Source organism: Micromonospora sp. CNZ303 (assembly GCF_004345505.1).
The window spans coordinates 1-202,940 of the sequence record NZ_SLVT01000002.1 but is presented as its reverse complement, the minus strand read 5'-3'; the positions used below and the strand labels follow the sequence as shown (position 1 = coordinate 202,940).

The 202,940-nt window shown below is 73.3% G+C and carries 194 protein-coding genes, 2 tRNA genes and 1 pseudogene; 97 read left to right on the top strand and 100 right to left on the bottom strand.

Annotated features, from left to right (window positions below):
• Window positions 1-1,569 (bottom strand): FG-GAP repeat domain-containing protein (locus EV374_RS04210; protein WP_165947710.1); only part of this gene is annotated, 1,569 nt, incomplete at its 3' end.
• Window positions 1,570-1,785: 216 nt separating this feature from the next.
• Between EV374_RS04210 and EV374_RS32860 the strand changes: the two genes are divergently transcribed.
• Together EV374_RS32860 and EV374_RS33230 are read left to right on the top strand one after the other, a co-directional pair.
• Window positions 1,786-2,406, top strand: a complete 621-nt coding sequence (locus tag EV374_RS32860) for a hypothetical protein (RefSeq protein ID WP_132231740.1) — start codon at window positions 1,786-1,788, stop codon at window positions 2,404-2,406.
• A 99-nt stretch (window positions 2,407-2,505) separates the two neighbouring features.
• A complete protein-coding gene (locus EV374_RS33230; protein WP_486485566.1) occupies window positions 2,506-2,856 on the top strand; it encodes an HD domain-containing protein in 351 nt (116 codons plus the stop codon).
• A gap of 178 nt (window positions 2,857-3,034) precedes the next feature.
• On the opposite strand, the gene EV374_RS04195 is transcribed toward EV374_RS33230, so the two are convergent.
• The 4 genes from EV374_RS04195 to EV374_RS04180 all read right to left on the bottom strand — a co-directional run bounded on the left by EV374_RS04195 (window position 3,035) and on the right by EV374_RS04180 (window position 6,377).
• Window positions 3,035-3,433, bottom strand: a complete 399-nt coding sequence (locus EV374_RS04195) for an NUDIX hydrolase (protein WP_132231738.1) — start codon at window positions 3,431-3,433, stop codon at window positions 3,035-3,037.
• A gap of 235 nt (window positions 3,434-3,668) precedes the next feature.
• On the bottom strand, window positions 3,669-4,652 hold the full coding sequence (locus EV374_RS04190) for a PIN domain-containing protein (RefSeq protein ID WP_132231736.1): 984 nt from the start codon (window positions 4,650-4,652) through the stop codon (window positions 3,669-3,671).
• A gap of 267 nt (window positions 4,653-4,919) precedes the next feature.
• The gene (gene uppS, locus EV374_RS04185; protein WP_486485565.1) at window positions 4,920-5,702 is read right to left on the bottom strand and encodes an undecaprenyl diphosphate synthase family protein; all 783 of its coding nucleotides are present in this window, start codon (window positions 5,700-5,702) and stop codon (window positions 4,920-4,922) included.
• Between the two features lie 342 nt (window positions 5,703-6,044).
• Window positions 6,045-6,377: a hypothetical protein gene (locus EV374_RS04180; RefSeq protein WP_132231734.1), complete on the bottom strand. Its 333-nt coding sequence runs from the start codon at window positions 6,375-6,377 to the stop codon at window positions 6,045-6,047.
• 429 nt (window positions 6,378-6,806) lie between these two features.
• On the opposite strand from EV374_RS04180, the gene EV374_RS04175 reads away from it, so the two are divergent.
• Window positions 6,807-7,217 (top strand): hypothetical protein, encoded by a 411-nt coding sequence (locus EV374_RS04175; RefSeq protein WP_132231732.1) that lies wholly within the window; start codon window positions 6,807-6,809, stop codon window positions 7,215-7,217.
• 586 nt (window positions 7,218-7,803) lie between these two features.
• Here EV374_RS04175 and EV374_RS04170 read toward each other — a convergent pair.
• The 23 genes from EV374_RS04170 to EV374_RS04060 all read right to left on the bottom strand — a co-directional run bounded on the left by EV374_RS04170 (window position 7,804) and on the right by EV374_RS04060 (window position 32,898).
• Window positions 7,804-8,112 (bottom strand): hypothetical protein, encoded by a 309-nt coding sequence (locus EV374_RS04170; RefSeq protein ID WP_132231730.1) that lies wholly within the window; start codon window positions 8,110-8,112, stop codon window positions 7,804-7,806.
• A 984-nt stretch (window positions 8,113-9,096) separates the two neighbouring features.
• Complete coding sequence (locus tag EV374_RS04165; RefSeq protein ID WP_132231728.1) at window positions 9,097-9,621, bottom strand: flavin reductase family protein; 525 nt, start codon at window positions 9,619-9,621, stop codon at window positions 9,097-9,099.
• A gap of 4 nt (window positions 9,622-9,625) precedes the next feature.
• A complete protein-coding gene (locus EV374_RS04160) occupies window positions 9,626-9,997 on the bottom strand; it encodes a VOC family protein (protein WP_132231726.1) in 372 nt (123 codons plus the stop codon).
• A 55-nt stretch (window positions 9,998-10,052) separates the two neighbouring features.
• Window positions 10,053-10,973, bottom strand: coding sequence for a methionyl-tRNA formyltransferase (locus tag EV374_RS04155; protein ID WP_132231724.1), 921 nt, complete (start codon window positions 10,971-10,973; stop codon window positions 10,053-10,055).
• Window positions 10,970-12,196 carry an argininosuccinate synthase gene (locus EV374_RS04150; protein WP_132231722.1) on the bottom strand — a complete coding sequence of 409 codons (1,227 nt, stop codon included), beginning with the start codon at window positions 12,194-12,196 and terminating at the stop codon, window positions 10,970-10,972. The genes EV374_RS04155 and EV374_RS04150 overlap by 4 nt, the downstream gene beginning before the upstream one ends.
• 5 nt (window positions 12,197-12,201) lie before the next feature.
• Complete coding sequence (locus EV374_RS04145; protein WP_132231720.1) at window positions 12,202-12,960, bottom strand: HalD/BesD family halogenase; 759 nt, start codon at window positions 12,958-12,960, stop codon at window positions 12,202-12,204.
• Window positions 12,961-12,973: 13 nt separating this feature from the next.
• A complete protein-coding gene (locus EV374_RS04140; RefSeq protein ID WP_486485564.1) occupies window positions 12,974-15,403 on the bottom strand; it encodes a condensation domain-containing protein in 2,430 nt (809 codons plus the stop codon).
• Complete coding sequence (locus tag EV374_RS04135; RefSeq protein WP_132231718.1) at window positions 15,396-16,961, bottom strand: amino acid adenylation domain-containing protein; 1,566 nt, start codon at window positions 16,959-16,961, stop codon at window positions 15,396-15,398. Before EV374_RS04135 ends, EV374_RS04140 begins: the two co-directional genes overlap by 8 nt.
• A gap of 10 nt (window positions 16,962-16,971) precedes the next feature.
• Complete coding sequence (locus EV374_RS04130; protein WP_132231716.1) at window positions 16,972-17,913, bottom strand: hypothetical protein; 942 nt, start codon at window positions 17,911-17,913, stop codon at window positions 16,972-16,974.
• Entirely contained in the window at window positions 17,910-18,605 is a 696-nt protein-coding gene (locus EV374_RS04125; protein WP_132231714.1) for a 4'-phosphopantetheinyl transferase superfamily protein, read from the bottom strand. Before EV374_RS04125 ends, EV374_RS04130 begins: the two co-directional genes overlap by 4 nt.
• Window positions 18,599-19,735, bottom strand: coding sequence for an acyl-CoA dehydrogenase family protein (locus EV374_RS04120; RefSeq protein ID WP_486485603.1), 1,137 nt, complete (start codon window positions 19,733-19,735; stop codon window positions 18,599-18,601). The genes EV374_RS04125 and EV374_RS04120 overlap by 7 nt, the downstream gene beginning before the upstream one ends.
• Before the next feature lies 1 nt (window position 19,736).
• The gene (locus EV374_RS04115) at window positions 19,737-20,894 is read right to left on the bottom strand and encodes an acyl-CoA dehydrogenase family protein (protein WP_132231710.1); all 1,158 of its coding nucleotides are present in this window, start codon (window positions 20,892-20,894) and stop codon (window positions 19,737-19,739) included.
• Window positions 20,891-21,133: a phosphopantetheine-binding protein gene (locus EV374_RS04110; protein WP_089002193.1), complete on the bottom strand. Its 243-nt coding sequence runs from the start codon at window positions 21,131-21,133 to the stop codon at window positions 20,891-20,893. Before EV374_RS04110 ends, EV374_RS04115 begins: the two co-directional genes overlap by 4 nt.
• A gap of 7 nt (window positions 21,134-21,140) precedes the next feature.
• Entirely contained in the window at window positions 21,141-22,391 is a 1,251-nt protein-coding gene (locus EV374_RS04105) for a type III PLP-dependent enzyme (protein ID WP_132231708.1), read from the bottom strand.
• Complete coding sequence (locus EV374_RS04100) at window positions 22,384-23,883, bottom strand: class I adenylate-forming enzyme family protein (protein WP_132231706.1); 1,500 nt, start codon at window positions 23,881-23,883, stop codon at window positions 22,384-22,386. The genes EV374_RS04105 and EV374_RS04100 overlap by 8 nt, the downstream gene beginning before the upstream one ends.
• On the bottom strand, window positions 23,880-25,118 hold the full coding sequence (locus EV374_RS04095) for a phosphopantetheine-binding protein (RefSeq protein WP_132231704.1): 1,239 nt from the start codon (window positions 25,116-25,118) through the stop codon (window positions 23,880-23,882). The genes EV374_RS04100 and EV374_RS04095 overlap by 4 nt, the downstream gene beginning before the upstream one ends.
• 10 nt (window positions 25,119-25,128) lie before the next feature.
• Window positions 25,129-26,460, bottom strand: a complete 1,332-nt coding sequence (locus tag EV374_RS04090) for a TrpB-like pyridoxal phosphate-dependent enzyme (RefSeq protein WP_132231702.1) — start codon at window positions 26,458-26,460, stop codon at window positions 25,129-25,131.
• Window positions 26,457-26,726 (bottom strand): acyl carrier protein, encoded by a 270-nt coding sequence (locus EV374_RS04085; protein ID WP_132231700.1) that lies wholly within the window; start codon window positions 26,724-26,726, stop codon window positions 26,457-26,459. Before EV374_RS04085 ends, EV374_RS04090 begins: the two co-directional genes overlap by 4 nt.
• On the bottom strand, window positions 26,723-28,003 hold the full coding sequence (locus EV374_RS04080; RefSeq protein ID WP_486485563.1) for a glutamate-5-semialdehyde dehydrogenase: 1,281 nt from the start codon (window positions 28,001-28,003) through the stop codon (window positions 26,723-26,725). Before EV374_RS04080 ends, EV374_RS04085 begins: the two co-directional genes overlap by 4 nt.
• Complete coding sequence (locus tag EV374_RS04075) at window positions 28,000-28,740, bottom strand: SDR family oxidoreductase (protein WP_132231696.1); 741 nt, start codon at window positions 28,738-28,740, stop codon at window positions 28,000-28,002. Before EV374_RS04075 ends, EV374_RS04080 begins: the two co-directional genes overlap by 4 nt.
• Window positions 28,737-29,462 carry an alpha/beta fold hydrolase gene (locus EV374_RS04070; protein ID WP_132231694.1) on the bottom strand — a complete coding sequence of 242 codons (726 nt, stop codon included), beginning with the start codon at window positions 29,460-29,462 and terminating at the stop codon, window positions 28,737-28,739. The genes EV374_RS04075 and EV374_RS04070 overlap by 4 nt, the downstream gene beginning before the upstream one ends.
• Window positions 29,459-32,608 (bottom strand): non-ribosomal peptide synthetase, encoded by a 3,150-nt coding sequence (locus tag EV374_RS04065; protein WP_486485562.1) that lies wholly within the window; start codon window positions 32,606-32,608, stop codon window positions 29,459-29,461. The genes EV374_RS04070 and EV374_RS04065 overlap by 4 nt, the downstream gene beginning before the upstream one ends.
• 41 nt (window positions 32,609-32,649) lie before the next feature.
• Complete coding sequence (locus EV374_RS04060; protein WP_132231690.1) at window positions 32,650-32,898, bottom strand: acyl carrier protein; 249 nt, start codon at window positions 32,896-32,898, stop codon at window positions 32,650-32,652.
• A 768-nt stretch (window positions 32,899-33,666) separates the two neighbouring features.
• On the opposite strand from EV374_RS04060, the gene EV374_RS04055 reads away from it, so the two are divergent.
• From EV374_RS04055 to EV374_RS04045, 3 genes are read left to right on the top strand one after another with little or no spacing between them, the layout of a single operon-like run.
• Window positions 33,667-35,025, top strand: coding sequence for an MFS transporter (locus EV374_RS04055; protein ID WP_132231688.1), 1,359 nt, complete (start codon window positions 33,667-33,669; stop codon window positions 35,023-35,025).
• Window positions 35,022-36,572, top strand: coding sequence for an amino acid adenylation domain-containing protein (locus EV374_RS04050; protein WP_132231686.1), 1,551 nt, complete (start codon window positions 35,022-35,024; stop codon window positions 36,570-36,572). The genes EV374_RS04055 and EV374_RS04050 overlap by 4 nt, the downstream gene beginning before the upstream one ends.
• Window positions 36,573-36,613: 41 nt before the next feature.
• The gene (locus EV374_RS04045; RefSeq protein ID WP_132231684.1) at window positions 36,614-38,494 is read left to right on the top strand and encodes an AfsR/SARP family transcriptional regulator; all 1,881 of its coding nucleotides are present in this window, start codon (window positions 36,614-36,616) and stop codon (window positions 38,492-38,494) included.
• A 67-nt stretch (window positions 38,495-38,561) separates the two neighbouring features.
• On the opposite strand, the gene EV374_RS04040 is transcribed toward EV374_RS04045, so the two are convergent.
• Window positions 38,562-38,957 (bottom strand): RidA family protein, encoded by a 396-nt coding sequence (locus tag EV374_RS04040; RefSeq protein ID WP_132231682.1) that lies wholly within the window; start codon window positions 38,955-38,957, stop codon window positions 38,562-38,564.
• 237 nt (window positions 38,958-39,194) lie between these two features.
• Between EV374_RS04040 and EV374_RS04035 the strand changes: the two genes are divergently transcribed.
• Window positions 39,195-40,172, top strand: a complete 978-nt coding sequence (locus EV374_RS04035) for a zinc-binding dehydrogenase (protein WP_132231680.1) — start codon at window positions 39,195-39,197, stop codon at window positions 40,170-40,172.
• 9 nt (window positions 40,173-40,181) lie between these two features.
• On the opposite strand, the gene EV374_RS04030 is transcribed toward EV374_RS04035, so the two are convergent.
• From EV374_RS04030 to EV374_RS04020, 3 genes are all read right to left on the bottom strand, one after another.
• Complete coding sequence (locus EV374_RS04030) at window positions 40,182-40,844, bottom strand: class I SAM-dependent methyltransferase (RefSeq protein ID WP_132231678.1); 663 nt, start codon at window positions 40,842-40,844, stop codon at window positions 40,182-40,184.
• 247 nt (window positions 40,845-41,091) lie between these two features.
• The gene (locus EV374_RS04025; RefSeq protein ID WP_132231676.1) at window positions 41,092-41,691 is read right to left on the bottom strand and encodes a ClpP family protease; all 600 of its coding nucleotides are present in this window, start codon (window positions 41,689-41,691) and stop codon (window positions 41,092-41,094) included.
• Window positions 41,692-41,829: 138 nt separating this feature from the next.
• A complete protein-coding gene (locus EV374_RS04020) occupies window positions 41,830-42,327 on the bottom strand; it encodes a helix-turn-helix domain-containing protein (RefSeq protein WP_132231674.1) in 498 nt (165 codons plus the stop codon).
• 195 nt (window positions 42,328-42,522) lie between these two features.
• Here EV374_RS04020 and EV374_RS04015 point away from each other — a divergent pair, with 195 nt between their 5' ends.
• Both EV374_RS04015 and EV374_RS04010 read left to right on the top strand, forming a co-directional pair.
• Window positions 42,523-43,536, top strand: a complete 1,014-nt coding sequence (locus EV374_RS04015; RefSeq protein WP_132231672.1) for a potassium channel family protein — start codon at window positions 42,523-42,525, stop codon at window positions 43,534-43,536.
• 289 nt (window positions 43,537-43,825) lie between these two features.
• Window positions 43,826-45,655: a S1 family serine peptidase gene (locus EV374_RS04010; protein ID WP_132231670.1), complete on the top strand. Its 1,830-nt coding sequence runs from the start codon at window positions 43,826-43,828 to the stop codon at window positions 45,653-45,655.
• Window positions 45,656-45,770: 115 nt separating this feature from the next.
• Here the strand turns inward: EV374_RS04010 and EV374_RS04005 are convergent, their stop codons facing one another.
• From EV374_RS04005 to EV374_RS03995, 3 genes are all read right to left on the bottom strand, one after another.
• A complete protein-coding gene (locus EV374_RS04005; RefSeq protein WP_132231668.1) occupies window positions 45,771-46,805 on the bottom strand; it encodes a 2-oxoacid:ferredoxin oxidoreductase subunit beta in 1,035 nt (344 codons plus the stop codon).
• Complete coding sequence (locus EV374_RS04000) at window positions 46,798-48,645, bottom strand: 2-oxoacid:acceptor oxidoreductase subunit alpha (RefSeq protein ID WP_132231666.1); 1,848 nt, start codon at window positions 48,643-48,645, stop codon at window positions 46,798-46,800. The genes EV374_RS04005 and EV374_RS04000 overlap by 8 nt, the downstream gene beginning before the upstream one ends.
• A 313-nt stretch (window positions 48,646-48,958) precedes the next feature.
• Complete coding sequence (locus EV374_RS03995) at window positions 48,959-50,368, bottom strand: hypothetical protein (protein ID WP_132231664.1); 1,410 nt, start codon at window positions 50,366-50,368, stop codon at window positions 48,959-48,961.
• Between the two features lie 131 nt (window positions 50,369-50,499).
• On the opposite strand from EV374_RS03995, the gene ndhC reads away from it, so the two are divergent.
• The gene (gene ndhC / locus EV374_RS03990; protein WP_121396759.1) at window positions 50,500-50,877 is read left to right on the top strand and encodes an NADH-quinone oxidoreductase subunit A; all 378 of its coding nucleotides are present in this window, start codon (window positions 50,500-50,502) and stop codon (window positions 50,875-50,877) included.
• Window positions 50,878-50,958: 81 nt separating this feature from the next.
• On the opposite strand, the gene folP is transcribed toward ndhC, so the two are convergent.
• Entirely contained in the window at window positions 50,959-51,828 is an 870-nt protein-coding gene (folP, locus tag EV374_RS03985) for a dihydropteroate synthase (RefSeq protein WP_132231662.1), read from the bottom strand.
• Window positions 51,829-52,029: 201 nt separating this feature from the next.
• On the opposite strand from folP, the pseudogene EV374_RS03980 reads away from it, so the two are divergent.
• The 4 genes and pseudogenes from EV374_RS03980 to EV374_RS03965 form a co-directional block, all read left to right on the top strand.
• Window positions 52,030-52,392: pseudogene (locus EV374_RS03980) on the top strand (DivIVA domain-containing protein); the annotation flags it as partial.
• A gap of 452 nt (window positions 52,393-52,844) precedes the next feature.
• Window positions 52,845-53,342 (top strand): SRPBCC family protein, encoded by a 498-nt coding sequence (locus EV374_RS03975; RefSeq protein WP_132231660.1) that lies wholly within the window; start codon window positions 52,845-52,847, stop codon window positions 53,340-53,342.
• Between the two features lie 189 nt (window positions 53,343-53,531).
• Window positions 53,532-54,113, top strand: coding sequence for a DNA-3-methyladenine glycosylase I (locus tag EV374_RS03970; protein WP_132231658.1), 582 nt, complete (start codon window positions 53,532-53,534; stop codon window positions 54,111-54,113).
• Between the two features lie 13 nt (window positions 54,114-54,126).
• Complete coding sequence (locus tag EV374_RS03965; protein ID WP_132231656.1) at window positions 54,127-54,750, top strand: hypothetical protein; 624 nt, start codon at window positions 54,127-54,129, stop codon at window positions 54,748-54,750.
• 69 nt (window positions 54,751-54,819) lie between these two features.
• Here the strand turns inward: EV374_RS03965 and EV374_RS03960 are convergent, their stop codons facing one another.
• Both EV374_RS03960 and EV374_RS03955 read right to left on the bottom strand, forming a co-directional pair.
• Window positions 54,820-55,611, bottom strand: coding sequence for an enoyl-CoA hydratase-related protein (locus EV374_RS03960; protein WP_132231654.1), 792 nt, complete (start codon window positions 55,609-55,611; stop codon window positions 54,820-54,822).
• Between the two features lie 2 nt (window positions 55,612-55,613).
• The gene (locus EV374_RS03955; RefSeq protein ID WP_089002167.1) at window positions 55,614-56,432 is read right to left on the bottom strand and encodes a PaaX family transcriptional regulator; all 819 of its coding nucleotides are present in this window, start codon (window positions 56,430-56,432) and stop codon (window positions 55,614-55,616) included.
• Between the two features lie 189 nt (window positions 56,433-56,621).
• On the opposite strand from EV374_RS03955, the gene EV374_RS03950 reads away from it, so the two are divergent.
• Together EV374_RS03950 and EV374_RS03945 are read left to right on the top strand one after the other, a co-directional pair.
• A complete protein-coding gene (locus EV374_RS03950; protein ID WP_007455245.1) occupies window positions 56,622-56,789 on the top strand; it encodes a DUF3117 domain-containing protein in 168 nt (55 codons plus the stop codon).
• 129 nt (window positions 56,790-56,918) lie between these two features.
• Complete coding sequence (locus EV374_RS03945; RefSeq protein ID WP_132231652.1) at window positions 56,919-58,385, top strand: M17 family metallopeptidase; 1,467 nt, start codon at window positions 56,919-56,921, stop codon at window positions 58,383-58,385.
• A gap of 46 nt (window positions 58,386-58,431) precedes the next feature.
• Here the strand turns inward: EV374_RS03945 and EV374_RS03940 are convergent, their stop codons facing one another.
• Window positions 58,432-59,019, bottom strand: coding sequence for an O-methyltransferase (locus EV374_RS03940; RefSeq protein ID WP_089003702.1), 588 nt, complete (start codon window positions 59,017-59,019; stop codon window positions 58,432-58,434).
• Window positions 59,020-59,298: 279 nt separating this feature from the next.
• Here EV374_RS03940 and EV374_RS03935 point away from each other — a divergent pair, with 279 nt between their 5' ends.
• Window positions 59,299-60,642: a trypsin-like peptidase domain-containing protein gene (locus EV374_RS03935; protein ID WP_132231650.1), complete on the top strand. Its 1,344-nt coding sequence runs from the start codon at window positions 59,299-59,301 to the stop codon at window positions 60,640-60,642.
• A gap of 74 nt (window positions 60,643-60,716) precedes the next feature.
• On the top strand, window positions 60,717-61,139 hold the full coding sequence (locus EV374_RS03930) for a twin-arginine translocase TatA/TatE family subunit (protein WP_132231648.1): 423 nt from the start codon (window positions 60,717-60,719) through the stop codon (window positions 61,137-61,139).
• A gap of 170 nt (window positions 61,140-61,309) precedes the next feature.
• On the opposite strand, the gene EV374_RS03925 is transcribed toward EV374_RS03930, so the two are convergent.
• From EV374_RS03925 to EV374_RS03915, 3 genes are all read right to left on the bottom strand, one after another.
• On the bottom strand, window positions 61,310-62,458 hold the full coding sequence (locus EV374_RS03925) for an Mrp/NBP35 family ATP-binding protein (RefSeq protein ID WP_132231646.1): 1,149 nt from the start codon (window positions 62,456-62,458) through the stop codon (window positions 61,310-61,312).
• Window positions 62,459-62,616: 158 nt separating this feature from the next.
• Entirely contained in the window at window positions 62,617-63,231 is a 615-nt protein-coding gene (locus tag EV374_RS03920; RefSeq protein WP_132231644.1) for a DUF1003 domain-containing protein, read from the bottom strand.
• Window positions 63,224-64,510 (bottom strand): magnesium transporter MgtE N-terminal domain-containing protein, encoded by a 1,287-nt coding sequence (locus EV374_RS03915; protein WP_132231642.1) that lies wholly within the window; start codon window positions 64,508-64,510, stop codon window positions 63,224-63,226. Before EV374_RS03915 ends, EV374_RS03920 begins: the two co-directional genes overlap by 8 nt.
• A 33-nt stretch (window positions 64,511-64,543) precedes the next feature.
• Here EV374_RS03915 and EV374_RS03910 point away from each other — a divergent pair, with 33 nt between their 5' ends.
• Both EV374_RS03910 and EV374_RS03905 read left to right on the top strand, forming a co-directional pair.
• Entirely contained in the window at window positions 64,544-65,413 is an 870-nt protein-coding gene (locus tag EV374_RS03910; RefSeq protein WP_132231640.1) for a PhzF family phenazine biosynthesis protein, read from the top strand.
• A 118-nt stretch (window positions 65,414-65,531) separates the two neighbouring features.
• On the top strand, window positions 65,532-66,059 hold the full coding sequence (locus tag EV374_RS03905; RefSeq protein WP_486485561.1) for a hypothetical protein: 528 nt from the start codon (window positions 65,532-65,534) through the stop codon (window positions 66,057-66,059).
• A gap of 24 nt (window positions 66,060-66,083) precedes the next feature.
• Here the strand turns inward: EV374_RS03905 and EV374_RS03900 are convergent, their stop codons facing one another.
• Window positions 66,084-66,815, bottom strand: coding sequence for an HAD family hydrolase (locus tag EV374_RS03900; RefSeq protein WP_132231636.1), 732 nt, complete (start codon window positions 66,813-66,815; stop codon window positions 66,084-66,086).
• 106 nt (window positions 66,816-66,921) lie between these two features.
• Here EV374_RS03900 and EV374_RS03895 point away from each other — a divergent pair, with 106 nt between their 5' ends.
• Window positions 66,922-67,884 (top strand): DMT family transporter, encoded by a 963-nt coding sequence (locus EV374_RS03895; protein ID WP_132231634.1) that lies wholly within the window; start codon window positions 66,922-66,924, stop codon window positions 67,882-67,884.
• Window positions 67,885-68,077: 193 nt separating this feature from the next.
• The gene (locus tag EV374_RS03890; RefSeq protein WP_132231632.1) at window positions 68,078-70,273 is read left to right on the top strand and encodes an APC family permease; all 2,196 of its coding nucleotides are present in this window, start codon (window positions 68,078-68,080) and stop codon (window positions 70,271-70,273) included.
• 32 nt (window positions 70,274-70,305) lie between these two features.
• Here EV374_RS03890 and EV374_RS03885 read toward each other — a convergent pair whose 3' ends face one another.
• The 7 genes from EV374_RS03885 to EV374_RS03860 form a co-directional block, all read right to left on the bottom strand.
• Entirely contained in the window at window positions 70,306-71,049 is a 744-nt protein-coding gene (locus EV374_RS03885; protein ID WP_132231630.1) for a methyltransferase domain-containing protein, read from the bottom strand.
• On the bottom strand, window positions 71,033-72,280 hold the full coding sequence (locus EV374_RS03880) for an MFS transporter (protein WP_132231628.1): 1,248 nt from the start codon (window positions 72,278-72,280) through the stop codon (window positions 71,033-71,035). The genes EV374_RS03885 and EV374_RS03880 overlap by 17 nt, the downstream gene beginning before the upstream one ends.
• On the bottom strand, window positions 72,277-73,284 hold the full coding sequence (locus EV374_RS03875) for an alanine racemase (protein ID WP_165947708.1): 1,008 nt from the start codon (window positions 73,282-73,284) through the stop codon (window positions 72,277-72,279). Before EV374_RS03875 ends, EV374_RS03880 begins: the two co-directional genes overlap by 4 nt.
• Window positions 73,285-73,292: 8 nt before the next feature.
• A complete protein-coding gene (locus tag EV374_RS03870; RefSeq protein WP_132231624.1) occupies window positions 73,293-74,387 on the bottom strand; it encodes a SagB/ThcOx family dehydrogenase in 1,095 nt (364 codons plus the stop codon).
• Window positions 74,388-74,611: 224 nt separating this feature from the next.
• Entirely contained in the window at window positions 74,612-74,743 is a 132-nt protein-coding gene (locus tag EV374_RS33225; protein ID WP_486485560.1) for a hypothetical protein, read from the bottom strand.
• On the bottom strand, window positions 74,734-75,369 hold the full coding sequence (locus EV374_RS03865) for a GNAT family N-acetyltransferase (protein WP_486485559.1): 636 nt from the start codon (window positions 75,367-75,369) through the stop codon (window positions 74,734-74,736). Before EV374_RS03865 ends, EV374_RS33225 begins: the two co-directional genes overlap by 10 nt.
• 40 nt (window positions 75,370-75,409) lie before the next feature.
• Window positions 75,410-76,234 carry an SDR family NAD(P)-dependent oxidoreductase gene (locus tag EV374_RS03860; protein ID WP_132231622.1) on the bottom strand — a complete coding sequence of 275 codons (825 nt, stop codon included), beginning with the start codon at window positions 76,232-76,234 and terminating at the stop codon, window positions 75,410-75,412.
• A 125-nt stretch (window positions 76,235-76,359) separates the two neighbouring features.
• On the opposite strand from EV374_RS03860, the gene EV374_RS03855 reads away from it, so the two are divergent.
• A complete protein-coding gene (locus EV374_RS03855) occupies window positions 76,360-77,316 on the top strand; it encodes an HpcH/HpaI aldolase/citrate lyase family protein (protein WP_132231620.1) in 957 nt (318 codons plus the stop codon).
• Between the two features lie 58 nt (window positions 77,317-77,374).
• On the opposite strand, the gene EV374_RS03850 is transcribed toward EV374_RS03855, so the two are convergent.
• Complete coding sequence (locus tag EV374_RS03850) at window positions 77,375-77,884, bottom strand: DUF4190 domain-containing protein (RefSeq protein ID WP_132231618.1); 510 nt, start codon at window positions 77,882-77,884, stop codon at window positions 77,375-77,377.
• Window positions 77,885-78,005: 121 nt separating this feature from the next.
• Here EV374_RS03850 and EV374_RS03845 point away from each other — a divergent pair, with 121 nt between their 5' ends.
• Entirely contained in the window at window positions 78,006-78,911 is a 906-nt protein-coding gene (locus EV374_RS03845) for an SDR family oxidoreductase (protein WP_132231616.1), read from the top strand.
• Window positions 78,912-78,921: 10 nt separating this feature from the next.
• On the opposite strand, the gene EV374_RS03840 is transcribed toward EV374_RS03845, so the two are convergent.
• A complete protein-coding gene (locus tag EV374_RS03840) occupies window positions 78,922-79,455 on the bottom strand; it encodes a DUF4190 domain-containing protein (protein ID WP_132231614.1) in 534 nt (177 codons plus the stop codon).
• A 174-nt stretch (window positions 79,456-79,629) separates the two neighbouring features.
• Here EV374_RS03840 and EV374_RS03835 point away from each other — a divergent pair, with 174 nt between their 5' ends.
• A complete protein-coding gene (locus EV374_RS03835; protein ID WP_132231612.1) occupies window positions 79,630-80,826 on the top strand; it encodes an acyl-CoA dehydrogenase family protein in 1,197 nt (398 codons plus the stop codon).
• Between the two features lie 50 nt (window positions 80,827-80,876).
• On the opposite strand, the gene EV374_RS03830 is transcribed toward EV374_RS03835, so the two are convergent.
• The 3 genes from EV374_RS03830 to EV374_RS03820 all read right to left on the bottom strand — a co-directional run bounded on the left by EV374_RS03830 (window position 80,877) and on the right by EV374_RS03820 (window position 83,262).
• The gene (locus EV374_RS03830) at window positions 80,877-81,617 is read right to left on the bottom strand and encodes a hypothetical protein (protein WP_132231610.1); all 741 of its coding nucleotides are present in this window, start codon (window positions 81,615-81,617) and stop codon (window positions 80,877-80,879) included.
• A 114-nt stretch (window positions 81,618-81,731) separates the two neighbouring features.
• Window positions 81,732-82,139 carry a CoA-binding protein gene (locus tag EV374_RS03825; RefSeq protein ID WP_132231608.1) on the bottom strand — a complete coding sequence of 136 codons (408 nt, stop codon included), beginning with the start codon at window positions 82,137-82,139 and terminating at the stop codon, window positions 81,732-81,734.
• Between the two features lie 73 nt (window positions 82,140-82,212).
• A complete protein-coding gene (locus tag EV374_RS03820) occupies window positions 82,213-83,262 on the bottom strand; it encodes an Rv2578c family radical SAM protein (protein ID WP_132231606.1) in 1,050 nt (349 codons plus the stop codon).
• Between the two features lie 101 nt (window positions 83,263-83,363).
• Here EV374_RS03820 and EV374_RS03815 point away from each other — a divergent pair, with 101 nt between their 5' ends.
• Complete coding sequence (locus EV374_RS03815) at window positions 83,364-83,783, top strand: thiol-disulfide oxidoreductase DCC family protein (protein ID WP_132231604.1); 420 nt, start codon at window positions 83,364-83,366, stop codon at window positions 83,781-83,783.
• On the opposite strand, the gene EV374_RS03810 is transcribed toward EV374_RS03815, so the two are convergent.
• The 3 genes from EV374_RS03810 to trxA all read right to left on the bottom strand — a co-directional run bounded on the left by EV374_RS03810 (window position 83,747) and on the right by trxA (window position 85,648).
• Window positions 83,747-84,655, bottom strand: a complete 909-nt coding sequence (locus EV374_RS03810) for an HTTM domain-containing protein (protein ID WP_486485558.1) — start codon at window positions 84,653-84,655, stop codon at window positions 83,747-83,749. The genes EV374_RS03815 and EV374_RS03810 overlap by 37 nt on opposite strands.
• Window positions 84,652-85,092 carry a hypothetical protein gene (locus tag EV374_RS03805; protein WP_132231602.1) on the bottom strand — a complete coding sequence of 147 codons (441 nt, stop codon included), beginning with the start codon at window positions 85,090-85,092 and terminating at the stop codon, window positions 84,652-84,654. Before EV374_RS03805 ends, EV374_RS03810 begins: the two co-directional genes overlap by 4 nt.
• Window positions 85,093-85,285: 193 nt before the next feature.
• The gene (gene trxA, locus EV374_RS03800) at window positions 85,286-85,648 is read right to left on the bottom strand and encodes a thioredoxin (protein ID WP_132231600.1); all 363 of its coding nucleotides are present in this window, start codon (window positions 85,646-85,648) and stop codon (window positions 85,286-85,288) included.
• 548 nt (window positions 85,649-86,196) lie between these two features.
• Between trxA and EV374_RS03795 the strand changes: the two genes are divergently transcribed.
• From EV374_RS03795 to EV374_RS03750, 11 genes are all read left to right on the top strand, one after another.
• Entirely contained in the window at window positions 86,197-86,712 is a 516-nt protein-coding gene (locus EV374_RS03795; RefSeq protein ID WP_132231598.1) for a MaoC family dehydratase, read from the top strand.
• Window positions 86,713-86,775: 63 nt separating this feature from the next.
• Window positions 86,776-87,303, top strand: a complete 528-nt coding sequence (locus EV374_RS03790; RefSeq protein ID WP_207913880.1) for a hypothetical protein — start codon at window positions 86,776-86,778, stop codon at window positions 87,301-87,303.
• A 359-nt stretch (window positions 87,304-87,662) separates the two neighbouring features.
• Window positions 87,663-88,286, top strand: coding sequence for a TrmH family RNA methyltransferase (locus EV374_RS03785; protein ID WP_132231594.1), 624 nt, complete (start codon window positions 87,663-87,665; stop codon window positions 88,284-88,286).
• A 294-nt stretch (window positions 88,287-88,580) separates the two neighbouring features.
• Window positions 88,581-89,282 carry a DUF6758 family protein gene (locus EV374_RS03780; protein ID WP_486485557.1) on the top strand — a complete coding sequence of 234 codons (702 nt, stop codon included), beginning with the start codon at window positions 88,581-88,583 and terminating at the stop codon, window positions 89,280-89,282.
• 133 nt (window positions 89,283-89,415) lie between these two features.
• Window positions 89,416-89,574, top strand: coding sequence for a hypothetical protein (locus EV374_RS32405; protein ID WP_007455302.1), 159 nt, complete (start codon window positions 89,416-89,418; stop codon window positions 89,572-89,574).
• 6 nt (window positions 89,575-89,580) lie between these two features.
• Window positions 89,581-90,456 (top strand): PH domain-containing protein, encoded by an 876-nt coding sequence (locus EV374_RS03775; RefSeq protein ID WP_132231592.1) that lies wholly within the window; start codon window positions 89,581-89,583, stop codon window positions 90,454-90,456.
• A 105-nt stretch (window positions 90,457-90,561) separates the two neighbouring features.
• Window positions 90,562-91,740: a SigE family RNA polymerase sigma factor gene (locus EV374_RS33220; RefSeq protein WP_486485556.1), complete on the top strand. Its 1,179-nt coding sequence runs from the start codon at window positions 90,562-90,564 to the stop codon at window positions 91,738-91,740.
• Between the two features lie 56 nt (window positions 91,741-91,796).
• Window positions 91,797-93,008 carry a hypothetical protein gene (locus EV374_RS03765; protein WP_132231590.1) on the top strand — a complete coding sequence of 404 codons (1,212 nt, stop codon included), beginning with the start codon at window positions 91,797-91,799 and terminating at the stop codon, window positions 93,006-93,008.
• Between the two features lie 48 nt (window positions 93,009-93,056).
• Complete coding sequence (locus EV374_RS03760) at window positions 93,057-93,923, top strand: PHP domain-containing protein (protein WP_132231588.1); 867 nt, start codon at window positions 93,057-93,059, stop codon at window positions 93,921-93,923.
• A gap of 40 nt (window positions 93,924-93,963) precedes the next feature.
• On the top strand, window positions 93,964-94,578 hold the full coding sequence (locus EV374_RS03755; protein WP_132231586.1) for a MarC family protein: 615 nt from the start codon (window positions 93,964-93,966) through the stop codon (window positions 94,576-94,578).
• Window positions 94,579-94,716: 138 nt separating this feature from the next.
• Complete coding sequence (locus tag EV374_RS03750) at window positions 94,717-95,583, top strand: PD-(D/E)XK nuclease family protein (RefSeq protein WP_486485602.1); 867 nt, start codon at window positions 94,717-94,719, stop codon at window positions 95,581-95,583.
• 106 nt (window positions 95,584-95,689) lie between these two features.
• Here the strand turns inward: EV374_RS03750 and EV374_RS03745 are convergent, their stop codons facing one another.
• Together EV374_RS03745 and EV374_RS03740 are read right to left on the bottom strand one after the other, a co-directional pair.
• On the bottom strand, window positions 95,690-96,547 hold the full coding sequence (locus EV374_RS03745; RefSeq protein ID WP_132231582.1) for an oxygenase MpaB family protein: 858 nt from the start codon (window positions 96,545-96,547) through the stop codon (window positions 95,690-95,692).
• Window positions 96,548-96,601: 54 nt separating this feature from the next.
• Window positions 96,602-97,030 (bottom strand): Fur family transcriptional regulator, encoded by a 429-nt coding sequence (locus EV374_RS03740; protein ID WP_132231580.1) that lies wholly within the window; start codon window positions 97,028-97,030, stop codon window positions 96,602-96,604.
• A gap of 226 nt (window positions 97,031-97,256) precedes the next feature.
• Between EV374_RS03740 and EV374_RS03735 the strand changes: the two genes are divergently transcribed.
• Window positions 97,257-97,739 carry a DUF2231 domain-containing protein gene (locus EV374_RS03735; RefSeq protein WP_132231578.1) on the top strand — a complete coding sequence of 161 codons (483 nt, stop codon included), beginning with the start codon at window positions 97,257-97,259 and terminating at the stop codon, window positions 97,737-97,739.
• 55 nt (window positions 97,740-97,794) lie between these two features.
• Here EV374_RS03735 and EV374_RS03730 read toward each other — a convergent pair whose 3' ends face one another.
• Entirely contained in the window at window positions 97,795-98,133 is a 339-nt protein-coding gene (locus EV374_RS03730) for a hypothetical protein (protein WP_132231576.1), read from the bottom strand.
• 105 nt (window positions 98,134-98,238) lie between these two features.
• On the opposite strand from EV374_RS03730, the gene EV374_RS03725 reads away from it, so the two are divergent.
• Both EV374_RS03725 and EV374_RS33215 read left to right on the top strand, forming a co-directional pair.
• Entirely contained in the window at window positions 98,239-98,424 is a 186-nt protein-coding gene (locus EV374_RS03725; RefSeq protein ID WP_132231574.1) for a hypothetical protein, read from the top strand.
• A 167-nt stretch (window positions 98,425-98,591) separates the two neighbouring features.
• A complete protein-coding gene (locus EV374_RS33215) occupies window positions 98,592-98,831 on the top strand; it encodes a hypothetical protein (protein WP_486485610.1) in 240 nt (79 codons plus the stop codon).
• Between the two features lie 216 nt (window positions 98,832-99,047).
• Here the strand turns inward: EV374_RS33215 and EV374_RS03715 are convergent, their stop codons facing one another.
• Window positions 99,048-99,716 (bottom strand): 5-formyltetrahydrofolate cyclo-ligase, encoded by a 669-nt coding sequence (locus EV374_RS03715; RefSeq protein WP_132231572.1) that lies wholly within the window; start codon window positions 99,714-99,716, stop codon window positions 99,048-99,050.
• Between the two features lie 85 nt (window positions 99,717-99,801).
• On the opposite strand from EV374_RS03715, the gene EV374_RS03710 reads away from it, so the two are divergent.
• From EV374_RS03710 to sepX, 5 genes are all read left to right on the top strand, one after another.
• Entirely contained in the window at window positions 99,802-102,069 is a 2,268-nt protein-coding gene (locus EV374_RS03710) for a diguanylate cyclase (protein WP_207913878.1), read from the top strand.
• Between the two features lie 9 nt (window positions 102,070-102,078).
• A complete protein-coding gene (locus tag EV374_RS03705) occupies window positions 102,079-103,041 on the top strand; it encodes a UTP--glucose-1-phosphate uridylyltransferase (protein WP_132231570.1) in 963 nt (320 codons plus the stop codon).
• Window positions 103,038-104,351 (top strand): molybdopterin molybdotransferase MoeA, encoded by a 1,314-nt coding sequence (locus tag EV374_RS03700; protein WP_132231568.1) that lies wholly within the window; start codon window positions 103,038-103,040, stop codon window positions 104,349-104,351. The genes EV374_RS03705 and EV374_RS03700 overlap by 4 nt, the downstream gene beginning before the upstream one ends.
• Before the next feature lie 152 nt (window positions 104,352-104,503).
• The gene (locus tag EV374_RS03695; RefSeq protein WP_132231566.1) at window positions 104,504-105,154 is read left to right on the top strand and encodes a GNAT family N-acetyltransferase; all 651 of its coding nucleotides are present in this window, start codon (window positions 104,504-104,506) and stop codon (window positions 105,152-105,154) included.
• Between the two features lie 178 nt (window positions 105,155-105,332).
• Window positions 105,333-106,124, top strand: a complete 792-nt coding sequence (gene sepX, locus EV374_RS03690) for a divisome protein SepX/GlpR (protein WP_207913869.1) — start codon at window positions 105,333-105,335, stop codon at window positions 106,122-106,124.
• Window positions 106,125-106,191: 67 nt separating this feature from the next.
• Here the strand turns inward: sepX and EV374_RS03685 are convergent, their stop codons facing one another.
• Window positions 106,192-106,935 (bottom strand): class I SAM-dependent methyltransferase, encoded by a 744-nt coding sequence (locus EV374_RS03685; RefSeq protein ID WP_132231562.1) that lies wholly within the window; start codon window positions 106,933-106,935, stop codon window positions 106,192-106,194.
• Between the two features lie 245 nt (window positions 106,936-107,180).
• On the opposite strand from EV374_RS03685, the gene EV374_RS03680 reads away from it, so the two are divergent.
• Window positions 107,181-107,254, top strand: a tRNA-Ala gene (locus EV374_RS03680).
• A gap of 71 nt (window positions 107,255-107,325) precedes the next feature.
• Here the strand turns inward: EV374_RS03680 and EV374_RS03675 are convergent.
• The 5 genes from EV374_RS03675 to EV374_RS03655 all read right to left on the bottom strand — a co-directional run bounded on the left by EV374_RS03675 (window position 107,326) and on the right by EV374_RS03655 (window position 113,298).
• A complete protein-coding gene (locus tag EV374_RS03675) occupies window positions 107,326-108,291 on the bottom strand; it encodes an aminoglycoside phosphotransferase family protein (protein ID WP_132231560.1) in 966 nt (321 codons plus the stop codon).
• Between the two features lie 118 nt (window positions 108,292-108,409).
• Window positions 108,410-109,189, bottom strand: a complete 780-nt coding sequence (locus EV374_RS03670) for a class I SAM-dependent methyltransferase (protein WP_132231558.1) — start codon at window positions 109,187-109,189, stop codon at window positions 108,410-108,412.
• A 179-nt stretch (window positions 109,190-109,368) separates the two neighbouring features.
• On the bottom strand, window positions 109,369-110,265 hold the full coding sequence (locus EV374_RS03665; protein WP_486485601.1) for a chitobiase/beta-hexosaminidase C-terminal domain-containing protein: 897 nt from the start codon (window positions 110,263-110,265) through the stop codon (window positions 109,369-109,371).
• Window positions 110,262-111,812 carry a M14 family zinc carboxypeptidase gene (locus tag EV374_RS33210; protein ID WP_132231553.1) on the bottom strand — a complete coding sequence of 517 codons (1,551 nt, stop codon included), beginning with the start codon at window positions 111,810-111,812 and terminating at the stop codon, window positions 110,262-110,264. The genes EV374_RS03665 and EV374_RS33210 overlap by 4 nt, the downstream gene beginning before the upstream one ends.
• A gap of 454 nt (window positions 111,813-112,266) precedes the next feature.
• Window positions 112,267-113,298: a saccharopine dehydrogenase NADP-binding domain-containing protein gene (locus tag EV374_RS03655; protein ID WP_132231551.1), complete on the bottom strand. Its 1,032-nt coding sequence runs from the start codon at window positions 113,296-113,298 to the stop codon at window positions 112,267-112,269.
• Between the two features lie 105 nt (window positions 113,299-113,403).
• Between EV374_RS03655 and EV374_RS03650 the strand changes: the two genes are divergently transcribed.
• Complete coding sequence (locus EV374_RS03650) at window positions 113,404-114,357, top strand: helix-turn-helix domain-containing protein (protein WP_132231549.1); 954 nt, start codon at window positions 113,404-113,406, stop codon at window positions 114,355-114,357.
• A 64-nt stretch (window positions 114,358-114,421) separates the two neighbouring features.
• Here EV374_RS03650 and EV374_RS03645 read toward each other — a convergent pair whose 3' ends face one another.
• The 3 genes from EV374_RS03645 to EV374_RS03635 all read right to left on the bottom strand — a co-directional run bounded on the left by EV374_RS03645 (window position 114,422) and on the right by EV374_RS03635 (window position 116,689).
• A complete protein-coding gene (locus EV374_RS03645) occupies window positions 114,422-114,631 on the bottom strand; it encodes a hypothetical protein (protein ID WP_132231547.1) in 210 nt (69 codons plus the stop codon).
• Window positions 114,632-114,680: 49 nt separating this feature from the next.
• Window positions 114,681-116,039 (bottom strand): glycosyltransferase, encoded by a 1,359-nt coding sequence (locus tag EV374_RS03640; RefSeq protein WP_132231545.1) that lies wholly within the window; start codon window positions 116,037-116,039, stop codon window positions 114,681-114,683.
• A 104-nt stretch (window positions 116,040-116,143) separates the two neighbouring features.
• Window positions 116,144-116,689 carry a M23 family metallopeptidase gene (locus EV374_RS03635; RefSeq protein ID WP_132231543.1) on the bottom strand — a complete coding sequence of 182 codons (546 nt, stop codon included), beginning with the start codon at window positions 116,687-116,689 and terminating at the stop codon, window positions 116,144-116,146.
• Window positions 116,690-116,951: 262 nt separating this feature from the next.
• Here EV374_RS03635 and EV374_RS03630 point away from each other — a divergent pair, with 262 nt between their 5' ends.
• Complete coding sequence (locus tag EV374_RS03630; protein WP_132231541.1) at window positions 116,952-117,641, top strand: hypothetical protein; 690 nt, start codon at window positions 116,952-116,954, stop codon at window positions 117,639-117,641.
• 87 nt (window positions 117,642-117,728) lie between these two features.
• Here EV374_RS03630 and EV374_RS03625 read toward each other — a convergent pair whose 3' ends face one another.
• Window positions 117,729-118,868 (bottom strand): DUF4352 domain-containing protein, encoded by a 1,140-nt coding sequence (locus EV374_RS03625; protein WP_132231539.1) that lies wholly within the window; start codon window positions 118,866-118,868, stop codon window positions 117,729-117,731.
• Window positions 118,869-118,988: 120 nt separating this feature from the next.
• Window positions 118,989-119,645, bottom strand: a complete 657-nt coding sequence (locus EV374_RS03620) for a 4'-phosphopantetheinyl transferase superfamily protein (RefSeq protein WP_132231537.1) — start codon at window positions 119,643-119,645, stop codon at window positions 118,989-118,991.
• Between the two features lie 265 nt (window positions 119,646-119,910).
• On the opposite strand from EV374_RS03620, the gene EV374_RS03615 reads away from it, so the two are divergent.
• Window positions 119,911-120,180, top strand: coding sequence for a hypothetical protein (locus EV374_RS03615; RefSeq protein ID WP_132231535.1), 270 nt, complete (start codon window positions 119,911-119,913; stop codon window positions 120,178-120,180).
• A 41-nt stretch (window positions 120,181-120,221) separates the two neighbouring features.
• On the opposite strand, the gene EV374_RS03610 is transcribed toward EV374_RS03615, so the two are convergent.
• Window positions 120,222-120,875, bottom strand: a complete 654-nt coding sequence (locus EV374_RS03610; RefSeq protein WP_132231533.1) for an HNH endonuclease family protein — start codon at window positions 120,873-120,875, stop codon at window positions 120,222-120,224.
• Window positions 120,876-121,328: 453 nt separating this feature from the next.
• Window positions 121,329-123,044 (bottom strand): phospholipid carrier-dependent glycosyltransferase, encoded by a 1,716-nt coding sequence (locus tag EV374_RS03605; protein WP_207913866.1) that lies wholly within the window; start codon window positions 123,042-123,044, stop codon window positions 121,329-121,331.
• 66 nt (window positions 123,045-123,110) lie between these two features.
• Between EV374_RS03605 and rsmI the strand changes: the two genes are divergently transcribed.
• On the top strand, window positions 123,111-123,977 hold the full coding sequence (gene rsmI / locus EV374_RS03600; protein ID WP_486485555.1) for a 16S rRNA (cytidine(1402)-2'-O)-methyltransferase: 867 nt from the start codon (window positions 123,111-123,113) through the stop codon (window positions 123,975-123,977).
• 147 nt (window positions 123,978-124,124) lie between these two features.
• Here the strand turns inward: rsmI and EV374_RS03595 are convergent, their stop codons facing one another.
• Window positions 124,125-125,171 carry a hypothetical protein gene (locus EV374_RS03595; RefSeq protein ID WP_486485554.1) on the bottom strand — a complete coding sequence of 349 codons (1,047 nt, stop codon included), beginning with the start codon at window positions 125,169-125,171 and terminating at the stop codon, window positions 124,125-124,127.
• Window positions 125,172-125,320: 149 nt separating this feature from the next.
• On the opposite strand from EV374_RS03595, the gene metG reads away from it, so the two are divergent.
• A complete protein-coding gene (metG, locus tag EV374_RS03590; RefSeq protein WP_132231527.1) occupies window positions 125,321-127,123 on the top strand; it encodes a methionine--tRNA ligase in 1,803 nt (600 codons plus the stop codon).
• Window positions 127,124-127,216: 93 nt separating this feature from the next.
• Here metG and EV374_RS03585 read toward each other — a convergent pair whose 3' ends face one another.
• Complete coding sequence (locus EV374_RS03585) at window positions 127,217-128,068, bottom strand: alpha/beta fold hydrolase (protein WP_132231525.1); 852 nt, start codon at window positions 128,066-128,068, stop codon at window positions 127,217-127,219.
• Between the two features lie 89 nt (window positions 128,069-128,157).
• The gene (locus tag EV374_RS03580) at window positions 128,158-129,390 is read right to left on the bottom strand and encodes a hypothetical protein (protein WP_132231523.1); all 1,233 of its coding nucleotides are present in this window, start codon (window positions 129,388-129,390) and stop codon (window positions 128,158-128,160) included.
• Window positions 129,391-129,472: 82 nt separating this feature from the next.
• Here EV374_RS03580 and EV374_RS03575 point away from each other — a divergent pair, with 82 nt between their 5' ends.
• The 6 genes from EV374_RS03575 (at window position 129,473) to EV374_RS03550 (ending at window position 135,574) form a co-directional block, all read left to right on the top strand.
• A complete protein-coding gene (locus tag EV374_RS03575; RefSeq protein WP_132231521.1) occupies window positions 129,473-130,399 on the top strand; it encodes a TatD family hydrolase in 927 nt (308 codons plus the stop codon).
• Between the two features lie 51 nt (window positions 130,400-130,450).
• The gene (rsmA, locus tag EV374_RS03570; RefSeq protein ID WP_132231519.1) at window positions 130,451-131,320 is read left to right on the top strand and encodes a 16S rRNA (adenine(1518)-N(6)/adenine(1519)-N(6))-dimethyltransferase RsmA; all 870 of its coding nucleotides are present in this window, start codon (window positions 130,451-130,453) and stop codon (window positions 131,318-131,320) included.
• Window positions 131,321-131,330: 10 nt separating this feature from the next.
• Window positions 131,331-132,287, top strand: coding sequence for a 4-(cytidine 5'-diphospho)-2-C-methyl-D-erythritol kinase (locus tag EV374_RS03565; protein ID WP_132231517.1), 957 nt, complete (start codon window positions 131,331-131,333; stop codon window positions 132,285-132,287).
• A gap of 172 nt (window positions 132,288-132,459) precedes the next feature.
• Entirely contained in the window at window positions 132,460-134,265 is a 1,806-nt protein-coding gene (locus EV374_RS03560) for an ABC-F family ATP-binding cassette domain-containing protein (protein ID WP_132231515.1), read from the top strand.
• A 115-nt stretch (window positions 134,266-134,380) separates the two neighbouring features.
• The gene (locus EV374_RS03555) at window positions 134,381-134,836 is read left to right on the top strand and encodes a DUF4383 domain-containing protein (RefSeq protein WP_132231513.1); all 456 of its coding nucleotides are present in this window, start codon (window positions 134,381-134,383) and stop codon (window positions 134,834-134,836) included.
• A gap of 261 nt (window positions 134,837-135,097) precedes the next feature.
• Window positions 135,098-135,574, top strand: coding sequence for a DUF4383 domain-containing protein (locus tag EV374_RS03550; RefSeq protein ID WP_132231511.1), 477 nt, complete (start codon window positions 135,098-135,100; stop codon window positions 135,572-135,574).
• A 12-nt stretch (window positions 135,575-135,586) separates the two neighbouring features.
• Here the strand turns inward: EV374_RS03550 and EV374_RS03545 are convergent, their stop codons facing one another.
• Together EV374_RS03545 and EV374_RS03540 are read right to left on the bottom strand one after the other, a co-directional pair.
• Complete coding sequence (locus EV374_RS03545; RefSeq protein ID WP_132231509.1) at window positions 135,587-136,276, bottom strand: TetR/AcrR family transcriptional regulator; 690 nt, start codon at window positions 136,274-136,276, stop codon at window positions 135,587-135,589.
• A gap of 71 nt (window positions 136,277-136,347) precedes the next feature.
• Complete coding sequence (locus tag EV374_RS03540; protein ID WP_132231507.1) at window positions 136,348-137,304, bottom strand: acyl-CoA desaturase; 957 nt, start codon at window positions 137,302-137,304, stop codon at window positions 136,348-136,350.
• Window positions 137,305-137,430: 126 nt separating this feature from the next.
• On the opposite strand from EV374_RS03540, the gene EV374_RS03535 reads away from it, so the two are divergent.
• From EV374_RS03535 to EV374_RS03495, 9 genes are all read left to right on the top strand, one after another.
• The gene (locus tag EV374_RS03535; protein WP_486485553.1) at window positions 137,431-138,306 is read left to right on the top strand and encodes a helix-turn-helix domain-containing protein; all 876 of its coding nucleotides are present in this window, start codon (window positions 137,431-137,433) and stop codon (window positions 138,304-138,306) included.
• 8 nt (window positions 138,307-138,314) lie between these two features.
• Window positions 138,315-138,386: transfer RNA gene (locus tag EV374_RS03530), tRNA-Gln, on the top strand.
• 105 nt (window positions 138,387-138,491) lie between these two features.
• Window positions 138,492-140,027, top strand: a complete 1,536-nt coding sequence (gene glmU, locus EV374_RS03525) for a bifunctional UDP-N-acetylglucosamine diphosphorylase/glucosamine-1-phosphate N-acetyltransferase GlmU (RefSeq protein ID WP_486485552.1) — start codon at window positions 138,492-138,494, stop codon at window positions 140,025-140,027.
• Between the two features lie 55 nt (window positions 140,028-140,082).
• Window positions 140,083-141,063, top strand: coding sequence for a ribose-phosphate diphosphokinase (locus EV374_RS03520; protein ID WP_132231504.1), 981 nt, complete (start codon window positions 140,083-140,085; stop codon window positions 141,061-141,063).
• Window positions 141,064-141,417: 354 nt separating this feature from the next.
• On the top strand, window positions 141,418-142,107 hold the full coding sequence (locus tag EV374_RS03515; RefSeq protein ID WP_132231502.1) for a 50S ribosomal protein L25/general stress protein Ctc: 690 nt from the start codon (window positions 141,418-141,420) through the stop codon (window positions 142,105-142,107).
• Between the two features lie 105 nt (window positions 142,108-142,212).
• The gene (pth, locus tag EV374_RS03510) at window positions 142,213-142,803 is read left to right on the top strand and encodes an aminoacyl-tRNA hydrolase (protein ID WP_132231500.1); all 591 of its coding nucleotides are present in this window, start codon (window positions 142,213-142,215) and stop codon (window positions 142,801-142,803) included.
• A gap of 122 nt (window positions 142,804-142,925) precedes the next feature.
• Window positions 142,926-143,759, top strand: coding sequence for an inositol monophosphatase family protein (locus EV374_RS03505; RefSeq protein ID WP_132231498.1), 834 nt, complete (start codon window positions 142,926-142,928; stop codon window positions 143,757-143,759).
• 81 nt (window positions 143,760-143,840) lie between these two features.
• The gene (gene cysD / locus EV374_RS03500; protein ID WP_132231496.1) at window positions 143,841-144,752 is read left to right on the top strand and encodes a sulfate adenylyltransferase subunit CysD; all 912 of its coding nucleotides are present in this window, start codon (window positions 143,841-143,843) and stop codon (window positions 144,750-144,752) included.
• Entirely contained in the window at window positions 144,752-146,089 is a 1,338-nt protein-coding gene (locus tag EV374_RS03495; RefSeq protein WP_132231494.1) for a GTP-binding protein, read from the top strand. Before cysD ends, EV374_RS03495 begins: the two co-directional genes overlap by 1 nt.
• A gap of 130 nt (window positions 146,090-146,219) precedes the next feature.
• Here EV374_RS03495 and galK read toward each other — a convergent pair whose 3' ends face one another.
• Both galK and galE read right to left on the bottom strand, forming a co-directional pair.
• Window positions 146,220-147,380 carry a galactokinase gene (gene galK / locus EV374_RS03490; protein ID WP_132231492.1) on the bottom strand — a complete coding sequence of 387 codons (1,161 nt, stop codon included), beginning with the start codon at window positions 147,378-147,380 and terminating at the stop codon, window positions 146,220-146,222.
• On the bottom strand, window positions 147,377-148,360 hold the full coding sequence (gene galE, locus EV374_RS03485) for a UDP-glucose 4-epimerase GalE (RefSeq protein WP_132231490.1): 984 nt from the start codon (window positions 148,358-148,360) through the stop codon (window positions 147,377-147,379). Before galE ends, galK begins: the two co-directional genes overlap by 4 nt.
• 175 nt (window positions 148,361-148,535) lie before the next feature.
• Between galE and EV374_RS03480 the strand changes: the two genes are divergently transcribed.
• The 6 genes from EV374_RS03480 (at window position 148,536) to EV374_RS03455 (ending at window position 153,191) form a co-directional block, all read left to right on the top strand.
• A complete protein-coding gene (locus EV374_RS03480) occupies window positions 148,536-149,561 on the top strand; it encodes a hemolysin family protein (protein ID WP_132231488.1) in 1,026 nt (341 codons plus the stop codon).
• 33 nt (window positions 149,562-149,594) lie between these two features.
• Entirely contained in the window at window positions 149,595-150,620 is a 1,026-nt protein-coding gene (gene trpS / locus EV374_RS03475; RefSeq protein ID WP_132231486.1) for a tryptophan--tRNA ligase, read from the top strand.
• 46 nt (window positions 150,621-150,666) lie between these two features.
• Entirely contained in the window at window positions 150,667-151,224 is a 558-nt protein-coding gene (locus EV374_RS03470; protein WP_132231484.1) for a 2'-5' RNA ligase family protein, read from the top strand.
• 134 nt (window positions 151,225-151,358) lie between these two features.
• Window positions 151,359-152,282, top strand: a complete 924-nt coding sequence (locus EV374_RS03465; RefSeq protein WP_132231482.1) for a YhjD/YihY/BrkB family envelope integrity protein — start codon at window positions 151,359-151,361, stop codon at window positions 152,280-152,282.
• 14 nt (window positions 152,283-152,296) lie between these two features.
• Window positions 152,297-152,665 (top strand): GntR family transcriptional regulator, encoded by a 369-nt coding sequence (locus EV374_RS03460; RefSeq protein ID WP_486485551.1) that lies wholly within the window; start codon window positions 152,297-152,299, stop codon window positions 152,663-152,665.
• A gap of 85 nt (window positions 152,666-152,750) precedes the next feature.
• A complete protein-coding gene (locus EV374_RS03455) occupies window positions 152,751-153,191 on the top strand; it encodes a hypothetical protein (RefSeq protein ID WP_132231478.1) in 441 nt (146 codons plus the stop codon).
• A 158-nt stretch (window positions 153,192-153,349) separates the two neighbouring features.
• Here EV374_RS03455 and EV374_RS03450 read toward each other — a convergent pair whose 3' ends face one another.
• Both EV374_RS03450 and EV374_RS03445 read right to left on the bottom strand, forming a co-directional pair.
• Window positions 153,350-154,984 (bottom strand): glycoside hydrolase family 13 protein, encoded by a 1,635-nt coding sequence (locus EV374_RS03450; RefSeq protein ID WP_132231476.1) that lies wholly within the window; start codon window positions 154,982-154,984, stop codon window positions 153,350-153,352.
• 203 nt (window positions 154,985-155,187) lie between these two features.
• Complete coding sequence (locus tag EV374_RS03445; RefSeq protein ID WP_132231474.1) at window positions 155,188-156,276, bottom strand: LacI family DNA-binding transcriptional regulator; 1,089 nt, start codon at window positions 156,274-156,276, stop codon at window positions 155,188-155,190.
• A gap of 200 nt (window positions 156,277-156,476) precedes the next feature.
• On the opposite strand from EV374_RS03445, the gene EV374_RS03440 reads away from it, so the two are divergent.
• The 12 genes from EV374_RS03440 (at window position 156,477) to EV374_RS03385 (ending at window position 171,978) form a co-directional block, all read left to right on the top strand.
• Window positions 156,477-157,730 carry a sugar ABC transporter substrate-binding protein gene (locus EV374_RS03440; protein ID WP_132231472.1) on the top strand — a complete coding sequence of 418 codons (1,254 nt, stop codon included), beginning with the start codon at window positions 156,477-156,479 and terminating at the stop codon, window positions 157,728-157,730.
• Window positions 157,730-159,370 (top strand): ABC transporter permease subunit, encoded by a 1,641-nt coding sequence (locus EV374_RS03435; protein ID WP_132231470.1) that lies wholly within the window; start codon window positions 157,730-157,732, stop codon window positions 159,368-159,370. Before EV374_RS03440 ends, EV374_RS03435 begins: the two co-directional genes overlap by 1 nt.
• Window positions 159,367-160,263 carry a sugar ABC transporter permease gene (locus tag EV374_RS03430; protein ID WP_132231468.1) on the top strand — a complete coding sequence of 299 codons (897 nt, stop codon included), beginning with the start codon at window positions 159,367-159,369 and terminating at the stop codon, window positions 160,261-160,263. Before EV374_RS03435 ends, EV374_RS03430 begins: the two co-directional genes overlap by 4 nt.
• A 143-nt stretch (window positions 160,264-160,406) precedes the next feature.
• Window positions 160,407-162,218, top strand: coding sequence for a glycoside hydrolase family 13 protein (locus EV374_RS03425; protein ID WP_132231466.1), 1,812 nt, complete (start codon window positions 160,407-160,409; stop codon window positions 162,216-162,218).
• Between the two features lie 52 nt (window positions 162,219-162,270).
• The gene (locus EV374_RS03420) at window positions 162,271-162,612 is read left to right on the top strand and encodes a hypothetical protein (RefSeq protein ID WP_132231464.1); all 342 of its coding nucleotides are present in this window, start codon (window positions 162,271-162,273) and stop codon (window positions 162,610-162,612) included.
• A gap of 277 nt (window positions 162,613-162,889) precedes the next feature.
• The gene (locus EV374_RS03415; RefSeq protein WP_132231462.1) at window positions 162,890-163,954 is read left to right on the top strand and encodes a BMP family ABC transporter substrate-binding protein; all 1,065 of its coding nucleotides are present in this window, start codon (window positions 162,890-162,892) and stop codon (window positions 163,952-163,954) included.
• Window positions 163,955-164,126: 172 nt separating this feature from the next.
• Window positions 164,127-165,758, top strand: a complete 1,632-nt coding sequence (locus EV374_RS03410) for an ABC transporter ATP-binding protein (RefSeq protein ID WP_132231460.1) — start codon at window positions 164,127-164,129, stop codon at window positions 165,756-165,758.
• Window positions 165,755-167,116 (top strand): ABC transporter permease, encoded by a 1,362-nt coding sequence (locus tag EV374_RS03405; RefSeq protein ID WP_132231458.1) that lies wholly within the window; start codon window positions 165,755-165,757, stop codon window positions 167,114-167,116. Before EV374_RS03410 ends, EV374_RS03405 begins: the two co-directional genes overlap by 4 nt.
• A gap of 3 nt (window positions 167,117-167,119) precedes the next feature.
• A complete protein-coding gene (locus EV374_RS03400; protein WP_132231456.1) occupies window positions 167,120-168,400 on the top strand; it encodes an ABC transporter permease in 1,281 nt (426 codons plus the stop codon).
• Between the two features lie 604 nt (window positions 168,401-169,004).
• On the top strand, window positions 169,005-169,772 hold the full coding sequence (locus EV374_RS03395; protein ID WP_132231454.1) for a cytidine deaminase: 768 nt from the start codon (window positions 169,005-169,007) through the stop codon (window positions 169,770-169,772).
• A gap of 135 nt (window positions 169,773-169,907) precedes the next feature.
• Window positions 169,908-171,188 carry a thymidine phosphorylase gene (locus tag EV374_RS03390; protein WP_132231452.1) on the top strand — a complete coding sequence of 427 codons (1,281 nt, stop codon included), beginning with the start codon at window positions 169,908-169,910 and terminating at the stop codon, window positions 171,186-171,188.
• A 109-nt stretch (window positions 171,189-171,297) separates the two neighbouring features.
• Window positions 171,298-171,978 carry a DUF4272 domain-containing protein gene (locus tag EV374_RS03385; protein WP_132231450.1) on the top strand — a complete coding sequence of 227 codons (681 nt, stop codon included), beginning with the start codon at window positions 171,298-171,300 and terminating at the stop codon, window positions 171,976-171,978.
• 12 nt (window positions 171,979-171,990) lie between these two features.
• On the opposite strand, the gene EV374_RS03380 is transcribed toward EV374_RS03385, so the two are convergent.
• Together EV374_RS03380 and EV374_RS03375 are read right to left on the bottom strand one after the other, a co-directional pair.
• Complete coding sequence (locus EV374_RS03380) at window positions 171,991-172,854, bottom strand: putative RNA methyltransferase (RefSeq protein ID WP_132231448.1); 864 nt, start codon at window positions 172,852-172,854, stop codon at window positions 171,991-171,993.
• Between the two features lie 4 nt (window positions 172,855-172,858).
• On the bottom strand, window positions 172,859-173,323 hold the full coding sequence (locus EV374_RS03375; RefSeq protein WP_132231446.1) for a MarR family transcriptional regulator: 465 nt from the start codon (window positions 173,321-173,323) through the stop codon (window positions 172,859-172,861).
• Window positions 173,324-173,382: 59 nt separating this feature from the next.
• Between EV374_RS03375 and yczE the strand changes: the two genes are divergently transcribed.
• The 4 genes from yczE to EV374_RS03355 are packed head-to-tail and all read left to right on the top strand — an operon-like array spanning window position 173,383 to window position 176,115.
• A complete protein-coding gene (yczE, locus tag EV374_RS03370) occupies window positions 173,383-174,012 on the top strand; it encodes a membrane protein YczE (RefSeq protein ID WP_132231444.1) in 630 nt (209 codons plus the stop codon).
• A complete protein-coding gene (locus EV374_RS03365; protein WP_132231442.1) occupies window positions 174,000-174,569 on the top strand; it encodes an NAD(P)H-dependent oxidoreductase in 570 nt (189 codons plus the stop codon). The genes yczE and EV374_RS03365 overlap by 13 nt, the downstream gene beginning before the upstream one ends.
• Entirely contained in the window at window positions 174,566-174,979 is a 414-nt protein-coding gene (locus EV374_RS03360) for a PPOX class F420-dependent oxidoreductase (protein WP_132231440.1), read from the top strand. Before EV374_RS03365 ends, EV374_RS03360 begins: the two co-directional genes overlap by 4 nt.
• 56 nt (window positions 174,980-175,035) lie before the next feature.
• Window positions 175,036-176,115: an adenosine deaminase gene (locus EV374_RS03355; RefSeq protein ID WP_132231438.1), complete on the top strand. Its 1,080-nt coding sequence runs from the start codon at window positions 175,036-175,038 to the stop codon at window positions 176,113-176,115.
• 32 nt (window positions 176,116-176,147) lie between these two features.
• On the opposite strand, the gene EV374_RS33205 is transcribed toward EV374_RS03355, so the two are convergent.
• Window positions 176,148-176,486, bottom strand: a complete 339-nt coding sequence (locus EV374_RS33205) for a hypothetical protein (RefSeq protein WP_486485550.1) — start codon at window positions 176,484-176,486, stop codon at window positions 176,148-176,150.
• A 460-nt stretch (window positions 176,487-176,946) separates the two neighbouring features.
• Here EV374_RS33205 and EV374_RS03345 point away from each other — a divergent pair, with 460 nt between their 5' ends.
• The 4 genes from EV374_RS03345 (at window position 176,947) to EV374_RS03330 (ending at window position 181,961) form a co-directional block, all read left to right on the top strand.
• The gene (locus EV374_RS03345) at window positions 176,947-180,492 is read left to right on the top strand and encodes a nitrate- and nitrite sensing domain-containing protein (protein ID WP_132231434.1); all 3,546 of its coding nucleotides are present in this window, start codon (window positions 176,947-176,949) and stop codon (window positions 180,490-180,492) included.
• A complete protein-coding gene (locus tag EV374_RS03340; RefSeq protein ID WP_007455462.1) occupies window positions 180,489-180,893 on the top strand; it encodes a roadblock/LC7 domain-containing protein in 405 nt (134 codons plus the stop codon). The genes EV374_RS03345 and EV374_RS03340 overlap by 4 nt, the downstream gene beginning before the upstream one ends.
• Before the next feature lie 95 nt (window positions 180,894-180,988).
• The gene (locus tag EV374_RS03335) at window positions 180,989-181,366 is read left to right on the top strand and encodes a DUF742 domain-containing protein (protein ID WP_132232372.1); all 378 of its coding nucleotides are present in this window, start codon (window positions 180,989-180,991) and stop codon (window positions 181,364-181,366) included.
• Between the two features lies 1 nt (window position 181,367).
• Window positions 181,368-181,961, top strand: a complete 594-nt coding sequence (locus EV374_RS03330; protein WP_132231432.1) for a GTP-binding protein — start codon at window positions 181,368-181,370, stop codon at window positions 181,959-181,961.
• A 75-nt stretch (window positions 181,962-182,036) separates the two neighbouring features.
• Here EV374_RS03330 and EV374_RS03325 read toward each other — a convergent pair whose 3' ends face one another.
• From EV374_RS03325 to EV374_RS03315, 3 genes are all read right to left on the bottom strand, one after another.
• On the bottom strand, window positions 182,037-183,260 hold the full coding sequence (locus EV374_RS03325) for an ABC transporter substrate-binding protein (protein ID WP_132231430.1): 1,224 nt from the start codon (window positions 183,258-183,260) through the stop codon (window positions 182,037-182,039).
• Window positions 183,261-183,389: 129 nt separating this feature from the next.
• The gene (locus EV374_RS03320) at window positions 183,390-185,963 is read right to left on the bottom strand and encodes a transposase (RefSeq protein ID WP_132231428.1); all 2,574 of its coding nucleotides are present in this window, start codon (window positions 185,961-185,963) and stop codon (window positions 183,390-183,392) included.
• A 40-nt stretch (window positions 185,964-186,003) separates the two neighbouring features.
• The gene (locus tag EV374_RS03315) at window positions 186,004-186,987 is read right to left on the bottom strand and encodes a DNA primase (protein ID WP_486485549.1); all 984 of its coding nucleotides are present in this window, start codon (window positions 186,985-186,987) and stop codon (window positions 186,004-186,006) included.
• A gap of 81 nt (window positions 186,988-187,068) precedes the next feature.
• Here EV374_RS03315 and EV374_RS03310 point away from each other — a divergent pair, with 81 nt between their 5' ends.
• Window positions 187,069-187,410: a helix-turn-helix transcriptional regulator gene (locus EV374_RS03310; RefSeq protein ID WP_132231426.1), complete on the top strand. Its 342-nt coding sequence runs from the start codon at window positions 187,069-187,071 to the stop codon at window positions 187,408-187,410.
• A 105-nt stretch (window positions 187,411-187,515) separates the two neighbouring features.
• Here the strand turns inward: EV374_RS03310 and EV374_RS32400 are convergent, their stop codons facing one another.
• The 10 genes from EV374_RS32400 to deoC form a co-directional block, all read right to left on the bottom strand.
• On the bottom strand, window positions 187,516-188,172 hold the full coding sequence (locus EV374_RS32400; protein WP_165947707.1) for a permease prefix domain 1-containing protein: 657 nt from the start codon (window positions 188,170-188,172) through the stop codon (window positions 187,516-187,518).
• A gap of 92 nt (window positions 188,173-188,264) precedes the next feature.
• Window positions 188,265-190,208, bottom strand: coding sequence for an ABC transporter domain-containing protein (gene cydC, locus EV374_RS03300; protein WP_486485548.1), 1,944 nt, complete (start codon window positions 190,206-190,208; stop codon window positions 188,265-188,267).
• Window positions 190,205-191,881: a thiol reductant ABC exporter subunit CydD gene (cydD, locus tag EV374_RS03290; protein ID WP_132231422.1), complete on the bottom strand. Its 1,677-nt coding sequence runs from the start codon at window positions 191,879-191,881 to the stop codon at window positions 190,205-190,207. Before cydD ends, cydC begins: the two co-directional genes overlap by 4 nt.
• Window positions 191,878-192,885, bottom strand: coding sequence for a cytochrome d ubiquinol oxidase subunit II (locus EV374_RS03285; protein WP_132231420.1), 1,008 nt, complete (start codon window positions 192,883-192,885; stop codon window positions 191,878-191,880). The genes cydD and EV374_RS03285 overlap by 4 nt, the downstream gene beginning before the upstream one ends.
• A gap of 10 nt (window positions 192,886-192,895) precedes the next feature.
• Window positions 192,896-194,146, bottom strand: a complete 1,251-nt coding sequence (locus EV374_RS03280) for a cytochrome ubiquinol oxidase subunit I (RefSeq protein ID WP_132231418.1) — start codon at window positions 194,144-194,146, stop codon at window positions 192,896-192,898.
• A 276-nt stretch (window positions 194,147-194,422) separates the two neighbouring features.
• Window positions 194,423-195,328, bottom strand: coding sequence for a M56 family metallopeptidase (locus EV374_RS03275; protein ID WP_132231416.1), 906 nt, complete (start codon window positions 195,326-195,328; stop codon window positions 194,423-194,425).
• A gap of 10 nt (window positions 195,329-195,338) precedes the next feature.
• Window positions 195,339-195,797, bottom strand: coding sequence for a BlaI/MecI/CopY family transcriptional regulator (locus EV374_RS03270; RefSeq protein WP_132231414.1), 459 nt, complete (start codon window positions 195,795-195,797; stop codon window positions 195,339-195,341).
• A 314-nt stretch (window positions 195,798-196,111) separates the two neighbouring features.
• Complete coding sequence (locus tag EV374_RS03265; protein ID WP_132231412.1) at window positions 196,112-196,936, bottom strand: aldehyde dehydrogenase family protein; 825 nt, start codon at window positions 196,934-196,936, stop codon at window positions 196,112-196,114.
• Window positions 196,929-198,359: an aldehyde dehydrogenase family protein gene (locus tag EV374_RS03260; RefSeq protein ID WP_132231410.1), complete on the bottom strand. Its 1,431-nt coding sequence runs from the start codon at window positions 198,357-198,359 to the stop codon at window positions 196,929-196,931. Before EV374_RS03260 ends, EV374_RS03265 begins: the two co-directional genes overlap by 8 nt.
• A gap of 6 nt (window positions 198,360-198,365) precedes the next feature.
• Window positions 198,366-199,325: a deoxyribose-phosphate aldolase gene (gene deoC, locus EV374_RS03255; protein ID WP_132231408.1), complete on the bottom strand. Its 960-nt coding sequence runs from the start codon at window positions 199,323-199,325 to the stop codon at window positions 198,366-198,368.
• A 132-nt stretch (window positions 199,326-199,457) separates the two neighbouring features.
• On the opposite strand from deoC, the gene upp reads away from it, so the two are divergent.
• From upp to EV374_RS03235, 4 genes are all read left to right on the top strand, one after another.
• Window positions 199,458-200,090, top strand: coding sequence for a uracil phosphoribosyltransferase (gene upp / locus EV374_RS03250; RefSeq protein ID WP_089002050.1), 633 nt, complete (start codon window positions 199,458-199,460; stop codon window positions 200,088-200,090).
• Between the two features lie 184 nt (window positions 200,091-200,274).
• A complete protein-coding gene (locus EV374_RS03245) occupies window positions 200,275-200,817 on the top strand; it encodes a sigma-70 family RNA polymerase sigma factor (RefSeq protein WP_132231406.1) in 543 nt (180 codons plus the stop codon).
• Window positions 200,818-200,827: 10 nt separating this feature from the next.
• Window positions 200,828-201,868: a hypothetical protein gene (locus EV374_RS03240; RefSeq protein ID WP_132231404.1), complete on the top strand. Its 1,041-nt coding sequence runs from the start codon at window positions 200,828-200,830 to the stop codon at window positions 201,866-201,868.
• A 147-nt stretch (window positions 201,869-202,015) separates the two neighbouring features.
• The gene (locus EV374_RS03235) at window positions 202,016-202,693 is read left to right on the top strand and encodes a GOLPH3/VPS74 family protein (protein ID WP_132231402.1); all 678 of its coding nucleotides are present in this window, start codon (window positions 202,016-202,018) and stop codon (window positions 202,691-202,693) included.
• Window positions 202,694-202,940 lie beyond the last annotated feature (247 nt).

Sequence of the window (202,940 nt, the reverse complement as noted above, 5' to 3'; positions counted from 1 at the left end):
CTTGTACAGGTGCAGGGCTTTGGTCTGCGCGTGGCGGGCGATGATGTCAGGCTTGCCGTCGCCGCTGAAGTCGCCGGCCGCGAGGATGGTGTCGAAGCTGTTCCAGCCGGTGCTGAAGGCGCCGCCTGTGCCTGCTTGGAGGTCGCCGGCGCCGTTGCCTTTGTACAGGTGCAGGGCTTTGGTCTGCGCGTGGCGGGCGATGATGTCAGGCTTGCCGTCGCCGCTGAAGTCGCCGGCCGCGAGGATGGTGTCGAAGCTGTTCCAGCCGGTGCTGAAGGCGCCGCCTGTGCCGGACTGGAGGCCGCCGGATCCGTTGCCCTCGTACAGGTGCAGGGCTTTGGTCTGCGCGTGGCGGGCGATGATGTCAGGCTTGCCGTCGCCGCTGAAGTCGCCGGCCGCGAGGATGGTGTCGAAGCTGTTCCAGCCGGTGCTGAAGGCGCCACCCGTGCCTGTTTGGAGGTCGCCGGCGCCGTTGCCCTTGAAGAGGTGCAGGGCTTTGGTTTGAGCGTGGCGGGCGATGATGTCGGGCTTTCCATCACCATCGAAGTCCGTGCGGACAGGTGGGGGCGTCTCACCACCGCCACCGGGGTCACCCGGGCCACCCGGGACACCCGGGACACCGCCGCCCCCGCCGCCGCCAACAGTCCAGGCTGAATCGCCAGCGACTTTTTGCAGCTGCTTCACCGTGTCAGCCGATTGATACGTGACGAAAAATGCTAGGTATCCGAGCTGGTACGACCAGGAGCAAGCGCAGCCATCGACGTTGTGATTATAGTAAGTCTTCCCGTAAATCACCGAATCGGCGCAATTTGCGATATTCTGGTACGAGATGTAGCCTGTTCCTCGATCGACATACCAGGCGTTTGATTCGAGATAGTAATCTTCGACCTCAATTACGAGGCTATCGAAGCTCCAGTCTTTCTTGTGTGTAAACCTAGTTGAGTTACCGCCTGCTGCGTCGTAGGTCCACCAGTCATCGCCGTCATGTTTGAAGCACTGGCTCTTGACGTCTCCTGTCTGCACAGTAAACGCATCGCGCGGGGTGTCGCCACTTCCGCCAAAGATTGAATCGTGGTAGCTGTCACGGAAATTCCAACTCCCGAAATACGTCCACCATTCGCCGTATTGGTCCTGAACGTGGGACCAGTAGCCACTAACCGCGAAAGCGTCGTTCGGGATCTCATCTTGCAAAGCTGCTTCGGTGCGGGAGTCCGTCTCGGCGCCCTGGACGCCCTCCCCCTTTAGGGTCTTTTTCGAGGCTTGCGCTAGTTGGGCCTTGTCGTACTCTGCTTGCGCCTTCTCTGGCGTGAGGTTGTAGAGTCCCGCTTTTGGCAGATCGAATAGAACCGGATCGCCTCCGGCCTGGACGATTGACCTGTTTAGGCCAATGTAATCAACTTCAGACTTGTCGCGCTCGAACTTTTTGACAGCTTCGATCACGCGAATATTCGCAGGCACATAGTTGGAAGGTTTGGGGCTTGCCAGTGATGGCGACCCCCAGAGGGCACAGGCGGTTGTCATGGCAACAAAGCCAGCTAACCTCTTGAGCGCGGTGCTCGACTTCTTCAAAGAGTTGCTCCCTACGCAAACTCATCTTACAGTTTGACCGGGTGATCATCGCCGAGCCTTTTATAAGGTGTCAAGTCCATCTGACAAGGCGTACAAATCCGACAAATGCGTCCTACGGGTGGGGTGGATGTGCGGTCCGAGAAGCATCGCAATATTATTGCAGCTAGTGAAGCGTCGTAGGCAGGATTCAAAAAAGTCGCTATGGCGTGATGATCGATGGGAGATTGGAGAGCATTGAAAGTTCGTGCCGCAGGAGCGATTGCCGTCGCTGCCGTGTTTCTCGGATCCGTATCCGCCTATGTAATTGCGCGTGATAAGCATGAATGCTCAGGCGGGAGTGACTTGGCCGTAGCCGTAGAACTGCAGCTTGCCGACGCCGCGTCCCTTCCCTCCGTGGCGCTTGCCCTAGGGGTTCCCCGAGATGATCCGCGCTCTCTGCCGCAGGGGTTCCAGCAGGCAGCCATTGTCAAAGTGCGGTGGCAGCAGTCGACGCGTGAGGATGGCTGGTATCAGGTGTTCGGATTTAGGCGGGGAGGCCAACCTCGTTCTCTCCCCGTGCACGGCGGCTGGAATGGCGACGGTAAGTCGAATGCTACTGCGGCAACGTCAATAGACAAGTTCCTGGCGCGTTGCGACTGGATTCCCAGCCTCGGCTTGAGTGACGATAGCCTTCTGATTGAAACGGTCGGTGCTCGCTCCACCCAGGAGGGCTTCATTGCCTCGATATTTCTTACTGATCTAGGCGGGTCTATAGTGACGGACGGGTCGACCGAGCTGCTATTTGGTTTGGCGCACATTGACGAGGATGGTAAAATCCGATGGGCAAAGCGGCTTTGAACTCAAGCGTCGTAGTCTCGCCGCGGTAAATGCGGCTACAGCAGCGACGGCCGTTGGTGTCGCTACTGCAGCCGCGTAGCCTGGTGGAGTGGAGGATTCGTGACCACAGCGAAGAACATCGCAGAGAGCCTGCTTGCGCAGCAACTACCGCGCCGGTGGCGTCACGTTCAAGCCGTCGCCGCAAAAGCAAGTCGTGTTGCCGAAGCGCTTCCGGTACCAGAGCGGCATGTCTTGGTGGCGGCTGCGTGGCTGCACGACGTGGGGTATAGCCCGGACCTTGTCGACACCGGCTTTCATTCCCTCGACGGCGGAAGGTGGCTGCGACGAGAGCAGTTTGACGACCGGATTGCCGGCCTGGTTGCCCACCATTCTTGTGCGTGGCTTGAAGCGGAGGCGCGTGGGCTACACGACGCCTTGATGGCCGAGTTTCCTCGGGAGGATTCCCCATAGCCGACGCCCTGTGCTTTTCAGACATGACGACCGGCCCGGACGGTCAGGACTTCGAGGTCTTGGAGCGGCTGGCAGAGATTCGGTCTCGCTACGGTCCGGATCACCTTGTGACGCACTTTATCATTCGGGCCGAACCGGAAATGGTTGCTGCGGTACGTCGCACCCAGCAGCGCCTATCTCAACCGATGTAGGGCTCCGTGCGCTCTTCGTAGCCGTGCCTGATGCGCAGCAGGGTCGATGGGTGGATGTCGTAGCCGCCTAGTTCGTCGTGCGGCACCCAGCAAACATCGATTGACTCGCTACTCGGCGTCGGCGTTCCGGCGACGGGCACTGCGCGAAAGCATAGGGAGAATTGCTGCCGTACCTCGCCATCGGAGTACGCGATAACGTGATCAGGGTCGGAGTAGACCCCTACCATTCCGGTTATCTCGACCGTGATCCCGGTTTCCTCGTGCGTCTCCCGGACTGCGGTCTGCGCTACCGTTTCTCCGATTTCCTGCCCTCCGCTCGGCAGCGACCAGAGTCCGTTCCTGCAGCGGAATGCGCCCAGGAGGATTGAACGGGTGCCGTATCGCATCCCCCGGGGCTAACCGGCACCGCCATGTCGAGCTGGATGACCAACTGGGCGCGACCGCCGCGATCAGTCGCGAACGAATGTGGACAGCCTTGGACTGTCGTTGCCGATCGTGGCCCCTACTGCGGCAACCGGCGAAGCTTCGTCCATTCCTTCGGGACGAAGTGGCCAAGCTCCGCCAGCGAGACGATCGACGGAACTTGAGACCGCTGCAAGCATCGGGATGGCAAGACGCTCACTAGGTGTCTAGGAAGTCCCATTCGCTCCCTAGAACCCATCGCAGGGCCGACAGCTTGCCATGGACAAAGCCCCAACCCCAGTCATCCCAGGGGCCGACATTGTCGGCACCGTACCTGTCCTCAATTTGTCGCATGGCGGCTTCCATCTGGGAAGCTAGCGTCTCTGGCGTCGGGTCAGCCTCGCCACGCTCCTCCTTCTCCTGTCGGATAAGCTTTCGTACGTACCATATCTTGTCGAAGAATTCACGCTCCGCTTCAAGGATCTCAACGAGGGTACGAGGCTCCTCTTGAACTAGCTCAACTTCCTCGACAAGCTCTTCGAACTCGTCCCCGAAGTGCTCTGTAAGCCCGGCAGCAAGACCCTCCAAGCCTAGGAGGTAGCGGACACGGCCATCGTCGAAAATGTCATTGAAGTCGGGATGAGGCTTCCTTCGGTCGCCGTTGGGGAGAGAGAAGTCCTGGTGGTTCGAGGTGGCAAAGCAACAGACGTCTGATGGCCGGCTCTTCTTCACCGCATCCCGGAACATCTCAATAAGGAGAGCGTCAGCCACGCTGTTCTTCGCCAGATGAAACGGAGCCCTCTTCTCCAACGCTCTCAGTATCACCGACGCTTGCTGGCGGCTGCTCGGCTCCACTGCGGCCGGGTGGCTCAACAACTCCCGAATCTCTGTGAAGTTCCTCAGTGACAGGGACGACAGTAGAGGCAGGCGATGGCTCATCTCTTCAAGCCATTGCTCCCGTTGGTTTCCGCCATACTCGTTGAGATCAATCTTTAACTGCCGGACGCGCTCTGCAACGCTGGCTGAGACAGACGCCTCAACCCGAGGCCGGTTACGCTCAAACTCCTCGACAACCAGCGAGGGCACGATCAGTCGAAGGCGCTTCTGGTGGAAGAGCACTCGGAGCGGCACGATGAGCTTCTGGCCGTCTCGATGCTTCGCCATGTCGAGCCAGACTGATGTGTCGACCAGCAACCGGAGCACAGGTAGAGGGTACTGGTCACTCCTCACAAGGCAGTGCGACCACATCGCTCCTCAGTGGGGCACGCAGGCGCTCGGGGCACACACGGGGCACAAGACACTGTCAAACGTCGTCAACCAGCCATCAACGATGGCGGCCGAGACGCCGTGTGAGCAGGCGTCAGGTAGCGTTCCCGCTGGTGGCGAGACAGCGGCTCTAAGTTCCGCTTCAACGTCTGACGGTCGCCGGTCTTTGCGGTTGTGCCACGGAACCGGGAGCAGGGGGATTTGTCACGCTCCGAATCGTCGGCTGCGGGCCGAGTAGGAGCGCAGGGCGCGCAGGAAGTCGATCTTCCGGAAGCCGGGCCAGTACACGTCGCAGAAGTACAGTTCGGAGTAGGCGGCCTGCCAGAGCAGAAACCCGGACATGCGGCGTTCTCCGCTCGTGCGGATGACCAGATCAGGGTCGGGTTGGCCTCCGGTGTACAGGTGCGCCGCGAGAGCGTCGGCGGTTAGTCGCTGTGCGACGTCGTCGAGTGTGGCGCCCGCTCGTGCCTCCTGTTCCAGCAGGGAACGAACTGCACTGACGATTTCCTCGCGGCCGTCGTAGCCGATGGCGACCGTGAGATGGAACTCGGCACCGCGTTCGCGGGTGGCGTCTTCCGCGAGTTTCAGGGCGTGGCGTGTCGAGTCGGGTAGGACGTCCGCGCGGCCGGCCAGGTGAAGCTGCCAGGGATTGGCCGGGCGGAGGAGCGGCTCCGCGACGACCTCCTCGATCATCCGCATCAGGTTCTCCACCTCTTCGGATGCCCGCTTACGCATGTTGTCGACGGAGGCGATGAACAGAGTGACGTGATGGATGCCCATGTCGGCACACCAGCTCAGTACCTCGTGGACGTGTTCCGCGCCGTACCGGTGGCCCACCCCGGGGTCATCGAAGCCCACCTGCCTGGCCCACCGGCGGTTCCCGTCCATCACCATTGCCACGTGCCGTGGCAGCGACTTCCCAGCCAGCTGGGCGCGGAGGCGGCGGGCGTAGAGCCGGTAGGCGCCACGGCGTATGGGCTGCATCATGATCGAATGAAATCACCTCATCGGCGCTGGCGTTGGCCCGCGCGGACTGTCGACAGCAACGGTGACAGCTACGAGCCGGAACAAAGACGCCCACGCCCGGCGTCGCGTGGACGGTCGGTCGAGGCGGGCGACGGATGCGGACGCAGGCAGACGAAGCGCACGGTTCTTGTAAACGAGACGTCGGATGGACCCTGCCAGCGACGCCACTGCCGAAACGTTCTCATTAGGATCAAGGCACCGCGCAAGCGCGGCGCAGCGGCCCGCTCGCACTCGGCCTGCTGACGGCCTCCGGCCGGCATCGGCCGGCGCGGCGGGCCGCAGAAGGCCGATGACGGCGACCGATCAGATTCGTCTTGGTCGGATGCGGTGCCCAGTCCGGTGCCGCCCCTCAGCTAACAGGAGGTCTACGGCAGCGAGGACTGCTCGCCAGGCATGGGTGGCCTCCGGATCATGGCGCTTGGCGAGCCTCTCGAAGGTGGCGAGGGTACGCTGCACCGACTCCAAGTGCGGGTCAAAGACTGAGGGCCGGCTCCAGCGGAGATAGCCCGGCGTGACGTGGAGCCGAACGTAGCTGGCGTCTCGGTAGCGCGGGTTGCTCAGTGAGCGCTGGCGGAGGTAGGCCAGTTTCCCGAGCGCCAGCGTATCGGCGAGAGGCAGATCCTCGTCTTTGGCCACGTAGGGCATCTTGGCGGAGGGCCTTCCCTGAGGCCAATGGTTTGCGGCCTGTGACGATCGCGAGGGTCAGGGCCGCCGTCGAGGTTGGGGCGATCGGCTGCCGCGCCGCTTCGCGGCTTGCCACCGGGTACCAAGGTCCAGGCGCGCGGAAAGCCGGCGACACGGCAAGCCGCCCCCGGCCCGAAGGCCGGGGGCGGTAAGCCGTACACCGCCGGACAGCCGCGCGCCCACCGTGCAGCCGTGCCAGCCACGTGCCAGTAGCCGGTGTCCCAGACGGTCAGCAGCGGTCATGATCGGGCACCACGGTACCGCGGCTGAGCAGGCGTTCCGGACAGATCAGGTCAGCCGAGAACGATCTTCCAAACTGCGGTTGCCGAAAGACGACTGCACGCGTGTCGACTCGTCAGCGGCCCGGGAGAGAATCGTCCAGTGACGATCGTCGAGCCGCCGCAGGTAGTTACAGAGCAGGCCGTCTTGCAGCTCCTGCGCTTGGCCTTCCTGGAGATCCGGTTCTACACGGCTCCGGTGGACGAAGAGCCGCTGGAAACCTTGCTGAAGCGGCGTGAGCAGATCAACGAACTTGCCGACCTCTGCCATGGGCTACCCGGCTGTGTCGCCCCGGAGCGACGGCATCTGCTGGGCGACAACTTGAGGTACCTGTGGCGTACCTCCTCTGTCCGGAAGCAACGATGGATGCGTTCTCACTGGGATCATCTTGGCTACGACCACCGCTGGCTCACGGACTCGGATGCACCTCGTCGGGCGGACGCAGCAGTCGAAGACGCCGGACCGGGGGCCGTGCAGAGTACGTGCAATGATCTTGACTCGTCCGGCACGTGACCGACGCGGACGTCCAGGTCAAGGGCATACTCGCCAGCCTGCCTCAGTCGCCTTCCTAAACCGTGTGTCGCAGGTTCGAATCCTGCCGGGGGCACCTCGAAGATGGAGCCAAAGCGCCATCTGAGCAGCGGATGTGTTCCCGCGTCGATCGGTCGATCCGTGCAGTCGGGTGTCACCTGAAGCCGCCGTTTGCAGCCGTGCGCGGAACACGTGCAACGATCTCGGACCGCATGAGTGGGGCTGTCCGTGCAGGTCAGTGTCCCGCCAAGGGTGAACGACGGGATGCGCGTCTGCAGTGTCACGAACCCGCACCGACGCGTGCTCAGTGATCGACCACGTGGACGGCTGTTTCGCGCTGCTCGACGGCACGGCTCGTCGAACCAGATAACGATCTTGTTGGGGTGGCGGCGAGGAAAGCGGCCCGGGGAGCGGAGTGTCGGTCGACCAGCGAACGCACTGCGGCGACGTTGTGCGTCTTGCGGACGAGCTGGTACGTCCTCCGCGCCCCGGGCAAATCGCCGACGACCGGAAGGAGTGCGCCTGGTGGTGCCCGGCGAACTCCTTCCGGCAATCGGCGAGCGGTGACTCAGTTGAAGGTGTAGCAGTACAGCTGCACGTTGGCGGTGTAGTAGTAGTCGCTGACCTTCGTGCTGCTGCTGTAGGTCGTGCGGCAGTCGAGGTAGGTGTTGAAGCCGCCCATCTGGGCCTTCCACTTGGCGTCGTTCTCCGCCGACCAGATGGCGAGCGAGGCGGAGGATCCCGAGCCGTAACCCGTGTACCAGCCGACTGCGTTGGCTCCAGCGTCGGCGGACGCGGGGGCCGCACCCGCCAGCAGGGACACTGCGGTCGCGCCGGTGACGGCGGTGGCAGCGAGGATCTTTCGAATCGCGCGCATTGAAGCTCCGTTCTGTTCGAAGGGATGCCTTGAGCCTGCCACGAGAATCAACCACTGTCAATTCAGCCGTGCCTGGTGTTGACAGTTGTTAAAACGTTCGTGGGGCGCGAAAGCTGTTTCGGGGATGTCGTCTGCTGCCCCGGTCCAGGTAGGCGGCTTGGGGCGGCGTTCCGTGCCGCGATCCAGGCGGTCACATCTGCTTTAAGGTCGGTGAGACTGCGCCGGGCAGACCGACGTGATTGCGGTAGGTTGGTTCGCGGAACCAGTTCGCCCAGGGTTCAGCCACGACGAGTGGTTCGGGGGAAAGCGCAGGTGGAACTGGCGTGCTCAATGAGCTCCGGCTGGATGGCCGGCTAGCGTAGCTGCTTAGCGTGCTTCGTGGTTCCAGTTCGGTCCTGGCCCGCCCGGTCGATGGTGCGGAGGAGACGCACAACTCCTGGTGGCGGCGTATGCGAGCAGTCTGGCCGAGGGGTCACGTCCACCGTGGCAACAGGTCGGTAGTGCCGTGGCGGACGTAGTCGATGATCACTGTCCGTCAAATTGGGGCAATCCCAGAGGGCGTGACCAGGGGACGGCGCGGGCCGGTGCGTAATTGGTCGTTCGACCTGGGGCACCATGCTGTTGTTGGCCGCGATCGAGGTGGTTATGGCGACCGGTGCGGGGGCGAGCTGTCAGGTCGCGGTAAAGCCGCCCATGGGCGTGGGCCACTTGCAGCTTGATCTTGCCCTAATTGCGTGGAGCGCCTTCCGTGGCCGCAGGTGACCGGCCCGTACGAGGCGTGCGTCGTGCGGTATTCCTGACCGAGCCGGTTGTCGCAGGTTCGGATCCTGGCCGGGCGGAAGGAATTGGCCATGACGCCACAGTGCTCGTCCCGAAAGGGAGGGGCTCGTTTGTCTGGTTGCCATCCCCCTGCACTCCGTCGTCGTACCCGAATCGCGGCTCGCGCGGCGTGGGGCGGCGGACGCCGCCGGGTGGGGTGGGCCATTATGCGGCCGACACCGCCGGGGGCACCGGCGCGATCGACCGGTACGACCCGTGGAGATAGAGCAGCGGCGCCTTCGCCGGATTCAGTGGGCCGTACGACACCGCCTCCCCGATGACCACCGAGTGGTCGCCCTGGTCGGAGAGGTCGCGTACGCGGCAGTCGAAGTAGGCCAGTCCCTCGCTGAACACGAGACAGCCGGTGGCCGGCGCCCGGTGCACGCGGACGCCGGCGAACGCGGCCGCGCCGGAGGGCCGCCGGGCGTCGGCGAACCAACGGGCGACGTCCCGTTGGTCCGCCGCGAGCACGGTGACCGCGAAGATGCCGGAGTCGCGGATCTGGGTGAGCAGTCGACTCCGGTGCTTCAGGCAGGTCAGGACCAGGGTGGGGTGCAGCGAGACGGTGGTGAACGAGTTGACCGTCATCGCCAGCGGGATGTCGTCGTACACGCTGCTGACGATGCCGACGCCGGTGGCGAACGCCCCGGCGGTACGGCGGAACTCCACTGCCCGGTCCTGGTTGGTCATGGCGTCAGTCCTGACCCCAGACCAGGCAGAACGGGTGTCCCACCGGGTCGGCGTAGACCCGGAAGCCGTGGTTGCGGCTGCCGCCGCCGCGCAGCCGGGTGGCGCCCAGCCGGAGCACCGCTTCCTCGGCCTCCTGGATGTCGTCCACCTCCACGTCGAGGTGGGCCTGCTGCGGGAAGGCCGGATCCGGCCACTGCGGCGGCTGGTAGTCGGCGACGCTCTGGAGGCAGAGGCGGGGATGCCCGTCCGCGCCCTTCAACGTCACCCAGTACCCGTCGCTGTCGGCCCACTCCAGGCCGGTCAGCTCGACGTAGAACTCCGCCAACTTCTCGGCGTCCGGACAGTCCAGCACCACCGAGTGCAGTCGACCTATCATCCGACCTCTCCCGTCATCGTCGTACGCGCGATGACCGGCGCCCCCGGTCACCGTGTCAGTGAAGGTACTCGCCGAAGGTGGTGAAGTAGTCGATGGCGCGCACGGGCGGCCCGGTCTCGGTGGAGACCTGGAGCAGCACCACCCCGCGGTCGTCGCCGTCGCCCGGTCCGCCGCTGGCGACGACCACACCGCCGTAGTCGGCCTTGACGATCCGGCCGGGCGTGCCGCCGTGCGCCCGGGCCGGCCGGGTGGCGGCCTTGACCCACAGCCGGAACCCCCGGTGCGTCGTCCAGGCGTTGACGAACGGGTCCGACTGGCCGCGCACCAGGTCGCAGATGGCGGTGGCGCTGTCCCGCCAGTCGATGCGGGTGTCCTCGACCCCGATCCGGTGGTAGAACGACGCCCCCTCGGGCGGCTGCGGCTCGCCCCGGTGGCCCTCGGCGACCCGCTCCAACGCCTCGAGCGTGACCGGCACGTACTCCGCGAGGAGGCGCTCCAGGATCTGGCCGGCGGTGTCGTGCGGGCCGATCTTCACGCGGGCCTGGGTGATGATCGGGCCGGTGTCCAGCTCCTCCGCCATGTAGTGCACGGTGAGGCCGGTCTCCTCCTCGCCGTTGCGGATGGCCCAGTTGACGGCGCCGAACCCGGCGTACGCGGGCAGCAGCGCGTCGTGCGTGTTGACCGCGCCGCGTTCCGGGATCCGCAGCACCTCCGCCGGCACCCGGGTCCGCCAGTTGGTGGAGACGATGAGTTCCGGTGCGAGGTCGCGCAGCTGCTCGTGCAGGTCGGGCTCGCGGGCGGTGGCCGAGTAGCGCACGGGCAGTCCCAGGTCCGCCGCGGCCAGCTCCACGTCCGGCTCGCCGAGCCCGCTGAACTCGGCCCGGTGGGTGAGCACCAGCAGCACCTCGTGGTGCGGCGCGATGCCCCGCAGCACGGTCGCGCCGAGCTCGCCGTACCCGAAGAAGACGATCCTCACGGCTTCGCCGCCCCGGTGGCCCGCCCGGCGCGGAAGCGGACGGTGTTGACCCGCAGCCAGCCGGAGGAGTCGCGCTGGTCGAACACGTCGTCCGCCTCGAAGGTGGCGAACGCGGTGTCGTAGCGGCTGTGCGGGGAGCGGCGGCCGATCACCTGGACGGTGCCCCGGTGCACCCGCAGGATCGCGTCGCCGGTGACGTCCTGCTGGCTGAAGTCGATGGCGGTCTGCAACATCAGCCGCTCGGGGGCGAACCACAGGCCCCGGTAGACCAGGGCGGTGTACTTCGGCATCAGCTCCTCCTTGAGCTGCGCCACCTCCGGGTCGAGCACCAGCGACTCCACCGCCCGGTGGGCGTGCCAGAGCAGGCTGCCCGACGGGGCCTCGTAGATGTTGCGGGTCTTCATGCCGAAGATCCGGTTCTCCACGATGTCGAGCCGGCCGATGCCGTGCCGGCGGCCGATCCCGTCGAGCGTCTCCAGCACGGCGCTGGCGGACAGGGGCGTCCCGTTGACGCCGACCGGGTTGCCGCCCTGGAAGTGGATCTCGACGGTCTCGGGCTCGTCCGGGGTGTCGGGGAGGTCGCGTACCCGGAACAGCAGCCCCTCGGGCGCGGGCTGCGCCGGGTCCTCCAGCGCCTCGCCCTCGTACGAGGTGTGCAGCAGGTTGCTGTCGATGGAGTACGGCCGTTCGCCGCTGCTGAGGTCCAGCTCGATGCCGTGCCTGCCGGCGTACGCGAGCAGGTCGCTGCGGGAGGCCAGGTCCCACTCCCGCCACGGGCTGATCACCGTGAGGTCGGGGCGCAGCGCGGCGAACGTCATCTCGAAGCGGATCTGGTCGTTGCCCTTGCCGGTGGCCCCGTGCGCCACGGCGTCGGCGCCGACCTCCTCGGCCACCCGCACCTGCGCGGCGGCGATCAGCGGCCGGCCGATGGAGGACCCCATCAGGTACTGCCCCTCGTAGAGGGCGTTGGCCCGGTACATGGGGAAGGCGTAGTCCCGGGCGAACTCCTCGCGCAGGTCGACCACCCGCACCTCGTCGGCGCCGAGCTTCTCGGCCTTGCGGGCGGCCGTGTCCAGCTCCTCGCCCTGCCCGAGGTCCGCGATGAACGCGGTCAGCCGGCAGCGGTACCGCTCCTTGAGCCAGACCAGGGCCACCGACGTGTCGAGCCCGCCGGAGAAGGCGAGCACGATGTGCTGGGGGGCGATGTTGTTCCGAGCAGACATGATGGTCACACCTCTCCGGCGGGCACGGTCGCCCACAGCTGGTCCATGGTTTCGTGGGTGAAGTCGCGGGTCAGGTCGGACGTCGAGGCGTACCCCATGTTGATGATCTTGCGGCGGCCCTGGCGGACCGGGGCGACCCGGTGCAGCGTGGTGTTGGTCCGCATCAGGTACAGGTCGCCGGGGAACAGCTCCATCGAGTAGATGGGACGGCTGACCAGCGCCCGGTTGACCTCCGGGCGCTCCTTGTTCCAGACGGTGTTGGGCACGCACTGGACGAAGCCGCCGTGCTCCACCGGCGGGCACTCGACCACCCAGACCAGCGCGAAGGTGAAGTCGTCCCAGTGCCAGCCGTGGGTGTCGCCGTCCTTCTCCAGGCAGGTGATGACGAACTGCTCCGGCTCGTACGGGCACGGGTGCACCGGCTCGCCGGCCACCTCCGACAACACCCGCAGGATCGGCTCCGCGGTGTAGATCCCGTTGATGACGGTGCCCAGTTCGGCGATCTCGGCCCGGGTCACGTTGCGCATCCGGCGCGGCGTGTAGTCGGTCTCGGCGAACCGCAGGTCCCGGCGCGTGCCGGCCTTGTCGATCAGCTCGTTGACCTCGTCGGCGACGGCCTTCTTGACGCTGTCGGGGGCGACGAAGGAGACCTTCGCGTGCCCCAGGTAGGAGAAGTCGCGGCGGGCCGTGGCGACGTCGTCCGGCGCCACGTCGCGCTCCACGTGCTCCCGCAGTTCCTGGTACAAGACTCTCGAGTCGAACACGGATCCTCCTTGGTTAACCTCGCGCCGCCGCGACGCGCGCGAAATCGATGACGGCCGCCGCCACCTGCGTCACGGCGGCGGAATGCAACACTCCGAAGTGGTCGGTGCCGATGCGCTGGGACCGGGCCGCCCCGACCCGCGCCGTCCACTGGGCGAGCTGCGCGTCGAGCAGGTCCGCGCCGATCACCAGCGCGGGAGTGTCGACCGGGCCGTCGTGGACGTACTCGGCGCTGGCCCGGACGTGGCGCTCGTAGCTGCGCCACCGGTGCGCCAGCAGCGCCGTGGGCACGGGCTGCCCGACGGCGGCCAGGCAGGCCGCGAGCGCGCCGAGGGCCAGCCGCCCGTCGAAGCCGGCCGGCTCCGGGCCACCCGTCACCCGGGGCCTCGGGGCGTCCGGCTCCAGGTCGAGGGCCCGGTGGATGTTCTCGGTGAAGGTGTCGAAGCGGTGCCGGACCTCGTCGGCCGGCAGCTCGTAACCGACGGGCGGGGCCGAGTCCAGCACGACCAGCGCCGAGCGCCGTCCGACCTGGTCGGCGGCCATCTGGTAGGCGACCTGACCGCCGAAGGACCACCCGCCGAGCAGGTCCGGGACCAGCCCCGCCGCGTCCAGGTCGGCCCGGTACCGGCGGGCCAGCGCCGCCACCGTCGGCAGTTCCGCGCTGTCGCGGGAGGCGGTCACCCGCCAGTGCTCCGGCAGCTCCGCCAGCAGGTCCTGGTAGTCCTGCGGGCTGCCCCCGGCGCCGTGCACGAGGTGCAGGTGCGGCCCCGGGCCCGCCCGCAACTCCACCAGCGTCGACTCCGCCGCCATTGGCTGCGACCCGTTGCCCAGCAGGTCGGCCAACCGGCGGGGGGTCGGCTCGCCCAGCCACCGCACGACGTCCACCGCCGGTCGCCCGTCGGCCGTCAGCGCGTCCACCAGGCGCAGGGCGCTCAGCGAGTTGCCGCCGGCGGCGAAGAAGTCGACGTCCGCGTCGGCCGGCGGGCCGCTGAGCACGTCGGTCCAGGCGGCGACGACGTGCTGCCAGTCCGCCGACTCGGGCAGCGGGCCGGTCGCCCGGCCGCGGTCCACGGTGGCCGGGGCCGCGCGGCCGGCCCGGGCGCGGGTGGCGACGTCGAACGAGCCGACCGTACGCTGCGGCTCGGCGCCGCCGTCGGCCAGCACCTCGTCCAGGTCGTGCAGCAGGGCCAGCACGCTGCTCTCCCGGTAGCGCCCGGTGTGGTACTCGATCTCGGCGAGGTAGCCGCCGTCGGCCTCCCAGACGGACATCGCCAGGTCGGCCCGGGCGGCCCGGTTCGGGCTGGGCAGCAGCGTCGCCGGGACCGGGCCGAGCCGCAGGTCGGTGCCGATCGGGCCGAGGTAGCTCAGCAGCAGCGGCGCGGGATCGCCCAGCGCGCTCCGGGTCGCCTCGGGCAGCGCCCCGAACACCACCGGGTACGGCACCGCCTGGTGGGTCAGCATCTGCCACATCCCGTCCCGGGCGGCGCCCACCACCCCCGCGACGGTGTCCGCCCCGTCGACTGTGGCCCGGGCCACGCAGAGGTTGGCGGTGTACCCGAGCAGCGCCTGGTCGCGGGCGGTCATCCGGTTCGCGGTCACCACGCCCACCGCCACGTCCGGCCCGGCGCCGGCCCGGGCGAGCACGATCTGCGCCGCGCCGAGGATGACCGCGAACGGGGTGGCGAAGGTGGCCTTCGCCAGGGCGGCGATCCCGGCGCCCGCCTCGGCGCTGAAGCCGTAGCGCAGGATCGCCCCGGGCGCGCCGCTGGCCACCTCGCCCGGCAGGTCGGGTTCCAGGACGGCGGAGGCGGCGCCCGTGAGCGCGTCGCGCCAGTACGCCAGGCTCTTGTCCCAGCGGCCGTCCGCGCGGGCCGCGGCCTGCTCCCGCGCGTACGTGCTGAACGGCACCGGGTCGGCCGGGAAGCTGACGGCACGCCCCTCCCGGGTGGCCGCGTACGCCTCGGACAGCTCGCCGACGAGCAGTTGGACCGCCCAGCCGTCGAGGACCACGTGGTGCACGGTCAGCAGCACCTCGTGCCGGTCGCCGACCCGGACCAGGGTGATCCGGGCCAGTGGCGCGGCCTCCGGTTCCATCGGCCCGGCGTGCACCTCCTCGGCGACGAGCCGCAGCAGGGTGCCCGGGTCGGCCGGTCCCGGGTCGTCCACCTCCACCCGGTGCGGGCCCACGACGATCCGGGGCGCCACCACCAGCGTGACGGCGTCCGCCTGCCGGACGACCGAGGTCCGCAACGCCTCGTGCCGGTCAACCATCGCCTGCCAGGCGACGGCCAGCGCCGCCTCGTCGAGCGGCTCGTCGACCGCGAGCCGCCAGGTGAGGTGGTAGACGGACCTGTCCCGTGCCCGCTGGTGCACCCACCACAGGGCCTCCTGCATGCCGGTGGCCGGGACCGGGCCCGGGACCGCCCCGGCGTGCTGCTCAGCCACGGGTGGCGAGCAGCTCGGAGGTCAACCGCTTGCGGTCGACCTTGTCCACCTCGGTCAGCGGGATCTCCGCCCGGTGGTGGAACGCCCGTGGCCGCATGTACGGGGGCAGGTGGCCCACCAGCCGGGTGAGGTCGTCGTCGGCCAGCGCCGCGCCGGTGTAGACGGCGTGCAGGTCCAGCTCCCCGTCGGCGCCGGCCACGGTGAGCACCACGGCCTCCACCACGTCGGCGTGGGCGCGCAGCGCGGCCTCGATCTCGGCCAGCTCGACCCGGTTGCCGCGCACCTTCACCTGGTGGTCGATGCGGCCCTGGTGCACCAGCTCGCCGAACTCGCGGCGGACCCGGTCGCCGGTGCGGTACCAGTGCTCGGCGGTCAACGGCCCGGTGCCGTCGTAGAGCCGGCCCCGCTCGCCGTCGAAGGAGACGAACCGACCCGCGTTCTCCGTCGGGTCCAGGTAGCCGGGGAAGCGCTGCTCACCACGGACGCACAGCTCGCCGTCGTCGCCCGGGCGCAGGTCCTCGTCGAGCAGCACGTAGTCGAGGTGCGGGTAGATGTCCCCGATCGGCACCGACCGGTTCGACGACTCGATCCGGGCTGCCGGGTCGGCGGGCACCTCGTACGCGGTGACGATGACCGTGGTCTCGGTGGGGCCGTAGCAGTTGATCACGGCGGTGTTCGGCGCGGCGGCCGTCCAGTCGTTGACCTGCTCGATGGTCAGCGGCTCCCCGCCGAAGGAACTCAGCCGCAGCGTCGGCATGCTCTCCGGCGCCAGCGCCCGCAACCGCTTGGCGAACGAGATCAGCGACGGCACGGACAGCCAGTGCGTGAGCCGCTTCGTGTTGATGAAGCGCACCGGCGTCAGCACGTCGCCGCGCTGCGCCACGCACAGGGTGGCCCCGGTGCCCCACGCGCCGAACATCGCCAGGATCGAGCCGTCGAAGCACATCTCGAAGGTCTGCGAGACCCGCGACTCGGGCCGGAACCGGTACCGCTTGGTCACCTCGGTCAGGAACGAGTCGACGTTGGCGTGGGTCGCCGGCACGCCCTTGGGCTTCCCGGTGGTGCCGCTGGTGAAGATGATGTACGCGAAGTCGTCGCGGCCCCGCTCCACCTCCGGCGGGATCTCCGTCGCGTCGCCCGGGGCGAGGAACCGGCGCCAGCCCTCACCGGTCAGGTCGAGGACCGTGACGGTGGTCTGCGCGCGGAACTCGGCCAGCCCGTCGCCGGAGGTGTCGTCGACCATGACGAGGTCGAGCCCCGCCTCGTCGGAGATGGCGAGGTTCCGGGCCGCCGGGTTGGCGGGGTTGAGCGGCACCACCGTCGCACCCAGCCGCAGGGCGGCCAGGTAGGCGATGTAGCCGACGAGGCTGCGGGAGGTGAGCAGCCCGACCCGTCGGGGTGGCCGTCCCGGCACGCGCTGCATGGCGGCCGACAACCGCTCGGCCGCGGCCCGCAACTCGGCGTAGGTCAGTGCGTCCGAGGCGACCTCGATCGCCACGTTGTCCGGGTACTGCCGGGCTGACGTACGGAACCAGTCGTAGAGGGTACGGGTCTGCATCGCACATCCTTCACAAGGTCTGCCGGTGCGGGCGGTCCGCCGCCGGCGCTGGGGTGGTCGACCGGTCTCGTTCCAGGTGCCGCAGGTGGTCGAAGGTGGTCCGCACCAGCGCGGACCGGGGGCGTCCCCGACGGGCCGACTCCACCGCGAAGCGCAGGGCCCGGGGCAGGTCCGCCCAGGCCCGCACCGCCTCGTCGTCGCCGAGGTGGCGGTACCGGAACGTCCGGTGCTGCGCGACGGCCCACAGGTCGTCCAGGTGCGCCCCGGCGGCCTCCGGGTGCGCGACGACGTGGTCGCGGAGGAACTCCAGGGCCGCGTCCTCGTCCAGCAGCCAGTCGCCGGGCAGCTCCGGCTCGTCCCCGGGGGCGCCGGTACGGACCAGCCACTGCGGCTGCCCGCCGGCCGGCGGGGGCATCCAGAAGCCGAAGGCCAGCGCGTTGCGCCGGTCCTGCTCCGGGCGCCACGCGGGCGGCGGGGTCATCGCGGCGAGCAGCCCGGCGGTGCCGAGCCAGCCGGCGTACGGCTCCTGCTCGCCGGCGGGCAGCAGCCCGCTGAACCCGTCGACCACGTGCCAGTCGTCGCCGCGCCGGTCGTCGACCAGCAGCCAGTGCGGCGCGTGGGCGGTGCCGCCGGACGAGGGGGACCAGGGCAGCGCCGCGTTGTCGGTGACCACCAGCACCCGGCCGTGGCGCCGCAGCTCCGCGTCGACGGACCCGACGACGCCGTCGGCCGGGGCGGTGGCCCACGCCAGGCGGGTGCCGTCCGGCAGCCGGTCGAGCGGCATCCGGTGGTGGGAGAAGGCGAGCTGTCCCTCCGGCAGGTCCGTGCGCACCGCGACGCGTACCGAGTCGGCGAACCGGTCGGGGGTGTCGGCGAACTCGCCGGCCCGGTAACCGGCCAGGTTGGCGGTGTAGCAGCTCAGCCCGGCGAAGCGGGGGTCCGGGGCGGTCATCGCGTACCCACCACGTGCGCCACGCTCGCCGGCACCCGGCTGTGCCCGCGCAGGCTCACCCACCGCAGGCCGGCCCAGCGGCCCGTCCGCCGGCCCGCCGGCACCGGGATCGCCCAGGGCCGGCCGGCGAGGCCCGCGCCGGTCGCCTTCACGCACGCCTCCTGCACCGTCCAGATCCAGGCGAACTCGCGGTCCCGGGCCGGTGCGGGCAGCCGGTCCAGGGCGGCGCGGACCGGCGGGGCGCAGCAGCGGCGCAGCAGGGCCGGCGGCGCGGGCACGGGCACCTGGACGTCGACGCCGACCGGCACGCCCCGGCCGAGCGCGGCGGCCACCGTCCCGGCGTCGTGGGACAGGCTGACGCTGATCCCCGGCCACTCGGGCAGGTGGGGCTGGCCGCCGTCGCGGGCGGCGATCGGCGTGACGCCGGCCGCCCGGCCCAGCTCGGCGGCGAGCAGCAGGCGCAGCAGCGACCGCGCGGCCAACCGTTCGGCACGCGGGCCGGCGGGGAGGTCACCGACGGTCGCCAGGTCCGCCGGGGCCGGCGGCAGGTGGGCGAGCAGCCGCTGCTCGGCCACGGCCACCCGCACCCGGGCGCCCAGCCGCAGCCGGACGATGCCCCGGTGGCGGCCCGTCGGGTCCCGGCGCGGCCGTGCCCGGCAGGCCAGCGCCGTCCGCTGCCGGGCCGTCACCACGGCCGGTCCCGCAGCAGGTCCGGCACGTGCTCGGCGATGCCGGCGAGCATCGCGCCGGTGGCGCCCCCGGCCGTGGCGAACATGCCGGCGGCGGCCCGCAGCTGCGCCAGCCCGCCCTCGGCGTACGCCTCCGCGCCGAGCAGGGCGGCGCACTCGCCGAGCACCACGTCCAGGCCCTGCGCCACCGAGGTCTTCAGCAGCATGCTGGTCACCAGGGGTTCGGTGCTTCTCCGGTGGGCGTCGCAGGCCGCCTCGATCCGCCAGGCCTCCACCACGCACCGGGCGAACCGCTCCCGGATCGCCGCGTTGTCCCAGGCCCGGCCGTCGCCGAGGGGACGCTCGACGAGCCGGCGATGGGTGTCGGCGAGCACCCGACGGCACATCGCCGCGGCCCACACGCCGCCCGCGAAGCGTTCCGTGGCGATGTGCCGGGCGAAGCTGACCATGCCCCGGCCGGGCCGGCCGATGAGGTGCGACCGGTCCAGGCACACCTGGTCGAAGTGCAGGTCGCCCAGGCCGGCGCCGGTCAGCGGGGTGCCCCGGGTCGCGGACACCCGCACGCCGGGGGCGTCGGTGGGCACCAGTACCCAGACGAAGCTGGTGAAGTGCCGCTGCGGGCGGTGCCGGGCCAGCACGAGCGCGTGCCCGGCGGTGCGGGCGTTGGTGATCCACCGCTTCCCGCCGTCGAGCACCAGCGACCGGTCGTCGAGGCGTACCGTCGTGCCCAGCTCCATCAGGTCGGAGCCGGCGCCGTCGCGGTCCGTCGCGGCCAGCGCGAGCGTCGCGCGACCGGCGACCGCGTCGAGGTACGCGGCCCGCACCGGCCCGTCCGCCGGCTCCGCGTCGACCTGTTCGCGCAGGACGGGCAGCGCGCTGGCGACCTGGACGCAGACCGACAGCACCACCCCGACCGGGCAGTACGCGTCGAGGGTGCCGAGCAGTCCCGGCAGCTCGGCCGGCCCGAGGTCACGCAGCAGGCCGTGCTCGCCGAGCGCCCGCCAGACCGCGCGGGCGTCCCCCGGGGACTCCAGCCCGCGCAGCGCCGCCCCGGTACGCGCGGCCACGTCGCCACCGGTGTCGGCTGCCGCCGGGCCGGGCCCGGTGGGGGCCGCCGCCGGTGCCGTCCGCAGCTCAGGCAAGGTGCACCTGCCGGTCGCGCAGCGTCAGCGCCCCGTTGACCAGCAGCAGCCGGTCGTTGGCGTAGTTCAGCGAGGCCGAGCGGAGGTCCCGGAAGACGCGCTCCAGGTACAGCGGCGACGACCTGAGGTAGCCGTGCCGCAGGCCCACCAGCTCCACCATCTCGTCGGCGGCGGCGAAGCACTGCTCGGCGGCGTGCACCTTCAGGGAGTTGACCAGCAGTTGGGTCGACGGGTCGGCCACGTCCGGGGTGCCCTCCACGGCGGCGACGGTGTGCCGCAGCAGGGCGTTGACCAGGTCGAGCCGGCCCCGGACCCGGGCCAGCCGGGTCAGCAGCAGCTCCGAGGAGGGATCGAACTGCCCCCGGCCGGCGTCGCGGATGTGGTGCAGGATCCGCGACAGCGCGCCGGTCGCCGCGCCGAGCCACGCCGCCGACCAGCCGATGTGCGCCAGCGGGCCGAAGGTGGGGGCGACGATCTCGCGGAACTTCCCGGGAGCGCCGATCACCTGGTCGGCCGGCACCCGTCCGGTCAGCCGCATCGGCACGCTCTGGGTGGCCCGCATCCCGAGCGGCTGCCAACCGCCGCGCACCTCCAGCGTGAGCTGGTCGCGGCGGGCGTACACCAGGGAGACCTGGCTGGGCGAGGTGGCGTCCGGCGCCAGCGTCGTGATGAGGTACGCGTCGGCGTGCTGGCCGCCCGTGACGATCGGGGCGTCCCGGTCGATCGTCAACGTCCCGGCGTCCTGCCGGACCGTCGACTCCGAGCTGAGCAGGTGCCCGCCCTTGCCCCGCTCGGTGGTGACCGAGGCGAGGTAGACGTCGCCCTTGCCGAGCTCCGGCAGGAGCCGCGCGGCGAACGGGCCGTCGGCGTGCCGGACCACCGCCACGACCTGCTGGCAGTGCATCGCGAAGATCAACGCGACGGACATGTCCACCCGGGCCAGCCGCAGTGTCACGTCGACGAGGTCGCCGAGCCCACCGCCCCCGCCGCCGTGCTCCGCCGGCACGAGCAGGCCGAGCAGGCCGGTGGCCCGCATCGCGTCCAGCGCCGCGACGGGGAACTCCGCCGCCTCGTCGGCCTGCTCCGCGTGCGCGGCGGCGGCGGCCAGCACCTCCTCCAGCGCGGCCTCGTGGCGGGTCGCGGTGCTCACGCCGCCCGCCCCCGCAGCGACTCGATGGTGTTCCACAGGCTGCCCGCGGTGGCGAAGGTGCTGTCGGTCAGCAGCTCGTCGGGCATGGACACGCCGTAGGTGTCCTCGATGGTGAACAGCAGCTCGATCGCGCGCATCGAGTCCAGACCCAGCTCGTTGAGCGAGGCCTCGGCGGTGATGGGCTGCGTTCCCGCGTACTTGAGGAACGGCTTGAGCAGGTCCGGAAAAGCGGCGTCCATTGTCAGATCAACCCCTGTCGCTGCCGATGACGGTGTGCCGGGTGAGCTCCAGCCGGGTCACGCCGGTGATCCGGCCCCCGGCGACGGTGACCTCGACCGGCATGGGATGCGCGAGGAAGGCCACCAGGCTGGCGTAGAGGCCGTACGCGCCCACGTTGGGCACGGCGACCAGCTGGCCGGGGACCAGAGGCGGGAGGGCCGCGGCGCGGGCCCACGTGTCCAGCGGCGTGCACAGCGGCCCGGTGACGATGGTCCCGGGCACCGGGGCGCCGGCCGCCGCGTCCACGGTGAGCAGGTCCGGCACGATCGGCGGCAGCCGGCGCAGCCCGGACATCCCGCCGAGGTGGTGGATGCCCGACTCCAGGACGACCACGGTGGCGCCCTGCGACCGCTTCACGTCCAGGACCCGGGTGACCAGCGTGCCGCAGGTGCCGACCAGGTACCGGCCGGACTCGAAGGCCACCCCCGGCCCGCGCTCCGGCCAGCCCGGGAAGGCGTCGCCCAGCAACGCCGTCAGCCGGTCCGCCAGCTTCGGCAGCTCCGGCCGGGTGCCGGCCCGCGCGAAGGGCGCCCCGAAGCCGCCGCCCAGGTCGATCAGCTCCGGCTGCGTCCCGGTCGCCGTCGCCAGCCGCCGTACGGTGTCGACGGACTGGGTGAACTGGGCGAGCAGGGCGTCCTCGCCGTCGACGTTGCTGCCCATGTAGAGGTGGAACCCGACCGGGGCCACGTTCCGGCGCGGCCCGAACAGCTCGGGCCGGTCCAGCACCCAGCGCACGTCCGCGCCGAACTGCGAGGCGACACCGGTCATGGTGAGCCCCTGCCCGGGGGCCGGGGTGTCGTCGTTGATCCGCACCAGCGCACGTACCTCGACGCCGTGCTCGCGGGCCACCCGGTCGAGCTGGTCCAGCCCGTACGGCGAGTCGACGGAGAAGAGGCCGACGCCGGCCTGGACGGCCTCGACCAGGTCGACGTCCCGCTTGCCGGGGCCGGTGTAGAGGACCTCGGCCGGGTCGCAGCCGGCCGCCAGCGCGACGCGCAGCTCGCCGGGGGAGCAGACCTCCGCCCGGCACCCGGCGGCGGTGAGGTCGGCGACCACCGTCGGGTGCGGGTTGGCCTTGAGCGAGTAGAACAGCTCGGCGGGCCCGGGCAGGGCGGCGCGCAGCGCGGCGTACGAGCGGGCCAGTTCGTCGGTATCGTAGAGGTACGCCGGGGTCTGCGGCGCGTCCGGCCGGTCGAAGAGTTCCGCGAGCTCAGACACGGGCGCGCTCCGACCACATCCGGTACAGCTCCGCCCGGTCGACCTTGCCGTTGCGGGTCAGCGGGATCTCCGGCACGACCAGGCAGGTCCGGGGCGTCTTGATCTCGTCGAGTTCGGTGCGCAGCGCGGCGAGCACCTCCGGCGCGGTCAGCTCGGTCACCGCGAACAGGGTGGCCGAGTCGCCGCCGTCCTCGGCGCGGGGCGGCAGCACGGCGGCGGCCTGCACCTGCGGTATCCGGTACGCCGCCGCCTCGACCTCGGTGACGCTGACGCGGATGCCGCGTTCCTTGTAGATGTCGTCGCGCCGGCCGACGAAGTAGAGGTAGCCGTCGGCGTCGAGCCAGCCGTGGTCGCCCGTGCGCAGCTGGGGGAAGAGCCCCTCTGCGCGGGGGAAGCGCTGCGCGGTGAGCTCCGGGCGACGCCAGTAGCCGGCCATCACGTGCGGGCCGCGGACCACGATCTCGCCGACGGTGCCGGGCGGCACCGCCGCGCCGTCCGCGTCCACGATCAGGATCTCGGTGCCGGGCAGGGCCCGCCCGGAGGCGCCGGGCCGGCGCAGGTCCTCGTCCACCGGCATGATCGCGGCCCGCTTGCACTCGGTGAGCCCGAACATCAGCTGTACGCGCAGCGTGGGGATCCGGGCGCGCAGGTCGCGCAGCACCTCGGGCGGCATCGCCGCGCCGGTGTTGGTGAGCAGGCGCAGCGCCGGCACGGCCGTGCCCGGGCGGGACAGCATCCGGGCCAGGCCACGGGCGAGGGCGGGCACGGCGGGCAGCACGGTCGCGCCGCTGTTCACCAGGTGCCGGGGCAGCGTCGGGCCGGTGTCGGCGGGGGAGGCCAGGTGCAGCCGGGCACCGGCCAGCGTGCTGAGGAAGATCTGGTACATCCCGTAGTCGAAGGAGAGCGGCAGGGCGCACCACACGACGTCGTCGGCCCGGTAGCCGAGCTGGGAGGCGATGGCCCCGGCGGCGAAGACCACCTGCGCGTGGGTGGACACCACTGCCTTCGGCATGCCGGTGCTGCCGGAGGTGTAGATGAGGCAGACCGGGTCGACGGCCAGCGGGGCCGCCGCCGGCTCGGCGTCCGGGCCGTCGCGCACGATCCGGCGCAGGTCCGCCGAGCCGACGGTCGGCACCCCGTGCTCCGCGGCCACGGCGAGGGCCCGGGAGCTGTCGGTGACGAGCAGCGCCGGCTCGGCGTCGGTCAGCACGTGCGCCAGGGCGATCGCGGGGGACTGGTCGTTGACGACGCTGAACACGGCGCCCGCCCGGGAGCAGGCGTACAGCAGGGCGGGCAGCAGCGGGTCGGTGGGCAGGCAGACGACCACCCGTTCGCCCCGGCGGACACCCCGCCCGGCCAGCCAGCCGGCGAGCCGCCGGCTGGCGGCGTCCAGCTCGCCGTAGCTCTGGACCAGGTCGCCGTGCGCGATCGCCGGCGCGTCCGGCCGGGCGGCCGCGGTGCGGTCCAGCAGTTCGTGCAGCAGCGCGCTCACCGGCCCGACACCCCCTGCGTCGCCGGCCGGGCCCGCTCGAACACGGCGCCGAGCGAGTCGAGGTCGTGCAGGGCCGGCCCGGTGAGGTCGTCCGGGTCCAGCTCCACCCCCAGCCGTGCCTCCGCCCGCTCGATCACCTCGACCAGCCGGAACGAGTTGAAGCCGGACAACGTCCGCAGCGGACGCCCGTCGACCGGCACCTCCGGGCCGACGCCGAGGACGCCACGCACCTCGTCGGCCAGCACCTCGCGGATCCGGTCCGGGGCGACGGCCGACGCGTCCTGCGGCGGCGGCACCGGCCCGGCGTCGGCGAGCCGTCCGGCGAGCGCCACGTCGTCGCGCAGCAGGCCCGCGAGCTGGTCGAGGACGGGGGCGGGGAAGACGCCGCCCCGGCGGACCCGGCGCATCGCCACGTAGCTCTGCCCGGCGAGCGCGAGCCAGGTGTCGGCGCGGGCGGCGGCCTCCCGTGCCGCGTCGGCGGCGTCCGGGTCGCCGGCCAGCCAGGCGGCGTGCAGGGCCCGGGACCGGCCGAGCAGCCACACGTCGAGGACCAGTTGTGCCGCCGCCTCCGCCTCGCCCGCCCGCCGTCGGACCGCCGCCAGGTAGTCCTCGATCCGGTCGGCCTCGGCGCGCAACGCGGCGGCGTTGTCCCGCAGGACCGCCGCCCGGTCGAGCCGCGGGGCGCCGTCGGCGACGACGGTCATCGCGGTCGCCCGGGGCACCGCCGCGTCGAAGTCGGCGGCCGACATCCGCCACGTCCCGGGCCGCGCGTCACCCCACTGGGTGGAGTTGTGGTAGCCGTCGACCACGACGCAGTGCTCGCCGGCGTCGACCAGCAGGAAGCTGTGCTCCATGTGCTGGTTGCCGGCGTACGGCAGCCAGCTCATGGTGAACGTGTCGGCGACCACGTAGAGCGGCGAGTGCTCCGCCACCAGCTCGCGCAGCCGCGCGCCCGGCACGTCGTCCCAGCGTCGGGTGACCCGCAGGCCGAGCAGGTCGGCCGCCTCGGCCAGCCGCTGGTCCACCGACGCGGTCACCGCCGGCGTCCCGGCCGGCCCCTCGACGGTGTGGAAGCGCAGGGTGGCCCCGAGCGCCAGGTGCGCGCCGGGCCCGTAGGCCCGGTCGGCCAGCGCGGCCAGGTTCACCTGTACGCAGTCCAGCAGGTCGGCGCGGAGGCCGGTCAGCACCGGCGTCCACTCCCGGCTGCGCGTCGGCACCGCAGGCACAGCGACCATGTCACGCCCTTCAGATCTCGTGGACCGCGCGGAGCGACGCCGTCGCCGCCCGCAACGCGTCCGCGTCGGCCGGCCGGTCCTCGGGCAGACCGGCGAGGAACTTGTCGTACGCGGCCAGGTCGAGCAGGCCGTGCCCGCTGACGCAGACCAGCACCCCGTGCCGTGCCGGGTGCCCCGACTCGCGCCCGGTCGCCACGCGGGCGGCGGCGGCCAGCGCGTGACCCGACTCCGGCGCGGGCAGCACCAGCTCGGTCAGGGCGAACGTCCGGCCGGCGGTCAGCGCCTCCCGCTGGCCCACCGCCAGCGCCGAGATCTGCTCCCGGTGCCGCATGGCGGAGATCAGCTTCGCCGCGCCGTGGAAGCGCAGCCCGGCCGAGTGCGACGCGGGGATCGCGTACCCGCTGCCGATCGTGTACATCGGCTCCATCGGGCCGGTGCCGGTGGAGTCGGTGTGGTCGTAGGCGTACACCCCACGGGTCAGCTTCGGGGTGGCGCTGGACTCGACCGCGATCAGGTCGGCGGGCACGTCCAGCTCGCCGGCCCGCCACGCGGCGAAGAACGGCAGGGCCAGCCCGCCGAAGTTGCTGCCGGCACCCACGCAGCCGATCACCGCGTCCACGGTGGCGTCGACGGCGGCGAGCTGGTCGATCGCCTCCAGGCCGATCACCGACTGGTGCAGGATGCTGTACGTCTCGCCGCTGCCGATGCAGAAGGCCCGCTTGGGGTCCGCCCGGGCGTACTCGACGGCCTCGCCGATGGCCAGCGCGAGGCTGTTGCCCTGCCCCGGCTGCTCGGTGGCGGCGCGTCCCACCCCGGTCAGCGGGCTGGGACTGGCGTGCAGCTCCGCGCCGTAGAGCCGCATCAGGCTGCCCCGGTACGGCTTGTCGCGCAGGCTCCCGCCGACCATGAAGACGGTGCAGGCCATGCCGAACGCGGCGCAGGCGGCGGCGAGGGCGCTGCCCCACTGCCCGGCGCCGGTGCCGGTGACCAGCTCCCGGAAGCCCGCCCGGTGGTAGTAGTGGGCCTGCGCCAGCGCGGTGTTGAACTTGTGGCTGCCGGAGATGTTCCCGCCCTCGTACTTGACGTAGATCGGGACGGTGGCCCCGATCTCGGCCTCGAAGCGGCGGGCCCGCCACAGCGGCGCCGGCCGGTAGGCCCGGTAGCGCTCGGCCACCGGCTCCGGGATCGGCCAGAACTCCCGGGCCGACACGCTCTGCCGGATCAGCTCCAGGGGCAGGGTGGCGGTCACCGGGCCGTCGGTGTCCTCCGGCGTCACGTCCGCGGGCAGTTCGTAGCCGAGGTGCGGCAGGACGCTGCGCCAGGCCCGGGGTGTCTCGGTCACGACTCCTCCTTCACCACGTCGGCGACGACGTCGACCAGGTCCGCGACGGTCGTGAAGACCCGCCCGGCGAAGATGTCGTCCGGCAGCGTCACGTCCAGCTCGTCCTCCAGCCGGACGAGCATGCCGAGGAAGCCGAGCGAGTTGACCCGCAGCAGGTCGCCGTTGAGGGGCTCGTGGTCGTCGACCGTGCCGGGGTCGACCGCGAGCCGGGACTCGCGTACGACCAGCCGTTTCACCGCCTCGTTGATCAGGGCCCGGTCCGTCATGCCGCCTCCGTCCCGTCGCCGCGCAGCCGGCCCCCGGCGTCGACGACCCAGCTCCAGGTCAGCAGGGCGGACAGGTCGACGGGCCCGCGTACGTGCAGCCGGCCCGTGCTGATGGACAGCTCCGGTCCCAGCGCCATCGTCGGACCGTCGTGCAGGCGCAGGGAGCCGTTGACCACCAGCGCGGCGGCGTCCACCCTGGCCAGGAACCCGTCCACGACCGCCGGGTCGGTGGCCACCACGCCCTCGGTGTGCCGGGAACCGAAGCGGCGGATGTGGGCCGCCGCCTCGTCGAGGCCGGCGACGGGCCGGATGCCGACCGCGCGTTCCAGGAACTCGCGGCCGTCGTCGGCGGCGGTCAGCTCGGCCACCGGCGCCCCGGCGGGCACGGCGGCGGTCAGCCGGGGGTCGACCCGCAGCAGCCACGGCTCGGTCAGCTTGACACCGGCCCGCAGCAGGGCCCGGGTCAGCTCCTCGGCCACGTCGGCGTGGGCCAGCACCAGTTCGAGGGTGTTGCACGCGGTGGGCTCGCCCAGCTTGCTGTCGAGCGCGATCCGGGCGGCCAGTTCCAGGTCGGCGCTGCGGTCGACGTAGAGGTGGTTGACCCCGCCGCCGCTGGCGATGACCGGGATGGTGGAGCTGGTCTGGCAGTAGTCGATCAGTGTCGGGCTGCCCCGGGGGATCAGCACGTCGACCGCGTCGTGCCGCTTCAGCAGGGCCCGCACCAGCCGGCGGTCGGGGTCGGTGACGATCCGTACGGTGCCGTCGGGCAGCCCCGCGTCCGCCAGCGCCTGCCCGACGACGACGGCGAGGGCCCGGTTGGTGGCCGCGATCTCCGACCCGCCGCGCAGGACGGCCACGTTGCCGACCGCCACCGGGAGCAGGGCGCCCTCCACCGTCACCGTCGGCCGCGCCTCGAAGATCATCAGAACCACGCCGAGCGGCTTGGGCAGCCGGCGTACGGTGGCGCCGTTGCCGGCCAGGTGTCCCTCGGTCGGCGCGGTCACCGCCGGCAGCGCCGCACGGGTCCGCGCGATCAGGTCGACCAGCGCGTCGAGGTGGCGCTTGCCGAGCGCCAGGCGGTCCACCAGCTCGGGGCCGAGGCCCGCCTCGGTGCCCCGGGCCACGTCGGTGGCGTTCGCCGCCAGGACGTCGGCCCAGCCGGCGGCGAGCCGGTCGGCGAGCGCTTCGCAGTACCGGTCGTAGCGCCCGTCGCCGGGCGGGGGCAGCTCGGCCCGGGCCCGCGTCGCGCCGTCCAGGATCTCGTCCACATCGGTCACCACATGAACTGCCCACCGTCCACGATCAGCTTCTGCCCGGTCAGGTATCCACTCGCCGGCCCGACGAGGAACTCCAGGGCGTCGGCGATCTCCTCGGTGGTGCCGATGCGGCCCCGGGGGATCTCCGCGACCACCGCCGCCCGGGCGGCCGGGTCGTCCAGCCGGAACCGGGTCACCAGCTCGTCGGTCTCGGTCATGCCCGGGATCAGGCAGTTGACCCTGATCCGGGGCGCCAGCTCCAGCGCCAGGCACTTCGTGAGCTGGAGCAGGCCGGCCTTGCTGGCGCAGTAGTTCACGCCGTTGCGGCGGGGGCGGATGCCGGTGGTGGCCCCCACGTTGACGATCACGCCGTCGCACCCGGCCGCCAGCATCGCCGGCGCGAACGCCCGGGTGAGGTGGAAGACGCCGGAGAGGTTGGTGTCGAGCACCCGCCGCCAGTCCTCGGTCGACATCTCCAGGAACGGCCGGTCGATGTTGATGCCCGCGTTGTTGACCAGCACGGTCGGCGGGCCGTGCTCCGCGAGGACCGCCGCAACGGCGGCGTCGACCGCCTCGGCGTCGCCGACGTCGAGCCGGACCGGGTGGAACGCGGCGCCGAGCTCGGCCGCCGCCGACGCCGCCGCGACGGCGTCACCCCGGTACGGCGCGACGACCCGGTGCCCCAGCTTCACCAGCCGGCGGCTGAAGGTGAGCCCGATGCCCCGGGTGCCGCCGCTGACCACCGCGAGCGGGCTCATCGCAGCACCGCACCGGAGGCCCGGCCGAGGAACGGCGTCACCTCGTCGACGAGCTGCGGCAGGCGCTCGGGGTCGAAGACGTCGAAGTGCCCCGCGTCGAGCCGCCCGGCGTTCAGCTCCGGCGCCAGTTCCCGCCACCGGGCCTCGGCCTCCGCCCGGAACCCGAACTCCTCGTCGGTGCACATCAGCATCAGCACCCGGCCGGCGTACGGCCGTTCGGCCCGGTAGTCGGCGAGGGCGGCGACCTGGGTGTCGAAGACCCGCCGGACCCGCTCGACGGTCGCCGGGGCGGGGCGCGGCCCGAGCATCCCGACGACGGTCTCGCGGACCCGGGCGTCCTCCTCGGCCGTGGCGCGGCGCGGCAGCGGCGTCGCGTCCACCAGGACCAGGTCGGGCAGGTGCCCCCGCTCGGCCAGCCGGACGCACAGCTCCCAGGCGACCGAGCCGCCGAGGGACCAGCCGAGGACGGCCGCCGGGACCGTGCCGTCCGCGTCCAGCGCCTGCGCCGCCGCGTCGGCCATCTCGGCGATGCTGAGCTCCGGCTCCTCGTCGGGCAGCAGGCCGGCCGCGCGTACGGCCGCGACGTTGTGGGTCTTGCCGATGGCCGCGGCGAGCCGCAGGTAGGGGTGCAGCCCGCCGCCGGCGCCCGGCAGCAGTACGCACGCCGGTCGGTCACCCCGCCGCAGCAGGGGGACCAGCCGGCCGGGCAGCCTGGTCGTCACGGCGTCACCGCCGCATCGTCGCCGCCCCGCCCCGCGCGGACGAGCCCGGCGAGGGTGGCCACGGTGGGCGCGGCGAAGAAGTCGACGAGCGGCACCGCCACCCCGTAGCGCTCCTGCACCTCGGCCAGGGTGGTGAAGATGTTCAGCGAGTGGGCGCCGTACTCGATGAGCGGGCGGTCCGGCCGGATGCCCTCGACGTCGAGCACCCCGCCCCACAGCCCGGCCAGCTCCCGCTCCAGGTCGTCGGCGTACGCGACCTCCGTGCTGTCGGCGCTCTGCTGCTCGACCAGCAGCTCGTCGGCGAGCCGCAGCAGGGCGTCGCGGTCGGTCTTGCCGGTCGGCGTGGTCGGGACCCGGTCGACCGGGAAGATCCACAGGGGACGCATGTAGACCGGCAGCGCCGTGGTCAGCCGTTGGCGGACCTGTTCCGGGTCGACGGTCGAGTCCGCGTCGGGACGGACGAACAGCCCGAGTTCCCGGTCGGCCCCGGAGCCCCGGACCACCGCCACCGACTGTCGGACGCCGTCGACCTGGTTCGCGACCGCCTCGATCTCGCCCAGCTCGATCCGGTAGCCCCGGATCTTGACCTGGGTGTCCATCCGGCCCAGGAAGACCAGGTCGCCCCGGTCGTCGCGGACCACGAGGTCCCCGGTGCGGTACATGGTCGCGTCGGGCGCGCCGGAGAACCGGTCGGGCACGAACCGTTCGGCCGTGATCTCCGGGTCGTTGATGTAGCCGTCGGCGGGGCAGTCCCCGCCCAGGAGCAGCTCGCCGGCGACGCCGGGCGGGGCGAGGTGGCCCGTGGCGTCGACCACGTACGCGCTCACCCGCGGGTACGGCTGGCCGATCGGCACGTGGGTCGGCCACACCGCGTCCCGGTACGACAGCCGGTGCGAGGTGACCGCGTGGGTCTCGGTGGGGCCGTACAGGTTGACCAGGGTGCAGTGCGGGTGGGCGAGGAAGAAGTCGCGGATCTCGTCGTCGACGATGAGCTGCTCGCCGGAGACGCACAGGTAGCGCAGCGCGGGCAGCCGGGTGCCCCGGCTCGCGGCGGTCTGCACCAGGGGGCGCAGCGCCGCGACCGGCAGGTAGACGTGGGTCACCTCGGTCCTGGCGATCCGGCTGAGGACGGCGGTGAACATCCGCCGGTCGGCCGGCTCGCGGGAGACCACCGTCCCGCCCGCCGCCAGGGTCGGCAGGATCTCCTGGAAGGAGACGTCGAAGCCGAGCGGGGCGTACTGGAGGAAGCGGGTCTCGGCGTCCATGCCGAGGGCCGCGATCTGCCAGCTCGTGAGGTTGGCCAGGGGGCGGTGTCCCATCTGGACGCCCTTGGGCTGCCCGGTGGAGCCCGACGTGTACATCACGTAGATCGGGGCGTCGGGGTCGGCCAGCGGGTCGGGCACCGGCTCCGTCGTGGCGGCCAGGTCCGCCACCGCGACCGTGGGCACGTCGGGCACCAGGGCCTCGCCGACGACGAACTCGCAGCCGGCCCGCCGGACCATGTACTCCAGCCGCTCGGCGGGCAGGCCCGGATCCAGGGGGAGGTACGCCGCGCCCCGGCGCAGGATGGCCAGGATGGCGGTCACCGTGTCGCAGAGGGTCGTCGCGGCGAGGCCCACCACGGCCCGGGGGCCGACGCCGTGCGCGGCGAGCCCGGCGCTGATCCGCTCGGCCTCGGCCAGCAACTGGCGGTAGTCGAGCCGGCGGGTCGGGTCCTCGATCGCGGGGGCGTCGGGCCGCTGCCGGGCCGCCGCCGTCACCCAGTCCCACGGCGTGTCGCCGGTCAGCGGGCTGGTCCAGCCGTCGGAGCGGACGCTGGCGGCGGCGGAGGCGTCGGCGAAGAGGTCGCCGAGCCGTTGCGAGCCGTCCCGGACCGCCCCCCGTACGGCGTCGCGCAGCGAGGTGAGCAGCCCGTCGGCGACGACCGGTGCGATGAGCTGCCGGTCGTACTCGATCTCGAGCAGCCAGCGGCCGTCGACGGGGGTGGCGCCCAGCCAGAGGTCGAACTTGGCGGTGCCGTTGCCGGGCTCCAGGACCCGCAGCACGGCCCCGCCCGGTTCGGGCGTGAAGGTGTCCTGCATGGCGAGCATCGCCGAGAACAGCGGGTTGCGGTTGCTGGACCGGTCGGGCCGTACGTCGGCGACGAGCCGGTTGAAGGTGACGTCGACGTTCGCCCGGCAGAAGTCGATGGACTCCCGGACCACCTTGCCGAGATGCTCGTCGACGGTGCGGCTCCACTCCACGTCGACGGTGACCGGCAGCGTGTTGACGAAGAAGCCGCCGAGGTCGAAGGCGCCGATCGTGCGGCGGGCCATGAACGGGCTGCCGACCAGGACGCTGGACACGTTGCCGTGCCGGGCCAGCACGGTGCCGTAGATGCCGGAGAAGAAAACGAAGGGGGAGATCTCCAGCCGCCGGCAGGTCTCCGACAGCGCGGCCGTCTCGGCCGCGCTCAGGTACCAGCTGACCCGGTCGCCGGTGAACTCCGTCTGCGCGGCGCGACCGGGCAGGGGGGCCAGCACCAGGGGCGGGACCTCCCGCAGCCGGGCCGCCCACTCCCGGGACCTGTCGACGACGCGGTCGGAGGTGGCGGTGCGGTTCTGCGCCGCCAGCTCCTTGACGAAGGCCTTCTCGCGGGCGGCGCGCCGCTGCTCGACCTCCGCCCCGGCGAGGCGGCCGGCCAGTGCCTCCTGGAGGTCCCGCACCAGGGGCCCCATCGACACGCCGTCGAGGATGATGTGGTGGTCGCAGAGGAGGACGGCCACCCGGGGCTCGTCGACGCAGCGGACGACGGCGAAGCGGTACGCGGGGCCGTTGGCCAGGTCGAACTCGGGTCGGCCGATCCGCCGCTGCGCCGCGCCGACGGCCTCCTCGAAGTCGCGCAGCCGGGCCGTGACCCGTTCGAGCGGGAAGTCCTCCGGACCCGGCGGCGGGGTGAGCCGCGCGTGCATCTCCGGGAGCAGCCCGAAGACCTGGCGCATCGCCGGCTGGACGGCGACCACCGTGGCCAGCGCGCGCTCGATCGTCTCGTCGGGGATGGACGGGTCGATGTCGAAGCGGACGAGCTGGTTGTAGACGGCGCGGCCGGGCGAGCGTTCGTTGACGACCAGCAGCCCCTTCTGCGACTCGGTGATCGGCAGTCGCACCGGCCCGGTGTCCGTCGCGGGTTGCGTCCCGGCCGTCGTGGTCACCGTGCGCCCCCGGTCTCGGCGCCCACGGCGCTCAGCTCGCGTAGCCACTGCTTGAGGTCGCCGACGGTGCGGAGGTCCACCAGGCGGGTGGCGTCGATCTCCGCGTCGTCGTCCTCGGCCAGCTCGACGGCGAGCCGCAGCAGGGACAGCGATTCGAGGCCGGCCTCCAGCAGGGGGGTCGAGTCGTCGAAGGCCACCGACGCGTACTTCGCGATCGTCGTGTCGAGGTCAGCTGGAGTCGTCATCCCTGCTTCCCGTTCACTGAGGGTCGGCCGCGCCGCAATGATCGGAAACCGGGCGAGGAGCCGGGCCGCCGATCGAGGTGGGGTCGACTGAATTTGCGCTTGGAAGTTCTACGGGTCCGAGCATCCCGGCGCCGATGTTCTCTCGATGTTCCCGGGATGGAATGTCGTTGGTCGCTGATTCGGTCGGCACCCCGGAGCCCGTCCGGCTTGGGGCGGGCACGGTGTAAAAGGGGCGCTGGCCAGTGGCGGAGGCGGGGCGGCGGTGCCCGGCGGGGCGGCAATGCCGCCGTAATCGCCTCAGATGCGGCACCGGGCGACAGAAACGCCCGTACGTATTATTCGGGTCCCCGCTGGGCTGTCGTGGCCGCCGCCGGAGGGCCGGTCGACCCGCTGACGTGAGGATGGACACGTTCCCCCGGATGACCTATGGTGCAACCAGCGCAACGCAGAGTATTCCCATAAGGCGCGAAAGGGACTTTTCCGCGATTGTTGGAGCCGCCTGTCGATACCCGTACGACCACCCTGTCAACGCGCGGACCCCGATGACCTGCGACTCCGTTCAGCCCCGGCGACCGGTCCGATCGAAATTGCCGGCGATGGCCGGGGCGGAAGTGCGGATCGGTCCCCGACCCGCTCGGCATTGCGTGTCAGCTAATTGACAAGCACGGCCGGGTAAATGGTCCCTTATCGTTTGTCCGGGTGCTGTGCGAACTTCGCGGCGGAGTTCCGATTAACTTCTCCCAATTCAAGACCGTGCGAGGGATTGTCGTGGCCACAGCTCAAACCACAGCGCAGGCGGATCCGCCCGGAGCCAGGCGAAACGAATGGATTCTGGTCGTCTTCACGGGCACCACGAACATCGCCGACGCGGTGGCCCGGATCGCCCTCCCGCTGCTCGCCGCCCAGATCAGTCGATCACCCGTCGTGGTCACCGCCGTCGCGGCCATCATGAGCCTGCCGTGGTTGGTGGCCGCGCTGCACGTCGGTGTCTTCGTCGACCGGATGGACCGGCGGGCCCTGCTGATGGGCGCCGAGATCGCCCGGATGGTCTCCGTCGGCGCGCTCCTCGTCGCCGTGCTCGCCGCGAGCCCGACCCTGGCGCTGATCTACGCCGCCGCCCTGGTCATCGGCCTGGCCGACGTCGTGGCCGGGATCGCCGGAGTCTCCATCGTCCCGTCGGCCGTGCCCAAGCACCGCTGGGAGACCGCCAACGCGCGGATCACGGCCCTGGAATACCTGTTCAACGGCTTCGCCGGGCAGCCGATCGGCGGCTTCCTGGTGGCGGTCGGGTTCGGGCTCGCGCTCAGCGTCACCGGCTTCGCCTACGTGGCCGGCGCGGTCCTGCTGCTCCTGCTGGTCGGCAACTTCAAGGTCGCGGCCCCCGAGCGCAAGCGCTCGGTCAACGAGGACATCCGCGAGGGTCTCCGGTTCCTCTGGCAGCACCGGCTGCTCCGGACGATGGCGCTGCTCATCGCGATCATGGCCGGCTGCTGGGCGGCGTGGCTCGCCCTCATCCCGGTCTACGCCGTCGGCGGCCCGCTCGGCCTCGACGAACGGCAGTACGGCTTCCTGCTCACCGGCCTCGGCGCGGGCGGGGTGATCGGCACCGTCATCGTCGGGCCGGTCAACCGGTGGATCGGCCGACGCTGGTCCATGTTCACCGACATCGTCGGCGCCTTCGCCCTCGTCGCGGCCCCGGCGCTGCTGCCCGCCGCCCCGTCGAGCGCCTGGGCCATCGGCGCGGCGGCGTTCCTCGCCGGCGCCGGCGGCACGATGTGGACGGTCAACTCCCGGTTCATCACGCAGTCGCTGGTGCCGGCCGACATGCTCGGCCGGTTCAGCGCCGCGAGCCGCCTCGTGGCCTGGGGCATGACCCCGGTCGCCGCGATCCTCGCCGGCGTCCTCGCCGAGTTCTTCTCCTACCAGGTGGCGTTCGGCTTCTTCGCGGTGCTCTGCGTACTGCTGATCTACCCGTTCTTCAAGGTGGTCACCCGGGAGCGGATGGCTGAGGTCGACGGCCCGGCCGCCGCGCCGGCGCCCGGCGACGCGGACGACAGCGGGGGCGCCGGCACGGCCGACGACGGCGGGGACCTGCCGGAGGCGGCGACCACCGGCGGCTCCCGGTGAGCGCGGACGGCCCGACGCTCTTCCAGGGGTTCACCGACGCGGTCCGCCGGCATCCCGACGCCCCGGCGCTGCGCGTCGCCGGGCACGAGCTGACGTACGCCGAACTTTTGGACCGGGTCGAGCGGCTGGCCACCCGGCTGGTCGCCCTGCACGGCCGCCCGCCCCGGGTCGTCGGGCTCTGCGCGTCGCGCAGCCTCGCGGCGTACGTCGGTTATCTCGCCACGCTGCGGCTGGCCGCGACCGTCGTGCCGCTCGGCCCCGACGCGCCGGCGGAACGGATCCGGCGGACCTGCGCCCACGCCGGGGTGGACGCCCTGCTCGCCGACGACGCGGGCGGCCGGGTGGCCGACGAGGCGGCCGGGCCGGTCGGCGTCCTGCACCTGCCCGACACCCCGGAGCAGCGCTGGTACGACGTGCCGGCCGAGCGGTGGACCGAGGCGTACGCCGGCGGCCCCGACGACGTCGCGTACACCCTGTTCACCTCCGGATCCACCGGCACGCCCAAGGGGGTGCCGATCCGGCACCGCAACCTCGCCCCCTACCTCGCGCACTGCGTGCAGGCCTACCAGGTGGGGCCGGGGTCGCGGCTGTCGCAGACCTTCGAGCTGACCTTCGACCCGTCGGTGTTCGACATGTTCGTCGCCTGGTCGTCCGGCGCGCTGCTGGTGGTCGCCGCGCCCGGCGACACCCTGGCCCCCGTCCGCTACGTGAACGACAACGGGATCACCCACTGGTTCTCCGTACCGTCGGTGATCTCCCTGGCCCGCCGCCTGCGCACCCTGCGTCCCGGCAGCATGCCGGGCCTGCGGTGGAGCCTCTTCGCCGGTGAGCAGCTCACCCTGGCCCAGGCGCGGGCGTGGGCGGACGCCGCGCCGGGCAGCACCCTGGAGAACCTGTACGGGCCCACCGAGCTCACCGTCACCTGCACCCGCTACCAGCTCCCCGCCGAGCCGGCGCGGTGGCCCCGCACCAGCAACGACACCGTGCCGATCGGGCGGATCCACCCGCACCTGGAGGGGGTCCTGCTGGCGGCCGACGGCGCTGCTGGGGACGACGGCGAGCTCTGCGTGCGGGGCGGCCAGCGGTTCGACGGCTACCTCGACCCCGCGCAGAACCCCGGCCGGTTCGTCGACCACGACGGCCGCCGGACGACGCCGGTCGACGGCCCGCCCGGCCCGGCGAGCTGGTACCGGACGGGGGACCGGGTGCGACGGGAGGACGGTGAGCTGGTCCACCTGGGCCGGCTCGACGACCAGGTCAAGATCCACGGCTACCGGATCGAGCTGGGCGAGATCGAGTCCGTCCTGCGCCGGCACCCGGGGGTGCACGACGTCGTCGTCCTGGCGCTGCCCGGTGCCGGAGCGGTCGAGCTGCACGCGCTCTACACCTGCGACACCGTGCCGGAGGCGGCCCTGGCGGCCCTGGTGGCCGACCACCTGCCGCCCTACATGGCACCGGCGCGGTACCACCGGGTCGAGTTCTTTCCGGTCAACGCCAACGGCAAGGTCGACCGCCGGCGGCTGGCAGCGGACGTCGGACTGGTCTGAGCGGCACCGACTCCCACCACGCTCACGAATCGAGAGCAGAGATGCCCATCCCGCGGCAAGCACCACCCGCCCGCCTGCGTTTCCGGTTGATGGGGCCGGTGGAGTTCCACGACGGCGTCCAGTGGCGGGGGATCGGCTCGGCGAAACAGCGCGCGTTGCTGGCGATGCTGCTGCTCAAGGCCGACCAGGTGGTGTCGCTCGAACAACTGGTGACCGAACTCTGGGACGACAACCCGCCGGCCTCGGCCAGCGGTCTCGTCGCCGGGTACGCGTGGCGGCTGCGCCGCGCCCTGAACGACCGCGACGGCCGCGTCCTGACCACCCGCAGTCCCGGCTACCGCCTGGTGGTCGCCGCGGAGACGATCGACATCGGCGAGTGTGAGCGGCTGATCAGGCAGGCCCACGCCGATCTCGCGGCCGGCCTGCCGGACGCCGCCGTCGAGGGGTTCGACGCGGCGCTGGCGCTGTGGCGCGGTGCCCCGCTGGCCGACGTCCGGCCGACCCCGCTGGTGATGGCCGAGGTGGCCCGCCTGGAGGAGACCCGGATCGCCACGGTCGAGGCCCGCATCGGCGCCGAGCTGGAGCTGGGCCGGCACAGCATGCTGCTGCCGGAACTCAAGGTGCTCGTCAGCCAGCATCCCCTGCGGGAGCGCCTGCACGCCCACCTGATGACCGCCCTGTATTGCGACGGCCAGCAGGCGGTCGCCCTGGGGGCGTACCGCGACCTGCGGCGGTTGCTGGTCGACGAGCTGGGCATCGAGCCCAGCGAGTCCCTGCGCGACCTGGAACAGCGGATCCTGCGCAACGATCCGGCGCTGCGGCTGCACCACCCCGGGGCCCGCCCGTCCGTCCGGGTGGTCACGCCGAGCCCGCCGGCCTCCCGGTTCCCCGCCGACCCGGTGGCCCTGCACGGGCGGGCGGCCGAGCTGGGCCGGCTGGTCAAGGGCGTGCGGTCCGGGCGGCCGGGCGTGGTCCAGGGGCTGGCCGGCGCCGGCAAGACCGCCCTGGCGGTGCGCGCCGCGCACGAGCTGGCCGCGGAGCACCCGGGCGGGTCGGTGTTCGTACCCATGGGCGGGGGGACACCCGACGGGCCGGCGGAGGCCGCCCGGGCGGTGCGGGTCCTGGCCGAGGCGCTCGGGTTGTCGGCGCCGACGGGCGACCACCCCGCGTCGGGCTGGTCGACCCTGTTGACCGGCCGTCGGGTCGTGGTCGTCCTCGACGACGTGGCGACCGCCGTCCAGGTACGCGCCCTCGGGCCGGTGCCCGTCGGCTGCGCCCTGATCGTCACCTCACGCTCCGGGATGACCACCCTCGACGGGGCCACCCGGGTCTCCGTCGGTTCCCTGGACACCCACGACGCGCTCGACATGCTCCGGTACCACCTCGGCGCCGAGCGGGTGGACGCCGAGCCCGAGGCGGCGCGCACGCTCGTGGAGCGCTGCGACGCGCTGCCCCTTGCCCTGCGGATCGCGGCAGCCCGGCTGGCGACGCGGCAGAACTGGTCGCTCGCCGCCTTCGCCGACCGGCTGGCCGATCCCGCCGCCCGGCTCGACGCCCTGGTCTGCGAGTCGATGTCGATCCGGGACTGCCTCGCCGGCGCGGTGCGGGTGCTGACCCGGTACGGCGACGGCGACGGCGACGGCGTGGCGCTGCGGGCCCTGCGGCTGCTGAGCCGACTGGACCGGGGCCTGGTCAGCGTGTCGAACCTCGCCGCGCTGTCGGGCCAGCCGATGGCCGCCGCCGAGGTCGCCGCCGAACGCCTGGTCGACGCGGGGCTCGCCGAGGCGCTGCCGGACGGCCGTTACCGGATCCCCGAGCTCGTCCGTGCCCACGTACGCGAACTGGGCCGCAGCCCGGAGTGCGACCAGGTCGTGGCCCTGCGCGGTCAGCATCCCACCACGACTGCCCGGCCGCGCCGGTGAGGCGGCCCGCACGGGCCTGCGGCGCGGCGGCCCGGCTGCCGCGGCTGATCGTCGTCGGGCGGGCCGGTCAGGCGACGGCGATCGCCTCGATCTCGATGATCCACTCCGGGTCGAAGATCCCGGTGACGATCACCGTCAGTGCGGGGCGGTGTGCGCCGAGCACCTCGTTGCGGACCTTGGTGTTGACGTCGGCGTGCCGGCGGTCGGCCAGGAACGTGGTCACCTTGACCAGATTGTCGACGTCCATGCCGGCGTCGGCGAGGACGGCCCGGATGTTGTCCCAGACGAGCCGGCACTGCGCCTCGGGGGTGCCCGGGACGTGGCCGTCCCGGGTCTGGGGGATCTGCCCGCTGATGAACAGCATCCGCCCGGCGGTCTGGACCTCCAGCGCGTTGTGGTAACCGCCCGTGGCCTCCGGCACCGACTCGGGGTTGATCGGCCTCATCTGCATGGTCTCGATCACGTGTAGTCCTTCCGATTGTCCGGGGGAATCCGGATTACGGACTGTGACCTTAGTCTAAAGGTCGTCCCGGGGGACCGAATCCCGGACGGACCGGAACCGCGTCTCGTCCGGGAGCCTTCTGGTACCCGGATCGGGCCCTCGCCCAACCTTCCCCGGCGACGGGGACCCCGATGGGTGGTGCCGACCGTCTGACCGCGGGGTTGACCTGAAGCGGGATTGAGGTTGTCGGATGGGGGCATGCGTGCCATTCGGCTTCACGAGTTCGGTCCCCCCGCAAACCTGGTGCTCGACGACCTGCCCGACCTGACACCCGGCCCCGGCCAGGTCCGGATCGCGGTCTCGGCGAGCGGCGTGCACCTGCTCGACACGACCCTGCGCCGCGGCGAGGCCGGCGGCCCGCTCCCGCTGCCCCACCTGCCGACCATCCCCGGCCGGGAGGTCGCCGGCGTCGTCGACGAGCTGGGCGAGGGCGTGGACGGGGCGTGGCGCGGGCGGCGGGTCGTCGCACACCTGGGCATGGTGCCGGGCGGGTACGCCGAGCAGGCGGTCACCGACGTCGGCTCCCTGTACGCCGTACCGCCGGGGCTGACCGACGCCGAGGCGGTGGCCGCGGTCGGCACGGGCCGTACGACACTCGGGATCTTCGACCTGGAGCCGCCGACGGCGGACGACGTCGTCTTCGTGCCGTCGGCGGCCGGCGGGGTCGGCTGGCTGCTGGCGCAGGCCGCGCGGACGACCGGCGCCACCGTGGTGGCGGCGGCGCGCGGGGCCGACCGGACGGCGAAGCTGCGCGAGCTGGGCGCGGACCTCGTGGTGGACTACGGCCGCCCGGACTGGGTCGGGACGGTGCGACAGCGGGTCGGCGGCCTGAGCCTGGTGTACGACGGGGTGGGCGGCGCGGTGGGCCGGGCCGCCCTGGAGCTGACGCGGCCGGGCGGCCGGTTCATGATGTTCGGCTGGTCGGCGGGCGAGGCGACCCGGATCGACACCGGCGACGTCGTCGGCCGGGGCCTGACCGTGGGCTGGCTGGGTCAGCGGATCCGCGCCCTGCCCGGCGGCATCCCGGCGCTGGCCGCCCGGTCGCTGGAGCTGGCCGGGCAGGGCTGGTGGCGTCCGCTGGTCTCGACCTACCCGCTGGCCGACGCCGCCACCGCGCACGCCGACCTGGAGGGACGCCGGGCGCTCGGCAAGGTGGTGCTGACCGTCGCACGCTGACCCGGCGCGTCAGCCGGCCGGCCGGCGGGCCACCAGGTACGCCTGTGGCGTGCGCTCCGGCTGGCTCCCGAAGGCCTCGGGCTCGCGCACCAGCCGGACGCGGACGTCCAGCCCCGCGTCGGTCAGCAGCTCGGCGACCCGGTCGGGTCGGCGGCGCCGGAATTCCAGCGAGACCGGGTGGCCGAACGCCTCGGTCAGGTGCAGCGGCTCGTCGCCGACCTGGAACGCCAGCACCAGGTGACCGCCGGGCGCCAACGTCCGGTGGAAGTCCGCGAAGGTGGCCGGGAGCAGGTCGTCCGGGACGTGGATGGTCGAGTACCAGGCCACGACGCCGCTGAGGGAGGCGTCGGGCAGCCCCAGATCGGGCATCGCGCCCACGTCGAAGCGCAGGTCGGGGTGGGCCTGGCGGGCGACCTCGACCATCCGCGGGGAGAGGTCGATACCGAACGCGTCGAGCCCGAGCTCGTGCAGGTACCCGGTGAGCCGGCCGGGGCCGCAACCGACGTCGGCGACGGGCCCGTTCCCGGCGGCGCGCACGAGGTCGGCGAAGGCGGCGAGGACCGATCGCTCCCACGGGTTGGCGACCAGCTCGTCCTGGAGCCGCTCGGCGTAGTCGACGGCCAGGGCGTCGTAGGACGATCGGGTGTCATGCGGGTGCCCGGATTCGATCATGCCCAGGCACGCTACCGGTCCTGCGCGCCGGACGGCGAACACCTGCGCTACGCGGCGTCGGCGGGCGTAACGAGATTCGCGCCCAAGACGCTGCGCCGGCAGTCCGCGCGGAATCCCATCGGCGGGAATAGGCTCCGTCGTATCGGCGGCCAGCACGGCGATGGCCATCGCGTACCGGAGGTCGGACGCGGAGTGAGGGGGCGCGTCCGGCGCCGGTGTCGCCGCCTCCCGTCGCGGTCGGGCTCCGTCAGCTCCCGGGGAGCTGCTCGGCCCTCGTGACCACCCGGTCGATCAGGCCGTACTCGCGGGCCTGCTCGGCGGTGAACCACCGGTCGCGGTCCCAGTCCCGCTGGATCTCCTCCAGGCTGCGCCCGCTGTGCCGGGCGATCAGCTCCTGCATGGTCCGCTTCACGTGCAGCATGTTCTCCGCCTGGATCGTGATGTCCGCGGCGGTGCCGCCCATCCCGCCGGACGGCTGGTGCATCATGATCCGTGAGTGGGGCAGCGCGTAACGCTTGCCGGCCGTGCCCGCGCAGAGCAGGAACTGCCCCATCGAGCCGGCGAAGCCGAGCGCCACCGTCGCCACGTCGTTGCGGACGAACCGCATCGTGTCGTAGACGGCCATGCCCGCGCTGACCGAGCCACCCGGCGAGTTGATGTAGAGCACGATGTCGCGCTCCGGATCCTCGGCGGCGAGCAGCAGCATCTGGGCGCAGATCTGGTTCGCCGAGGCGTCGGTGACCTCGGTGCCGAGGAAGATGATCCGCTCCTTCAGCAGCCGGTCGAACACCTGGTCGCCGAAGGACGGCTGCCCACCGTCCAACATCCGCACGTCGAGACCGATCATCGCGTCCGCCCTTCCGGCACTGCCGGCGGGCGACCGGAGGACGCCCGGGGGACCGGCACCTCCAGCCTGCGCGGAACGGGACGCGCGAGGCCAGCCATTCTGCCGGCGGCAGATCAGCCGACGGCAGAACCGGCCGGCCTAGACGACGGTCAACGTGCGCGCGCCCGCCCGCGTCCGCCCGCAGCCCAGCGCGACACGGGTACGCGGACCGGAGCGCCCGCCCACGGCGGAGGCGGGAGGCCCGACCCGCACGGTCGTGCCGCCCGGACGCGGAGCCAGGTGGAGCAGGGGGCCGCCGGCCCGGGGAGCGACCCGCACGGCCGGGGTGACGGCGTCGGGCCGGCCGACCTCCGCCCGCTCCAGCCGGGCCAGGCCGGCCCGGGGCGCGGCCGGGATGCGCGGCTCGACCCGACGCAGGTCGTCGCGCGCCTCCTCCAGCAGGTCGGACAGGTGGATGCCGAGCGCCCGGCAGATCGCCGCGAGCACCTCCGACGAGGCCTCCTTGCGACCGCGTTCGACCTCGGACAGGTAGGGCACGGACACTCCGGCGGCCTCGGCCACCTCGCGCAGCGTGCGGCCCTGCCGCAGCCGGAGCCGGCGCAGCACCCCGCCGATCACTCGTCGCAGCAACGACATGCGGGCCTCACTCTCGGGCTCGTCGTCCGGGACACCCCCATCATGCCCCCTGTCGGGCGCGCGGGTCGTCCCGTCGTGCCGCGCGTCGTGAGGTGAGCCGTGGTGACCCAGGTCGACGACCTCGCCGTGCGAGATCCGCGCAGGCCGCTATGTTGTGGTCGTGCAGGCGACGACAGGGCCGGGACAGGCCCTCCCGTGATCCATTTTCCCGCCCAGCGACGGGGCCCTCTGAGCGCGCTGAGTCTCCGGCTGGCCGCCGCCCTCGGCCTGGTCTTCGCCACCGTCGCCGTGGTCTACCTCGACCGGGACGGCTACCGCGACGTCAACGAGGACGGGCTGACCCTCCTCGACTGCTTCTACTACACGGTGGTCAGCCTCTCGACCACCGGCTACGGGGACATCGCCCCGGTCAGTCAGAGCGCCCGGCTGATCAACGTCGTCTACATCACGCCGGCCCGGGTGATCTTCCTGATCATCCTGGTCGGTACCACCCTGGAAGTGTTGACCGAGCAGTACCGCACCGGGCGCCGCCTGTCGCGGTGGAGGAGAGCCGTGAAGGACCACGTCATCATCTGCGGCTACGGCACGAAGGGCCGCAGCGCGGTCTCCGCCCTGCTGGAGAACGGGCTCGACAAGTCCCGGATCGTGGTGGTGGAACGCAGCGGTTCGGCGCTGCGGCAGGCCACCTCGGCCGGCCTGGTGGCGATCGAGGGCTCGGCGACCCGCTCGTCGGTGCTCAACGAGGCGCACGTACGAAACGCCAAGGCGGTGATCATCGCGACCGACAGCGACGACGCCTCGGTCCTGGTGGCGTTGACCGTACGGCAGCTCACCGCCGGGCAGGTGCGGATCATCGCCGCCGCCCGGGAGGCGGAGAACGCCCCGCTGCTCAAGCAGAGCGGCGCCCACCACGTGATCGTCTCCTCGGCCACCGCCGGCCGGCTGCTGGGCCTGTCCACCTCGGCCCCGCCGCTGATCGACGTGGTGGAGGACCTGCTCACCCCCGGCCAGGGCATGGCGCTGGCGATGCGCTCCGCCGAGCGCTCCGAGGTGGGCCGCTCGCCCCGCGAGCTGGAATCGCTGGTCATCGCCCTGGTCCGGCGGGGCAAGGTGGTCACCCTGGCCGACAAGGCCGGCGCGGTCATCGAGACCGGCGACATGCTGGTGCACGTACGCGACGACCGTCCTCAGGCGACCGCCGCTCCCTGACCGGTCCCGCCGGGCGTCGTGCCCGGTCGGGCTCTTGGGCTGAGTCAAGAATCCCCTTTACGGATCTATCTCGACGACGGAATGCTTGCTACCGTTTGGCGGCTCGGAATCGCCAGCGGGTGTGACAATTGACCGCAGTCGACGTACTGTCGCTGGCTCCGGCGACGGGGGCAACATTTTTCGCGCGGAGGCTCTGGCCTCGGGCGTCGACTGTCGTCTTCCCGTCTGGTCGGGCATCTCCGCTGCGCCGTTCCGAGTGCCTCGTTAATCGAACGACGGGAAACAATAAGTGGCTGAAGTGGCAAATTCCGCAGGATCCGGACGACGCTGGTCGGCCGGCGTCGTGGCGGGCCTCGCCCTGGCGGGCGCGGCAGTCGTCGCGCCCGTGACCGTCGCGCAGGCCGCCCCCGCCGGGGGTGGCGTGTACGACGCGGCGAGCGGTTCTCAGGCCGAGCGCCCGAGGAAGCTGCCGAACCTGCAGAAGGGCAAGATCGAACTTCCCGCACCGGGCGCCAAGGGGCCTCGCTTCCAGTCGGGTACGAGTGCGAAGCCGCGCATCGTCGGGGGAGGCCTCGCCAGCGCGTCGGAGTTCCCGTACATCGTCGGTGTCGTCAGCACGCTGCAGATCGACGGCACGTACTACTGGTGGTGGTGCACCGGCACGATCGTCGCGCCCAACAAGGTGCTGACGGCCGCGCACTGCACCGCCGACGGCCCGGGCACCACCCGGGTCATCGCCGGCAACGACCAGCTCCTCGACGAGCAGGGCAACATCCTCGACGGCAGTGGGTACGTCGCCGAGGTCGGTTCCACCTGGACCCACCAGGGCTGGAACATCGTCGAGAACTACAACGACCCGTCGGTTCCGCTGCAGAACGACATCTCGGTGCTCACCCTCAAGAAGAACCTGCCGGCCGAGTACACGCCGGTGTCGCTGAGCACGCAGGGCGACGCGACGCCGTACGTGGCCGGCACCTCCGCGGTGATCGCCGGTTACGGCATCGCCTACGACGGCGCCGGTAACGATGTCGACGACAGCCGGCTGCGCAAGGCGACGGTTCCGATCCGGTCCGACTCCGTCTGTGCCAGCTACATGGTGCAGTACGACCCGGCCGGGATGACCTGTGCGGGTGAGGGTGGGGGTACCCCGACGAATCCGGTCCCCGACACGTGCTCCGGCGACTCCGGCGGCCCGCTGATGGTCGGCGGCAAGCAGGTCGGTGTCACCTCCTGGGGTTCCGTCGTCTGTGGTTCGGAGCCGGGCTACTACGTGCGGCTGAACAACTACGTCAACACGGTGAAGGCCGACTTCACCCGGCCGCCGCTGATCAACGCCGACTGGTCCGGCGACGGGCACACCGACCTGATCGGCCGGGACACCGCCGGCAACCTGCAGCTGTTCTACGGCGCCGGGTTCGCCAACAACGGGGTCGGCGGCTTCTACTACGCTCCTCGCAAGATCAACTCCGGTTGGGGCAGCTTCAAGCGGGTCTTCCGCGTCTACAACTGGAACGGCGACCACAAGCCGTCCATCATGGCGATGAAGACCAACGGCGAGCTGTACATCTACAACAGCGACGGCGCGGGCAACTTCGTCGGCGGCGGCAAGCTGATCGGCACCGGCTGGGCGAACTTCACCGCCCTCATGGTCACCAACAACTGGATGGGCAACAACCGGCCGAGCCTGCTGGTCCGCAAGTCCAACGGCGACCTCGTCCGCTACACCAGCAACGGTGCGGGCGGCTGGGAGAACCCGGCGGGCACCCGGATCGGCACCGGCTGGAACGGGTTCAACCTGTTCCTCACGCCGGGTGCCTGGAAGGGCGACGGGCTTGAGGTGATCATCGGCCGCACGTCGACCGGCATCCTCAAGATGTACCAGTCCGACGGCGCCGGTGGTTGGACCAACCCGTCCGGCACCCAGATCGGCAGCGGCTGGGCCAACTTCAAGAACATCATGACGCTGGGCGACTGGAACGGCGACAACATGATGGACATGATGGGCATCAACAGCAGCAACCAGATGCGGCTCTACACCACCAACGGCAAGGGCGACTGGATCGATGCCAGCGGCAAGGTCATCTCCAGCGGCTGGGGCGACTACAACCTGATCTTCTGATCGGTTCGCACCACCATGCAACGAAAGGGCCCGCAACCATTCGGTTGCGGGCCCTTTCCGGTGCTGTCGACGGCGGCCGGTCGCGCCCTCGCGGGGTGGCGGCCGGTCGCGCCGGTCAGAGGATGGTCCAGGTGTCCCCGCTGGCGAGGAGGCCGGCGAGCTGCTGCTCCGGGGTCTCGGTGACCTTCGCCTTCGCCTCGGCGAGCTGCTCCTGCACCACGCTGTCGTAGGACGGCCGGTCCACCGAGCGGAACACGCCGATCGGGGTGTTCCGCAGGTCCAGGCCGGGCAGGCGGGACAGCGCGAAGGCGTACGCCGGGTCGGTGACCGTCGCGTCGTGCACGACGATCTCACCCGGGTTGACCGACGCGGTCTCCCGGACCTCCAGGCCGAACCCGCCGGGCGGGTGCACGACGCAGAACTGCCCGTCCTTGCCGAACGTGATCGGCTGCCCGTGCTCCAGCCGGATCAGGAAGTCGTCGCGGGTGGCCGGCTCCTTGAGCTGGTCGAACGCGCCGTCGTTGAAGATGTTGCAGTTCTGGTAGATCTCCACGAACGCCGAGCCCTGGTGCTCCGCCGCCGCCCGCAGCACCGACTGGAGGTGCTTGCGGTCCGAGTCGATGGTGCGGCCCACGAAGGTGGCCTCGGCACCGAGGGCGAGCGACAGCGGGTTGAACGGCGCGTCGGCCGAGCCCGCCGGGGTCGACTTCGTGACCTTCCCGACCTCGGAGGTCGGCGAGTACTGCCCCTTCGTCAGGCCGTAGATCCGGTTGTTGAACAGCAGGATCTTCAGGTTGACGTTGCGGCGCAGCGCGTGGATCAGGTGGTTGCCGCCGATCGAGAGCGCGTCGCCGTCACCGGTGACCACCCAGACCGACAGGTCGGGCCGGCTGGCCGACAGGCCGGTGGCGATCGCCGGGGCACGGCCGTGGATCGAGTGCATCCCGTAGGTGTTCATGTAGTACGGGAAGCGCGACGAGCAGCCGATGCCCGAGACGAAGACGATCCGCTCGCGCGGGATGTTCAGCTCCGGCATGAACTGCTGGATCGCGGCGAGGATCGCGTAGTCGCCGCAGCCGGGGCACCAGCGCACCTCCTGGTCGGACTTGAAGTCCTTGGCGGTGAGCTTGAGGGCGACGGGCTCAGACATTCTTCAGGACCTCTTCCAGCATCGTCTCCAGCTCGTTGGCCGTGAACGGCAGGCCGCGGACCTGGTTGTAGCCGATCGCGTCGACCAGGTACTTCGCCCGGATCACGTGGGCGAGCTGGCCGAGGTTCATCTCGGGGATGACCACTCGGTCGTAGGAGCGCAGCACCGTGCCGAGGTTGGCCGGCATCGGGGCGAGGTGCCGCAGGTGCGCCTGCGCGATGGCGTGGCCGCGCTGGCGCAGGCCCCGGCACGCCGCGCCGATGGGCCCGTACGTGGAGCCCCAGCCGAGCACCAGCACCCGGGCGTCGCCGTCCGGGTCCTCGACCTCGACGTCCGGCACCGGGATCGTCTCGATCCGGGCCGCCCGGGTGCGCACCATGAAGTCGTGGTTCGCCGGGTCGTACGAGATGTCGCCGGTCTTGTCGGCCTTCTCCAGGCCGCCGATGCGGTGCTCCAGCCCGGCGGTGCCCGGGACGGCCCACGGCCGGGCCAGGGTCTCCGGGTCGCGCAGGTACGGCAGGAACGTGGTGCCGTCGTCGCCGTTGGGCTTCGTGGCGAACTCGACGCGCAGGTCGGGCAGCGACTCGACGTCGGGCAGCAGCCACGGCTCGGAGCCGTTGGCGACGTAGTTGTCGGACAGCAGGATGACCGGCGTGCGGTAGGTCAGCGCGATCCGGGCCGCCTCGATGGCCGCGTGGAAGCAGTCCGACGGCGACTTCGGCGCGATCACCGCGATCGGGGCCTCGCCGTGGCGGCCGTAGAGCGCCATGTTGAGGTCGGCCTGCTCGGTCTTGGTGGGCATGCCCGTGGAGGGACCGGCCCGCTGCACGTCGACGATGACCAGCGGCAGCTCCAGTGCCACCGCGAGGGAGATCGTCTCGCTCTTGAGCGCCACGCCCGGGCCGCTGGTGGTGGTGACGCCGAGCGAGCCGCCGTACGACGCGCCCAACGCCGCGCCGACCGCGGCGATCTCGTCCTCGGCCTGCATGGTGAGCACGCCGAAGCGCTTGTGCTTGCTCAGCTCGTGCAGGATGTCCGAGGCCGGGGTGATCGGGTAGGCGCCCAGGAAGACCGGCAGCCCGGAGCGGACGCCGGCGGCCACCAGGCCGAGCGACAGGGCCGCGTTGCCGGTGATGTTGCGGTAGGTGCCCGGCCGCATCTTCGCCGGCTTGACCTCGTAGCGGACCGCGAAGTCCTCGGTGGTCTCGCCGAAGTTCCAGCCGGCCCGGAACGCCGCGACGTTCGCCGCGACCAGCTCGGGGCGGGCGGCGAACTTGCGCTCCAGGAAGCGCAGCGTCGACTCGTACGGCCGGTTGTACATCCAGGAGAGCAGGCCGAGGGCGAACATGTTCTTGGCCCGCTCGGCGTCCTTCTTGGACACCGCGAGCTCGGCGAGCGCGCCCACCGTCATCGAGGTCAGCGCCACCGGGTGCACCACGTAGCCGGCGAGGGAGTCGTCCTCGAGCGGGTTCGACTGGTAGCCGACCTTGGCCAGGTTGCGCTTGGTGAACTCGTCGGTGTTGACGATGATGTCCGCGCCCCGCGGCAGGTCGGCGAGGTTCGCCTTGAGCGCCGCCGGGTTCATCGCCACCAGCACGTTCGGCGAGTCGCCGGGGGTCAGGATGTCGTAGTCGGCGAAGTGCACCTGGAAGCTCGACACGCCCGGCAGGGTGCCGGCGGGAGCGCGGATCTCCGCCGGGAAGTTCGGCAACGTGGAGATGTCGTTGCCGAGCTGCGCGGTCTCCGAGGTGAACCGGTCGCCGGTGAGCTGCATGCCGTCGCCGGAGTCACCGGCGAACCGGATCACCACCCGGTCCAGTTGACGGATCTGCTTGGTCACGCCTGCACCTCGCTTCGCTGGGCGCGGTCGCGCGGGCGGCTGAACGTGATGGTGACCTCGCCTTGCCCGGCCACGTGACCTCCTTGACGCACCGCTGCACCAGGCCCGCCGAGGCGGGCCCGGTCCGCTGTAGTTACCTCACCTGAGAGCCTACGTCGAATCGCGGCCCCAACCTTCTCGGAGGCCGCCCTGTGGGATGCGATCCAGCGAGATTCCACCCCGATTTGAGGCGTTTCCGTCCACCCGCCGTAATCCAGATCACCGGCCGTGGGGCGGGTGGGGCGCCGACCCGGTCGGACCGGGGCCGCCCGGGTCACTCGGTCGGTGCCGTGGACGGCCCACCCGCCGGGGCGGTCATCCGCCGCCGCAGGGAGGTGGTCGCCAGCGTGAGGGCGAACACCACCAGCAGCGTGGAGACCACGATCAGCAGGATCGCGGTCCGCCGTGCCGAGCCACCTCCGCCGTCGCCGCCGACGGCCGCGGCGTCGGCGGCGAGCACGCCCTGCGACCCGGTCGGCGCGGGCGGCGAGGCCACCGGGGTCGCCAGCGCGGCGGCGGCGGTGATCCGGAAGCTCATCTGCACCTGCCGGGCCCGGCCGCTGCGCGGGTCGAGCTGGCCGAGCACCGCGCCGGCCAGCGGGGCCTGCCGCTGCGCCTCGGGGGTCGCGGAGACCGGCAGCCGCAGCTGCGCGGTCCGGCCGGCGGCGAGGGTGCCCAGCTTGCAGCGCGTACGGGAGGGGTCGACCGTGGTGCATCCGGACGGGGGCGTCGGCACGGTCACCCCGGCCGGCAGGACCACCTCGATCCGGCCCTCGGCATCCACCTTCCCGGTGTTGCCCAGGCGCACGTCGAGCCCGCTCGACCCGCCGCTGATGTCGAAGGAGACCGCGTCGGCGTCCAGCCTGATCCCCGGCACCGGCGGGCCGGGCGGGAAGAGCACCGCGAACCCCTCGTCGTCGCCCACCGGGCCGGGCACGCCGGGGGCGGTCGCGGTGACCCGGACGGAGCCGCTGAGCGGCATCCGCTTCCAGGCGTCGCCGTCGACGCGTACCCGGAGCAGGGTGCTGAACCGGGCGCCGGGCGCGCTGGTCCACTCCCCGCAGCGGTGCTCCCCGCCGCCGACCGGGGCGCAGCCCGCGGTGCCGGCGTCGGAGAGTCCGGCCGGCAGCGTGTAGGACAGCCCGATGCGGGCGGGCGTGGCGCCCGTGTTCGTGATGGTCACCCGGAGCGTGGTCACCGTGCTCGGCGCGTTCCAGTACGCGGCGGTCAGGGTGATGTCGTCGGTCGTGACGCTGACCCCGGACAGGGGCGCCGGCGGGGTGGCGGCGGGCGCGGAGGGCCGGACCGGCGGCACCGACGGCGCCGGGGGCGGTGCGGCGGTGGTCGGTGCGGCGGTGGTCGGCGCCGGCTGCTCCGGGGCCGTCGTCGTCGGGGCCGGCTCGGTCGTCGTGGCCGGTGGCGTGGTCTCCGGCGGCGGCGCGGTGGTCGAGGGCGCCTCGGTGGGCACCGGCCCCGTGTCCGTCGGATCCGCCGTAGGCGTGTCCCCGCCCGGCTCGCCGGCCGGCTCGGTCGCGATGGAGGCGGCCCGGGCGGCGGTCGGGGCGGCGGTCGCCCAGCCGGGCACCGCGGCGACGGTCAGTCCGACCGCGAGGCCGATCGCCAACAGGGGCACGGCGCGTCGGTCACGCGCCCGCCGGCCGGGCCGTACGTCCACGCGAGCCATCTGTCCTCCGGTGACGATGAGTGAGATCCCAATATTCGACAATTGTTGCCAGAGGGCACTAGTCCCGCCGGGAAACGAATCCGTAACGGGTTCGACCCGGGCCGCGACGAGGAGCGGTAGGCTCAGCGACCGTGACCGGTTACCTGGGCTCGTACGCGACGCTCGGGCTGTTGTTGCTCGCCAGCGTCCTCTTCTTCGTTACGGCGTTCTCGGCCAACCGGGTGTTACGTCCTGCCCGTCCGGCGGATCCCTTCGGCAAACGCACCAGCTACGAGTGCGGCCTCGACCCCGTCGGCGCCGACTGGGCGCAGATGCAGATCCGCTACTACGTGTACGCGTACCTCTACGTGTTGTTCGCCGTGGAGTCGGTGTTCCTCTTCCCCTGGGCGGTCGTCTTCGACCGGCCGGGGTTCGGCATGGTCACGGTCGTGGAGATGGCGGTCTTCGTCGCGGTGCTGGCGCTCGGCATCCTCTACGCCTGGCGCAAGAACATCCTGCGCTGGTCCTGACCTCGGCCTCGGTCAGCCCCTCACCGCCCTGTCCCGGCGCGGGCGGCCGACGGTCGCCCCGCCGTCCCCGTGCGGCGACGGTCAGGCGAGGCCGCGCCGGGTCAGCGTCGGCGGACGGTCGCCCCGGATCGAGGCGACCATGTCGAGCACCCGCCGGGTGGGGCGGACCTGGTGCGCGCGGAACACCCGGGCGCCCAGCCAGGCCGAGACCGCCGTGGCCGCGAGCGTCCCCTCCAGCCGTTCGGCCACCGGCAGGTCCAGCGTCTCGCCGATGAAGTCCTTGTTCGACAGGGCCACCAGCAGCGGCCAGCCGGTGCCGGAGAGCTCGCCGAGCCGGCGGGTGATCTCCAAGGAGTGTCGGGTGTTCTTGCCGAAGTCGTGCGCCGGGTCGATCAGGATCCCGTCGGCGCGTACGCCCAGCGCGACCGCGCGGTCGGCGAGCCCGGTCACCGTCGTGAGCACGTCGGCGACCACGTCGTCGAAGGCCGCGCGGTGCGGGCGGGTCCGGGGCGCCAGGCCGCCGGCGTGCGAGCAGACCAGTCCGGCGCCCGTCTGCGCCGCCACCTGGGCCAGGGCCGGGTCGGCGCCGGACCAGGTGTCGTTGAGCAGGTCGGCGCCCGCCGCCACCGCCTCCACCGCCACCTCGGCCCGCCAGGTGTCGATCGAGATCACCACGTCGGGGAAGGCGGCCCGGACGGCGGCGATGGTCGCCACCGTGCGACGGATCTCCTCGGCCACGTCGACCTCGGCGCCGGGACCTGCCTTGACCCCGCCGATGTCGATGATCTCGGCGCCCTCCTCGACCGCCCGTTCCACGGCGCGCAGCGCGCTGTCCTGCGCGAAGGTCGCGCCCTGGTCGAAGAACGAGTCCGGCGTGCGGTTGACGATCGCCATCACCACCAGCTCGTCCGGGCCGAACGTGCGCCCACCGAGCCGAAGCGCCCCGGCCATGCCGCCTCCTGAAGGTCCGCCGCCGACCCGTCCCCGCCGTCGGCCGATGACGACGCTAGCCGGTCCGCCCGGGTCGGGCCCCGCCGGTCCGCCGTCGCCGCCTCCCGTACCGGCGCGTCGGGCGGAGGGTCATCGGCACGGATCCGGGGCGCGGCGGGTGGCGGGGTCGCTCCCGGCGGTTCGACATGCCACGATCTGTGCATGGGTCAGGTTCTGCTCCTGCTGGTTGTGGCGTTGACCGTCGCGGCGGTCGTGTTCGGGGTGACGGTGCTGGTCTCCGGCCGGGATCCCGGCCTGGTGCCGGCCGAGCCGGACGGGCGGTCCGTGCCGCTGCCGGCGTCCCGCCCGCTCGCCGAGTCCGACGTGGGCGAGGTCCGGTTCGACACCGCGCTGCGGGGCTACCGCATGGCCCAGGTCGACCACGCGTTGCGCCGGGCGGCCTACGACATCGGCTACAAGTCCGAGCTGATCGGCGTGCTGGAGGCGGAGGTCGCCGCGCTGCGCGAGGGGCGGACGGCGGATGCCGACGCCCTGCGCCGGGCGCGGGAGCAGGCGGCCGGGGCCGCCGCGGCCGAGCCGTCGCCGGAGGCCCGGGGGACGGTGCCGGTCGGGGCCGACCGCCCGGACGCGCCGGGGGACACCGACGTGGTCGTCGCGCCGATCCCCGCGTTCGCGGGCCCGACCGCCGCGTCGGCGGCGAAGGACGCGACCCCGGCCGGCTCCGCAGCCGCCAGGGACCCCGGCGACGCGGCCTTCGCCCGGCCCGGCGCCGACCGCGCCGCGGACCGGACCGGCGACGCCGCCGTGGATCGGACGGGGGCCGGCGACGCGGCCGTGGATCGGACGGGGGCCGGCGACGCGGCCGTGGACCGACCCGGCGCGGGCGAGACCGCCGTGGACCGGACCGACGAGGACGACACCGCAGTGGACCGGCCCGACGAGGGCGACGGCACGACGCGCCCGGCGGGTGACGCGACCAGCCCCGGCCCGGTGGTCGGGTCGGGGTCGGAGTCGAAGTGACCGGTCCGGAACCCGGCGACGACCTGCGCGACGTGGCGCAGCCCGGCGCGGGCGAGGTCACCGCCACGGTGATCGTCGACGCGCCGGCGGAGCGGGTCTTCGCGGCGCTGACCGCCTGGGAGCGGCAGTCGGACTGGATCCCCTTCACCACCGTCCGGGTGGTCGAGGGCGACGGCGGCGAGGGCAGCCTGGTCGAGGCGGTCACGGCGCTCGGCCCCGCCGTGCTGCGTGACGAGATGCGGGTGGTCCGGGTGGACGCGCCCTACGAGGTGGGCGTGGTGCACTGCGGGAAGCTGCTGCGCGGCCCCGGCGTGCTCCGCTGCACGCCGCTGGAGCGGAACCGCACCCAGGTGGTCTGGCACGAGTGGTTCCACCTGCCCGGCGGGCCGGCGGGCCGGGTGGCCTGGCCGGTGCTCTGGCCCGGGTCGAAGTTCAGCCTCAGCCAGGCGCTGAAGAAGTTCGGTCGGCTGGTGGAGCAGGGCCGGCTCCCCTGACCGGGGCGGCCGGGGATCATGCCCCGTCGGTGACCTGGCTTGATCGACTCGACGTCGCCGACATCGGGGTGTCGGCGTGACCGGGACGCCCCGATGTCGGCGAACCCGGGCGGACCGGGCCCGGCGGCCGGGGCGCGGCGCGGGGCCGCAGGGCGCGGACCCGTCGGGGCCGTGCCCTAGCGTGGACGCGTGACTGACCTGGTGATCGGCGCCGACGGGCTGCCGCGATGCGGCTGGGGGCACAGCACCCCCGACTACGCCGCCTACCACGACACCGAGTGGGGCCGGCCCCTGCGCGGCGACGACGCGCTCTACGAGCGGCTCACGCTGGAGGCGTTCCAGTCGGGGCTGTCCTGGCTGACCATCCTGCGCAAACGTCCCGCGTTCCGGCTGGCCTTCGACGAGTTCCGGATCGAGACCGTGGCCGACTACGGCGACGCCGACGTCGCCCGGCTGCTCGCCGACGCCGGCATCGTCCGCAACCGGGCCAAGATCGAGGCGGCGATCGCCAACGCCCGGGCGGCGCTGGAGCTTCCGGAGGGGCTCTCCGCGCTGCTCTGGTCCTTCGCCCCGCCGCCCCGGCCGGCCCGACCCACGTCGTTCGCGGAGGTGCCGGCGCTGACCGCCGAGTCCACCGCGATGGCCAAGGCGCTCAAGAAGCGGGGCTTCCGCTTCGTCGGCCCGACCACGGCCTACGCGCTGATGCAGGCCACCGGGATGGTCGACGACCACCTTGCGGGCTGCCACGTCGTGGCGGTGCGGGCGGCGTGATGGGATGGAGGCCATGACGACCGACACCGCGCACCGGGTGGACGGGGCGCGCCCCGCCGACGGCACGGGCGCCTGGGCGGTGCTGCTGCCCACCGGGCGCTACGAGGCCGAGCGGCTCGTCCACCACGACACGCTCGAGTTGACCGGCCTGGCCGACGCCGCCCGGCCCCGCCCCGGCGACCGGGTGGCCGTGCTGGTCGACGCGCCGCCCCGGCTGGTGGCGCTGGGCCGGGTCACCGGGGCCGGTGGCGAGGAGCGGGAGGACCCGGACGACCCGCTGTCCGAGCGGGTCGAGGCGCCGCTGGTGGTGGCGTACACCCGGCGGGCCTTCGACGAGCCGGTGCCGGCCGACGCGCTGGCGCTCGACGGGCCGGTGACCGCGCTGGACCCGGCGGCCTTCGGGGCCCTGGCCGACCGGCTCGGCCCGCCGCCGCAGCGGCGCTCCTGGCTGGTCAGCCTGGACCTGCCGATCGAGGCCGCGTCGCCCGCCGAGGCGGTCCGCCTGTTCTGGGCCTACGTGCAGGAGCTGGGCCCCCGCGAGCTGCCGGCCTTCGTCTCGCCCTCCGGCGACCAGCTGGCCATGCAGGCGTTCGTGCTCGGCGCGGAGGCCAACCAGGATCCGGAGGAGGACGACTGAGCCGACCGGCGACGGCCGCCCGGCCCACCGGCGCGTGGAATGCGGGGGCGGGCCGGCCCGGGGGAGGCGTCAGCGGCCCTCGAAGACCGGCTTCTGCTTGTTGACGAAGGCCAGGGTGCCGGCGCGGTGGTCGGCGGTGCCCCCGCAGATCGACTGCGCCTGCGCCTCGGCGGCCAGGGCGTCGGCCAGCGTGCCCGCGTCGGCGATGGAGAGCTGCCGCTTGATCGCCCCGTACGCGACGGTCGGGCCGGCGGCCAGCCGGGCGGCCAACTCCTGCGCGGTCGGCAGCACCTGCTCGTCGTCCTCCACCAGGCGGTTGAGCAGCCCGATCTGGCAGGCGTCCGTGGCGCCCACCGGCTCGGCCAGCATCAGCAGCTCGATGGCCTTGGCGTGCCCGACCAGCCGGGGCAGCGTCCAGGAGGCGCCGGTGTCGGCGGCGAGCCCGACCTTGGCGAACGCCATCAGGAAGCTGGTCGACGGCCCGCCGATGCGGATGTCGGCCAGGAAGGCCAGCGAGGCGCCCGCCCCGGCGGCCATCCCCCGCACGGCGGCGACCACCGGCTTGGGCAGGTTGGCCAGCCGGGCGGCGATCGGGTTGTAGTGCGCGCGGACGGTGTCCAGCGGGTTGCCGTCGGTGGACTCCAGGGTCTGCACGTGCTCACGGAGGTCCTGGCCGGCGCTGAACGACCGACCCGCGCCCGCGAGCACCACCGCGCGGCAGGACCGGTCGGTCTCCAGTTCGGCCAGCGTGTCGCGCAGCGCCTCCTTGAGCGCGACGTCGAGCGCGTTCATCGCCGTGGGGCGGTTCAGTGTCAGGGTGACGACGGCGTCGGTGCGGTCGACGAGCAGCGGCTCGGTCACTTCTAACGACCCTTCTGTCGGGCGATGCGGTTGCCGGAGTCGAGGCACTGCTCGACGTACCGGTCGGCGGCCGGCCGCAGCCGCGCCGCGTGCCGGTCGAAGAAACTGGCCGCGGCGGTGCCGGGCCAACGCTCGGGGAGCAGCGCCGGGGGCAACTGCGGGTCCCGGAACAGGAAGGTACGCCACGCGTGCACGAGCCGGAACCGGGCGGCGTACGCCTCCTCGTCGAGGCTGCGCACGGTGACCCCGGCCAGCAGCGGTCGCTGCTCGGCGACGAACTGCTCGTACGCCTGGCCGATCTCCGCCAGGTCCCAGGCGCGGCGCACCACGCCCATCGCGCCGGGGGTGCCGGCGGTGTGCGCGGCGGTGAACCGCTCATAGCGCACGCCCGCCTCGTCGAGCAGCACGTCCACGTCCTCGCCGGGCCGGGTCGCCACCCAGGTGCACTCGTCCAGGGCGCCGTAGCCGAGGAAGGTCAGGTTGGCGGCGAGCCGCTGCCGGTCCCGCCGGGACAGGGGAGCCTCCAGCACCAGCAGGTCGAACCGCCCGTCCCAGGTGATCCGGCCCGTCCGGTAGATCCGCGCCGCCGCCTCGTCCAGCCGGCGGGCGGCTTTCGGAGTGATCGAATATCCCGGCCCGGAGGTCAGCCGACAGGGGTCGAGCCACCCCTGGCGGACCATCCGGGAGACCGCCGTACGCACGGCGGGCGGGGCGATCCCGAGCGGCGCCAGCAGCCTGACCAGGGCGGCGACGGGTGCCCGGCCGCCCCTCGCCCGGAGGTGGTCGCCGTACAGGTCGAAGAGTGCCGACCGTGCCTGCATGACCGCACATTGTGACAGGCCTTCTCAGGATAAGCTAGATGCTGTTACATCAATGCTGCTTCGGTTTGGGTCCGGCGGTGTTCATCAGGGAAAATCGTTGGTCGACACCCCCGCGTAGGTTGCGGTGGTCAAGACGAAGTGGCTGTGGGGCAACCCACCGACCCTGGTGTAGGTCTGAGGGGAGACAACATGGCGGCGATGAAGCCGCGGACGGGCGACGGTCCGCTGGAAGTCACCAAGGAGGGCCGGGGCATCGTCATGCGCGTCCCGCTGGAGGGCGGTGGCCGGCTCGTCGTCGAGATGACTCCCGACGAGGCCAACGCGCTCGGTGACGCACTGAAGGCAGCCGCCGGCTGACCGAGGAACGGTCCGCGCGTCCGCGTGGGCCTTTCGTCAACCCCTGAGCCACCGGCCCCGCCGGTGGCTCAGGGTCTTCATTCTCCCGCGGAGCCACGCTCCGCGAGCTTCCTGGAGGTACGGCTCCGCGTGCTCGCCATCCGTCTGCTCGCCGAGCCGGACCGGCTCGACACCCTCGTTCTGCCCGTCCGGCCAGGTGCGGCCGGCGACGAACCGGCCCGACCGGCCCCGACCGGGGCGACGCTGCCCGACGGCGTGGCCGAGGAGGCCGACGCCCTCGTGCCGGCGGCCCGACTGACCGGGCGCCCCGGTGAGGTCCAGGCGCAGCTGCGACCCGGGCGGGACCCCGGCCGGCTGCTGCTGCTCGGCGTCGGCGAGGGCGACGAGGCGGGCTGGCGGGCAGCCGGTGCGGCTCTGGCCCGGGCGGCGAAGGATGAGATCCACGTCACGTTGGCCACGCCGGCCGACACCACCGAGGCGTCCGTACGCGGTCTGGTCGAGGGGCTGCTGCTGGCCTCGTACCGGTTCCGGCTGACCGACGCCGGCACCGCCCCCGCCCTGGCGGAGGTCGACGTCGTGGTGACCGACCCGGACGCGCACACCACGGCCCTTGAGGTGGCCCGGACGACGGCCCGGATGACCCGGTTCGCCCGCGACCTCACCAACACTCCCTCGTCGGTGAAGAACCCGCAGTGGTTCGCCGACCAGGTCGCCGCCCTCGCCGCCGACGTGCCCGACCTGCACCTGCGGGTCCGCGAGCCGGAGGAGTTGGCGGCCGAGGGCTTCGGCGGGATCCTCGCCGTCGGAGGCGGCTCGGCCAGCGGCCCGCGCCTGGTCGAGCTGGACTGGCGGCCGGCCGACGCGCGTACCCACGTGGTGCTGGTCGGCAAGGGGATCACGTTCGACACCGGCGGCATCTCGATCAAGCCGGTGGCCTCGATGAAGCTGATGCGCAAGGACATGGCGGGCGCGGCGGCGGTGGTCGCGGCCACCCTCGGCGCGGCGGCCCTGCGCCTGCCGGTCCGGGTCACCACGCTCGCGCCGCTGGCGGAGAACATGCTCAGCGGCTCGGCGTTCCGTCCGGGCGACATCATCCGCCACTACGGCGGTACGACGAGCGAGACCACCAACTCCGACGCCGAGGGGCGACTGGTCCTGGCCGACGCGCTCGCGTACGCCGTCGCCGAACTCCAACCCGACCTGCTGGTCGACCTCGCCACGCTCACCGGGGCGAACGCGGTCGCGCTGGGCAAGCGCACCGGCGCCCTCTACAGCGACAACGACGGGCTCGCCGCGGACGTGCTGGCCGCTGTCGCCGCCGCCGGCGAGGCCGCCTGGCGGATGCCGCTGCCCGCCGACTACGCCGAGCACCTCGGCAGCGACCTGGCCGACCTGCACAGCTCGCCGGACCGGGGCGCCGGGTCCGTGATGGCCGCGCTCTACCTGCGGGAGTTCACCGGCGGGCTGCGCGACCGGTGGCTGCACGTGGACATGTCCGCGCCGTCGTGGGCCGACGGCGACGACGCCGAACTGACCCGGGGCGCGACCGGCTGGGGCGTACGCTCGCTGCTGCGCTGGCTGGGCTCGCTGGGTTGACCGTCCGGCGGCGCCCGCCCCCGGCGGGCCCCCGGTCAGCGGCGGGTCAGCACTTGACGGCGGCGAGCAGCCCGTGGCCGACCGGCAACAGCGCCGGGATCCAGTGCTCGGACTCCCGGATGGCCTTGATCGCCTCGCGGACGGTCACCGTCTCGACGTCCCGGGCGGCGGGGTCGCCGATCCGGCCGCCGGCCAGCGTGCCGTTGAGCGCGACCACGCCGCCCGGCCGCAGCAGCCGCAGCGCGGCGTCCACGCAGGCGGCGAACCCGGTCGCCTCCGCGTCCACGAAGACCAGGTCGTACGCGCCGTCGGCGAGCCGGGGGAGCACGTCCAGCGCCCGGCCGGTGATGATCCGGGTGCGACCGGCGGCGAAGCCCGCCTCGGTGAAGATCCGCCGGGCGATCCGCTGGTGCTCGACCTCGACGTCGATGGTGGTGAGTACGCCGTCGGCGCGCATGCCGCGCAGCAGCCAGACCCCGCTGACTCCCGTGCCGGTGCCGATCTCCACCACCGCCCGGGCGCTGCCGGCGGCGGCGAGCAGTCGCAGCGCCGCGCCGGCGCCGGGGGTCACCGCCTCCAGGCCGACCTCGTGGGCCAGGCTGCGGGCGGTGCGCAGGACGAGGTCCTCGGTCACGTACGACTCGGCGAAGTGCAGGGTCTGGGCCGTCGAATTGCCGGAACCGGCGACCGTGGCGATGGGACACCTCCGGGCGGCATGCGTGGTGCGGGGGCGGGTGGGCACTGTGAGCCTAGAGGCGACGTCGAACGGGCGCAGCCGCGCGTCCGCCACCCGACGATCACGGTCGGCAACCGGTGACTCCTTCCGCGGCATCCGTGTAATCCTGGAAGCGGTGTTCCGGCCAGCGCGACCGGGCGACGCTGTCGCCGGGTCCGTGGAGCGCGGGATCCGGGGATGGACTGGGAGGGCACCGACGTGACCGACGGCTGGGACTGGCGCCAGCCCGGAGGAACTCCGGCGCCGGCGCGACCGCCGGTGCCCGGACATCCGCCGGTGGGGTCGCCGCCGACGCCTCCGGGCGCCGGGGGCGGCACGACTTCGCCCTGGTGGTCCGACGCGCTGGCCGATCCGTGGCGCGACCCGACCGCGCCGGCCGCCGTGGTGCTGCCGGCCGCGCCGAGCCCCGGCACCGAGCCGGAGCCGGTCAGCGACCCGGACGCCCCGGGCCGGCCGACGCTGCGGCAGCTCCTCCTCATCCCGTTGATCACCGCGCTGCTCGCGGGCAGCCTGGGCGGCGCGCTCGGGTACGCCTTCGCGGTGCGCGGGGGCGCCGTGGCCGGCACGGTGCTCGGCGCGGACCCGCAGGCGCCCGGGCTGGCCCAGCGCAGGCCCGAGTCGCTGGCCGGGGTCGCCGAGCGGGTGCTGCCCAGCGTGGTGACCGTCCGGGTGGCGGGCCTCGGTGGCACGAGCGAGGGCTCCGGCTTCATTGCCAGCGCCGACGGGCACGTCATCACCAACGACCACGTGGTCGCGGGGGCGACCGGCAAGGCGTCGGTGGTCTTCAACGACGGCAGTTCGGCCCCGGCGACCGTCGTCGGGCAGGACCCGGAGTCCGACATCGCGGTGATCAAGGTCTCCCGGACGGGCCTGCGGCCGGTCGAGTTCGGCGACTCCGACGCGCTGGCCGTGGGCGACCCGGTGCTGGCCATGGGCTCGCCGCTCTCGCTGGCCAACACGGTCACGGCCGGCATCGTCAGCGCCCTGGACCGGACGATGAGGGCCGGCGAGCCCGGCGGCCCGACGCGCTACTACGCGGCGATCCAGACCGACGCGGCGGTCAACCACGGCAACTCGGGCGGTCCGCTGGTCGACGGCGCGGGCCGGGTGATCGGGGTCAACTCGACGATCAAGTCGCTGGTCTCCGAGGGGCAGGAGGCGGGCAACATCGGCCTCGCCTTCGCCATCCCGATCAACCAGGCCAAGCGGATCACGCAGGACATCATCGGCACCGGCAAGGCCCGGCGCACGGTGATCGGCGCCCAGGTCGGCGGGTCCGGCGCGGGCACCGGAGGAGCCGGCGTACGCCTGGCGGCCGTGGAGCCGTCCGGCCCGGCGGCCGGCGCGGGGCTGCGGGCCGGTGACGTGATCCTGAAGCTCGACGGCCGGCCGATGACCGAACCGACCGACCTGATCGCCCTGGTCCGTAAGTTCGCGCCCGGCGCGGTGGTGACCGTGGAGTACCGCCGGGGCACCAACCGGCAGAACGCCTCCGTGACCCTGGCCGCGGACGCCAAGTAGGGACCGGTCACCCCCTCCCCGACCGGTGCCCCACGTGCGTAGTCTTGCTGCTGACGCCGAAGGAGGCCCGCGCAGTGTTCGAGAACCTGAACTGGTGGGAGATCGGTGCGCTGCTGCTCCTGGCGCTGCTGATCTTCGGTGACCGGCTGCCCGCGGTGATCAGCGACGGCCTGCGCATGGTGCGCAACCTGCGCGCGATGGCCAGCAACGCCACCACCGACCTCAGTCGCGAGCTGGGCACCGACATCCAGCTGGAGGACCTGCACCCGAAGGCGTTCATCCGCAAGCACCTGCTCAGCGAGGAGGACGAGCAGGCGATCCGGAAGCCCCTCCAGGGCGTCTACGACAACCTGCGGGCGGACGTCACCGGCGTGCACAACGAGCTGAAGGACGTGGCCTCCGCCGCCGACGTGCGCGCGAACGGCAGCCGCCCGGCGACCGCCACCGGCGCCGCCCCGGCCCCGGCCCCCCGGGTCAGCTACGACGACGCGACCTGACCCCGGGTCAGCTGTACGACGACGCGACCTGACCCCGGTCAGCGGCGAGGTCGCGCCGACCCGACCCCGGCCCGCCTCGGCGCCGCCATGGACGGCGACGGGGGCGGCGCTCCCGGGGGAACGCCGCCCCCGTGCGGGTGGCGACAGCGCCGGCCGTGGCCGGCGTACGGTCAGCGGCCGGCGGGCTTGAGGCCCAGCGGCTTGCCGAGCAGCGACTCCCGGCGCAGGGCGAGCCGGTCGGCGACCTGGCCCAGCGCCTTCGCGGCCGGCGACTCCGGCTCGGCCAGCACGATCGGGGTGCCCACGTCGCCGGCCTCGCGCACGCGGGTGTCGAGCGGGACCTGCCCGAGCAGCGGCACCTGCGCACCGATGGTCTTCGTCAGCGACTCGGCGACCGCCTGGCCGCCGCCCGCGCCGAAGACCTCCATCCGGGAGCCGTCCGGCAGCTCCAGCCAGGACATGTTCTCGATGACGCCGACCACGCGCTGGTGGGTCTGCAACGCGATCGCGCCGGCCCGCTCCGCCACCTCGGCGGCGGCGGTCTGCGGGGTCGTGACGATCAGGATCTCGGAGTTGGGCAGCAGCTGGGCCAGGGAGATCGCCACGTCGCCGGTGCCCGGGGGCAGGTCGAGCAGGAGCACGTCCAGCTCGCCCCAGTAGACGTCGGCGAGGAACTGCTGCAACGCCCGGTGCAGCATCGGGCCGCGCCAGACCACGGCGGCGTTGCCGGCCGTGAACATGCCGATCGAGATGACCTTCACGCCGTGCGACTGCGGCGGCATGATCATGTCCTCGACGCGGGTCGGGCGCCCGTCCGCGCCGAGCATCCGGGGCACCGAGTGGCCGTAGATGTCGGCGTCGACCACGCCGACGGAGAGCCCACGGGCGGCCAGCGCGGCGGCCAGGTTGACCGTCACGCTGGACTTGCCGACGCCGCCCTTGCCGCTGGCGACCGCGTACACGCGGGTGCGGGAGCCCGGCTGGGCGAACGGGATGACCGGCTCCTGGGAGGCGCCGCCGCCGCGCAGCTTCGCCTGGAGTTCCTGGCGCTGCTCGGGGCTCATCACGCCGAACTCGATCGCCACGCCGGTCACCCCGGGCACCGCGCCGACGGCGGCCGTGATGTCCGAGCGCAGCTTGTCCTTCAGCGGGCAGCCGGCGACGGTGAGCAGCAGCTCGACCCGTACGACGCCGTCGTCGCCGATCTCGGCGGAGCGGACCATGCCCAACTCGGTGATGGGCCGGCGGATCTCCGGGTCGTTGACGGTGGCCAGCGCGGCCTGGATCGCGTCGGAGACGGTGCTGACGGGTGCTGACATGCCCGCAATGCTACGTCGGTGGTCGTGCCCCACCGCCGTAGCGGGGGGCGGTGTGAGCGAATCGATGGCGGCGGCTGCGCCGGGCGGCATACCGGACGAAGCGGGACGATCGAGTCGGTCCCGCCGGGCCGGCCCGGGGCGGGCGGCGTTCGGGCCGCTCAGGCCTCGGCCTCCCGGCCCTCCGGGCGGCCGTCGTGGGCGTGATCGCCGTCCAGGTCGTCGCGGGGCTCCTCCAGCCCGTCGCCGTGCTGCGGGACCCTGTCCTGCTGCCGGCGCTCCAGCCGCTGCCGGCGCCGGCCCGCCTCGTCCAGCTCCTCGGCCAGCCGGGCCAGCTCCGAACGGAGGAAGTCCCGGGTCGCGACCTCGCCCATCGCGTTGCGCAGCGCGGCGATCTCCCGCGCCAGGTACTCCGTGTCGGCCTTCTGCATGGTCGCCCGGCGGCGGTCCTCCTCCAGGGAGACCCGGTCCCGGTCGGCCTGCCGGTTCTGCGCCAGCAGGATCAGTGGGGCCGCGTAGCTGGCCTGGAGGGAGAGCACCAGGGTCAGGAACGTGAAGGTGTACGGGTCGAAGCGCAGGTGCGCCGGGGCCAGGGTGTTCCAGCCGAACCACAGCGCGATCACGATCGTCATGTAGACGATGAAGTTCGCGGTGCCCATCCCCCGGGCGATCCCCTCGGACCACCGGCCGAAGGCCTCCGGGTCGAACCGGGGCAGCTTGACGCCCCGGGGCTCGCGCGGCTGGTCGAGCCGCTGCGCCCGCCGCTGCTCAGCCATCCGCGCCGTCCAGCGTCGGCCCGGCGGTGGACGGGCGCTCGGCGGCGTCCCGGTCCCGCCAGTCCCGGGGCAGGAGGTGGTCCAGCACGTCGTCGACCGTGACCGCGCCGACCAGCCGGTTGTTGCGGTCGATGACGGGCATGGCGACCAGGTCGTACGTGGCCATCCGGCGGGTGATCTCCGGCAGCGGGGTGGTCGGCCGCAGCGGGTCGATGTCGTTGACCACGATGCCGCCGAGCAGGTCGGCCGGCGGCTCGCGGAGCAGCCGCTGGAAGTGCACCATGCCGAGGTAACGGCCGGTCGGCGTGGTCATCGGCGCCCGGGACACGAAGACCTGCGCGGCGATCGCGGGGGAGAGCTGCGGTTCCCGGATCCGGGCCAGGGCCTCGGCGACGGTGGCGTCCGGCGGCAGGATGACCGGCTCGGAGGTCATCACGCTGCCCGCCGTTCCCGGCGTGTACTTGAGCAGCTGACGCACCGGATCGGCCTCGCCCGGCTGCATCAGGTCGAGCAGCACGTCCTGCTCGGGCGGCGGCAGCTCACTGAGCAGGTCGGCGGCGTCGTCCGGGTCCATCTCCTCCAGCACGTCGGCGGCCCGCTCGCGGTCCAGCGCGGCCAGGATCTCCACCTGGTCGCGTTCCGGCAGCTCGCTCAGCACGTCGGCCAGGCGCTCGTCGTCCAGCGCGGCGGCGACCTCGTTGCGCCGGGTGTCGGGGAGATCCTGGAGGGCGTTGGCGAGGTCGGCGGGGCGCATGTCCTCCAGGACCGAGAGCAGGTTGGCCGTGCCCCGGCTGTCGGCGATGCCGCTGAGCCCGCGTACCCGCTCCCACTCGACCTGGTGCAGGTGGCCGCGGCGGGCCAACCGGCCGGTCTGCTCGCGTACGGCGACCCGGGCCAGCGACCACTCGCCGCCCCGGCTGCACTCCATCGCCACGTCGACCACGGAGCCCGACTGCCCGCCGGGCTCGACCTGCACCCGCCGGTCCAGCAGCTCCTGGAGCACGAGCAGCTCGTTCGGGCGCTTCTCGAAGCGGCGCAGGTTGAGCGTGCCGCTGCCGAGCACGACCGCGTCGGCGTCGATGGAGGTGATCCGGTTCAGCGAGAGGAAAATGCGCCGCCGCATCGGCATCTCGGCGACGAGACCGACCACCTCGGGCGGGCGTTGCGTCGGCCGCAGCCTGCCCACCGCGTCGCGGACCCGGCCCACCTGGTCGCCGTTGGGATCGAAGACGGCCACCCCGGCGAGCCGGGCGAGGTAGACCCGGGTCGGCGTGCTCACGGGCACCAGCCTAAGCGCCTAGTGTTTATCAACATGTCGACCTTGGCCTACGAGATCGTGGACGTCTTCACCGACCGCCCGTTCGCCGGCAACCCGCTGGCGGTGGTGTTCGGCGCCGAAGGGCTGGCCACCGAGCAGATGCAGGCGCTCGCGCTGGAGTTCAACCTCTCCGAGACGGTGTTCGTGCTCCCGCCCACCCAGGTCGGCGCCACCTACCGGGCCCGCATCTTCACCCCGGCCGAGGAGCTGCCCTTCGCCGGTCACCCCAGCGTCGGCGCGGCGGTGACCGCGAGCCGGCGTGGGATGTTCCGTGTGGGGCAGGTCACCCAGGAATGTGGGGCGGGCGTGCTGCCGATCGAGGTGACCGCGACCGGGGCCACGCTCACCGGCGGCGTACCCACCCTCGGCCCCGAGCTGGACCCGGAGCCGCTGCTGGAGATGGCCGGCCTGGACGCGGACGACCACGTCGGCCCGGCGCCCCGGGTGGCCGGCTGCGGGCTGGAGTTCCCCTACCTCCCGGTCCGCCCGGACGCGGTGGCCCGCGCACGGGTCAACGCGGCGGCGGCGCAGCGGTACGGAGTGGAGCACGTCAGCGTCTTCTCCTGGGACGCCGCCGCTCAAACCGCCCACGCCCGGGTCTTCGTCCCCGGGCTCGGCGTGCCGGAGGACCCGGCCACCGGCTCAGCGGCCCTGGGCCTGGGGGTGTGGCTGGTCGCCAGCGGCCTGCTGCCCGCCGACGGGCGCGCGGAGTACACCGTCCACCAGGGCATCGAGATCACCCGCCCGTCCGTGCTGGCCTGCACGGTGACCGCCGAGGACGGTCAGGCGGTGAGCGCCACCGTGGCCGGGCACGTCGTACCGGTGGCCCGGGGCGAGATCATGGTCCCGCCGTTCGTCGGCTGACCTGCGCGATCCGTCCGCCGGACCGGATCGTCCGGCGTCGTGCCCGTGCCGTGCGCCCCGACCGCGTCCACGGCGGCGCGCGGCCGGACCCCGGGCGGCACTGACGGGACGGGGGCGGATGCGGGAGGATGCGAGGGTGACCGACGCGGAGCGGACCAGCACGCCGCTGGTCGACGAGGCGATGAAGAAGGCCGCCGTGGCCTGGGTGAGCGTGCCCGGCGGGCCGGCGCTCGCGCTGTGGTGCCTGCCCCTGGAGGGGGCGCTCTTCGTGGTCAGCGGCCCCGGGGAGCAGTCCGCCCCGGGGCTGGCCGACGCGACCGAGGCGCAGGTCACCCTGCGCGGTGACCACGGCGGGCGGATCGTCACCTGGCCGGCGCGGGTGAGCCGCCTGGCGCCGGGCACCGAGCACTGGCAGACGACCGCGCCGCTGGTGGCCGCGAAGCGGCTCAACGCGCCCGGGCCCACGGCGGAGCTGGTGGAGCGCTGGGCGGCCGACGGCTGCGCGGTGAACCGGCTGGAGCCGGCCGGCGAGCCGCTCGCCGGCGCCGGGCTGCCCGCGGACTCGCTGGCCGAGGTGCCCCGCGAGACGCCGGCGGTCCGGGCGACCCGCAAGCCGTTCCGCCTGCACCGGGTCCGCCGCCGCTGAGACGTCCGGCCCGGGTCCCGGGCTTCACGCGGGGGCGCAACCCGCCGGCACGGGCACGCCCGGCCGCGCCGGCACCCCGCCGACGAGATCGACCACCTCGTCGAGCGAGCGCAGCACCGGCCCGGTCCAGGCCTCGTCGGCGTTGAACACCATGTGCCCGGCCAGGTCCGGCGCGGCCAGTCGCACGGCTGTCATCCCGGCCCGCTCCGCCCCGGTCAGCTCCTGGCTGCCGCCGTCGCCGACGTAGAGGCAGTCCGCCGGCGCCAGGTCGAGCCGCCGGCACGCCGCCTGGTAGAGCGCCGGGTCCGGCTTGCAGCGCCCCACCTGCACGGAGAAGACCCGCACGTCGAGCAGCGCGGCGATCGGCAGTTGCGGCAGGAACGCCGGCAGCTCGTGCGTGCAGTCGCTGATCACTCCCGTACGCAGGCCGAGCCCTCGCAGCGCGGCGAGCGTGGGCACCGCCTCGTCGCGCAGCCGGGTGTCGGCGCGGATGGCCCGGTGGCGGGAGGCGACCGCCGAGCGGACGGCGTCGTCGGAGGGGTGCACCCCGGCCTGCTCGCAGACCCAGCGCAGGGTCGCCTCGGCGTTGCCGAGCCGCCCGCAGGCCCGCTCGTAGTAGGTGCGGTCGAGCACGTCGACGAGGGTGCGCGGGGCGCAGCCGAGCAGCTCGGCGGTCGACCGGTGGGCCTCGCCCCGCTGGACGGAACGGGTCAGCGTGCCGAAGAAATCGAACAGGACCGCCTGGTAGGTGGGCATGGGGGAGCGCCTCCGGGCGGTAGGGGAATCGCCGGCGCGGACAGGCATGATCGTAACGGAGTGCTGACGTTCCGTGTCGGCCCGTGGCGTGTGAGGATTGCTCCCCGTGTCCCCCGCAGCGCACCGCCCGTCGTTCCACCCGGCGACCACCGGGGCGCTCGTCCTGGCTGTCGTCGCCGTCTCGTCGTCCGCGCCGCTGGTGGCCGTCGTGGCGGCGCCGGCGCTGGCCGTCGCGTTCTGGCGCAACCTGCTCTCGGTGGCCGTGCTCGGCCCGTTCTCGGCGGCCCGGCGACGCGCCGAGTTCCGGTCGCTGACCGTCGGCGCCGGCCGGCGCGAGGGCGTCTACTGCGTGCTGTCGGGGGTCGCGCTCGCCGCGCACTTCGCCACCTGGATGCCCAGCACCAAGCTCACCTCGGTCGCGGCGGCGACCGCGCTCTGCGCCACCCAGCCGGTCTGGCAGGGGCTGATCGCCCGCGCCCAGGGCCGCCGGCTGCCGGGCGCCGTCTGGATCGGCATCGGGGTGGCGGTCGCGGGCGCGGTCGTGGCGACCGGGGCGGACTTCGCCGTCTCCGGCCGGGCCGTGGCCGGCGACCTGCTCGCGGTGGCCGGGGGCCTGTTCGCGGCGGTCTACACCGCGCTCGGCGAGCGGGCCCGTACGACGATCAGCACGACCACCTACACCACCGTCTGCTACGGGGTCTGCGCCCTGGTCCTGCTCGTGGTCTGCCTGGTCGGCCGGGTGCCGCTGACCGGCTTCGACACCGGCACCTGGCTCGTCGTGCTGGCCCTGGTGGCCGGGGCCCAGCTGCTCGGGCACTCGATGTTCAACTACGCCCTGAAGAAGGTCTCGGCGACCAAGGTCAGCGTGCTGGCCCTGCTGGAGGCCCCGGGCGCCGCCCTGATCGGCTGGGCCTGGCTGGGGCAGCTGCCCGGGGTGACCGCCCTGGCCGGGCTGGGGCTGCTGCTGGCCGGCGTCGCCGTGGTGGTGCTCGGCGGCACCCGCTCGGCCCGCCGCGTCCGCCCGGTCACCACCGCCGTCCCCGCCGACGCCACCCCACCGCCCGACTGACCCGCCGGCCGGCCCCTGCGCCGAACGGCCACCCCGCCCGCAGCCGTCCACCCTGCCGCCGTCCACCCTGCCGTCGGACGGCCACCTGGCGGGCGGACGGCCACTCCTTCGGCGCGGGAACGGCCGTTCCGCCTGCCGGATGCGGCGGCGTCCGTGAGAGTGCGAGGGAGGGCACGCGGCGGCGGGAAGGCGGATGGCGGAGCGGGACGGCGACGAGGGCGGCACCACCGTCACGCCGTCGGCCGAGTTCCCGCCGCTCGACCCGGACGAGCTGCGGGCCCTACGCCGGATCGGTGACCGGTGGCGGAACGTTCGGCGGGGCCGACCGCCCGGCGCGGACACGCTGCCGGTGGACCCGACGCTGCGCCGGCACCCCGACCGGCCGGCCCCGACGCGGTTCGGCCGCCTCGCCCCGATCGCGATGTTCCGGACCGGGGAGCCGGACGAACTGGTCGCCACCGCGCCGGCCAACCTGCCCGGCAGCCGGCTCGGCCGGGCGACCACGCGGCTGCGGCGGGCGCTGTTCGGGCCGCCGCTGAGCAGCGCCGCCGTGGTCTACGAGCGGATGCGCAAGCTGGTGGCACTGCCGGTGCTCTCCTCCGACCTGCTCAGCTCGGTGGCGTACGGGCCGGAGGCGATGCTCGCCGTGCTGCTGCTCGCCGGCAGTGGGGCGCTCGGGCTGTCCCTGCCGCTGGCCGCCGGGCTGGCGCTGCTCATGATCGTGGTCGGCGTCTCCTACCGGCAGACCGTCGCCGCCTACCCGCACGGGGCCGGGTCGTACATCGTGGCGGGCGACAACCTGGGCGCGGGGGCGGGGCTGGCCGCGGCGGCGGGACTGATGACGGACTACGTGCTCACCGTGGCGGTGTCCGTCTCCGCCGGCGTCAGGGCGATCACCTCGGCGATGCCGGGACTGGCCGCCTGGACGGTGCCCCTCGGGCTCGCCGTTATCGGTCTGCTGCTGGCGGGCAACCTGCGCGGCGTACGGGCTGCCGGCAACCTCTTCGTGCTGCCCACGTACGCCTTCGTGGTCGCGCTGCTGGCGCTGCTCGCGGTCGGCTGGTTCCGCGCGGCCGGGCGGGGTTTCGTCCCGGTCGCCCCGCCGCCGGTGCCGGCCGTGGAGGGGCTGGGGCTGCTCCTGGTGCTCCGCGCGTTCTCCTCCGGCGCGGTCTCGATGACCGGCATCGAGGCGGTCTCCAACGCAGTTCCCGCGTTCCGCCCCCCCGAGTGGCGCAACTCGCGCACCACGCTGACCTGGATGGTCGCGATGCTGGTGCTCCTCTTCGTCGGCCTCGTCGGCCTGATCCACCTGTCCGGGCTGGCGCCCACCGCCGAGCAGTCGATCCTCTCCCAGCTGGCCCGGGTCACGTTTCCGAGCGGCCCCTGGTACGCCCTCATCCAGACCGCCACCGCGATGATCCTGCTGCTGGCCGCGAACACCGCCTTCAACGGCTTCCCCCGCCTGCTCTTCTTCATGGCCCGGGACGGGCACGCGCCACGCCGGTTCCTGCACATGGGGGACCGGCTCGCCTTCAGCAACGGGATGGTGGCGCTCACCGGCGCGGCGGCGGTGATCCTGGTGGCCTTCCGCGGGCACACCGAGGCGCTGATCCCGCTGTACGCGGTCGGGGTGTTCCTCGCCTTCACCCTGTCCCAGGCGGGGATGGTGCTGCACTGGCGACGCCGGCGCGGCCCGGGCTGGCGGCGCCGGGCGACGATCAACGCGATGGGCAGCGCCTTCTCCGGCCTGGTGCTGGTCACCGCCGCGGTCACCAAGTTCACCGAGGGCGCCTGGGTGGTGGTCGCCACCATCCCGCTGCTGATCCTGCTGTTCCGGGCCATCCACCGGCACTACCGCAGGCTGCACCGGTCCCTGGCGTTGCACCCGCCGCCGGGCGGCCCGACGCCCGGGCCACCGGTGGTGCCGGCCCAGCCGCCCGCCGCCGGGCCCGCCGCGCCGGAGGGCGAGGAGTTGCCCGAACAGGTACGCCACCTCGTGGTGGTGCCGGTCGCCCGGCTGAACCGGGCCTCGCTGCGGGCCCTGGCGTACGCGGCCTCGCTCGGGCAGCCGACGCTGGCCGTGCACATCGCACCCGAGGAACCGGAGGCGGACCGGTTCCGGGAGCAGTGGCGGGTGTGGGGTGACCACCTGCGGCTGGAGACGATCGTGTCCCCGTACCGGGCGGTGGTCGGGCCGCTCGCGCACTACCTGGAGGCGCTGCACGCCTCCCGGGCCGACCTGGTGCTGACCGTCGTCGTGCCGGAGGTGGTGGTGCGCAGCCGCTGGCACCGGCCGCTGCACAGCCGCACCGAGCAACGGCTGCGTACGGCACTGCGCCGGCTGCCGGGGGTGGTGGTCACCAGCCTCCCGGTGCACCCGGGCGGGTAGCGGCCCCGAGGGGACGGCTGCGGCGCGGGTCGTCAGTCGCGTCGGGCGAGCACGGCGACCCGGGGCAGCGCCTCCGGGTCGGGTACCGGGGTGAGCAGGTCGTCGATGGCGGCGACGTGGCTCGTCGTCCAGCCGGCGTCGGCCAGGGCGGAGAGCACGTCGGCCACGGGGTGGGCGGTGTTGGTGATCGTCGTGGTGAAGGGGGCCGTGCGGCCGTCGTCGGTGCGTAGCTCCCCGGTGACGTGCAGCGGGCGGCGGTCACCGTCGAGCGGGCCCCGGGCCACCTCGACCGAGACGGTGCCGTCCTGCCGGGCGACCGGGGGGACGTCGGCGAGGAGGCCCTTCGTCGTGGACATGTCGAAGCCGAACCAGCCGCCCGGCGCGACCGCCCGGTGCACGCAGCGCAGGTAGGCCCGGACCCGGTCGATGTCGCCGACGTGGTTGAGGACGTCGTACGTGGAGACCGCGAACGCGCAGGGGCGCGGCACTGCGAAGTCGGCGGCGTCCGCGGCGATGAGCACGGCGTCGGTGCCGGCCAGCCGTTCCCGGGCGCGGGCGATCATCGCCGCGGAGACGTCGACCCCGACGACCCGGTAGCCGGCGGCGGCGAACCGGGCGGCCACGATGCCGGTGCCGCAGCCGACATCCAGCAGGCTCAGCTCCGACCCGGGTGCGACCTGCGCGTGCAGCCGCAGCCACGCCTCACCCATCCGCTCGGGGTACGGCGCCCAGAAGCGGTCATACGCCGTGACGAAGGCGTCAACGTACTCGGCCATCGGGTTGCCTTTCGTAGTGCCGGACGGTGGAACTGGCCAACGGAACGAGCGCGGCGACGAAGATCACCGTGGCCAGGGCGAGCAGGGCCGTCCGCACGCCGATCGCGGGCACGACGAGGCCGGCGGCGATCATGACGGGCGGGCCCAGCCCCACCGCCCCCAGCCACTCGTACGCGCTCACGCGGGACATCGCCTCCGTCGGCACCTCGGACTGGACGGTCGTCTCCCACAGCACCCCGAAGACGTCGAAGGCGACCCCGGCCAGCACGGCGGCGAGGATCACGAACGGCAGGGCGGCACCGGCTCCGAGCAGCAGCGCCGGCAGCCCCAGCAGCGACACGGCGAGGACGGCCGTACGCAGGGGCCGGGTCGTCCTGATCCGCATCGCCACCAGCACGCCGGCGAACATGCCGACCGCGTACCCGGCCAGGACGCCGGACCAGGCGCCCGCGCCGCCCAGGTGCGCCCTGGCGAGCAGCGGCCCCGCGAGCCCGAAGGTGACCCCGACGGCGGCGTTGACCACCGCCGCGGCGAGCACGATCTGCCACAGCCATCTGCGCCGGACGAACTCGCGCCAGCCGTCGCGCAGCTCGGCCGGCAGGTTCCGCCCGGCGGGCCGGATCGTCGCGGCCAGGCGCAGCCGGGCGAGGAGTCCGGCGGCGACGGCGAACGTCGCGGCGTCGAGGGCCAGCGCCCAGCCCGGCCCGAGCCAGGTGATCAGCGCGCCGCCCGCCGTGAAGCCCGCCACCGTGGCGGTGTTCGTGCCGAGCCGCAGCAGGGCGTTGCCGCGCTGGCGCGCCTGCGGCGCGACGAGTTCGGCGGTCAGCCCGTTCAGCGAGGGCAGCAGCAGCGCGGAGGCGGTGCCGGCGACGGCCGCGCAGCCGGCGAGGGTGGCGACGCCGGCCCGCCCGCTCAGCACGAGGACGGTCATCGCGCCGTACGCCGTACCGCACATCAGTTCCGCCGCCACGAGTACGCGGTGGCGCGGCAGCCGGTCGCCGATGACGCCGCCGAGCAGCATCAGCGCGATCCGGGGCACCGAGATCGCGGCGAGCACGAGCGACAGCGCCGTGGGCGATCCGCCGGGAAGGTCGAGCACGGCGAAGGTCAGCGCGAGCGGGCCCATCGCGTTGCCGAAGACGGAGATCGTCCTGGCCGTGGCGAACAGGACGAACCGGCGCTCGCGCAGCGGGTCCGCCGGGCGGTCCACGGACGCGACGGTGTCGGTCATGCCCGGTCCGGGCGGACGATCGCCTGCCACCGCGCCACCGGCTCGCCGGCGTCGAGCACGTGCAGCAGCGGTCGGCGGGCCACCACGGGGCACACGTGCCCGGGCAGCACCCGCAGCTCGTCGCCCACCGACACCGACCTCGTGTCGACCGGCCCGCCGTCGGGTGCGGTCAGCACGACACCACTCATCCACACCTGGTCGGCGCCCGCCAGCAGCTCGTCGGCGTCGGTGCGCAGCACCTGTCCGTCGGTGCCGGTGACGGTCGTGGTGACGGAGATCGCGACCGCATCGGGGTCGCACTCGCCCAGCCGGGCGAACCCGCCGTCGAGCAGCGCGTACGCCCCGGCGCAGACCTCGGTCACGCCGGCGACGTCCAGCGCGCCGGCGAGGGTCGGGGTGCCCCCGACGCTGACGGCCGGGCAGGGCGACCCGGCCGCGCGGATCCGCTCGGCGACCGACACCAGCAGGCGCGCCTGTCGGCGGCCCAGCTCGACCCGGTCCCGCGCGGCGGCGAGGTCGGTGATCCCCACGTAGCCGGTGACGCCCGCCATCCGCAGCCCGCCGGTCCGCGCGATCGTGGCGGCCAGCCCCACGGCGGCGTCGGGGTCGACACCGACGCGATGCAGACCGGTGTCGACCTCGACGCGTACGCCGAGTTCGACGCCGTGGGCCTCGGCCGCCGCGCCGAGCCCGGCCACCGCGTCGGGGTGGTCCACATGCACCGTCACCGCGCAGTGCTGCGCGAGCTGCGCGAACCTGGTCCACCGCCACGCGTCACGCCAGGGCCACGCCACCGCCACGTCCGTCACGCCCACCGCCACGTAGGCCTCGGCCTCGGCCGCCGAGTGCACCGCGACGCCCACCGCGCCCGCGGCCACCTGCCGGGCGGCGATCTCGGGACTCCGGTGCCCCTTGACGTGCGCGCGCAGGGCGACGCCGGCCTTGGCCACCCGCCGGCCGTACCGCGCGACGTTCGCGTCCAGCCGGGCCAGGTCGACGGTCACCTGCGGCATCATTCGCCGCGCCCGTGCCAGGCGTCCGGCGGGAAGGAGAACGCCGCGTCGCCGCCGGCGAGCATCGCCGCCTGGCGGTCCCGCTCGGCGGGGTGCGGCACGCCGACGCCGGAGACGCCGAGGAAGGCCTCGTCCGGCCAGGACAGCCCGAGGGCGTCCTCGACGGGCGCGTCGCGGGTGGCGGCGGTGAAGAACGTCCCGAGCCCGAGCGCCGTCGCGGTGAGGTACACGGTCTGGCTCAGGTGACCGACGTCGAGCAGGAGGGCACGGTACGCGCGGGCGGCCGGGTACTTCCACACGGTCCGGTCGAGCACCGCCGCGTACATCAGCAGGAAGCCGGCCTGGGCGGCGTGCGGCTGCCCGCCGCACCACTCGCGCAGCCGGTCCTCGCCGGGGGCGGGCGCGAGGCGCACCAGCTCGTGGCGGCGCACCGCGTAGTGGTAGATCCCGGGTTCCAGCCCCGCCACGTCGCGGACCACGGGGTAGACCTCGACCGGGTGGCGGGCCCCGCCGGAGGGCACGGTCTTGAGCAGCGCCGTCCCGACCCCGGAGACGTCCACCTCGCGGCGCACCCCGGCCGTCCAGCGCAGCAGGGCGGCGAACGCGGGCAGCGGCACCGGGCGCTCCGGATCGAACCACCGGGTCGAGCGCCGGGCCGCGAGGACCGTGGTGAAGTCGACGGCGGGCGGGTCGGCGGGGGGCAGGGCGATCCGTGGCCCGTCGTGCTCCCTGACCGGATCCGGCTGGCCGGTCTTGGCGCGCAGCACCGCCGCGTCCTGCGCCGCGGAGCGGAAGACGTCGCTGCCGAGCGTACGGCTGGCCAGGTGGTAGTAGGTGGCTGCCGGTCCCAGGTCGCGCCACGCGCCGAGGCGTTCCTCCCGGTCGTGCTCCGGCGAACCCTCGGCGACGAGCACGTGGGCGTCGAGGAGCTGCTGCGCGAGTCGGCCTTCGGGCTCGGCCCAGTCGGCGTAGTCGCGCAGCAGCCTCTCCGCCTCCACAGTCAACGCGAACTGCCGGTGCCTCAGCGGGTCGTCGCAGACCAGTTGGCCGTCACGCCACAGGAAGACGACCAGCCGCGACACACGGACACGCATGACTACTCAGGCTCGCGACCGGTCAGACCTCGACCGGAGGCTCCAGGCAGGTCAGTTCCTGGTCGTAGTCGTCGGACGCCACCGGCTCGAAGGCCTCGATCTGCTCGGTCATGCGGGAGCTCCCCTCACTAATCGGCGTTGATCACTGCGTTGCACCGTATCAGACCGTCCACAGTGAACACATCCATCGGTGGAGGAGCGGGCCGACCCGCTCCCGCGCCGCCTCAGACCTCGTGGACCTCCAGCACCCGGGCGGTCGGGGCGGCCCCGCCCAGCTCACCGCGCAACGCCGCCCGCTCCGGGTCGGCCAGGAAGGCGGTGTAGCCGGCGCGGCTGTCGAACCGGATCAGGTGCACCTCCGTACGCCCGTCGGCGGTGCGCTGCCGACGCTCCAGCCGCCCGCCGTGCCGCCCGAGGAGGCCGAGCACCGCGTCCTCGTACCGCCGGCCGGCCTCGACCGCGTCGGCGGCCAGCTCCACCAGCGCCACCAGGCGCACGGCGCCGGCCGGGTCGGTGACGAGCGACTTGAAGAAGTGGTGGTCGACGTGGCCGCCGGGGATGCCCTCGCGCTGCCCGGTGTCGAGGTAGCCGTTGCGGCGGTAGAAGCCCGGCGCCTGGAACGAGAGCGAGGAGACCGAGATCTCCGTGCAGCCGCGCCGGCGGCCTCGTCCTCGGCGGCCCGCAGCAGCCGGCCGCCCCAACCCTCGGCGCGGCGGTCCTCGCGTACCCACACCATGTTGATCCCGGCGCAGCCGCCCCAGGTCCACCCGGTCAGGCCGGCAACCAGCTCGCCGTCGGCGTCGTCGACCCGGACGCAGAGGCCCGCCTCGTCGTCCGCGCCGGTCGCCCGGTTGTTGAAGGCGGTCAGCTCCGCGTCGAGCCGTGCCTGGAGTTCCTTGTCCTCGCCGAGCACCCGCAGGACGCCGCCGCCCGCGTCCCCGTGCCCGCCCGCGTCCCCGCCGATGCCGTTCCCCGTCGTCATGGGGCGGAGTATGGCAGCGCCCCGGTGGCCGGCGACACCGCTATCCGGCGACGCCGACCGCCTCGGCGCTGGCCGTCCAGAGCCGGGCGGCGAGCTGCGGATCGGTCGCTTTGGGCAGCGGCCGGCGCAGCCGCCGGTCGACGTGGTAGCCGCCCGTCACCAGCCGCTCCGGGTCCTGGTTGGCCAGCCAGACCAGCGTCTCCGCGCCCTTCTCCGGGCTGCGCAGCGGCAGGATCCGCATGCCCAGGGCGACCAGCCGGTTGTCGTTACCGAACCGGCTGCGCACCACCCCCGGATGGAAGGAGTACGCGGGGACCTCCGGCCAGCGCCGGGCCGCCTCGGCCGTGAAGAGGATGTTCGCCTGCTTGCTGGTGCCGTACGCCTGCATCGGTCGGTAGCGGCGCAGCGCGGCGTTCAGATCGGCCGGGTCGAGCACGCCGCTGCGGTGCGCGCCGGAGGCGGTCACCACCATCCGGCCGATCCGGTCGCGCAGCAGGTTGCTGAGCAGGAACGGGGCCAGGTGGTTGGCCTGGATCGACAGCTCGAAGCCGTCGACCGTGGTGAGCGGCTGGAGCGCGATCGCCCCGGCGTTGTTGGCGAGCACGTCGATCCGGTCGTACGCCTCGCGCAGCTTGCCGGCCAGCCGGCGGACGTCGTCCAGCACCGCGAAGTCGGCCCGGAACAGCTCCGGTCGCTCGCCGGACGCCTCCCACACCTGTTCCGCCGCGGCCTGGAGCCGGGCCGGGTCCCGGCCGACCAGTACCACCTGGTCACCGCGGCGCGCCAGGTCGACGGCGGCCGCCAGCCCGATGCCCGAACTGGCCCCGGTCACCACCACGATCCGACGCCCAGTGAGATCTTCCACAGGTCCATTCACCCCGGTCACGGCACGAGGTTACCGTGGCGTCACAAAGACCTTTGGGGTCGTTGAGCCCTCGCATTTCGTCAGGTGACGTCGGCGTGCCCGCGCACGCTGGAAGGAGCGCATCCATGGCCGCAGTCGGTCGCCCCCGCCGGTCCTGCCTCGCGGTACCCGGCTCCAGCGTCAAGATGCTCGGCAAGGCCCAGGGGCTCCCGGCCGACCAGGTCTTCCTGGACCTGGAGGACGCGGTCGCCCCGCTCGCCAAGCCCGACGCTCGGAAGAACATCGTCGCGGCGCTCAACGAGGGCGACTGGTCGGGCAAGACCCGCGTCGTCCGGGTCAACGACCTGACCACGCCGTGGACCTACCGGGACGTCATCGACGTGGTGGAGGGGGCCGGCGCCAACCTCGACTGCGTCATGCTGCCCAAGGTGCAGAACGCGGCCCAGGTGCAGTGGCTCGACATGACCCTGACCCAGCTGGAGAAGACGCTCGGCCTGGAGGTCGGCCGGATCGGCATCGAGGCGCAGATCGAGAACGCCGCCGGCCTGGTCAACATCGACGCCATCGCGGCCGCCTCGCCCCGGGTCGAGACCATCATCTTCGGTCCGGCCGACTTCATGGCCTCGATCAACATGAAGTCGCTGGTGGTCGGCGCGCTCATCCCCGACTACCCGGGCGACCCTTACCACTACATCCTCATGCGCATCCTGATGGCGGCCCGGATGCACGACAAGCAGGCCATCGACGGCCCGTTCCTGCAGATCCGCGACGTGGACGCGTTCCGCGAGGTGGCCAAGCGCTCGGCGGCGCTCGGCTTCGACGGCAAGTGGGTGCTGCACCCGGGCCAGATCGACGCCGCGAACGAGGTCTACTCGCCGGCCCAGGCCGACTACGACCACGCCGAGCTGATCCTCGACGCGTACGAGCACTACACGTCGGAGGCGGGCGGCCGGCTGGGCGCGGTGATGCTCGGCGACGAGATGATCGACGAGGCGTCCCGCAAGATGGCCCTCGTGGTGGCGGCGAAGGGCCGGGCCGCGGGTATGACCCGCACCTCGTCCTTCACCCCGCCGGCGGAGTAGTCCCCGCCCCTCCCGACATCCGTGCCGCCCCGGTCCGCGCCGGGGCGGCACCGTCGCGTCAGTAGGTGCTGCTGCCGGACTGGGAGATCGCGAAGACGATGATCGCCACGTAGAAGAGGACCACCAGCAGGTAGAGGCCGGTGACGATCCAGCCGACGATGATGCCGGCCTTCGCCATGCCCTCGCCGCCCTCGCCGGTCTCCCGGATCTGCTTCTGCGCGACGTGGCCGAGGATCGCGCCGATCGGCGCGGTGACGCAGGAGCCGATGCCGACCAGGGCGAGCACCAGGGCGGCGATGGCGAGGCCGTTGGTCCGCAACGAAGGGGCGTAGCCGTAGTTCGGGTAGGGCGGCGGGTAGGCACCGGGACCGGGCTGCCCGGCGGCGTGCTTCATCCCGGCGTACGGGTCGCCGCCCGCGTACGGGTCCGGCGCGTACGGGTCGGGGCCGGTGGGCTGGGCGGGGACGGGTTGACCGCTCACCGGGAGGGCGGGGTCGGCGGGTGGGCTCGACTGCTGGCCCGACCACGCCGGGTCGTTCCAGCCGCCGGAGGGCGGGGGATATGTCATTCGTCTGCTCCGTAGGGTGCGGGGTGCGCCCGTCAGGGTAGTCAGGCCTGCCCAGACCCCGAGGTGTCACCACCGGGTGTGCCGCGTTGCCCGGGCCGGAGGAAGCGGGCAGGATCCTGGCATGGTGATTGACGCGCGAGCCGCGGACCGCTCCGGCAGCCGACCGAGACGGGACGCGAGCCGCCCCGGCGTGGCCCGGCGCACCCGCGCCGCCGCCCAGCCGGGCGCCACCGGCATCGACGAGCCCGCGCCGCTGCCGGACCCGGTGACCCTGCGCCTCGACGGGAAGGTCGCCCTGGTCACCGGGGCGGGCAGCCCGGACGGCATCGGGTACGCGACGGCCCGCCGGCTGGCCGACCTCGGTGCCCGGGTGGCCATCGTCTCCACCACCCGACGCATCCACGAGCGGGCCGGCGAGCTGGGCGTGACCGGCTTCGTCGCCGACCTCACCGACGAGTCGGAGGTGGGCGCGCTCGCCGACGCGGTCGCCGAGCAGCTCGGGGACGTCGAGGTGCTGGTCAACAACGCCGGCCTGGCCAGCCGGGCCAGCCCCGAGGTGCTGCGGCCGGTCGCCCAGCTCAGCTACGACGAGTGGCGCGGTGAGATCGACCGCAATCTCACCACCGCTTTCCTGTGCAGCCGGGCGTTCATCGGCGGCATGGCCGAGCGGGGCTGGGGCCGGATCGTCAACCTGTCGGCCACCGCCGGGCCGGTCAACGCCCTGCCCACCGAGGCGGCCTACGCGGCGGCCAAGGCGGGCGTGGTCGGGCTGACCCGGGCGCTGGCGATGGAGATGATCGCCGACGGGGTGACCGTCAACGCCGTCGCGCCGGGCACCATCCACACCGCGGCCTCCACGGTGGCGGAGATCCGGCAGGGCCTCGGTACCCCGGTCGGCCGCCCCGGCACGCCGGACGAGGTGGCCGCGGCGATCGTCTTCCTCTGCTCGCCGGCCGCCTCGTACATCACCGGGCAGATGCTGGTGGTGGACGGCGGCAACAGCGTCCGTGAGGCCGAGTTCCGCTGATCTGCGGGGCTCAGTAGTTGGGGCCGTTGTTGCCGGCGAGGGCGATCAGCGCGATCCAGCCGCAGCAGGCCAGCACGCCGAGCCCGGTGATGACGTAGCTGAGGATGAGGCCCCACGTGGCGAGCTGGTCGCCCTCCTCGCCCGTCGTGCGGATCTGCCGCTTGGCCAGGTGCCCGAGGACGATGCCGATCGGGGAGAAGACGAACGCGAAGACCAGCGAGAGGATGGCGAGCACGTTCGTCCCGCCGGCCCGGGGACCGGACGGCGGGCCGTACTGCCCGTAGGGCGTCTGCGGGGTGTACGGGGGCTGGTGCCCCCACTGCTGCCCGTGCGGTTGTTCGCCGGGCTGCTCGTAGCTGGGCTGCCCGTACGCGGGCTGCTGGTGGGCCGGCGGCTCGTAGGACGGTGGTTCGTAGGACGGCTGCCCGTACGACGGCGGCTCCGGTGGGGGCTCGTAGCTCGCCGGGTCGCGCCCCGGCGGGGGCTCCCAGGGTGACGGCGACCGGTCCGGATCGGGCGGCCCCGACGACGGTGGCTGGCTCACGGTCTCCTCCTGCCGGTGGCGGATCGCGTCCCCTCTTGCCGGACGCTACCCGCAGCGGTGAACCTTTTCACAGCGGTTGTGTGGACTGGTCACCTTGGCCTCGACCGCCGTGCGGCCAATACTGACGAAGCGTTCAGTTACCCATGAGTAAGGCGCCGACCCCCGGAGGCTGAGATGGCCCGACTCGCCCAGACGCCCGGCCTGACCGATGTGCAGCGGTCGATCCTGGAGACCGTCCGGGAGTTCGCCGACAAGGAGATCATCCCGCACGCGCAGCGGCTGGAGCACGCCGACGAGTACCCGAGCGACATCCTCGACGGGATGCGCGAGATGGGCCTCTTCGGTCTCACCATCGACGAGGAGTACGGCGGGCTCGGCGAGTCCCTGCTCACCTACGCGCTGGTGGTCGAGGAGCTGTCGCGGGGCTGGATGTCGATCTCCGGCATCGTCAACACCCACTTCATCGTCGCGTACCTGATCTCCCAGCACGGCTCCGCCGAGCAGAAGGCCCGGCTGCTGCCGAAGATGGCGACCGGCGAGGTACGCGGCGCCTTCTCCATGTCCGAGCCCGAGTGCGGCTCCGACGTCTCGGCGATCAAGTCGAAGGCCGTCCGCGACGGCGACCGGTACGTCATCAACGGCCAGAAGATGTGGCTGACCAACGGGGCGTACTCGTCGGTGGTGGCGACCCTGGTCAAGACCGACACCGGCGCCGACTCCGTCTACGGCAACATGAGCACCTTCCTGCTGGAGAAGGAGCCCGGATTCGGCGAGACCGCGCCCGGCCTGACCATCCCCGGCAAGATCGACAAGATGGGCTACAAGGGCGTCGAGACCACCGAGATGGTGCTCGACGGCGTGACCGTCGACGAGTCCGCAGTCCTCGGCGGCGCGGAGAAGGTCGGCCGCGGCTTCTACCAGATGATGGACGGCATCGAGGTCGGCCGGGTCAACGTGGCCGCCCGCGCCTGCGGCATCTCCATCCGCGCGTTCGAACTCGCCGTCGCGTACGCCCAGCAGCGCCACACCTTCGGTCAGCCGCTCGCGAAGCACCAGGCCGTCGCCTTCAAGCTCGCCGAGATGGGCACCAAGATCGAGGCGGCCCACGCGCTCATGGTCAACGCCGCACGGCTCAAGGACGCCGGCCAGCGCAACGACGTCGAGGCCGGCATGGCCAAGCTGCTCGCCTCGGAATACTGCGCCGAGGTCGTCCAGGAGGCGTTCCGCATCCACGGCGGCTACGGCTACTCCAAGGAGTACGAGATCGAGCGGCTGATGCGCGAGGCCCCGTTCCTGCTCATCGGCGAGGGCACCTCGGAGATCCAGAAGACCATCATCTCCCGCGGCCTCCTCAAGCAGTACAAGCTCTGATGTCAGGAAGGGCACCTTCCTAACGCCTCAGGTGGAGGAAGGTGCCCTTCCTAACACGTCGAGTCGGCGGCGGGCTCCGGCGCGGTGACCGGCCCCGCCGCGAGCACCTGCGGTCGGTCCCGGTACGCCTCGATCGCGGCCGCCAGGCGCTGCTCCGGCACCGCCACGTCCCGGCCGCCTATCACCGGCGCCGGCTCCAGCGACCGCCACACCCTCGGCCGCAGCCGCACCCCGGCGAGCCGGCCGTCCTCCCGGTGCAGGCTCACCCGGTCGATGTTGGACCAGTCGTACCGCCGGCGGCCGTGCCGGATCCCGCTCGCCGTGAGCGCCAACCGACCGGTGAACCGCACGCCGGAGTAAGCGACGACGCCGCCCGCCGCCGCCAATCCGACCAGGAGCGCCAGCCGTACGACCCGGGCCCACTGCGGGTCGGCGGGCAGCGCCATCGTCACCACCAGCATCACCGCCGTCGCCCAGGCCAGGGCGGTGACGAGGTCGACCCAGCCGGCCAGGGACCGCCGCGCGACCAGACCGGGCTCCGTCCCGTCCAGGCCGGCCACCCGTTCCCGCCAGACCAGCCGGGCGTCCTGCCGCGGACACCACCGCCGCAGCAGCGCGGTCACACCGACGAAGAGCCAGAAGACACAGACATCGGGATCGAACCGGGGAACCCGGAACAGCGCGGCGGCCATCGGCACCGCCACCATCGCGGCCACCATCACGGCCAGCAGCCGGCGGGACCAGAGCCCGTCATCGCGCTTCGGCAGCCGGCCGGACAGGCGGACAGACATGGCCGCAGGGTACGAGCCGGCGACAACGTGCGGGCCTGACCAACCACCCAGCCGACTCGTGCAACCGCCACGGCGGGCGGGGCTGAACGCCGTGCCGGGACTTCCCGAACCCGGTCAGCCCAGCCGGGTCAGGCCGGCGGCGGCGCGCTCGACGATCAGGCAGCGGTCCTCGACGTAGTCGACGCCCGCCTCCGTGGCGATCCGCCGCGCCTCGGCCGAGACGATGCCGAGCTGCAACCAGACCGCCGGAGCGCCGATCGCCACCGCCTCGCGTACCACGTCGACCGCGTCCTGCGCCGGCCGGAACACGTCGACAAGATCGACCGGGTGCGGGATGTCGGCCAGTGACCGGTAGACCCACTCGCCGAAGAGCTCGTCGGCCGTCGGGTTGACCGGGATGATCCGCCAGCCGTACCGCTGCATCTGCAACGGCACGCTGTGCGCGGCCTTGCGCGGGTCGCGGGACGCGCCCACGACGGCGATCACGGCGGAGTCGGCGAGGATCTGCTGAGCGGAACGCACCCGCCGACTCTAACCCCGCCGCTCAGCCGCCGCCCGCGAGCGCGCTGCGCAGCCGGGCGTGCTCCTGCGGTCTCTACAGGAGGGTGAGCTGCTCGGCGGGCGGCGGCGCGGGCGCCGGTCCGGTGCGGCGGTGGTCGTCGCCGCGCTCGCCCCGGGGCAGACCGTGCCGGCGCGCCGCGATGCGTACCCGCGCTGTCAGTTCCCGCTGGTAGGACTGCGGGGCGTACGCGCCGGAGCGGTAGAGCTCGCGGTAGCGGGGAACCAGGTGCGGGAACTCGCGGCCCAGCCACCGCGCGTACCACTCCCGGGCACCCGGGCGCAGATGCAGCGCCAGCGGCGTCGCGCTGGTCGCCCCGGCGGCGGCGATGGCCGCCACGGTCGCGTCGATCGACTCGTCGTCGTCGCTGAGCCCGGGCAGGATCGGCGCCATCAGCACGCTCACCTCGAAGCCGGCGTCGGCCAGCGCCCGTACCGCGTCGAGCCGCCGCCCCGGGCTGGGGGTGCCCGGCTCCACCGCCCGCCAGAGCTGCTCGTCGACGAAGCCCACCGAGTACGACACGCCGACCCGGGTGACCTCGGCGGCCTGGCGCAGCAGCGGCAGGTCACGCAGGATCAGCGTGCCCTTGGTGAGGATCGAGAACGGGTTCGCGAAGTCGCGCAGCGCCGCGATGATCTGCGGCATGAGCTGGTAGCGCCCCTCGGCCCGCTGGTAGCAGTCGACGTTGGTGCCCATCGCGACGTGCGCGCCCCGCCAACGCGGCGCGGCCAGCTCCCGCCGGACCAGCTCACCGGCGTTGACCTTGACGATGACCTTCCGGTCGAAGTCCTCCCCGGCGTCGAGGTCGAGGTAGGTGTGCGTGTTCCGCGCAAAGCAGTATTTGCATGCATGACTGCATCCGCGGTACGGGTTGATCGTCCACTCGAACGGGACCCGGGACGTGCCGGGCACCTTGTTGATGATCGACTTGGCCTGCACCTCGTAGAACGTCATGCCGGCGAAGCCCGGCGTGTCGAAGGTGCGGGCGACCGCTCCGGGCAGCGCCAGCGGCAGGGGTGGTGTCGCCGGCGCTGCCCGGTCGGGGACTCCCTCGTCCGGGGGAGCGGCGAGGTTGTCCCAGCGCATGGCCCTCATTCGAACACGCGTACGAGCAGAGCGCAAGTGACCCGCCGTGTTCCCGACCACCTCGCGGCACCGCGCGCGCCAGGCGGGTGGAGGATGGAGGCATGGAGAGGTCGACGTTCGTCTACGACGGGGACTGCGCGTTCTGCACCCGGTGCGCCGAGTTCATCGACCGGCGCATCCCGACGGGCGTGCGGGTGGTGCCATGGCAGTTCGCCGACCTTGACGCGCTGGGCCTGAGCGAAGCCGAGTGCGAGGAGGCGGTGCAGTGGGTGGGCGCCGACGGCTCCCGCGCGGCCGGTCCGGACGCCATCGCGCGGCTGCTCCGCGACAGCGGTCCGCTCTGGCGGGTCGCGGGCGCCGGACTCCGGTTCCCGCCGGTACGCGCCGCCGCCTGGCCCGCGTACCGCTGGGTGGCCCGCAACCGGCACCGGCTGCCCGGCGGCACGGCCGCCTGCGCGCTGCCGCAGGAGGCGCGGGAGCGCCTCTACGGACCGTCCGGTCGCCCGGCCGCCGACGCCTGACCCGCGAGTGCCGGCGCGGCGCCCCCGGGCGCCGCGGTGTCCCGTCCCCGGCGGGCGAGCAGCCGGCGCGCCCAGACCACCGGCCGGACCCGCTCCAGCGGCAGGAAGCTGGTCATCGCCGTGAGGTGCGGGGCGAACGAGATCGTGATGGTCGCGACGGTGACCAGGTGGAACGAGTAGAAGAAGCCCACCATGGCCAGTCGCCAGCGCTCCCTGAGCAGGAACACCACCGGGCTGAGCAGCTCGAACGCGACGATGCCGAACTGGGCGACGATCAGCAGGTACGGCACCGAGGCGATCAGGTCGGCCAGCTCGGTGCCGCGCCGGAGGATCGCCCGGGCCAGCACCGAGCCGGTCAGCCAGTCCAGCCCGCCGAAGCGCAGCTTGGCCCAGGCGGCCAGGAAGTACGTGCAGATGACGGCGATCTGGGTGACCCGTAGCGCCCAGCCGCCCGCCTCGGTGCGGGTGGTGTCGCCGTGCCGGGCCCGGCCGGCGGTGGGCAGCACGGCCAGCGCGACGAGCAGGCCGAACCGGTCGTGGTCGACCTTGCCGTAGCTCATCGCGACGATCATCCACTCGAAGTAGAGCGCGAAGACCGCCCAGCCGAGCAGGCGTGGTGCCCGGCCGGTCGCGGCGAGCAGGGCGAGCAGCAGCAGGGCCCAGAAGACGACGGTGACCAGCGTCTGGGTCGGCGTCGGCAGGGGCAGCACCCGGCCGACCAGCAGCGGCTGGTAGAGCTCGCCGGGCACCGCCACCCGGGTGCGTACCCAGGGCGTGAAGACGACCAGGTCGGCGGCGACGAAGAGGTAGATCAGCGTGCGGAAGGCGGCCACCCGGCCGCGGGGCACCGCCTCGGTCAACCAGCGGCTCATCGGTCCGCCTGCCAGGCGACCACGGTCTCGTCGGTCCAGCGGCCGGTCGGTCGCCCGTCGCGGATGCCGTGCCAGCGGACGACGATGCGGACCTCGACCAGCTCCGCCGCGTCCGGGTGGCGCTCGGCGTACGCGTCGGCGACCTCGGCGAGCCGCGCGGGGTCGGCGGCGTAGCGGCTCTGCTGGCCCTCGATCTCGGCCCGGCGGATGCCGGTGGCCCGCTCGCCCAGGTCGACGACCGCTCCGCTGCTGTCCACGCCCTCGACGCGCGTGTCGGGGGCGGGGGAGTTCGGCGGGTTGGACGTGGAGTACATCCGGAACGGGCCGAACGGGAAGTGGTCGTCGGTGCCCCAGACGGTGCCGGCCGCCAGGACGGCCAGGCCGAGGGCGGTGGCGGCGAGCCGGACGGCGCGACCGCGGGTGGTCAAGGTTTCCATCGGGTCGTGACGATACGGGATGTACCGCCCGCCTCGGCTCCCTCCGACGGCCACTTCCCGCTGGCCGGCGGGTCAGGGATACCGCCTTCCGGGCGCAGGGCGGGGATGCGTGTGCCGGCCGTTCCCCGTCACCGGCCGGGTGGGCGTCGACGGCCGGGCCCCGTAGGGCCCGGCCGTCGTGGAGCGCTGTGGCTCAGTGGCTGTGTCCGGCCAGCTTCTGGCGGACGTCGTCCATGTCGAGGGCCTGGACCTGCTCGATCAGGTTCTCCAGGGCGGACTCGGGGAGGGCGCCGGGCTGGGCGAAGACGATGACGCCGTCGCGGATCGCCATGATGGTCGGGATCGAGCGGACGTCGAACTTGGCGGCCAGCTCCTGCTGCGCCTCGGTGTCGACCTTGCCGAACACGATCTCGGAGTGCTTGTCGGAGGAGCGCTCGTAGACCGGGGCGAACCGCTTGCACGGGCCGCACCAGTCGGCCCAGAAGTCGACCAGCACGATGCCGTCGCTGCCGGTCACCTCGTCGAAGTTTGCCGTGGTCAGCTCTACGGTTGCCATGAAAGTCTCCGATCGGCGCGGAATAGCTACGTCTGGTGGAACCAGGGCGTACCTCGTGGAATTCCCGACCCGCCTCCGCCGAAACGTGCTCGTCACGGCGTTGCGCAGGTCACGTTCACATCGATGACGATGGTTCCTGCTCGCCGTTGCCGTACGCAAGTGCACGACGCATTTGCGTGACCGGTCGTGATGGGAGCGTTTCCAAGGAGATCGACACGATTGACCGGAACGAATGAGCAATCAGGCGGTTGACAAGCGGCAATCCGGTGTGCGGAGATCGCCGAGGCCCGGTCGGTCAAGCACGCACAGTAGTGTTACGAAAAGGTAAATGTGACCTCCGTCTCTGTTCGGTTCGCCTTCCCGTACGGCAGAATCTTCCGCATCAGAGCGTGGGCGGCGGGTGCCGGGGAGGGCCCCGCCGCTCATTGCGTCTCCCCCCGGTTGTGACGGTGTGACATTTCCGCACGCCACGCGCCCCGCGCCTCGCCTTAACACTCCATAAGGCATGCTGTGCCGAACTCCATCGCCGCCCGTCGAAGGGGACAAGGATGCAGTTCGGCCGCTACTACGAGGAGTTCGAGGTCGGCGCGGTCTACCGGCACTGGCCCGGCAAGACGGTCACCGAGTACGACGACCACCTCTTCTGCCTGCTCACCATGAACCACCACCCGCTGCACATGGACGCGCACTACGCCGAGACGGCGAGCCAGTTCAAGCGCAACGTGGTGGTCGGCAACTACATCTACTCCCTGCTGCTGGGCATGTCGGTGCCCGACGTCAGCGGCAAGGCCATCGCGAACCTCGAGGTGGAGTCCCTGCGGCACGTGGCGCCCACCTTCCACGGCGACACGATCTACGGCGAGACCACCGTGCTGGACAAGCGCGAGTCGTCCTCCAAGCCCGACCGGGGCGTGGTCTCCGTGGAGACCCGCGGCTACAACCAGGACGGCACGATGGTGTGCGTCTTCCGCCGCCGGGTGATGGTCCCGAAGAAGGAGTACGCGACGGCGGCGGTGCCCGAGGGCGTCGACCCGGAACGGCCCAGCTTCCCCGAGCCGCGCTGACCGACGGGCCCCTTCTCATCCGGGTTCCGGGTGGTAGGGGCCCCTTTTTCCGATCCGGGGCATATGCTGGCGCCGGAGGTCCCCATGAGCCACTCCGTCGCCGGAGAGCCGTCCTCTGCCGGCCGCCGTGCCGCACCGCTGACCACCGCCGTCTACTCCGCCGCCGAGTGGGACCTGCTGACCAGCCTGCCCGGCCGCGTGATCGTGGCCGCCGCCGCGCCCGTCCCCGGACGGCCCCACCCGGGAGTCGCCGCCGGGCTCGCCGGCCTGGACGCGGTCGCCGCCGGCCGGGCCTTCGACAGCGATCTCGTACGCGCGGTGGTCGCGGCCATCTACGCCCGGCACGACGGGGCGGGCGCTCCCGTCGAGCGCCTCACCGACGTGGTGGACCTGCTCGCCGCCTGCCGGGCCGCGACCCGGGTGCTGCGGCGGCGGGCCGATCCCGCCGACTCGGCCGCGTACCGGCAATGGGTGCAGTCGGTGGCGGCCCGGGTGTGCAGGGCGGCGACAGCCGGAGCCCCGGAGCTGCCGCCGGCCCCCGCCGACCGCCGCTTCCTCGACCGGCTCGGCGACGCGCTGGGGCTACGCTGACCCACCCCCACCCCACCCCCCTCCCCGCGCCACCCCGCGCCCCGCGCCCCGCGCCCCGCGTCGCCCCGCCTCGCGCCCCCGCTCCGCCCCGCCTCGCGCCCCCCGCGTCGCCCCGCCTCGCGCCTCCGCTCTTGCACTTGTGGCCCTGGCAAAGGCGCAATCCGCCTGTATCGGGGGGCCGAAACTGCAAGATCGGCGGCGAGAGGGTGGGTGGCGAGAGGGCGGGTGGCGCGGGGTGGGGGCGGCAGGGCGGGGGGAGGGGCGGCGCGCGGGGTGGGGCCAGCGGGATCCCGGCGGCGGCTGGCCCGGATCGGGGCCGCGGCCCGGGGCGGGGCCTGCGGGCCGTACCCTGCGTGACCGTGACCGGAGACCAGCTCGACGTCGGCGTGGGACCGTGGCCCGGGGACCCGCCGGACGACCCGCGGTACGACCCCGAGCTGCTCGCCGAGGGCGACCGGCGCAACGTCGTCGACCGGTACCGCTACTGGCGGCGCGAGGCCGTGGTGGCCGACCTCGACCGGCGGCGGCACGACTTCCACGTGGCGATCGAGAACTGGCAGCACGACTTCAACATCGGCACGGTCGTCCGCAACGCCAACGCCTTCCTCGCCGCCGAGGTGCACGTCGTCGGTCGCCGGCGGTGGAACCGGCGCGGTGCCATGGTGACCGACCGCTACCAGCACGTCCGGCACCACGAGACCATCGAGGAGTTCGTCGCGTGGGCGGCCGGAGGGGAGCTGCCGGTCGTTGGCATCGACAACCTGCCCGGGTCCCGGCCACTGGAGACCACCACCCTGCCGCGGCGCTGCGTCCTGCTGTTCGGGCAGGAGGGCCCGGGCCTGTCGGATCCGGCACGTGCCGCCTGCGACCAGCTCTTCTCGATCGCCCAGTACGGCTCCACCCGGTCGATCAACGCCGGCGTGGCAAGCGGCATCGCCATGCACGCCTGGATCCGTACGCACGCCGGGCCGCCGCCGGGCTGACAGCCGCCACTCCCTGGGCTGCCTGCCGTCGTCCCTGCGCTGACCGCCGCCACTGCCCGAGCTGACCGCGGCACTCGCCGGGCTGACCGCCGCCGCTCCCTGCGCTGACCGCCGCCCGCCGCCGCTCCGCGCTGGCCGCCGCCACTCGCCAGACTGGAGCCGCTCGCCGGGCTGACCGCCGTCGCTCGTCAGCCTCGGGCTCGCCGGGACCTCAGCCGACCCGCCCGGGAGGCGGTCGGCGGCACCGAAACCGGCGCTCCGCTTGACGGGGCGGCGTGCGGGGGTGACGGTGGGATGGTGAGTGTCGCGGTGAGTTGCCCGAAATGTGGTGGACCGGTGCGGGCGCCGGACCTGATGCACACCGAGTCGCGCTGCCTGGACTGCGGGCCGGTTTCCCCGCTGCACGTGCCCGAGCACATCGGGACCGACATCGTGGCCAGCGTGGTGGAACGGATCGTCGCCGCCGCCGACCCGCCGACCCGGCCGAGGACGCCGCTGTGGTGCCCGTGGCCACTGCCGACGGGCTGGACCATGACCGGCGTGGCGTACGCCGGCGACGACCGCACCGGGGTGCGCGCCACGGCGGTCGCCTGCGCCGGGCCGGAGCCGCTCGGCGGGGGCCCCGCGGACCTGGTCTTCGTCGCCGAGGAGCCGGGCGTCGGCCTGGGCACCCGGTTCGCGGGCCTGGCCGGTCCGGATCCGGGCCCGGAACTCGCGCAGGCGTTGACCGATCCCGGGCCGGGGCATCCGGAGCATGTTGGGCAGGCCAGGATCAAGGTGGCCGGCCATCCGACTCCACTGTGGCTCGTGAACTCGCCGACGGATCGAAGCGCGTACGCCGGCGAGGCTCGGGGATTGTGGCTCCATGCGATAGCCTGGCCGGCGAGTGCGGGTCACCTCCTCGCGGAAGAAGTCGTGTTGCACGACCTGACCGAGTGGACACCGCCCGAGCTCGTGTACGGCGCACCGTCTCCGTATCTGCACGGGAAGGCTTGACGGGCCCCAGGGCTTGACAGGCATCCCGGAATGTCGGAGAACGGACGCAGATATTCACTGTACGACACCACACTGATACTCTGGGTGCCGCTGCGGTAATGGGACCCGGCGCCGCGCGAGAGGATGGCCCGCCATGGTCAAGAAGGTCCTCACCTGGGCCGGAATCGCATTCTTGATCTTCTTCGTCGCATACCGGCCAAATTCTGCGGCGGACGTGTTCAAGTCACTGGGCGGCGGGATCATGGACATCGCCCAGGGGTTCGGCGACTTCTTCACCAGCCTCGTCGCCTAGCCGCCGATGGGAAACCCCTCCGGTCCACCCTTCGATCCCGACGATCCCGATCGGGAGCGCCGGGAGCGGGACACGGAGCCGATCCCCCGGATCGGCCCCGACGACGGGCCGGGCTACGGCACCGGTCCGGGCCTCTCCGACGGACCCTCCCTCTCGGACGACGCCGGCTTCGGCGACGGTCCGGCGTACGCCGGGGAGGGCCGGTCCGGTCGGGCCTGGGTCCGTGACCCGGAGGCCGGCTACCAGCCACCGCAGATCTCCGAGGACGAGCTGGCCGGTCTGCGGGCCGACGCCGCCGGCATGGCGCCCCGCCGGGTGCTGCCGTTGGAGGACGAGCCCAGCTCGCTGGTGGCGCGCTACCTCTTCCCGACCGAGCGCTACCGGGGCGAGTGGAAGCGGCACTGGATCCACCTCTCCACCCCGCTGCTGGTCGGCATCGCCGCGACCTTCGTGCTGGGCTACCTCTCCGGCTTCCTCGCCGGGCAGGACGTGGGCGCGCTCACCACGATCGCGGTGCTGCTCTGGTTCGCGGTGATGGGGTGGGTGGCCTGGAAGGTCGCCGACTGGTGGTACGACCGCTTCATCCTGACGAACAAGCGGGTGATGGTGGTCAACGGCATCATCACCCGGCGGGTCGCGATGATGCCGCTGGTCCGGGTCACCGACATGAAGTACGAGCAGAGCCCGACCGGCCGGGCGCTCAACTACGGCACCTTCGTGCTGGAGTCCGCCGGCCAGGAGCAGGCCCTGCGTGAGATCAAGAACCTGCCCAACCCGAACGAGCTCTACCTGCGCGTCGTCGAGGAGATGTACGAGCCGCAGGCGGTCGAGGCGCGGCTGGGCAAGGAGGCCGACGAGGCCAAGGCCGACGACGGGGCGTGAAACTTTTCGTCCGAACATCGGAGGAACTGCGCACCGTTCGCCGTCGACCCGACCACCCCGGGCATGGCAACCTGCCAGGACAACGGGGCGCGGAGGTGGCCGGTGGTGAGCAGGGATCCCCTGGAGGAGGAGTTCCGCGACTTCGTCGCGGCCCGCTCCGGCGCCCTGCTGCGCACCGCCTACCTGCTCAGCGGCGACTGGGCCACCGCCGAGGACCTGTTGCAGACCGCGTTGACCAAGACGTACCTGGCCTGGAAGCGGCTCGGCGGGATCGAGGCGATCGAGCCGTACGCCCGCCGCGTCATGATCAATACTTCCACGAGCTGGTGGCGGCGGCGCTGGCACGGTGAACGCCCCACCGACGTGCTGCCGGAGCGGGCCGGGATCGACGAGATCGAGCAGCAGCTCGACCGGGACCTGCTCTGGCGCCACCTGAGTGCGCTGCCCAGCCGGCAGCGGGCGGTGCTCGTGCTGCGCTTCTACGAGGACATGTCCGAGGCGCAGACCGCCGCGCTGCTCGGCATCTCGCCGGGCACGGTCAAGAGCCAGACGTCGCGCGCCCTGGGCACCCTGCGCCGCCGGATGGGCGCCGAGGCCGTCCTCGACCTGCCGGCCGGGGCCGACCCGACCCCGGCCCTGCCCCGGGCCGACGGCACCGACCGCCCCGCCCGCGACGGCGCCCTCCGCCCCACCCCCGCCCGCGACGGCGCCCTCCGCCCCACCCCCGCCCGCGACGGCGCCGACCGTCCCGCTCCCGCGCAGGGCGGCACCGACCGTCCCGCTCCGGTCCGCGGCGGCGCGCCGGTCCGCCCGTCGACGGCCTACGGGGCGCCGACGATGGTGGTGGGCGAGGACGCGGCGGCCGTGGTCGCGGCGACGAACGCCTCGTCGCCCCTTGTCGCGCCGGCCACGGCGGGCAGGTTGGACGGCACCACCACCGCCGCCCCCGGCCGGTCGGCAGGCGCCACCGCCCCGGGGAGGCCGGGAGGCACCAGCGTCCCGGGCCGGCCGGCAGACGCCACCGCCCAGGGCCGGCCGGGAGGCGTCACCGCCACCCCGGGCGGTGCCGCGACCGGACTTCCGGCGCAGCCGGCCACCGTTGCCCCGGCGTCGGACGCCGGGTGTGCCACCTCGGCCGCCGAGCTGACCGAGGGGTCGGCGGGCGATCCGGTGCCCGTCGCCTCGGGGGCGCGGGCCGGGGCCGGGGCGGTGTCGCGTACCGCCCGTGACGAGCAGCGCGGCCGGCAGGCCGCCCTCCCGGCCGGCTCCGGAGAGCACCGGTGAGCCGTCCCGTCGGTCGTGGTGACAACCGGACCGAAGGCCCGACGCGTCCATTCGCCGTGACCGAGGACGACCTGGCGCAGGCGCTACGGGAGACGTTCGCCCGCCGGGTGTCCGTCGCGCGTCCGCTCGTCGCCGATCCGGCGGGACTGGCGATCCGGCGGGCCGACCGGTCCCGGCGCCGGCGGATGTTGACCGGGATCGCCCTCGCCGCGGTGGCCACCGTGACGGTCAGCGCCGGAATGGCCCAGCTCGGGCAGCAGCCCGGGCGACCCACCCATCCCACCGTGGTGCTCGGTGACCCGTACGCCTCGCCGTTGCCGGACCCGACCCCGCAGCTGTCGGCCGCCCCGCGGGCCGACCTGGGGCGGGGCGAGGTGGACCTCATCCTCAACGACGTCCTGGTCACCGCCGGCGGGCAGCGGCTCGCCCTGCCCGACGTGGGCACGGCCGCCGAGCGTGCCCAGCGGCTCCCCGACCGCGCCGGCTGGGCGGTGGTGGGCGCGCCGACGGCGGCCGGACGGTCGCTGTGGATCGTGCTGTCGAACGGCACGGCACACCTGCTCCTGGCCGGGGCGCGGGACATCGTCCTCAGCCCCGACGGGCGGCAGGTCGCCTGGCGGGAGGGGACGGACCTGGTCGTGGCGGGCATCGTCGGCACCCAGGTCGTCGCCGCCGCCCGCACCCCGGCGTCGCCCGACGCGGTGCCGGTCGCCTTCGCCGGGGACACGGTCCTGGTCCGCCTCGCCCCCGACCGGCCCGGTCACGCCCTGTGGCGCCCGGCGGCGGGTCCGCCGCGCGGCGCGGGCGACGCCGCCCTGCACGTCCACGGCACCCGCCCCGACGGGCTGGTGGTCGCGCTGGTGTCCGCCGGCACTCCCCGCCGGCCCTGTGTCGCCCTGCTCGACCCGGCCCGGGACCTCGCACCGGTACGGACCGGTTGCGGGTCGACGCTGACCGGCGACGCGGCCGGCGGGGTGTCCGCCGACGGGCGGTGGCTCCTGGTCAACGGAAAGGCGGGCCGGCAGGACCGCGCGCTGCTGGTCGACCTGGATCAGCTCGCCGCCGCACCAGCGACCCGCCCGGCCGGTCCGCCCGTGGCCGGGCCGGTGGCGTGGACGCCGCAGGGGACGGCCCACTACCCGGTCGCGGACGGCGCCCTGGTGCGCGTCGAGGTGAGCCGCGTGCTCGACGGCGAGGTGGCCGTGCCCGTGACCGGCCTGCCCGCCGGAGAACGCGCGGTGCCGGTGGGCGGCGACCGCCGTCCCTGACCGCGCCCGCGCGCCCGGGGCGGGCCGCCGGCCGGTAGCGTCGGGCCGATGAGCGCGGCACCGCGGATCGACCTGCACACCCACTCCACCGCCAGCGACGGCACGCTCAGCCCGGCCGAGCTGGTGCGGGCGGCGGCCGAGTCGGGGCTGGACGTCGTGGCGATCACCGACCACGACACCACGGCCGGCTGGGCGCCGGCCCTGGCGGCGCTGCCGGCGGGGCTCAGCCTGGTCCGGGGCGCGGAACTCTCCTGCCGGTGGTACGGCGAGGAGCCCGCGCTGCCGCTGCACCTGCTGGCGTACCTCTTCGATCCGGACGCCCCGGAACTCGTCGCGGAGCTGGCCCGGGTGCGGGCCGCCCGCGAGGAGCGGGGCGAGCGGATCGTGGCGCTGCTGCGGGCCGACGGGATCGACGTGAGCTGGCCGGAGATCCTGACCGGCGCGGGCGGCGGGACCGTGGGCCGGCCACACATCGCGCAGGCGCTGATCCGGGCCGGCCTGGTGGCGACCACGACGGAGGCGTTCGGGCCGGACTGGCTGGGCGAGCGCTACCGGCTGCCCAAGGAGGACATCGACGTCTTCCGCGCGGTCCGGCTCGTGCGCGCGGCGGGCGGCGTGCCGGTCTTCGCCCACCCCCGGGCGACCCGGCGGGGGCGGATCGTGCCCGACGAGCTGATCGCCGACCTGGCCGCGATCGGGTTGGCGGGGCTGGAGGCCGACCACGAGGACCACTCCCCGGCCGAGCGGGCGCACGTGCGGGCCCTGGCCGGCGAGCTGGGCCTGCTGGTGACCGGCTCGTCGGACTTCCACGGCACCCACAAGACCGTCCGGCTCGGGGCGTTCACCACCGACCCGGGGGCGTACGAGCGGATCGTCGCCGAGGCGGGCGGAGTGACCGAGGTCGCTTCCGGCTGATCCGCGTTTCCGCCTCCGACGGCGCGGCTACGTTGATCACGTGGATGCCAAGCTGTTCGGCGAGGTCTTCGTGACCCTGCTGGTGATCGTCGACCCGCCGGGCATGATGCCCATCTTCCTGGCGCTGACCGGCCCCCTGACGGCGCGGGACCGTAACCGGGCCGCCTGGCAGGCCGTCGCCCTGGCGCTGGGCGTGATCGTGATCTTCGCGGTGGCGGGGCAGACGCTGCTCGACTACCTGCACGTGGACCTGCCGGCGTTGCAGGCGGCCGGCGGGCTGCTGCTCATCCTGGTGGCGCTGGAGCTGCTGACCGGCAAGGCCGACGACCCGAGCCAGCAGGTCACCTCGAACATCGCTTTGGTGCCGCTGGGTACGCCGCTGCTGGCCGGCCCCGGCGCCATCGTGGCCACCATGCTCTTCGTCCAGCAGGCCGACGGCGGGGCGGACGTCACGGCCATCGCCGCCGCGATCGTGGCCGTGATGGTCACCGTCTGGGTCGTGCTGCGGTTCTCCGGCGGGATCGTCAAGATCCTGCGTCCCGGCGGGATCGAGGTGCTGACCCGGATCGCCGGCCTGCTGCTGGCCGCGATCGCGGTGCAGCTCATCGCGGACGCGGTGGCCGCGTTCGTGACCCAGTACGCCAACATGACCTGACCGGCGGCCGGTGCTGTCGGGGGTGGATGGCAGGATCGCGGTGTGCGACGAGCCTCTTCAGCCGGACGGTCCTCCACCAGCGGCGGCCGGGCGCCCCGGCCGCGCGGCGACCAGCCCGAGCAGCTCGGCTTCGAGGGCATGCCGGAGCGGCTCTTCGTCTGCACCCCGAGCAAGCTCGGCGCCTACGCCGACTGTCCCCGGCGCTACCGCTACTCCTACGTCGACCGTCCGGCCCCGCAGAAGGGCCCGCCGTGGGCGCACAACTCCCTCGGCGCGAGCGTGCACACCGCCCTCAAGAACTGGTATGCCCTGAGCCCCGAGCGGCGCCGCCCGGAGGCGCTCGCCGCGTTGCTCAAGGGCACCTGGGTGCGGGAGGGCTACCGCGACGACGAGCAGGAGCGGGCCGCCTACCGGCGGGCCCTGGGCTGGCTGGAGTCCTACGTCGAGACCCTGGAGCCCGGGGCCGACCCGCTCGGCGTGGAGCGGGTGGTGGCGGTCAAGACCGCGGTGCTCGCCTTCAACGGCCGGGCCGACCGGATCGACTCCCGCCCCGGGCCCGACGGCCCGGAGCTGGTGATCGTCGACTACAAGACGGGCCGCACGGGGCTGGACGCCGACGACGCGCGCGGCTCGCAGGCGCTGGCGCTCTACGCGTACGCCGCCGAGCGGGTGTTCCGCCGGCCGTGCCGCCGGGTGGAGCTGCACCACCTGCCGACCGGCACGGTGGCCGCCCACGAGCACACCGTGGAGTCGCTGGCCCGGCAGCTCACCCGGGCGGAGGAGACCGCCCGCGACATCATGGCCGCCGAGCGGGCGGTCGCCGACGGGGAGGACCCCGACGAGGCGTTCCCGACCACGCCGGGCCCCCGCTGCGGATGGTGCGACTACCGGCGCACCTGCCCCGTGGGGGCGCAGGCGCCGGGCAAGGAGCCGTGGGCGGCCGTCGAGCGCGTCACCGACCCGGTGGTCGCGCCCGCGACCGACCCGGTGCCCGGCAAGGGCTGACCGCCCCGGCCGCCGGGCCAGGACTCCCGCCCCCGCAGGCCGCGGTCACCCTGCCCACGACATGGTGCCGGCCCGGGGCGCACCGGGCAGCGGTTCGGCCGTGGGATCAGGCCGGCGTGCCGGTGAGCCGGGCGGCGCGTTCCTTGGCGGCCTGCTGCAACGGCCCCTCCCGCCACCGGCGGGGCAACGTGGCGAGGGTCAGCCGCAGCGCCCGGATGCTCAGGTCGGCGGAGAGCGCGGTCGTGGGCAGGCCCAGCCCGCCGTACATCCGCCGGGCCCAGGCCGGCAGCAGCGCGAGCGCCGTGCCGGCGATGCCGAAGTACGCCCAGCGGGGCGGCCCGAGATTGAGCCCGATCCGGGCGGGCAGGCTGAGCTTCCACGGGATCGGCGGCGCGGTGAGGAAGAGCGCCGTCTCGGCCGCCTCGCGGGTCATCCGCAGCTCCGGTCGGATCCGCCGGTAGTAGTCGGCGACCTCGGCGGCGGTGCCCGGCACCGTCGCCGGGTCCAGGCCGACCAGGGCGGCGGAGCGCCGCTGCTCGGTGTAGTAGCCGTCGATCTCGTCGGCGGTCAGCGGCAGCCCGGCCCGGCGGGCCGTGTCGAGGAACGATTCGACCTCGGTGACGTGCACCCAGCGCAGCAGCTCGGGATCGTCGACCCGGAACTCCTCCCCGGTGAACAGGTCGGTGGCCCGCAGGCGGGCGTGCCGGCGGCGTACCCGGAGCCCGGCGGCCTCCGCCTCGGCGGTGGTGCCGTAGATGGTGGTGCCCACGTAGGTGGCGGTACGCACCAGGCGGCCCCAGGCGTCGGAGCGGTAGTTGCTGTTCTGGGCGACCCCGGCCATGGCCCGGGGATGCAACGACTGGAGGTAGAGCGAACGCAGGCCGGCGACGATCAGGATCGGCTCCTCGTGCACCTTCCACGTGACCGAACCCGGACCGAAGAGGCCGAGGTCATCGGAGTCCACCGACCAAGGGTGCCACGCGGTGCCGCCGCGCGCCGCGCGGAGAGCGGTCGGCCGTCAGTCGTCGGCGGAGCGGCGGGCCTGACAGGTGGGGCAGAGGCCCCAGAACGTCACTTCCGCCTCGTCGACCTCGAACCCGTGGGCGATGTCCGGGTCCAGGCAGGGCGCGCTGCCGACCGCGCAGTCGATGTCGGCGATCTCGCCGCAGCCCCGGCAGACGACGTGGTGGTGGTTGTCCCCGGCACGGGCCTCGTAGCGGGCGGGGCTGCCGGCCGGCTCGATGCGGCGGGACAGCCCGGCGCGCGACAGCGCGCCCAGCACGTCGTAGACCGCCTGGGTGGAGACCGAGTCGATGCGCTCGCGCACCTTGCGGGTGATCTCGTCGACCTCGAGGTGACCGCCGGCGGCCAGCACGTCGAGCACGGCGAGACGCGGCCGGGTGACCCGCAGGCCCCTCGACCGGAGCAGTTCCTCGCCACCGGGCATGTGCCAATGACAGCACGCGGGTCAGGGGTCGACAACCGGCCTCCGGTGCGGGGTGGCGCCGGCCACAACCCGGGTCGCCCCGCGCCGGCCGCCACGTCGGCGGGCTGCTCGCCGGGGAACGGTGAACCGGACCGGCTCCGGGCGCGTGTTCCCGGTCGAGATTGACTGGGCGGGTCTACCGGCGCACCGTACGCTGGCCCCGCGACCGCGTACGCCGGAGGTGTGGATGTTCAAGGAGATCCTGGGTCTGCCGGCCCACGTGCTGGTGGTGCACGCGGTCGTCGTGCTCGTGCCGCTGCTGGCCCTGCTCTCCGCCGCGTACGTGGCGTTGCCCCGGTTCCGGGCCCGGCTGGACTGGGCGGTGGCGATCCTCGCCGTGGTGGCGCCCGTGTCGGCCTTCGTCGCGGTCGAGTCGGGGGAGGAGCTGACCGACGCGTTCCTCGCCCGGGGCATGCAGGGCCCGATCGTGGAGCAGATCTTCGCGCACTCCCGCTACGGCGACATCCTGTTCCGCTGGGTGCTGCCGCTGGCCGTGGCGTCGCTGCTGCTGCTGTTCGTGACGAGCGGGCACCGGCGGGTGCCGAAGCTGCCGTCCTGGCTGATCCCGGTGCTGTCGGTCGCGGTGGTGGCGTTCGGCGTCGTCAGCCTCGTCTACGTCTACCTGACCGGGCACTCCGGGGCCGAGACCGTCTGGGGCAACACCCTCTGACGTCCCGCCGGCCGCGGCGGGCCGACGGGCGGCGCGGGCCACGACCGGGCCGAGGTCAGAACACGAGCCGGGTGCAGAGCACGCAGACGAGGACCACCAGCACCACGGCGGCCACCGTGCCCACGCCGTACGTGAGTCGTTGCGCCCGCTGCTCCGCCGCGTCGAGTTCCGCCATGTCCTGCGCGGGCAGTCGCCGGGGCGGGGGCGGTCGCAGGTGCACCGGTGGGCGCCACCCGGCCGGTGGCGGTGTGGTCGCGGGCGGGCCCGCGTAGCCGCTCCCACGCGCCGGCGGTGGCGTGGCCGGCCCCGGCGGCGCGGCCGTGGGCCGCTCGGGCGAGCCGTCGGGCCGCCGCCAGTATTCGTCCGGGGCACCGCCGGAGGTGGGGGTCGTCACGCCGTCCGACGCTACCAACGCCCCGGCCCGGCGGCCGGCCGGACGCGGCGGCCCGGCGGTTCGTCGTCGCTCCCGCCGGTGGTGGCTGCGCTAGTCTTGCCGCTCGTGAGCATCACCGAGGATCCGGGCATGCCGGCGGTACGCGGCGACGACGACCGCGCCGTCGACCTCAGCGACGACTTCGTGGTGCTGCCCGAGCAGACCGCCGACGACACCGACCGGGGCTGGGGCGAGCGCTCGGGCGGCAACGACGACTGGCTGCTCGCGGAGCGCCCCCCGCACTGGGACTGAACGGCTCACCGCCGCCCGGTGGACGACCGCCGGCGCCCTGTCGAGGACCGCGCCAGGCTGTGGACGACGGGCCGAGCTGCGGACGACCTCCGCCGGGCTGTGGACGAGCGCGGCCGGCCCGGGGGCCGGCCCAGAGATTCGGGGGCCGGCCCCCGGGCCGGGGCGGCGTGGGTCAGGAGGAGCTGGCGCTGCTGGCGGCCGGGGTCTTGCCCCCGCCGCCGGTGGAGCCGCCCGAGCCCGACGACGAGGACGACCCCGACGACGAGGAACCGGCGGACGAGCCCGAAGACGAGGATCCGCCGGACGAGCCGGAGTCACCGCCGGAGGACGAGTCGGACTTCGCCGGCTTGGCGGCGGCGCCGCTCTTCGCGCTGTCCGAGCCGGACGAGCGCGAGTCCGTGCGGTAGAAGCCCGATCCCTTGAACACGATGCCGACGGAGTTGAAGACCTTCCGTAGCCGTCCCTCACACGCCGGGCACTCGGTCAGCGGTGCGTCGGAGAAGGACTGCACCGCCTCGAGCTGGTGGCCGCACGCGGTGCAGGCGTACTGGTACGTGGGCACGTTCTCCTCCGGATCTGGCACGGCCGGTTGGCACTCGACGTATTCGAGTGCCAATGGTGCGTCATCGCCCCCGGATTCGTCCAGCGGAAGTGTGGGGCGCGACACCCGCCGCGCCCCCCGGGGCGGCGTCCAGCGTACGCAGGCCGTCGGCGGGCGTGACGACCGCGCGTACCGGGCGGTCGTGCGGCTCGGCGGGAAGCGCCTCCACCAGCTCGCCGTCGTGCAGCGGGACCACGGTCAGGGCGGTCGCCGGCACCCGGGCCAGCGCCCGGTCGTACGAGCCGCCGCCCCGGCCCAGCCGCAGCCCCCGGCGGTCCACCGCCAGCGCGGGCAGCACCACCAGTTGCGCCCCGGCGACCGCTGCCCGACCCAGCCGCGGCCCGGCCGGCTCGCGCATCCCCCGCCCGGCGGCCACCAGCCCGGCCGGCCCGCTCCAGGCCGCCCAGTCCAGGTCGAGGTCGTCGCACAGCACCGGCAGCAGCAGCTCCCCGCCCGGCGGCAGCGCCGCGTGCAGCGCCGCCGGCAGGTCGGGCCCGCCCGGCTCGGAGCCGACCGGCACGTACGCCGTCATCCGCAGCGGGCGCAGCCGGCGTACGAGAGCCGCCAGCTCGGCCTGCACGCGCCCGGCGGCGTCGGCCCGCCGCGGCGCGCTCAGCGCCCGGCGGCGGGCGAGCACGGCGGTGCGCACATCCCGCTTGGCATCTTGCGCTCCATCAGAAAAATCGGGCACGCAACACTCCTGACGCAACGTTTGTCGCCTGGTGGCTCTGTGTCAGCATCGCAAGCAACGGCGGCGGAACTTCCGGGGGGACCGAGTGACGCTACGCGGGCGGTTGACCACAGCCTTCCTGGCGGTGGCGCTCGGCCCGGTGGTGCTCGGGGTGATGTTCGTCGGGGCGACCGTGGCGGCGGTCGACTCGAGCCGCTCCACCGAGCGCCTCGCGGTGGCCGCCGCGACCGTGCGCACCTCCGTCGCCGCCCTCTGCCAGCAGTTGCGGGCCGCCGCCGACGCGGTCGCCCTGGCCGGCGACCGGCCGGCCGCCGCGAGCCAGGTGGTCCGCCGTGGCCTGGCCGCCGCCGTGCGGGTCGCCGACGTCACCGGCCGGGTCACCTACGCCAGCCCCGGCGGCCCCGCGGAGCCCTGGCGGGGCTGCGCCGACCCGCCGGCCGCCGGGCCGGTGCGGGCGCTCGCGGCCCGGGCCGAGCTGCGCGACCAGGCCGGCGGGCCGCTGGGCACGGTCACCGCCGCGCAGCCGGTCGACCCGGCCTTCGTGGCGCGCCTCGCGGCCGTGACGGGGGTGGCGGTCACCCTGCTCGACGACGCCGCGGCGCCCGTCCGGCTTGCCCACAGCACCGAGGCGACCGGCGTACGCGACGCCGTGCTCGCCGCCGCCGGCACGCTGCACGGCGAGCGGGTCGCCGAGATCCCCGACGGCCGGTACGTCCGCCTGGTCGGCCCGTCCCCCGGGCAGCCCCTGCCGCTGGTGCTCTCGGTCCCCAGCGAACAACCACGCGGCCTGTACGTCGCGCTGGGCTCGGCGGTGCTGGTGGCGACCCTGCTGGCCGTGGTGGCCGCCTGGCGGCTGGCCCGGGTCACGACCCGCCCGCTGGTCGAGCTGGCGGGCGCGGTGGACCGGGTGGCGCGCGGCGACCTGACCGCCCGGGTGCCGGTGCGCAGCCGGGACGAGATCGGCCGGCTGGCCGGCGCGTTCAACCGGATGACCCGTGAGACGGGCACCTACGTGGCGGCGCTGACCAGCAGCCGCGACCAGCTGCGCGGGCACCTCGCGGTGCTGGGGGACACCCTGGCCAGCACGCACGACCTGCAACGCATCCTGCGGGTGATCCTGCACAGCGCGATCGCGGCGACCGGCGCCCGGGCCGGGGCGGTGCTGCTGGTCGACGACGGCGGGGTGCTCGTCGCGCAGTGCACCGAGGGGCTGGACGGGCCCGACCCGGCGGACGAATCCCCGGGACCGTTGCGGGTGCCGCTGGGCAGCGGTGTGGTGGGCGCCGTCGCCGCGACCGGGGAGCCGCGCCGGGGGCGGGTGGAGCCCTCCGTCGCGCCGCCGGGGGAGCCGCACTGCCGGACGTACATCGCGGTGCCGTTCGCGGCCCCCGGCACGACGGTTCCGCCCGACGGCACCGCCCGCGACGGGCCCGCCCCGCGCCCAGGGGCGGAGCCGGCCGCCCCGGCCGGGGCGCTCGGTGTGCTGGCCCTCTACGACCGGCTCGGCGCGGACGAGTTCGACGACGACGACCTCGTCACCCTGCGCACCTTCGCCGGTCACGCCGCGGTGGCGGTGGACAACGTCCGGGTGCACGAGGAGGCGCAGCGGCTCTCGCTGACCGACCCGCTCACCGGGCTGTGGAACTACCGCTACCTGAAGGAGTCGATCCGCCGGGAGGTCGAGCGGGCGAGCCGGTTCGGCCGGATGCTCAGCGTCCTCGCCCTCGACCTGGACCGGTTCAAGGACGTCAACGACACGTACGGGCACGCGGCCGGGGACGCCGTGCTGGCCGAGTTCGCCCGCCGGGTGCGCGGCGAGATCCGCGAGGTCGACCTCGCCTTCCGGCAGGGCGGCGAGGAGTTCGTGCTGCTGCTGCCGGAGACCGACGCCCGGGGCGCGGCGATCGTCGCGGAGCGGCTCGGCGCGGCGATCCGGGACGCCCCGATCGCCGCCGACGGGCACGGCGGGGCGGCCGTGGCCATCGGGGTCACCGTCTCCGTCGGCATCGCCGTGCACCCCGACCACGGCAGCACCGGCCAGCAGGTGCTGGACGCCGCCGACGACGCCCTCTACGCCGCCAAGGCGGCCGGCCGGGACACCTGGCGCATCGCCGAGGAGCGGGCCGGACCGCCGGCGCGGGAGATCCCCGTCCCGGCCACGGCGGCCACCCCCGAGGACGGCCTGCCGCGCGCCGGCGCTCCCCGCCAGCCGGTGCGGGCCTACCCCGAAGCGGCCGATCCGGCCGACGCCACCCCGGGGAGCGCGCCGGCCGCGCCCGACCCGGTGCGGCCGGGTCCCTGCGGCGGCGCGTCTTCCGGTCCTCACCCTCCACGACAGAGCCGTGGCCGATAGTCTCGCGACATGTCGGAGCACTCAGCGAACCCCTCATCGGCGACCGCCGCAACCGGTCGCTCCCGCGCGGTCAAGGCCGTCATCCCGGCCGCCGGTCTGGCCACCCGGTTCCTGCCGGCCACGAAGGCGGTGCCCAAGGAGCTGCTCCCGGTGGTCGACCGGCCGGTGCTGCAGTACATCGTCGAGGAGGCCACCCAGGCCGGCATCGGCGACGTGCTGCTGATCACCGGGCGGGGCAAGACGTCGATGGTGGACCACTTCGACCGCCGCCCCGACCTGGAGGCGCGGCTGGAGGCGAAGGGCGACGCCGAGCGGCTGGCCGCCGTGCGCGGCCCCAGCGAGCTGGCCGAGATCTACACCTGCCGGCAGCCCGAGCAGCTCGGTCTGGGCCACGCCGTCGGCTACGCCGAGTCGCACGTCGGTGACCAGCCCTTCGCGGTGCTGCTGGGCGACGAGTTCGTCAAGCCGGCCGAGCCGCTGCTGCCGGCCATGCTGGAGCTCCAGGCGCGCACCGGCGGCGTGGTGCTGGCCTTCTTCGAGGTCGACCCGGCCGAGACGAAGCGCTACGGCATCGCCTCGGTGGAGCCGGCGGAGGCGGAGCTGACCGACATCGGCGAGGTCGTCCGGGTCACCGGCATGGTGGAGAAGCCCAAGCCGGAGGACGCGCCCAGCAACCTCGCGGTGCTGGGCCGCTACGTGCTGCCGGCCAGCATCTTCGACGCGATCCGGCGGACGGAGCCGGGCAGCGGTGGGGAGATCCAGCTGACCGACGCCATGGAGCTGCTGCGCAGCGAGGGCACCCCGGTGCACGCGATCGTCTACCGGGGCACCCGCTACGACACCGGCATGCCGCTGGGCTACCTCCAGACCGTGGTGCAGATCGCCGCCGAGCGCGACGACCTCGGCGCCGAGTTCCGCAAGTGGCTGGCCGAGTTCGTCAACTCCGACGCGTCGGGCGTGACTGGTACATGACAGCGTCGGCCGACGCCGAGGCGGCCGCGAACGAGTTGACGCCGCTCGCCGACTACCTGGGCAGCGTGCTGCGCAGGTTACGCGCGCTGCCTCCGCTCGACCTCGACCTCACCCAGGCGCACGGCAACGTCCTCGCCGAGGACGTCGTCGCGCCGCACTCCTTCCCGGCCTTCGACCAGTCGGCCGTGGACGGGTACGCGGCCCGCTGGGAGGACATCTCCGGAGGCGGTCGGGGCGTGGGCTACGTCCCGACCCAGTCCGGCGGGCCGGGCGGGCGCAACGTCCGGCTCAACGTCGTCGGCGACCTCGGCGCGGCGAGCTGGCGGCCGGTCCGGCTCACCCCGGGCGCCTGCTTCTCCGTCGCCGCCGGGGCGCCGCTGCCGCTCGCCGCGGACGTGGTCGTCCCGGTCGAGTGGACCGACCAGGGCATGGCCGCCGTGGAGATCTTCCGCGTGCCCAAACGGGGGTACGGGGTGCGCCGGGCCGGCGAGGAACTGCCCGCCGGCACTTTGCTGGCCCGGGCCGGCACCTACGTGTCGCCGGCGCTGGTGGCGGTCTTCGCCGCCACCGGCATCGGGCACCTCGTGGTCCGGCCCAGCCCCCGCGTGGTGATCGTGGCCACCGGCGACGAGCTGGTCGACGTGGGCCGGGGCAGCCAGCCCGGCCAGACGGTCGACGCCAACTCGCACGCGCTGACCGCCGCCGCGGCCGAGGTGGGCGCCCTGGCGTACCGGGTGGGCATCTGCGACGACGATCCGGAAGGGCTGCGCGGGCTGCTGGAGGACCAGACGTTGCGCGCCGACCTGATCATCACCACGGGTGGGACCGGCACCGGGCCGGGCGACATGGTGCGGCGGATCCTCTCCCGGCGGGAGGGCAGCCGGGCCGGTCCGGTCACCTTCACCGAGGTCGCGCTCTACCCCGGCACCTCGCTCGGGTTCGGCACGGTCGGCGCCGAGGAGGTGCCGGTGGTCTGCCTGCCCGGCGACACGGGCTCCGCCCTGATCGGTTTCGAGGTGCTGGCCCGCCCGGCGATCAACCTGCTGGCGGGGGCGGAACCGGTGTTCCGGCCCAGCGTCCGCGCCCACCTGCTGGAGACGATCTCGTCCCCGGTGGGGCTGCGCGAGTTCCGCCCCGCGCACGTCGCCGAGCGGCGCGGCGGCGGCTACACGGTGCAGCCGCTCAACGGTGGCCCGTACACCCTCTCGGGGCTGGCCGAGGCGAACGGGCTGATGGTGCTCGGCGAGCGGGTGACCACCGCGGCGGCCGGGTCCACGGTGGACGTCCTCCTGCTGGACCGGCGCCGGTGAGCGCGAGGAGTGAGCTTGCGAGCCCCGCAGTCGCGAACGAGAGGTTGGCTCGGTGAGCGCGAGGAGTGAGCTTGCGAGCCCTGCAGTCGCGACCGGAAGGTCAGCTCGGTGAGGGCTTCGGTTTCGTCGGTCGTGAGCGGAAGGTCTGTTCCGTGAGTCTGTTCGGGGTCGGGCGGGCGCCGGGGTGGCCGGCGGTGCTGGCCGACGGGCCGGTGCTGCTGCGACCCTACCGGCGTTCGGACGCCGCCGCCTGGTCCGAGGTGCGCCGCGCCAACCGGGAGTGGCTCGCGCCGTGGGAGTCGTCCGTGCCGGGTAGCTGGCACGAGCTGAACTCGCCGGCCGCGTTCCGCTGGGTCTACCGCGACCAGCGCCGGTCGGCGCGTACCGGCGAGGGGATGCCGTTCGCCGTCTGCCTGCGCGAGGACGGCCGGGACCGGCTGGTCGGCCACCTCAACGTGGGCAGCATCGTGCGGCGGGCGTTCTGCTCGGCGTACGTGGGCTACTGGGTGGACTCCCGGGTGGCCGGTCGCGGCGTCATCCCCACCGCGCTGGCGCTCGCGGTCGACCACGCGTTCGGCGTGGGTGGGCTGCACCGGGTCGAGGTGAACATCCGCCCCGAGAACCGGCCGTCCCGGCGGGTGGTGGAGAAGCTGGGCTTCCGCGAGGAGTCGTACCACGTGCGCTACATGCACATCGACGGTGCGTGGCGGGACCATATCGGATACGCGATGACCAGCGAGGAGGTCGCCGCCGAGGGTGGGCTGCTGGCCCGCTGGCACCGGCTCCGCGCCACCACGGGGTGAGCCGTCCCACGCACGGGATCGGCGCGGCGTGTCAGCATCCGCGTCCACGGCCCGTAACCTCAAGTAACTGCAAGCTGTGGCAAGCGCTGCTCCACCCGTACGATCCGCGCACCCGACCACCATCGGTGGAAGATCCTGCGGCCGGGCGGCGGTTGCTCCGAATTCGGTGACGGGAGGGGTGAGGGTGCCGACCTCGGTGCTCCTCGCCGTCCTCGCCGCCGCCGGTCTGCTCGCCCTCGCCCCGGCGCTGGTCCGCCGGTACGACGCCACCGAGCGGCTGGTGGCGGAGCGGGCGCAGTCGACGGCGCGGGTGCTCCAGCGCCGCCGGCGGCGCCGCACTGTGCCGGGGCGCCGCCCGGTGCACCCGCCCCGCAGCCTCGTCATAACGCTCAGTGAAGATGCGAACACGGGCGGGCTCTCCGCGCCGGTCTCCGCGCCCCCCGCGACGCGCCGGTCGAAGCGGCTGCGCGCCGTGCCGCCGGCCCCTCGCAAGGGCCGCCGCCGACCGCCGCCCCGCCGACAGCACACCCCCGCCGTCTACCGGCGCCGCCGGGTGCTCGCCGCGCTGCTGCTGCTGAACTTCGTCGAGCTCATCGGCGTGATCGTGGTCAGCCCCGGCTTCTGGATCAGTTTCGGGGTCACCGCCGCGCTCCTGGTCGCCTACGTCGTACACCTGCGGCGGCTGGCGCTGGCGGATCGTCGGCGGCGGCGGGCGCAGGCCCGCGAGGCGGCGTGGCTGGCCGCCCGGCAGGCCGAGGTGCGGCGGGAGCAGGCCCGCCGGGCGGCGGCCCGCCGCGAGGCGCAGCGCCGCCTGGCGGCCCAGCGCGAGGTGGTACGCCGTGCCGCGATGGGCCTGGACCGCCCGGCGGACCTGCCGGCGGCGGCCAACGGCGGCTCGGTCTCCTACCGCCGCTCGGGTGGCCTGCGCGGTCGCCCCTACCAGTCCGGCCGCGGTTCCCACTCGGCCTGACCGGCCACGTCTCTTCCTCGCCTGATGCGCCGGTCGTGGCCAGCGGGTCGGTCCGGCCCGCCGCGCGTCAGCTCGGGGCCGGCAGGCGGTAGACGGACACGTGCGACCGCGAGTCGGCGGTGAACTCGGCGCCGGACCAGTCCGCGTGCCGGCTCTCCAGCTCGAACCCGGCCAGCTGACCCATGAGGTCCAGCTCCGCAGGCCAGATGTAGCGGTGCGGCGACCGGAACAGCCGGGCGTGCGTGCTCTCGTCGAACCGGAAGTGGTGCGACACGACCTGCTGGCGCAGCACGTCGTAGGTGTCCAGGCCGATGTACCCCGGCTCGGACGACCAGACCGTCGCCTGCTGGCCCGGTGGGAGCTTGCGCAGCTCCGGCACCCACAACTCGATCACGAACCGGCCGCCCGGGGCGAGGTGGCGGGCGGCGTTGCGGAAGCAGGCCACCTGCTCGGACTGGGCGAGCAGGTTCGAGATCGTGTTGTAGACGAGGTAGACCAGCGAGAACTCGCCCGGGGCGGTGGCGGTCGCCATGTCACCGATCACCACCGGAACGGTCGCCTCGTCCACCTTCGTCCGCAGCCGCTCCACCATCGGGCGGGACAGCTCGATGCCGCTGACCGGCACCCCGCGCGCGGCGAGCGGGACGGCCACCCGGCCGGTGCCGACGGCGAATTCGAGCGCCGCCCCGCCGCCGGCCAGCTCGGCCAGGCGGTCCACGGTCGGCCCCAGCACCTCGGGGGCGAACATGCCGGTGCCGGGGGTGTCGTAGCGGCGGGCGGTGTCGTCGTTCCAGACGTCTTCCTGTCGCATGCGCCCCACGCTTCCCACCGCCGCCCGCGATGTCCACCGACTTTCGCGCCCACCGGCCCCCCTCCACCGCCTGCTCGGGGTCCCTCTTCGAGATCTTGGTGGCTGGCGGCCCCCGGAGGGGCCGTTCCCTGCCAAGATCTCGGCGCGCGGGGGGTGGATTCGCGGCGGGGGCGGTGAACCTGTTAGCCTTGGCGCCGGCCCGCCCGGTGAAAGCCGGGTGGGACCGATGCCGGTCCGCCGGCGGAGGGGTTGTGGCGCAGTCCGGTAGCGCACCTCGTTCGCATCGAGGGGGTCAGGGGTTCGAATCCCCTCAACTCCACACATTTCGAAGGCCGTTTCCGCTCGTCGGAGACGGCCTTTTTCGGTCCTGTACGGCAGCGGAGTGCAGCATCAGGGTGCGTAGCCGGGGTCGGCGACGGTCTCGGCGATGCGGGTGAGCCAGTGCAGGTCGTTGGCGCGAGATTCCGGACTGGCCTCGGGGCTGAGGAGGCTACGCAGAAATTCGCCGACGTCGTCGAGGTGTCGCTCGCTGCGGTAGTAGCTCAGCAAGGTCTGGTCCGGTTCCAGCGGCCCGTAGCCCCGGCGGAAGAGTTCGGCGCGGTGCGCGTCGACCGGGTGGTCGCCGAAGTCCTGGCTGTGGATGAACATCAGGTCCCGCTCACGCGGCGCGAGGATCGGCGCGTCCCAGTCAACGACGTGCAGGGGACCGTCGTCGTCAGCGATCAGATTGCCGGGGTGGATGTCGGCGTGGCAGATGACGTGTCGAGCGTGCGTCACGCGTGAGGCCAGGTCGTCGACCGTCTCCGCCAACCGGTGCAGCGCGGCACCGTACCGCTCCCAGAAGGCGCGGAGGGCCTCGCTCGTCGCAGCCTGCCCGCCGAGGGTGCGCAGCCGCTCGCCCGCGCTCGACCGGTAGGTCTCGACCGGCAGGACGGCGGCGACGTCCGCGCTCGGCGTGACGGCGTGCAGGCGACCCAGGAACTCGCCGTACTCGATCCACTGGCGGTCGGTGAGGCCGCGCCGCCACAGGCTGCCGCCGTCGTGGAACGGGTAGAGCAGCAACTGGTACTCCCCGAACCGGTGACCGGATCCGCCGTCCGGCAGGGCGATGGGTGCCACGACCTGCCGGACGCCTTGCGCCCTGAGGAACCCGGGCAGCAGGACGGCCGCCCGGGTGAACGTGCCGCGGCGCAACTTCAGGAAGTATCGCTCGCCGTCGGACGCGTCCACCCGGTACGCCCATGCGTGCCCGTCGAGCCCGACCGGCATGAACACGAGGTCGACGATGGTGACGGCCCAGGCGGCGGCCACCTCAGCCGCCAGGAGCCGTTCGTCGACGCCAGGCTTGTCGATCATCGGCGGAGCGTCGCAGTTGGCAGTCCGGCCGGCAAGGGATTTGCACCTGCGGGCCCGGGCCCCTGGCTGGCCCGCGAGTCGGGTCAGCCAGGCCACGGCGCCTGTCAGCGGCCCGCCGTCACGGCTTCACCGCCCGGGTGGCGAAGTAGCCGGGCAGCCATCCGGCGGTGGCGTCGGAGTGGTGCGGCGCCTCCTCGAAGCCGACGATGACGAAGCCGGCGGCGAGCTGACCACCGATCTGCGCGGTCATCGTGTGGCTGTACTCCAGCGGCGCGTCCGCGCCCCACAGGCGTTCGCGCTCCGCCGCCGGGACGTGGGTCAGGTCGCTGTACGGCAGCCGGTGGCGCACCACCAGTTCGCCGCGCTGGTCCAGCGCCTCGTTGTCGAAGAGGAAGACGTCCGGGTTGAGGAAGCCGGACAGCAGCGTCCCGCCCGGTCGCAGCACCCGGAAGCACTCCCGCCACACCGGCGCGAGCTCGGGCACGAACAGGTTCGACACGGGGTGGAAGACCAGGTCGAACGAGGAGTCCGGGAACGCCGACAGGTCGCGCATGTCCCCGAGGACGGTACGCAGCTCCAGGCCGTCCCGCCGGGCGACCGACTCGTCCTGTTCGAGCTGACGGGGCGAGTTGTCGAAGACGGTGACCCGGGCCCCGGCGGCGGCCAGCGTCGGACCCTGCTGCCCGCCGCCCGAGGCCAGACACAGGACGTCCGTACCCGCGAGGTCGGCGGGGAACCAGGAGCGGTCGACGGGCTGGTAGCCGATCAGGACGACCGACCAGTCACCGGCACGCGCCCTGGCGATCGTCTCGCTGGAGACGGGGCGTGACCACTCGTTGCCCTGCTCGACCTGCCGGTCCCAGGCGGTGCGGTTGTGTGCTACCGGGTCAAGAGACATTGCCCCACGCTAGCGGTCGAAGGCCGCGGCGCAGCCGGCATTTTCGCCCGGGCGGCGGGCCCGGGTCTCGCCCGGCGGCACCTCAGCGGCGGACGGCCAGCCGTGACCTGCGGTGGAACGCTCGTGGCCTCGTCGGTGCGGTCTCCCGCACCGACGAGGCCACGCCTTGACGCCGCTACCTACCTGACGATCGTGACCGTCGCCGAGCGGTAGTTCCTGCCGTTCTTCTCCGGGTCGTAGCCCTTCTCGACGTTGCCCGAGGCGTCGACCGAGAACCAGCGGAACGTGGTGGTCCCGGTGACGCGGAAGACCTGCCCCGGCTCACGGAACTCGGTGGCCTGGTAGCGCGGCGATTGGAGGGTCGGCCGGCTGCCATCCGTCGTGTAGTAGATGGTGGCCGGCTCGCTCGTCTCGAAGCGCACGTCGACGGAGCCGGTATAGCTGCCGCCGCCGGGCACGAGCTCGGACGTCGGCTTCTTCTTGTCCTTGCCCCACTCCGCCGCGATCCGGAACATCTCCATAATCCCGTTGGCGTACTCCATCGTCTCGGAGTGGCCGCTGACGAGCGCCGGGTTGCCCTCCCAGGCCGGCTGGAACGAGCCGCCCTGCCAGTTGCCGGTGGTCGGGTTGTAGATCGAGCCGCCGACCTCCCAGCCGAAGGAGTAGATCCCGTAGGTGTGGTACATGTCCTCACGGACGTTGCCGGCGGAGGAGTACAGGACGTCCGACGAGCCGCCGACGTTCTCCGGCGTGACGACGGTCTCCCGGTACGCCTTTACCTGCGACAGGATCCTGCCGGCCGACTGCCAGTAGAACGCCTCGTCGCCCAGCGGCGGACGCGGCGTGGTGACCCGGCCGTCCGCGATGTAGGCGCCGGGCTGCCAGAACAGCTGGCCACCGTTGGAGTGCACCGACATCATGAACTTGATGTTCGAGTACTTCTCGACCAGCCAGACGATGTTCTTCGACTCGGGCTCGGACAGCTTCTCCGGCCCCTGGTAGGTGCCGCTGGTGCAGACCGTCGACCCACCGGCGTAGCCGTCGTGGCCCGACCCGACCCGGTAGTTCCGGTTCAGGTCGACGCCCCACGAGTTGCGGCGGTCAGGTTCTTCCGCTGCGAGGCGTAGTTGTAGAAGCTGTAGTTCGCGCCGTCGGGGTTGTTCGACAGGACGAGGAAGATGTCCGTCTCCTGGACGATTTTCTTCGTGTCCTTGTCGGTCCTGTAGTTGTGCACCAGACGCTCGGCCGTCTCCAGCGTCGTCGTCGCGGGCACCCACTCGCGGGCGTGGTCCTGGGCCTGGATCAGGACACCGGGGTTGCGGCCGTCGCGGTGCTTGCCGATCCGCAGGACCGGGATGGTGGCCTCGCCGCGGGGCACCTCGCCCTCCGGCGCGCCGACGCGCTTCTGGTCGAGGAAGTCGCTCAGTGCGACCGGGGAGGACGTCGGCACGACGAGCCCGGTGCCCGCGTTGCTGCGGTACGGGTGCGCCCGGTCGATCAGGCCCTGCGACTGGGTCTCCAGTGCCGCCGCCACCTGCGCGGCGGTGCTGGCGAGCGCGCCGTTGGCGTCCTTCGCGAGGAGGACGCGGACCGCCTTGCCCGACACGTCGACGCCGAGCGGGAGGCCCGCCCCCGGCCGCTCCACGAATTCGACGGTGACGTCGTTGCCACCCTCGTGGCCCCACGCCGCCGAACTGACGACGACCGCCGCCTGCCCGGTACCGCCGATCGTGGCCTGCGCCTTGCGCTGGTAGCCGTTCGTCTTGTGCGGCAGGTAGACGATCTCGGCGATGTCCGGGTACTGCCGGGCGATCTCCTCAGCACGCTGGAAGAGCTGCTGCGGATGCTTGTAGCCGTCGATGAAGTCCGACTTGTAGCCCGGGTTGTCCGTCAGCGGCGGCGGAGCGCCCTCGAGCCAGTCGGAGACCTTGCCGGTGGTGACGCCGCCGGTCGAGCTGGTGACCCTGATCTGGTCAGGACGCGCGTCGAGCTTGAACAGGTTCCGGTGGAACATGTACTGGCCGGAGTCGACGAAGCGGCTCATCGTCCGGGCGGAGCCGAACGGCGTACCGACGCCCGAGTCGTTCTCGAGCTGCATCGCAACGATCGGGTTGGTCTGTCCACCTTCGGTGGTCCGTGCCTCGACGTAGAGGAAGCCCTGGCCCTTCGTGGTGAACCAGTCGGCGCGGACGACCCGTACCGTCGCGTCGTTCGCCTCGGTCACCTGCGCCGGCTGGGCGGCCCGCGCCCCGGCGGCCCGGAAGCCGCCGTCGGCCACATCGCTCCAGGTGAAGCGCTCGTTCTCGCCGAGGATCTTGACGCCCATCGCCTTGAGTTCGGCGACCTGCCCGGCGTCCACGTGCGCCTCGCCCTCGATGCCGTCCGGCACGCGCGTGAGGCCGTGATCGACGTCGTAGCCGGCGGCCACCACCTTGTCGAGCATGTCGGATCCGGTCAGCTTGATGCGTACGTGGTTCGACTCATGATCCGCGTGGTGGGCTTCTTCGGAGCCCGCGGCGGTGGGTTTCGCGGGGTCCGCGCCCGCCGGCGCGGTCGCCACGAAAGTGGCTGCCACCAGGGCGGACATCGCGAAGAACACGATGCGTGGTTGTCTACCTCGCATGCTCCCCTCCTTCTGTCTGTGGCCGTCAGTGATGTCGCGACCGGCCGGCCGGAGCGCGGGCCGGACGCATCGATCCATCCAAAAATGGTCATGCTGTACCCGCCCACGACGAGCCCGGCATCGACGGATCGCGTCGGAGGATCGTGCCGGGTGCGAGCGGGCCGGGTTCGTCGGATGCAGTGCGTCGTGTGTCCGCCCACGGTGATCCATGCCTCGACGGATCGCGTCGAGGACCGTGCGGAGCATGGGCGGAGCTGAGGCGGCGGAGGCGTCTTTCACGTCGACGACGTGGCTTGACCTGGATCTTTGCATCGCCTGAGCCGTTTGATCAACCCTCTGCTGCGACGGCCAGAGGGAACCTTGAGGATTCGGTGTGCCGGCCAGCGCCGCAGGTGGCGAACGTGACCGGCGACCACCACGACGGTGGCGCCGTCGAGGGCGACCGGGCGAAGGCCTACGGGCGCAGGTCGACCGAGACGTGCCCGGACAGGGCGCGGAGGAAGTCGGGCGCGTCGAAGATCGCGCCGGCGGAGGCGACGCCGACGGTCCTGGTCCGTCCCGTGAGGACACGGTCGACGGCCTCCACGGCGAGAGGCGCACTGACGGCGTAGATGTCCTGGCCGCTCGCCACGGCACGCCGTCGCACGCCGCCGGAGCGCACCACGACGTCGACGACGAAGGTCTGCGCGGACCGTCCGTTGTCGTCGACCGCGGTCGGTGCCGGTGTCGCCGGGGCCGCCAACTCGCCGGCCGCCTCGACCGTCATGTAGGTGCAGACCTCGGGGATGGCCAGGTGGCTGGGAACGGTGACGATGTCGGCCATGCTGAACTCGCCGATCACGGCCCGGGTTCCCATCGGATCGGGGAAGGGCCACCGCACAGCCGGCGGGGCGTCGTCGCGGTACTCCAGTCGTCCCCGGTTGAAGCGGACGCGCCGGCCGTCCCTGCGCTGCCGGGAGACCTTGCCGGCGGCGCGGGTTCCGGGCGTGGGATGCCAGCCGCTCAATCCGTACGCGATGTGGGCCTCGTCGGCCGCCGTCCAGTCACCCATCGCTGCGGTGACCAGCAGGTCGCCGAGGCCGCCGAAGAAGGCCATCGCGGGGACCACCACGGTTCCGGCGGCACGGGCGCGATCGGCGAAGTGCGTGAAGGTGTCGAGATTGGCCTCGATCTCGGCCGCCACGTCCACGTACGGGATCCCGGCGCGCAGCGCCGCCTCGATCACTCCAGCGGCGGTCACGGCGAAGGGCCCGGCGCAGTTGACCACCGCGGCCGCGCCGGCCAATGCGCGGTCGAGCGAGGCCGGGTCGTCGACCGCGGCCGGCCGGATGTCGAGACCCGGACAGGACGCCGCGAGGGCCCGCAGCTTGTCCGCGTCACGTCCGCAGAGCAGCGGTACGAACCCGCGTGCGCGCAACTCCGCCACCACGAAGCGCCCGGTGTGCCCGTACGCGCCGAAGACCGCCACCGTCCGACCCGATCCCATCAGCTCTCCCAGTTTCCGTGCCTGATTGATCAACTCCGTTCATCCTGGTGGCGGTGGATCGGCGGCGCGAGTGTCTGGAACGACACCTCCCGTACAGTTTCGGACATGGCTACCGTCGCGCTGGCCGTCACCGACGGGATGCTGCACTTCGAGCTGTCCCTGGCGTACGAGGTCTTCGGCGCCGACCTGACCGGCTTGGCCGACCCCTGGTACGGCGTCACCGTCTGCGGATCGGGCGCGGTGCGGGTCGGCCGGTTCCGGCTGGAGCCCGACTGCGGGCTCGACCAGCTCGTGCACGCCGACACGGTGATCGTTCCCGGGTGGGTCGACGTCGACGTGGACCCGCCCGCCGACCTCGTCGACGCGGTGCGCGCGGCCCACGAGGCGGGCGCGCGGGTGGCCTCCCTGTGCACGGGCGCGTTCGTGCTCGCCGCCGCCGGCCTGCTGGACGGCCGACGGGCGACCACGCACTGGGCGCACACCGAGGCCCTGGCGGCCCGTTATCCCCGGGTCCAGGTCGATCCGGACGTGCTCTACGTGGACGACGGCAGCGTGCTCACCTCCGCCGGCAAGGCCGCCGCGATGGACCTGTGCCTGCATCTGGTCCGCCTCGACCACGGCTCGGCGGTCGCCAACACGCTCGCCCGCCGCCTGGTCGTACCCCCGCACCGGGCCGGCGGCCAGGCCCAGTACGTCACCGCCCCGGTGCCCGACCAGGACGACCATCCGCTCGCCGAGCTGTTCTCCTGGGCGATCGAACGGCTCGACCACGCGTTGACCGTGGAGGACCTGGCCCGCCGGGCGAACATGAGCTCGCGCAACCTGGGCCGCCACTTCCGGTCGGTGGCCGGCACCACCCCGCTGCAATGGCTGCTGACCCAGCGGATCCGGCACGCCCAGGAGCTGCTGGAGACCACCGGTGACAGCATCGACGCCATCGCGGCGGCCACCGGCATGGGCACCGCCGCGACGCTGCGCCGGCACTTCAACCGCACCGTCGGCGTGCCCCCGGACACCTACCGCCGCACCTTCCGCAGCTCGCGATCCGGCGCGCTATGACGAACCACCACGGGGCCGGCGCGGCCCTGCTCCGGCTGCCCGCCTGACCCGCCAGGCGGAGGCGCTACCTGGTCTGCCCGTCGTCACGCAGGGCGAGGAGCGCCGCTTCGATCCGCAGCCCGAGCCCCGTCATGACGAGCAGGCCGGCGAGGACGTATCCCCCGGTCGAAGGATTGTCCGGGCTGATCATCAGTAGCGAGATGAGCAGCCCGGCGGCCAGGGCGACGTTGCCCATCACTCTGGTCGAGCCGCTACGCGTGTACCGGAGATCCACGCGAGTCACCGTATAGGGCTGGAGCGGGCGCCAATGTCCCTTGCCGACGTCACACGCGCGCCGGGCTCCTCCGAGCGGCGGCAGGCAGGGGCCGCAGGGTGAGCACCTCACCGAGCCCGTCGACGTGGGTCAGCCTGGTGGCGAACGCGGCGCTCAGGGCGCGGCGCAGGTAGTCCAGCACCGCCGGCCCCGGGGTGAGCGGCGCCGAACCGGTGTCGCCCGTGCCGACCAGGTGCACCTCGCGGGCGAGCCGTCCGGAGGTGTTGACGAACCGGCAGAGGTCGTCCCACCGCAGGTACCGCCAGAAGTCGACGCTGACCACCGCGTCGAGGCTGCCCGGCGGGATGGGCGGGTCCATGCCGACCAGGTGGTGGTTCGTCGGGCCCGGCGGAGCGGCGTAGTCGAAGGTCAGCGCCCCGGTCGGCAGGTCGACCTGATCGCTGCCGGTGCCCACCCACAGCACGCGGGGGCCGGGCAGGCGGTCGGCGAGCCGGTCGAACGCCGGCCCGATCCGGCACGTCGAGCGTCGTGCGCAGTCGGTGGCCGCGGAGCGGTAGTACACGATGCGCTCCAGCGAGTCGTACACGTCCAGCAGGCCGTAGAACTCCCATTCGATGACGTGGTACTGCCCGGTCAGGAGGCTCCGGTTGGCCGCGAAGTCGGACCAGTCGCGGTCGGTGTTGCGGTGGTGCGGGAGGTGGAAGGCGCGGGCCTCGTCGTCGAAGGCGAAGTTCAGTTCGGTCACGCCGAGGTGCCGGTGCACCCGGTAGAACAGCTCGATGTCCTCCAGGCCCCAGCGCAGCCCGGAGCGTTCGTCGAACCCTCCGGCCCGGTCGAAGATGTCCCGGGCGAGCGAGATGTTGTGGGTGTAGGCGAGCGCCCAGCCCGCCCGGAGCCACTCCGGCCCCGGGGGCTGACCGTGCGGGAAACGCAGGTCGCCGGCGCGGTCCGCGCGGCGGCGGGGGACGTCGGTCATCTCCCCGTCGTCGAGGGCGGCCTCGACGTGCTCCAGGCTCAGCTCGTCGCGCCGGCCCATCAGCACGGCGGGCCGGCCGGCGACCGCGTGGTGGGCCAGGTGGCGCTCCAGCAACTGCGGGGAGGCGTACGAGTCGGCGTCGAGGAACAACAGCAGCGGCGCCCGGGTGTGCCGGACGGCCTCGTTGCGGGCTGCGGAGCGTCCCCGCCGTCTGGGGAACTCCAGCAGGCGGAGGTCGAGACCGGTGGCGGCCTCGACGGCGTCGGCGTAACCGGCGGGGGAGCCGCCGTCGCGGATGACCACCACCTCGAAGCGCTCGGGGCTCACCGTCTGTCGCGTCAGCGACCGCAGCGTCAGCGCCAGGCACTGCGCGTCCTGGTAGGTGGGTATGACCACGCTCAGCTCGACCGCGTCGTCCGTCCGTGCCGCCATCCGAGACTTCCTCCGTCATAGGTGATTCGGGGTGCCGGCAAGTGCCGGCACTCCGGGCCGCGACACGTCCGGCCCTCAACCGGCGTGAGTAAGGCCGGGTCGGGTCACGCGTAGTAGTTCACGCTGACCGGCCAGGAGCCGGTGTACGGCGTCCAGCCCTGGAGGGTGGCGGGGATGCCCACCCGGGTGTTGCAGTTGATGACCTGGAAGTGCAGGTGCGGGCCGGTGGACGCGCCGGTGCTGCCCGACCAGCCGATGACCCGACCCTGCGGCACCCAGGTGCCGGCGTTGTAGATCGCCCGGTTCAGGTGCGCGTAGTGGGTGCACTGGCCGTTCGAGTGCCGGATGATCACCTCGATGCCGTTCTGCCAGTACGGCGACCAGTTCGACATGATGATGGTGCCGGCCTGTGAGGCGGAAACCTCGTAGTTCGCCGGCAGCCCGAAGTCCCAGGCGTACTCGTTGTACGCGCCGACGTGCGAGTAGGTGCCCTCCGGCCCCTGGGTCACCCGGTAGGACTCGCCCGCCGGGTACGGCAGCTCGTAGTAGTAGTTCGCGGCGGAGGCAGGCGTGGCCCCCATGACCACGGCCCCGGCAACCACCAGCAGGGCGCTCGCGGTCGCGCCGATCCGGCGTAGGACCGTCCTCATTCTGTTCACTGTGAATCTCCTCCTGGTGCGTCGGGGGAAGTCCAGCCTCGTCGTCGACGGTGCCGGTGGGAGCTAAACAGCGCGCCAAATGAGGATCAATCGATTCGTCGATGTCTGGGGTGCGATCAGTGGATCGACAGGGGTCCCGACGACGCCGGGTGACGGACGCGGGGCGCGGCGTCGAGGAAACCCCGCAACCCGGCTGGCAATCGCCACCGTCCGGGTACCTGCGCGCGTGCGGCCGGTCACTACGCTGCGGCCCGTGGAGCGGATGGCGGGTGTGTTCTGGATGGGCGGCTGCGCGGCAGTCGCCGTCCTGCTCGTGGCGGGCGTCGTCGCGCTGGTCGTGGCGTCCCACCGGCGGGAGCGGGAACGGCGGGAGCACTGGCGACAGTGGGCGGCCCGGTACGGCTGGACCTTCGCCGAGCGGCCCCAGATCACCTGGACCGACCGGGTGCCGGGCCGCAACCGCCGGGGCGTGCGGTTCGCGCTGACCGGGACGCTCCACGGCCGACCCGTCTGCGTGGCCGAGTACGCGTACACCGAGACGCACAGCTCGACCGGCGCGGACGGCAACCAGACGACCACCACGCACACCCACACGTACGTCGTCTGCTCGGTGTGGCTGCGGCGGTCGTTCCCGGCGCTCGCGGTCGGACCGCGCCACGCGTTCTCGAAACTGGGCCGCGCGCTGTTCGGCAGCGACACCTACGCCACCGGGCACGAGGAGTTCGACCGGCAGTGGCGGGTGGCCGCGGCGGCCCCGGGGCAGCAGGCGCTGGTCGGGCCGACCCTGATCGCCGCGCACCTCGCGGGAGCGGTGCCGACTTGGAGCGTGCGGGGGGCGGAACTGGTCACCTACCGGCGCGGCCGGCTGGAGGACGCCGCCCTGGTGCCGTCGCTGGTGACCCCGCTGATCACGGTCGCCGACCTGCTGGAGCAGGGCCGCTGACGAGCGCCGGCCCCCGACGGGACGGCCGGCGGGAAGAGCGCGGGAGGCCGGACCCCAGGGGTCCGGCCTCCCGTCACGAGCTGTAACTCACGGCCGCCAGGAGCCGGTGGTCTCGAACCTGTGCTGGTATTCCAGCGCGCCGTTCTTGTCGGCCACGTTGAACACCACCGTGCCCGCGCGTTTGCTGCCCTCGGGCAGGTTGTTGCCGGAGCCCAAGGTGTCGCCGCAGCCGGAGAGTGCGCTCGCCAGGCCGTTGGCGGTGGTGCCGTTGGCGGCCACCCAGTTGAAGTAGAACGGGTTGATGGAGCTCTTGCCCTTGGTCACCGTCGCGGTGACGTGGGCGATCAGGTACATGCCCTTGTTCGGGGGCGGGGCGTACGACCGGCAGCCCTTGGTCTCCGTGGTGAACCGGGTGACCGTGATCTCGATGGTGCCGTCGTCGTCGGAGACCACCAGGGTGGCGCCGGGCCTCAGGTTGAAGTTCTCGCCGTCCCTCGCCGCCGGGGAGGGGCCGTCCGGCTGCAACGTGATTCTCGGGGCGGCGGCCTTCTCCAGGTCGTTCGCCGCCTTGTTGGCGCCGGCGACGAGCGCGACGACGCCGCCGACGCAGCAGAGCAGGGCCAGCACGGCCACCACGGCCACGACGATCAGGACGGTGTTGTTCTTCTTCGGCGGTGCGACCGGATGCGGCGCGCCGAAAGGGTGACCGGGCGCGCCGCCCGGGTAGCCGGGCCCACCCGGCGCGTAGCCGGGTCCACCGGGCGGCGGGTAGCCGGGCCCGGCGGCCGGATACCCGGGCGTGCCGGACACCGGCGGGTACGGCGTGCCCGACGTCGGCTGGTGCGGGGCGGCCCACGGCTCGCCCGGCATCCCGGAGACCGGTGGCTGCGGCACTCCGGAGACCGGTGGCTGCGGCACCCCCGAGACCGGCGGCTGCGCCCACGGCTCGCCGGGCGCGCCCGACACCGGGGGCTGCGGTGCCCCGGAGACCGGCGGCTGCGGCGCGGCCCACGGGTCGCCGGCCGGCTGCTGCGGCGGCACGGGCGGGAGCGGGGCCCACGGGTCGCCCGTGGCCTGCGGGGCGCCGGAGGTCGGCGGCTGCGGCGGGTGACCGCCCTGGTCGGCGGGGAACTGCGGCATCGGTGCCGGCGGGTACGGCTGCGGCTGCTGCTCCGGGCTCGGTTGGTTCGGATCCTGCGGCCCGTAAGGGGGCGGGGGGTGACTCACCGTACTCCTAGGCACCTGACGACGACGGCAACGCGGCTGACGCTACCGTGCGCGGACAACGGACCATCTTCGCGTCTCCGGCAGTGGCGCGCCGTCCCCTGTTCGGATTCCGTGCCCGGGTCAACCGGGCAGCAGCACGGCGGCGGTGCGGACCAGCGCGGCGTCGACCGCGAACCGGCCGGTGACCAGCGCGGGCGGACGGGCGAGCGGGGCCGCGTCGAGTCGCGCCGGGGCGATCCGGGCGGTGAAGGTGCCGGCGTCCGGATCCAAATCCACCAGCGCGTCGTGGAAGTCCAGCCACGTGCCGACGACCGGGTGCCACACCTTGTAGACGGTCTCCTTCGCGCTGAACAGCACCGCCGGCCAGGAGGTGCCCACCGGCAGGCGGGCGCAACGCTCCTGCTCCTCGGGCAGGCAGATCAGCCGGCGTACGCCCACGTTGAGCTCCCGGTGCCCCTCGGCGTCGATGCCGACCGACCGGATCTCGCCGGCGCGGGCGGCGACGGCCGCGCAGTAGCCCGCAGTGTGGGTGATGGCACCGACCACACCGGTCGGCCAGACCGGCGAGCGGTCCGGCGCGGCCGGCAGCGCGACGGGGGACACGCCCAGCGCGGTCATCGCCCGCCGGGCGCAGACCCGCCCGGCCGTGAAGTCGCGGCGGCGGCTGTCCACCGCGCGTTCGCTCAGGCAGGCCCGCTCGGCCGGCAGCAGCTCGCCGACCCAGTCCGCCGGCCCGGCCACGGCCACCGCCACGGACGGCGGCAGCAGGTCACGCATCGCCGCCCGCCGACAGGTACGACCGTACGCGCGCCCGCCCGGCGTCGAGCCCGGCCGGTGGCCGGTGCGGCGGCTGGCGACCGGACCGCCGGGCCGGCGCTCCGGCCACGGTCGACGTCGCGAGGGTCATGGTTGGTGAACGTACCGCAAGGCGTAACACCGCAGCGTCCCGCGGCGCTGACAGGGCGTCGCCGGTGGGCGGGGGCGGTCCACTGCCGACCGGTCCGCCGGGGCGGGTCGCCAGGTGAACCGGAGAGGGAGTGCGATGACCGGTGGTGTGGAGTCCTCGGCGTCCGGAACGGACGAGCACGCTCCACTTGCTCCCGCCTGGACCTGCGGCACGTGCGGGGCGGACTGGCCGTGCCCGGCCAAGCGGTCCCGTCTCCTGGAGGAGCACCGGCGGGACCGCGCCATGCTCAGCGTGTACCTGGGGTCCTGTCTCGCAGCCGCCGCGCAGGACCTGCCGCCGTCCGCCGGCACGTCCCTCCAGGACCGGTTCCTCGGTTGGCTGCCCCGCAACCCCCGGGCCTCCTGACCGCACCCCGGGGCGACCGGCCGCCCCGGGGTGCCCGGTGGTCAGTACGCGTGCGTCACCGTGATCGTGATGTTCGTGCAGGAGTTCGCCCGGCTGGTCAACGCGCTCTTCTCGGCGCTGTCGACGCTCAGCCGCCACCGGGTCTTCACCGCCACCCACTCGCCGACGTAGCGGCACTTCTCGTTGGTGGGCTGCCAGGTGGCCGGGTCCTGGTCGCCCTTGGCCTGGTTGACGTTGTCGGTCACCGCGACCAGCGACCTGACGTCGCCGAGGTCGTTGGCGAACGCCTGCCGCCGCGACGTGGTCCAGTTCCGGGCGCCCGAGTCCCACGCCTCGGCGAGCGGAACCATGTGGTCGATGTCCAGGTCGGACGGGTTGGTCCAGTAGGCGGCGTCGTAGTAGGAGCGCCAGCGCCCGCCGGTCAGTTGGCAGCCGGAGCCCACCGTGGGGCGGGTGGTGGCCTCGGCGATCAGCACCTCGTACCGGGTGTTGCAGCCGTCGGAGTCCGCGTCGGTCCAGTGCGGGAACAGGTCCCGGTTGTAGCCGGTGCGTATCTCGGTGGCCACCGGGAGGTCGGCGACGAGGGTGCGCAGCGGCACCGAGACGGTGGCCGCGTGGGCGGGGGCGGACAGGCCGAGGGTGGCGGCGGTGACGGTGGCCAGGAGGCCGCCGGCCCAGCGGAGGGTACGGGTCATCGTGAACTCCGTCCGATCGATCGGGATGGCTGACAGTGCAACCGGCCCGAGTGCCGACGGACCGGACCCAGGGTTACTGGAGAACCAAATCGATCGATACGTTACGGGAAGTCTCCCATCGATGGGAATCCCGATAGCTGCGAAATCTGACAGCTCGCGGCCCCGTCGGCGTTGCCGATCCGTACCGTTTGCGCAAGATGACGGACCGTTATTGCCGGATGTAAACCATGCGTGCGGTGTCGCGTTGGTCGGAAATCTGACCGAAGTCGACCCGTTGTGCCAGTGGTAGGTGGTGGTTAAGCTTCTGATGCGCGCCCCAATCGCCCGCTTCCCCCGTGGCAGGCGATCGGGGCGCGCATCTACGTCGAACGGGCCCGCACGCCACCGCGTGCGGGCCCGTTCTCCGTGCACCCGCCGCGCCGCCCGGGCGCGCGGCGGGTGCCGTGCCGTCCGTCAGATCCAGCGACCGTCCAGCCACATCCGCGCCGACCACTCGGCGTACGGCAGCACCTTCCCGACGAAGATCGGATGGAAGTACGCGAAGCAGAGCGCGACCAGCAGGACGTACGCCCCGGCGATCACCCCGCCGACCAGCCTGCGGTCCCGAAGCTCTTCCGACTCGACGCGCGCGGCGGCGGGGCCGCCGTCTCCCGGCTGCGCGGCGACGGCGCCCGGTGGACCGGCCGGCGTGATGATCGCGCCGAGCACGTAGACCACCGCCAGCACCAGGAACGGCAGGACCGGCGCGGTGTAGAAGGAGAACATCGTCCGGCCGTCGAGGGCGAACCAGAACCAGGGCAGCAGACCGGCCGCCACGACGAGCAGGATCGCCCCCGCCCGCCAGTCCCGCCGGGCCAGGCCCAGCCAGGCCAGTGCCGCCAGCGCGGGCAGGAACGACCACCAGAGCAACGGGGTGCCCAGCAGCAGGACCTCGGAGGCGCAGCTCGGCGCCCCGCAGGGCCCGTTGCCAACCCAGTAGAAGGCGACCGGCCGGCCGAGCAGCAGCCACTGCCACGGCCACGACTGGTATTTGTGCGGGTCGTCGAGGCCGGCGTGGAAGCCGTACGCGGCCTTGTGGTACTCGATCAGGTTGTTCAACGCGCCGAAAACTGGGGCGTCGCTCAGCGGGGCGTTCGGGTAGCGCTCGGCCAGCCGGTAGTAGCCCTCGTCGCCGAGCAGCCAGCCGGACCAGGTGGCGACGTAGGTGAGCACCATCAGCACGCCGGCCAGCACCAGCCACGGCACCTCGTCGAGGAGGGCGTCCCGCCACGGCCGGCGTACGCCGGCGGAGCGGCGGACCCCGACCTCCCACAGGATCACCAGCAGCGCGAAGACGGGCAGGAAGTAGAGCGCGCTCCACTTGACCGCGCAGGCGCAGCCGAACAGGACCCCGGCGGCGAGCCGCCACCACGGCCAGTTCCGCCAGCCGCCCGCCGGCCGCCCGGCCCGTCCGGGCCGGCCCGGGTCCAGGCCGGCCTCCAGCGCCCGGGCCCACCGGCGGCGCCGGGCGTCCCGGTCGAGCACCAGGGCGCCGAACGTGGCCAGCACGAAGAACAGCAGGAAGATGTCGAGCAGCGCGGTGCGGGAGAGCACCAGGTGGAAGCCGTCCAGCGCGAGCAGCAGGCCGGCGGCGCAGCCCAGCGCGGTCGAGTGGAACATCCGCCGGCCGATGCGGACCAGCAGCAGCACCGACAGGGTGCCGACGACCGCCGCCGAGACCCGCCAGCCGAACTCCGGCGCCGTCGTCATCAGGTGCCCCGGCACGGAGATGCCGTGCTCGGCGTCGGAGTAGCCGAAGGCCCACTCGCCGAACCCGATCAGCCACTTGCCCAGCGGCGGGTGGACCACGTACGACGCGCCGCCGTCCTTGTAGTTCCACTCGACGCCCTTGTCGATGAGCCCGTAGCCCTCCCGGGCGTAGTAGGTCTCGTCGAAGATCTTGCCCGGCGGGTGGCTCAGGCCGACGAAGCGCAGGATCGCCGCGATGGCGACGATCACGCCGGTGGCGAGCCAGGAACGCCCGTCCAGCCGGGCCTCGACGGTGGCCAGCCGCCGCCGGACCACGCCGGGGATCCCGCCGGAAGCCGGGGACCTGCCCTCCGGCGGACTCCCGTCCGTGAGGTCCTGCCCCGCCTGGTCCGCGCTCTGTGCTGTCGACGCACTCGTCACCCGGCGATCGTAGGCTGCGAAGGTGCCCGGTGGCGCCCGTCGTCCCCGATACCGGTAAAGCCGTCGATGAAGGAGTTGCATCTCGTGGGTGAAAAGTCCGAAACCGGGTGCCTGGTCCTGCTCGGCGCGCCGCTCGGCAACCCCGCCGACGCCTCCGCCCGGTTCCGCGAGGTGCTCGCCGCCGCGGACGTGGTGGCCGCCGAGGACACCCGCCGGCTGACCCGGCTGGCCCGGGACCTCGACGTCACCGTCGGCGGCCGCATCGTCTCCTACTTCGAGGGCAACGAGGAGCGGCGCACCCCCGAGCTGGTCGACGTGCTGACGGCCGGCTACCTGGTCGCCCTGGTCACCGACGGCGGCATGCCGAGCGTCTCCGACCCGGGCTACCGGCTGGTCCGGGCCGCCCTCGACGCCGGCGTGCCGGTCACCGCCGCGCCGGGCCCGAGCGCGGTCACCACCGCCCTAGCACTGTCCGGCCTGCCCTGCGACCGGTTCTGCTTCGAGGGCTTCCTGCCGCGCACCGGCGGCGCCCGGCGGTCCCGCCTGCGGGCGCTCGCCGCCGAGGAGCGGACGCTGGTCTTCTTCGAGGCGCCGCACCGGATCGCCGCCGCGCTCGCCGACCTGGCCGCCGCGTTCGGCGCCGACCGGCCCGCCGCGCTCTGCCGCGAGCTGACCAAGACGTACGAGGAGATCGTCCGCCGCCCGCTCGGCGAGCTGGCCGACTGGGCGGTCGAGGGGGAGCCGCGCGGCGAGATCACCCTCGTCGTGGCCGGCGCGCCCGAGTCCGCCCCCGAGCGGCCCGACGACGACACGCTGCGCGCCGCCGTCGCCGCCCGCGAGGCCGCCGGGCTGTCCCGCCGGGACGCGATCACCGAGGTCGCCACGGAGTACGCCCTGCGTCGCCGCGACGTCTACGCCGTCGTGCACGCCTGACACCCGGGTCGCGCCCGCCCGACGCCCGACTGGGATCTTCACCCGGGCCGACCGGGATCCCGACGCGGCCTGATCGGGATCCCGACCAGGACTGGCCGGGCACCCTCGGCGGCCCGGCCGTCGGGCGCCGGACAGCACCCGACGGGTTCACCAGGCGGCGACGAGGAAGCCGAGGGTGATCGCCAGCGGGCCGGCCGCGGCGCCCGCCACCGCCCAGCGGCGCAGCCGGGGGTCGGCGATCCGGGCGGACCCGGTCCACCGGACGATCCCCGCGCCGCAGCCCAGCACCACCAGCAGGCCGAGCAGCCAGCGCAGGTGCCCGGCCGCGCCGGTGTCCGCGTACGCGGTGCCGCCGTCCGGGCCGGTCATCCGGGCCGGCAGGACCGTGCCGGTCGCGGTGCGCTCCGCGGCCACCCCGCTCACCCGCACGCCGTACGCGGTCCACGTCTCGTCGGCGGGGGCGAAGTTGCCCCGGCAGCGCTGCGCGAGGCCGCCTCCGGTGCAGTCGGCGATCACCACCGTGCCCCGGGTGGCGTGCCCCACCGCCAGCCAGAACGGGCCCGCGCTGACCCAGGCGAAGAACGCCGCCACCAGGCTCAGCGCCAGCAGGGCGGCCAGCCCCGGCAGCGGATCGGGCGGATGCGGGGTGCGCCGGGCCCGTCGCCGCGCGGCATCCTCCCGGGCCGACCGCTCCCGCTCGTGCGACGGTTCCTCCCGGATCGGCGTGCCGTCCCAGTGCACCAGCTCGATCGGCGGCCAGTACGCACCGTCGCCATCGTCGGACCCGTCCCCGCCGTCCGGCGTACGCCCGCCGTCGCCCGACGCAGGCCCACCGCCCCCGCCGTCCGGCGTACGCCCGCCGTCGTCCCGGTCCGGCGGGTCGCCGGGGGACGGACGCCCCCGGCGGGGCCAGCGCTTCGGCTGCCGGACGGGGACCCGGCGCGGTACGGCGTCGACCGGCGCCCCGGTCGTGGGCTCCACCTCGACGGCGGGCGCGGCGGACGGCGGGGCCGCCACCGGCCCGGCGGCCTCGACGGGCGGTTCCGGCGGCGACTCCGCCGGCGCGGCGGCCTGGACCGCCCGGGGGTGCAGCGCGCGGGTGCCGCGGGGCGCCCTCCCCGCGCCGCCGTCCGTCGGGCCGGAGGGACGGTCGTCGCGATCCCGGGCCGCTCGTCTGCCAGTCACGGCGTTCATTGCACCCCGCGACCAGGGCGTCCGCCGGCAGCTCACGCCGCGTGTCGGCGACAAATCGGGCGAACAGCGGACCCGGTCCCGCCGGGCCGCCGACCCGGGGGCCCTATTGGTTCGCGATCACCGCGAGCGGGTCACTAGGCTTGCTGGTCATGAGTCACGTTCTCGCGGCGGTCGCCTGGCCGTACGCCAACGGCCCGCGCCACATCGGCCACGTCTCCGGTTTCGGCGTTCCCTCCGACGTCTTCAGCCGGTACATGCGGATGGCCGGGCACGACGTGCTCATGGTGTCGGGCACCGACGAGCACGGCACCCCCATCCAGGTGCAGGCGGACGCCGACGGCGTCACCCCGCGCGAGCTGGCCGACCGCTACAACCGGGTGATCGTGGAGGACCTGCACGGCCTCGGGCTCTCCTACGACCTGTTCACCCGCACCACCACCCGCAACCACTACGCGGTGGTGCAGGAGCTGTTCGAGGGGATGTACCGCAACGGCTACATCGTCCCGAAGACCACCATGGGGGCGATTTCCCCGTCCACCGGCCGGACGCTGCCCGACCGCTACATCGAGGGCACCTGCCCGATCTGCGGCTACGACAGCGCGCGCGGCGACCAGTGCGACAACTGCGGCAACCAGCTCGACCCGATCGACCTGATCGACCCGAAGTCGCGGATCAACGGGGAGACCCCGAAGTTCGTCGAGACCGAGCACTTCTTCCTCGACCTGCCCGCCCTCGCCGACGTGCTGCGGCAGTGGCTCGACACCCGCGAGGGCTGGCGGCCCAACGTGCTGCGCTTCTCGAAGAACCTGCTCGACGACCTCCAGCCCCGGGCCATCACCCGTGACCTGGAGTGGGGCGTGCCGATCCCGCTCGACGGCTGGCGCGAGCGCCCCGACAAGCGCATCTACGTCTGGTTCGACGCGGTGATCGGCTACCTGTCCGCCTCGATCGAGTGGGCCCGCCGCTCCGGCGACCCCGAGGCGTGGCGCCGGTGGTGGTCCACCGACGGGGAGGGCAAGGACGCCCGCGCCTACTACTTCATGGGCAAGGACAACATCGTCTTCCACTCGGTGATCTGGCCGGCGCTGCTCTCGGGCTACTCGGGCGAGGGCAGCCGGGACGGCGCGCCGGGCGACCTGGGCCGGCTCAACCTGCCCACCGAGGTGGTCTCCAGCGAATACCTGACCATGGAGGGGAAGAAGTTCTCCTCGTCGCGTCGGGTCGTCATCTACGTCCGGGACTTCCTGGAGCGCTACGACGCCGACGCGCTGCGCTACTTCATCGCCGCCGCCGGCCCGGAGAGCAACGACACCGACTTCACCTGGGCGGAGTTCCTGCGCCGCAACAACGACGAGCTGGTCGCCGGCTGGGGCAACCTGGTCAACCGGTCCGTCTCGATGGCGGCGAAGAACTTCGGCGCGATCCCGCCCGTCGACCCGGCCGGCCTCACCGAGGCCGACGAGGCGCTGCTCGCGGTCGCCCGGGCCGGCTTCGCGACGGTCGGCGACCTGATCGCCCGGCACCGCCAGAAGCAGGCCATCGGCGAGGCGATGAGGGTGGTCGCCGAGGCCAACCGGTACCTCTCCGAGCAGGCGCCGTGGAAGCTCAAGGGCGAGGACGACAAGCCCCGGATGGGCACCATCCTGCACGTCGTCCTCCAGGTGGTCAGCGACGCCAACACGCTGCTCACCCCGTTCCTGCCGCACTCCGCGCAGCAGGTGCACGAGCTGCTCGGCGGCACCGGCGTGCACGCTCCGATGCCGGTCATCGAGGAGGTCGAGGACCTCGACGGCGGGCCCGCGTACCCGGTGCTGACCGGCGACTACACCGTCGGCGCGCGCTGGGAGTCCGTACCGCTGGAGGCCGGCCGCCCGCTGGCCGCGCCGAAGCCGGTCTTCCGCAAGCTCGACCCGTCGATCGTCGACGAGGAACTGGCCCGCCTGGCCGACTGACGGCCACCTGCGTGCCGGCGGGCGCGACCCCTGAGGGGTCGCGCCCGTCGCCGTCGTGCCGGCCGCCACGCCCGGCCTGGAGCCGGTGGCGCGTCAGGTCCGGGCCATCGCCGGCGCGCCGATGAAGTCCATGATGCTGCGGTTGACCTCGGCCGCGTTCGTCCACGGGATGCCGTGCGGCGCGCCCTTCAGCGTCACCAGCTGGCTGCCGGGCAGCATCGGCTGGAGCCGCTGACCGGTCGCCGGGTACGGCAGCACCGCGTCGGCGTCGCCCTGCACGATGAGCACCGGCACGTCGATGCGGGACACGTCGCCCCGGAAGTCGGTCTGCCAGGCGTCCACGCTGTCGTGCGTGCCCTTCGCCGAGGCCCGGGCGCCGATCTCCCAGTGCGCCCGGAACGCCTCCTCGCTGACCAGCCTGCCCTTGTTCTCCTGGTAGTTGAAGAACGCCTCGCAGAAGGTGGTGAGGTAGGCGAACCGGTCGTCGATGATGGCCTGCTGGAAGCCCTGGAAGAGGCTCTTCTCGACCCCCTCCGGGTCGTCCGAGGTCTTCAGCAGGAACGGCGCGAGCGGGGCCAGCAGCACCGCCCGGTCCACCCGCTGCGAGCCGTACACGCCCAGGTAGCGGGTCACCTCGCCGGTGCCCATCGAGTGGCCGACCAGGATCGCGTTCCGCAGGTCCAGCTCCGTCATCAGCACGTCGAGGTCGGCGGCGAACGTGTCGTAGTCGTACCCGGACGCCGGCTGCGCCGAGTTGCCGAAGCCCCGCCGGTCGTACGTGATCGTCCGGTACCCGGCAGCCAGCAGCGGTCCGACCTGCTTCTCCCAGGTCGCCCCGTTGAACGGGAAGCCGTGGATCAGCACGATCGGCTGACCGGAGCCGTGGTCCTCGTAGTACAGGTCGACGGGGGCGGAGTTCTCCGTCCCCACGGTGATGAAAGGCATGCGCGTCTCCTGGTCACGTGACGGTCGGACGCCCGCGCTTTCCCACCCCACCCGGGGTTATGCCGCCCGAGACCGGCGCCCAGCCCTGCTCAGAGCGCGTACGGCAGGTCCACCACCCGGTCGTCAGTGACCTCGGACGCGGGCGCCCAGGTCTCGTAGACGCCCCGCTCCTGGCACTGCGCCCCGGTCTCCGCCACCGCGTCCGGGCCGGGCCGGCGCAGGCGCAGGCGCAACCACCCGGACTCCTCCCGCAGCACCAGGCAGGGCACGCCCCGCCAGTCGGCCAGCCGCAGCCGGCGGGCCGCCGACTCCACCGGGTACCGGGCGGCCCGGGTCATCGCCAGCACCCGGAACCCGCCCGGCTGGTCGGCCACCGCCTCGTACTCGCCGCCGGCGTAGCCGCCGACGAGCCGGGTGGAGCGGGGCGCCTCACCGGTCGGCACGTACTCCTGGTCGGGGGAGAGCCCCGGAACCGCCGCCAGCAGGTGCCGCCACTGCGGGCCGGCCATCCGCAGCCAGCCGCGCTGCTCGGCCTGGTAGCTGTAGAGCACCACCTCCACGCCGTCGGCCGGGTACGCGAGCAGGGTGGCGTTCGCCGGCATCGGCAGATCCGCGAAGTCCCGGGTGACGAACTCCGGGACGAGCTGGGCGCTGCTGGGCACGAAACCGGTGCCGAGCACCGCCCCACCCAGCCGGTCCCGGGGCGCGAGCGCGGTCAGCCCCCGGTGCGCCGCGCCGACCGGCACGTCGTAGTCGGCCGGGTCGGCCGCCCGCCAGCGCAGCGCGTACGTCACGTCCGCGCCGTCGGGACCGTCCGCGCCGTCGGTGCGCAGCACGGCCGTCGCAGACGGCGTACGCAGGTGCGCCACGTCGTGCTCCCGGTAGCAGAACCCGTGCGGCAGCCACCCGCGCACGTAACCGGCGAGCTGCCGCGCGGAGAGCACCTTCACCATCCGGGTGCCCCGCCGGATCACCGCGGAGGCGCGCACCGCCGCCAGTGTCGGATCCCCGGCCGCTGCGGGCTGCTGGCTGAGCTGCTGCACGTACGCCCAGCCCCGCTCCCGGTGCAGCGGCACCAGCAGCGGGGACTCCGCCTCGTCGCCCGGCTCGGCCACGGCAGGCACGACGGTGACCTCGGTGGCGTGCACGAACCTGCGCCACGGCAGCGCGGCCCCGGGCCGGGGCGCCCACTCGAAGCCGGGCGCCTCCTCGGCACTGAACAGCTCGTACGCCGCGCCCCGGGCGATCTCCTCCGCCGGGTACACCACGCCCCCGTACGTCACACGCGGGCCGTTTCCGCTGGCCTGAGGGGTGATGGTCACGCCGACGACGCTAGGCGCGAGATGTGCCGTCCCGGTGAACAGGCGGTGGCGTCCCCACGACGCGGGCCACCGGCGGTGTGTGATGCTGGCCGCGATGAGCGAGCCCACCGAAACCCGCAAGCAGCGCGCCGCCCGCCGGGCCGGGGAGTTCCCGCCCGCGCCCGAGCCGCTGCCCCGCCCCGTGCTGGACAGCCACACCCACCTCGACATCACCGTCAGCGAGGCCGGCGTGCCCCCGCAGCCGCAAGCGGACGGGGACCCGGGCGTCGTACCCGTCGAGGACCCGGTCGCCGTGGCCGTGGCCGTCGCCGCCTCGGTGGGCGTCGACCGGCTGGTGCAGGTGGGGGTGGACGTCGCCTCCTCCCGCTGGGGGGCCGACGTCGCCGACAACCATCCGGCCGTGCTGGCCACGGTGGCGCTGCACCCGAACGAGGCCCCCCGCCTGCCCGACCTGGACGAGGCGCTGCGCGAGATCGAGGCGCTCGCCGCCCGGGACCGGGTGCGCGGGATCGGCGAGACGGGGATGGACTTCTTCCGTACCGGCGAGGAGGGACGCGCCGTCCAGGAGGAGAGCTTCCGGGCGCACATCGCCATCGCCAAGCGGTACGGCAAGGCCCTGGTCGTGCACGACCGGGACGCGCACGCCGACGTGCTGCGGATCCTCGACGACGAGGGCGCGCCGGACACCGTGGTGCTGCACTGCTTCTCCGGCGACGCCGACTTCGCCCGCGAGTGCGTCCGCCGGGGCTACCTGCTCAGCTTCGCCGGCACGGTCACCTTCGGCAGCGCCGCCGCGCTGCGGGAGGCCGCCGCGCTGACCCCGGTCGAGCAGATCCTGGTGGAGACCGACGCGCCCTACCTGACCCCGATGCCGCACCGGGGCCGACCGAACGCCTCGTACCTGATCCCGCTGACCGTACGGTCGCTGGCCGAGACGACCGGCGCGGACCTGGACGAGCTCTGCGCCGCCATCTCCGCCACCGGCGACCGCGCCTTCGGCCCCTGGTGAAAGGAAGGGGCCCTTCCTTTCACTTACGGCGGGCCGCATAGGCTGCGGGGCGTGACCGGTCTCCTCGGCCCGGCGGAGATCCGGGAACTGGCCGCCCGGCTGGGCGTCACCCCCACCAAGAGGCTCGGCCAGAACTTCGTGCACGACCCGAACACCGTCCGGCGCATCGTCACCGCCGCCGGGCTGGCCCCGGACGACGTGGCGCTGGAGGTCGGCCCCGGCCTCGGCTCCCTCACCCTCGCCCTGCTCCCGGCCGCCGCGCACGTGCACGCCGTGGAACTCGACGCGACGCTGGCCGGCGCGCTGCCCGACACCGCCGCCCGGCACGCCGGGCCCGACGCCGCGCGGCTGACCGTGCACCACGCCGACGCGCTGCGCGTCCGTGCCGCCCAGTTGGCCGAACCCGCGCCGACCGCGCTGGTGGCGAACCTGCCCTACAACGTGGCCGTGCCGGTGGTGCTGCACCTGCTCGCCGAGCTGCCCAGCCTGCGGCACGGGCTGGTGATGGTGCAGAAGGAGGTCGCCGACCGGCTCGTCGCCGGTCCCGGCTCCAAGGTGTACGGCGTACCGTCGGTCAAGCTCGCCTGGTACGCCTCGTCCCGCGCCGCCGGGAAGGTCCCGCCGAACGTCTTCTGGCCGGTGCCGAACGTCGACTCCGGGCTGGTCGCCTTCACCCGCCGCGAGCCGCCCCGCGCCGACGTACCCCGGGAACGGGTCTTCGCCGTGGTGGACGCGGCCTTCGCGCAGCGTCGCAAGACCCTGCGCGCCGCGTTGGCCGGCTGGGCCGGCGGCGCGGACCGGGCGGCCGAGGCGCTCACCGCCGCTGGCGTCGACCCCGGCGCACGCGGGGAGTCGCTCACCGTCGAGCAGTTCGCCGCCATCGCCGCGTCGGCTCCGGCCGCCCCACCCGCCGCGCAGTAGGCTGACGCCCGTGACCGAGGCCTGGGGACCGGACGACGAGGACGAGCAGCGGCGGCGCGGAGCCAGCGGACCGGTGCGGGTCCGGGTGCCCGCCAAGGTCAACCTGCACCTCGGGGTGGGACCGCTGCGCCCCGACGGCTACCACGAGCTGAACACCGTCTACCACGCCATCTCCATCCACGACGAGCTGACCGCCCGCCGGGGCGACACGCTCACCCTGACCATGGAGGGCGAGGGCGCCGGCGAGCTGGCCCTGGACGACACCAACCTGGCCATCCGGGCGGCCCGCGCCCTCGCCGGCTACGCGGGGGTGCCGCCGCACGCCCGGCTGCACCTGCGCAAGCAGATCCCGCTGGCCGGTGGGCTGGCCGGAGGCAGCGCCGACGCGGCCGCGGCGCTGGTCGCCTGCGACACGCTCTGGGGGACCGGGCTGTCCCGCGACGAGCTGGCCCGGATCGCCGCCGACCTCGGCTCCGACGTGCCGTTCCTGATCCACGGCGGCACCGCGCTCGGCACCGGCCGGGGCGAGTCGGTCAGCCCCGTGCTGGCCCGACCCACCACCTGGCACTGGGTGGTGGCCGTGGCCGACGGCGGCCTCTCCACCCCGGCCGCCTACCGGGAACTGGACCGGCTGCGCGCGGCCGGCACCGCCGGTGCGCCGCTGGGCAGCACCGACGCGCTCTTCGCCGCGCTGCGCCAGCGGGACCCGCGGGTGCTCGCCGCGGCCCTCGGCAACGACCTCCAGGACGCCGCCCTGGCCATGCGCCCATCGCTGGCGGAGACGCTGAAGGCCGGCGAGGCGGCCGGCGCGCTGGCCGGCATCGTCTCCGGCTCGGGGCCGACCTGCGTTTTTCTCGCGGCGGACGCCGCCGACGCCGAGCGCATCGCCGCGGAGCTGACGTCCGCCGACGTGTGCCGCGAGGCGCGTACCGCCCACGGGCCGGTCCCCGGCGCGCGGATCGCCTGACCAACCCACCCCGCCCCGACCCCGCGCTCCCGGCCCCCGGGTACCGCCGCGCCAGGAGGCGCCGGGTGGAGCCCGCGCCCGGCGGGCGGCGGGGCGGTCCGCGTACGCTGGAGACTCAGGCGTCCCAGGTGCCGGCCGGCACCGGGACGCCTTGATCATGGGAGGTGAGGTCGTGGCCAACATCGTCAACCTGGACCGGGTGTCCAAGGGCTACGGCGCCGCCGGGCCACTGCTCACCGACGTGTCGCTCGGCCTGGACGACGCCGACCGGATCGGCGTGGTCGGCCTCAACGGCGCCGGCAAGTCCACCCTGCTGCGGCTGCTCACCCGCATCGAGGAACCGGACGACGGGCGGGTCACCCACCGCCGCGACCTGCGGGTCGCCTGGCTGCCGCAGAGCCTCCAGCTCGCCCCCGAGGCCACCGTCCGGGACGTGGTGCTCGGCACCGCCTGGCTCGGCGAGAGCATGGGCGCCGAGCACGAGTGGGCCGGCGACGCCGGCGTGCGGGCCATCCTCGACGGCCTCGGCATGCCCCACCTCGGCCTCGACCAGCCCGTCGGCCCGATGTCCGGCGGCGAGCGGCGGCGGGTCGCGCTGGCCGCGCTGCTGGTCCGCGAGTCCGACCTGCTCATCCTCGACGAGCCCACCAACCACCTCGACGTCGGCGGCGTCGACTGGCTGGCGAAGTACCTCGTCGGCCGCAAGGGCGCGCTCGTCGTGGTCACCCACGACCGGTGGTTCCTCGACGCCGTCTGCACCACCACCTGGGAGGTCGCGGACCAGACCGTCCGGGCGTACGAGGGCGGCTTCGCCGCCTGGACCCTCGCCCGCGCCGAGCGGGACCGGGTCGCCGCGGCCACCGAGGCCCGCCGGCAGAACCTGCTCCGCAAGGAGATCGCCTGGCTGCGGCGCGGCCCGCCCGCCCGCACCTCGAAGCCGCAGTTCCGCATCGACGCCGCCAACGCCCTCATCGCCGACGTCCCGCCGGCGCGCGACACCATGTCGCTGCAACGGCTCGCCACCGCCCGGCTCGGCAAGCAGGTGTACGACCTGGCGCAGGTCACCCTGCACGCCGGCCCGAAGGAGATCCTGCGCGACACCACCTGGCAGGTCGGCCCCGGCGACCGGATCGCCATCCTCGGCCGCAACGGGGCCGGCAAGACCACCCTGCTGCGGATGCTGGCCGGCCTCACCCGCCCCGACGGCGGGCGCTTCGCCACCGGCTCGACCGTCCGGCCGGCCTTTCTCTCCCAGGAACTGGCCGAGCTTCCCGGCCACCTGCGGGTGCTCGAAGCGGTGGAGGAGGTCGCGCGGCGGGTGCAGCTCGGCGACCGGGAGGTATCCGCCGCCCAACTCGCCGAGGTCTTCGGCTTCGACGACCGGCGGCTCTGGACGCCCGTCAGCGACCTCTCCGGCGGCGAGCGTCGCCGGTTGCAGATGCTCCGCCTGCTGGCGGGGGAGCCGAACGTGCTCCTGTTCGACGAGCCCACCAACGACCTGGACACCGACACCCTCGCCGCCCTGGAGGACCTGCTCGACTCCTGGCCCGGCACCATCATCGTGGCCAGCCACGACCGGTACCTCATCGAGCGGGTCACCGAGGTCGCGTACGGGATGTTCGGCGACGGGCGGCTGGTGCACCTGCCCGGCGGCGTCGACGAGTACCTCGCCCGGGCCGCCGGCCAGCCCGGCCCCGCGATGCCGGAGACGGCCCCCGGGGCCGGCGCCGACACCCCCGCCGCGACCGGCATGTCCGCCGCCGAGGCGCGGCAGGCCCGCAAGGAACTGGCCCGGCTGGAACGGCAGGTCGGCAAGCTGGAGCAGAAGGAGGCGACGCTGCTCGACCAGCTCGCCACGCACGCCACCGACTACGCGAAGGTCGCCGAACTCGACGCCCAGCTCAAGGAGCTGCGGGCCGAGCGGGAGCGGACCGAGGAGTCCTGGCTGGCCCTGGCCGACGAGATCCCGGCGACCTGAGTCGCCTCCCTGGTCGCGGCGCCGCACACCGGAGGCCCCCGTGTGCGGCGTCACACCCCGGGGTGCGGGACAATCGTCGGCGACCCCTCACCCGAACGGCGTTGGAGACTCAGACATGGCCCACACCCCCGTCAATCACCCCGCGCGGCCGGTCTACCGGGCGATCGGCGGGCTGACCGGTCTGTACCTGGTGGCCTTCGGCGTGCTCGGCATCATCGCGAGCGCCGGCAACGAGGCCCTCGCCCAGGATGACACCCAGGTCCTCGGCCAGGGCACGAACCTCGGTTTCTCGCTGCTCAGCGTCCTGCTGGGGGTCGCGGTGCTGGCCGGCACCGCGATCGGCCGCAACATCGACGTCATGATCAATCAGTGGCTGGCGTACGCCATCATGGTGATCAGCCTCGCCGGTCTCGCCTTCATCCAGACCGAGGCCAACATCTTCAACTTCAGCATCTTCACCGTCATCGCGCTGATGGTGGTCAGCCTGGTCCTGCTGATGGTCGGCATGTACGGCAAGGTCGGCACGGACGAGGAGCAGGAGGCCTGGCAGAAGGCCCGGCTCGTGCTCTGATTCTCTTCTGCTGCTGGGTTTTCGCCGGAGCCCGACCCGCTCCGGGCGGTCAGGCTTGATCCCTGCGCGGGTCGGGCTCCGGCGAAAACCTGTCGTGGTCCCGCTCCACCCGGCCGTTGCTGCCGGTGGGGCGGGATCTTCGTGGTAGCGCCTGTCGTCGACTGCCACGCCTGCCCTGCGTCCATCCTTTGGGCGGTTCGGCGGACGGGCGACCTCTTCCGGGGGACAATCGGGGCGAATGTCCTGACTGGTGGAGGGGTCATGCCGCACTTTCCCGTGAACCATCCGGCGCGGCCGGTGTACCGGGTCCTCGCCGGCCTGGTGGGGCTCTACATCCTGGTCTTCGGGGTCTGGGGCGTAGCCCTGACGGCGGGCGACCCGCTCTTCGACCGGGGCGACAACTGGGCCCTCGGGCTCCGCACCAACCTGGCCTTCTCGCTGGCCTCCGTCGCCTTCGGGATCGTGCTCATCATCGGCGCGTCCCGGCGCGGCAACCTCGGCCACTACATGAACCTGACCGCCGGCGTCGTCTTCCTGGTCACCAGCGTCCTCATGATGTCCGTGCTCCAGACCGAGGCCAACTTCCTCAACTTCTCGATGTCCACGGTCATCGTGTCGATGCTCTTCGGCCTGCTCCTGCTCGGCACCGGCCTGTACGACAAGGTCGGCACCGACGAGCACGCCGAGGAGGAACGGCGGCTGCGGCACCACCCGGTCTCCGAGGCCCACGGCCGCTGACCGGCGTCGGGGTCAGCGGCCCCGCACCGTGATCAGGCTCGGCTTGGCCTCCAGGTGCGACAGCCCGCTCCAGGCCAGGTTGACCAGGTGCGCCGCCACCGTCTCCTTGCGCGGCTTGCGCACCTCCAGCCACCAGCGGCCGGTCAGCGCCACCATCCCCACCAGCGCCTGCGAGTAGAGCTCGGCCAGCTTCGGGTCGTAGCCCCGGCTGGAGAACTCGGCGCCCAGGATGTGCTCCACCTGGTGCGCCACGTCGTTCATGACGCTGCTGAAGTTGCCCGCCGCCGACAGCACCGGCGACTCCCGCACCAGCACCCGGAAGCCGCTGGTCTCCTCCTCGATGTACGTCAGCAGGGCCAGCGCCGCCTGCTCCAGCAGCTCGCGGGGGTGCCCGGCGGTCAGGGCCGTGGTGATCCGGTCCAGCAGGGCGCGTACCTCCCGGTCCACCACCACCGCGTAGAGCCCCTCCTTGCCGCCGAAGTGCTCGTAGACCACCGGCTTGGAGACCTTCGCGCGGGCCGCCACCTCCTCGATGGAGGTGGCGTCGAAACCGCGCTCGGCGAAGATCTGCCGGGCGATCGAGATCAGCTGCTCCCGGCGCTGGGCCGCCGACATGCGTACGCGTGAGGAGGGCTTGGGGGCCGCGACGGGAACCGCCCGCCGCCGGCCGGTCGTGCCGTCGTTGCCAGGGACATCCGCCATGTTCTCGTCATTCCGCCGGCGCTCGGTCACCCGGCCATCCTGCCAGGCGGCCTCCGCGCCCATCGACCGCGCTACCGGCCGGTGGCCGGTGCGACGAGCTTCGCCGCGATGCGTTCGGGCTTCGGCCAGCGCACGTCCCACGCCGCGCCGAGCCTCTCGAACAGCCAGATCACCCGGGCCGAGATGTCCACCTGGCCGCGCAGTACGCCGTGCCGGGCGCTGGTCGGGTCGGCGTGGTGCAGGTTGTGCCAGCTCTCGCCGAACGACACGATCGCCAGCGGCCAGAAGTTCGACGCGCGGTCGCCCTGGCGCATCGCGAACGGCCGCTCCCCGTAGACGTGGCAGACGGAGTTGATGGACCATGTCACGTGGTGCAGGAGCGCGATACGCACCAGGCCGGCCCAGAAGAGCGCGGACAGCGCTCCCCGCCACGACCAGGTGAGCAGGCCGCCCATCAGCGCGGGACCGAGCACCGAGACCACCACCAGCAGCGGGAACAGCCGGTCCACCCGGCTGATGTCCCGGTCGGCGAGCAGATCCGGGGCGAAGCGCCTCCGGTTGGACAGCTCCCGGCCGAAGAGCCAGCCGACGTGCGCGTGGAACAGACCCTTCGTCAGGCCGCGGACGCTCTCCCCGAACCGCCACGGCGAGTGCGGGTCGCCCTCCAGGTCGGAGAAGGCGTGGTGGCGCCGGTGGTCGGCCACCCACTGGATGATCTCGCCCTGCACCGCCAGCGAGCCGGAGACCGCCAGCGCGATCCGCAGCCAGCGCTTCGCTTTGAACGACCCGTGCGTGAAGTACCGGTGGTAGCCGACCGTGATGCCCAGCCCGGAGAGCACGTACCAGAACCCGGCCACGGCCACGTCGGTCCAGCTCAGCCAGCCACCCCAGGCGACCGGTACGGCGGCGACGAGGGCCAGGAAGGGGATCACCACGAACGCCCAGAGGGCGATGAGGATGCCCCGGGACTGGGTGCCCTGGGTGAGGGGCTTCGGCCCGGCGGCGGGGTCGAGGGACGTAGCGGACATGGGCACCTCGCAGAGGGACGGAGTGATCACGAAGTTACGCCTACGTCACCGTAACTTAGGCGCTGGCGGGGCGCATGGGACAGCGCCAGGGATGAATGTCTGGCGCTGTCGTACGTCTGTTCTAAAATGCTGCTCATGGGCGATCCCTTGGCCGACGAGGTGCGACGGCTGCGCACCGTCGAGCAGCTCTCCGTCCGCGAGATCCGGGCGCGGACCGGGCTCGGGCGCAACCGCGTCCACGACCTTCTCCGGGGCGTGCCGCCCCCCGAGCGGACCCGCCGACCCAATGCCAAGGACGACCTGAGGGCGGCGGCGGTCGAGCTGCGCGCCGAGGGGCGTTCCGTCAACGACATCGCCCGCCAGCTCGGCGCGGCGAAGTCGACCGCCTACCAGCGGGTCAGGCACCTGCCGTTGGCCGAGGAGGGGGCGGGCGCTGAGCGGCGCCGGGCCCACGCGGCGCTGATGACCGAGGCGCGGTGGTCGGCGCATCGAAAGGCCCGCGACGCGGCCCGGACCGCGGAGCAGGTGCGCGCGGCCGGCCTGGTGGGCTCCCTCGCCGACCGGGATCTCCTGCTCCTCGGTGCGGCGGTCTACTGGTGCGAGGGGACGAAGTCCAAGCCGTGGCGGCGGAACGACCGCCTCCAGTTGGTCAACAGCGATCCGGGGCTGCTCGCGCTCTTCCTGCGTTTTCTCGAGGTGTGCGGGGTCGACCGTGCCGTGCCCAGCTATCGCGTCAGCATCCATGAGACGGCCGATCTCGACGCGGCGCTGAAATGGTGGGCCCGGAAGCTCGATCTGCCGGTCGGTCGTTTCCAGCGCGCCAACCTCAAGAAACACCGTCCGGCCACGCTGCGGCGCAACGTCGGGGACGACTATCGTGGCTGCCTGGTGATCACCGTGCCGCGTAGCCGCGAGCTCTACTGGCGGATCGAAGGTATGATCGCCGAGCTGTTCCAGACCGTCGGGCGAGGCGAACCGTCAATGCCGGTTCGCGAAGCTTGACATATTTATGGGGTGTGGGGTAACGGCAACCCGCAGGCCTTTGGAGCCTTGAGCTCCTGGTTCGAATCCAGGCACCCCAGCTCACACCGCATCTCACGGCATTCGTGTGGCCACGCCGAACGGCGGCTCGCCGTCTGGTTAGCATGGCCGCGAGACTGTTCGCCGTCCCGACGGGAGCCCGTGTCGTGTCCCAGCCCCACCTCCGCACCGTTGTCGTGCTCGCCGCCGGTGAGGGCAAGCGGATGAAGTCGGCGCTGCCCAAGGTGCTGCACCCACTGCTCGGCCGTACGCTCGTCGGCCACGTGCTCGCCGCCGCCACTCCGCTGGCCGCGGACCGCACGGTGGTCGTGGTGGGGCACGGCGCCGACCAGGTCCGCGCGCACCTCGCGGAGATCGCCCCCGACGCCACCCCGGTGCTCCAGGCCGAGCAGCTCGGCACCGGGCACGCCGTCCGGATCGCGCTGGACGCCGCGCCGGACGCCACCGGCACCGTCGTCGTGATCAACGGTGACGTGCCGCTGCTCCGCCCGGAGACGGTGGCCGCGCTGGTGGCGGCGCACGAGGAGGCGCGGGCGGCGGCGACCGTGCTCGCCGCCGAGGTGCCCGACCCGACCGGGCTGGGCCGGATCGTGCGCGACACCGACGGGCGGCTGGAGCAGATCGTCGAGGAGCGCGACGCGACCCCCGCGCAGCGGGCGATCCGGGAGATCAACGCCGGCATCTACGCGTTCGACGTGGCCCGGCTGCGCGACGCGCTGGGCAAGCTGTCGACCGACAACGACCAGGGCGAGGAGTACCTGACCGACGTCTTCGCCCTGCTGGGCTCCGCCGGCGAGCCGGTGGCGGTGCACGTCGCCGCCGACCATGTCGAGACGCTCGGCTGCAACGACCGCGTCGAGTTGGCCGCGCTGCGCCGGCTGCTGCGCGACCGGGTCAACGAGGCGTGGATGCGTACCGGGGTCAGCCTGCTCGACCCGGACACCACCTGGATCGACGTGACGGTCGCCCTCGACCGGGACGCGGTGGTCGACCAGAACACCCAGCTGCGCGGCGGCACGGTGGTCGGCACGGGCGCGGTCGTCGGGCCGGACGTGACGCTGATCGACACCGTCGTCGGCCCGGGCGCCACGGTGCTGCGCAGCCACGCGGTGGGCGCGGAGGTCGGTGCGGGCGCCAGCGTCGGGCCGTACGCGTACCTGCGGCCGGACGCCCGGCTCGCCGAGAAGGCCAAGGTCGGCACGTTCGTCGAGGTGAAGAACTCCGAGGTGGGTGCGGGCGCGAAGGTGCCGCACCTGTCGTACGTGGGGGACGCGACGATCGGCGCGAAGGCGAACATCGGCGCGGCGACGATCTTCGTGAACTACGACGGGGTGAACAAGCACCGCACCACGGTCGGCGAGGGCGCGTTCGTCGGCTGCGACACCAGCCTGATCGCGCCCGTCGAGGTGGGTGCGGGGGCCTACGTGGCGGCGGGCAGCGCGATCGCGCAGGACGTGCCGGCGGGCGCGCTCGGGGTGACCCGGGCGCCGCAGCGCAACCTCGACGGCTGGGTGGCCCGCAAGCGGGCGGGCACGGTCTCCGCCGAGGCGGCCGCGCGGGCCCAGGCAGCGGATGAGGGTGCGTCGGCGCCGGGATCCGGGGCAAGTGAAGGTGAGGCAATCCACGGGGATGCCGAGCCGGTCAGGTCGGCCCCGGGCGCGGGGGATACTGCAACCGAATAGTCCCCGGCCCACCACCACCGCCGGGTACCACCGACCAACGGGAGCAGACGGGCCCATGGGCAGCATCGTCGCCGAAAACCGCAAGAGCCTGATGCTTTTTTCCGGACGTGGCTTTCCGGAGTTGGCCAAGGAGATCGGTGAGGTGCTCGGCGTCGCGCCGACGCCGGCCGACGCGTACGAGTTCGCCAACGGTGAGATCTTCGTACGGTTCAAGGACTCGGTACGCGGTTCGGACGCCTTCGTGGTGCAGTCCGTCACGCACGGGGTCAACACGTGGGTCATGGAGACCCTGATCATGATCGACGCGTTGAAGCGCGGTTCGGCCAAGCGCATCACCGTGGTGCTGCCGTTCTACCCGTACGCCCGGCAGGACAAGAAGCACCGCGGCCGGGAGCCGATCTCGGCCCGGCTGGTGGCGGACCTGCTGAAGACGGCCGGGGCGAACCGGATCCTCACCGTCGACCTGCACACCGCGCAGATCCAGGGCTTCTTCGACGGCCCCGTCGACCACCTCTTCGCGATGGACATCCTCGCCGAGTACGTGCAGCACAAGTACGCCGGCCGCCCGATGACGGTGGTCGCGCCGGACTCGGGCCGGGTACGCGTGGCCGAGCGGTGGACGGACCGGCTGGGCGGCTGTCCGCTGGCGTTCATCCACAAGACCCGGGACCCGCTGAAGCCGAACCAGGTGGTGGCGAACCGGGTGGTCGGCGAGGTCGAGGGCCGCGTCTGCCTGATCGTCGACGACATGATCGACACGGGCGGCACGATCTGCGGGGCGGCGGACATCCTCCGGGAGTCCGGCGCGGCCGACGTGATCGTGGCCTCGACGCACGCGCTGCTCTCCGACCCGGCGACCGAGCGGTTGAAGAACGCCCCGATCAGCGAGGTCGTGGTGACCAACACGCTGCCGCTGCCGCCGGAGAAGCAGCTCGACAAGATCACCGTGCTGTCGATCGCGCCGCTGCTGGCGCGGGCGATCCGCGAGGTCTTCGACGACGGCTCGGTGACGACCCTCTTCGGCGGCCTGAGCTGACCGTCTGACGCCGGGCCGGGCGGGCACCGCGGCCCCCGGTCCGGCGTCGGCGCTCCGACAGCGGCGTCGTGCGACGCCCGGCGGCGGGTGCCGCCGGGGCAGGTCCAAATCACCCTGCGGGCCTGCGGGAACGGTGATAAGGGGACTGCCGGAACGCGCGGAATCAGCTCGGGTAGACTGGTGCGGTTGCCACGGCGAGGGTGCCCGGCGGGCCGCTGAGAAGCGCCGCACGGAGGCACCGTCATCGACGCGGTGCTCCGGGCAGTCGTTCTCGACGCATGAGCCCCAGCGAGCCCCTCGCCCCAGCACCGCCAGACGACAAGCCGCCGCAGCGAAAGCATCAGGAGTTCTCCCGTGTCCGAGGTAAAGATCAGCGCCGAGCCCCGTACCGAGTTCGGCAAGGGTGGTGCCCGTCGTACCCGCCGGGCCGGCAAGGTGCCCGCCGTGCTGTACGGCCACGGCGAGAAGCCCAAGCACATCGCGCTGCCGTCGCGTGAGTTCGCCGCCGCGATCCGCAAGGGCGGCGCCAACCAGCTCTTCGCGATCGAGGTCAGCGACGGCACCCAGGTGCTCGCGCTGCCGAAGGCGATCCAGCGCGACCCGATCAAGGACACCTTCGAGCACGTGGACCTGCTGCTGGTCCGCCGGGGCGAGAAGGTCACCGTCGAGGTCCCGGTGCAGCTGACCGGCGAGGCCGCGAGGGACACCCTGATCGTGCACGACCACGACACCCTGTCGGTCACCGCCGACGCCACCAAGGTGCCGGACCACCTGGAGGCCTCGATCGAGGGCATGGAGGCCGGCACCCAGGTCACCGCCGGCGACGTGGAGCTGCCGGCCGGCGTCGAGCTGGCCGCCGACGCGGACCAGACCGTCGCTTCGGTGACCGCCGCGCCGACCGCCGAGCAGCTCGAGGCCACCCTCCCCGAGGTCGAGGAGGCCGCCGAGGAGGCCGAGGCCGGTGTCGGCGAGGAGACCGCCGAGGCCGCCGAGGCTCCGGCCGCGGAGGGCGAGGAGAACGCCGAGGCGAAGACCGAGGCCTGATCGGTTCGCATCGTTGCGACAGGCGTCCCCGCGCGGTCGGGGGCGCCTGTCGGCGTATCGGTGTCCGGGCGGGCGGGTGACGGCGAGCAGCGGGAGGGGCGGGGCGTGACGGACGAGACGGGGCCGTGGCTGGTGGTCGGCCTGGGTAACCCGGGTCGGGAGTACGCCGGCAACCGGCACAACGTCGGCTTCATGGTGGCCGACCTGCTGGCGGGCCGGCTCGGTGCGAGGTTTGGCCGGCACAAGCGGGCGGTGGCGGAGGTCGCCGAGGGGCGGCTCGGTCTCGGCGGGCCGAAGCTGGTGCTGGTCAAGCCGCTGACGTACATGAACCTCTCCGGCGGGCCGGTGACCGGTCTGGCCCAGTTCCACAAGGTGCCGCCGGGCCGGGTGGTCGCGGTGCACGACGAGTTGGACATCGGCTACGGGCAGGTGCGGGTGAAGTGCGGCGGTGGCGAGGGCGGGCACAACGGCCTGCGCTCGATGTCGAAGTCGCTGGGCACGAAGGAGTACGTCCGGGTGCGGTTCGGCATCGGCCGGCCCCCGGGGCGGCAGGATCCGGCGGACTACGTACTGTCGGATTTCGGCGCGGCGGAGCGCAAGGAGCTGGAGTTCCTGGTGGACCGGGCCGCGGATGTGGTGGAGTCGGTGATCACCAGGGGCGTGGAGCCGACGCAGAACCTCTACCACGGGGTGTGAGGGCCGGGTCGGGCGCCGGGGGCCGGTAGTCTTCGCCTTTCGGCGCGACGCGACCGTCGGGGCGGCTCGTCGGCGGCGGCGTGCCGGGCGCGGAGCACGGCGAGGCGACGGGAGCAGGAGTCATGGGCAGTCCTCCGATGATCGACGGCGCTTTCGCCCGGTGGCTGGCGGCCCGGGCCGGTCAGGCGCTGCTCGGCCTGCGGTCCGAGATGGGCTTCGCCGACGCGGGGGCGTTGAAGTCGGCGGGCGACAAGGTCTCGCACGACCTGATCCGCACCGAGCTGGCGAAGTGGCGGCCGGGTGACGCGGTCCTCTCCGAGGAGGACGAGGGTTCGCGGCTGGCCTGGGCGGCGGAGGTGAACGCCGAGGCGGTCTCCCGGCTGACGGCCGACCGGGTGTGGATCATCGACCCGCTGGACGGCACCCGGGAGTTCGCCGAGGAGGGCCGTTCGGACTGGGCGGTGCACGTGGCGCTCTGGGCGCGGGACGCGCCGACGCCGCACGGGCTGGTGGCGGGCGCGGTCGGGCTGCCGGCGCAGCAACGGGTGCTGGGCACCGACTATCCGCCGGCGTACCCGCAGCTGACCCCGGAGGCGGCCGCGGCGCCCGGCGGGCGGATGATCCGCCTGGCGGCGAGCCGGAGCCGGCCGCCGGTGTTCCTGACCGACCTGGCGGAGGACGTCGGGGCGCACCTGGTGCCGATGGGCTCGGCCGGGGCGAAGATCGCCGCGGTGGTCACCGGTGAGGTGGACGCCTACATCCACGCCGGCGGCCAGTACGAGTGGGACTCGGCCGCGCCGGTCGCTGTGGCGACGGCCACCGGGCTGCACGCTTCCCGGATCGACGGTTCTGCGCTGAGATACAACGAGGCGGATCCGCGCCTGCCGGACCTGCTGGTCTGCCGCAGGGATCTCGCCAGTCGGTTGCTTGCAGCGTTGCAGCGTCATTCCGGGTAGCCTGAGCGGCACTTCTTGGCATGCCCGACCGGAAAGGTCTGGAATATCGATGAGCGGATTCGAGCGAAGCGAGCCCGTGTCATGACCGCCCCCGCCGCCTACCAGGTGTCGCACCTCGACGCGCTGGAGGCCGAGAGCATCTTCGTGATGCGCGAGGTGGTCGCCGAGATGGAGCGGCCCGTGCTGCTCTTCTCGGGCGGCAAGGACTCGATCGTGATGCTCCGGCTGGCCCAGAAGGCGTTCGCCCCGGCCAGCATCCCGTTCCCGGTCATGCACGTGGACACCGGGCACAACTTCCCCGAGGTCCTGGAATACCGGGACCAGCGGGTCGCCGAGCTGGGGCTGCAACTGGTGGTGGCGAGCGTGCCGGAGGCGCTGGCCAGCGGGCTGGTGCGGGAGTCGGGCGACGGGATGCGCAACCGGATCCAGACGCCGGTGCTGCTGGACGCGGTGGAGAAGCACCGGTTCGACGCGCTCTTCGGCGGTGCCCGCCGCGACGAGGAGAAGGCCCGCGCCAAGGAGCGGGTGTTCAGCTTCCGCGACGAGTTCGGCCAGTGGGACCCGAAGAACCAGCGCCCGGAGCTGTGGTCGCTCTACAACGGCCGCCACCACCCGGGCGAGTCGATCCGGGTCTTCCCGCTGTCCAACTGGACCGAGCTGGACGTCTGGCACTACATCGCGCGCGAGCGCATCGCCCTGCCGTCGATCTACTACGCCCACGAGCGCGAGGTGGTCGAGCGCGACGGGATGCTCTACGCGGTCAACGAGTTCTTCCGCCCCCGGGCGGGCGAGGACCGGTTCAAGGAGCGGGTGCGCTACCGGACGGTGGGCGACGCGTCCTGCACGGCGGCGGTCCGTTCCGACGCCGACACGGTCGAGAAGGTCATCGAGGAGGTCGCCGCCACCCGGATCACCGAGCGCGGCGCCACCCGGGGCGACGACCGGGTCAGCGAGGCCGCCATGGAGGACCGCAAGCGGGAGGGCTACTTCTGATGACCACCGAGACCGTCGCGCCCGACGGCGCGGACACGACGGACGGCCGGGCCGCCACCGGGGCCGGGCCGGAGGCCCGCCGCATGGACCTGCTGCGCTTCGCCACCGCCGGCAGCGTCGACGACGGCAAGTCGACCCTGATCGGCCGGCTGCTCTACGACACGAAGTCGCTCTTCACCGACCAGCTCGCCGCCGTCGAGGCGGTCAGCGCGGCCCGGGGCGACGAGTACACGAACCTGGCGCTGCTCACCGACGGCCTGCGGGCCGAGCGCGAGCAGGGCATCACCATCGACGTGGCGTACCGCTACTTCGCCACCCCCCGGCGGAAGTTCATCATCGCGGACACCCCGGGGCACATCCAGTACACCCGCAACATGGTCACCGGGGCGTCGACGGCCGACCTGGCGCTGATCCTGGTGGACGCCCGCAAGGGCCTGGTCGAGCAGTCCCGCCGGCACGCGTTCCTCTGCTCGCTGCTGCGTGTGCCGCACCTGGTCCTCTGCGTCAACAAGATGGACCTGGTCGACTTCTCGCAGGAGGTCTTCGAGCGGATCGCGGACGAGTTCACCGCGTTCGCCGCGAAGCTCGACGTGCCCGACCTGACGGTGGTGCCGATCTCGGCGCTGCGCGGCGACAACATCGTCGCCCGGTCGGAGAACATGCCCTGGTACGAGGGCCCGTCGCTGCTGCACCACCTGGAGCGGGTGCACATCGCGAGCGACCGCAACCTGGTCGACGTCCGGTTCCCGGTGCAGTACGTGATCCGCCCGCAGTCCACCACCGTCACCGACTACCGGGGCTACGCCGGCCAGGTCGCCTCCGGCGTGCTCAAGCCGGGCGACGAGGTGATGGTGCTGCCGTCCGGGTTCACCAGCCGGATCGCCGCCGTGGAGACCGCCGACGGGCCGGTCGCGGAGGCGTTCCCGCCGATGTCGGTGACCGTACGCCTGGAAGACGAGATCGACATCTCCCGGGGCGACATGATCTGCCGTCCCAACAACGCCCCGGCGGTGTCCCAGGACATCGAGGCGATGGTGTGCTGGATGGACGAGACCCGTCCGCTCCAGGTCGGCGGCAGGTACGCGATCAAGCACACCACCCGCTCCGCGCGGGCGATCGTGCGCGGGCTGCACTACCGGCTGGACGTCAACTCGTTGCACCGTGACGAGTCCGCCGACGGGCTCGGGCTCAACGAGATCGGCCGGGTGCGGTTGCGGACCACCGTGCCGCTGCTCGCGGACGAGTACCGGCGCAACCGCACCACCGGCGGCTTCGTGATCATCGACGAGGCCACCAACCGCACGGTCGGCGCGGGGATGATCGTCGAGGCGCAGTGAGTCCCGCCGACGGGCGGGTGCCGACGCCCGCCCGTCGTCTGCCGGGCTGACTGCGCCCGGCGCAGGGCCCCCCGGGCCGGCAGCCGCCGCTGCCCGCCGGGCGGCCGGTGGCCGGCCGCCGCGTCGGTGCTCAGTCCAGCCGGGTCGCCCCGGGGCCGGGCAGGACGGTGACGTGGCCGGGCGCGGCGAAGCCCCGCTCGGCGTACGCGGCCGTGACGGCGGCGGCGACCGCGTCGGCCCGTTCCGCGTCGACGAGGGCGAGGACGCAGCCGCCGAAGCCGCCGCCGGTCATCCGGGCACCGAGCGCCCCGGCGCCCAGGGCCGCCTCTACGGCCGTGTCGATCTCGGGGACGGTGATCTCGAAGTCGTCGCGCATCGAGGCGTGCGAGGCGGTCAGCAGCGGGCCGATCTCGCGTACCCGCCCGGCGCGCAGCAGCGCGACCGTGTCGAGCACCCGCTGGTTCTCGGTGACGACGTGCCGTACCCGGCGGCGGGTCTCGTCCTCGTCGAGCCGGGCCAGGGCGTCGGCCAGCCCGTCGGCCGGGACGTCCCGCAGCGCCGCGACGCCGAGCAGCCCGGCGGCCCGCTCGCAGGAGCCGCGGCGGGCGGCGTACTCGCCGTCGGCGTGCCGGTGCGGGGCCCGGCTGTCGACGACCAGCACGGCGAGGCCGGCGGCGTCCAGGTCGAAGGGGACCTGCTCGACGGACTCGTCCCGGCAGTCCAGGAAGAGCGCGTGCCCGGCACGGCACCGGATCACCGCCGACTGGTCCATGATCCCGGTCGGCGCGCCCACGTAGTCGTTCTCGGCGCGCTGAGCCAGCCGGGGCCGTCGCTCGGCGGGCAGGTCCAGCCCGCCCAGGTCGACCAGGGCGGCCAGCACGGCGGCCTCCAGCGCGGCCGAGGAGGACAGCCCGGCGCCCAGCGGCACGTCGGAGGCGATCGCCAGGCGCGCGCCGGGCGGCGTGTGCCCCGCCTCCCGCAGCGCCCAGACGACCCCCGCCACGTACGCGCCCCAGCCGTCGACCCGGCCGGGCCCGGCCAGCTCGTCGGCGCCGAAGGCGATCGTCTCGCCGGTGAGCTCGGAGCAGACCGTCCAGGTGTCGCCGGGCTGCGGGGCGGCGGCCACCACCGTGCGCAGCGGCAGGGCGAAGGGGAGCACGAAGCCGTCGTTGTAGTCGGTGTGCTCGCCGATGAGGTTCGCCCGCCCGGGAGCCGCCCAGCGGCCGGCGGGCGGCTCGCCGTACGCCGAACGGAAGCCGGCGGTGGCGCGGGCCGCGACGTCGTCGGTCACCGCGGCCCCACGACGTGCGTGCGGTAGAAGGCCCAGGCGTCGGCGACGATGTCGGGCAGGGTCGGCTTCTGCGGCACCCAGCCCAGCTCCTCGCGGGCCAGCGCGGACGACGCGACCAGCTCGGCGGGGTCGCCCTCGCGGCGCGGCGCCACCTCGACCGGCACGGGGTGGCCGGTGACCTCGCGGACCACGTCGACGACCTGCCGGTTGGTGAAGCCGTTGCCGTTGCCCAGGTTGTAGATCCGGTGCTGGCCGGCGGTGGCGGCGCCGAGCGCCAGCAGGTGGGCGCGGGCCAGGTCGGCGACGTGGATGTAGTCGCGCACGCAGGTGCCGTCGACGGTCGGGTAGTCGTCGCCGAAGAGCTGGAGCTTCTCCCGCCGGCCGGCGGCCACCTCCAGCGCGATCGGGATCAGGTGGGTCTCGGGGGCGTGCCGCTCGCCGAGCGCGACGTCGCCGTCGAGGTACGCGCCGGCCACGTTGAAGTAGCGCAGCGAGACGGCGGCCAGGCCGTGCCCGATCGCCTCGGAGGTGAGGGCCATGTCGACGGCGAGCTTGGTGGCGCCGTACGTGTTGGTGGGGGCCTTGACGGCGGTCTCCGGGATCGGCAGCTCGGTGGGGTTGCCGTAGACGGCGGCGGTGGAGGAGAAGACCAGGCGGGGTACGCCGGCGGCCCGGACGGCGTCGATCAGGGCGATCGAGCCGACCGTGTTGGCGTGCCAGTAGAGCTCGGGCCTGGTCATCGACTCGCCGGCGGCGATCAGCGCGGCGAAGTGCAGCACCCCGTCGAAGCCCGCGCCCGGGGTGAGCACCCGCGCGGCGTCGTGGACGGACGCGTCGACGTACGTCGCGTCGGGGGCGAGCGCCTCCCGGTGGCCGGTGCGCAGGTCGTCGAGCACCACCACCTCGTGGCCGGCGTCGAGCAGCATCCGGGTCACCACGCTGCCGATGAAGCCGGCGCCGCCGGTGACGAGCAGTTTCACGTCGGTCTCCTCCTGCCTGGCCGCCCGGTCGCGACCCGTGTCGTGATCACCCTACGGCCGGTCGCCCGGTGGCCGCCCTCCGTCGGCGACCTTGCCATTCCACCATGATTCCCCAACTCCGAACAGAGCCGAACACTGGCAGCCCGCCGGCGCCGTGCTGTCTACCATCACTGTCATGCGGGAAGCGGGTGCTCCCGGGCCGCGGCGACGCGCCCGGGGCCGGCCACGCCGCGAGCCGGGGCCGCTGCCCCGGGCCGTCGCCCGGATGGTGGTGCGCGCCGCCGACGCCGCCACCCGGGCGGTGACGGCCCTGCTCGGCGCCAGCCCGGCGGCCGGCCGGGAGCGGATCAGCGAGGCGGAGCTGCGCGACCTGGTCGCCGCCAACACCCTGCTCGACCCGGTCGAGCGCCGGATCATCGACGAGGTGCTGGTCGCGGGCGCGAGCCTGGTCCGCGAGGTGATGATGCCGCGCACCGAGGTCGTCTTCCTCTCCGCCCGGCACACCATCGCCGAGGCGGAGCGGCTGGTCCGGGCCGAGACGCACACCCGCTACCCCGTGGTCGACGGCACCCACGACGACGTGGTCGGCTTCGTGCACCTGCGCGACGTGCTGCTCCGTCCCGACCTCGACCCCCGCACCACCGTCGGCGAGCTGACCCGGGAGGTGAAGCGGCTGCCCGGCAGCAAACGGGTGCTCGCCGCGCTCAGCGAGATGCGCCGGGAACGCCACCACCTCGCCGTGGTGGTCGACGAGTACGGCGGCACCGCCGGCATCGTCACCCTGGAGGACCTGATCGAGGAGCTGATCGGGGAGATCCACGACGAGTACGACACCGCCCCCGAGCCGGTGCACGCGGGCCTGCCCGCCGTGGTGGACGGCCGGCTCAACCTCGCCGACTTCGCCGAGCGCACCGGGGTGAGCCTGCCGCCCGGCCCGTACGAGACGGTCGGTGGATTCGTGATGGCCGCGCTGGGCCGGCTCCCGGTCGCCGGCGACGAGGTGCCGGTGACCGGGAGCCCGGCCGGCGACGGCGGCGCGGCACCCGACGACCCGTCCGGCGGATGGCTGCTGCGGGTGCTCACGCTGGAGGGGCGACGGGTGGCCCGGCTCACGGTCACCGCCGGGCGCCTGCCGGAGCCACGGCGCGAGGCCGCCGCCCCGACACCGACGGGGCGGAGCCGACCCGCCGGCCCGTCATGACGCGCACCGGGTCTTGCTGACAGAATTGCCGCCATGTCCGACGTACCCGCCCGCCCCCGCGTCTTCTCCGGCATCCAGCCGACGGCCGACTCGTTCCACCTCGGCAACTACCTGGGCGCCGTGCGGCACTGGGTGGCGTTGCAGGACACCCACGACGCCTACTACTGCGTGGTCGACCTGCACGCGATCACCGCGGGGCACGACCCGAAGACGCTCAAGCAGCGTTCCCGGATGGCGGCCGCCCAGCTCTTCGCCGTCGGCCTCGACGCGGAGCGCAGCACGCTCTTCGTGCAGTCGCAGGTGCCCGAGCACTCGCAGCTCGCCTGGGTGCTGGGCTGCATCACCGGGTTCGGCGAGGCGAGCCGGATGACGCAGTTCAAGGACAAGTCGCAGAAGCAGGGCGGCGAGCGGGCGAGCGTGGGCCTGTTCACCTACCCGGTCCTCCAGGCCGCCGACATCCTGCTCTACCAGGCCAACGCCGTGCCGGTGGGCGAGGACCAGCGCCAGCACCTGGAACTCTCCCGCGACCTGGCCCAGCGGTTCAACTCGCTGTTCGGGCCGACCCTGACGGTGCCGGCGCCGCACATCGTCAAGGACACTGCGAAGATCACCGACCTCCAGGACCCGACGGCCAAGATGTCGAAGTCGTCCTCGTCGCCGGCCGGCATCGTCAACCTGCTGGAGGACCCGGCCCGCTCGGCCAAGAAGATCCGTTCCGCGGTCACGGACACGGGGCGGGAGATCGTCTTCGACACCGAGACCAAGCCCGGCATCTCCAACCTGCTGACCATCTACTCGGCCCTAAGCGGGCGCAGCGTCGACGACCTGGTCGCCGCGTACGCCGGCAAGGGCTACGGCGACCTGAAGAAGGACCTCGGCGAGGTGGTGCGGGAGTTCGTCGGCCCGATCCAGGAGCGCACCCGGACCTACCTCGACGACCCGGCGCAGCTGGACAAGCTGCTCGCCGCCGGCGCGGAGAAGGCCCGCGCGACCGCCGGCGAGACGCTGCGCACCGTGTACGAGCGGGTGGGCTTCTTCCCGCCGGTGCGCGGCGAGTAGCGCCCCGGAGCGACGGGTGAGGGCGGACGGACCGGTGGCCGGAGGGATGACGCACAGCGTGGATCGCAGGGACGGGACGCCGGACGCCGGTGGCACCATCGAGATCGGCATCGCGGTCGACATCCCGGAGCCGTGGGGCGGCATGCTCACCCGGCGGCGGGTCGAGGCCGGCGACCCTCGGGTCGTGCCCGCGCACGTGACCCTGCTCGGGCCGACCGAGATCCCGGTGGCGACGCTGTCGGCGGTGGAACGGCACCTCGGGGCGGTCGCCGCCGCCCACCTGCCGTTCACCCTGCACCTGCGGGGCACCGGCACGTTCCGGCCGGTGACCCAGGTCGTCTTCGTGGCGGTGGCCGCTGGGATCAGCGAGTGCGAGCTGCTCGCCGCCGCGATCAGCGCCGCCCCGGAGCTGCACCGCGAGACGCGCTTCCCGTACCACCCGCACGTCACGGTCGCGCAGGACGTCGCGCCGGAGGCGCTGGACAGGGCGTACGAGGACCTGGCCGACTTCTCGGCCATGTTCGAGGTCGAGGCGTTCACCCTCTTCTCGCACAGCGGGCAGACCCGGTGGCAGCCGCGCCGGGACTTCCGGCTGGGCGGCTGAGCGGTCGCCCGGGTGCGCCACGAGCGACACGGCGCCCACTGCGCCGACGCCGGCCCGCGCCGGCCGACCGCCGCCCGGTGCGGGGCGGCGTCCGGTTGCCCGCGCGGGGGCGGGAGATCGGCGAGGATGACGGCGTGAACGTGCTGGGCCGCATCGAGGCGGGCATCGACAGCAGGATCAGCGCCGCGCGCCGCCGGTGGGGCGTCGCGGACCACCTGTGGCGGGCCGGCGTGCTCTACACCGACGTGCTGGGCGGGCGGCTGGCCGCCGCGATCGCCTACTACGGCTTCTTCGCGGTCTTCGCGCTGGCGCTGGTCGGATACTCGATCTTCGGGGCCATCCTGGAGGACAACGACGAGGTCAGCGCCGCCGCCGCCGACTTCCTCCGGGAGAACCTGCCGTTCCTCGACCCCGTACAGATCGCCGACAGCAGCGGCACGGTCGGGGTGGTCGGCCTGATCATCCTGGCGTTCACCGGGATCGGCTGGGTGGAGGCGATCCGCTCCTCCCAGCGGCTCATGTACGGGCTCAACCAGCAACCGGGCAACCTGGTGGTCCGCCGCCTGGTCGACCTCGGCGTGCTGGTGGTCATCTTCGTGCTGCTCGGCGTCTCGGTGGCGGCGGTGGACACCCTGGAGTCGCTGCTGCGCTTCCTGCTGCGCAGCACCGGCTCGGTGGGCCTGACCACGGTCAGCGCGGTGCTCAGCGTGCTGGTCAACGCGGTGCTGGCCACCCTGCTGCTGGTGGCGGTGCCGAGGCTGCGGATGACCCGGTCCCGGCTGCGCCCCGTGGTGCTGCTGGTCGCGGTCGGCATCACGCTGCTGAACACCGTCGGGCGCTTCTACGTGGTACGCACCGAGCGGAACCCGGCGTACACGGTCGTGGCGGGCGCCGTGGGCCTGCTGCTCTACCTCTACCTGCTCAACCAGCTGGTGCTCTTCGGCGCGGCGCTGGCCGCGACCAGCCCGCGCGGTCGGGTGGTGGACCTGGCGGCGAGCCCGGCGCCGGCCGAGACGGACGCGGAGACGGATCCCGGCACCCCGGGCGGGGCCGGATGAGCGGGGGAGCGGGCGTGCGGATCTCGGTCGACCAGGCCTCGGCGGTGCCGCCGTACGAGCAGGTGCGCGGGCAGCTCGCGGAGCTGATCGGGACGGGCCGGCTGGCGGTGGGCACCCGGCTGCCCACCGTCCGAGCGTTCGCGGCCGACCTCGGGCTGGCGGTAAACACCGTGGCGCGGGCCTACCGGGAGCTGGAGGCGGCCGGTCTGCTGGAGACCCGCGGCCGGCACGGCACCTTCGTCGCGCCCGGGCGCGACGACGCGACGGACCGGTTGCAGCGGGTCGCGGCCGACTACGCCGCCGAGGCCGCCCGGCTGGGCGTGCCGCCGGCGGCGGCGCTGGCCCTGGTCCGCGCGGCGCTGGCCGCGGCCCGGCCGGGCTGACGCGCGGAGTCCCGACGGCCACGACAGCGGGGAAATAGGGGCGAATGCCTCCCGTCCCGGGGGCGTGACGGACCATGATGGGCGCGTGGGCGCACTCGTGACACTGGACCTGCCGGACGACTCGCCGATGCTCGGCCTGCCGTGGATCATCACCTTCGGCCCGCTCGGCGACGCCGACGAGTGGGAGCCGGTGGTCTGCGGCCCCTACGAGCGGCCGCACGCCCTCGCGCTGGCCGAGTCGATCGTCGCCGAGGAGCAGTTGATGGCGGTGGTCGAGCCGCTGCTGCCCGCGGTCTCGGCCGAGGAGATCCGCGGCGAGATCGCCGCGGCGCAGGTCGCCGCCGAGGACGAGGCGGCGCAGCTCGACCAGGCCGACCTCTACGGCGACTTCGAGGACACCATCGACGAGGAACTGGAGGCGGCGGCCGAGGAGGCCGACCGGGCGGAGCCGCTGGCCCCGCCCACCGAGGCCGAGCTGCGGGCCGGCTTCGGGCGCATCGCCGCGAAGCTCACCGGCGGCGTCTGAGCCCAGCCGGGCGGGCGCGTCCAGACGGACGCCGGCGCCGTCGGAGCGGACTCCGATGACGCCGGCGCCACCTCACCCCCCACCACAAGGGGTCGATGGCCCAGTCGCCCGTCGGCGCGGGGCACGACGGACGACCAGGTCGATGACGGGTTACCCGCTCAGCGCCGTTCGAACCAGGCTGCCGCGTCGATTCCGAGCAGATGGCCGGAGCCCTGCCCGGTGAGCGGCTCGCTTGCGGCGATCGGCACGCCGTACCCGTCGATCAGGGCCGGCGCACCGCTGATGTTGACCACGCAGGTCAGCACGGTGTCGCCGGCGGCGCGGCTGAAGGCGAGCACGCCCGGCCCGGCCTCCAACCAGGTGACTCCGCCCGCGTCGGCGGCCAGCGCCGGGTGTTCCCGGCGGATCCGCAGCGCGGTGCGGTAGAGCTCCAGCGTCGAGCCGGGTACGCCGGCCTGGGCGGCGACCGAGAGGCCGCGCCAGGTCGCCGGGGCCGGCAGCCAGCTCAGCTCGCTGCCCTGCGGCCCGAAGCCGTACGGGGCCAGCTCGCCGCTCCACGGGATCGGCACCCGGCAGCCGTCGCGGCTCTCGCCGGTGCGCAGGAACGCCGGGTCCTGGCGCAGCTCGTCCGGCAGGTCGAGCACCTCCGGCAGGCCCAGTTCCTCGCCCTGGTAGATGTAGGCGCAGCCGGGCAGGGCGAGCATCAGCAGGGTGGCGGCCCGCGCCCGGCGCAGCCCCTCGGCGCCGTCGCCGTAGCGGGTGACGTGCCGCTGCTTGTCGTGGTTGGACAGCACCCAGGTGGTGGGCGCGCCGACGATCGTCGACTCGGCGAGCGCGGTGTCGATGACCTTGCGGAACGAGTCGGCCGACCAGGTCGCGTCGAGGAAGTCGAAGCTGAACGCCTGGTGCAGCTCGTCCGGGCCGATGTAGCGGGCGAGGCGCTGCGGGGTCTCGGCCCACGCCTCGGCGACCGCCATCCGGCCGCCCGGGTAGCTGTCCAGGATCGGCCGCCAGGCGCGGTAGATGTCGTGCACCTCGTCCTGGTCGAAGTAGGGGAGCCGGCCCTTGCCGAGCAGTTCCGCCTGGCGCTGACCGGTGGTCATCGAGTTGAACCCGACGTCCGGTAGCCCCTCGGCCTTGATCATGCCGTGCGCCACGTCGATCCGGAAGCCGTCCACGCCCCGGTCGAGCCAGAAGCGCAGGACGCCCTCGAACTCGGCGCGCACCTCTGGGTGGCGCCAGTTCAGGTCCGGCTGGGCCGGGTCGAACAGGTGCAGGTACCACTGGCCGTCGTCGACGCGCGTCCAGGCGGGGCCGCCGAAGATGCTCTCCCAGTCGTTCGGGGGCAGCTCGCCGTTCTCGCCCTTGCCCTCGGCGAAGAGGTAGCGCTCGCGCTCGGCGGAGCCCGGTCCGGCGGCCAGCGCCGCCCGGAACCACGGGTGCGCGCTGGAGGTGTGGTTGGGCACCAGGTCGACGATGATCCGCAGGCCGAGGGCGTGCGCGTCGGTGATCATGTTGTCGAAGTCGGTGAGGGTGCCGAACATCGGGTCGACGTCGCGGTAGTCGGCGACGTCGTACCCGCCGTCGATCATCGGGGAGGTGTAGAAGGGGGTCAGCCAGAGCGCGTCCACCCCGAGGTCGCGCAGGTACGGCAGGCGCTCACGGATGCCCTGGAGGTCGCCGACGCCGTCGCCGTTGGAGTCGGCGAAGCTGCGTACGTACACCTGGTAGACGACCGCGGAGCGCCACCAGTCGTCGTCGGAGGTCAGCGGCGTGGGGTTGCTGACGGTCATGGGTGGCGTTCCCCGTTCTGTGGCGCGGGACGGCGGCACCCGGCGTGGCGCGGGTGCGGGTGCGGTGTCTGAGCAGAATGCCGCCCGTGACTGCAAGAGTCAAGCATTCCTTGCGCAAGAAATGGCGTGGGTCACGGCGCGCGGCGGCCCTCGACCGCCCGGCCCTTGCGGAAGCGGGCCGTCGGGGCGGCGGGCGGGGGAGGTCAGGCCGGGACGGCGAGCGCGGGCGGGGCCGGGCGCTGCCGGGTCGGGCCGCCCGGGGCCGGTCGTGCGGCGTCGGTGGGCGCGACCGCGGTGGAGCCGCGCACCACCAGTTCCGGGCGGAACACGTACTCCGAGTGCGGGGCGGCGTGCCCGTTGATCTCGTCGACCAGGGCCCGCACGGCGGCGACGGCCATCGCGGCCACCGGCTGGCGCATCGTGGTCAGCGGCGGGTCGGTGAAGGCCATCAGCGGGGAGTCGTCGTAGCCGACGACCGACAACTCGCCGGGCACCGACATGCCGCGCTGCCGGGCGGCCCGGATCGCGCCGAGCGCCATCAGGTCGGAGCCGCAGACGATGCCGGTGACGCCGCGCTCCAGCAGCCGGGCGGCGGCGGCCTCGCCACCCTCCACACCGAACAGGGAGAGCTCGGCCAGCTCGTCGAGGCCGGCCTCGTCGACGCCGACCAGCCGGCCCATCGCGGCCCGGAAGCCGGCCACCCGGCGCTGCACCGGCACGAACCGGTCCGGGCCGGTGATCAGGCCGATGCGGCGGTGCCCGAGCGCCACCAGGTGGGCCACGGCCAGCTCGGTGGCCTCGCCGTCGTCGCAGGAGACGAAGGGCGCGGGGATGCCGGGCGCGTACCCGTTGATCATCACGACGGGCAGCGGGCGGGCGATCAGGGCCCGGTAGCGGTCGTGGTTGGCGGCGGTGTCGGCGTGCAGGCCGGAGACGAAGACTATTCCGGAGACCTGCCGGTCCAGCAGCATCTCGACGTACTCGTCCTCGGTGACCCCGCCGGCCGTCTGGGTGCAGAGCACGGGGGTGAAGCCGCTCTGCGCCAGGGTCGACTCGATCACCTGGGCGAAGGCGGGGAAGATCGGGTTGTCGAGTTCGGGGACGACCAGACCCACGAGGCCGGCGCTGCGCTTGCGCAGCCGGGCCGGGCGCTCGTAACCGAGCACATCGAGGGCGGTCAGTACGGCTTGCCGGGTCTCGGGGGCCACTCCCGGGCGGTCGTTGAGCACCCGCGACACCGTGGCCTCGCTGACTTCGGCCTGTTGGGCGATGTCGGACAGTCGAGCGCGCATGGGCGCACTTTAGCTCAAAGGCAAGTTCTTGCGTACACTCCTGCAAGCCCTTCCATTCTCTGCAACCTCTTGCTAACGTCCCCGCAACACGCGAGAGCAGCGGCGCAGCACGCCCGGCGCCGGTTGGCAAGAAACTTACAGAGCTTCCACTGGCGGGATCGCCCTTCCCCCGGCGGGCCGCCATGACGACAGGAGTACCGATGCGCATCCGTACCGCGGGTGTGGTCGCCGTCCTCGGCCTGGCGCTCGCCGCCTCCGGCTGTGGTGGCGACAGCAACGACGAGCCGGCCGCGAACGAGTCCAGCAAGGCCGCCACCGGCGGCAAGCTGGTGATCTGGGCCGACGACAAGCGCGCCGCCGCCCTCAAGCCGTTCGGCGAGAAGTTCGGCAAGGAGAACGGCGTCACGGTCGAGGTCCAGGCCGTCTCCAAGGACCTCCAGACCAACTTCGTCACCGCCTCCCAGCAGGGCAGCGGCCCGGACGTCGTGGTCGGCGCGCACGACTGGATCGGCAACCTGGTGCAGAACGGCGCCATCGACCCGGTCCAGCTCGCCGCCGAGCAGAAGAGCGCCTTCAACGAGACCGCCGTCAAGGCCGTCACGTTCAACGGCCAGCTCTACGGCGTGCCCTACGCCATGGAGAACCTGGCGCTGATCCGCAACACCGAGCTGGCCCCCGAGGCGCCGAAGACCATCGAAGAGCTGGTCGCCACCGGCAAGAAGCTCAAGGCCGAGAAGAAGGCCAGCGAGATCCTCTGCCTCCAGTCCGGCCAGAACGGCGACGCGTACCACATCTACCCGCTCTACACCTCGGCCGGCGGCTACCTCTTCGGCACCGCCGCCAACGGCGACTACGACCCGAAGGACCTGGGCGTGGGCAAGCCGGAGTCGATCGCGGCGTTCCAGAAGATCGCCAAGCTGGGTGAGAAGGGCGAGGGTGCGCTGAAGCGCTCCATCACCGGCGAGAACTCCATCGCCACCTTCACCGGCAAGAAGTGCGCCTTCCTGGTCTCCGGACCGTGGGCCATCTCCGACGCCAAGAAGGCCAACATCAAGTACGACATCTCCCCGGTCCCCGGCTTCGCCGGCGGCAAGGAGGCCCAGCCGTTCGTGGGCGTCCAGTCCTTCTACGTCGCGGCCAAGGGGCAGAACAAGGCCCTGGCGCAGGAGTTCGTCGCGAACCACGTGACCACCCCGGACCTCGCCCTGGCGCTCTACAACGCCGAGCCGCGTCCCCCGGCGCTGACCGCCGCACTCGACCAGGTCAAGGGCAGCGACCCGGACCTGGCCAAGTTCCAGGAGGCCGGCAAGAACGGCCAGGTGCTCCCGGCGATCCCGGCCATGGCCGCGATCTGGGACCCGTTCGGCAAGGCGGAGGCCGCCATCATCGGCGGCGCCGACCCGGCCAAGACGATCACCGCCGCCGGTAAGACGATCGCCGGCCAGATCAAGTAATGAGCACGTCGTCGTCCGGCCCGGGGGCTGCCACGCAGCCCTCGGGCCGGGGGCCCGTACGGTCCGGGTCCCCGCGCACGTCCCGTACCGCGCGGAACCACGCGCCGATCACCCTGACGGGCCTGCTGGTCAAGGTGGTCCTGCTCGGCCTCGTGGCCGGGATCGCGGTCTGGGCGGCGTTCCCGCTCATCGAGGCCGAACTCTGGGTCGGGTTGGCGGTCCTGCTGGCGACCACCGCCGGCCTCTTCTACCTCTACCTGACGCCCCGGCACATCCCCGTCAAGTACCTGATCCCGGGCACGCTCTTCCTGGTGGCGTTCCAGATCATCCCGGTGCTCTACACCGCGAGCACCGCCTTCACGAACTTCGGCGACGGCCACCGGGGCAGCAAGGACGACGCCATCGTCGCCATCCAGAGCGGCTCGGTGACGCAGGTCCCCGGCTCGGTCCAGTACCCGCTGACCGTCGCCACGAAGGGCGACCCGGCCACCGGCGCGCTGGTCTTCCTGGTCACCGACCCGCAGACGAACACCGTCTCCGTCGGCGACACCGAGGGCCTGCGTCCGCTCGACGCCGGCAGCGTCACCGTCGCGCCGGGCGGCAAGGTCACCGCCGCCGACGGCTACCAGATCCTCAACTTCGGCGAGGCCAGCAAGCGGAGCAAGGACATCACCGACCTGGTGGTGCCGACCTCCGGGGGCGCGCTGCGCTCGTCCGGCCTGTCGCGCGCCTACGAGGGCAAGGCGGTCCGGGCGTACGACGCGGGCTGCGACTGCATCCGCGACAGCGAGACCGGTAAGACCTGGACCGCCGACGGCAAGGTCGGCTCCTTCGTCGCGGCGGACGGCGAGACGCTGGCCCAGGGCTGGCAGGTCAACGTCGGGCTGCGCAACTTCGCCGACGTGCTCACCGACCCGGCCATCTCCGGCCCGTTCTTCAGCACGCTGATCTGGAACTTCGCCTTCGCGCTCGGTTCCACCGGCTTCACGTTCCTGCTCGGCATGGGTATCGCGCTGGCGCTGCACTCGCCCCGGATGCGGGGTACGAACTTCTACCGGGTGCTGCTGATCCTGCCCTACGCCATGCCGTCGTTCGCGATGCTGCTGGTCTGGCGGGACATGTTCAACACCGACTTCGGCCTGATCAACAACCTGTTCGGGCTGGGAGTGGACTGGTTCGGCGAGACCTGGTCGGCCCGGCTCGCGGTGCTGCTGGTGCAGCTCTGGCTCGGCTACCCGTACATGTTCCTGGTGACGACCGGCGCGTTGCAGGCCATCCCACGTGAGCTGACCGAGGCCACCTCGGTCGACGGGGCGTCGCCGTTCCAGTCGTTCCGTGCGGTGACCATGCCGCTGCTGCTGGTGGCGATCTCGCCGCTGCTGATCGCGTCCTTCGCGTACAACTTCAACAACTTCAACGCGATCCAGTTCGTCACCGAGGGCGGACCGTTCCCGGCGGACAACCCGACGGCCGGCGCCACCGACCTGCTGATCACCTACACCTACCGGCTGGCCTTCGGCGCCCAGGGCGCCGAGTACGGACTGGCCGCCGCTGTCTCGATCTTCATCTTCGCGATCGTGGCGACGGTGTCGGCGATCAGCTTCTCCCGGACCCGCAAGCAGGAGGAGGTGTACTCGTGAGCACCCGCACCGAAGCGCCCGTCGCCAACCGCAACGCGACCGGACGGCGCAACCGCTGGTTCGCGCAGGTGGGATGGCGGCACCTGGTCGGCATCCTGGCGGTGGCGTTCAGCCTCTTCCCGATCCTGTTCGTCGTCTCGGCGGCGCTCAACCCGCTCGGCACGCTCTCCTCCACGGAGCTGGTGCCGACCGGTGCCTCGCTGGAGAACTTCACCAACCTCTTCGAGCGGACCGCCTTCGGTCGCTGGTTCCTCAACTCGCTGCTCCTGGCGGGGGTGGCCAGCTTCGCGTCGATCTTCCTGTCGGCGCTGGCGGCGTACGCCTTCTCCCGGATGCGCTTCGCCGGCCGCCGCGTCGGGCTGCTCTCCCTGCTGCTGATCCAGATGTTCCCGCAGTTCCTGGCGATCGTGGCGATCTTCCTGATCTTCACGAAGGTCACCGAACTGTGGCCGGTGATCGGCTTCAACACCCCGTGGGGTCTCTTCCTGCTCTACATGGGTGCCGCCCTCGGCGCGAACACCTGGCTGATGAAGGGCTTCTTCGACACGCTGCCGAAGGAGCTGGACGAGTCCGCCACCATGGACGGCGCCTCGCACGCCCAGGTCTTCTTCCGGATCATGCTGCCGCTGGTGGCGCCGATCCTGGCGGTGACCGGCCTGCTCGCCTTCATCGGTTCGATCAACGAGTTCGTGATCGCCAACGTGTTCCTCACGAACACCAACTCGAAGACCCTCGCGGTCGGCATGTTCGGGCTGGTGGCCGGCGAACGCAACAACAACTTCGGGATCTTCGCGGCGGGCACCCTGCTCACCGCCATCCCGACGGTGCTGGTGTTCCAACTCCTCCAGCGCTACATCGTCAACGGCCTCACGGCCGGGGCGGTCAAAGGCTGAGCCTCCTCGGCTCACCGCTGCGGCAAGGGCGTCGGCGTCCGACGTACACCGGAGCAGTCACGGATCGACCGCCGCGGTCGGGAAACCGGCCGCGGCGGGAGACCCATTTCTCTCCCCGTCCGACCGACGCGAAAGGCGCCACCATGTCCCTGTTGCCGCACCACGACGGCTCCGCCCTGTACGTCCCCGAGCAGGAGCCCGCCCTCGGCGACGTCGTCGACGTCTTCGTCCGGGTGCCGGCCGGCGCCGACGTCCGGCAGGTGCACGTGCGCACCACCGGCGACGGTGAGCCCCGGTTCACCGAGGCGGTCGTCGACCGCACCGACGGCGCCGACGTCTGGTGGCGGGTGCCCGTCGAGGCCCGCAACCCGGTCAGCAACTACCGGTTCATGCTCACCGGCAGCCGCGGCAGCCGCTGGCTGAACGCCGCCGGCGTGGTGGGCCACGACGTGCCCGACAACGGCGACTTCAAGCTGGTCACCCACGCCCCGCCGCCCGCCTGGGCCCGCGACGCGGTGATCTACCAGATCTTCCCGGACCGGTTCGCCCGCTCCGCCGCCGCCGAGGGCCGCGAGGTGCCGGACTGGGCGATCCCGTGCGACTGGGACACCCCGGTTATCGGGCGCGGGCCCGAGACGCCCCGGCAGTTCTACGGCGGGGACCTGGACGGCGTCGCCGAGCGGCTGGACCACCTGGACCGCCTCGGCGTGAACACCGTCTACCTGACCCCGGTCTTCCCGGCCCGCTCCAACCACCGCTACGACGCGGCCAGCTTCGACACCGTCGACCCGCTGCTCGGCGGGGACGCCGCCCTGGCCCGCCTCGCCGACGCCGTACGCGCCCGGGGCTGGCGGCTGCTCGGCGACATCACCAGCAACCACACCGGCGACGCGCACGAGTGGTTCACCAGGGCCGCCTCCGACTCCTCCGCGCCCGAGCGGGAGCTGTACTACTTCGACGAGGTGACCGGGGACTACGAGTCCTGGAACGGGGTCACGTCGCTGCCGAAGCTGAACTGGGGCAGCGCCGAACTGCGCAGGCGCTTCGCCACCGCCGACGACTCCCTGCTGCGCCGCTGGCTGCGCCCCCCGTACGGGCTGGACGGCTGGCGGGTGGACGTGGCGAACATGACCGGGCGGCGGGGCGCGGACGCGTACACGCACGAGGTGGCGGCGCTGCTGCGCGAGGTGGTCGCCCGGACCCGGGCCGACGCCCTGCTGATGGCCGAGCACGGCCACGACCACACCGGCGACCTCGACCGCGACGGCTGGCACGGCACGATGAACTACGTCGGCTTCACCGACCCGGTCTGGTCCTGGCTGCGGCACGGCGACCAGCCCGTACCGAACTTCCTCGGCACGCCGGGCGGGGTGGTGCGCCGGGACGCGGACGCGGTGCTCGCCACCATGGACGCCTACCGCTCGCTGGTCTCCTGGCGGTCGTACACCCACTCGTGGCAGCTGCTCGGGTCGCACGACTCCGCCCGGATCCGCACCGTGGTCGGCGACGCCGCGCGGCAGGAGGTGGCCGCCGGCCTGCTCGCCACGATGCCCGGCACTCCGATGATCTTCGCGGGCGACGAGCTGGGCCTGACCGGCAGCAACGGCGAGGGCTCGCGTACGCCGATGCCGTGGCACCGGCCGGAGAGCTGGGACGCCGCGACGTTCGCCGCGTACCGTGCCCTGGTCGCGCTGCGCCGCGCGGAGCCCGCGCTGCGCCACGGCGGCCTGCGCTGGCTGCGCGCCGACGCGGACGCCCTGGTCTTCCTGCGTGAGGCCCCGACCGGCACGGTGCTGGTGCTGGCCCGCCGCGCCGCGGGCGAGCCGCTGCGCCTGACCGGGCTGGGTCCGGCCGAGAACCTGTACGGCGGCGCCCCCGCCCTGCGCCCCGACGCCGACGGCGCGGTCACCCTCCCGGCGGACGGCCCCACCTTCCAGGCATGGCGGCTGCCCTGACCCCTACCGCCCGGCTACTACAATCCGTCGTTGATGGGGGAGGATGATGGGCGTGGAAGCTCTGAGACTGATACTTCGCTACGTCCATTTGATCGGTTTCGCCCTGCTGCTCGGCGGCGCGATCGTCCAGTACATCAGCGGGAAGCTGCGGATCAACCCGGCCATGCTCTGGGGGTCCGTGATCATGCTGGCGACCGGGATCGGCCTCTCGGCGCCGCTGCGTGACGGCGACGAGCCGGCCCCCGCGAAACTTGTTACCAAGTTGGTGCTCGCCATACTGATCTTCGTCATGGTCTTCTTTTCCCGGAAGCGCGACGTGGTCAACCGTGGGCACTTCCTGGCAATCGTCGGGTTGACCCTGGTCAACGCGGCGGTGGCCGTCTTCTGGCGGTAACGTCACCGGCAGGGGACGACGCGCAGAACCGGACGTTCCGCGACGCCCCGCCGCGCACCTACCAGCACTGAGAGTGATCTGCCCCACCTAAGGGTTACGTAGGGGTAACAGGCGCTCAACAGTCGTGCACGATTGTCGGCCGGTGGGTGGGCGCGGGCGTACGCTCCCGTCCGTAACGTGGGACGCCGGCGGCGCAGCGCAGGCCGGCTCAAAGGGCTGCCACCGTGCAGGACGCGGTGTGCAATGGGAAGGAGACGTCTTGCGCTCTGTGCGTGGGATGCGGATTGCCTCCGTCTTCGCGATGGGTGGGCTCGTGCTGAGTGCCGCCGCGTGTGGCGAGGCTCCCGAAGAGAACAACAACGCCGGCAGTGGCGACAAGAAGTACAGCGCCTGCATGGTGACCGACGTCGGCGGCATCGACGACAAGTCGTTCAACACCTCCGCCTGGAAGGGCCTGGAGGAGGCCAAGAAGGCCAACGACAAGATCGACATCAAGTACGTCGCGTCGAAGGCTCAGGCGGACTACGAGGTCAACCTGACCCAGTACGTCAACCAGAAGTGCGACTTCATCCTGGCCGTCGGCGGCCTGATGGGTGACGCCACCTCCAAGATCGCCAAGGCGAACCCGAACCAGCAGTTCGGCATCGTCGACGCGAAGGTCCCGGAGACCAACGTCTACCCGATGCAGTTCGACACCGCCCAGGCCGGCTTCCTCGCCGGTTACCTGGCCGCCGGCATGAGCAAGAGCGGCACGGTGGGCACCTACGGCGGCCTGCCGATCCCGCCGGTCACCATCTTCATGGACGGCTACGCCGACGGCGTCGCGCACTACAACAAGACCAAGAGCAAGAGCGTCAAGGTCGTCGGCTGGGACAAGGCCACCCAGAAGGGCTCCTTCACCAACTCCTTCGAGAAGCAGGACGAGGGCAAGAAGGTCAGCGACGCGCTGGTCGCCCAGGGCGCCGACATCGTCATGCCGGTCGCCGGCGGCGCCGGCCTTGGCACCACCGGCGCGGCCAAGGCGTCGGGCGGCAAGTACAGCACCATCTGGGTGGACGTCGACGGCTGCGAGAGCACCCAGGACTGCGCGGCGATCGTCACCACCGTCGAGAAGAACATCCCGGACGCCGTCAAGGAGGCCGTCGTCAAGGCCGCCGGCGGCGAGAAGCTGTCGGCCACCCCGGGCTACCTCGGCAACCTGTCCAACAACGGCGTCGGGCTCGCCCCGTACCACGAGTTCGACAGCAAGGTCCCGGCCGAGCTGAAGGCCGAGATCGACAAGCTGAAGGCGGACATCGCCGCCGGCACCGTCACCGTCACCTCCGCGGCCCAGCCGAAGTGAGGCTCCGCCGGCCGCCCGTGGTGAGACGATCACCCCGGTAGGCCGGCGGGCGGTACAGCACGACGATCCGGCCGCCCCGGCGTCGTGGGGGAATCCACCCCACGGCGCCGGGGCGGCCGATCCGCTCCACCGACGACGGCCCCGCGCCGCGAGCGGTCCACCGGCAGCTACGCTGCACCATCGCTTCGCACTCCAGGAGGTTGCGCTGAGACTCGAACTGCGCGGCATCACCAAGCGGTTCGGTGATCTGGTCGCCAACGATCACATCGACCTGACGGTGGAGCCTGGAGAGATCCACGCCCTGCTCGGCGAGAACGGCGCCGGCAAGTCGACCCTGATGAACGTGCTCTACGGGCTCTACCAGCCCGACGAGGGCGAGATCCTGGTCGACGGTGCGCCGCTGAAGCTGCGGGGGCCGTCCGACGCGATCGGTGCCGGGATCGGCATGGTGCACCAGCACTTCATGCTGGTGCCCGTCTTCACCGTCACCGAGAACATCATGCTCGGCGCCGAGCAGATCCGGGGCGGTATCGCCGGCTTCCTGGACCGGCGGCGGGCCCGGCGCGAGGTCGCCGAGGTCTCCGAGCGGTACAACCTGCGGGTCGACCCGGACGCGGTGATCGAGGACCTGCCGGTCGGCATCCAGCAGCGGGTGGAGATCGTCAAGGCGCTCACCCGCGACGTCGACCTGCTCATCCTCGACGAGCCGACGGCGGTGCTCACGCCGCAGGAGACCGAGGAACTGCTCACCGTGATGCGGTCGCTCAAGGCCGCCGGCAAGTCGATCGTCTTCATCACCCACAAGCTCGGCGAGGTCAAGGCCATCGCCGACCGGATCACCGTGATCCGGCGGGGGAAGACCGTCGGCACCGCCTCCCCCGAGGCGAGCCGCGACGAGCTGGCCGCGCTGATGGTCGGCCGCAGCGTCCGGCTCACCGTGGACAAGGAGACCGCCGCCCCCGGCAAGCCGGTCCTGGAGGTCTCCGGCCTGGTCGTCGACGACGACCGGCAGATCCGGGCGGTCGACGGGGTCGACCTGACCGTACGCGCGGGCGAGGTGCTCGGGATCGCGGGCGTACAGGGCAACGGCCAGACCGAGCTGATCGAGGCGATCATGGGGCTGCGCCCGACGCTCGCCGGCACGGTCACCCTCGACGGGCAGCGGGTCAACGGCTGGTCGACCAAGAAGGTGCTGCGCGCCGGCGTCGGCTACGTGCCGGAGGACCGCAGCGTCGACGGCGTCGTCAAGGAGTTCTCCGTCGCGGAGAACCTGGTGCTCGACATCTACGACCGGCCGCCCTTCGGCAGGGGCCTGGCGCTCAAGCCGGACGCCATCGCCAGGTCGGCGAAGGAGCGGATCGCGCAGTTCGACGTGCGCACCTCCTCGGCCGACGCCCCCGTCGGCACCCTCTCCGGCGGCAACCAGCAGAAGGTGATCGTGGCCCGGGAGCTGTCCCGGCCGCTGAAGCTCTTCATCGCCGCCCAGCCGACCCGCGGCGTCGACGTCGGGTCGATCGAGTTCATCCACAGCCAGGTCATCCGGGAACGGGACGTCGGCACCGCCGTCATGGTGGTCTCCAGCGAGCTCGACGAGGTGATCGGCCTGGCCGACCGGATCGCGGTCATGTACCGCGGCCGGATCATCGGCATCGTCGGCCCGGACACCCCCCGCGAGGAGATCGGCCTGCTGATGGCCGGCATCACCCCCGACGCGGCGCCCGCCGCCGCGACCGGCACGACCCCGGCCGACGGCGGTGCGGCGGCCCCCGCCGCCGAGGGCCCTGGTAGCAAGGACGAGGCATGACGAACCCGAACCCCGGGTCGGGCTCCCCGGGCTCCCCGAACCCCCCGTCGGGCTCCCCGGACAAGGAGCCGGCGACCGAGGCGCAGGCCGCGCAGACCGCGCTCGGCAACACCGAGCGCGCCGGTACGGCCACCTCCCCGAAGGGCCCGGCCCCGGAGGCGAAGCCCTCGCTGGGCCGGCTGTTCCTGGACAACCTCTGGGCGGCGAACACCTTCACGGTGACCCTGCTGTCGCTGGTGCTGGCGATGGTCGTCGGCGCGATCCTGATGATCGTGTCCGACCCCGAGGTGCTCGCCACCTACAGCTACATCACGGCCCGCCCGGCCGACGCGCTCAACGCGAGCTGGACGCTGGTCAGCGAGGCGTACGGCAACCTGTTCAAGGGCGCGATCTTCGACCCGGACGCGGTCGGCTTCCAGGCGGTGATGAGCCCGATCTCGGAGACGCTCACCTACACCGCGCCGCTGGTCTTCACCGGCCTGTCGGTGGCGCTGGCCTTCCGGGGCGGCCTGTTCAACATCGGCGCCCAGGGCCAGGCCACCATGGGCGTGATCCTGGCCGCGCTGGCGGGCTTCCTGCTGCCGCTGCCGCCCGGCCTGCACCTGCTCGTCGCGGTGCTCGCCGGCGCGCTCGGCGGGGCGATCTGGGGCTTCATCCCGGGCATCCTCAAGGCGCGCACCGGCGCCCACGAGGTGATCAACACGATCATGCTCAACTACATCGCCACGTACTTCCTGACCTGGATCATCGTGCAGAACGGCGTCCAGGACCCGAACCGTACGGACGCGATCAGCAAGTCGGTCGACGGCTCGGCCCAGCTGCCCCGGCTGCTCGGCGACGGGCTGCGGGTGCACGCCGGCATCATCCTGGCGGTGCTGGCCACCTGGGCGGTGTGGTGGCTGCTCAACCGGTCCACGCTCGGCTTCGAGCTGCGCGCCGTCGGCGCCAACCCCGACGCCGCACGGACCGCCGGCATCAGCGTCACCCGGACGTACGTCCTGATCATGGTCTTCGCCGGGATCCTGGCCGGCCTCGGCGGCTCCAACATGGTGCTCGGCTCCACCGCCAGCGCGCTGACCCCGCTGGTGGTCGCGCAGATCGGCTTCGACGGCATCCTGGTGGCGCTGCTCGGTCGCGTGAAGCCGTGGGGCGTCGCGCTGGCCGCGCTGCTCTTCGGCGCGCTCCAGGCCGGCGGCAACCGGATGCAGTCCTACTCGGGGATCTCGCTGGAGCTGGTCACCGTGCTCCAGGCGCTGATCGTCATCTTCATCGCCGCGCCGGCCCTGGTGAAGGCGATCTTCCAGCTCCGGGCCGCCCGCGCCGCCCGGTTGCAGACGAGCCTGGCGAAGGGCTGGTAACTCATGTCCACCATGGCTGTCGAAGACGTCGCGGTCGCCCCCGTCGACCAGGGCTTCTGGACCCGTACCCGCAAGGTCGGCGCCGTGCTGCTCGCCCTCGGTCTGCTGGCGACGGTGCTGTTCGGGGCGCTCGCCACCGGCGAGCAGGCCCGGTTCACCCTCAGCGAGGACGCCGCCGGCGCCGCGCTCGAGATCCACGGCACCCTCGGCGCGATCCTCTTCGGCCTCGTCGCGGTCGCCGCCGGCGTCGCGATGCTCGCCGGGCTGCCGAAGCGCTGGTTCACCCTCGTGCTCGGCGTCGGCCTGGTCGGCTTCGTGCTGTCGTTCCTCTGCTGGCAGGTCTCCGACGCGCCGGCCGGGCAGAACTTCATGCCGCTGGTCAACATCCTCCGGGGCACCTTCATCCTGGCCCTGCCGCTGGTCTTCGGTGCCCTCGCCGGCGTGCTCTGCGAGCGCTCCGGCGTGGTCAACGTGGCCATCGAGGGGCAGCTGCTGATGGGCGCCTTCAGCGGCGCGCTCTTCGGCAGCCTCTCCGGCAGCGTCTGGGTCGGCCTGGTCGCGGCGGCCATCGGCGGCGCGTTCATCTCGCTGCTGCTGGCCGTCTTCTCGATCCGCTACCTGGTCGACCAGGTGGTCATGGGCATCGTGCTCAACCTGCTCGCGGTCGGCGTCACCGGCTTCCTCTACGAGCGGCTGATGCAGACCAACGCGCAGAAGTACAACAGCGCCCCCCGGTTCAGCAACTGGGAGATCCCGCTGCTGTCGGACATCCCGCTGCTCGGCCCGGCGCTGTTCCGGGGCAACATCTTCCTCTACCTCGGCCTGCTGCTGGTGCTGGTCATCCACATCGCGCTGTTCCGCACCCGCTGGGGCCTGCGCACCCGCTCGGTCGGCGAGCACCCCACCGCCGCCGACACCCTGGGCGTCAAGGTGCTCGGGCTGCGCTACCGCAACGTGCTGCTCGCCGGGGTGGTCGCCGGCATCGGCGGCGCGTCCTACACGCTGGCGCTCTACTCGTTCACCAAGAACATGATCGGCGGCAAGGGCTTCATCGCCCTGGCCGCGCTGATCTTCGGCCGGTGGAGCCCGACGGGCGCGCTGCTCGCGGCGCTCTTCTTCGGCTTCGCCGACCAGCTCGCCACCTACCTGGGCGCCATCAACAGCGTGATCCCGAACCAGTTCCTGGCCATGCTGCCCTACCTGGCGACGATCCTGGCGGTGGCCGGGCTCGTCGGCCGGGTCCGGGCGCCGGCCGCCGACGGCAAGCCGTACATCAAGGGCTGACGGGGGAGCGCCAGCCGGGCTTGCGGATACGGAAAGTAATCATTGGTTGCTCCTCCGTGACGGACTTGATAGGTTGCATCGGCGCGCATAGATCAACGTCGACGACCTGTCCTTTCTGGTGAGATGGAGTGCGGCTGGTGAGATCTTCAATTCGGGGACGCGGGATGGCGGCAGCTTTTTTCACGGTGGCTGCCCTCGCAAGTGGGATCGTGGCGGTCGACGCGGCACCAGCCAAGGCTGCGGTCAGTTGCAGTGCCTGGGCCTCCAGCGACCGGCACACCGGCTACGCCTACTGCTCTAGCACGCAGCCGACAACCGGTACGTTCCGTGTGGCGGCATATTTCTGTTCAAGTTCCGGAAGCTGCAACTGGGCGTATGGACCGTGGAAGTTCATCGGCGGTGGTGAGAACTCCACGGTCAACCGCAGCACGTGGATCAATGGGAGCCCGGCCCAGGTGAAGGCCGAACAGGGCCCGGCCGGGGGTGTCGTCCCGGTCGGCTGATGTTCGCCAAGCCCCGCTGCTGAGAGGTTGCCCCGTCCGCGTCGCGCAAGACGCCGGCGGGGCAACCGCCGCTTCGGCGCGGATCCTGTTCCCTCGGTCACGTGAGGACGCCTGCTGCGGCACCCGCTGACCACTCGTTATCCCCGGTGCGTGAGAATTGCGTGGTGAACATCGACTGGGAGCGGCTGCGGGCCGCCGCCACCGAGGTGATGCGGCACGCGTACGTGCCGTACTCGAAGTTCCCGGTCGGGGCGGCCGCGCTGGTCGATGACGGCCGGGTGGTGGTCGGCTGCAACGTGGAGAACGCCGCGTACGGCGTGGTCCTCTGCGCCGAGTGCGGGGTGGTCTCCTCGCTGCACGCCACCGGCGGCGGCCGGATCGTGGCCCTGTCCTGCGTCGACGCCACCGGCGAGCCGCTGATGCCGTGCGGCCGGTGCCGCCAGCTGCTCTGGGAGCAGGGCGGCCCGGAGTGCCTCATCGAGGCGAGGGGCGGCCCGCTGCGGATGGCCGAGCTGCTGCCGCACGCCTTCGACGTGACCGACCTGGAGGCCGTGACGGGGGAGGTCCCGGTGCCCGTGGTGCCGGAGCGGCTGGCCGCCTGGCGCGGGCGCGGCACGGTCTTCGTGCACCCCGACCTCTCCGCCGGCCAGCAGGTCTGGACCGCCTACTGGGAGCGGTCCGCGGGCGACGATGACGGCGCCGAGACCGGCGTGCTGGAAGAGGGCCCGAGCTGGGACGAGCCGGCGGAGGCGATCACCTGGGGCCTCGCCCGTACGCCCCGGGTGGTGGTCGTGGACGCCTCGGGGTCGATCTTCTGGGCCGGCGAGGGTGAGCCGCCGATGGAGATCCCTGCCCGCTGGGGTGGCTGAGCTTGGGGATCCGGCCGACCGTGCCCGGCTCCGGGCGGTCAGGCTTGATCCCTCCGCCGGCCACGGTCGGCCCGATCCCTCGGTGGTCGCGGTCCGCGTGCCGGTATCTGCATACGACTAGGAAGATCTTTTGTGATGAGTGCTTTTACGGCGGTTGACGTCATTCGGGTCAAGCGGGACGGGGGGGTGCTCTCCGACGCGCAGATCGACTGGGTGGTGGACGCGTACACCCGGGGGGTGGTCGCCGACGAGCAGATGTCGGCACTGGCCATGGCGATCCTGCTGCGCGGCATGACCGGGCCGGAGATCGCCCGGTGGACCGCCGCGATGATCGCCAGCGGGGAGCGGCTCGACCTCTCCGCCGTCGACCGGCCGACCGTCGACAAGCACTCGACCGGCGGCGTCGGTGACAAGATCACCCTGCCGCTCACCCCGCTGGTCGCCGCGTGCGGCGCCGCCGTGCCGCAGCTCAGCGGCCGGGGCCTCGGGCACACCGGCGGGACGCTGGACAAGCTGGAATCGATCCCGCGCTGGCGGGCGGCGCTGGGCAACGACGAGTTCACCGCCCAGCTCCGGGACATCGGCGCGGTGATCTGCGCGGCCGGCGCGGGGCTCGCGCCCGCCGACCGCAAGCTGTACGCGCTGCGCGACGTGACCGGGACCGTCGAGGCCATCCCGCTGATCGCCAGCTCGATCATGAGCAAGAAGATCGCGGAGGGCACCGGCGCGCTGGTGCTCGACGTGAAGGTCGGCTCCGGCGCGTTCATGAAGTCCGTCGAGCAGGCCCGCGAGCTGGCCCGGACGATGGTCGAGCTGGGCGGCGCGCACGGCGTACGGACCGTCGCCCTGCTCACCGACATGTCCACCCCGCTGGGCCTGGCCATCGGCAACGCCGTCGAGGTGACCGAGTCCGTCGAGGTGCTCGCCGGGGGCGGTCCCGCCGACGTGGTCGAGCTGACCCTGGCGCTGGCCCGCGAGATGCTCGACGCGGCCGGGCTGCCGGACGTCGACCCGGCCGCGGCTCTGCGCGACGGTCGGGCGATGGACTCCTGGCGGGCGATGATCCGCGCCCAGGGCGGCGACCCGGACGCCCCGATGCCGACCGCGAACGAGGTCGAGGTGGTCCGCGCGGACGCGGACGGCTTCGTCTCGGCGATCGACGCGTACGACATGGGGGTGGCGGCCTGGCGGCTCGGCGCCGGGCGGGCCCGCAAGGAGGACCCGGTCAGCGTGCCGGCGGGGGTCGTGCTGCACCGGCGTCCGGGCGACCCGGTGCGGGCAGGCGACGTCCTCTTCGAACTGCGGGCGGAGGACGCCGCCCGGATCCCGGCGGCCCGGGACGACGCCGCGCGGGCGGTACGGATCGCGCCGACCGCGCCCGCCGCGACGCCGCTGGTCATCGAGCGGATCGGCTGAGCGCGGCGGTCCCCGGGGCGGCATGGTGTCGGCCCGCTCGGACCGCTATCCTCCCTGGCCAGGGGGACAACCGGCGCCGAGTCGTCGCGAGCAGACAGGAATTTTCGCCGTGACCGTACCTGCCCCCGATCCACGGGAGGTGCGTGAGGCGAGCCTGGACGAGCTGTCCCGGCTGGGCCTCCCGCTGCCGCCCGCCCAGTTCCCGCTCGTGTGGGAGCCCGGCGACCAGATCGAGCTCCGCCCCACCGTGGAGATCGAGGCCCGCATCGCGGTGCTGCACCTGATCCTCGCCCGCTGCTTCGGGATGCCGCCGCAGTCGGCGATGAGCTGGCTGCTCGCCTCGCACCTGGTCGAGATGGTCACGCCGCCGGAGTTCCAGTTCGTGACCGGAGGCAAGGGCGACCACCGGTCGTTCGTGCTGCACCACGACGCGCTCTTCGCGCTGGCCTGGGTGCTCGGCCTGACCAAGCAGCTCGACCCGACGCTGCCGGTCGACGAGCGGCTGGTGGAGCGGATGCCGCACATCCACGACGGGGAGACCTTCGGCCACTGGCGGGCCCGGATCCTCACCGCCCCGCAGCACCCCGCCGACGCGGCCGCCCTGCTGGACCTGCACTACTGCCTGGACTGGGCCTACCTGGAGACGGAACGGGCCGGGCGTACGCCGCCGGGGCTGGTGGACGCGAACGCCATCGGCCAGCGCCGGTGGGCCCTGGAGTGGGCGGTGATGCTGCGCGGGCCGTACCACGACGAGCCCCCAGGCTGGGAAGAGGTCGACCTCTCCACCTGACGCGGCCCTTCCTTACACCTCGGTCGGGTGCCAGGTGGTCAGGCGTACCGCGACGGTCACCCGGACCGGCTCGGCGAGGGCGGCGACCCGGGCGGCGAGCCCGGCCGGGTCGGTGTGCCAGGCGCTGGGGCCCATCCCGACGAGCGTCGCGACCTCCGGGCCGGTCAGCGCCAGCTCCCGTCGGTGCAGGGTGGACGCCCCCGGGGTGAAGTGCCCGCCCAGGCTCTCGGCGACCCGGTCCGCCTTGGCCGGGTCCACGCGCAGCAGGCCGAGGGCGCCGACCAGTTCGGTCAGGTGGTCCTCGGCCGGCGTGACCACCAGCAGGGCGCCGGCCGGGTCGAGGACCCGGTGGAACTCCGCGCCGTTGCGCGGCGCGAAGACGTTCAGCAGCACGGCCGCGCCGGCGTCGGCCAGGGGGAGCCGCTGCCAGGTGTCGGCGAGCGCCGCCGCCGCGCGCGGGTGCGCCCGGGCGGCCCGGCGCAGCGCCGGCTTCGACACGTCCAGGGCGAGACCCGCCGCGTCCGGCAGCGCCGCCAGCACCGCCGCCAGGTGCCGGCCGGTCCCCGCCCCGGCGTCCACCACCAGGGGGTACGCCCCGTCGACCCGGTCCACGGCTGCCGAAGCCGCAGCGGCGAGGGCGGCCGAGATGAGGTCGTAGTGGCCGGCGGCGAGGAAGTCGGCGCGGGCGGCCACCATCTCGGCGGTGTCCCCGGCGTGCGGGGCGCGGCCGGCGAGCAGGTTGACGTAGCCCTGGCGGGCCACGTCGAAGCTGTGCCGGCGCGGGCAGCGCAGCGCGCGGGCGCCGCCGGTGGCGACCTCGGTCAGCGGCTCGGCGCAGACCGGGCAGCGGAGCCGGTCCACGATGCGGGGGTCCACCGGCTCATTCTCCGGGTCGGGTGAGGTGGTCGACCACCCGGTGGGTGAGCGCGTCCAGCGCGGCGACCTCGTCGGGGGTCAGCAGGTCGATGAGGTGCCGACGGACGGCCGCCACATGGCCGGGGGCGGCTGCCTCGATGGCGCGCCGGCCCTCGGCGGTGAGTACGACGACGGCGCCGCGCCCGTCCGAGGCGCACTCCTCGCGGCTGACGAGGCCGCGCTGCTGCATCCGGGTCAGGTGGTGGGAGAGCCGGCTGCGCGACCAGAGCATCCGGTCGGCCAGCTCGCTGAGCCGCAGCCGCTGGTCGGGTGTCTCCGAGAGGTCGGAGAGCACGTCGTAGTCGGGCTCGGAGAGCCCGGCGTCGCGCATCAGCTCGCGGGCCAGCTCCAGGTCGAGCAGGCGGCGCATCCGCCGGTAGCCCCGCCAGGCGCTCTGCTCGCGCTCGTCCAGCCAGCGTGGTTGTGCCATGCCGACCATCCTAGCCATCTGGTTGACATGTCATCAACATGCCTTCTAGGGTGAGTGACATGTCAACCAGATTGCCGGGCCGGCTGGCCCGCCTGCTGAGCGGCCTCGTGCTGTTCGGCGTCAGCGTGGCCGTGATGGTCCGCGCCGACCTGGGCCTCGCCTCCTGGGACGTGCTGCACCAGGGATTCGCCGCGCGGACCGGGCTCCCCCTCGGGCAGGTGGTGAACCTGGTCGCCCTCGCCGTGCTGCTGCTCTGGATCCCGCTGCGGCAGCGCCCCGGCGTCGGCACCGTCGCGAACGCGGTGGTGGTCGGCGTCGCGGCCGACGTCGCGCTCGCCGTCCTGCCGCCCGTGGCCCCGATCGCCGGCCGGGTCGGCCTGCTGGTCGTCGGCATCCTGCTCAACGGGCTCGCCACGGCCCTCTACCTCGGGGCCCGCCTCGGTCCCGGGCCGCGCGACGGCCTGATGACCGGGCTGGCCGCCCGCGGCCTGCCGATCGGGCGGGTACGCACGGCCATCGAGCTCGGCGTGCTCGCCCTCGGCTGGGCGCTCGGCGGCACCGTCGGCCCCGGGACCCTCCTCTTCGCCGTCAGCATCGGCCCGCTGGCGGAGCACCTCATCCCGAAGTTCACCGTGCCGGCCCCGGGCCGGCCCGTCACCACAGGAGCGACCTCGCCATGCCCCGCCTGACCGTCATCGTCGCCAGCACCCGGCCCGGCCGCGTGGGCCGCCGGATCGGCGACTGGTTCACCACCCGCGCCGCCGCGTACGACGCCTTCGACGACGTACGCCTCGTCGACCTCGCCGAGGTGGGCCTGCCCTTCCACGACGAGCCGCACCACCCCTCCGAGGGCCGCTACCTGCACCGGCACACCCTTCAGTGGAGCGCCACCGTCGCCGCCTCCGACGCCTTCGTCTTCGTCATGCCGGAGTACAACTACGGCTTCAGCGCGCCCTTGAAGAACGCGATCGACCACCTATACACGGAGTGGCAGTACAAGCCGGTCGGCTTCGTCAGCTACGGCATGACCTCCGGCGGCCTGCGCGCGGTCCAGATGATCAAACAGGTCGTGACCACCCTCAAGATGATGCCGGCCAACGAGGCGGTGACCGTGTTCCTGCGGCAGGCGCTCGACGACACGGGGGAGCTCGTGCCGGACCCGGGGCGCGACGCCGCCGCCACGGCGATGCTCGACGAGCTGGCCCGGCTCACCGCCGCCCTCGCCCCGCTGCGGGTGACGGCATGAACGCCCGGCTGTGGGAGCTGTTCGGCGAGCGCGGCCGGGGCGTGCTGGTGACCCTGCGCCGCGACGGCCGGCCCCAACTGTCCAACCTCGACTTCCTCGCCGAACCCGGCCTGATCCGCTGCTCCACCACCGACGGCCGGGCCAAGGTGCGCAACCTGCGCCGCGACCCGCGGGCCAGCCTGCACGTCACCACCGCCGACGGCGGGGCCTACGCGGTCGCGGAGGGCGTCGTCACGCTCACCCCGCCCGCGGCGGCGCCCGACGACGCCACCGTGGAGGAACTGGTCGAGGTCTACCGGCGCATCCGCGGCGAGCACCCCGACTGGGCGGACTACCGGGCGGCGATGGTCGCCGACGGCCGGCTGGTGCTCCGGCTCGCCGTCGAGCGGCTGTACGGCTGGCGTCCCTGACCGGATCCCGGCCGGTCCCGTCGGCCGCTTCCCGTGCGGCCGACTAGGGTCTGAGCATGGTCGCGACAATCCGTTACGAGGACATCGTCAAGGTCCCGAAGGCGCTGCTGCACGATCACCTCGACGGCGGCCTGCGGCCGGCGACGATCGTCGAACTGGCCGCCGAGGTGGGGCACGAACTGCCCACCACCGACCCCGAGGCGCTCGGCCGCTGGTTCGTCGAGGCGGCCGACTCCGGCTCCCTGGAGCGCTACCTCGAGACGTTCGCGCACACCGTCGCCGTCATGCAGACCGCGTCGGCGCTGCGCCGGGTGGCCCGGGAGTGCGCCCAGGACCTGGCCGCCGACGGGGTGGTCTACGCCGAGGTGCGGTTCGCCCCGGAGCAGCACCTGGAGCGGGACCTCACCCTGGACGAGGTGGTCGAGGCGGTGCTGGCCGGCTTCGTGGAGGGCACCGCGCTGGCCGCCGAGGAGGGCCGGCAGATCCGGGTCGGCACGCTGCTCACCGCGATGCGGCACGCCGCCCGGTCGCAGGAGATCGCCGAGCTGGCCGTCCGGCACCGGGACGCCGGGGTGGTCGGCTTCGACATCGCCGGCGCCGAGGCGGGCTTCCCGCCCACCCGGCACCTGGACGCCTTCGAGTACCTCCAGCGGGAGAACTTCCACTTCACCATCCACGCCGGCGAGGCGTTCGGCCTGCCGTCGATCTGGCAGGCGATCCAGTGGTGCGGGGCGGACCGGCTCGGCCACGGGGTGCGGATCGTGGACGACATCACGCCCGGCCCGGAGCCGGTGCTCGGCCGGCTGGCCGCGTACGTGCGGGACAAGCGGATCCCGCTGGAGCTGTGCCCGTCCTCGAACGTGCAGACCGGCGCCGCCCCCTCGATCGCCGAGCACCCGATCGGGCTGCTGCGGGACCTGCGGTTCCGGGCGACGGTGAACACCGACAACCGGCTGATGAGCGGCACGTCGATGTCCCGGGAGATGGCCCTGCTGGTGGACGCCTTCGGCTATGGCTGGAAGGAGCTCCAGTGGTTCACCATCAACGCCATGAAGAGCGCCTTCATCCCGTTCGACGAGCGGCTGAAGATCATCGACGAGGTGATCAAGCCCGCGTACGGCAAGCTGCTGGGCTGAGCACGGTGGGCCGCCGCGTTCCGGCGGCCCGGTCAGGTGCGGTGCGGGTGGCCGGCGAGCAGGCCGGCCACCGCGCGCAGCACCTCGCCCGCCCGGGCCGCCTCGGCGCCCAGGCCGGTCTGCCGCCGCAGCACCGCCGGCTCGGCGCGCAGCAGCGCCAGGCCGCGGCGCACCAGCACCCCGGGCGCCTTGCGCTGCTCGGCGAGGTCGCGCGCCAGCCGGCGGACGAAGGTCGCCCCCCGGGGGCGCCGCAGGGCGTACGCCCCGGCCAGGACCCCCCGGCGGCGGCACTCCTCGACGATCTCGGCCGCGAAGATCCCTTCGGCCACGAAAAGTGGCGAATCGGCGACCTCGAATGGCCGGGTGGACACCCGACGGTCCGCACCGATCGCATAAACCGGCACATCGGCCTTGCCCTCCCTGGCCAGTCGGGCAATCGTCTCCACGGCCGCCGCAGCGTCCCAGGAGCGGGGAGACTCCCAATCCACCAGGCCGTTTCGTCGCGGCAACGTAGGGTCATCACCGTTCTTGTAGAAGTCGTCCAGGCAGAGCACCGGAAGGCCGGTTCGCTGCGCTATGTACGACTTTCCGGACCCGGAAGGACCGGCGAGCAGGACAACGCGATGGGGCTGCTTCATTACCTTCAGTGACTCCGGCCAGACGGATTGCTATCAAATTGCATCAACATCTCATCACACCGCTGGCTGCGGCCAACCTGGGCTTTCTCTTTGGCAGGTAGCGTGATGGAATCTCGGATGGTCCGGCCCGCAGGGTCGGCCGCTGGTCCTTGTCCAGGGGCAACGCGGATCCAGAAATCGCGAGGGCGGTGACGTGAGCAAACGGCCAAAGCCGGCGGGCTCCTTCCTGTCGCGTCTGCGCCGGCCGGCCGGTCGGTTCCGCGACATGCCGATCTGGTCCAAGCTCGGTCTCATCATGATCGTGCCGACCATCGCCACGGTGGTCGTGGGCACCAGCGGTCTGGTCGACCACCTGGAGACCCTCAACAACGCCAACCGGGCCGGCGACCTCGCCAACCTCGTCGGCTACTCGGGCGACCTGGTCGACACCCTCCAGGACGAGCGGACCAACGCGCTGCGCCTGCTGGGCGTCCCGCGCGGCCAGGACAACGCCCGTTACAAGCAGGCGTACGAGCGGGCCAACGCCGACGTCGACACGGCTAAAGGGCGGTACTCCCAGCAGCGGGCCGAGGTCGAGGACCTCCCGGCCAACCTCGACGGCCTGCTGGGCGAGATCGACCAGACCCTGACCGACCTGCCCGGCACCCGCAGCCAGGTCTTCAACGGCAAGCTCGGGCTCGTCCCGGCCATGCAGGCCTACGACGGCCTGATCGACGACCTGATCAGCATCCGCGACTCGGCCACCCAGCTCGCCGGCGACAACGAGCTCAGCGACAAGATGCGCGCGTCGACCGCCACCGCCCGGAACAAGGAGTTCCTCTCCCGCCGCCGCGACGTGGTGCACCGGGCGTTCATCCAGCAGCGGCTCACCCCGAACCTGCGCAACGAGTACATCGCCACCAGCACCGGCTCCAGCCAGTGGTTGCAGAGCTTCCAGGTGGTGGCCAGCCAGCCCGAGCAGGAGTACTACGCCCAGGTGGTCGCCGGCCCCGACCTGCGCGAGGCGAACACCTACAACAGCTGGCTCAACGGCATCACCACCGCCGACACCCTGACCGGCGCCCCGTTCGACGCCGACCAGTGGGACGCGGCGATGGTGGCCAACGCCAAGCTGATCCGTACGGTCGAGACGAAGATCGACCGCGAGGTCGTCACGGGCGCGGAGAACCTCCGCTCCGACGTGCAGCGCCAGGTGTTCCTGGAGACCGGCCTGCTGCTCAGCATGCTGCTCCTGGCGATCCTCTTCGCCTACCTGGTCGCCCGCTCGATGGCCCGCTCCCTACGCGACCTGCGTCAGGGCGCCCTCTCCATCGCCCAGTACGGCCTGCCCCAGGCCGTGGCCCGGCTGCGCGACCCCAAGGTGACCGGTCAGCTCTCCCCGGTGCAGCTCGCCAACCAGATCGCCGAGCCGCTGCCGGTGCGCAGCAAGGACGAGTTCGGCCAGGTGACCGAGGCGTTCAACGCGGTCCACCTGGAGGCCGTCCGCACCGCCGCCGAGCAGGCCGCGCTGCGCGCGTCCGTCGCGACGATGTTCGTCAACCTGGCCCGCCGGTCACAGATCCTGGTCGACCGCCTGATCGGTCACCTCGACCGGCTTGAGCGCGGCGAGGAGGACCCGGACCGGCTGGCCGAGCTGTTCCAGCTCGACCACCTGGCCACCCGGATGCGCCGTAACGACGAGAACCTCCTGGTGCTCGCCGGCGCCGACTCCACCCGCGTGCAGCGGCAGCCGGCCGCGCTGATCGACGTGCTCCGGGCGGCCCAGTCCGAGGTCGAGCACTACACCCGGATCGAGTTCGGGGTGATCGACCGGGACATCGAGGTCGCGGCGCACGCCGTCAACGACCTGGTCCACCTGGTCGCCGAGCTGTTCGACAACGCCACCGCCTTCTCGCCGCCAGACTCGCACGTCATGGTGGAGGCCCGGCGCGTCGGCGACCGCGCGTCGCTCTACGTGGAGGACCGGGGCATCGGGATCAGCCCCGATCAGCTCCACGACCTCAACGAGCGGCTCGCCACGCCGCCGCAGGTCGACGTGGCCGTCTCGCGGATGATGGGCCTGGTCGTGGTCGCCCGGCTGGCGTCCCGGCACGGCGTCAAGGTCGAGCTGCGTCCGGGCACCGACCGGGGGACCGTCGCCGAGGTGGTCATGCCGACCTCGGTGCTCGTGCCCCGGGCGCTCTCCGGCCGCCCGCAGTCGTCGCCCGCGCTGCCGGCGCCCGGCCGGCAGCCGCACGGCCCGGCCCCCGCCTTCGGCGCGCTGCCGGCGCTCGGCAACGGCCCGGCAAACCCCATGCCCACGCAGCGCCCCGGCGAGTCCGGCAACCAGGTCACCCTGGGCGGCCGGCCGTTCGACCCGGCGCCGCGCAACGGAGCCGGCACGCCGGCCTCGGCCGGCTCGACGCGGTCCATGCCGGCCTGGTCGGACCTGACCGGCGCCAGCGGCTTCAACGGCGGCGAGGCATTCCGGCCGCGTACGTCGAACGGCGAGTCGACCGACCCGCTGCCGCAGCGGAGGTCGGCCGACGACCAGGACGCCACGGGCCAGCAGCAGGCCGTCCCGCGGCAGCTGCCCAGCAGCCCCGAGGCCCGGCCGTACTCCGTTCCGCCGGTCTCCGCGCCGCCCCTGCCCTACGCGGGCCCGCCGGTGTCGACCCCGCCGGTTCCCTACTCCGCGCCGCCGGTCTCCGGCCCGCCGGTCTCCGGCATGCCGGTCTCGGCGTCACCCGTCTCCGGCCACCCGTACTCCGGCCCGCCGGTCTCGGCCGCGCCGTACTCCGGTCCGCCGTACTCGCCGCCGTCGACCGGCCCGCTGCCGCAGCGCCCGGCCCCCGGCACGCCCGGTCCGAGCACGCCGGCGCCGCCGGCCTGGCCGCCGGTCGCCGGTGCGGACCGGGACGTGGCGACCCCGCCGGTGCCCGAGCGGCTGGCCGCCGCGCTGGACATGACGACCGAACTGCCGCGGGTGCCGCGCTCCGGCGCGCCCACCCCGGCGGCCCAGGCTCCCGCGCCGGCGGAGCGGTCGGCACCGGCCGTCCCGCAGGCGCGGCCGACAACGCCGCCGGCCCAGACCCCGCAGCGGTACGCGGACGAGACGATGGAGCTGCCGATCTTCCGGGAGCTCGAGTCGGCCTGGTTCCGTACCCGCCGCCCGGGGCCGGAGGAGGCGGCGCCGGCCGCCGAGAAGACGCCGACCAACGGTGCACCGACCCAGCAGTTCGCCCGGGTCGACGCCGGCGGTCGGGCCGTGCAGCCGACACCACCCGGGACGACAGGTAACGCACCGATGGCAGACACTCCGGCGGCCGGAGGAGCGCCGCGCGAGAACGGACCGACGGCCAACGGGGGTGCCCGCCCCGGCGTCGCCGACAGCTTCGGTCACCGCCGCTCCTCGCAACAGGGGGGTTGGCAGACCGCGGCCGACGACGGGTGGCGTGCCGCCTCGGCGGCGACCGAGGTGCCCGTCGCGGCGACCACCTCGACCGGTCTACCCAAGCGCACCCCGATGGCGCAGCTGGTGCCCGGCGCGGTGGAGAAGCCCACCACCTCGGTGCAGCGGCGTACGCCGGAGGGTGTCCGAGGCCTGCTTTCGGCCTACCATCGGGGCGTGCAGCGGGGGCGTACGAACCCGTCGGACAGCAACCCGACCAGCCCGGAGGTGACTCCGGGAGGGCAGCAATCCTCGCAGTCTGGCTCAGGCCCGATGGCCGGGAGCGGGCAGAAGGAGCAAGAACGATGACAACTACGCAGGATCTCGGTTGGCTGCTGGCCAACTTCGCCGACCGGGTACCCGGTGTCGCGCACGCGGTCGCCGTCTCCGCGGACGGACTGCTCCTCGCGTCGTCACGGGACCTCCCGCGGGACCGGGCCGATCAGCTGGCCGCGATCGCGTCCGGCCTGGTCAGCCTCACCCAGGGCGCGGCCCGCTGCTTCGAGGGAGGCGCGGTGCTGCAGACAGTGGTGGAGATGGACAATGGCTTCCTGTTCCTGATGTCCATCTCGGACGGGTCGTCGTTCGCGGTGCTCGCCGCCCGCAGCAGCGACGTGGGACAGGTGGGCTACGAGATGGCCCTGCTGGTCGACCGGGTGGGCGACGCGTTGACCCCGCAGCCACGCGCGGCTGCGGGAATGCTGGGCTGACGACCCGTTGACCCGTGAGGTCGGCGGGGTGACAACGACAACGACGACGGCTCCATCCGGAGCCGGTGCCGGGTGCGAGGGAGGTGAGCGGCGACATGGCCGATCGTGACGAACCGACCGGAGCGTTGGTCCGTCCATACGCCGTTACCCGTGGTCGTACCCGCCCCCGCCTCGACATCGCGCTGGAGGCGCTCGTCGAGACGACGGTGCGCGGCCGCGCCGCTGCCAATGGCAACGGCGCTCAGGGCCGCGAGCACCAGTACATCGCTGCGCTGTGTGATGGACGTGTGCAGTCGCTCGCCGAGATCGCGGCGCGGATGCAGCTCCCGCTCGGTGTGGCCCGGGTGCTCATCGCCGACATGGCGACGGACGGCCTGGTCGCGGTCCACGAGCCGACCATTCTGGACGACTCGGACGACGCGGTGGGCACTGAACTGCTGGAGAGGGTGCTGAGTGGACTTCGCAGGCTCTGACATGTCGCACCGCCCGCCGACCCCGAGTGGGCGCGTGACGTCGGCGAAGATCGTTATCGCCGGTGGATTCGGCGTCGGCAAGACGACGCTGGTCGGCTCGGTCTCGGAGATCACGCCGCTGACGACCGAGGCCATCATGACCTCCGCCGGCGTGGGCGTCGACGACACCCGGCAGGTGCCGGGCAAGACGACGACCACGGTGGCGATGGACTTCGGCCGCATCTCGATCGACCGTGACCTGATCCTGTACCTGTTCGGTACGCCGGGGCAGACCCGGTTCTGGTTCATGTGGGACGAGTTGGTCCGAGGTGCGATCGGCGCGGTCGTGCTGGTGGACACCCGCCGGCTGGCCGACTGCTTCGCGGCGATCGACTTCTTCGAGCACCGGCGGCTGCCGTACCTGGTGGCCATCAACTGCTTCGACGGGATGCAGTACCACGACCCGCAGGACGTCCGGGATGCGCTCGCGATCCCCGGCGACGTGCCGGTGGTGGCCTGCGACGCCCGTAACCGGGAGTCGACGAAGCACGTGCTGATCTCGCTGGTCGAGTACGTGCTGACCATGCGGCGCTCGCGCGCCGTGGCGCCGGCCTGATCATCGCGACGCGTCCGGTGACGGCCTCGGCCGCCACCGGGCGCTCGTCGCTGCCCGCGCCCAGGTGACGCGGGGTCAGGACACCCGCGTCCAGGCACCCGCGCTGACGGTGTAGACGCCCAGCGAGCCCTGGTCCATGCCGCCGTGGCGGATGGGGGTGAAGGAGTACATCCCCGCCATCCCCTCGGTGACCTGGTTCTGCAGGAACGCCCGGATCCGGCCACGGTCGACGCTGGTGGACAGCCGCGCCGCGTCGGCGATCAGCTGCACCGCGTCCGACGCGTACGGGGCGAAGCCGCTGAACCCGCCGTGCAGCTGGACGTAGCGGTAGACGAACTCCTTGCGGTCCAGCGCCGACATGGTGGTGTTGGCGAGCATCGCCCCGCCGAGCGAGGTCGGGTTGACGGCGTACGCGCCCTCCAGGAGGGCCGCGTTCCCGCCCTCCAGGGTCTGCTCGGCGACCCCGCCCGCGTCGAGGAACACCGGCCCGTCGTAGCCGGCCCGGCGCAGCGCCCCGACCGCGGCGGCCGAGTCCGGGGCGGTCGCCCACACCACCACCCCGTCGGGGCGCGAGGCCGTCGCCGCGCGGGCCGCCCGGCGGAGGTCCGCGCCGGTGCGGGGCAGCCGGGTGGCGGTGCCCAGCGCCACCCCGGCCGTCCGCAGGGCACCTGTCATGGCCCGTACGCCGGAGTCGCCGTGCAGGCCGTCCGCGGCCAGCAGCGCCACCCGGGAGAGCCGCTGCGAGGCGATGAGCCGGGCGAGCCGACGGGCCATGTCGCCAGCGTCCGGGGTCATCTTGAAGACGTACGTCCGCTGCGCCAGCGGCAGCACGATCCCGTCGCCGAAGGCGAGTGAGAGGAACGGCACCCGTTCCATCTGCGCCACCCCGGCCAGGGCCATCGAGGTCTCGGCCATGGTGCCGCCCACCAGGGCGTGTACGCCGCCGTCTCGGGCCAGTGCGGTGGCCTGCCGGGCCGCCAGCGCGGGGTTGCCGGCGTTGTCCCGCACCTCCAGCCGTACGGCGCGGCGGAGGTTGCCGATCGGCACGCCGTTGGCGTTGAGCGATTCGAGGGTGATCTCCAGCGCTCGCTGCTGGAGGACGCCGAGCGCGGCGCCGGGACCGGTCAGCTCCAGGCTGACCCCGACCAGCAGTTCCTGACCACCCGGGGCGACCGCCGTGGCGCGATCGCCCTCGCCCGCCTCGCCGCGCCCGCAGGCGCTGAGCAGGAGCGTGCCGGCCGTCGCGGCCAGCAGGCCCCGACGGGTGAACACGGAGGGGCCGTTCGCCGATGTCGCCATGAGTCGCCTTCCCACCCGACGACCCCTGCCGCCGGCTGTTCCGCCGGTATGCTCCCGGCCGCCGCGACGTGGCGTCAAATTATCCGGGTGTGGGCAGGAACACGCAGGTGGGAGGCGGTTTCCCGGCGGTCAGGAACGGTAGCCGGCGGAGCGGTACTCGTATTCCCGATCGTCGTCGCGGTCGCCCGTGTCACGGGTGAAGTCCCAGCCGCCGGCGGCCTCCCGGCCGGGTCGGCCGCCGACCGCGAACCCGCCGATCTCCTGTCCACGGCGCCAGCCGCGGAAGTAGCCGGTGGTGTTCTCGGCGAGGCTCGCCGCGTCGCGGACGATCCGCAGGGGTCGCTCGTCCCGCAGCGGTGAGCCGGGGACGAGGTTGGCCTGGGGGACCCGCTTCGGCAGCCCCGCCGGGGTCTCGGCGCCGACCGCCGGGCGGGCGGCCTGCTCGGCCGCCTGCCAGCCGGTGTCGGCCGTGGTCGACCACTCCAGGTCGGACTCGTCGTCGTGCCCCACGAACCAGGCGGACTTGGCCTGGGCGAAGATCAGCAGGTCGCCGTCGCCCTCGTCGGACACGGGCGGCGGGCGGCGCTCCATCGGGGGCGCCGGGCGGTAGTCGGCCGCCGGCCGCTCGTCACGCGGTGCCGGCCGGTACTCGGCCGCCGGTCGCTCGTCGCGGGGGGCCGGTCGCTCGTCGCGGAGGGCGGGCCGCTCGTCGCGGAGTGCCGGGCGGTAGTCGGCGGCCGGTCGCTCGTCGCGGGGCGCCGGCCGGTACTCGGTCGGCGGCCGCTCCTCGCGGGGGGAGGGCCGGCCACTGCGGGCGGCCTCCTCGCGGTCGACCAGCCGCAGCGGGGGCGTCTCGGGCTGGGCGTCGGCGGCCGGGCCCGTTCCGTCGCGCAGCGCGCGGTCCGCCAGCGGCGGGGGCTCGACCAGCCGTAGCACCGGCGGCTCCTGGGGCAGGTCGTCGGCCAGCCAGGGCGGGGTGACCCGGCGCTCCGACCCCGGATCGGTCGGGGCGTCGACGCCGCGCCCGCCGTAGGAGCCGACGACCGGGTTCTTGGCGGAACTGTCGGCCGGGTCCTCCGGGTTGTTGACCAGCGGCCAGTTCGCCCGGGAGCCGGGCGGAGCGGACTCCGCCCGGGCGGCCGGGGAGGTGGGTTCCTGGCCGGGGCGTGGCGTAGGCACGGGAACGCTGAGGTCGGTGGCGCTGAAGCCGCCCGTCGGCGTGGCCGGCTCGCCGTTGGTCTTCGGGCGGGGCGGGATCACGGTGCGCTGGCGCTCCGCGCGGGCGCTCTGGATCGCCGCCGTGGTCAGGGTGGGGCGGAACGGCTCTCCCGCCTCGGCCGGCGGCACCGTGCCCCGCTGCGCCGGTGCGATGGGGGTGATGCCCGGCGGCGGAGGCGGCGGCGCGGACACCGGGCGGTTGGTCGGGCCGTCGATCCGGCTCGGCAGCGACCCGGGGCGCGTGGGGGGCGCGGAGACCGGGGGACCGGCGACCGCGGCCGGCGTCACCGGCGTCGGCGCGACCGGCGGCGGGCTGACGGGGGCCGGTGCGACCGGCGGCGGGCCGAGCGGCCGGGGGGCCGGGGGCGGCGTCGGGCCGGAGGCGGGCTCGGGCCGGCTGCGGCGGCCACCGCCCGGGGCGGGCTCGGGCTCGGCGGGCCGGAGGGCACGCAGGCCGTTGCCGGTGGGGGTGAGGCCGGGCAGGGCACCGCCGGTGGGGGCGAGGCCGGATGCGTCGCCGAGCGGTTCGCCGTGCCGGATCGCGGCGCGGCGGCCGGGGGCCGGGGTGGCGGGCGTGCCGACCCGGTCGTTGAGCGCGCCCACCAGCGCCTGGCAGCCGGCGTCGCAGGCCCGGACGGAGGCGACCGCCTGCCGCACGGTCTCCGCCACGGCGGAGGTGAGGGAGCGGTTGACGGTGGCGCGTCGGGGCGTCTCGCTGATGGCCACCCGCAGGGCGGTCACCGCTGAGGTGAGCTCGTCGGCGTCGGCGACCCCGTCGGCGGCGAGCCGCGCCGTGACCGCCTCGGCGGAGGCCGGGGCGCCGTCGCCGCGGTCCACGGTGCCGCCCAGCATGCCGGGCTCGGGCAGGGCGTCCAGCACGGCCAGCGAGACCGGCTCGGCCGGGTCCGGGTACGCCCGCAAAGCGGCCGGGTAGAGCTCGCGGAGCACCTCCCGCAGCGCGACGGCGGCGGAGTGCCGGCCGCTGGCCAGGGCGGCGTGCGCGGCGAGGACCTGCTTGTAGCCGGCGAGGTCCCGGGGGGCCGGGAGGGTGACGGCGGAGAGGGCGCCGGCCTGCAGGGCGCGGGCCAGGCCGACGGCGCGCCGCTCGGCCGGGGGCGACTGCATCTCCTCCAGGGAGTCGTCGTCGGCGAAGCGCTCGGCGAAGTCGTCGACGGAGTCGTCGTCGGCGATCGCCAGTGGACGCCCGGCGGCGCTGAGCAGCGAGGTGACCGTGTGGTCGTCGCTGTCGGCGGCGATGGCCGCACCGCTCGGCCCGCCCGACCGCTCCACGAGCAGCGCGACCAGCTGGGCGTAGCCAGCGGGGTCGTCGCCGATCTCGCAGACATGCAGCAGACGGCCTGCGTCGTCGACCACAGCGGACGTCAGCGTCGAACCGGCCGAGACCGGTCGGTCGGCCGGATCCGCCGAGGCCAGACCGCAGTACACGCGCACGAGCGCCACGGCGTCGTCCTCCTCCCGGGACACAAGGCTTTCACTGCCAGAGACTGATGCTCCCCGTAAAGGGTCAGTCGCGCCAGTCCACGGTCGCAGAGATCTTCCCGACAATGGTGCGCCAACCCAGACTTGCGGTTTGTGCCCCGATTTTCCTCAGTCGGCGCCGACCGAAGAACCCGCCGACGCCGCCGTCGACCGAGGCACGCAGCGCCTCGTCCAGGTCGTCGAGGCTGGAGCCGGCGGAGAGCATGTCCAGCACCGCGGGCAGCCGCAGCGCGTACGCCAGGTCGCGGGCCACCTCGCCGGCCTCGATGAGCAGCGTCCAGTCCCAGGTGTCGTGCCCGCCGCGGAGGTTCTCGACCACCAGGTCGAGCTCGTAGACGTCCTCGTCGAGTGGCGCGATGTCGGCCGGCTCCACCCGTTCGGACAGTTCATTCCAGCTGTCCAGTTGAGACAGGTCGTTCGGCGCCCCGGAGCGGATGAAGCTGACCAGCGACTCGGGCGTCTTGAAGAGCAGCAGCTTCCCACGGTGGGTGAGGAAGACCGGCACCTCCTCGTCGCCCGCCTCGTCCTCGTCGTCCTCGGCGGCGGTCTCGGCGTCCTCGTCGTCGGTCGCGTCGCGGCGGCGGCCCTTGGCCTCCTCGTCGTCGCTCTCGGCGAACTCCTGGGCGACCTCCTCGTCGAGGATGACGACGGCCTCGTCGTCGTCATCCTCGTCCTCCTCCGTGACCTGGCGGCGGGCCAGGAACGGGTCGTCCTGGTCGCGCTCGGTGACGTCGGTCGGGGTCAGTTCCCGCGCCGGCCGGTAGGCCCGCAGGGTGTAGCCCGTGCCGGCGGGCAGCGCGATCTCCACCGGGTCGATCCGCAGCTCGTCCCAGAGGGCGCGGGCGGCCTCGGCCGAGACGGTTGCGGTGCCGGACTCGGCCGGGGCGTCGGCGTCGTCGAGCTCGGGCTCGTCGGCGTCGGGCCGTTGGGGCGACTGGCGGGCCACGCTGACCTCCGTGTGCTTCGGGTTGCCCGCCGGCGTCCGCCGCCGGCGAGTGACTCTGGGCACATACCCTAGTGGGCGTCTCCGGGAGACCGGTGCCCGCACCCCGGTGGCGGAGCGGGCGGCCGACAAGTAGCGTTGCTACGCATGAAGGCCCAGGCGCTGCACGGACACCTCGACGCGCTGCTGCTCGCGGTGCTCGAGCAGGGTCCGCTGCACGGCTACGCGATCATCGAGGCGCTGCGCAACCGCAGCGACGGGCAGCTCGACCTGCCGACCGGCACCATCTATCCCGCGCTGCGCCGGCTGGAGCGGGCCGGCCACGTGGCCAGCACCTGGAGCACCGTCAACGGGCGGGAGCGGCGGACGTACCAACTCACCGACGAGGGCCGGCGGGCGCTGGCCGGCGAGCGGTCCGGGTGGCGCGAGTTCCGCTCCATCGTCGGCCGGTTCCTCGACACCGACACCCCGCCGGCGACGCCGGCCTGACGGGCGCCGGCCAGCGCGACAGGCCGGTGTCCCTCGTCCGTCCTCCGTCGCGCGGAACGGGCGGCAGACCCTGACCCGGGCGGAGCGCCCGATCCGTGGCCGGGATCAGCGGGCGGCGAGCAGCCAGGTGCGGGCGGCCCGGCCGAGCCAGAGGTAGCCGGCGGCGGCCACCGCCGTGCCGATGATCATGGGCGGCCAGGTGAGCGCGTCGTCCCAGAGGCCGATCGACCACGCGAAGAGTGCCGAGCCGGTCAGTACGCCGAGGGCGAGGACCCCGACGAGGGCCGCCCCCACCGCCCGGTCGGCGCCGCCGCGCAGCGCCGCCCGGCCGGCCCGCAGCAGCCCTGTCGCGGCCAGCGCGAACGCCGCCGCCCAGATCCAGCCCACCGACGCGGACAGCAGCTGGTAGGCGGCCGGCGGCGGGGAGCCGCCCCAGCTCGACCCCTGCCAGGTGAGGTCGCCGCCGACGAACGCGACCGTGGCGAGCGCGATGACCCGCAGCGACAGCCCGCGCAGCGCGCCCGCCGCCAGCTCCGCCTGGTAGGCCGGGGCGAGCTGCGCCGGCGAGCCGAACTCGGCCACCGCCCGGCGCTGCGCCTCCGTCGCCGGCATCCCGTCGGCCCGGTACGCCTCGACGGCGTCCAGCAGCCCGTGCCGTGCCTCGGTCAGCAGGTCGGACTTGAGCCGGCGCGGCCCCCGCAGGTGCGCGCCCAGCTCCCGCAGCCGTTCCTCCACCGTCGTCGCGTCGTCCTCGCCCCGCATGGCCCCACCCTGTCACGGGTCGCCGCCGGACGTCGTCGGGGACAAACCCTGGCCCGACCCGGAGCCGACGGGCGGGTCGGGCCGGCCGGAGGTCAGGGGCGCAGCGCCAGGTACCCGCGTTCGGCCGCCTCCTGGATCAGCCACTGGTCCCGGTACCAGCCGGGGGCGGCGACCAGGTCGGCGTGCCGGCCGCGCTGGGCCACCCGCCCGGCGTCCAGCACCACGATCTCGTCCAGGTCGGCGAGCCCGCTGAGCCGGTGACTGATCAGCAGCACGGAGTGCCCGGCCGGGGTGGCCGCCAGCGTGGAGGCGAGCACCGCGTCGGCGGCGGCGGGATCGAGCCCCTCGGTCGGCTCGTCGAGCACCAGCACTCCCGGCGCCGCGAGCAGCGCCCGGGCCAGCGCGAGCCGCTGCCGCTGGCCGCCGGAGAGCTGGCCGCCCTCCTCGCCGACCACGGTGTCCCAGCCGTCGGGCTGCTCGTGCACCCAGTCCAGCAGCCCGGCCGCCGCGGTCGCCGCCGCCAGCTCCTCCTCGTCGGCGGCGGGCCGCCCGAGCAGCAGGTTCTCCCGTACGGAGGCGTGGAAGACGTACGCCTCGGCGAGCAGTCCGCCGACGGCGCGGGGCAGTTCCTCGGCCCGGTACGCCGACAGCCCGCGCCCGTCGAGGGTGACCCGGCCGTGCGCGGGGCGCACCGCGCCGGTGAGGACGGCGGCCAGCGTGCTCTTGCCCGCGCCGCTGGGCCCGACCACCGCGACCCGGCGACCGGGCGGCAGGTCCAGGCTGAACCCGTCCAGGGCGGGCGGGGCGCCCTCCCGGTACCGGACGGTGACCTCCTCGAACCGGACGTCGTATGGCCCTGGGCCGACCTCGGCGCCGCCGGAGGTGGCCGGACCGGCCGGGGCGTCCAGCAGGGCGGCGACCCGGGTCAGGCCGGTCCGCAGCTGGGTCCACTGCCGGGCGGCCCCGACCAGCGCCAGCGCGATCTCCACGGCGGCGAGCGTGCCGACCGCCAGCACGCCGACGAGCACCCCGTCCACGTCGTCGGCGAGCGCGGCGAGCACCACCGCGCCGGCGGTCAGCCCGGCCACGAGCACCCCCGCCGCGTCGACCGCGAAGCCCGTGGCGGCGAGCCGCCGCTCCAACCGGGCCAGCCGCCGGGCCCGTGCCCCGGCCGACTCCAGCGCGTGCCCGGTGGCGCCGAACGCGGCCAGGTCGGCGGCGCCGTGGGTGAGGTCGACCGCGTCGGTGGCGAGGGCGCCGCGCAGCGGCGCCAGCTCGGCGGCGGCGCGCCGGGTCAGCGCGGTGGCCAGGGCGGGCAGCGCCACCCCGGCGACCAGCAGCCCGACGGCGAGCACCCCGGCGGCGGCCGGCGACATCAGCGCCGCCCCGCCGACCGCGAGCACGCTGACCAGCGCCGCCGCCGAGGCCGGCACCAGCACCCGCAGCAGCAGGTCCTGGACGGCCTCCACGTCGGAGACGAGCCGGCTCAGCGCGTCGCCGGAGCGCTGCCGGGCCGTCGGGCGGGCGGCGAGGGTGCCGAAGACCCGGGCCCGGACGTCGGTGATCAGCCGCAGCACGGCGTCGTGCCCGGCGAGCCGTTCGGTGTAGCGGAGCACGCCCCGGCTGATCGCCAGCGCCCGGACCGCCACGATCGCCACGGTGAGGCGGTCCAGCGGGGGCTGGCCGGCGGCGCTCATCAGCAGCCAGGTCGCGGTGGCCATCAGGGCGAGGCCGGCGAACTCGGTGGCGGCGGCGAGCAGCCCCGCGCCGAGGAGCCGGTTCAGGTACGGGCGGGCCAGCCGCAGCACGGCCCGCTCGGCGGAGCCGGCCCGCCCCGGCCCGGTCCGGGCGTCGGCGGCGGCGCCGGGTGTGCGGGTGGGCCGCGCGCTGGGTCGGGCGTCGGCGGCGGCACCACCCGGTGCGCGGGTGAGTCGGCCGTCGGCGGCACCACCCGGTGCGCGGGTGAGTCGGCCGTCGGCGGCGGCGCCGGGCGCGTGGGTGGGTCGGCCGTCGGTGGGGGGCCGCTCGTCGGTCATCGGGTGGCCTCCCCGGCCGCCGTGGGCGTCAGCTCGGTGACCCGGCCGTCCTCGATGCGCAGGATCCGGTCCGCGTCGGCGAGCAGCGCCGGCCGGTGCGCCACCAGCAGCGCCGTCCGCCCGGCCACCAGCCGGCGGGTGGCGTCGAGGACGACGGCCTCGGCGGCGGTGTCCAGCCGGGCCGTCGGCTCGTCGAGCAGCACCACGGGCGCGTCCCGCAGGAACGCGCGGGCCAGCGCGACCCGCTGCCGCTGCCCGCTGGACAGGCCGTGCCCGCGTTCGCCGAGGACGGTGGCGAGCCCGTCGGGCAGCCCGGCGACCACGTCGTCCAGGGCGGCGTCGTGGACCGCCGTGGCGAGCGCGGCATCCGGGGTGTCCGGCGCGCCGAGCCGGATGTTGTCGGCCAGCGGGGCGGCGAAGAGGTGGGCCCGCTGCGGCACCCAGGCCACCTGGCGGCGCCAGCCGTCGGCGTCGGCGTCGGCCAGGTCCACCCCGCCCACGGTGACCCGGCCGGCGGTCGGGGTGACGAAGCCGAGCAGCAGGCCGAGCAGGGTGCTCTTGCCGGCGCCGCTCGGCCCGATCACGGCGACGCGCTCGCCGGGCCGGATGGTCAGCGTGACGTCGCGCAGGGCGGTGGTCCGCTCGTACGCCACGGTCACCGCCTCGAACCGGATCTCGCCGCGGCCGTCGGGAACGGCCGCACCCGCGTCGCGCGCCGGCGCGGGCGCGGCGGCCGACAGGGTCAGCGCCTCGTCCAGCGCTGTGAGCCCCTCCATGCTGGCGTGGAACCGGGCGCCGGCCGCCCGCAGCGGCAGGTACGCCTCCGGGGTGAGCAGCAGCACCAGCAGCGTGGTCTGGAGGGTCAGCCCGCCGCCGAGCAGCCGCACGCCGACCGGCACGGCGACCAGCGCCACCGAGAGGGTGGCCACCAGCTCCAGCACCAGGGCGGACAGGAACGCGATCCGCAGCGTCTTCATGGTCGCGACCCGGTGGCCGTCGGCCATCCGGCGGACCACGTCGGTCTGCGCCCGGGCCCGGCCGAACGCGCGCAGCGTGGGCAGGCCGGCGACCATGTCGAGGAAGTGCCCGCCGAGCAGGGAGAGCCGCCGCCACTGCCGCTCGGTGGCGGCCTGCGCCTGCCAGCCGAGCAGCGCGCCGAAGATCGGGATCAGCGGCAGGGTGACCGCGATGATCAGCGCCGAACTCCAGTCGGCGAGGAAGATCCGGGCCAGTACGGCGAGCGGCACGGTGACGCTGAGCACCAGCTGCGGCAGGTAGCCGGTGAAGTACGCGTCGAGCGCGTCCAGCCCGCGCCCGGTCAGCGTGGCGAGCTGCCCGGCGCGCTGTCCCGCCACCCAGCCGGGGCCGTGCCGCCCGACCGCCCCGAGCAGGTCGGCCCGCAGCGCCGCCTTGACCGTCGCCGCGACCCGCGCCGACACCGTGCCCTGCGCCCAGACCAACAGCGAGCGGGCGGCCACCGCGGCGGCGAAGCCGGCCAGCGCGGGCCGGTCGAGCCGCCCTTCGAACGCGGTCGCCAGCAGCGCGGCCAGCGCCGTGGCCTGCGCGACGACCAGCCCCGCGGCCAGCACGCCGAGCAGCGCGAGCACGGCGAGGTCGCGCCGGGCCCCCGGGACCCGGCGCAGCAGACGCGGGTCGAAGGGACGGCGGTTCACCAGTACACCGGTGCCCTGCCGTCGGTCCGTCCCCGGAACACCCACCAGCACATCGCCTGAAAGCCTAGTAGGGCCGGCAGGAGCGGCAGCGTCAGCCAGCTCAGCAGCCGCAGCGTGGGGGTGCTCGCCGCCGCGTCGGCCACGGTCAGTGACGCGCCCGGGTCGACCGTGGAGACGAGCGCGTAGGGCCAGATGGTCGCGCCGGCCAGCGCCACCGGCAGCGCCAGGGACGCGCAGGTGGCGGCGAAGGCCAGCCCCGGCCGCCGCCGGGCGAGCGCCGCCCGGGCCGTCAGCAGCGCCGCGACCAGCAAAGACAGCAGCAGTACGCCCACCACCGGCTGCCGTGCGGCGGCGCGTACGTCGGCGGAGAGCAGGCCGAGGACGGCGGCCGCGCCGACGGTGGTGAGCGCCACCGGGACGAGCCGGGCGGCCAGTCGCCCGACCGGCGCGGCGTCGGCGGCGGGCAGCCGGAGCGTGAGGAAGGTCGCACCGTGCAGCGCGACCAGCGCGACGACGGCGAGCCCGGCGGCGGCCACGAACGGGGTGAAGAGGTGGGTCACCCCGGCGACGTGGCCGTCGGCGTGCAGCGGTACGCCCTGGAGCAGCCCGGCCAGCACGGCACCCCAGCCGAGCGCGGCGAGCACGCTGCCGACGACCACGATCCGGTCCCAAAAGGCGCGGGCCCGCTGCCCGTCGGGGCGGCTGCGCAGCTGCACCCCGGCGGTCACCAGGACCACCCCGGTCAACGCGGCGAGCACCGCCGGGTAGAAGCCGGAGAGCAGTTCCCCCTCCAGCACGGGGAAGGCGCCGAACAGGATGCCGACGGCGGCCACCAGCCAGACCTCGTTGCCGAGGAAGAACGGGCCGACCGCGTTGAGCGCGGCGCGGCGGCGGGCGGGGTCGGTGCCCCGGGCCAGCAGCAGGCCGACGCCGTAGTCGTAGCCGCCGAGCACCAGGTAGACGGCGAAGAAGAGCCCGAGCAGGGCGTACCAGGCGAGTTCCACGGTCGTCTCCTCAGGCGAAGGCGGGCTCGGGGTGGGGGTCGGCCGGCGGCTGGTCCGGTTGCCGGCCCAGGGCCGGGTCGTGCGCGCCCCGGGCGGCGTGCCGGGCCAGCAGCACCCAGTTGGTGACGGCGAGCGCGCCGAGCAGCAGGCTGAAGCCGATCAGCGAGGTGAGCATCAGCCAGGGGCTGACCGGCGACACCGCCTGGTCCACGGGCAGGAGCCCGTACGCGGCCCAGGGCTGGCGGCCGACCTCGCGGGCGATCCAGCCGAGGATGACCGCGACGAACGGCAGCGGCAGGGCGAACTGGAGGATCCACAGCGGGACGCGCAGCCGGATCACCCAGTCCCGCCAGAGCAGCGGGAGCATCAGCCAGAGCAGGCCGAGGGTGAAACCGATCAGGATCATGAAACCGAGGCCGACGTCGGCGAGGGCCGGCGGCGTGTAGTCGCCGGGCCCGAACCGGGCGGTCCACTCGGCGATCAGCGGCGCGGCGGCGGGGTCGTCGCCGAACTTGGTGGGCTGCACGTCCCCGATCGCGAAGAACTGGGCGAAGCCGAAGCCCTGCACGAAGAAGATGGCCACCGCCGAGGTGATCAGGCCGATCCGCAGCCCCTTGCGGTGCAGCGCGAAGTCGGTGGTGCGCCGGACCAGGTGCCACGCGCTGACCGCCGCCATCAGCATTCCGCCGATGAGCAGCGCCGCCGTGACGACGTGCCCGAGGGCCATCCGGAAGGTGGGGTTGTCCAGCAGCGCGGAGAAGTCGGTGAGATGCGCGACCCCGTCGCGTACCTCGTAGCCGACCGGGTTCTGCAACCAGGAGTTCGCCACCATGATCCAGAACGCCGAGGCGTACGCGGTGATCGCGACGCCCCAGAGCAGGGCGAGGTGGACGCCCCGACGCAGCCGGTGCCAGCCGAAGATCCACATGCCGAGGAACGTCGACTCCAGGAAGAACGCGACGAGCGTCTCGATGGCCAGCGGCGCGCCGAAGACGTTGCCGACGTAGCGCGACAGGCCGCTCCAGTTCAGCCCGAACTGGAACTCCATCACGATGCCGGTGGCGATGCCGAGCACGTAGTTGATCACGTAGAGCTGGCCCCAGTAGCGGGTCAGCCGTTCGTAGACCGGCTTGTTGGTGATCACCCAGGCGGTCTGGAGACCGACCAGCAGAGTCACGAGGCCGAGGGTCACCGCCACGAAGAGGAAATGGATCGAGGTGGTGGTGGCGAACTGCAGGCGGGCGAGGAGCAGGGTGTCCATGGCCGGCTCTCCGTACGGTTGGCTCACTTGTCGTAGCGAGCCTACACGTAGATTCCCTACGCATAACTACTATGGCCCGTCGTAGACGATGCTACGACGTTTTGTAGTAGCCGTGGGGGAGGGCGGGGCGCCGGGCGGTTTCGCGTACGCGGGCGGTCCGGTCCCAGCATGTCCGGCGGCGATCCACGCGGCGGTAACTCCACCTGCGCGGGAGCACGCCGGCGGTCCCCGGGTGCCGCCGGGGGAAGCGGGCGGCGCGGGGCGGGCCGGGCCCGGTCAGTTCAGGAAGAGGGAGACCGGCAGGGCGGCCACGTTGGTCGCCACGGTCAGCGCGGCGGCCCCGAGCAGCCGGGGCGGCCGGTCGGCGACCAGGAGCCGCTGCACGCGGACGTCGAGATCCCGGTCGCCCAGGCCGAGCGTGCCGGCCGGAGTCACCCGGTTGCCGGCCGCGGCGAACCGGCGCAGCGCACCGGCCAGCGGGGCGTCGGCGTGCGCCTCGCGGGCCTTGTCGTCGGCCCGCATCTCGACCAGCAGGGCGACCCGGTCGTGCGCCTCGCGGACCCAGGCGAACCAGGGCAGCGCCCGGCTGAGCGCGGTGAACGGCAGCAGCACCAGGTCGTGCCGTTCCTGGGCGTGCGCCCGCTCGTGGGCGAGCACGGCCGCCAACTCGGCGCTGTCCAGCAGGTCGAGCGTGCCCGCGCTGACCACCACCCGGGGCTTCATCCCGGGCAGGCAGTACGCCGCCGCGCTCGGATGGTCCAGCACCAGCGCCCCGGGCACCGTCGGATCCCGGCGGGCGACCAGCGCGAGCAGGTCCCGGTGCCGGCGCTGGGCGCGTACGGTGCCGTGGATGCTGCGGACGGTCGTGGTCAGCAGCACCGCGCCGATGCCGAAGCCCACCCCGACGGCGGCCAGGTGCGGCGCGCCCAGCCCGACGGGCAGGGTGCCGTGGGCGAGGTCGGTGGCGAGGGCGATCAGCGCGCTGCCGGTCGGACGGTCGTAGGCGGACAGGCCCAGTGCCATCGGCACGCCCATGGCGGAGAGCCCGAGGGCCAGCCCGACCGCCTGCCAGCAGACGATCGCGACCCGGGGGCTGCGCCACGTCCAGGTGGAGCGGGACAGCACCTGCGCGGTCAGCCAGCAGGCCAGCATCGACGCGGCGAAGTGCAGGGCGTACGCCACGACCGCCGCCCTACCTGTCCGCTGCCTTGCCGGTCCGGGGCGCCACGCCGTCGGCCGACGGCGCCTCGACCCGGTCGGTCAGCGCGCCCCCGTCGTGCCCGGCCCCTTCGGCCTCGGCCCCGAGGGCGGCGCGCAGCACCTCGGCCTCGGTGCCGGTCACCGATCGGGCGAAGCGCACCAGCGCGGCGTCCCGGCTGCCGCCGAGGTCGAGGGCGTCGAGCATGAGCTGGGCGATGTACGCCTCCCGGCTGGCGGCGGCCCGGTAACGCCAGGCCCGCCCCTCCCGCTCGCGCTGCACCATGCCCTTGCCGGCCAGCCGGTCCAGCACGGTCATCACCGTCGTGTACGCCAGTTCGCGGCCGTCCAGCGCGTCGGCCACCTCGCGCACGGTGATCCCGTCCGACGTGCCCGGGACCGAGTCCCACAAGACGTCCATCACCGCACGTTCGAGATCACCAAGCCGAGTCACGCCGCAATCCTACCCCCCGTAGTAGACCCACCCCGCCCCGCACACCGGACCACCCCACCAAGGCAACTCCCGAGCGCTCACCCCACCCGACGCAACACCCCCGGCCGAACCCACCCGGGGCAGCACCCCCGGCCGCTGAACCCACCCGGGGCAGCACACCAGAGCCGACTCCTCCCGAGGCGGTACACCAGAGCTGCCCCTTCCCGCGGACCTGGCCGGGGAGGGTTTCGGGGGGAGCCCACCCGCGGAGGGATCAAGCCTGACCGCCCGGAGCGGGTGGGCTCCCCCCGAAACCCCAGAGGCCGGCCGCGACCTCACACCCCCTTGGGGTGCCAGACCGTCTTCGTCTCCAGCAGCGTGGTCATCCGGGTGAGGCCGGGGTCGGCGGACCAGTCGTGGTCGGCCGGGGCCGGCCGGAGCACCCGCTTGAGGTTCTGCGCCGCCTTGACCTCCAGCTCCGTCGCCAGCTCGGCGTCGGCCACCCCGGTCAGGTCGATGGCGTTGACGTCCATGTGGGCGGCCAGCGCCGGCACGGTCTCGGCGATCCGGCCGGTGAGCAGGTTGACCACGCCGCCGGGCAGGTCGGAGGTGGCGAGCACCTCCGCCAGGGTCACGGCCGCCAGGGGCTGCGTCGGCGAGGTCGCCACGACCACGGTGTTGCCGGTGACGATCGCCGGGGCGATCACGCTGACCAGGCCGAGCAGCGCCGGGGACTCGGGGGCGACCACGGCCACCACGCCGGTCGGCTCGGGCGCCGACAGGTTGAAGTACGGCCCGGCGACCGGGTTGGCGCCGCCGTAGACCTGGGGGAGCTTGTCGGACCAGCCGGCGTACCAGACCCAGCGGTCCACGGCCGCGTCGACCTCGTCGCCGGGCACGCCGAGGGCGACGAACTGCTCGCGCCGGCCCTCCAGCATCTCGGCGACCCGGTAGAGGATCTGACCCCGGTTGTACGCGGTCGCCCCGGCCCAGCCCTTCACGGCGGCGCGGGCGGCGACCACGGCGTCCCGCGCGTCCTTGCGGGAGGCGAGGGAAACGTTGGCGTCCTGCACGAGATACGACCGTCCCGACTCGCTGCGCGGGAACTTCCCGCCGATGAAGAGCTTGTACGTCTTACGTACCGCGACCCGCTCAGACATTGAGGTAGCCCTCCAGCCCGTGCCGGCCGCCCTCGCGACCGTAGCCCGACTCCTTGTAGCCGCCGAAGGGCGAGGTGGGGTCGAACTTGTTGAACGTGTTGGCCCAGACGACGCCGGCGCGCAGCCGGTCGGCCATCCACAGGATCCGGGAGCCCTTGTCGGTCCAGATCCCGGCCGACAGCCCGTACGGCGTGTTGTTGGCCTTCTCGACGGCCTCGGCCGGGGTGCGGAACGTCAGCACGGACAGCACCGGGCCGAAGATCTCCTCGCGGGCGATCCGGTGCGCCTGGGTGACCCCGGTGAAGATCGTCGGCGCGAACCAGAAGCCGCGCTCCGGCAGCTCGCACGGCGGCGACCAGCGCTCGGCGCCCTCGGCGGACCCGGCGTCGGAGAGCTCCCGGATCCGCGCGAGCTGCGCGGCCGAGTTGATCGCGCCGATGTCGGTGTTCTTGTCCAGCGGGTCGCCGACGCGCAGCTGGGCCATCCGCCGCTTCAGCGACTCCAGCACCCGGTCGGCGACGTTCTCCTGGATCAGCAGCCGGGAGCCGGCGCAGCAGACGTGCCCCTGGTTGAAGAAGATCCCGTTGACGATCCCCTCGACCGCCTGGTCGACGGGGGCGTCGTCGAAGACGATGTTGGCCGCCTTGCCGCCCAGCTCCAGGGTGAGCTTCTTGCGCGTGCCGGCGACCGAGCGGGCGATGGCCCGCCCCACCTCGGTGGAACCGGTGAAGGCGACCTTGTCCACGCCCTGGTGCTCGACCAGCGCCCGGCCGGTCTCGCCGGCGCCCGTGACGATGTTGACCACGCCGGCGGGCAGGTCGGCCTGCTGGCAGATCTCGGCGAAGAGCAGCGCCGTCAGCGGCGTCGTCTCGGCCGGCTTCAGCACCACCGTGTTGCCGGCGGCCAGCGCCGGGGCGATCTTCCACGCCAGCATCAGCAGCGGGAAGTTCCACGGGATGACCTGCGCGGCCACGCCCAGCGGGCGCGGGTTCGCGCCGAAGCCCGCGTGTTCCAGCTTGTCGGCCCAGCCGGCGTAGTAGAAGAAGTGCGCGGCGACCAGGGGCAGGTCGACGTCGCGGGACTCCTTGATCGGCTTGCCGTTGTCGAGCGACTCCAGCACGGCCAGCTCGCGGGAGCGCTCCTGGAGGATCCGGGCGATCCGGAAGAGGTACTTCGCCCGGTCCCGGCCCGGCATCGGGCCCCAGACCTTCTCGTAGGCCTGGCGGGCGGCGCGGACGGCGCGGTCCACGTCCTGCGCGCCGGCCTCGGCGACCTCGGCGAGCACCTCCTCGGAGGCCGGGTTGACCGTCTTGAACGTGCCGCCGTCGGTGGGGTCCACGAACTCCCCGTCGACGAAGAGCCCGTAGGAGGCTTTGAGGTCCACCACCGAGCGGGACTCGGGGGCGGGTGCGTATTCGAACATCGGCTCTCAGTCCAGGGTGAAGTAGTCGGGACCGGAGTAGGTGCCGGTCGTCAGCTTGGTGCGCTGCATGAGCAGGTCGTTGAGCAGGCTGGAGGCGCCGAACCGGAACCAGTCCGGGTCCAGCCAGTCCGCGCCGACGGTCTCGTTGACCATCACCAGGTACTTGATGGCGTCCTTGGTGGTCTTGATGCCGCCGGCCGGCTTCACGCCGACCTGCCGGCCGGTGGCGGCCCGGAAGTCGCGGACGGCCTCCAGCATCACCAGGGTCACCGGCGGGGTGGCCGCGACCGGGACCTTGCCGGTGGAGGTCTTGATGAAGTCGCCGCCGGCCAGCATCGCCAACCAGGAGGCGCGCCGCACGTTGTCGTACGTGGCCAGCTCGCCGGTCTCCAGGATGACCTTGAGGTGCGCGTCGCCGCAGGCCTCCTTGGTGGCCACGATCTCGTCGTAGACCTCCTGGTAACGGCCGGCGAGGAAGGCGCCCCGGTTGATCACCATGTCGATCTCGTCGGCGCCGGCCGACACGGCGGCCCGGGTGTCGGCGAGCTTGACCTCCAGCGGGGCCTGGCCCGACGGGAAGGCGGTCGCCACGCTGGCCAGGTGCACGCCCGAACCACGCAGCACCTCGGCCACGTGCGGCACCATCGCCGGGTAGACGCAGACCGCGCCCACGTGCGGGCAGGACGGGTCGGCCGGGTCGGGGCGCAGCGCCTTGGCCGCGAGGGCCCGCACCTTGCCCGGGGTGTCCGCCCCTTCGAGGGTGGTCAGGTCGACCATCCGGATCGCCAGGTCGATGGCCTGGGCCTTGGCGGTGGTCTTGATGGAGCGGGTGCCGAGCTGTGCCGCCCGCTGCTCCGCGCCGACCTGGTCCACGCCGGGCAGGCCGTGCAGGAAGGTCCGCAGAGCGGTCTCGGATCGTCCCAACTCGGAGAGCTCCGACCGGGCCGACGTCGCTGTCGCCGTCATGCCCCGAAGTCTACGCACCCGGCCCGACAGTGATCTTGGTCACCGTGCCGCCGTCGGCACGGTGGTGAGCGAGGTCGCCGGTCCGGCCGCACGCGCAGTGCCGGGACGGGTGGACCGGTAGGTTGAGCGATCGTGGACGTACACGTCATTGACCATCCGCTCGCCCAGTCGCGGCTGACCGCCATGCGGGACGCGCGCACCGACTCCTCCTCGTTCCGGGCGGCGCTGCACGAACTCACCACCATGCTGGTGTACGAGGCCGCGCGCTCCTTCCCCGTCGAGAAGTACCCGGTGCAGACCCCCGTCACCGGCACCGAGGGCACCCGGCTGGCCAACCCGCCGCTGCTCGTACCGGTGCTGCGGGCCGGCCTGGGCATGGCCGACGCCGCGCTCGGCCTGCTGCCGGAGTCCTCGATGGGCTTCGTCGGCCTGGCCCGGGACGAGGAGACGTACGAGCCGCGCGCCTACATGGAGTCGCTGCCGCGCGACCTGAGCGGCCTGCCGGTGCTGGTGCTCGACCCGATGCTCGCCACCGGCGGCTCGCTGGAGCACTGCTGCCGGCTGCTGGCCGACCGGGGCTGCACCGACATCACCGTGCTCTGCGTGCTCGCCGCGCCCGTCGGCATCGAGCGGCTGGAACGCTCCGGCCTGCCGCTGCGCCTCGTCACCGCCTCGATCGACGAGGGGCTGAACGACCGCATGTTCATCGTGCCGGGGCTCGGCGACGCCGGCGACCGCCAGTTCGGTGGCATGCCCCGCTTCTAGCCGGCGCCGGCACGTCACGGCCTCCCGCCGAGTTGCGGGAGGCCGTTCGCATCCTGGGCTCTTCCGCTCCGGCCGGCAGGCCGCCCGCACCGGCCGGAGATCCCGCGCCCGGTCGCCGGTAACGATCCGCCCCGTCCGCGACACATACCTGGTGTCCCTGTCAGGAACTGCGGTCGGGAGATCCATGGTGGAACCCGTGGGTGAGCGGGGCGAGGACTGGTTCACCAGCCTCTACGCCGCGCACTACCCGGACATCGTCCGATACGGCCTGCGTCGGCTGCCCGACGCCGACGCGGCGGCCGAACTCGCCCAGGACGTCTTCGTCGTCGTCTGGCGACGGCGCGGCGAGGTGCCCGAACACGCCCTGCCCTGGCTCTACGCCGTGGCGCGGCACGTGGTGGCGAACCGGTGGCGGTCCCGGCAGGGCGGACCCAGCCTGCTCCCGCTCGCCGAGGCGGACCACGTGCCGGCGCGGATCGTCGAGCCCGACGCCGTCGCGCCGGTGCTCGACCTGCACCGGGCGCTGCGCGCGCTCCCCGAGGCCGACCAGGAGATCCTCCGGCTGGTCGGCTGGGAGGACCTGAGCGTCGGCGACGCCGCCGTCGCCCTGGGCTGCACCCGGTCCGCCGCCGCCGTGCGGCTCTTCCGGGCCCGGCGCCGACTGCGCTCCGCGCTGACCACCCCCATCCCCGCCCGCGGCACCCGCCCGGCGTCCGCCCACGTCTGAGAGGAGCAGCATGCACACCACGCAGCGGGTCCGGGAGCTCCTGGGCCCGGCCGACCCGGCGCGCGACGTCGTCGTACCCCCGTCGCCCCGCACCGCCCACGACCTGATCCTCCGCGCGCAGGACGCGACCGCGGCCCCGGCCGGGCCGGTGCGCCGGGGCGCGTCCCGGCGCACCGTGTTCGTCGGCGCGGTCGCCACGCTGGCCGTGCTCGGCTCCGCCGGGGTGGCCCAGGTGCTGCGGGACGGGACGGCCACCCCGGCGGAGCCGGCGCAGCCGGTCGCCGGCACCGTGCTCAAGCCGGTGGCCTACGAGGTCGTCGCGGGCGAACCGGCCGGGCGGCACCTGCGGGCGCTCGCCGCCCGCCTGGTGGACGCCCCGCCCGACCGTACCGCCGGCCGCTACGCCTACCGGCACGGCAAGTCCTGGGGCAGCCCGACGTTGACGTCGTCCGAGGGGCACAGGATGAGCTACGTGCACGAACGCCGCGAGTGGGCGGCGGACGACGGTCGCCGCTGGCAGGACGTCGAGCCCCTGGGCGTCGAGTACCCCGACGAGGCGTCCCGCGAGTACTGGTCGACCCGGCTACGGTCGACGGCTGCCGACCCCTCGGCCAGCAGGCCGCCGCGCGGGATCCGGGAGATCCCGCCGGACCCGGTGGGCGGCCGGCTGCCGGCCGACCGGGCGGAACTCGCGCGCTGGCTCGGCACCGGAAAGCCGGCGGGCGAGCTGGCGATGCGGGTGTACCACCTGTACAGCAGCTACCTGGTGCCGCGGCGGACCCGGGCCGACCTGCTCACCATCCTGGCCGGGAAGCCCGGCTTCGAGTGGCACGGCCGGGTCGTCGACCGGGCCGGCCGCCAGGGCGTGGCCGTCACCGCCGACCTCGTACCACCGGCCGGGCAGCAGCCGCAGCGGGCGCAGATGCTGCTGGTCTTCCACCCGGCGACCGGTGAGCTGCTCGCGCACGAATATCTGGAGACGGCCCCGAAGCGCCGCGTGCTGCACTACGAGCTTCTGCTCGACGCCCGGCGCACCGACACGGTGAGCTGACCACCTTCCGGCGCGCGCCGGGACGGTCGGGACACGGGGCCCGACCGCCCCGGCGTGCCGGGGCGGTGCGGAGCACGGGTGCGGCCGGCGCGCCATCGACGTCGAGTTGGTGCGCGGGGGTGCCCACACCCGCTAGCGTGTCCGGCCATGACTGGTGTTGCTCTCGCCGAAGAGCTGCTTCTCCTCGCGTACGACGACGAGACCGGCAAGGCGACCATGCCGCGGATCAGCCTCGACCTGGGGATGGCCGCCGCGGTGCTGATCGAACTGGCCCTGGCCGGGCGGATCGTGTACTCCGAGGGGTCCCTGACGGTGGCCGACCCGACGCCCACCGGCGAGCCGCTCGTCGACGGGGTCCTCGCCCGCATGGCCGCCGACACGCCGCACAGCCCCTCGTCCTGGGTGCAGCGGCTGCGGCACGGCCTGCGCGACAAGATCCTCGGTGACCTGTGCGCCCAGGGCGTGGTGCGCGACGTCGACGAGACCGAGCTGGGCTTCATCCACGTGCACCGCTACCCGACGGTGGACCCGGCCATCGAGGCGGACACCCGACGCCGGCTCGCCGAGGCGCTGGCGAGCGGCGAGCTGCCCGACGAGCGGACGGCGGCCCTGGCCACCCTGGTCGCGGTGCTGCGGATGGAACCGGCGCTCGGCCTGAGCGGTGACGCGGCGCGGGAGGCCCGGCAGCGGCTGGAGGAGATCGCCGGCGGCTCCGGCTTCTCCGGCACCGTCAGCCTGGACGACTCCGTGGTCCGCCCCTCCGTTGGCCTCGTCGTGGCCGCCCTGGGCAGCGCCGTGGACGCCGCCCTGGGCCCCCGCCGCTGACCCCACCCCGGACCTGGACTCACCACCCCCCCCACCCCCACCCCCACCCCCGACCGGCGCCCCCGTCGCCGGCCCTTGTTGATCAAGAAGTTTGCGTCCTGGAGAGGCACGTTCCCTGACGCAAACTTCTTGATCACCGGGCCTCGCCCGGGGGGGGGTGTCCCTATGGGTTTCGTCAAGCGGGGACTGGTCTGGTGGGGCGTGGTTGGTAGGGGATCTTGTCGCGGAGCATGGCATGGAGGACGTC

What these genes read in the sequence shown, in the direction of transcription:
- EV374_RS32860 (WP_132231740.1), top strand. Translation starts at nt 1,786, where the DNA reads ATGGGAGATTGGAGAGCATTGAAAGTTCGTGCCGCAGGAGCGATTGCC.
- EV374_RS04195 (WP_132231738.1), bottom strand. Translation starts at nt 3,433, where the DNA reads ATGCGATACGGCACCCGTTCAATCCTCCTGGGCGCATTCCGCTGCAGG.
- uppS (WP_486485565.1), bottom strand. Translation starts at nt 5,702, where the DNA reads ATGATGCAGCCCATACGCCGTGGCGCCTACCGGCTCTACGCCCGCCGC.
- EV374_RS04170 (WP_132231730.1), bottom strand. Translation starts at nt 8,112, where the DNA reads ATGCGCGCGATTCGAAAGATCCTCGCTGCCACCGCCGTCACCGGCGCG.
- EV374_RS04165 (WP_132231728.1), bottom strand. Translation starts at nt 9,621, where the DNA reads ATGACCAACCAGGACCGGGCAGTGGAGTTCCGCCGTACCGCCGGGGCG.
- EV374_RS04160 (WP_132231726.1), bottom strand. Translation starts at nt 9,997, where the DNA reads ATGATAGGTCGACTGCACTCGGTGGTGCTGGACTGTCCGGACGCCGAG.
- EV374_RS04150 (WP_132231722.1), bottom strand. Translation starts at nt 12,196, where the DNA reads ATGTCTGCTCGGAACAACATCGCCCCCCAGCACATCGTGCTCGCCTTC.
- EV374_RS04135 (WP_132231718.1), bottom strand. Translation starts at nt 16,961, where the DNA reads ATGCAGACCCGTACCCTCTACGACTGGTTCCGTACGTCAGCCCGGCAG.
- EV374_RS04130 (WP_132231716.1), bottom strand. Translation starts at nt 17,913, where the DNA reads ATGACCGCCCCGGACCCCCGCTTCGCCGGGCTGAGCTGCTACACCGCC.
- EV374_RS04110 (WP_089002193.1), bottom strand. Translation starts at nt 21,133, where the DNA reads ATGGACGCCGCTTTTCCGGACCTGCTCAAGCCGTTCCTCAAGTACGCG.
- EV374_RS04095 (WP_132231704.1), bottom strand. Translation starts at nt 25,118, where the DNA reads ATGGTCGCTGTGCCTGCGGTGCCGACGCGCAGCCGGGAGTGGACGCCG.
- EV374_RS04085 (WP_132231700.1), bottom strand. Translation starts at nt 26,726, where the DNA reads ATGACGGACCGGGCCCTGATCAACGAGGCGGTGAAACGGCTGGTCGTA.
- EV374_RS04075 (WP_132231696.1), bottom strand. Translation starts at nt 28,740, where the DNA reads ATGAGCCCGCTCGCGGTGGTCAGCGGCGGCACCCGGGGCATCGGGCTC.
- EV374_RS04060 (WP_132231690.1), bottom strand. Translation starts at nt 32,898, where the DNA reads ATGACGACTCCAGCTGACCTCGACACGACGATCGCGAAGTACGCGTCG.
- EV374_RS04045 (WP_132231684.1), top strand. Translation starts at nt 36,614, where the DNA reads ATGCCCATCCCGCGGCAAGCACCACCCGCCCGCCTGCGTTTCCGGTTG.
- EV374_RS04035 (WP_132231680.1), top strand. Translation starts at nt 39,195, where the DNA reads ATGCGTGCCATTCGGCTTCACGAGTTCGGTCCCCCCGCAAACCTGGTG.
- EV374_RS04030 (WP_132231678.1), bottom strand. Translation starts at nt 40,844, where the DNA reads ATGATCGAATCCGGGCACCCGCATGACACCCGATCGTCCTACGACGCC.
- EV374_RS04025 (WP_132231676.1), bottom strand. Translation starts at nt 41,691, where the DNA reads ATGATCGGTCTCGACGTGCGGATGTTGGACGGTGGGCAGCCGTCCTTC.
- EV374_RS04020 (WP_132231674.1), bottom strand. Translation starts at nt 42,327, where the DNA reads ATGTCGTTGCTGCGACGAGTGATCGGCGGGGTGCTGCGCCGGCTCCGG.
- EV374_RS04005 (WP_132231668.1), bottom strand. Translation starts at nt 46,805, where the DNA reads ATGTCTGAGCCCGTCGCCCTCAAGCTCACCGCCAAGGACTTCAAGTCC.
- EV374_RS03995 (WP_132231664.1), bottom strand. Translation starts at nt 50,368, where the DNA reads ATGGCTCGCGTGGACGTACGGCCCGGCCGGCGGGCGCGTGACCGACGC.
- folP (WP_132231662.1), bottom strand. Translation starts at nt 51,828, where the DNA reads ATGGCCGGGGCGCTTCGGCTCGGTGGGCGCACGTTCGGCCCGGACGAG.
- EV374_RS03965 (WP_132231656.1), top strand. Translation starts at nt 54,127, where the DNA reads ATGACGACCGACACCGCGCACCGGGTGGACGGGGCGCGCCCCGCCGAC.
- EV374_RS03955 (WP_089002167.1), bottom strand. Translation starts at nt 56,432, where the DNA reads ATGCAGGCACGGTCGGCACTCTTCGACCTGTACGGCGACCACCTCCGG.
- EV374_RS03950 (WP_007455245.1), top strand. Translation starts at nt 56,622, where the DNA reads ATGGCGGCGATGAAGCCGCGGACGGGCGACGGTCCGCTGGAAGTCACC.
- EV374_RS03935 (WP_132231650.1), top strand. Translation starts at nt 59,299, where the DNA reads ATGGACTGGGAGGGCACCGACGTGACCGACGGCTGGGACTGGCGCCAG.
- EV374_RS03925 (WP_132231646.1), bottom strand. Translation starts at nt 62,458, where the DNA reads ATGTCAGCACCCGTCAGCACCGTCTCCGACGCGATCCAGGCCGCGCTG.
- EV374_RS03920 (WP_132231644.1), bottom strand. Translation starts at nt 63,231, where the DNA reads ATGGCTGAGCAGCGGCGGGCGCAGCGGCTCGACCAGCCGCGCGAGCCC.
- EV374_RS03910 (WP_132231640.1), top strand. Translation starts at nt 64,544, where the DNA reads ATGTCGACCTTGGCCTACGAGATCGTGGACGTCTTCACCGACCGCCCG.
- EV374_RS03905 (WP_486485561.1), top strand. Translation starts at nt 65,532, where the DNA reads ATGCGGGAGGATGCGAGGGTGACCGACGCGGAGCGGACCAGCACGCCG.
- EV374_RS03900 (WP_132231636.1), bottom strand. Translation starts at nt 66,815, where the DNA reads ATGCCCACCTACCAGGCGGTCCTGTTCGATTTCTTCGGCACGCTGACC.
- EV374_RS03890 (WP_132231632.1), top strand. Translation starts at nt 68,078, where the DNA reads ATGGCGGAGCGGGACGGCGACGAGGGCGGCACCACCGTCACGCCGTCG.
- EV374_RS03885 (WP_132231630.1), bottom strand. Translation starts at nt 71,049, where the DNA reads ATGGCCGAGTACGTTGACGCCTTCGTCACGGCGTATGACCGCTTCTGG.
- EV374_RS03880 (WP_132231628.1), bottom strand. Translation starts at nt 72,280, where the DNA reads ATGACCGACACCGTCGCGTCCGTGGACCGCCCGGCGGACCCGCTGCGC.
- EV374_RS03870 (WP_132231624.1), bottom strand. Translation starts at nt 74,387, where the DNA reads ATGCGTGTCCGTGTGTCGCGGCTGGTCGTCTTCCTGTGGCGTGACGGC.
- EV374_RS03865 (WP_486485559.1), bottom strand. Translation starts at nt 75,369, where the DNA reads ATGACGACGGGGAACGGCATCGGCGGGGACGCGGGCGGGCACGGGGAC.
- EV374_RS03855 (WP_132231620.1), top strand. Translation starts at nt 76,360, where the DNA reads ATGGCCGCAGTCGGTCGCCCCCGCCGGTCCTGCCTCGCGGTACCCGGC.
- EV374_RS03850 (WP_132231618.1), bottom strand. Translation starts at nt 77,884, where the DNA reads ATGACATATCCCCCGCCCTCCGGCGGCTGGAACGACCCGGCGTGGTCG.
- EV374_RS03845 (WP_132231616.1), top strand. Translation starts at nt 78,006, where the DNA reads ATGGTGATTGACGCGCGAGCCGCGGACCGCTCCGGCAGCCGACCGAGA.
- EV374_RS03835 (WP_132231612.1), top strand. Translation starts at nt 79,630, where the DNA reads ATGGCCCGACTCGCCCAGACGCCCGGCCTGACCGATGTGCAGCGGTCG.
- EV374_RS03830 (WP_132231610.1), bottom strand. Translation starts at nt 81,617, where the DNA reads ATGTCTGTCCGCCTGTCCGGCCGGCTGCCGAAGCGCGATGACGGGCTC.
- EV374_RS03820 (WP_132231606.1), bottom strand. Translation starts at nt 83,262, where the DNA reads ATGCGCTGGGACAACCTCGCCGCTCCCCCGGACGAGGGAGTCCCCGAC.
- EV374_RS03815 (WP_132231604.1), top strand. Translation starts at nt 83,364, where the DNA reads ATGGAGAGGTCGACGTTCGTCTACGACGGGGACTGCGCGTTCTGCACC.
- EV374_RS03810 (WP_486485558.1), bottom strand. Translation starts at nt 84,655, where the DNA reads ATGAGCCGCTGGTTGACCGAGGCGGTGCCCCGCGGCCGGGTGGCCGCC.
- EV374_RS03805 (WP_132231602.1), bottom strand. Translation starts at nt 85,092, where the DNA reads ATGGAAACCTTGACCACCCGCGGTCGCGCCGTCCGGCTCGCCGCCACC.
- trxA (WP_132231600.1), bottom strand. Translation starts at nt 85,648, where the DNA reads ATGGCAACCGTAGAGCTGACCACGGCAAACTTCGACGAGGTGACCGGC.
- EV374_RS03795 (WP_132231598.1), top strand. Translation starts at nt 86,197, where the DNA reads ATGCAGTTCGGCCGCTACTACGAGGAGTTCGAGGTCGGCGCGGTCTAC.
- EV374_RS03790 (WP_207913880.1), top strand. Translation starts at nt 86,776, where the DNA reads ATGCTGGCGCCGGAGGTCCCCATGAGCCACTCCGTCGCCGGAGAGCCG.
- EV374_RS03780 (WP_486485557.1), top strand. Translation starts at nt 88,581, where the DNA reads ATGGTGAGTGTCGCGGTGAGTTGCCCGAAATGTGGTGGACCGGTGCGG.
- EV374_RS32405 (WP_007455302.1), top strand. Translation starts at nt 89,416, where the DNA reads ATGGTCAAGAAGGTCCTCACCTGGGCCGGAATCGCATTCTTGATCTTC.
- EV374_RS03775 (WP_132231592.1), top strand. Translation starts at nt 89,581, where the DNA reads ATGGGAAACCCCTCCGGTCCACCCTTCGATCCCGACGATCCCGATCGG.
- EV374_RS03760 (WP_132231588.1), top strand. Translation starts at nt 93,057, where the DNA reads ATGAGCGCGGCACCGCGGATCGACCTGCACACCCACTCCACCGCCAGC.
- EV374_RS03750 (WP_486485602.1), top strand. Translation starts at nt 94,717, where the DNA reads ATGCCGGAGCGGCTCTTCGTCTGCACCCCGAGCAAGCTCGGCGCCTAC.
- EV374_RS03740 (WP_132231580.1), bottom strand. Translation starts at nt 97,030, where the DNA reads ATGCCCGGTGGCGAGGAACTGCTCCGGTCGAGGGGCCTGCGGGTCACC.
- EV374_RS03735 (WP_132231578.1), top strand. Translation starts at nt 97,257, where the DNA reads ATGTTCAAGGAGATCCTGGGTCTGCCGGCCCACGTGCTGGTGGTGCAC.
- EV374_RS03705 (WP_132231570.1), top strand. Translation starts at nt 102,079, where the DNA reads ATGTCGGAGCACTCAGCGAACCCCTCATCGGCGACCGCCGCAACCGGT.
- EV374_RS03700 (WP_132231568.1), top strand. Translation starts at nt 103,038, where the DNA reads ATGACAGCGTCGGCCGACGCCGAGGCGGCCGCGAACGAGTTGACGCCG.
- EV374_RS03685 (WP_132231562.1), bottom strand. Translation starts at nt 106,935, where the DNA reads ATGCGACAGGAAGACGTCTGGAACGACGACACCGCCCGCCGCTACGAC.
- EV374_RS03675 (WP_132231560.1), bottom strand. Translation starts at nt 108,291, where the DNA reads ATGATCGACAAGCCTGGCGTCGACGAACGGCTCCTGGCGGCTGAGGTG.
- EV374_RS03670 (WP_132231558.1), bottom strand. Translation starts at nt 109,189, where the DNA reads ATGTCTCTTGACCCGGTAGCACACAACCGCACCGCCTGGGACCGGCAG.
- EV374_RS33210 (WP_132231553.1), bottom strand. Translation starts at nt 111,812, where the DNA reads ATGCGAGGTAGACAACCACGCATCGTGTTCTTCGCGATGTCCGCCCTG.
- EV374_RS03655 (WP_132231551.1), bottom strand. Translation starts at nt 113,298, where the DNA reads ATGGGATCGGGTCGGACGGTGGCGGTCTTCGGCGCGTACGGGCACACC.
- EV374_RS03650 (WP_132231549.1), top strand. Translation starts at nt 113,404, where the DNA reads ATGGCTACCGTCGCGCTGGCCGTCACCGACGGGATGCTGCACTTCGAG.
- EV374_RS03640 (WP_132231545.1), bottom strand. Translation starts at nt 116,039, where the DNA reads ATGGCGGCACGGACGGACGACGCGGTCGAGCTGAGCGTGGTCATACCC.
- EV374_RS03635 (WP_132231543.1), bottom strand. Translation starts at nt 116,689, where the DNA reads ATGAGGACGGTCCTACGCCGGATCGGCGCGACCGCGAGCGCCCTGCTG.
- EV374_RS03620 (WP_132231537.1), bottom strand. Translation starts at nt 119,645, where the DNA reads ATGCGTGACCTGCTGCCGCCGTCCGTGGCGGTGGCCGTGGCCGGGCCG.
- EV374_RS03615 (WP_132231535.1), top strand. Translation starts at nt 119,911, where the DNA reads ATGACCGGTGGTGTGGAGTCCTCGGCGTCCGGAACGGACGAGCACGCT.
- EV374_RS03610 (WP_132231533.1), bottom strand. Translation starts at nt 120,875, where the DNA reads ATGACCCGTACCCTCCGCTGGGCCGGCGGCCTCCTGGCCACCGTCACC.
- rsmI (WP_486485555.1), top strand. Translation starts at nt 123,111, where the DNA reads ATGAAGGAGTTGCATCTCGTGGGTGAAAAGTCCGAAACCGGGTGCCTG.
- EV374_RS03595 (WP_486485554.1), bottom strand. Translation starts at nt 125,171, where the DNA reads ATGAACGCCGTGACTGGCAGACGAGCGGCCCGGGATCGCGACGACCGT.
- metG (WP_132231527.1), top strand. Translation starts at nt 125,321, where the DNA reads ATGAGTCACGTTCTCGCGGCGGTCGCCTGGCCGTACGCCAACGGCCCG.
- EV374_RS03585 (WP_132231525.1), bottom strand. Translation starts at nt 128,068, where the DNA reads ATGCCTTTCATCACCGTGGGGACGGAGAACTCCGCCCCCGTCGACCTG.
- EV374_RS03575 (WP_132231521.1), top strand. Translation starts at nt 129,473, where the DNA reads ATGCTGGCCGCGATGAGCGAGCCCACCGAAACCCGCAAGCAGCGCGCC.
- EV374_RS03555 (WP_132231513.1), top strand. Translation starts at nt 134,381, where the DNA reads ATGGCCCACACCCCCGTCAATCACCCCGCGCGGCCGGTCTACCGGGCG.
- EV374_RS03550 (WP_132231511.1), top strand. Translation starts at nt 135,098, where the DNA reads ATGCCGCACTTTCCCGTGAACCATCCGGCGCGGCCGGTGTACCGGGTC.
- EV374_RS03545 (WP_132231509.1), bottom strand. Translation starts at nt 136,276, where the DNA reads ATGGCGGATGTCCCTGGCAACGACGGCACGACCGGCCGGCGGCGGGCG.
- EV374_RS03540 (WP_132231507.1), bottom strand. Translation starts at nt 137,304, where the DNA reads ATGTCCGCTACGTCCCTCGACCCCGCCGCCGGGCCGAAGCCCCTCACC.
- EV374_RS03535 (WP_486485553.1), top strand. Translation starts at nt 137,431, where the DNA reads ATGCTGCTCATGGGCGATCCCTTGGCCGACGAGGTGCGACGGCTGCGC.
- EV374_RS03520 (WP_132231504.1), top strand. Translation starts at nt 140,083, where the DNA reads ATGGGCAGCATCGTCGCCGAAAACCGCAAGAGCCTGATGCTTTTTTCC.
- EV374_RS03505 (WP_132231498.1), top strand. Translation starts at nt 142,926, where the DNA reads ATGGGCAGTCCTCCGATGATCGACGGCGCTTTCGCCCGGTGGCTGGCG.
- cysD (WP_132231496.1), top strand. Translation starts at nt 143,841, where the DNA reads ATGACCGCCCCCGCCGCCTACCAGGTGTCGCACCTCGACGCGCTGGAG.
- EV374_RS03495 (WP_132231494.1), top strand. Translation starts at nt 144,752, where the DNA reads ATGACCACCGAGACCGTCGCGCCCGACGGCGCGGACACGACGGACGGC.
- EV374_RS03480 (WP_132231488.1), top strand. Translation starts at nt 148,536, where the DNA reads ATGCGGGAAGCGGGTGCTCCCGGGCCGCGGCGACGCGCCCGGGGCCGG.
- trpS (WP_132231486.1), top strand. Translation starts at nt 149,595, where the DNA reads ATGTCCGACGTACCCGCCCGCCCCCGCGTCTTCTCCGGCATCCAGCCG.
- EV374_RS03470 (WP_132231484.1), top strand. Translation starts at nt 150,667, where the DNA reads ATGACGCACAGCGTGGATCGCAGGGACGGGACGCCGGACGCCGGTGGC.
- EV374_RS03450 (WP_132231476.1), bottom strand. Translation starts at nt 154,984, where the DNA reads ATGACCGTCAGCAACCCCACGCCGCTGACCTCCGACGACGACTGGTGG.
- EV374_RS03445 (WP_132231474.1), bottom strand. Translation starts at nt 156,276, where the DNA reads ATGCGCGCTCGACTGTCCGACATCGCCCAACAGGCCGAAGTCAGCGAG.
- EV374_RS03440 (WP_132231472.1), top strand. Translation starts at nt 156,477, where the DNA reads ATGCGCATCCGTACCGCGGGTGTGGTCGCCGTCCTCGGCCTGGCGCTC.
- EV374_RS03435 (WP_132231470.1), top strand. Translation starts at nt 157,730, where the DNA reads ATGAGCACGTCGTCGTCCGGCCCGGGGGCTGCCACGCAGCCCTCGGGC.
- EV374_RS03425 (WP_132231466.1), top strand. Translation starts at nt 160,407, where the DNA reads ATGTCCCTGTTGCCGCACCACGACGGCTCCGCCCTGTACGTCCCCGAG.
- EV374_RS03415 (WP_132231462.1), top strand. Translation starts at nt 162,890, where the DNA reads ATGCGGATTGCCTCCGTCTTCGCGATGGGTGGGCTCGTGCTGAGTGCC.
- EV374_RS03405 (WP_132231458.1), top strand. Translation starts at nt 165,755, where the DNA reads ATGACGAACCCGAACCCCGGGTCGGGCTCCCCGGGCTCCCCGAACCCC.
- EV374_RS03400 (WP_132231456.1), top strand. Translation starts at nt 167,120, where the DNA reads ATGTCCACCATGGCTGTCGAAGACGTCGCGGTCGCCCCCGTCGACCAG.
- EV374_RS03390 (WP_132231452.1), top strand. Translation starts at nt 169,908, where the DNA reads ATGAGTGCTTTTACGGCGGTTGACGTCATTCGGGTCAAGCGGGACGGG.
- EV374_RS03375 (WP_132231446.1), bottom strand. Translation starts at nt 173,323, where the DNA reads ATGGCACAACCACGCTGGCTGGACGAGCGCGAGCAGAGCGCCTGGCGG.
- yczE (WP_132231444.1), top strand. Translation starts at nt 173,383, where the DNA reads ATGTCAACCAGATTGCCGGGCCGGCTGGCCCGCCTGCTGAGCGGCCTC.
- EV374_RS03365 (WP_132231442.1), top strand. Translation starts at nt 174,000, where the DNA reads ATGCCCCGCCTGACCGTCATCGTCGCCAGCACCCGGCCCGGCCGCGTG.
- EV374_RS03360 (WP_132231440.1), top strand. Translation starts at nt 174,566, where the DNA reads ATGAACGCCCGGCTGTGGGAGCTGTTCGGCGAGCGCGGCCGGGGCGTG.
- EV374_RS03355 (WP_132231438.1), top strand. Translation starts at nt 175,036, where the DNA reads ATGGTCGCGACAATCCGTTACGAGGACATCGTCAAGGTCCCGAAGGCG.
- EV374_RS03340 (WP_007455462.1), top strand. Translation starts at nt 180,489, where the DNA reads ATGACAACTACGCAGGATCTCGGTTGGCTGCTGGCCAACTTCGCCGAC.
- EV374_RS03335 (WP_132232372.1), top strand. Translation starts at nt 180,989, where the DNA reads ATGGCCGATCGTGACGAACCGACCGGAGCGTTGGTCCGTCCATACGCC.
- EV374_RS03330 (WP_132231432.1), top strand. Translation starts at nt 181,368, where the DNA reads ATGTCGCACCGCCCGCCGACCCCGAGTGGGCGCGTGACGTCGGCGAAG.
- EV374_RS03325 (WP_132231430.1), bottom strand. Translation starts at nt 183,260, where the DNA reads ATGGCGACATCGGCGAACGGCCCCTCCGTGTTCACCCGTCGGGGCCTG.
- EV374_RS03310 (WP_132231426.1), top strand. Translation starts at nt 187,069, where the DNA reads ATGAAGGCCCAGGCGCTGCACGGACACCTCGACGCGCTGCTGCTCGCG.
- EV374_RS32400 (WP_165947707.1), bottom strand. Translation starts at nt 188,172, where the DNA reads ATGCGGGGCGAGGACGACGCGACGACGGTGGAGGAACGGCTGCGGGAG.
- cydC (WP_486485548.1), bottom strand. Translation starts at nt 190,208, where the DNA reads ATGACCGACGAGCGGCCCCCCACCGACGGCCGACCCACCCACGCGCCC.
- EV374_RS03280 (WP_132231418.1), bottom strand. Translation starts at nt 194,146, where the DNA reads ATGGACACCCTGCTCCTCGCCCGCCTGCAGTTCGCCACCACCACCTCG.
- EV374_RS03265 (WP_132231412.1), bottom strand. Translation starts at nt 196,936, where the DNA reads ATGTCTGAGCGGGTCGCGGTACGTAAGACGTACAAGCTCTTCATCGGC.
- EV374_RS03260 (WP_132231410.1), bottom strand. Translation starts at nt 198,359, where the DNA reads ATGTTCGAATACGCACCCGCCCCCGAGTCCCGCTCGGTGGTGGACCTC.
- deoC (WP_132231408.1), bottom strand. Translation starts at nt 199,325, where the DNA reads ATGACGGCGACAGCGACGTCGGCCCGGTCGGAGCTCTCCGAGTTGGGA.
- EV374_RS03245 (WP_132231406.1), top strand. Translation starts at nt 200,275, where the DNA reads ATGGTGGAACCCGTGGGTGAGCGGGGCGAGGACTGGTTCACCAGCCTC.
- EV374_RS03240 (WP_132231404.1), top strand. Translation starts at nt 200,828, where the DNA reads ATGCACACCACGCAGCGGGTCCGGGAGCTCCTGGGCCCGGCCGACCCG.
- EV374_RS03235 (WP_132231402.1), top strand. Translation starts at nt 202,016, where the DNA reads ATGACTGGTGTTGCTCTCGCCGAAGAGCTGCTTCTCCTCGCGTACGAC.